Annotated in this window: 240 protein-coding genes, 3 pseudogenes and 2 riboswitches (1 of these 245 cut by a window edge); of the genes and pseudogenes, 44 read left to right on the top strand and 199 right to left on the bottom strand. The window is 41.5% G+C overall.

The annotated features are described in order from the left end of the window. Positions 1–24: 24 nt before the first annotated feature. From J2Z69_RS04735 to J2Z69_RS04715, 5 genes are all read right to left on the bottom strand, one after another. Positions 25–1,200, bottom strand: coding sequence for a radical SAM protein (locus J2Z69_RS04735; protein ID WP_209859615.1), 1,176 nt, complete (start codon positions 1,198–1,200; stop codon positions 25–27). Further along, positions 1,172–2,278, bottom strand: coding sequence for a hypothetical protein (locus J2Z69_RS04730; protein WP_209859613.1), 1,107 nt, complete (start codon positions 2,276–2,278; stop codon positions 1,172–1,174). The genes J2Z69_RS04735 and J2Z69_RS04730 overlap by 29 nt, the downstream gene beginning before the upstream one ends. 22 nt (positions 2,279–2,300) lie before the next feature. Next, on the bottom strand, positions 2,301–3,803 hold the full coding sequence (locus J2Z69_RS04725; protein ID WP_245338948.1) for a hypothetical protein: 1,503 nt from the start codon (positions 3,801–3,803) through the stop codon (positions 2,301–2,303). A gap of 25 nt (positions 3,804–3,828) precedes the next feature. After that, positions 3,829–4,104, bottom strand: coding sequence for an acyl carrier protein (locus tag J2Z69_RS04720; RefSeq protein ID WP_209859612.1), 276 nt, complete (start codon positions 4,102–4,104; stop codon positions 3,829–3,831). A gap of 332 nt (positions 4,105–4,436) precedes the next feature. Then, positions 4,437–5,945, bottom strand: a complete 1,509-nt coding sequence (locus J2Z69_RS04715; RefSeq protein ID WP_209859610.1) for a DHA2 family efflux MFS transporter permease subunit — start codon at positions 5,943–5,945, stop codon at positions 4,437–4,439. Positions 5,946–6,123: 178 nt separating this feature from the next. On the opposite strand from J2Z69_RS04715, the gene J2Z69_RS04710 reads away from it, so the two are divergent. Beyond that, entirely contained in the window at positions 6,124–6,789 is a 666-nt protein-coding gene (locus J2Z69_RS04710) for a TetR/AcrR family transcriptional regulator (RefSeq protein WP_209859608.1), read from the top strand. A 133-nt stretch (positions 6,790–6,922) separates the two neighbouring features. Here the strand turns inward: J2Z69_RS04710 and J2Z69_RS04705 are convergent, their stop codons facing one another. Genes J2Z69_RS04705 through galU form a run of 14 tightly spaced genes read right to left on the bottom strand, consistent with a single transcriptional unit; the run spans position 6,923 to position 21,029 of the window. Next, the gene (locus J2Z69_RS04705) at positions 6,923–7,558 is read right to left on the bottom strand and encodes a polysaccharide deacetylase family protein (protein WP_209859606.1); all 636 of its coding nucleotides are present in this window, start codon (positions 7,556–7,558) and stop codon (positions 6,923–6,925) included. Positions 7,559–7,596: 38 nt separating this feature from the next. Beyond that, on the bottom strand, positions 7,597–8,490 hold the full coding sequence (locus J2Z69_RS04700; RefSeq protein ID WP_209859604.1) for a protein kinase family protein: 894 nt from the start codon (positions 8,488–8,490) through the stop codon (positions 7,597–7,599). A 16-nt stretch (positions 8,491–8,506) separates the two neighbouring features. Continuing rightward, on the bottom strand, positions 8,507–9,547 hold the full coding sequence (locus J2Z69_RS04695; protein ID WP_209859602.1) for an NAD-dependent epimerase: 1,041 nt from the start codon (positions 9,545–9,547) through the stop codon (positions 8,507–8,509). 2 nt (positions 9,548–9,549) lie between these two features. Continuing rightward, on the bottom strand, positions 9,550–10,422 hold the full coding sequence (locus J2Z69_RS04690; RefSeq protein WP_209859600.1) for an inositol monophosphatase family protein: 873 nt from the start codon (positions 10,420–10,422) through the stop codon (positions 9,550–9,552). A gap of 13 nt (positions 10,423–10,435) precedes the next feature. Beyond that, positions 10,436–11,716, bottom strand: a complete 1,281-nt coding sequence (locus J2Z69_RS04685) for an MFS transporter (RefSeq protein WP_209859598.1) — start codon at positions 11,714–11,716, stop codon at positions 10,436–10,438. Further along, positions 11,713–12,507: a class I fructose-bisphosphate aldolase gene (locus J2Z69_RS04680; protein ID WP_209859596.1), complete on the bottom strand. Its 795-nt coding sequence runs from the start codon at positions 12,505–12,507 to the stop codon at positions 11,713–11,715. Before J2Z69_RS04680 ends, J2Z69_RS04685 begins: the two co-directional genes overlap by 4 nt. Positions 12,508–12,545: 38 nt before the next feature. Further along, positions 12,546–13,586: a zinc-dependent alcohol dehydrogenase gene (locus tag J2Z69_RS04675; protein WP_209859594.1), complete on the bottom strand. Its 1,041-nt coding sequence runs from the start codon at positions 13,584–13,586 to the stop codon at positions 12,546–12,548. Between the two features lie 24 nt (positions 13,587–13,610). After that, the gene (iolB, locus tag J2Z69_RS04670) at positions 13,611–14,369 is read right to left on the bottom strand and encodes a 5-deoxy-glucuronate isomerase (RefSeq protein ID WP_209859592.1); all 759 of its coding nucleotides are present in this window, start codon (positions 14,367–14,369) and stop codon (positions 13,611–13,613) included. Beyond that, positions 14,362–15,528: a hypothetical protein gene (locus J2Z69_RS04665; protein WP_209859590.1), complete on the bottom strand. Its 1,167-nt coding sequence runs from the start codon at positions 15,526–15,528 to the stop codon at positions 14,362–14,364. Before J2Z69_RS04665 ends, iolB begins: the two co-directional genes overlap by 8 nt. A 42-nt stretch (positions 15,529–15,570) precedes the next feature. After that, positions 15,571–16,677 carry a Gfo/Idh/MocA family protein gene (locus tag J2Z69_RS04660; protein WP_209859588.1) on the bottom strand — a complete coding sequence of 369 codons (1,107 nt, stop codon included), beginning with the start codon at positions 16,675–16,677 and terminating at the stop codon, positions 15,571–15,573. Then, positions 16,664–17,851 (bottom strand): N-acetylglucosamine-6-phosphate deacetylase, encoded by a 1,188-nt coding sequence (nagA, locus tag J2Z69_RS04655; protein ID WP_209859586.1) that lies wholly within the window; start codon positions 17,849–17,851, stop codon positions 16,664–16,666. Before nagA (J2Z69_RS04655) ends, J2Z69_RS04660 begins: the two co-directional genes overlap by 14 nt. Beyond that, the gene (locus J2Z69_RS04650) at positions 17,848–18,927 is read right to left on the bottom strand and encodes a glycosyltransferase family 4 protein (protein ID WP_209859584.1); all 1,080 of its coding nucleotides are present in this window, start codon (positions 18,925–18,927) and stop codon (positions 17,848–17,850) included. The genes nagA (J2Z69_RS04655) and J2Z69_RS04650 overlap by 4 nt, the downstream gene beginning before the upstream one ends. A 27-nt stretch (positions 18,928–18,954) precedes the next feature. Beyond that, positions 18,955–20,115, bottom strand: coding sequence for a glycosyltransferase family protein (locus J2Z69_RS19370; protein ID WP_209859582.1), 1,161 nt, complete (start codon positions 20,113–20,115; stop codon positions 18,955–18,957). A 29-nt stretch (positions 20,116–20,144) separates the two neighbouring features. Further along, on the bottom strand, positions 20,145–21,029 hold the full coding sequence (gene galU / locus J2Z69_RS04640; RefSeq protein WP_209859580.1) for a UTP--glucose-1-phosphate uridylyltransferase GalU: 885 nt from the start codon (positions 21,027–21,029) through the stop codon (positions 20,145–20,147). A gap of 808 nt (positions 21,030–21,837) precedes the next feature. On the opposite strand from galU, the gene J2Z69_RS04635 reads away from it, so the two are divergent. After that, positions 21,838–22,155, top strand: coding sequence for a hypothetical protein (locus J2Z69_RS04635; RefSeq protein WP_209859578.1), 318 nt, complete (start codon positions 21,838–21,840; stop codon positions 22,153–22,155). A gap of 130 nt (positions 22,156–22,285) precedes the next feature. Here J2Z69_RS04635 and J2Z69_RS04630 read toward each other — a convergent pair whose 3' ends face one another. The 31 genes and pseudogenes from J2Z69_RS04630 to J2Z69_RS04480 all read right to left on the bottom strand — a co-directional run bounded on the left by J2Z69_RS04630 (position 22,286) and on the right by J2Z69_RS04480 (position 53,651). Then, complete coding sequence (locus J2Z69_RS04630; protein WP_209859577.1) at positions 22,286–23,728, bottom strand: glycoside hydrolase family 1 protein; 1,443 nt, start codon at positions 23,726–23,728, stop codon at positions 22,286–22,288. Positions 23,729–23,839: 111 nt separating this feature from the next. Further along, positions 23,840–24,025: a copper amine oxidase N-terminal domain-containing protein gene (locus J2Z69_RS04625; RefSeq protein ID WP_342591560.1), complete on the bottom strand. Its 186-nt coding sequence runs from the start codon at positions 24,023–24,025 to the stop codon at positions 23,840–23,842. A 9-nt stretch (positions 24,026–24,034) separates the two neighbouring features. Then, on the bottom strand, positions 24,035–24,346 hold the full coding sequence (locus J2Z69_RS04620; protein WP_209859575.1) for a hypothetical protein: 312 nt from the start codon (positions 24,344–24,346) through the stop codon (positions 24,035–24,037). Positions 24,347–24,498: 152 nt separating this feature from the next. Beyond that, positions 24,499–25,551 carry a hypothetical protein gene (locus J2Z69_RS04615; protein ID WP_209859574.1) on the bottom strand — a complete coding sequence of 351 codons (1,053 nt, stop codon included), beginning with the start codon at positions 25,549–25,551 and terminating at the stop codon, positions 24,499–24,501. Next, complete coding sequence (locus tag J2Z69_RS04610; RefSeq protein WP_245338946.1) at positions 25,548–27,335, bottom strand: HSP90 family protein; 1,788 nt, start codon at positions 27,333–27,335, stop codon at positions 25,548–25,550. The genes J2Z69_RS04615 and J2Z69_RS04610 overlap by 4 nt, the downstream gene beginning before the upstream one ends. Positions 27,336–27,581: 246 nt before the next feature. Continuing rightward, positions 27,582–28,127, bottom strand: a complete 546-nt coding sequence (locus J2Z69_RS04605) for a GNAT family N-acetyltransferase (protein ID WP_209859573.1) — start codon at positions 28,125–28,127, stop codon at positions 27,582–27,584. Between the two features lie 26 nt (positions 28,128–28,153). Then, positions 28,154–29,035: a protein kinase family protein gene (locus J2Z69_RS04600; RefSeq protein ID WP_209859572.1), complete on the bottom strand. Its 882-nt coding sequence runs from the start codon at positions 29,033–29,035 to the stop codon at positions 28,154–28,156. 222 nt (positions 29,036–29,257) lie between these two features. Next, positions 29,258–30,238 carry an alpha/beta hydrolase gene (locus J2Z69_RS04595; protein WP_209859570.1) on the bottom strand — a complete coding sequence of 327 codons (981 nt, stop codon included), beginning with the start codon at positions 30,236–30,238 and terminating at the stop codon, positions 29,258–29,260. A 123-nt stretch (positions 30,239–30,361) separates the two neighbouring features. Beyond that, positions 30,362–31,732, bottom strand: coding sequence for a sensor histidine kinase (locus J2Z69_RS04590; protein ID WP_209859568.1), 1,371 nt, complete (start codon positions 31,730–31,732; stop codon positions 30,362–30,364). Continuing rightward, positions 31,729–32,403, bottom strand: coding sequence for a response regulator transcription factor (locus J2Z69_RS04585; RefSeq protein WP_209859566.1), 675 nt, complete (start codon positions 32,401–32,403; stop codon positions 31,729–31,731). Before J2Z69_RS04585 ends, J2Z69_RS04590 begins: the two co-directional genes overlap by 4 nt. Before the next feature lie 167 nt (positions 32,404–32,570). Continuing rightward, positions 32,571–33,725 (bottom strand): N-acetylglucosamine-6-phosphate deacetylase, encoded by a 1,155-nt coding sequence (gene nagA / locus J2Z69_RS04580; protein ID WP_209859564.1) that lies wholly within the window; start codon positions 33,723–33,725, stop codon positions 32,571–32,573. A 2-nt stretch (positions 33,726–33,727) separates the two neighbouring features. Continuing rightward, complete coding sequence (locus tag J2Z69_RS04575) at positions 33,728–34,510, bottom strand: DeoR/GlpR family DNA-binding transcription regulator (RefSeq protein ID WP_209859562.1); 783 nt, start codon at positions 34,508–34,510, stop codon at positions 33,728–33,730. A 183-nt stretch (positions 34,511–34,693) separates the two neighbouring features. Then, entirely contained in the window at positions 34,694–35,722 is a 1,029-nt protein-coding gene (locus tag J2Z69_RS19255) for a lytic polysaccharide monooxygenase (RefSeq protein ID WP_209859560.1), read from the bottom strand. A gap of 268 nt (positions 35,723–35,990) precedes the next feature. Next, positions 35,991–36,593, bottom strand: a complete 603-nt coding sequence (locus J2Z69_RS04565) for a hypothetical protein (protein WP_209859558.1) — start codon at positions 36,591–36,593, stop codon at positions 35,991–35,993. Positions 36,594–36,788: 195 nt separating this feature from the next. Further along, positions 36,789–38,324: pseudogene (locus tag J2Z69_RS04560) on the bottom strand (malate:quinone oxidoreductase); the annotation flags it as partial. Between the two features lie 465 nt (positions 38,325–38,789). Further along, positions 38,790–39,749, bottom strand: a complete 960-nt coding sequence (locus J2Z69_RS04555) for an NAD(P)H-dependent flavin oxidoreductase (RefSeq protein WP_209859554.1) — start codon at positions 39,747–39,749, stop codon at positions 38,790–38,792. A gap of 179 nt (positions 39,750–39,928) precedes the next feature. Next, a complete protein-coding gene (locus J2Z69_RS04550) occupies positions 39,929–40,732 on the bottom strand; it encodes an energy-coupling factor transporter transmembrane component T family protein (RefSeq protein WP_209859552.1) in 804 nt (267 codons plus the stop codon). Then, a complete protein-coding gene (locus J2Z69_RS04545; protein WP_245338944.1) occupies positions 40,722–41,606 on the bottom strand; it encodes an ATP-binding cassette domain-containing protein in 885 nt (294 codons plus the stop codon). Before J2Z69_RS04545 ends, J2Z69_RS04550 begins: the two co-directional genes overlap by 11 nt. Further along, positions 41,567–42,367 carry an ATP-binding cassette domain-containing protein gene (locus J2Z69_RS04540; protein ID WP_209859550.1) on the bottom strand — a complete coding sequence of 267 codons (801 nt, stop codon included), beginning with the start codon at positions 42,365–42,367 and terminating at the stop codon, positions 41,567–41,569. The genes J2Z69_RS04545 and J2Z69_RS04540 overlap by 40 nt, the downstream gene beginning before the upstream one ends. Further along, positions 42,368–43,189, bottom strand: a complete 822-nt coding sequence (locus tag J2Z69_RS04535) for an SDR family NAD(P)-dependent oxidoreductase (protein ID WP_209859548.1) — start codon at positions 43,187–43,189, stop codon at positions 42,368–42,370. Then, positions 43,186–43,530, bottom strand: a complete 345-nt coding sequence (locus tag J2Z69_RS04530) for a MaoC family dehydratase (protein ID WP_209859546.1) — start codon at positions 43,528–43,530, stop codon at positions 43,186–43,188. Before J2Z69_RS04530 ends, J2Z69_RS04535 begins: the two co-directional genes overlap by 4 nt. Next, the gene (locus tag J2Z69_RS04525) at positions 43,527–43,907 is read right to left on the bottom strand and encodes a hotdog family protein (RefSeq protein ID WP_209859545.1); all 381 of its coding nucleotides are present in this window, start codon (positions 43,905–43,907) and stop codon (positions 43,527–43,529) included. The genes J2Z69_RS04530 and J2Z69_RS04525 overlap by 4 nt, the downstream gene beginning before the upstream one ends. Continuing rightward, entirely contained in the window at positions 43,904–45,055 is a 1,152-nt protein-coding gene (locus J2Z69_RS04520; protein ID WP_209859543.1) for a thiolase family protein, read from the bottom strand. Before J2Z69_RS04520 ends, J2Z69_RS04525 begins: the two co-directional genes overlap by 4 nt. Next, positions 45,052–46,524: an AMP-binding protein gene (locus J2Z69_RS04515; RefSeq protein ID WP_245338943.1), complete on the bottom strand. Its 1,473-nt coding sequence runs from the start codon at positions 46,522–46,524 to the stop codon at positions 45,052–45,054. The genes J2Z69_RS04520 and J2Z69_RS04515 overlap by 4 nt, the downstream gene beginning before the upstream one ends. Positions 46,525–46,617: 93 nt before the next feature. Continuing rightward, positions 46,618–47,172 carry a biotin transporter BioY gene (locus J2Z69_RS04510; protein ID WP_209859539.1) on the bottom strand — a complete coding sequence of 185 codons (555 nt, stop codon included), beginning with the start codon at positions 47,170–47,172 and terminating at the stop codon, positions 46,618–46,620. Between the two features lie 159 nt (positions 47,173–47,331). Then, complete coding sequence (locus J2Z69_RS04505; RefSeq protein ID WP_209859537.1) at positions 47,332–48,075, bottom strand: uracil-DNA glycosylase family protein; 744 nt, start codon at positions 48,073–48,075, stop codon at positions 47,332–47,334. A gap of 39 nt (positions 48,076–48,114) precedes the next feature. Further along, positions 48,115–48,795, bottom strand: coding sequence for a VOC family protein (locus tag J2Z69_RS04500; RefSeq protein ID WP_209859535.1), 681 nt, complete (start codon positions 48,793–48,795; stop codon positions 48,115–48,117). A gap of 229 nt (positions 48,796–49,024) precedes the next feature. Further along, positions 49,025–50,437: an N-acetylmuramoyl-L-alanine amidase family protein gene (locus tag J2Z69_RS04495; protein ID WP_209859534.1), complete on the bottom strand. Its 1,413-nt coding sequence runs from the start codon at positions 50,435–50,437 to the stop codon at positions 49,025–49,027. Positions 50,438–50,557: 120 nt separating this feature from the next. Then, entirely contained in the window at positions 50,558–51,235 is a 678-nt protein-coding gene (locus J2Z69_RS04490; protein WP_245338942.1) for a class I SAM-dependent methyltransferase, read from the bottom strand. A gap of 2 nt (positions 51,236–51,237) precedes the next feature. Then, on the bottom strand, positions 51,238–52,098 hold the full coding sequence (locus J2Z69_RS04485) for a class I SAM-dependent methyltransferase (protein ID WP_209859533.1): 861 nt from the start codon (positions 52,096–52,098) through the stop codon (positions 51,238–51,240). A gap of 29 nt (positions 52,099–52,127) precedes the next feature. After that, a complete protein-coding gene (locus tag J2Z69_RS04480; RefSeq protein WP_209859532.1) occupies positions 52,128–53,651 on the bottom strand; it encodes a glycosyltransferase in 1,524 nt (507 codons plus the stop codon). A 100-nt stretch (positions 53,652–53,751) separates the two neighbouring features. Between J2Z69_RS04480 and J2Z69_RS04475 the strand changes: the two genes are divergently transcribed. From J2Z69_RS04475 to chrA, 6 genes are all read left to right on the top strand, one after another. Beyond that, positions 53,752–59,262 carry a beta strand repeat-containing protein gene (locus J2Z69_RS04475; RefSeq protein WP_209859530.1) on the top strand — a complete coding sequence of 1,837 codons (5,511 nt, stop codon included), beginning with the start codon at positions 53,752–53,754 and terminating at the stop codon, positions 59,260–59,262. Positions 59,263–59,390: 128 nt separating this feature from the next. Further along, positions 59,391–60,443 carry a glycosyltransferase gene (locus J2Z69_RS04470; protein WP_281069366.1) on the top strand — a complete coding sequence of 351 codons (1,053 nt, stop codon included), beginning with the start codon at positions 59,391–59,393 and terminating at the stop codon, positions 60,441–60,443. Positions 60,444–60,491: 48 nt separating this feature from the next. Next, entirely contained in the window at positions 60,492–60,806 is a 315-nt protein-coding gene (locus tag J2Z69_RS04465; protein WP_209859526.1) for an alpha-helical endospore appendage domain-containing protein, read from the top strand. A gap of 1,045 nt (positions 60,807–61,851) precedes the next feature. Next, a complete protein-coding gene (gene chrS, locus J2Z69_RS04460) occupies positions 61,852–62,337 on the top strand; it encodes a chromate efflux transcriptional regulator ChrS (protein ID WP_209859524.1) in 486 nt (161 codons plus the stop codon). 36 nt (positions 62,338–62,373) lie between these two features. After that, positions 62,374–62,952, top strand: a complete 579-nt coding sequence (chrB, locus tag J2Z69_RS04455) for a chromate efflux transporter ChrB (protein WP_281069365.1) — start codon at positions 62,374–62,376, stop codon at positions 62,950–62,952. Positions 62,953–62,955: 3 nt separating this feature from the next. After that, positions 62,956–63,492, top strand: coding sequence for a chromate efflux transporter ChrA (chrA, locus tag J2Z69_RS04450; RefSeq protein ID WP_209859520.1), 537 nt, complete (start codon positions 62,956–62,958; stop codon positions 63,490–63,492). Between the two features lie 91 nt (positions 63,493–63,583). Here chrA and J2Z69_RS04445 read toward each other — a convergent pair whose 3' ends face one another. The 4 genes from J2Z69_RS04445 to J2Z69_RS04430 form a co-directional block, all read right to left on the bottom strand. Beyond that, positions 63,584–63,985 carry an NUDIX hydrolase gene (locus tag J2Z69_RS04445; RefSeq protein WP_209859519.1) on the bottom strand — a complete coding sequence of 134 codons (402 nt, stop codon included), beginning with the start codon at positions 63,983–63,985 and terminating at the stop codon, positions 63,584–63,586. 82 nt (positions 63,986–64,067) lie between these two features. Continuing rightward, on the bottom strand, positions 64,068–64,535 hold the full coding sequence (locus J2Z69_RS04440) for a DMT family transporter (protein ID WP_209859517.1): 468 nt from the start codon (positions 64,533–64,535) through the stop codon (positions 64,068–64,070). 20 nt (positions 64,536–64,555) lie between these two features. Continuing rightward, complete coding sequence (locus J2Z69_RS04435) at positions 64,556–65,254, bottom strand: Crp/Fnr family transcriptional regulator (protein WP_209859515.1); 699 nt, start codon at positions 65,252–65,254, stop codon at positions 64,556–64,558. A gap of 16 nt (positions 65,255–65,270) precedes the next feature. After that, on the bottom strand, positions 65,271–65,696 hold the full coding sequence (locus J2Z69_RS04430) for a DMT family transporter (protein WP_209859513.1): 426 nt from the start codon (positions 65,694–65,696) through the stop codon (positions 65,271–65,273). A 278-nt stretch (positions 65,697–65,974) separates the two neighbouring features. Here J2Z69_RS04430 and J2Z69_RS04425 point away from each other — a divergent pair, with 278 nt between their 5' ends. The 3 genes from J2Z69_RS04425 (at position 65,975) to J2Z69_RS04415 (ending at position 68,129) form a co-directional block, all read left to right on the top strand. Beyond that, a complete protein-coding gene (locus J2Z69_RS04425) occupies positions 65,975–66,565 on the top strand; it encodes a DUF1989 domain-containing protein (RefSeq protein ID WP_209859511.1) in 591 nt (196 codons plus the stop codon). Between the two features lie 79 nt (positions 66,566–66,644). Further along, positions 66,645–67,271, top strand: coding sequence for a LysE family translocator (locus tag J2Z69_RS04420; RefSeq protein WP_209859509.1), 627 nt, complete (start codon positions 66,645–66,647; stop codon positions 67,269–67,271). An 87-nt stretch (positions 67,272–67,358) separates the two neighbouring features. Further along, positions 67,359–68,129 carry a YqcI/YcgG family protein gene (locus tag J2Z69_RS04415; RefSeq protein WP_209859507.1) on the top strand — a complete coding sequence of 257 codons (771 nt, stop codon included), beginning with the start codon at positions 67,359–67,361 and terminating at the stop codon, positions 68,127–68,129. Between the two features lie 182 nt (positions 68,130–68,311). On the opposite strand, the gene J2Z69_RS04410 is transcribed toward J2Z69_RS04415, so the two are convergent. From J2Z69_RS04410 to J2Z69_RS04385, 6 genes are all read right to left on the bottom strand, one after another. Continuing rightward, positions 68,312–68,962 carry a spore coat protein gene (locus J2Z69_RS04410; RefSeq protein WP_245339053.1) on the bottom strand — a complete coding sequence of 217 codons (651 nt, stop codon included), beginning with the start codon at positions 68,960–68,962 and terminating at the stop codon, positions 68,312–68,314. A gap of 160 nt (positions 68,963–69,122) precedes the next feature. Continuing rightward, entirely contained in the window at positions 69,123–70,541 is a 1,419-nt protein-coding gene (locus J2Z69_RS04405; RefSeq protein ID WP_245338940.1) for an amino acid permease, read from the bottom strand. A 179-nt stretch (positions 70,542–70,720) separates the two neighbouring features. Next, positions 70,721–72,571 (bottom strand): hypothetical protein, encoded by a 1,851-nt coding sequence (locus J2Z69_RS04400; RefSeq protein WP_209859503.1) that lies wholly within the window; start codon positions 72,569–72,571, stop codon positions 70,721–70,723. A 222-nt stretch (positions 72,572–72,793) separates the two neighbouring features. Beyond that, a complete protein-coding gene (locus J2Z69_RS04395; RefSeq protein WP_209859501.1) occupies positions 72,794–73,879 on the bottom strand; it encodes an AI-2E family transporter in 1,086 nt (361 codons plus the stop codon). Between the two features lie 11 nt (positions 73,880–73,890). After that, positions 73,891–74,169: a hypothetical protein gene (locus J2Z69_RS04390; RefSeq protein ID WP_209859499.1), complete on the bottom strand. Its 279-nt coding sequence runs from the start codon at positions 74,167–74,169 to the stop codon at positions 73,891–73,893. A 46-nt stretch (positions 74,170–74,215) separates the two neighbouring features. Further along, entirely contained in the window at positions 74,216–76,951 is a 2,736-nt protein-coding gene (locus J2Z69_RS04385; RefSeq protein WP_209859497.1) for a CHASE3 domain-containing protein, read from the bottom strand. Between the two features lie 151 nt (positions 76,952–77,102). Here J2Z69_RS04385 and J2Z69_RS04380 point away from each other — a divergent pair, with 151 nt between their 5' ends. From J2Z69_RS04380 to J2Z69_RS04370, 3 genes are all read left to right on the top strand, one after another. Beyond that, positions 77,103–78,458 carry a TrkH family potassium uptake protein gene (locus tag J2Z69_RS04380; RefSeq protein WP_209859495.1) on the top strand — a complete coding sequence of 452 codons (1,356 nt, stop codon included), beginning with the start codon at positions 77,103–77,105 and terminating at the stop codon, positions 78,456–78,458. Between the two features lie 47 nt (positions 78,459–78,505). Beyond that, complete coding sequence (locus tag J2Z69_RS04375) at positions 78,506–79,039, top strand: PadR family transcriptional regulator (protein WP_209859493.1); 534 nt, start codon at positions 78,506–78,508, stop codon at positions 79,037–79,039. A gap of 70 nt (positions 79,040–79,109) precedes the next feature. Beyond that, positions 79,110–80,342, top strand: a complete 1,233-nt coding sequence (locus tag J2Z69_RS04370; RefSeq protein WP_209859491.1) for an aminopeptidase — start codon at positions 79,110–79,112, stop codon at positions 80,340–80,342. 51 nt (positions 80,343–80,393) lie between these two features. Here the strand turns inward: J2Z69_RS04370 and J2Z69_RS04365 are convergent, their stop codons facing one another. Then, positions 80,394–81,374, bottom strand: coding sequence for a histidinol-phosphatase HisJ family protein (locus J2Z69_RS04365; RefSeq protein WP_209859489.1), 981 nt, complete (start codon positions 81,372–81,374; stop codon positions 80,394–80,396). 261 nt (positions 81,375–81,635) lie between these two features. On the opposite strand from J2Z69_RS04365, the gene J2Z69_RS04360 reads away from it, so the two are divergent. The 3 genes from J2Z69_RS04360 to J2Z69_RS04350 all read left to right on the top strand — a co-directional run bounded on the left by J2Z69_RS04360 (position 81,636) and on the right by J2Z69_RS04350 (position 83,956). After that, a complete protein-coding gene (locus tag J2Z69_RS04360) occupies positions 81,636–82,211 on the top strand; it encodes a TraR/DksA C4-type zinc finger protein (protein ID WP_209859487.1) in 576 nt (191 codons plus the stop codon). A 223-nt stretch (positions 82,212–82,434) separates the two neighbouring features. Then, positions 82,435–83,040, top strand: a complete 606-nt coding sequence (locus J2Z69_RS04355; protein WP_209859485.1) for an RNA polymerase sigma factor — start codon at positions 82,435–82,437, stop codon at positions 83,038–83,040. Continuing rightward, entirely contained in the window at positions 83,003–83,956 is a 954-nt protein-coding gene (locus J2Z69_RS04350) for a hypothetical protein (RefSeq protein WP_209859483.1), read from the top strand. The genes J2Z69_RS04355 and J2Z69_RS04350 overlap by 38 nt, the downstream gene beginning before the upstream one ends. 79 nt (positions 83,957–84,035) lie before the next feature. On the opposite strand, the gene J2Z69_RS04345 is transcribed toward J2Z69_RS04350, so the two are convergent. The 9 genes from J2Z69_RS04345 to J2Z69_RS04305 all read right to left on the bottom strand — a co-directional run bounded on the left by J2Z69_RS04345 (position 84,036) and on the right by J2Z69_RS04305 (position 93,412). Next, positions 84,036–85,001: an ABC transporter ATP-binding protein gene (locus J2Z69_RS04345; RefSeq protein WP_209859481.1), complete on the bottom strand. Its 966-nt coding sequence runs from the start codon at positions 84,999–85,001 to the stop codon at positions 84,036–84,038. After that, entirely contained in the window at positions 84,994–85,977 is a 984-nt protein-coding gene (locus J2Z69_RS04340; protein ID WP_209859479.1) for an ABC transporter ATP-binding protein, read from the bottom strand. The genes J2Z69_RS04345 and J2Z69_RS04340 overlap by 8 nt, the downstream gene beginning before the upstream one ends. Before the next feature lie 9 nt (positions 85,978–85,986). Further along, a complete protein-coding gene (opp4C, locus tag J2Z69_RS04335) occupies positions 85,987–86,913 on the bottom strand; it encodes an oligopeptide ABC transporter permease (RefSeq protein WP_209859477.1) in 927 nt (308 codons plus the stop codon). A 12-nt stretch (positions 86,914–86,925) separates the two neighbouring features. Further along, positions 86,926–87,882 (bottom strand): ABC transporter permease, encoded by a 957-nt coding sequence (locus J2Z69_RS04330; protein WP_209859475.1) that lies wholly within the window; start codon positions 87,880–87,882, stop codon positions 86,926–86,928. Between the two features lie 54 nt (positions 87,883–87,936). Beyond that, the gene (locus J2Z69_RS04325; protein WP_209860490.1) at positions 87,937–89,670 is read right to left on the bottom strand and encodes an ABC transporter substrate-binding protein; all 1,734 of its coding nucleotides are present in this window, start codon (positions 89,668–89,670) and stop codon (positions 87,937–87,939) included. 244 nt (positions 89,671–89,914) lie between these two features. After that, positions 89,915–90,829, bottom strand: coding sequence for an ArsR/SmtB family transcription factor (locus tag J2Z69_RS04320; protein WP_209859473.1), 915 nt, complete (start codon positions 90,827–90,829; stop codon positions 89,915–89,917). 155 nt (positions 90,830–90,984) lie between these two features. After that, positions 90,985–92,310: a hemolysin family protein gene (locus J2Z69_RS04315; protein ID WP_209859471.1), complete on the bottom strand. Its 1,326-nt coding sequence runs from the start codon at positions 92,308–92,310 to the stop codon at positions 90,985–90,987. Positions 92,311–92,517: 207 nt separating this feature from the next. Continuing rightward, on the bottom strand, positions 92,518–92,907 hold the full coding sequence (gene gerQ / locus J2Z69_RS04310) for a spore coat protein GerQ (RefSeq protein ID WP_425354982.1): 390 nt from the start codon (positions 92,905–92,907) through the stop codon (positions 92,518–92,520). 82 nt (positions 92,908–92,989) lie between these two features. Next, positions 92,990–93,412 (bottom strand): cell wall hydrolase, encoded by a 423-nt coding sequence (locus J2Z69_RS04305; RefSeq protein WP_209859467.1) that lies wholly within the window; start codon positions 93,410–93,412, stop codon positions 92,990–92,992. Between the two features lie 247 nt (positions 93,413–93,659). Here J2Z69_RS04305 and J2Z69_RS04300 point away from each other — a divergent pair, with 247 nt between their 5' ends. Beyond that, positions 93,660–94,994 carry a protoporphyrinogen/coproporphyrinogen oxidase gene (locus tag J2Z69_RS04300; RefSeq protein WP_209859465.1) on the top strand — a complete coding sequence of 445 codons (1,335 nt, stop codon included), beginning with the start codon at positions 93,660–93,662 and terminating at the stop codon, positions 94,992–94,994. Positions 94,995–95,174: 180 nt separating this feature from the next. Here J2Z69_RS04300 and J2Z69_RS04295 read toward each other — a convergent pair whose 3' ends face one another. From J2Z69_RS04295 to J2Z69_RS04280, 4 genes are all read right to left on the bottom strand, one after another. Beyond that, positions 95,175–95,594, bottom strand: a complete 420-nt coding sequence (locus tag J2Z69_RS04295; RefSeq protein ID WP_209859463.1) for a DUF2500 domain-containing protein — start codon at positions 95,592–95,594, stop codon at positions 95,175–95,177. 125 nt (positions 95,595–95,719) lie between these two features. Next, the gene (locus J2Z69_RS04290) at positions 95,720–97,225 is read right to left on the bottom strand and encodes a sigma-70 family RNA polymerase sigma factor (RefSeq protein WP_209859461.1); all 1,506 of its coding nucleotides are present in this window, start codon (positions 97,223–97,225) and stop codon (positions 95,720–95,722) included. Positions 97,226–97,373: 148 nt separating this feature from the next. Further along, positions 97,374–98,636, bottom strand: coding sequence for a VPS10 domain-containing protein (locus tag J2Z69_RS04285; RefSeq protein ID WP_209859459.1), 1,263 nt, complete (start codon positions 98,634–98,636; stop codon positions 97,374–97,376). A gap of 74 nt (positions 98,637–98,710) precedes the next feature. Further along, on the bottom strand, positions 98,711–99,694 hold the full coding sequence (locus tag J2Z69_RS04280) for a polysaccharide deacetylase family protein (RefSeq protein WP_209859457.1): 984 nt from the start codon (positions 99,692–99,694) through the stop codon (positions 98,711–98,713). Between the two features lie 316 nt (positions 99,695–100,010). On the opposite strand from J2Z69_RS04280, the gene J2Z69_RS04275 reads away from it, so the two are divergent. After that, a complete protein-coding gene (locus tag J2Z69_RS04275; RefSeq protein ID WP_209859455.1) occupies positions 100,011–100,940 on the top strand; it encodes an L-lactate dehydrogenase in 930 nt (309 codons plus the stop codon). An 88-nt stretch (positions 100,941–101,028) separates the two neighbouring features. Here J2Z69_RS04275 and J2Z69_RS04270 read toward each other — a convergent pair whose 3' ends face one another. Beyond that, positions 101,029–102,573, bottom strand: coding sequence for a 2-isopropylmalate synthase (locus J2Z69_RS04270; RefSeq protein WP_209859453.1), 1,545 nt, complete (start codon positions 102,571–102,573; stop codon positions 101,029–101,031). 108 nt (positions 102,574–102,681) lie between these two features. On the opposite strand from J2Z69_RS04270, the gene J2Z69_RS04265 reads away from it, so the two are divergent. Continuing rightward, the gene (locus tag J2Z69_RS04265) at positions 102,682–102,822 is read left to right on the top strand and encodes a hypothetical protein (protein WP_209859451.1); all 141 of its coding nucleotides are present in this window, start codon (positions 102,682–102,684) and stop codon (positions 102,820–102,822) included. Positions 102,823–103,406: 584 nt separating this feature from the next. On the opposite strand, the gene J2Z69_RS04260 is transcribed toward J2Z69_RS04265, so the two are convergent. Beyond that, positions 103,407–104,498 carry a DUF3900 domain-containing protein gene (locus J2Z69_RS04260; protein WP_209859449.1) on the bottom strand — a complete coding sequence of 364 codons (1,092 nt, stop codon included), beginning with the start codon at positions 104,496–104,498 and terminating at the stop codon, positions 103,407–103,409. 65 nt (positions 104,499–104,563) lie between these two features. Further along, complete coding sequence (locus J2Z69_RS04255; protein ID WP_209859447.1) at positions 104,564–105,496, bottom strand: tyrosine-type recombinase/integrase; 933 nt, start codon at positions 105,494–105,496, stop codon at positions 104,564–104,566. Positions 105,497–105,777: 281 nt separating this feature from the next. On the opposite strand from J2Z69_RS04255, the gene J2Z69_RS04250 reads away from it, so the two are divergent. Continuing rightward, a complete protein-coding gene (locus J2Z69_RS04250; protein WP_209859445.1) occupies positions 105,778–106,620 on the top strand; it encodes a cupin domain-containing protein in 843 nt (280 codons plus the stop codon). A gap of 36 nt (positions 106,621–106,656) precedes the next feature. Further along, positions 106,657–108,705 (top strand): catalase, encoded by a 2,049-nt coding sequence (locus tag J2Z69_RS04245; RefSeq protein ID WP_209859443.1) that lies wholly within the window; start codon positions 106,657–106,659, stop codon positions 108,703–108,705. Between the two features lie 1,270 nt (positions 108,706–109,975). On the opposite strand, the gene J2Z69_RS04240 is transcribed toward J2Z69_RS04245, so the two are convergent. Next, entirely contained in the window at positions 109,976–110,455 is a 480-nt protein-coding gene (locus J2Z69_RS04240; RefSeq protein ID WP_209859441.1) for a GNAT family N-acetyltransferase, read from the bottom strand. Positions 110,456–110,526: 71 nt separating this feature from the next. Between J2Z69_RS04240 and xerS the strand changes: the two genes are divergently transcribed. Further along, positions 110,527–111,603, top strand: coding sequence for a tyrosine recombinase XerS (xerS, locus tag J2Z69_RS04235; protein WP_209859439.1), 1,077 nt, complete (start codon positions 110,527–110,529; stop codon positions 111,601–111,603). Positions 111,604–111,612: 9 nt separating this feature from the next. Here the strand turns inward: xerS and mobB are convergent, their stop codons facing one another. From mobB to J2Z69_RS04215, 4 genes are all read right to left on the bottom strand, one after another. Then, positions 111,613–112,137 carry a molybdopterin-guanine dinucleotide biosynthesis protein B gene (gene mobB, locus J2Z69_RS04230; protein WP_209859437.1) on the bottom strand — a complete coding sequence of 175 codons (525 nt, stop codon included), beginning with the start codon at positions 112,135–112,137 and terminating at the stop codon, positions 111,613–111,615. Then, on the bottom strand, positions 112,134–113,402 hold the full coding sequence (locus tag J2Z69_RS04225; RefSeq protein WP_209859435.1) for a molybdopterin molybdotransferase MoeA: 1,269 nt from the start codon (positions 113,400–113,402) through the stop codon (positions 112,134–112,136). Before J2Z69_RS04225 ends, mobB begins: the two co-directional genes overlap by 4 nt. A gap of 103 nt (positions 113,403–113,505) precedes the next feature. Further along, the gene (locus tag J2Z69_RS04220) at positions 113,506–114,015 is read right to left on the bottom strand and encodes a DUF4178 domain-containing protein (RefSeq protein ID WP_209859433.1); all 510 of its coding nucleotides are present in this window, start codon (positions 114,013–114,015) and stop codon (positions 113,506–113,508) included. Positions 114,016–114,038: 23 nt separating this feature from the next. Then, the gene (locus tag J2Z69_RS04215; protein WP_209859431.1) at positions 114,039–114,704 is read right to left on the bottom strand and encodes a PspA/IM30 family protein; all 666 of its coding nucleotides are present in this window, start codon (positions 114,702–114,704) and stop codon (positions 114,039–114,041) included. A gap of 228 nt (positions 114,705–114,932) precedes the next feature. Here J2Z69_RS04215 and J2Z69_RS04210 point away from each other — a divergent pair, with 228 nt between their 5' ends. Then, a complete protein-coding gene (locus J2Z69_RS04210) occupies positions 114,933–115,817 on the top strand; it encodes a polysaccharide deacetylase family protein (RefSeq protein ID WP_245338939.1) in 885 nt (294 codons plus the stop codon). Between the two features lie 43 nt (positions 115,818–115,860). Here J2Z69_RS04210 and J2Z69_RS04205 read toward each other — a convergent pair whose 3' ends face one another. The 5 genes from J2Z69_RS04205 to glgB all read right to left on the bottom strand — a co-directional run bounded on the left by J2Z69_RS04205 (position 115,861) and on the right by glgB (position 122,648). Beyond that, positions 115,861–116,526: a 3D domain-containing protein gene (locus J2Z69_RS04205; protein WP_209859429.1), complete on the bottom strand. Its 666-nt coding sequence runs from the start codon at positions 116,524–116,526 to the stop codon at positions 115,861–115,863. Between the two features lie 6 nt (positions 116,527–116,532). Then, a riboswitch (cyclic di-AMP (ydaO/yuaA leader) is annotated at positions 116,533–116,696 on the bottom strand. 150 nt (positions 116,697–116,846) lie between these two features. Next, complete coding sequence (locus J2Z69_RS04200; protein WP_209859427.1) at positions 116,847–117,569, bottom strand: amino acid ABC transporter ATP-binding protein; 723 nt, start codon at positions 117,567–117,569, stop codon at positions 116,847–116,849. After that, positions 117,556–118,977: an ABC transporter substrate-binding protein/permease gene (locus J2Z69_RS04195; protein ID WP_209859424.1), complete on the bottom strand. Its 1,422-nt coding sequence runs from the start codon at positions 118,975–118,977 to the stop codon at positions 117,556–117,558. The genes J2Z69_RS04200 and J2Z69_RS04195 overlap by 14 nt, the downstream gene beginning before the upstream one ends. A gap of 249 nt (positions 118,978–119,226) precedes the next feature. Next, positions 119,227–120,660 carry a glycogen synthase GlgA gene (gene glgA, locus J2Z69_RS04190; RefSeq protein WP_209859422.1) on the bottom strand — a complete coding sequence of 478 codons (1,434 nt, stop codon included), beginning with the start codon at positions 120,658–120,660 and terminating at the stop codon, positions 119,227–119,229. Next, positions 120,657–122,648, bottom strand: a complete 1,992-nt coding sequence (gene glgB, locus J2Z69_RS04185; RefSeq protein ID WP_209859421.1) for a 1,4-alpha-glucan branching protein GlgB — start codon at positions 122,646–122,648, stop codon at positions 120,657–120,659. Before glgB ends, glgA begins: the two co-directional genes overlap by 4 nt. 209 nt (positions 122,649–122,857) lie before the next feature. Between glgB and J2Z69_RS04180 the strand changes: the two genes are divergently transcribed. Beyond that, complete coding sequence (locus J2Z69_RS04180; protein ID WP_209859419.1) at positions 122,858–124,075, top strand: glucose-1-phosphate adenylyltransferase; 1,218 nt, start codon at positions 122,858–122,860, stop codon at positions 124,073–124,075. 75 nt (positions 124,076–124,150) lie between these two features. Here J2Z69_RS04180 and J2Z69_RS04175 read toward each other — a convergent pair whose 3' ends face one another. The 5 genes from J2Z69_RS04175 to J2Z69_RS04155 are packed head-to-tail and all read right to left on the bottom strand — an operon-like array spanning position 124,151 to position 129,421. Beyond that, positions 124,151–125,233, bottom strand: a complete 1,083-nt coding sequence (locus J2Z69_RS04175; protein WP_209859417.1) for a GNAT family N-acetyltransferase — start codon at positions 125,231–125,233, stop codon at positions 124,151–124,153. 2 nt (positions 125,234–125,235) lie between these two features. Next, a complete protein-coding gene (locus J2Z69_RS04170; RefSeq protein ID WP_209859415.1) occupies positions 125,236–126,693 on the bottom strand; it encodes a sensor histidine kinase in 1,458 nt (485 codons plus the stop codon). Further along, complete coding sequence (locus J2Z69_RS04165; RefSeq protein WP_209859413.1) at positions 126,690–127,388, bottom strand: response regulator transcription factor; 699 nt, start codon at positions 127,386–127,388, stop codon at positions 126,690–126,692. Before J2Z69_RS04165 ends, J2Z69_RS04170 begins: the two co-directional genes overlap by 4 nt. 48 nt (positions 127,389–127,436) lie before the next feature. Continuing rightward, positions 127,437–128,687 (bottom strand): FG-GAP repeat domain-containing protein, encoded by a 1,251-nt coding sequence (locus J2Z69_RS04160; RefSeq protein ID WP_209859411.1) that lies wholly within the window; start codon positions 128,685–128,687, stop codon positions 127,437–127,439. Positions 128,688–128,695: 8 nt separating this feature from the next. Next, a complete protein-coding gene (locus tag J2Z69_RS04155; protein WP_209859409.1) occupies positions 128,696–129,421 on the bottom strand; it encodes a phosphonate ABC transporter ATP-binding protein in 726 nt (241 codons plus the stop codon). Positions 129,422–129,596: 175 nt separating this feature from the next. On the opposite strand from J2Z69_RS04155, the gene J2Z69_RS04150 reads away from it, so the two are divergent. Then, complete coding sequence (locus J2Z69_RS04150; protein WP_209859407.1) at positions 129,597–130,514, top strand: ArsR/SmtB family transcription factor; 918 nt, start codon at positions 129,597–129,599, stop codon at positions 130,512–130,514. 96 nt (positions 130,515–130,610) lie between these two features. Next, positions 130,611–131,342: an HAD family hydrolase gene (locus J2Z69_RS04145; RefSeq protein WP_209860486.1), complete on the top strand. Its 732-nt coding sequence runs from the start codon at positions 130,611–130,613 to the stop codon at positions 131,340–131,342. A 63-nt stretch (positions 131,343–131,405) separates the two neighbouring features. Here J2Z69_RS04145 and J2Z69_RS04140 read toward each other — a convergent pair whose 3' ends face one another. From J2Z69_RS04140 to pdhA, 8 genes are all read right to left on the bottom strand, one after another. Beyond that, a complete protein-coding gene (locus tag J2Z69_RS04140; RefSeq protein WP_209859405.1) occupies positions 131,406–133,673 on the bottom strand; it encodes a type IA DNA topoisomerase in 2,268 nt (755 codons plus the stop codon). 103 nt (positions 133,674–133,776) lie between these two features. Then, entirely contained in the window at positions 133,777–135,264 is a 1,488-nt protein-coding gene (locus tag J2Z69_RS04135) for a glutamate synthase subunit beta (protein ID WP_209859403.1), read from the bottom strand. A gap of 109 nt (positions 135,265–135,373) precedes the next feature. Beyond that, the gene (locus J2Z69_RS04130) at positions 135,374–135,865 is read right to left on the bottom strand and encodes a dihydrofolate reductase (protein ID WP_209859401.1); all 492 of its coding nucleotides are present in this window, start codon (positions 135,863–135,865) and stop codon (positions 135,374–135,376) included. A gap of 24 nt (positions 135,866–135,889) precedes the next feature. Beyond that, positions 135,890–136,684, bottom strand: a complete 795-nt coding sequence (gene thyA / locus J2Z69_RS04125) for a thymidylate synthase (protein WP_209859399.1) — start codon at positions 136,682–136,684, stop codon at positions 135,890–135,892. A gap of 190 nt (positions 136,685–136,874) precedes the next feature. Beyond that, complete coding sequence (gene lpdA / locus J2Z69_RS04120; protein ID WP_209859397.1) at positions 136,875–138,290, bottom strand: dihydrolipoyl dehydrogenase; 1,416 nt, start codon at positions 138,288–138,290, stop codon at positions 136,875–136,877. A 3-nt stretch (positions 138,291–138,293) separates the two neighbouring features. Then, entirely contained in the window at positions 138,294–139,658 is a 1,365-nt protein-coding gene (locus J2Z69_RS04115; protein WP_209859395.1) for a dihydrolipoamide acetyltransferase family protein, read from the bottom strand. A 32-nt stretch (positions 139,659–139,690) separates the two neighbouring features. After that, positions 139,691–140,671, bottom strand: a complete 981-nt coding sequence (locus J2Z69_RS04110; protein ID WP_209859393.1) for an alpha-ketoacid dehydrogenase subunit beta — start codon at positions 140,669–140,671, stop codon at positions 139,691–139,693. A 135-nt stretch (positions 140,672–140,806) separates the two neighbouring features. After that, positions 140,807–141,874 (bottom strand): pyruvate dehydrogenase (acetyl-transferring) E1 component subunit alpha, encoded by a 1,068-nt coding sequence (pdhA, locus tag J2Z69_RS04105; RefSeq protein ID WP_209860484.1) that lies wholly within the window; start codon positions 141,872–141,874, stop codon positions 140,807–140,809. 254 nt (positions 141,875–142,128) lie between these two features. Here pdhA and J2Z69_RS04100 point away from each other — a divergent pair, with 254 nt between their 5' ends. After that, positions 142,129–142,857 (top strand): alpha/beta hydrolase, encoded by a 729-nt coding sequence (locus tag J2Z69_RS04100; protein WP_209859390.1) that lies wholly within the window; start codon positions 142,129–142,131, stop codon positions 142,855–142,857. Positions 142,858–142,973: 116 nt separating this feature from the next. Here the strand turns inward: J2Z69_RS04100 and J2Z69_RS04095 are convergent, their stop codons facing one another. Then, positions 142,974–143,615: a trimeric intracellular cation channel family protein gene (locus J2Z69_RS04095; RefSeq protein WP_209859388.1), complete on the bottom strand. Its 642-nt coding sequence runs from the start codon at positions 143,613–143,615 to the stop codon at positions 142,974–142,976. A gap of 132 nt (positions 143,616–143,747) precedes the next feature. Between J2Z69_RS04095 and J2Z69_RS04090 the strand changes: the two genes are divergently transcribed. Together J2Z69_RS04090 and J2Z69_RS04085 are read left to right on the top strand one after the other, a co-directional pair. Next, positions 143,748–144,389, top strand: a complete 642-nt coding sequence (locus J2Z69_RS04090) for a thiamine diphosphokinase (protein WP_209859386.1) — start codon at positions 143,748–143,750, stop codon at positions 144,387–144,389. 261 nt (positions 144,390–144,650) lie between these two features. Further along, positions 144,651–145,187 (top strand): C40 family peptidase, encoded by a 537-nt coding sequence (locus J2Z69_RS04085; RefSeq protein WP_209859384.1) that lies wholly within the window; start codon positions 144,651–144,653, stop codon positions 145,185–145,187. 121 nt (positions 145,188–145,308) lie between these two features. Here the strand turns inward: J2Z69_RS04085 and J2Z69_RS04080 are convergent, their stop codons facing one another. The 26 genes from J2Z69_RS04080 to metH all read right to left on the bottom strand — a co-directional run bounded on the left by J2Z69_RS04080 (position 145,309) and on the right by metH (position 172,656). Further along, positions 145,309–145,971: a winged helix-turn-helix transcriptional regulator gene (locus J2Z69_RS04080; protein WP_209859382.1), complete on the bottom strand. Its 663-nt coding sequence runs from the start codon at positions 145,969–145,971 to the stop codon at positions 145,309–145,311. 122 nt (positions 145,972–146,093) lie between these two features. Further along, the gene (gene thiE / locus J2Z69_RS04075; protein WP_425354981.1) at positions 146,094–146,744 is read right to left on the bottom strand and encodes a thiamine phosphate synthase; all 651 of its coding nucleotides are present in this window, start codon (positions 146,742–146,744) and stop codon (positions 146,094–146,096) included. After that, on the bottom strand, positions 146,741–147,562 hold the full coding sequence (thiD, locus tag J2Z69_RS04070; RefSeq protein ID WP_209859378.1) for a bifunctional hydroxymethylpyrimidine kinase/phosphomethylpyrimidine kinase: 822 nt from the start codon (positions 147,560–147,562) through the stop codon (positions 146,741–146,743). Before thiD ends, thiE begins: the two co-directional genes overlap by 4 nt. An 8-nt stretch (positions 147,563–147,570) precedes the next feature. Continuing rightward, positions 147,571–148,647 (bottom strand): ThiF family adenylyltransferase, encoded by a 1,077-nt coding sequence (locus tag J2Z69_RS04065; protein ID WP_209859376.1) that lies wholly within the window; start codon positions 148,645–148,647, stop codon positions 147,571–147,573. After that, entirely contained in the window at positions 148,644–149,411 is a 768-nt protein-coding gene (locus J2Z69_RS04060; RefSeq protein WP_209859374.1) for a thiazole synthase, read from the bottom strand. The genes J2Z69_RS04065 and J2Z69_RS04060 overlap by 4 nt, the downstream gene beginning before the upstream one ends. A 2-nt stretch (positions 149,412–149,413) precedes the next feature. Beyond that, entirely contained in the window at positions 149,414–149,617 is a 204-nt protein-coding gene (gene thiS / locus J2Z69_RS04055) for a sulfur carrier protein ThiS (RefSeq protein WP_209859372.1), read from the bottom strand. After that, positions 149,617–150,747 carry a glycine oxidase ThiO gene (thiO, locus tag J2Z69_RS04050; protein WP_209859371.1) on the bottom strand — a complete coding sequence of 377 codons (1,131 nt, stop codon included), beginning with the start codon at positions 150,745–150,747 and terminating at the stop codon, positions 149,617–149,619. The genes thiS and thiO overlap by 1 nt, the downstream gene beginning before the upstream one ends. Before the next feature lie 44 nt (positions 150,748–150,791). Then, on the bottom strand, positions 150,792–151,427 hold the full coding sequence (locus J2Z69_RS04045; RefSeq protein ID WP_209859369.1) for a thiamine phosphate synthase: 636 nt from the start codon (positions 151,425–151,427) through the stop codon (positions 150,792–150,794). A gap of 163 nt (positions 151,428–151,590) precedes the next feature. After that, positions 151,591–151,696, bottom strand: a riboswitch (TPP riboswitch). 125 nt (positions 151,697–151,821) lie between these two features. After that, positions 151,822–153,375 (bottom strand): ABC-F family ATP-binding cassette domain-containing protein, encoded by a 1,554-nt coding sequence (locus J2Z69_RS04040; protein ID WP_209859367.1) that lies wholly within the window; start codon positions 153,373–153,375, stop codon positions 151,822–151,824. Between the two features lie 149 nt (positions 153,376–153,524). After that, positions 153,525–154,493 (bottom strand): hypothetical protein, encoded by a 969-nt coding sequence (locus J2Z69_RS04035; protein WP_209859365.1) that lies wholly within the window; start codon positions 154,491–154,493, stop codon positions 153,525–153,527. Continuing rightward, positions 154,480–155,028 carry a hypothetical protein gene (locus J2Z69_RS04030; protein ID WP_209859363.1) on the bottom strand — a complete coding sequence of 183 codons (549 nt, stop codon included), beginning with the start codon at positions 155,026–155,028 and terminating at the stop codon, positions 154,480–154,482. The genes J2Z69_RS04035 and J2Z69_RS04030 overlap by 14 nt, the downstream gene beginning before the upstream one ends. A gap of 18 nt (positions 155,029–155,046) precedes the next feature. Then, positions 155,047–155,439 (bottom strand): hypothetical protein, encoded by a 393-nt coding sequence (locus J2Z69_RS04025; protein WP_209859361.1) that lies wholly within the window; start codon positions 155,437–155,439, stop codon positions 155,047–155,049. A 5-nt stretch (positions 155,440–155,444) separates the two neighbouring features. Next, the gene (locus J2Z69_RS04020) at positions 155,445–155,930 is read right to left on the bottom strand and encodes an ABC transporter permease (RefSeq protein WP_209859359.1); all 486 of its coding nucleotides are present in this window, start codon (positions 155,928–155,930) and stop codon (positions 155,445–155,447) included. Between the two features lie 17 nt (positions 155,931–155,947). After that, positions 155,948–157,822, bottom strand: a complete 1,875-nt coding sequence (locus J2Z69_RS04015; protein ID WP_209859357.1) for a hypothetical protein — start codon at positions 157,820–157,822, stop codon at positions 155,948–155,950. A gap of 184 nt (positions 157,823–158,006) precedes the next feature. After that, a complete protein-coding gene (locus J2Z69_RS04010; RefSeq protein ID WP_209859355.1) occupies positions 158,007–159,770 on the bottom strand; it encodes an ATPase, T2SS/T4P/T4SS family in 1,764 nt (587 codons plus the stop codon). Continuing rightward, positions 159,771–160,595, bottom strand: coding sequence for a hypothetical protein (locus J2Z69_RS04005; protein WP_209859346.1), 825 nt, complete (start codon positions 160,593–160,595; stop codon positions 159,771–159,773). A 6-nt stretch (positions 160,596–160,601) separates the two neighbouring features. After that, on the bottom strand, positions 160,602–161,315 hold the full coding sequence (locus J2Z69_RS04000) for a hypothetical protein (RefSeq protein WP_209859344.1): 714 nt from the start codon (positions 161,313–161,315) through the stop codon (positions 160,602–160,604). Between the two features lie 20 nt (positions 161,316–161,335). Next, positions 161,336–162,259, bottom strand: a complete 924-nt coding sequence (locus J2Z69_RS03995) for an SAF domain-containing protein (RefSeq protein WP_209859342.1) — start codon at positions 162,257–162,259, stop codon at positions 161,336–161,338. Next, on the bottom strand, positions 162,256–163,764 hold the full coding sequence (locus J2Z69_RS03990; RefSeq protein ID WP_209859340.1) for a serine/threonine protein kinase: 1,509 nt from the start codon (positions 163,762–163,764) through the stop codon (positions 162,256–162,258). Before J2Z69_RS03990 ends, J2Z69_RS03995 begins: the two co-directional genes overlap by 4 nt. Positions 163,765–163,946: 182 nt before the next feature. Further along, positions 163,947–164,978: a 23S rRNA (cytidine(2498)-2'-O)-methyltransferase RlmM gene (locus J2Z69_RS03985; protein ID WP_209860483.1), complete on the bottom strand. Its 1,032-nt coding sequence runs from the start codon at positions 164,976–164,978 to the stop codon at positions 163,947–163,949. Positions 164,979–165,049: 71 nt separating this feature from the next. Beyond that, a complete protein-coding gene (locus J2Z69_RS03980; RefSeq protein ID WP_209859338.1) occupies positions 165,050–165,412 on the bottom strand; it encodes a cyclic-phosphate processing receiver domain-containing protein in 363 nt (120 codons plus the stop codon). Between the two features lie 26 nt (positions 165,413–165,438). Further along, positions 165,439–166,302: a deoxyribonuclease IV gene (locus J2Z69_RS03975; protein WP_209859337.1), complete on the bottom strand. Its 864-nt coding sequence runs from the start codon at positions 166,300–166,302 to the stop codon at positions 165,439–165,441. Then, positions 166,292–167,107 carry an Fpg/Nei family DNA glycosylase gene (locus J2Z69_RS03970; protein WP_209859335.1) on the bottom strand — a complete coding sequence of 272 codons (816 nt, stop codon included), beginning with the start codon at positions 167,105–167,107 and terminating at the stop codon, positions 166,292–166,294. The genes J2Z69_RS03975 and J2Z69_RS03970 overlap by 11 nt, the downstream gene beginning before the upstream one ends. A 15-nt stretch (positions 167,108–167,122) precedes the next feature. Further along, entirely contained in the window at positions 167,123–167,929 is an 807-nt protein-coding gene (locus J2Z69_RS03965) for a TIGR01457 family HAD-type hydrolase (protein WP_209859333.1), read from the bottom strand. A gap of 212 nt (positions 167,930–168,141) precedes the next feature. Next, positions 168,142–169,074, bottom strand: a complete 933-nt coding sequence (gene rnz / locus J2Z69_RS03960; protein WP_209859331.1) for a ribonuclease Z — start codon at positions 169,072–169,074, stop codon at positions 168,142–168,144. Positions 169,075–169,215: 141 nt separating this feature from the next. Then, entirely contained in the window at positions 169,216–172,656 is a 3,441-nt protein-coding gene (metH, locus tag J2Z69_RS03955) for a methionine synthase (protein ID WP_209859329.1), read from the bottom strand. Positions 172,657–172,846: 190 nt separating this feature from the next. On the opposite strand from metH, the gene J2Z69_RS03950 reads away from it, so the two are divergent. Next, on the top strand, positions 172,847–173,389 hold the full coding sequence (locus tag J2Z69_RS03950) for an AraC family ligand binding domain-containing protein (RefSeq protein ID WP_209859327.1): 543 nt from the start codon (positions 172,847–172,849) through the stop codon (positions 173,387–173,389). A 104-nt stretch (positions 173,390–173,493) separates the two neighbouring features. On the opposite strand, the gene J2Z69_RS03945 is transcribed toward J2Z69_RS03950, so the two are convergent. The 5 genes from J2Z69_RS03945 to J2Z69_RS03925 form a co-directional block, all read right to left on the bottom strand. Continuing rightward, positions 173,494–173,880, bottom strand: a complete 387-nt coding sequence (locus J2Z69_RS03945) for a FixH family protein (protein ID WP_209860481.1) — start codon at positions 173,878–173,880, stop codon at positions 173,494–173,496. Positions 173,881–173,885: 5 nt separating this feature from the next. After that, positions 173,886–174,692 (bottom strand): HAD family hydrolase, encoded by an 807-nt coding sequence (locus J2Z69_RS03940; RefSeq protein ID WP_209859320.1) that lies wholly within the window; start codon positions 174,690–174,692, stop codon positions 173,886–173,888. Positions 174,693–174,717: 25 nt separating this feature from the next. After that, positions 174,718–175,230 (bottom strand): hypothetical protein, encoded by a 513-nt coding sequence (locus tag J2Z69_RS03935; RefSeq protein WP_209859319.1) that lies wholly within the window; start codon positions 175,228–175,230, stop codon positions 174,718–174,720. Between the two features lie 96 nt (positions 175,231–175,326). Beyond that, entirely contained in the window at positions 175,327–175,500 is a 174-nt protein-coding gene (locus J2Z69_RS03930) for a DUF896 domain-containing protein (protein WP_209859318.1), read from the bottom strand. A 124-nt stretch (positions 175,501–175,624) separates the two neighbouring features. Beyond that, positions 175,625–176,023 carry a LysM peptidoglycan-binding domain-containing protein gene (locus J2Z69_RS03925; RefSeq protein WP_209859317.1) on the bottom strand — a complete coding sequence of 133 codons (399 nt, stop codon included), beginning with the start codon at positions 176,021–176,023 and terminating at the stop codon, positions 175,625–175,627. A gap of 184 nt (positions 176,024–176,207) precedes the next feature. Here J2Z69_RS03925 and lexA point away from each other — a divergent pair, with 184 nt between their 5' ends. Continuing rightward, entirely contained in the window at positions 176,208–176,834 is a 627-nt protein-coding gene (lexA, locus tag J2Z69_RS03920) for a transcriptional repressor LexA (protein WP_209859316.1), read from the top strand. 97 nt (positions 176,835–176,931) lie between these two features. Here the strand turns inward: lexA and lepB are convergent, their stop codons facing one another. The 3 genes from lepB to J2Z69_RS03905 all read right to left on the bottom strand — a co-directional run bounded on the left by lepB (position 176,932) and on the right by J2Z69_RS03905 (position 178,065). Then, positions 176,932–177,486, bottom strand: coding sequence for a signal peptidase I (gene lepB / locus J2Z69_RS03915; protein WP_209859315.1), 555 nt, complete (start codon positions 177,484–177,486; stop codon positions 176,932–176,934). 91 nt (positions 177,487–177,577) lie between these two features. Next, positions 177,578–177,781 carry a hypothetical protein gene (locus tag J2Z69_RS03910; protein WP_209859308.1) on the bottom strand — a complete coding sequence of 68 codons (204 nt, stop codon included), beginning with the start codon at positions 177,779–177,781 and terminating at the stop codon, positions 177,578–177,580. Then, positions 177,781–178,065, bottom strand: coding sequence for a hypothetical protein (locus J2Z69_RS03905; RefSeq protein WP_209859306.1), 285 nt, complete (start codon positions 178,063–178,065; stop codon positions 177,781–177,783). Before J2Z69_RS03905 ends, J2Z69_RS03910 begins: the two co-directional genes overlap by 1 nt. Before the next feature lie 143 nt (positions 178,066–178,208). On the opposite strand from J2Z69_RS03905, the gene J2Z69_RS03900 reads away from it, so the two are divergent. Beyond that, a complete protein-coding gene (locus J2Z69_RS03900; protein WP_209859304.1) occupies positions 178,209–178,778 on the top strand; it encodes a nucleotidyltransferase family protein in 570 nt (189 codons plus the stop codon). Positions 178,779–178,803: 25 nt separating this feature from the next. On the opposite strand, the gene J2Z69_RS03895 is transcribed toward J2Z69_RS03900, so the two are convergent. Then, positions 178,804–178,986: a hypothetical protein gene (locus J2Z69_RS03895; protein WP_245338938.1), complete on the bottom strand. Its 183-nt coding sequence runs from the start codon at positions 178,984–178,986 to the stop codon at positions 178,804–178,806. Positions 178,987–179,512: 526 nt separating this feature from the next. Here J2Z69_RS03895 and J2Z69_RS03890 point away from each other — a divergent pair. Together J2Z69_RS03890 and J2Z69_RS03885 are read left to right on the top strand one after the other, a co-directional pair. Then, positions 179,513–179,953 carry a YhjD family protein gene (locus J2Z69_RS03890; RefSeq protein WP_209859302.1) on the top strand — a complete coding sequence of 147 codons (441 nt, stop codon included), beginning with the start codon at positions 179,513–179,515 and terminating at the stop codon, positions 179,951–179,953. Positions 179,954–179,981: 28 nt separating this feature from the next. Beyond that, entirely contained in the window at positions 179,982–180,179 is a 198-nt protein-coding gene (locus tag J2Z69_RS03885; protein WP_209859300.1) for a hypothetical protein, read from the top strand. 47 nt (positions 180,180–180,226) lie between these two features. On the opposite strand, the gene J2Z69_RS03880 is transcribed toward J2Z69_RS03885, so the two are convergent. After that, positions 180,227–181,690, bottom strand: coding sequence for a Kelch repeat-containing protein (locus tag J2Z69_RS03880; protein ID WP_209859298.1), 1,464 nt, complete (start codon positions 181,688–181,690; stop codon positions 180,227–180,229). Between the two features lie 821 nt (positions 181,691–182,511). Between J2Z69_RS03880 and J2Z69_RS03875 the strand changes: the two genes are divergently transcribed. Beyond that, positions 182,512–183,168, top strand: a complete 657-nt coding sequence (locus tag J2Z69_RS03875; protein WP_209859296.1) for a hypothetical protein — start codon at positions 182,512–182,514, stop codon at positions 183,166–183,168. After that, entirely contained in the window at positions 183,155–184,300 is a 1,146-nt protein-coding gene (locus tag J2Z69_RS03870) for a helix-turn-helix domain-containing protein (protein WP_209859294.1), read from the top strand. The genes J2Z69_RS03875 and J2Z69_RS03870 overlap by 14 nt, the downstream gene beginning before the upstream one ends. 36 nt (positions 184,301–184,336) lie before the next feature. Here J2Z69_RS03870 and J2Z69_RS03865 read toward each other — a convergent pair whose 3' ends face one another. The 50 genes from J2Z69_RS03865 to J2Z69_RS03620 all read right to left on the bottom strand — a co-directional run bounded on the left by J2Z69_RS03865 (position 184,337) and on the right by J2Z69_RS03620 (position 216,280). Continuing rightward, the gene (locus J2Z69_RS03865) at positions 184,337–184,612 is read right to left on the bottom strand and encodes a holin (RefSeq protein WP_209859292.1); all 276 of its coding nucleotides are present in this window, start codon (positions 184,610–184,612) and stop codon (positions 184,337–184,339) included. Between the two features lie 16 nt (positions 184,613–184,628). Then, positions 184,629–185,294 carry a M15 family metallopeptidase gene (locus tag J2Z69_RS03860; RefSeq protein WP_209859290.1) on the bottom strand — a complete coding sequence of 222 codons (666 nt, stop codon included), beginning with the start codon at positions 185,292–185,294 and terminating at the stop codon, positions 184,629–184,631. A gap of 10 nt (positions 185,295–185,304) precedes the next feature. Further along, on the bottom strand, positions 185,305–185,688 hold the full coding sequence (locus J2Z69_RS03855) for a hypothetical protein (protein WP_209859288.1): 384 nt from the start codon (positions 185,686–185,688) through the stop codon (positions 185,305–185,307). 111 nt (positions 185,689–185,799) lie between these two features. Next, positions 185,800–186,021 (bottom strand): hypothetical protein, encoded by a 222-nt coding sequence (locus J2Z69_RS03850; protein WP_209859286.1) that lies wholly within the window; start codon positions 186,019–186,021, stop codon positions 185,800–185,802. Positions 186,022–186,025: 4 nt separating this feature from the next. Next, the gene (locus J2Z69_RS03845; protein ID WP_209859284.1) at positions 186,026–187,639 is read right to left on the bottom strand and encodes a hypothetical protein; all 1,614 of its coding nucleotides are present in this window, start codon (positions 187,637–187,639) and stop codon (positions 186,026–186,028) included. Continuing rightward, a complete protein-coding gene (locus J2Z69_RS03840; protein WP_209859282.1) occupies positions 187,593–187,811 on the bottom strand; it encodes a hypothetical protein in 219 nt (72 codons plus the stop codon). Before J2Z69_RS03840 ends, J2Z69_RS03845 begins: the two co-directional genes overlap by 47 nt. 65 nt (positions 187,812–187,876) lie before the next feature. Next, a complete protein-coding gene (locus J2Z69_RS03835) occupies positions 187,877–188,398 on the bottom strand; it encodes a 2,' 3'-cyclic nucleotide 2'-phosphodiesterase (RefSeq protein ID WP_209859280.1) in 522 nt (173 codons plus the stop codon). A 40-nt stretch (positions 188,399–188,438) separates the two neighbouring features. Beyond that, positions 188,439–190,436 (bottom strand): hypothetical protein, encoded by a 1,998-nt coding sequence (locus J2Z69_RS03830; protein ID WP_209859279.1) that lies wholly within the window; start codon positions 190,434–190,436, stop codon positions 188,439–188,441. Between the two features lie 4 nt (positions 190,437–190,440). Next, the gene (locus J2Z69_RS03825) at positions 190,441–190,797 is read right to left on the bottom strand and encodes a DUF6711 family protein (RefSeq protein ID WP_209859277.1); all 357 of its coding nucleotides are present in this window, start codon (positions 190,795–190,797) and stop codon (positions 190,441–190,443) included. A 12-nt stretch (positions 190,798–190,809) separates the two neighbouring features. After that, positions 190,810–191,448 (bottom strand): hypothetical protein, encoded by a 639-nt coding sequence (locus J2Z69_RS03820; protein WP_209859275.1) that lies wholly within the window; start codon positions 191,446–191,448, stop codon positions 190,810–190,812. Then, positions 191,409–193,769: a phage tail family protein gene (locus J2Z69_RS03815; protein ID WP_209859273.1), complete on the bottom strand. Its 2,361-nt coding sequence runs from the start codon at positions 193,767–193,769 to the stop codon at positions 191,409–191,411. The genes J2Z69_RS03820 and J2Z69_RS03815 overlap by 40 nt, the downstream gene beginning before the upstream one ends. Beyond that, positions 193,766–194,176, bottom strand: coding sequence for a Gp15 family bacteriophage protein (locus J2Z69_RS03810; protein WP_281069364.1), 411 nt, complete (start codon positions 194,174–194,176; stop codon positions 193,766–193,768). The genes J2Z69_RS03815 and J2Z69_RS03810 overlap by 4 nt, the downstream gene beginning before the upstream one ends. Then, a complete protein-coding gene (locus J2Z69_RS03805; RefSeq protein WP_209859271.1) occupies positions 194,121–194,423 on the bottom strand; it encodes a hypothetical protein in 303 nt (100 codons plus the stop codon). Before J2Z69_RS03805 ends, J2Z69_RS03810 begins: the two co-directional genes overlap by 56 nt. 13 nt (positions 194,424–194,436) lie before the next feature. Beyond that, positions 194,437–194,889 carry a phage tail tube protein gene (locus tag J2Z69_RS03800; protein WP_209859270.1) on the bottom strand — a complete coding sequence of 151 codons (453 nt, stop codon included), beginning with the start codon at positions 194,887–194,889 and terminating at the stop codon, positions 194,437–194,439. Positions 194,890–194,898: 9 nt separating this feature from the next. After that, entirely contained in the window at positions 194,899–195,285 is a 387-nt protein-coding gene (locus tag J2Z69_RS03795; protein ID WP_209859269.1) for a phage tail terminator protein, read from the bottom strand. After that, on the bottom strand, positions 195,282–195,662 hold the full coding sequence (locus tag J2Z69_RS03790) for a hypothetical protein (protein WP_342591550.1): 381 nt from the start codon (positions 195,660–195,662) through the stop codon (positions 195,282–195,284). The genes J2Z69_RS03795 and J2Z69_RS03790 overlap by 4 nt, the downstream gene beginning before the upstream one ends. A gap of 1 nt (position 195,663) precedes the next feature. Then, positions 195,664–195,990, bottom strand: a complete 327-nt coding sequence (locus J2Z69_RS03785) for a hypothetical protein (protein ID WP_209859268.1) — start codon at positions 195,988–195,990, stop codon at positions 195,664–195,666. A gap of 373 nt (positions 195,991–196,363) precedes the next feature. Beyond that, positions 196,364–196,540 carry a hypothetical protein gene (locus J2Z69_RS03780; RefSeq protein WP_209859267.1) on the bottom strand — a complete coding sequence of 59 codons (177 nt, stop codon included), beginning with the start codon at positions 196,538–196,540 and terminating at the stop codon, positions 196,364–196,366. 10 nt (positions 196,541–196,550) lie between these two features. Beyond that, on the bottom strand, positions 196,551–197,513 hold the full coding sequence (locus tag J2Z69_RS03775) for a major capsid protein (protein WP_209859266.1): 963 nt from the start codon (positions 197,511–197,513) through the stop codon (positions 196,551–196,553). Positions 197,514–197,529: 16 nt separating this feature from the next. Next, positions 197,530–198,099 (bottom strand): phage scaffolding protein, encoded by a 570-nt coding sequence (locus J2Z69_RS03770; RefSeq protein WP_342591549.1) that lies wholly within the window; start codon positions 198,097–198,099, stop codon positions 197,530–197,532. Positions 198,100–198,214: 115 nt separating this feature from the next. Continuing rightward, a complete protein-coding gene (locus J2Z69_RS03765; protein ID WP_209859264.1) occupies positions 198,215–199,339 on the bottom strand; it encodes a phage minor capsid protein in 1,125 nt (374 codons plus the stop codon). Continuing rightward, on the bottom strand, positions 199,336–200,832 hold the full coding sequence (locus tag J2Z69_RS03760) for a capsid protein (RefSeq protein ID WP_209859263.1): 1,497 nt from the start codon (positions 200,830–200,832) through the stop codon (positions 199,336–199,338). The genes J2Z69_RS03765 and J2Z69_RS03760 overlap by 4 nt, the downstream gene beginning before the upstream one ends. Before the next feature lie 4 nt (positions 200,833–200,836). Beyond that, positions 200,837–202,222: a phage terminase large subunit gene (gene terL, locus J2Z69_RS03755; protein WP_245338936.1), complete on the bottom strand. Its 1,386-nt coding sequence runs from the start codon at positions 202,220–202,222 to the stop codon at positions 200,837–200,839. Position 202,223: 1 nt separating this feature from the next. After that, a complete protein-coding gene (locus J2Z69_RS03750; protein ID WP_209860472.1) occupies positions 202,224–202,772 on the bottom strand; it encodes a terminase small subunit in 549 nt (182 codons plus the stop codon). Between the two features lie 286 nt (positions 202,773–203,058). After that, a complete protein-coding gene (locus tag J2Z69_RS03745) occupies positions 203,059–203,316 on the bottom strand; it encodes a hypothetical protein (RefSeq protein ID WP_209859262.1) in 258 nt (85 codons plus the stop codon). Positions 203,317–203,661: 345 nt separating this feature from the next. Beyond that, positions 203,662–204,297, bottom strand: a complete 636-nt coding sequence (locus J2Z69_RS03740) for a hypothetical protein (protein WP_209859260.1) — start codon at positions 204,295–204,297, stop codon at positions 203,662–203,664. A 366-nt stretch (positions 204,298–204,663) separates the two neighbouring features. Then, a complete protein-coding gene (locus J2Z69_RS03735) occupies positions 204,664–205,107 on the bottom strand; it encodes an ArpU family phage packaging/lysis transcriptional regulator (protein ID WP_245338935.1) in 444 nt (147 codons plus the stop codon). Positions 205,108–205,123: 16 nt separating this feature from the next. Then, a complete protein-coding gene (locus J2Z69_RS03730) occupies positions 205,124–205,312 on the bottom strand; it encodes a hypothetical protein (RefSeq protein ID WP_209859258.1) in 189 nt (62 codons plus the stop codon). Continuing rightward, positions 205,296–205,754 (bottom strand): hypothetical protein, encoded by a 459-nt coding sequence (locus J2Z69_RS03725; protein WP_209859256.1) that lies wholly within the window; start codon positions 205,752–205,754, stop codon positions 205,296–205,298. The genes J2Z69_RS03730 and J2Z69_RS03725 overlap by 17 nt, the downstream gene beginning before the upstream one ends. Next, the gene (locus J2Z69_RS03720; RefSeq protein ID WP_209859254.1) at positions 205,751–206,146 is read right to left on the bottom strand and encodes a hypothetical protein; all 396 of its coding nucleotides are present in this window, start codon (positions 206,144–206,146) and stop codon (positions 205,751–205,753) included. The genes J2Z69_RS03725 and J2Z69_RS03720 overlap by 4 nt, the downstream gene beginning before the upstream one ends. A 2-nt stretch (positions 206,147–206,148) precedes the next feature. Next, a complete protein-coding gene (locus J2Z69_RS03715) occupies positions 206,149–206,502 on the bottom strand; it encodes a BC1872 family protein (RefSeq protein ID WP_209859252.1) in 354 nt (117 codons plus the stop codon). Between the two features lie 44 nt (positions 206,503–206,546). After that, positions 206,547–206,810, bottom strand: coding sequence for a hypothetical protein (locus J2Z69_RS03710; protein WP_209859243.1), 264 nt, complete (start codon positions 206,808–206,810; stop codon positions 206,547–206,549). Beyond that, positions 206,807–207,022 carry a DUF3850 domain-containing protein gene (locus tag J2Z69_RS03705; protein ID WP_209860468.1) on the bottom strand — a complete coding sequence of 72 codons (216 nt, stop codon included), beginning with the start codon at positions 207,020–207,022 and terminating at the stop codon, positions 206,807–206,809. Before J2Z69_RS03705 ends, J2Z69_RS03710 begins: the two co-directional genes overlap by 4 nt. A gap of 97 nt (positions 207,023–207,119) precedes the next feature. Further along, positions 207,120–207,695 carry a hypothetical protein gene (locus J2Z69_RS03700; protein ID WP_209859241.1) on the bottom strand — a complete coding sequence of 192 codons (576 nt, stop codon included), beginning with the start codon at positions 207,693–207,695 and terminating at the stop codon, positions 207,120–207,122. A gap of 103 nt (positions 207,696–207,798) precedes the next feature. Next, a complete protein-coding gene (locus tag J2Z69_RS03695; RefSeq protein ID WP_209859239.1) occupies positions 207,799–208,182 on the bottom strand; it encodes a hypothetical protein in 384 nt (127 codons plus the stop codon). A gap of 44 nt (positions 208,183–208,226) precedes the next feature. Then, positions 208,227–208,787, bottom strand: coding sequence for a dUTP diphosphatase (locus J2Z69_RS03690; protein ID WP_209859237.1), 561 nt, complete (start codon positions 208,785–208,787; stop codon positions 208,227–208,229). 83 nt (positions 208,788–208,870) lie between these two features. Further along, positions 208,871–209,383, bottom strand: coding sequence for a RuvC family protein (locus tag J2Z69_RS03685; protein WP_209859234.1), 513 nt, complete (start codon positions 209,381–209,383; stop codon positions 208,871–208,873). Continuing rightward, positions 209,380–209,655 (bottom strand): hypothetical protein, encoded by a 276-nt coding sequence (locus tag J2Z69_RS03680; protein ID WP_209859231.1) that lies wholly within the window; start codon positions 209,653–209,655, stop codon positions 209,380–209,382. Before J2Z69_RS03680 ends, J2Z69_RS03685 begins: the two co-directional genes overlap by 4 nt. Then, entirely contained in the window at positions 209,648–209,833 is a 186-nt protein-coding gene (locus J2Z69_RS03675; protein ID WP_209859229.1) for a hypothetical protein, read from the bottom strand. The genes J2Z69_RS03680 and J2Z69_RS03675 overlap by 8 nt, the downstream gene beginning before the upstream one ends. A gap of 10 nt (positions 209,834–209,843) precedes the next feature. Continuing rightward, positions 209,844–210,701 (bottom strand): ATP-binding protein, encoded by an 858-nt coding sequence (locus J2Z69_RS03670; RefSeq protein WP_209859227.1) that lies wholly within the window; start codon positions 210,699–210,701, stop codon positions 209,844–209,846. Next, a complete protein-coding gene (locus J2Z69_RS03665) occupies positions 210,625–211,368 on the bottom strand; it encodes a hypothetical protein (protein WP_209859226.1) in 744 nt (247 codons plus the stop codon). Before J2Z69_RS03665 ends, J2Z69_RS03670 begins: the two co-directional genes overlap by 77 nt. Before the next feature lie 12 nt (positions 211,369–211,380). Continuing rightward, positions 211,381–211,779: a hypothetical protein gene (locus J2Z69_RS03660; protein WP_209859224.1), complete on the bottom strand. Its 399-nt coding sequence runs from the start codon at positions 211,777–211,779 to the stop codon at positions 211,381–211,383. Positions 211,780–211,790: 11 nt separating this feature from the next. Further along, positions 211,791–212,195: a single-stranded DNA-binding protein gene (ssb, locus tag J2Z69_RS03655; RefSeq protein WP_209859222.1), complete on the bottom strand. Its 405-nt coding sequence runs from the start codon at positions 212,193–212,195 to the stop codon at positions 211,791–211,793. A 13-nt stretch (positions 212,196–212,208) separates the two neighbouring features. Continuing rightward, the gene (locus J2Z69_RS03650) at positions 212,209–213,018 is read right to left on the bottom strand and encodes a PD-(D/E)XK nuclease-like domain-containing protein (protein WP_209859220.1); all 810 of its coding nucleotides are present in this window, start codon (positions 213,016–213,018) and stop codon (positions 212,209–212,211) included. Continuing rightward, on the bottom strand, positions 212,999–213,871 hold the full coding sequence (locus J2Z69_RS03645; RefSeq protein ID WP_209859218.1) for a hypothetical protein: 873 nt from the start codon (positions 213,869–213,871) through the stop codon (positions 212,999–213,001). Before J2Z69_RS03645 ends, J2Z69_RS03650 begins: the two co-directional genes overlap by 20 nt. A 57-nt stretch (positions 213,872–213,928) precedes the next feature. Next, positions 213,929–214,123, bottom strand: a complete 195-nt coding sequence (locus tag J2Z69_RS03640) for a hypothetical protein (RefSeq protein ID WP_209859216.1) — start codon at positions 214,121–214,123, stop codon at positions 213,929–213,931. Between the two features lie 310 nt (positions 214,124–214,433). Then, on the bottom strand, positions 214,434–215,000 hold the full coding sequence (locus J2Z69_RS03635) for a hypothetical protein (protein ID WP_209859214.1): 567 nt from the start codon (positions 214,998–215,000) through the stop codon (positions 214,434–214,436). Between the two features lie 14 nt (positions 215,001–215,014). Next, positions 215,015–215,755 carry a Rha family transcriptional regulator gene (locus J2Z69_RS03630; protein ID WP_209859212.1) on the bottom strand — a complete coding sequence of 247 codons (741 nt, stop codon included), beginning with the start codon at positions 215,753–215,755 and terminating at the stop codon, positions 215,015–215,017. 13 nt (positions 215,756–215,768) lie between these two features. Beyond that, the gene (locus J2Z69_RS03625; protein ID WP_209859210.1) at positions 215,769–216,047 is read right to left on the bottom strand and encodes a group-specific protein; all 279 of its coding nucleotides are present in this window, start codon (positions 216,045–216,047) and stop codon (positions 215,769–215,771) included. Positions 216,048–216,067: 20 nt separating this feature from the next. Next, positions 216,068–216,280: a helix-turn-helix domain-containing protein gene (locus J2Z69_RS03620; protein ID WP_209859209.1), complete on the bottom strand. Its 213-nt coding sequence runs from the start codon at positions 216,278–216,280 to the stop codon at positions 216,068–216,070. A gap of 209 nt (positions 216,281–216,489) precedes the next feature. Between J2Z69_RS03620 and J2Z69_RS19365 the strand changes: the two are divergent. From J2Z69_RS19365 to J2Z69_RS03605, 3 genes and pseudogenes are all read left to right on the top strand, one after another. Beyond that, a pseudogene (locus J2Z69_RS19365) lies at positions 216,490–216,714 on the top strand (helix-turn-helix domain-containing protein); the annotation flags it as partial. 186 nt (positions 216,715–216,900) lie between these two features. Further along, positions 216,901–217,377, top strand: a complete 477-nt coding sequence (locus J2Z69_RS03610) for an ImmA/IrrE family metallo-endopeptidase (protein WP_209859207.1) — start codon at positions 216,901–216,903, stop codon at positions 217,375–217,377. 74 nt (positions 217,378–217,451) lie between these two features. After that, positions 217,452–218,621 carry a tyrosine-type recombinase/integrase gene (locus tag J2Z69_RS03605; protein WP_209859206.1) on the top strand — a complete coding sequence of 390 codons (1,170 nt, stop codon included), beginning with the start codon at positions 217,452–217,454 and terminating at the stop codon, positions 218,619–218,621. Positions 218,622–218,698: 77 nt separating this feature from the next. On the opposite strand, the gene glnA is transcribed toward J2Z69_RS03605, so the two are convergent. From glnA to J2Z69_RS03575, 6 genes and pseudogenes are all read right to left on the bottom strand, one after another. Continuing rightward, positions 218,699–220,027 (bottom strand): type I glutamate--ammonia ligase, encoded by a 1,329-nt coding sequence (gene glnA, locus J2Z69_RS03600; protein WP_209859205.1) that lies wholly within the window; start codon positions 220,025–220,027, stop codon positions 218,699–218,701. Between the two features lie 42 nt (positions 220,028–220,069). Further along, on the bottom strand, positions 220,070–220,477 hold the full coding sequence (locus tag J2Z69_RS03595; protein ID WP_209859196.1) for a MerR family transcriptional regulator: 408 nt from the start codon (positions 220,475–220,477) through the stop codon (positions 220,070–220,072). Between the two features lie 81 nt (positions 220,478–220,558). Next, entirely contained in the window at positions 220,559–221,812 is a 1,254-nt protein-coding gene (locus J2Z69_RS03590) for a methionine gamma-lyase family protein (protein WP_209859194.1), read from the bottom strand. A 55-nt stretch (positions 221,813–221,867) separates the two neighbouring features. Further along, positions 221,868–223,172: a GTPase HflX gene (hflX, locus tag J2Z69_RS03585; protein WP_209859192.1), complete on the bottom strand. Its 1,305-nt coding sequence runs from the start codon at positions 223,170–223,172 to the stop codon at positions 221,868–221,870. 43 nt (positions 223,173–223,215) lie between these two features. Continuing rightward, positions 223,216–223,645: pseudogene (locus J2Z69_RS03580) on the bottom strand (AAA family ATPase); the annotation flags it as partial. Beyond that, on the bottom strand, positions 223,617–224,309 hold the full coding sequence (locus J2Z69_RS03575; RefSeq protein ID WP_209859190.1) for an HlyD family secretion protein: 693 nt from the start codon (positions 224,307–224,309) through the stop codon (positions 223,617–223,619). The pseudogene J2Z69_RS03580 and the gene J2Z69_RS03575, both read right to left, overlap by 29 nt. Between J2Z69_RS03575 and J2Z69_RS03570 the strand changes: the two genes are divergently transcribed. From J2Z69_RS03570 to J2Z69_RS03555, 4 genes are all read left to right on the top strand, one after another. Then, positions 224,281–224,616 (top strand): ankyrin repeat domain-containing protein, encoded by a 336-nt coding sequence (locus J2Z69_RS03570; RefSeq protein ID WP_209859188.1) that lies wholly within the window; start codon positions 224,281–224,283, stop codon positions 224,614–224,616. The two genes, J2Z69_RS03575 and J2Z69_RS03570, sit on opposite strands and share 29 nt — an antisense overlap. 4 nt (positions 224,617–224,620) lie before the next feature. Next, positions 224,621–224,848: a hypothetical protein gene (locus J2Z69_RS03565; protein WP_209859186.1), complete on the top strand. Its 228-nt coding sequence runs from the start codon at positions 224,621–224,623 to the stop codon at positions 224,846–224,848. A gap of 684 nt (positions 224,849–225,532) precedes the next feature. Continuing rightward, complete coding sequence (locus J2Z69_RS03560) at positions 225,533–226,486, top strand: hypothetical protein (RefSeq protein WP_209859184.1); 954 nt, start codon at positions 225,533–225,535, stop codon at positions 226,484–226,486. Positions 226,487–226,549: 63 nt separating this feature from the next. Continuing rightward, positions 226,550–227,041, top strand: a complete 492-nt coding sequence (locus J2Z69_RS03555) for a hypothetical protein (protein WP_209859182.1) — start codon at positions 226,550–226,552, stop codon at positions 227,039–227,041. Between the two features lie 463 nt (positions 227,042–227,504). Here J2Z69_RS03555 and J2Z69_RS03550 read toward each other — a convergent pair whose 3' ends face one another. From J2Z69_RS03550 to J2Z69_RS03525, 6 genes are all read right to left on the bottom strand, one after another. Then, complete coding sequence (locus J2Z69_RS03550; RefSeq protein ID WP_209859180.1) at positions 227,505–227,663, bottom strand: hypothetical protein; 159 nt, start codon at positions 227,661–227,663, stop codon at positions 227,505–227,507. 282 nt (positions 227,664–227,945) lie between these two features. Further along, positions 227,946–228,164, bottom strand: a complete 219-nt coding sequence (locus tag J2Z69_RS03545; protein WP_209859177.1) for a hypothetical protein — start codon at positions 228,162–228,164, stop codon at positions 227,946–227,948. A 128-nt stretch (positions 228,165–228,292) separates the two neighbouring features. Next, entirely contained in the window at positions 228,293–229,111 is an 819-nt protein-coding gene (locus J2Z69_RS03540) for an IS3 family transposase (protein WP_342591559.1), read from the bottom strand. Continuing rightward, positions 229,021–229,374: a hypothetical protein gene (locus J2Z69_RS03535; RefSeq protein ID WP_209859175.1), complete on the bottom strand. Its 354-nt coding sequence runs from the start codon at positions 229,372–229,374 to the stop codon at positions 229,021–229,023. Before J2Z69_RS03535 ends, J2Z69_RS03540 begins: the two co-directional genes overlap by 91 nt. 129 nt (positions 229,375–229,503) lie before the next feature. Further along, the gene (locus J2Z69_RS03530) at positions 229,504–230,430 is read right to left on the bottom strand and encodes an AAA family ATPase (protein WP_209859173.1); all 927 of its coding nucleotides are present in this window, start codon (positions 230,428–230,430) and stop codon (positions 229,504–229,506) included. Between the two features lie 119 nt (positions 230,431–230,549). Then, positions 230,550–230,686, bottom strand: the final stretch of a protein-coding gene (locus J2Z69_RS03525) for a hypothetical protein (RefSeq protein ID WP_209859171.1). 244 nt of this gene lie beyond the right edge of the window; 137 of the gene's 381 nt are visible here — the last part of the coding sequence; the start codon falls outside the window, past its right edge; it ends in the stop codon at positions 230,550–230,552.

Genomic DNA, 230,686 nt, shown 5'->3' with positions numbered 1-230,686 from the left:
TTGGGCGGCATAAAGTTTGAATACTTAAATTCCATTGTTATACAGCAGCACGCATTTGGAACAGATCGGCATCAGGCCGCAGGCTACAATCTCGCGCTGTTTACGAAGGTCCTCACCGTGGAAAATATCCGCTACACTCTCTTCATACAGATTGCCGACACTGAATTCCGGGAAAAATTTGCATGGATTCACTTTGCCGTCCGGCATGACATCCATACGGTTCGAGATCGAAAAGCACTTCGACCGGTTCATAGCGGGTTTCTCGCTCCCCCGGATAAACCCTTCTACCTCTTCAGGTTCAAGCGCAGGTTGATAGCGGATGCGTACATTCCAGATTCGTGAATTGACGCGATTAAGCTCGTTGATTAACGTATCAAAATTGTCCGGGGAAATGTGAAATGTGAAGGAATGCCAGCTATTTTTGTGGTCTTCTGCAAAACGAGAAGCCAGATGCGGGAAATGCGCATCGAAATAGGTATCCATTCTCTCCGCTGTCTCGGAAGGGATATACCAGGGGAAGCAAAAGTAAACGGAATCTACGCCCATTTCTTCGAAATATTCCATAAAGCTATAGAGCTTGCCAACCATCTGGTCGTTTACCGTTAAAGCTACGGACACCTTGCCTTTATACAAACCTTGCTTTTGCAAATTTAGAAGCAATTGTATGGCGTGGATCACTTTCTTAAATGTCCCTTTGCCCCGGATCGCATCATTCTCCTGCTCGAAGCCTTCCAGGCTTATTAACATAACGAGGTTTTCCGACATTTTGAGGATAGAATCGAGCTTCTGTTCAATAAGAATCGCATTCGTGCAAATGGTTGTGTATCGATCTTCTTTAGCCAGCAGTTCTGCTAATTCGTCGAATTTGGAATAAAATAACGGCTCGCCGCCCCACAGGAAGACACGTGATTTGCGTTCTCTTGTCTCAGCGAGAAGCTTCTCCACGACGGGAATCTCAATTTCATCATTTTTCACTTCTTTGGCAAATCCGTGATGAAAGCCTTCCGGATTCCATTCGAAGCAGTGTTTGCAGCGCAGGTTACAGCCATTATTTAGTTTGATTCCGATCTCGTAAGGCACGGGTGCTGCATAGGCCGGATCTTCCCGACGCTTTCTCCCCGTCTCCGCAAGTGGAATCAGGGTTCTTTTCATATTACGGAATGTCAGTTCGTCAAACGTAACTGCTGTTTTCGGCTGCATAAGTATTCCTCCCAAAATGGATGATTGTTGAACGTTGCTCCAGCAAACGTATGCATATACCTTCTAGCAGATGTTCCGAAAAATCATTAGATTTCCATTCTGCAAACCGAATGCCGAGTCCCCTTGATTCCCAGTAGGTCAAATTATGAAGCTCATGGTCGCCGAATGGCTCCACCATGACAAAGGGAATTCCGTAAGACAGGGAGTCGTTCAGCGTAGCTCCCCCCGGCTTGCTGATTATTGCCGTGCAATTACGCATCAAGTCGGTGTAAGTGGAATAATTCTGAAGCGGATACTCATGGAGAGTGCCATTCTCACGGACATAACGGACCATCGGTGGAAATGTATGCCTTCCCTTCGTATCCCTGCTCCACGGATCCCATGAAACATCCGTTCCATAATACCGTGTAACTCCGTCATCCTCTTCCACTTCGGAGGGATCATAGACGATTACATCAAGGTGATGACCGAGTGCACAAAGCTCGTGGACCGTTTCAGCGTAAGTACCAATCCCCCAGCCGCCTCCGTGAATTAGAATGCGTCCGCTACGCTGCTCAAAAGGAAGAGGCTCCGTTTCATCGGAAGCAATGTAGCTGTAAGGCGACAGTTCCGAAGGATCATAGAACCAAACGTTGTTGTAATTGGGATACAACTGCTTGTGCACCTTGAACGATGGTGTATCCCACGCATCCAGCCGGATTAGCTGGATATCCATTGTTTGGCCCGTAGCCGCCTGGTAGCGCTCTAAAATTGGCAACCAAAATCCGGTGAACACGGCAAATCGGGTGTTACAGCTCCGCTGCCAATCGTCCAACAATTTTAGGACTGCTTGCTCGCTTAGCGATGAGCCAATGGGTTTGGCCAGCCTATGTCCCATACGGGCAACGGAGAAATTCGCATGGAACGCTTTTTTGGTGGACCGAATCTTGCGTCTGACTTCTTCGTGATACAAGTTCTCCAGAACATGAACATCTGCTCGGATTCCTTTACGTTTCAGGTAAGTGTGCAGGTGCATAGCTGGAATGTATGCGCCGAGCGAGTTACCCGACGCTAGTAAAGTAACCGAAGATGGATTCATGCGCAGCCCCCGAGTCCTAAGATTAGTTATATACTTTAACAGACAAGTCGGAGAGGATCTGGCGTAAGCTTTGGACAAGTTGACTGCGGTGTTCATCGTCTCGACCCACCACCGACACATACAGCCTTCCCTTCGCCATGCCTCGTCTGTTCTGTATTCCACTGTTCTGTACTCCACCAGCTATACGGCGACGAGCCTGAATCTCGTTCACCATTACCGTATTGGATGAAAGAGGAACAACTCCATACCCGTCAGCGACCGTCAGTAGAAGATTGTGTCTGCGCAAAGCCTGCATCAGTTTACTGAACTCGAATCCTTCTGGAAGACCAAGAGAGAGAAATGTTAGCCAACCGTGCTTTTCCCAGCATTTATCAAGATAAGCATTAATCAGACCCATAGACTTGCGGGCGTTAATCTCCACTATGGAGATGACGCTTCCGTCCTCTAGAATCATGGAGTCAAAGCATACGAAGCCGTGGTAGCCGTCTTCTGCCAGAATGCTTAGCGCTTTATCTATCACGATAAAATAACCAGCATTCTCAAGTAGACGGATAAAGGCCACGTCCGCTTTGATAGATCCGCCGTAATTTTGCTGATGGTTAATCATCCGCTGAACAGAGATATATTCCTTCTCTCCCTCCTCATGGATGAACCAGTGAGAACTGAAATCTATCTTTTTCATCAGAAGGGGCTCCAGCAAAAATTGGGATCGTAGTCCCTTTTTCTCCTGTTTATGCAGATGATCCGCTATCCTTCGCTGCATGGGTTCACTATCAATGAGAAGATTACCTTTACCCGACACACCAAAAGGATCTTTCAGCAGATAAGGTCCACGCTTCAAAAAGGTATTCCCAGCGGTCTCTATATCCACAGCGCTGTTTGCTTCTATGCCGCCGTATGTCTCACCGATTCTTGCCAAGAGTCGGTTGGAATATATCTTTGAATTCACGTGTATAACCGTGTCAAGACTTGGCAAAGGATGAAATGGCCCTTTGGCATGCATGTAAGCTTCAGTATCCGCGGTAATGGCGTAAGGAGACAGAATTTTTGAATCAGAAGTAGTTCCCACTCCATCCGATGATTCTTTTATTCTTTCATCATCTAATGGATGTACAGCATCTAATGGACGAAAAGATGAATTGGCGAACTCTGACCTGAGTAATCCCCCAGAATAAGTAGAAGCTGCCGCCATTCTCACTTTGTGTGAATGATTAAGAAGTTTATCTTGATCGACCGCAAGTCTGAACATACACTGTTTGAAAACGTCCGGTTCAGGAAGAGGCTCCTGCTCATCGAGCAAATCAAAGTGATACCAAGACTGAAAAGAAAAGCCGAGCCCATTCAAATACTCGTGCAACCCCGGATCCATTTTGCAGCGGCTGTACAGAACATCGTCTGGCCCGCAGAATGGAAAGAGCAGCTCGTCCATGCAGAGGACTATGGCTTCACGGTTTCTATCGGGCATAGCCGGCATCTGAGCTAGTTGGGGATCTCTCCAACGTGTCTCGGGATCGAAGGTACCCATAATGATTTTCGGTATATTACCGAATTCAAGGTTTGACATCTTCGTATAACGGCTGTTCATGTGAATGGCAGCTTTTTAGAAAAGTAATAAAAGCGTCGATCGAATGAAGATGTTCGTAATCGAACAGGTCATAGTCAATATCCACTTGTAACTGATCTTCGACTTTAAGCATGAATTGAATCATTTGCAGAGAATCGAGACCTATATCATTGTTCAGATCCGTATGGGGAGACAGCGATTGGCGGAGTTCCGGTTGGTCATCTTTGATAGCACATAAAATGTCTATAATTTTATCGTACATGACTACACTCCTTTAAAGGGTTGATGTATAAGGACATCTACAATCCTTACGTTTTCATTTTCCAATCCAAAACGTGTTTCGTTGTCTCCTCTCCTTTAGTTAAATCTATTATCCTATTCCTGTTAAAAACTGTCAAAGATTAATGGTATTAATTAACATATATACGAGCATCCGAAGGGGAGAAAGATACTAATTTTCATCAATTTAGAATAGTTGATCCTATTAAAAAAGAGCTACCAATTGGTAGCTCTTTTTCTTCTAATTAAATAAATTAAGTTCCTTTAACTAAATAAATTAAGTTCCTTATTCATGCCTACATCCTCGGCATTAGCTTAGCCGTGCATAATTTCAGGATGGGGTTGGTTCCCTACTTCTTTGCTTTTTCTTCCTCTACGCAGAAGCAGTCCAAGTACCGCACCGCCCAACGCAACAAAAATCATAATGTGGAAGGTATCATCAAAACCTTGGGCAAGCACCGTTTGCTTAGCAAGCTTGAGTGTATCTGGTGAAGCTTGCGTCGCTTGTGTTCCTGCGAGTTTCGCCTTCATTTCAGCTCCGCGCGTTGCCGCTTTGGAAGTTAAAATCGTAACCAACGTAGACACGGCTAGAGAATTGATTACTTGCTGCATGGAGTTAGTCAGCGAAGTCACCCGATTGACCAGATGGCTTGGGGCTTTGTTCAGCAAGTGGGTATTCATTGGCATAACCATGAGTCCCATCCCTACACCACACATAATTAAGGGCAATATTAAATCACGACTTTGAGTTGTCAAATCGACGTGAGAATATTGCAACAAAGCTCCTGAGACGAGACTGAGTCCGCAGACAACCAACCATCGCACTCCGATTTTATCGAACAATATTCCTGCAATCGGCATGATAATTCCTGCGGCAATCGCTTGAGGAAGCAAAGTTAACCCCGTATCAAAAGCGCCGAAACCGCGAGCCTGTTGCAAAAACTGCGGGAGTAAGAAGAGCGCCCCATACAGACCAAACTGAGAAATCCACTGCACGATTATCCCAGCACTAAAATCTATAGACTTTAGAATACGAAGTTCCAGTAGAGGCGTCTTGGATCGAAGCTCAGCGATGACAAAAGCTATTAGGGCTACCAAACCGAGTGATATGCCGAGAACCGCTTTATTGGAAGACCAACTCTCTGCTCCTTGGCTAACGCCGTAGGTCAACGAAGCAAAAGCTAGCGGTCCTAGAACCATACCTAACTTATCCATACCGGGTACTTGACTCCGCTCCGAATTGGGAAGTTTTCGTAGTCCAATCAGTATACAGATGATGCCAATAGGAATGTTAATTAGGAAGATCCAACGCCACGAATGATACTGGACCAACCAGCCAGATAATACAGGACCAATAGCAGGAGCGAACAACACTGGAATGCCCATGATGCCCATGACGATACCTACTTTGCTTTTAGGAGCAAGCCTGTAGACATAGGCCATCCCTACCGGAACTACACAACCTCCACCTATTCCTTGCAGCACCCGAAATGCAATTAGCCATGGTGCACTGCTAGGGGTGGCGCACAGAATGGAACCAATTGTAAATATAATGACTGCGGTCAAGAAAACGTTTTTAACTCCAAAACGGTCAGATAGCCAGCCCGATAACGGAATTACGGAAGCCTGTGCTAGCATATATCCGGTCACAATCCATTGTAATGTTGGTAAATCCGTGTGAAAATCAACAACCAAGGTGGATAAGGCTACATTCATCGCTGTACTATCCAGCACAACCATAAATACACCTGCAATGATGGCTATTAAAGGAACGAGAATACTGGATAAACGAAAATTAGCATCTGACTTTACTGCTTCTTGCATACTTTATTTCCTCCTATAATAGGCTTCATCGGCAAGTTTGACCGCCGTACAGCTTTTCTATATAATTGCCTTGCGGACAGTTATCCGCATTTCCATATTTAGTATACGGACAATTGTCCGATGAGTCAAATACATAATTCAAGTGACACATCATATTGATTCCTGAAGGGAGATTATTATGAAAGATGTAAAGATAAATTCTGATTCTAATGATATTGAACATCCGCCATTAACCCCCACCAATCATCATGGCGGAACGGAAATAGATACTCAAGACGCCTACGTGCAGCGTATTTTAGAAGCTGGGCGGGATCTTTTTGCCGAAAGCGGACTGGATGCTGTGAGTATGTATGGCATTGCTAAACGTGCAGGTATTGGACAAGGTTCTCTATATAGAAGGTTCCGAGACAAAGGAGAGATTTGTTCAGCCCTCATTCGAGATAGTTCTGAGAGATTTCTGGTCACTATGGAGGAAGAACTGCTGCATCCCATTCTTGGGCCATTAGACCATTTGCGAGACACTATTGTAAATGCGGTGGATTTCATTGAGCAACATGCCGAACTGCTGCATCTGATTAAATCGGAGTTCATTGGCAAAAGACAGCTTACCCAGTTCGAACAACCTTTTTTCCAGCGACTTAATAGGGTAATGACGGAACTGTTGCAACGTGCTGTAGATGCAAAGGAAACTATCGATATGGATCCTCAATTCACTGCCACTGCCTTAATTGCCGTGCTCAGTCCGGACCTTTATCTCTATCAGCAAAAACAATATGGGTTAACTAAAATACAAATTACAGAAGGTATCTTGAGGTTGTTTGTGACGGGACTTAAGCAGGCATAAAATAATGCTGAAATTTGTTGTAATAGTCAACATCTAATGTCTATTACAGCTTAAATTTGGATGGGTTAACGTTGAGATAGAAAAAATCCGCGCTATGCGCGGATTCATCTAGTCGTGCTATGCTCTATGTGCTCTACCTTGCTTTGCTCAATAACTCTGAGATCGTAACGCAGCGGATGCCTCTTTTTTTTAACTCAGGCAATATGATTTTTAGTGCATCAATAGTTTGTTGCCTGTCACATTCCGGTTCTTCACTACTATCATGCATCAATATAATGTCTCCATGTTTCAAATCCTTTAATGCTCGCTCTACAATGTCCGTCACACCTGGCTTGCTGAAGTCTAATGTATTTTTGCCACCTGTCCATAACACAAAAGTATAACCCGCTTCACGCGCAACATGAACGGTCATGGGAATATAACTTTCATATGGAGGTCGAAATAAGGTAGGTCTATATTCGGTAACGTCATATATAATTTTTTCAGCTTGTTCTAATTCTTGTCTTGTGGCTAGTTCATCTAATTGGGAGAGTCTAGGATGGGTAACGGTGTGATTGCCGATTTCGTGGCCTTCCTGAAGGAGTTGCCTCGTTAAGTCCTGATATTGTTCCACATGTGTACCTAATACAAAGAAAGTACCCTTGGCATCATGTTCTCTAAAAAGGTCTAAAATTTGCGTAGTAAATTGCTCATGCGGACCATCATCGAATGTCAAAGCAACCACCTGTTCATCCGTATCCACATGTCGGATAATTGGGATTGTATTCACGTCCATCCTTCCTCCCTCATATTACATCGAAATAAGCCTCAATTATGTAAAACTTTTAATTCATTTACGGCTTTATCCCAAGCCATCTTGAAAGCTTTAGCTGAGGGATAACGGGTGTGTCTATCCGGATTAACGGCCCTAAGCGCCACTTTATATAATGATTCATCACCCATCCAATGTTCAATTCCTCGATCGAGTTCCCCGCCTAACAGACAAAAAGCAAAGGCCCCCATGTTGAAGACAAGGGTTCGTTCATCCAAAATGGCCCCTTTCAGGGACTCCTCGGGTGATTTAAATCGATGAGACCCCCAAAATGGATCGCCTATTTCGTTGACTAGCGGACGTTTTCTAAAGAAATCAATATCGCAAATTTTCAGTATATCCCGGGTAAAATCATATAGAATACTGCCATCATAAAAATCTACACTAACATAACCTTTGTCTTCCACGAGTACATGAAAATCAAAAATCTGTTCTATAGCTTGAAGTTTCTTAAGCATAGGAAGTTGCCTAAATCGATAATAGGATGACTGCGAGTGGCTATATTTATTTACTTTTGAGAATAGCCAATGTGGATGCAGAGACTCCCCTTCAACCCACTCAAATAGTAGACCGAACCCGCTCGCGCATGTAAATGAATCCAGTAATTTAATTAGTGAAGGATGGGCTAAGTCTTGATAGAGCACGACCGATTGTTCTAATGACTCAATGGCATCGGACACAGAACCCTCATACCGAACTGTCTTTGCACCCGCAAATTTCAAGAACAACTTCTTCTGACCTTGTCTGATGCCAAATGACAAATTGCCGGATTCTTGCTGATCGAATACACAAAAGACTTGTCCATACTTATGAATCCACTGGAAATCATCATATTGAAGCAAGTGAAATTTTACATTATCAATACTTAATTCTACTTGGCCTTTGGTCATTTTGTAGCTCCTTACTCTAGACAGACTTCGAGGCTACTACACGATTAGCGTAGTAATGCACATACCAATCTACGAACTTTCCTATGCCTATATCAATACTTGTCTTGGGTCTATACCCAATGAGGTCGACGAGACTGTTAATCTCCGCATAGGTCTCAGGGACATCGCCGTCTTGCATAGGCATATAGTTTTTTTTCGCCTTTTTGCCAAGATGATGTTCAAGCGTAGTGATAAAATCCATAAGTTGAACGGGGTTATTATTCCCAATATTATACACCTTATAAGGTGCCATACTGTTGCCTGGGTCTGAAATACTACTATCCCACAAAGGATTATTATCGGGAGCTAACGGAAGTAATCGAATAATTCCTTCTACGATATCATCAATATAGGTGAAATCGCGCATCATCAGCCCATTGTTGTAAATGTCTATAGATCTGCCTTCCATAATCGCTTTTGCAAAAATAAACAGCGCCATATCCGGTCTTCCCCATGGACCATACACTGTAAAAAATCTTAATCCTGTAGTCGGTATGTTATATAAATGGCTATAAGAGTGGGCCATAAGCTCGTTTGCCTTTTTCGTAGCGGCATATAAGCTTAGAGGATGATCTACATTATCGTTCACTGAAAAAGGAAGGTTGGTGTTAGCTCCATACACAGAGCTCGAAGAGGCATACAGTAGATGAGAGATCGGGTGCTTTCTGCAAGCCTCTAAAATGCTCATGAAGCCCACGATATTCGAATTAATATATTGAAAAGGATTTTCCTTACTATATCGCACCCCGGCCTGTGCAGCTAGGTGAATGACCGAAGTGAACTGCTCTGTACTGAACAAATTTTCTATGCTCTCCCGATCTTCGATATCCATTTGATGAAATGTAAAACTTTCGTAGTGTAACAATTGGTCCAGACGATCATGCTTAAGTTGTACATCATAATAATGATTCACATTGTCCACGCCTACTACCGTGCAACCCGCGCTAAGCAGCCTAAGAGCCACTTGAGAGCCAATAAAACCAGCACAACCTGTAACCAGAATATGTTGATTTTTCATGTTCAGTACTCCCTTTCCAAGACAGGTTCGTCATCGCTATTATGGAGAGAATAACGCACATGTACACTCGGGTGTTCTATCGCTCTGATAATACGCTCATGAAGCAACCCATTGCTGCAGATGAGGCTTGTGCTAGTAAGGTTTTTTAAATTACTGAAATTAGTAATCTTCCCTCCTGCTTCCTCAATAATAGGAATGAAAGCCGCGTAATCCCACAGCGATGTGATAGGTTCACAAGCATAATCTATCGTACCTTCAGCCACCATGACATGGGATAAAAAATCACCGAAGCCTCTTGATCTTTCTGAATTAGAGCAAAGGTCCAATAGGCTTGGCAATACGTCTGCTTCAGCCCAGCTCCATGGACTAGAGAATGAGAACTGGGAATTCCTTAAACTAGCTACTTTCGATACAAAACAGCGTGCAGCTTGTTGATTTGCTCCCTCTGGTCTGCAAGGTGCACTCCATGTGCCTTTTCCTTTGGATGCCCACCACCGTTTGTTCATTGCGGGGGCAGATACGATGCCTAAAATGATATCACCGTCTTCTTCTAAGGCAAGTAAAGTTGCCCACACTTGTTGTCCTCTTAAATATCCGGCTGTACCATCTACAGGATCTATAATCCACCGCCGACCACCTTTTCCTTCGCTAACCCCAAATTCTTCTCCTAAGATATGGTCAAAAGGTCTTTCTTTATTAATCATTGCAGTTAGCTGCTCTTCCACTAGCCTGTCTGCCTTTGTAACGGGCGTCTCATCTTCCTTGGTCTCCGTCTCTAAGTTCTCGGATTGAAAAAAATGAAGTGTTAACGTATCGGCTGCATCCATTAAGGTTAAAGCGAATTCCAGATCATCCGTTATCGTGCTAGGGATCATCTTGACACCTCCATTAATCCTTATTTTTGTTCGCCTGATTCAGGGGATAAATCCAAACCAAATTTAGGATGAAAGCAATGGCCAAGCTGAATGCTGTAACTTGCGCACCCAGACTATTCAGCATCAATCCTCCTAGAGCAAGACCGATAGGAGATCCGGATTGAGCCATTACACGATAGACACTACCCACTCTGCCTCTCAAATCATCGGGTATAATTCGCATTCGATAGGCATACAGCACAGAAAAATAGACGGGCATGATGAAAGAAATGAGGCCCCAGCCGATAACGAGTTGTAGAAATCCATGACTCCAAGACACCACAGTTGCACCCAGTCCCCACAGGATATTAGATAACACCATAATTTTCAAAAGGGAGAAATGCTGTGTAATTCGCTCTGTTAAAAGGGAACCGACGATGGCGCTTAATCCTCCGATTGTGAAGATTAGGCCGGTAAGGGTGGTACTGTTCATGAGCACATGCTTTGAGAAGTAAATAACGACTAAACCCAGCGGCGCTAAAAGAAGACAGTTAATCATATTGGAGAAGGCAGTCTGTCTTAATTGGACATGATTCCACAGGAATTTCATCCCTGTTGCTGCATCCGTAAAGACCACTTTATATCCTAAATTCGTGTTCCGCAGAGCATCTAATCGGGTAGGATCTTGGAGAGACACTCGAATTCGCAAAATCATCATCGCAAAAAACATGTAGGTAATGGCATCGAATCCAAATGTATACCCCGCCCCTAACAATGTACTTCCTGCAATAACTAAGAATAGTCCGCCTAAGGAGGGGCCAAGCAATTCTGTAATCGTGACAAATCCTTCAGTAAGCGAAGCGGCTTTGGGCAGATCACGTTGCGATACAATTTTAGGGAAAGCGGCATTTTCGGAGGCATCAAAGAACACAAAAGCAATGCCCGATATAATGACCACAATGACAATATGCGTTAGTGTAAGTGTATTGAATATACAGCCAATAGCTAACGAAAGTAAGGCAATCGATCGGATGATATTGCTGAATACCATGATTTTTTTTCGGTCTATACGATCGGCTAGAACACCGGCAAATAAACCAAATATAAGATAAGGAATCTGCTGCGCGGCTCCTACAAAACCAGCAATTACTGCAGACTTGTACATTTCTAAGATGAGTATGGGAACTACAAATTCTGTGAGCTGAGTACCAAGATTTGAACTTACTTGTCCTAGCAATAAGGCAACAAAGTTTTTGTTTTGCCAGAGCTGGCTTTTTTCTGCAATCTTCGTTGTGTTTGTTTCTAAATTACTCATATATAGAGTTGCTCTTGTTCTAATTTGGGATTGCGTTCATGAATGATAGCTGCTAATTTAGAAGCAATCTCTGAAGAATTGTCATGTTCCCAAATGTTTCTGCCAATCGCTGCTCCAGCTACGCCTAATTGAATCGCGGTCTCCACATGATCATAGAATTCATCGGTATTCGATTTCGAGCCGCCTGCCATAATGAGCGGAACACTTACCGCATCTAAGCAGCTTTGTATCACTTCTTCGTCATTTGGTAGGTAGATTTTGACCATATCCGCACCTAATTCTTCACCAATTCGGCATGCATGAGCGTAGGCTCCTTCGCCTAATCTTTGCACTTGGCCCGGTATAGCATAGATCGTCATCAGCACCGGTAAATTATATTGATGCGCTCGTTCGGTGATTTCACTAGCCATCTTAGCATTCTCCAAATCACCGTCCGATCCGAACTTAAATTCAGTACATATGGCATCCGCTCCATAACGCAATGCATGTTCGACCGAATTCAGCAATACATGATCAATTCCTCTATCGAATCTGCCCGTGAGTGCTAATATAATTCCTAGATTTTTAGAATCCGTCTCCGCCACGGCATGGATTAGACCGGGTCGTAACATGACCGCATCGGCTCCTGATTGAGCAGCCATAGTTACAATTTTGCTCGGATGGGTTAACCCTTTTACTGGACCTGAAGTAATTGCGTGGTCCAAAGGAATAATTAGTGATCTGCCTGTATGGGGATTCAATATTCTTCTTAAACGGATCCATTGACCTGCAACATTATTAATATTATTCATTGAACCTACTCCTTCTACAGAGATATTTAATAGGATACTTAATCTTGAGACCGCACCATTAACGCAATACAATCAGGGTGCTTGATTAGCGCAGCAGCTTCATTCACTTGGTTCAAAGGGATCGAGTGCGTAAGAATAGAATGCAATTGAATTTTCTTCAAATTCAACAACTTTAAAGCACGTTCAAATGTTCCTCGCCGATAATGATAGCTACCTTTAAAAGTAATATTCTGATAATGAATGAAGTTCGGATCGATCTGAATATTTGTATCTTTCTTTGAACCTCCAAATCCTACTACGGTACCACCAGAGCGTACAAGCCTCAAGGCAAGTGAATAGGTCTCCGGGGTACCCACCTGCTCTATTACTGTATTAGCTCCACCGTCTGTGATCTGATGAATGGTCTCTTCAAAGTCAGCTTCTAAACTGTAAATTGGAATAGCCCCTAACTCTGCAATTCGATCTTGTCGTTCCATATGGTTGAATAGGCAGATGACTTTACCTGCCCCTCTCAGATGTGCAAGCTGAATTTGAATCAGGGCGGTAGGTCCGCACCCGATAATTACAACGGAATCCCCAAATTCGATATTTCCTAAGCGCGTCGCTTCCATAACACAAGCCACAATTTCTGTATATGCTGCTTCTGCGTAAGTTACCTGCTCAGGAATAAGATGAATGGAATGACTAAGCGGTCCACGTATTCGTACATATTCAGACATGCCACCTGGTTCCAAGGTATATTTCGTAGTACAGAGTGCCTCTAGATTATTTCTGCAATTCGCACAATGATTACATGGCGGATGAGGATCGACTGTAATTCTGGCCCCTAAAGGTAATGAAATACCGTCTCCTTTGGCAATGATATCTCCGGCAATTAGAGTTCCAAGGACCGCAGGTGGCTTAAGTTTGGGATGCCCTACGGTAACCGCGCGTCCGAGAGCGGCTCCGAAATTCGCAGCACGAATGCGAACGACTACATCAAGACGATCTTCGATTTGAGGAATAGGAATACGTTTCTCTTCTAGTGGAAGACGGGGTCCATGCCATAGATGCGTTGACATCATGAGTTCTTGAGTCATTACAGGATTCCTCCCTTCACAACATTATTCCAGCCAGTCGTATTGCTCATCTACATGCATAACAAAATTGCGATTTTTGCCTGCCAAAGCCCACAAATAATAGAACTTGTGACCCGCAGCTGCAACGAACGAATGGTATCCCTCATTGACTGACAAAAAGTCTTCATGCTGAATAATTGAAGCTTGCTTGGGCGAAGCAGCTGTCTCATAACTGACTTGGACGGCGAATCCAGTGTCTGGTTCGATTCTAAAGTAAAATATTTCATCATGATTCGATTCATTGGGGAGCTGATCTAGATCGTGTCTGTGAGGTGGATAAGCGGACCAGACTCCTGTTGTACTGAACGTTTCCCCCACAATTAAGGCATCTGTCTTGTGCGAATCGGTTATAATTGTGTGTACTTCTCTTTGCCATGAGGCTTGTCCTCGGTGTTCAATGCGTACCTCATTTGGCATAATTACATACGCTTCTCTCTCCGTGTGGGCATGTGCGGACACGAGTGCAACACTCGTAGTACTGCTATTAGCTTCAATATAAGCTTGACAAGACTTGGGTAGATATACCGAAGTTGTCACGCCGTCGAACACACTCGTTCTTCCTCCCAAATGATCAAACATTTGTTCACTTGACTCTATCTTTACACTGCAGGTACCTGTCAAAATTACAATTACATACTCGGACGGTCCTGTTTCTATCGTGAAATGATGACCTTCCTCCAGGGTTCGAACTTCCACAGCAAGATTGGAACCCAGCTCCAGAGATGATGGTAACGTCTTAGACATGAGACTCACTCCCTCCTCGGTATGGTATCATTGCATTTGATTTATGAGCCGCTTCAATACCTGCATTGACCACAGGCATGAGATTGCTAGTATGTTCTATCAGTTCAAGATGGGACATTTCCGGGAACAGCCCGCCAATAATTAAGGTAGATCTAATCCTATCTCTTACCTGTTCAGGAACATGTTCCTGATGAGCTATATTCGACAAAGGCGCTAAACTTTTTGACCATTCTAAAATATAGCCACTGATCCACAGCCCCCATAACGCTCGGGGAGAGAGTAACTTTAACCACAGATGAATCTGATCTACATCTTGTTGATCTAGAAAAGAATTATATTGTTCCATAAGGTGATCCAGATCGATATCATACTTTGAGGCGAATTCTTTGAGACCTAGTTTACTCCACTCATAAGCTGCTGTGCCCTGCTCATAATATTCAGAGCTGTCCTGCTTTTGCCTGGAATAAAGCGTAATCTCAGCTCGTCTAAAATAAGGTAGATCATCCAATCCACTAAGGCATGTGGATGGTTTTAGGAAATATTGTGGTTCCAAGGTCGAGACAAAACAAGAAGAAGATCGCTTCCCTTGACTATCATTGCCTACGAGACTCTTGTATCTTAAATGTTCTACCAGATTAGGCAGGGTTAATTTAAGTTGAATCTGATAAGCTGCGAAGTATTTTCTCATTACATCATCATCTGCCTCTAGCGGATCCGGCCAATCTTTAACAAAACTTAAGAATCCCTCAATTTGATGACGCGGCATGACTAAAGCCAGACAGGGAGTATATTCGGGCACCGCATCGATCATTCTAGCCCCAGACCAAGTACCCAAGCGCACGACCATTCCATTTCTAGACATCCAATCTGTGTGAAATGCAACCGGAGTATGTGGCGACATACTCACCGCATCACGAACATGGTCCATAAATTGATCTACGAGCAGAACATCGTCTTGGAGTACGATATGATGAGTAGCGTCTGGTTTTATGGATGCCCATGCCTTTATGGAAGTTCTTAATGTAGCTGGACCACTCCACGGGTCGGGATCAATAATGATATCTACAGTCTCATGACTAAGCTGTTCCGCAACTTCTTTTGCAAGCCTTCGCCTCATGGGGTGAGTCATAATAGATATCGATATATTCAATTCTCCCATGTCTTATCAATCTCCTTAGATAGATGATATGAAGATGAACAATTACACTAGAGAAGGGAATACATCTCTGATTTGAACGATTGTTCCTTGAGAACTAGATCTATTAATTGCATCCCCAATAGCCACGGCATAAGCCGCATCCAAAGCGCTACACCGTCTATCATCTGCATTCATGTTGAACAGATGCTCTAGCATTTGTTGGTCCGCTCCAGAGTGCCTACCTGATTCTCGCTGAACTTCAATCATTTCACGACGTCCATCTAAATAATTGAAAGTGATCTGGTAATTAGAAGTAGAATTTTTATCATATTTCACTTCTAAATTTCCTTTCGTTCCACTAATCATCAGATGAAATCCTTCAAATGTGGAATAAGTATGAAGTACATACATAGCCAAAGCACCTTTGGTGTATTGAATGGAAGCTACCCAGGTATCATCTAGCTCAGCATCCTTAGGTATGGTTGTCGAAGGCTTTCCTTCCACATATAAGTCGGGCATATAATAATTTCGGTGAGAGTATCCCGACACGGCGGCCGGTCGATCTTCTATCCACCAATTAATCAAATCAAAGTGGTGACAACTCTTCGTCACTGCAAATCCACCTGAATTCTGCATATATCGATGCCATCTACGATAATAGCTAGCCCCATGTCCGGGCAGGAGATGATATGAGAATTGAACAACGGTAACCTGACCTATCTTTCGCTGATTTAGTAGTGATTTAATGGTCGAATTCAAACTTAAATACCTTAGATTATGCGTCACAATTAATGAGGAAGGAGAGTGATTCAACTCCAAGAGAACTTGATGGGCTTGTGCTGAATGAATCACCATCGGCTTCTCGCAAATCACATGCTTTACTTTGGCTAATGCCAAAAGAATATGTTCATAATGCACATGATCTGGACTTGCAAGAATTACATAATCTAAGGGGACGACTGAAAGCATCTCTTCAAAGGATTCGAACAGCAAGAGATCGCTCATATCGAGATGAGCCTTCGTAAGTTGATCAGGATTCGTATCAGCTACCGCCACAAGTTCGTAACCTTTTGATGTAGCAACCTCACTTTTAAAAAAAGGAAGATACGTACTTAAGGCACGATGCCCTATCCCACAAATCCCTACTCGCTGGTTGTTAAGTGGAATCATAACTTCGGATCTTCTCCTTCACTTTGACTCCTTGTTGTAGCACGGAGTAGACGGTTAAATCTTCATTCATTATAAGTAGATCTGCATTTCTACCTGGTTCAATTCTGCCTACAATATGATCGATACCTATAATTTTGGCTGGTGTTGAAGTCGCCATCTGTACCGCTTCAGCTATAGGAATTCCTGCTTTATGAACACAGAACCGGAATATGTCAGTTAAAAAACTTGTGCTTCCACAGAACGAATTCCCACATACGCTAAGAGCTACACCCTCTTTAACGATGCCTTCTGAGGAACCCATCACAAAATGACTTTCTTGAGGTAGTCCTGTCCCTGCGGAGGCATCCGAGATGAGACACAGCCGATCCTTACCCAGACAACGGTATGCAATCTTTACTAATTCTTCGGGCAAATGAAAGCCATCCGCTATCATTTCTGCTGTCATATTTTCCGAACTTAGGGCAATATCAATAAGTCCGAGGTTGCGCCACGGTCCATGTTTGGTTAGTAGTGTCTGCCCACTCCATAAATGAGTAAAATGGCTCAACCCGATCTGTTTGCTGCGCTCAATAACTTGGGCATTCGCAACACTATGTCCTGCGGAGACAATAATCTGATGTGCATGTAATGTCTGAATCAGAGAGGACATTCCCTCTAACTCAGGAGCTAACGTCACTAACTTGATTGCATGAAAGTAGTCACGGAGGCTCTCGATGAAATCATCTTGTGGGAGTAATAAATCCTTGGCGTCATGAGCACCGCGTTGTTCAAAATTTAAATAGGGTCCTTCAAGATGAATCCCTGCTACCCTGCCTTGGCGATTCAGGTCTGTACCCACTGCTAAGGCCTGTAGCATATTCGGTTTCGTATCCGTCATCACAGTTGGAAGTAAGGTGGTCGAACCCGCTAATGCATGAGCGAGCATGATATCTTCCCAGATCTCCACCGATGAACTGTTGAACGTCTGTCCATGGGCTCCATGCACGTGGATGTCAACAAAACCTGGAAACACATACTTCCCTTGCATATCCCAGGTCTCTACATCGATGTCCAGTTCATCGTCCTCATGAATAGAGTGTATTTTGCCATGGACGATGAGCAGATTAGCGTTATAAGTTATTTTGTCATCGATAAATAAGGTACAGTTTTTTAATAGGAATGAGGATGAACTCATGCGTCCCCAGCAGCCTTTTGATAGACCTTAAGGTAATCCTGTACACAATTATTCAAATGAAAATTATGGACACGGGACAAGCTGTAGACTTTGAGCTGTTCATAAAGTATTTTGTTGCTAGTTAGACGAACAAGAAGCTCGGCCATTTCCTCTGGATTCGTTGGTGAGAAGTATAGGGCAGAGTTATCTGCAAGTTCTCTGTGGGAGGAGATATCCGACAAAATCATCGGTAGTCCATAGGACATGCCTTCAAGAATCGAAATCGGCATGCCTTCGAAATTGCTGGCCGACACAAATATGTCGGAATCACGTAGCAAAGACTGAACAATCGATCTCTTCCACACTGCTCCATACCACTCAATATTCTCATTGATTCCTTCTTGAATAGCATACTGATACAGATCTGCCATAGAGGGTCCATCACCAATGACAATCAATTTCACACGCAATCCTTTTTTTCTAGCAATACTCATAGCTTTAAAAAGAACCATATGATTTTTATGAGGATACAGACTCGCTAGAGATATTAAAGTAATCATTGCATCATCGGATTTGACCTCATTTTGGCCGGCATTGATCTCGACACCATTACGAATGACTGTCACTTTGCCCGAGGGAATATGCACATCTTGCACCGCAAAACTTTTCACGGCTTCGGATACGGCCACGATCTCTGAAGCTTTGGAAGCCCAGAATTGATCTGCTCGGTTAATGAACCAATTGCGCTTGTGGCTGTAGACACTGTGGTAAGTAACGACAACCGTTCTTCCAAGCAATGCAGTTCTAATGAGTGGGTGGATACGACCATCTCCAAAGTGAATATGAACAATTCTATCTTTGGTTAAATTTCTGAGGTTCGTTAATTTTTCTCTTAGTGAGCCTGACAACAAAGACACCTTGACTAGAGGATCGAGTTCCGAAATAAGTGAGTTTCTTTTACCCGTTGACATGACGACCACTTGTGTATCTACACCTTGTTTTACATATGAATTAGCCAAATCAATAACGACCCGTTCCAAGCCACCCACCGTAAAATATCGTAATAATATGGTTACAGGAGGAATCTTCTCAGCCACAATATCACCTCAATGATTTTATCTTTATCAGACTAATATTTTATTCAAATTTAATATGTCGCTATAAGCAGAAGTGCCATTCATCTGAATGGATTGACGGAAGGCTATAGGTTCTTGAAGACCGTCATATATTTGTTGATCCAACTTTCCATCGTAGACACCCTCAAGATCACATACTCGAACGAATCCCCGCTCCTTAAGCAAGGCCGAGTGAATCTTTTGTTCCACTTCCCGGACCTGACGAGGAATGACGATAGCATTGCATTTGGTGGCAAGAATCTCACCTAGCATATTCGAACCGGCCGCACCAATAAATAAATTGGAAGCTGCCATCCATGCCATCATGTTGGGCACATATTCTAGGACATGTAACCAAGGAAGTTCTGCCGCCCATTTTTTCAAACGAATCGCATCATCTTTTTCTAGGTATGGACCTGTCACAATGTAGGCTTGATCAAAATGCTCTTTGTTTTTCAGGAGAGATTTGACCATATTCTCCCATATGCGATAAGCCCCTTGTCCACCTCCCATACTAGCTACGATGATTTTTTCGTCTGGATGCAAACCGAGCTGCTCCCGAGCTTGACCTGGCGTAACTGTATAATCGTCAATTAAGTAACCTGTATAATGAATACGATCCAGTAGTTGAGACGGAATATCATAGTAATCCTCTAAGCTAAAAATAGCTGGATCTATATGCACACATATATAATCGTAATTCTGCTCAATCCACCGAGCCGGCTCTCCAGTGAAATATAATCGATTTGTCTTTTCTCGATCGAATAATACCCCTCGCAATGTCAGAACTTTTACACCGCTTCTCATTGTGTTGAGCGCAGGTATGAGTTCATTCTCTGCCCCAAAAGGTAGATGATTCACGAAGAAATAGTCCGGCGTATAATGACGAATGAATACTTCCGCCATCTCCGCCCTACATGCAAACAAAGCTTCTGATGGAAGTCCTTGACGCCCGGAAGTACCCCACCCTTTGGGTGAATCATAGTTCGTAAAAGCAGGCAGCTTGACCATATCCATACTTGAAGGGAGCAAATCCAATCCCTTAAATGCACCCGATAATCCAGAAAGAGATAGATCACTATATTGAGTGGTGAAATATTTAGCAATTTTAGCTGTTTCCGCTGTGTGACCTAAGCTTCGTCCATTGTGCCAATACATAGAAAATTTCACGTGTATCCCTCCATACAGTTCATCATTCTTTAGAGTTTGATGTTTGCTTCCTTGGCTATGATATCGTGGATGAAATTTAGAATCTCACTACGCATTTCTTCTTTTTTTAAGGCATATTCAATTGTGGTTTTGATGAAGCCTACTTTATCGCCAATATCATGTCTCTTCCCATTGAATTCAAAGGCTAATACACGTTCAAAATCATTCAAACTTGCAATCGCATCTGTGAGCTGTATTTCTCCTCCTGCACCTACTTCTTGATGTTCCAATATGTCAAAGATAGCGGGGGTTAGAATATACCTCCCCATGATGGCCAAATTCGAAGGTGCCTTGTCCATTGAAGGTTTCTCAATAAAGTCCCTCGCTTCATAGAGGCCATTTCCCATAAATTCTCCATCGACAATTCCATAGCGGGACACTTCACTGTAAGGAACAGGCTGTACGCCGATGACCGAGGATTGATTTTGGTAAAAAATATCCATCATCTGTTTGAGACAAGGGACAGCAGATTGAACAATATCATCTCCCAGCAAAACCGCAAAAGGTTCATTTCCTATGAACTTTCTAGCACACCACACAGCATGTCCAAGCCCTCTTGGTTCTTTTTGCCTTATATAATGGATATCCGCCAAATTAGAGGAAGAGATGACTTTTTCATATAGTTCAATATTGCCTTTTTCAAGCAACGCTTTTTCCAGTTCAAAAGATCGGTCAAAATGATCTTCAATAGCTCTTTTACCTTTTCCGCTCACAATAATGATGTCTTCAATGCCAGAAGCCACGGCCTCTTCAACAATAAATTGAATGGCTGGCGTGTCCACGATTGGAAGCATTTCTTTCGGCATAACTTTAGTTACGGGGAGAAAGCGTGTACCCAGACCTGCTGCGGGTATGATAGCCTTACGGATCTTCATAGAGTCCCTCCTATTCATTTCACTTGCTAAATAAATTTCTGCCTAACGCTGCTCAGAATTTAGAAGTATATTAAATAGAATTCATTAGGGAAATGAACATGAAGAATAACGTTATTTTGACTGGAAAGAAGAGTCGTTGTGTTGTTATATCAAAAGGGTAGTTCAGTTAACAGCATAGAAAGTGAGAGGATTCATGCGCTCATGAGGTTATGCAAGTAAAGTACTTAGGCATAAGTTGAATGCAAGAGCATTGAAAAAGATTGAAAGTGTTGCTTTGTAATCAATAAGAAATGTGACTTTCTTGCGAATGTACAAAGTGACTTTGTCTTTTGTGTGGTTTAAAGATTTGAGGGGTGTATTCTAGTATAATGCATTGGAGTGAATTAATTTTGATTGTATAACATTTTTTGCTACAGCTTGTTCATAGGTTCTGATATCGTGCATTACTGAGACATTAAGTGTATCTACTCCTCCCCTCATTTTGTCGAACTTGTAGGTAAAATACAATTCTAGTACTACACAAAGATGATTACTAATTTTATGTATTTGAAAATGCTTTTCAGAGCTAGTATATTATTTACATATGCATCTTAATTTGTACTAATAATATAGTTATAAAATTTCAGTAAGTAAAGACTTTTATTGTAAAATAATTAAATAATTAGGTAAAATTACCTTTAAAAAGGGATAAAATGTATAAAAATGTTACTTTTTACATATGCGCAATTTGTTAAAATGACACGTATACAACATGTCTCATCTGTGGTAATTTGAATTTGTACCTAAATAATGGAAAAGGAAGTGAGTTATGAAGAAGAATAGTGTCTTGGTTCTCCTGTTACTCTGTTTTGCCTTATTTACCATTATTCCATTAACTGCATCAGCAGCAACGAATGTGCAAGTAACAGGTCAAGGACAATTAAGAATCAGTGCTGATTTTAGCGGATCTTACGCAGATTTAGTCGTAACTAATCAAACTGGACAAGCCGTGTATACTAGAGCCTTTAGTTCTTATGGTGGATCTGGAAAAATCATTGCTTCTATTCCTAACTTGCCTTATGGCACGTACACCATATCTATTGGTGGACCCGCACTGAGTTTATCTAATTTTCAATATGGATTTTAATAATATGTAATATGTTAGTTGAGAAAGCCTCGAATTCGAGGCTTTTTTGTTATCCTTATGATGATTTCGAGTCGATTTTTCACATAAAAAAAGAACCTGATTCTCAGGTTCTGTGGTTCACAACTATCAGCTACTGAAATAAATGGTCACCGTTCGTCTGAATAACATCCCGATACCAGTAGAAGCTGTCTTTTTTGAATCGATGCAATGTCTTCTCTTCCCTCTCATTACGGTCAATATATACGAACCCATATCTTTTTTGGTATCCGTTGAGCCAGCTCAAAACATCAGTAAATGACCAACTACAGTAGCCTATCAATTCCACCCCATCATTCATTGCTTGAAGGCACTGAATCAGATGAGACTTTAGATACGCAATGCGATAATCGTCATGAATAGTCTGATCTTTCTCCAACTTGTCGAATTCACCTAGACCATTCTCCGTAATAAATACGGGGAGCTGGTAGCGGCTTGTGATCCGCCGAAGACCAATTCGTAGTCCAATGGGATCAATCGCCCAGTCCCAATTCGATGTCTCCAGATTTTGATTCGCTACCGTTTTGTAAAGACCAGGAATGCCAGTAGATTGATTACTGCCTTTCTCTCCTGTGGTATTCATGCGTCCCTCAGCTATGCCACCTAATGAATTGTGTTCATAGGTGATCGTCTGGTAGTAATTTACGCCTACAAAATCAGGCTTGCCCCGTTGCAATAGTTCCAGATCTCCCTCTTCAAAATGAGGGGCCAAACCTTGCTCTTCAAGATTCTGCAGAGGGATTGTGGGATATACTCCACGGCAGTATACATCCAGCCACCAATAGTTAGTGAATTCTTCGGCATTCTCGAAGGCAAGCATGTCTTCAGGCTTACTTGAAGCCGGATAAGCAGGAGAATAAGCAAAACTTGGTCCTATTTTCCCATGAGGTACATACTTTCTGAAAGATTGAATAGCTTTGGCATTCGCCAAAAAAGCATGATGATTCGCTTGATAAAATCGTCTGCGATCCTTGACGCCTGGTGGATGCATAGCTGTAATAAAACCATGGTTCGTGTTATAGTTCTGTTCGTTCAACGTTACCCAGTACTTCACTCGATCACCAAAACGTTGGAATAGTGTTACTGAATACCGATCGAAATCATCAATGATTCGGCGGGATTCCCAAGCGCCATATTCATCCATTAAGGCTTGTGGAACATCCCAATGATAAAGCGTGAGTACGGGTTCAATGTCATGGGCAAGGAGTTCATTAATTAGATCATCATAGAACTGCAAGCCCGCTTCATTGACCTCCCCATAACCCTTAGGATAAATGCGTGGCCAACTCACAGAAAAACGATACGCTTTGAGTCCCATTTCTGACATGAGTGCAATATCTTCCCGATAACGATGATAATGATCCATCGCCACATCTCCGTTGGTTTCTTCAAAAGTTTTCCCGCTTATCTTCGTGAATTCATCCCACACCGATGGGCCTTTTCCATCTTCATTCCAAGCGCCTTCAATTTGGTAAGCGGCAGATGCCGAACCCCAAAGAAAATTCGCTGGGAAAGGACGCAAATGATTATGGATCATGCCTACTCCTCCTAAACCATATGTTTCCATGAAGTATGCCCTATCCCATTTAATTTTATGGTGTATTGTTTTGAAATTTCTAAACTGGTAGTGCTCATTATAACAGCTGCTTTATTTGATTTGGGTATGGATCTCGATGCTTCGCTTCTTATCATTCCAAGCGACTTCAGCCCCTAGGGCTTCGCTAATTAGGCGTAGGGGAACCATCATGATTCCCTTAACCATAAAAGGAGGCGTCTTCAGTTGAATCATATGTCCATTTACGGATGTTTGCATGGAACCTTTTTTGAGGTTAATGGTGTGCTCTTAGCCTTCTAATATATCAGCCCGCAAGTCCGTTGCGATGTCCATCATTTTGGGGATAACCGCTTCGTTTGTCACAGCGACATAGATGTCTCCCATATATAAGCGAAAAGGAATTTCCAAATCTTCATAGGTCCACATAAAGAAATCTCCTTCAATGGTCATGGTGCTCTCGGCCCCCGTTACAACTAACTTTGTGGAATATGCAAAATCTGAAAGCGATGCGAAATACTGTATGCATTCTTCCAATGTAATAGAGGGAAGTCCACCCTGTTCTCCTTGCATAGATCGAGTTATACGAAACCGTTGACTCATAAAAAATGCCTCCTTTTATCTTCATTCTATTTTAATGTACCCTTCTATTATAGCGTTGTCGCATGAATAGACTCTTTGTAATTCATCAACCAATAACTGTACGTACAAAAAAGATCGGCCATTTCTGGTCTCGATCTTTTTTTGGGATGCTTTTATTCAGGATATGCATCTTTAATTTCTTGAATGTTTTTGTAATGTTGCGCAATAAAGAGATGAATATAGTCATTTCCATTTCGATAATTAAACGCTTGGGAAATCCGTTGGATTTCTTGATCTAACCATGCCAAAGTAACTTGATCTCCAGCCACTAGCTGTATTTTCCGCTTCTTCTTATGCCACTCTGTAAGAAAAAAACGTGCACAAAGAAAATACTCCAATCTATCCCATCCTACTTTACTATCTAAGGCAAATTCAATTGTTTCATTATATACTTTTTTTGCTTTGGTGGGAGATGTAACCGTGAAAAAGAGAAGGAATTTCCCATGCTCGCTAAGATATTCAGGACCCTTTATCATATGATAGGCCTTATTAGCAATCTTAGAGGCTTGCTCATACTTACCAAGCTTGAGTAGAGGCAAGAGCACTTGACTATACGTATTTTCTGGGATAGAGCCACAGCGCAGTTTACCTTCAAGGATAGGTTTCATGGCTTGCATGCCTCGTTTGATATAATCAATTCTGAACATATATATACCGAATAAATTTTGCTCACAAGCTTTACAATCGGCCAAACCGTCTCTTGGGATCGTTCGCCACAATTTATATGCCTTTGCGGCTGCATCAAAGTTCCCTATTGATAGTGTATAATTCACTTGTTTATGATAATAAGCTCTTAGATTATAGCCATATTGTTCACTCATAACTTTGAAATGTTCGAACAAAGATTCAATCTGCTCTAGACGGATTTCTGGTATTTTCCAGATTGCCCCTAAAATCCACTTGTAATACCATAACAATTCATGATACGAATACTTACCAGGATTGCCCTCGAATTTGGCTAGGCACCAAGCAAATGCAATAATCATTTTTTCTGAGGCCCCGGCCTCCGAAGCTGCCGTTAAATAAGAGATGCGAGTCTGATAGGCATCTTCTTCGGTCATGTAGAGGTCAGCAATTCGAATCATTTTCTCCATGACCATTATTTTCTGCTTTCCCTGAGGAAGTTCCCAACTCATACGTCTTAATTCATTATAACGCTCTCTCATTGCAGCGCACCATTAGCATTCTCAAATCCTCTGTTCATAAAATGAAGGAGCGAATCATTCATCAAGCGAAGTTCCTCTGGCCCCATAGGATGATTACCTAGTAGCAGAGCTTGCGTATAAAACAACTCGATGCTAGCTTTTTGCAAGGTGAGATCACTCGACTCCATAGCTTTGCGCACCATTACATTATTATAATTAAAACAAAGCTTTGCATAGGGCTTCTCATATAATTCATCCTTAATCACAAGTACGATATCAGAAAAAAGAGGGTTAGCTACTTTTTCGCTTTCTTCAGTTAATCTAAAAAAATTCACTTCTTGATTCGTGTTATACATGACTGGAATCTCAGATGGTTCGAACCAGCGGACTAGAGGCTGACATTGGAATTTCTCCAATAGATGACTAGCATACTTTAGAAAGGGTTGAGTCAATGCATGATCCTCATTGTCCAACTCTTCAAAGCGATTAGAGAATTTTAGAATATCCAACACTTCTACAGTGATGTGGGGTTCAACTTGCGTAAGATTGCGCACCAAATCGAGATCATGTACATAACCTCCGTTAATAACCATTAACTCCTGGGCTTTCGCTACCCTTGCTATTTGTCTAAATTCATCTAAAGAAGCTGTTACTAAGATGGTTGTATGATCCTTAAGAATATCATCCATCTTCATATCCCCATAAGAAGTTTCGAACTTAAGATGCCGGATAAAAAGTTCATATAATGCATCATCTTCAACCGCCATCGTCTTCAGAGAAACATAGTGAATGCGAATAATCTGTTGAAATAGATCCATATCCTTGTCCACTAACTCAATAAGGTAGCGTTTGATACACACTCCTAATTCATCACATACCGCATGAAACAGATCATTTTCTTGGAATCCTTCACGAGAAGCTGTAGGCTTAAGGCTAGTCGTATTGATTATACTGTTAACGAAAAATGCCCAAGAAGGCAGGATATTGCTCATTTTATCGGATAAAAGCATATTTTTCAGATACACGCGATGCTTCTTTTCATCTTGAAGACTGACCGCATAAGGAAGAATATGCGCTATACCTGTAACCCCACCAAGGTGTGAGTGCAGCGGGATGATATCGATGGGTGTAGAATAATCCGTACGTTCAACGTATTCCATAGCTTCTTTTTTGCTCATTAGCCAAGGGGGGCTCGACTCGTTGATATTCATATTATAATTATCTTCACTCAGAACAATCGGCGTAGGTAGATATTCCCCATATTTGTTCAAAAGATTTGAAACTTGATAATATTCGAAGTACTCTTCATATTCAGGCTTCGCAGATAAATACACCGTTGTGCCGATCGGTACTTTTTTAGTAAGCGTCTTTAGAGAATACGTGCCATCCGGTCTGCCTCTCCATTCCAATCCTTCCTCACTAACCGCCGAACGTGTTATAAGTACAATCTCCTCACTAATCACAAAGCAAGAGAGAATCCCAACACCAAAATGACCTATAAAGTCATCCGAAGTATCTAAGTTTTCCTTTTTAATCGAACTTCCTATCCGTGCTAAAAATAATTCAATATCTGTTTGTGTAAGACCTAGACCATTATCTGAAAAGGACATCCTTCTAGGAGTTGAAGTGAATAACTCCACTTTAATCTGCCCTTCAAATGTATGGCCTAATCTCTTCCTGCCCGTTATCGCATCGATGCCATTTTGGAGAAGTTCTCGTATAAAAACACCGGGGTCGGAGTATAAATGGTTGGATAAAAGATCAATAATTCCTTGCAAATTAACTTGAAAATTCATATTATTCATTTGAATCCCTCTATTGTTTTATAATGTATATCATCCATATACAATATAACAGTTATGTAAGATTGCACACATAATATTTGTAAAAATTCATATTATTTCCTCGAAATATAGAACATGATGTCAAATGGAATACTGAAATCTATATCATTAGCAAAAAAAAAGAGCGACTTCGTTAAAAACGAATCGCTTCTCAGCCTATGATCTAACTTATTTATGTCACTCTATGGAGATATACATTCCACTTGTTTAAATTTTGGGCGCCAGTATTCCGTAATGAACAAGGTCCTCGAATCTATCTTCTTTGTATATATGCTCAAGTAGCACGCCTTCCCTCACCATGCCTATTTTCTCCATAACTCGCCCTGATCCTATATTAGTAGCAAAGTATCGCGCATACACTTTGTTATAATTCTTTTCTTGGAATGCAAAATCAAGTACAGCACGAGCGGCCTCCGTGGCATAACCGTTCCCCCAATGTTCTTCTCCCATCCAGTAGCCAAGTTCTCCTAATCTATATTGTTGATTATGAGATATTCCTATTGCTCCGTATAGTTCATTCGTGATTCGATCTGCTACCGCAAACTCATAGAATAGATTATGGATGAAATTTTCTTCATGCGTTTTAATCCATGACAATGCGCACTCCAGTGAGTATGGGTAAGGAAGATTTAATGTACTTTTATATAGATTATAATTATTGCAGTATTCAAAGACACGTTGTGCATCTGATAATTCAAAAGGTCTCAGCATTAATCTTTCCGTAGTCATTGTTCTTTCTAATGACTTATACATATACCATGCCTCCTTAGTATCAAATCTCAACTCCGCCCGCTCTTTGCTTCATCCCAAGCCTTTTTAAAAGCATAGATTGAATCATAACGTTGTTCTCGTTCTTGACTCACGGCTCGCAGAGCTACTTCATACAGGGAGGAACTTGCTTCCCACTTGGAGAAAGAGCGGTCCAGCTCACCGCCAAGTAAAGTAAATGCGATGGCTCCCATAGTAAATACATTCGTAATCGGATCAATAGGAGCATCTAATGTGAACTCTTCAGGGGATTTTAATCGTGTAGTCCCCCAAAATTGTTCCCCGCTATCATTAACAGAAGGACCTAATCGATAGAAATCAATATCACAAACTTTAGTCACATTAGTAGAAAAATCATATAGGATGCTTCCATCATAAAAATCTACAGCTACATATCCTTTAGACTCTACAAATCTATGAAAATCATAGATAACGTCTAGCGAATTAAGCCTTTGTCCGATGGATAGCTGCCTGAACTTGTAAAAAGGTGAATTAGGATGGGCAAGCTTCTCTGCTCCAGCAAATAACCAATGAGAATGCAAGCATTCGCCATCCACCCAATCAAATATGGCTGCATATCCATCAGCTGTCTTAAAATGCTCAACTAATCGAATTAGCGCAGGATGTTCCAAGACCTCGTATAAAGGCACTGCCTTGTAAAGCGTGTCGATAGCATCCCTTGGTTCTCCCTTGTATTCCATGGGACGGGATCCCGCATACTTGATGAATTTCTTCTTTCCGTCCTTTTCCACTCCAAAACAGATGTTACCCGAATCCTGTTGGTCGAACACATTCACCACGGTTCCAAATGGCTTGATCCAACTAAAATCATGAGGTTCTTGCAGCTCAAAAGAAACACGATCTAAATGAACCATATAAGTATCTTGACTCATATCATGAACTCCTTATGTAAAAATTAAAATTTTATCCTAAATGGGAGAGTTTATAAATAAAACTGCCTCTAAAATAAGCCATCTTATAAGTACAACGCTACTCTATAAAGATTAGTTACTATATTACGTTCCAATTCCCTCGATATTATAGTTAATGTAGATTAGCACAACCCCTCCTGTGGATGGATTGTGCTAATTAATCATCTCGGTTGTATTGATATCTTAAGGGTGTAACTTTAGGTTGTCCATAAATAGGGTGAGTTGCTGAACCATATCTTTTGACTTGGTATGGTGAATATAATGAGATGCATCTAGTGTTATGACTTTACCATCGTGAGATTGTTTGGCCTGTTCTTCATGCAGTGGTACCCAATCCTTAACGGATGTGTCCTTCAAACCTACAAACAACAACACGGGAAGAGTTGTAGGGAATGTTTCTTTCTGCGCAGATGTAAAGTTCGTATAAAAGTGCTCCATTTCATTTAAGAGCGTCGAATTATTCATGTTTTTAAGCAAAAGCATGTTCATCTGCTTCTTTGTCTGCTCATCAAAAGTTGTATTAACATATGGATCTGGACTTAACTTCACAACCAGTCTAGCCAGACCTGATGCTCTGAGAAATTTGAACGTTCGAATTGGAAATTCCGTATCCATTCCCTCTTGTTGCGGCACACTGCTGTCTATTCCTACAAAAGCGCTCACTTCGCTTCTATAAGTATTTACATAGTCCAATCCGTAAATACCTGCAATGGAATGTCCCATTAAGATATAACGATCGATATTTAGGCGCTGTAGTGCTTCATGAATTTCATGGGTAATGTTCTCAGTGGTACGCTCCTTTTCCGTTCCATCGCTCAATCCATATCCAAAGGGTTCAATCACTATCACCTTATAATTTGGTGAAAGCTCTTCGATTAATGGCTTGAAATCCAATGCCGGTGCTGCTGTTCCATACCCAGGTAGGAGAACAATGGTCTCTTTCCCTTGACCTTCAATGAGCACATTCATATGTTTTCCATCTACAGGGACGAGCTGACCGTAGGTTTCTATTTTCCGTTGTTCGAGTTGATTACAGACCCCATTTACTATGAATACAATGACCAAGAATAACAAGATGGCAACAGCTACAGCACCCATCCCTTTAGCTAAAAGTTTAAACCATGTATGCTTCCTCTTTATTGGTGATTCTTCTTTTGTGTTCATTTTTCATCGTCCCCTATCCTCATCTGTATAATTTAATCCAAGCATATACAGTGAAGATGGACTCCTCATGACGACAATATGAACGCAATATGAACGACTCGAATTAAACGGTACATCTCTTTCTTACGACTCTCCCTCCTTGATTTTGGGTAGGGTAACAATAAAGGTGGCTCCTCTTCCCTGTTCACTGTCCACCTGCACTTCCCCTTGATGAAGCTTTAAAATCTGCTTCACGATAGAGAGTCCTAGCCCACTTCCTTCATACTTCCGACTATGGGAATGATCCGCCTTGTAAAACCGCTCGAATATCCGCTTTTGATCTTCTTCAGAAATACCAATTCCTGCATCTGCTATTCGGATAGTCACGTTACTAATTTCGTCTCTCATACTGACGCTAATCCTACCGCCTTCCGAAGAGAATTTAATGCTGTTTCCTATGAGATTCATCCAAACTTGATTAAGCTGATCGTGATCTGCTCTGAAGGATACGGCTCTAAGATTGAGTTCAAAATGGATAGCACGTGCCGTCCACTGCGGCTGAATAGCTACGATAACTCTTCTGATCTGTTCGTCCAAATTCTGAACAGTCCACTTTGGTTGTTGGGACTGAGACTCTAGCATACTGAGTTGCATTAAGCTATCACTCATATGGGACATTCGTTCGGCTTCAGCAATAATAATTTCGAGATATCTACTCCGGTCCTGTTCCGAGATATTCACTTGTTTAAGTGCCATAGCATATCCAGAAATTGAAGTGAGTGGCGATCGAACCTCATGCGACACATTGGTCACAAAATCTCTGCGCATCTGCTCTATCCGTTGTAGATTATGCATCATCTCTTCAAAACTACGTGCCAAAGTTCCTAACTCACCCGATTGCTTAATATTAAGCTTAATATTGAAATCTCCCGCTGCTATATGCTTAGTCGCTTGGGTCAGTTTTTTGATAGGTCTGATTAAAAATATAGCGGCTATCAACATCAGTAAACTTCCCGCTACTAAGGAGTACATCAAGAAGTTGAAAATCCACTTAATAATAAATGAGGAGGAAGAATTCGCACGCTGCTCGACGAACAGCGCTCTCATTCCTTTCTCTGTATGAAGCGGTATGCCTACAAGAATAGGATCAATATCATTTGTCTTCACTTGGACGATACTCCCATGTATCACTTCATTTATTTGCTTCTGGGACACCTTAGTGTAATGCTCTCCTTGAACAGTTCCATAAGCTTGCAATTCACCTAGATTGTCAAAAATCCGAATGCGGTAGGAATTAAGCTGTTTCATTGTACTTACAAGCGTCTGAGCTTCCTGCAAAGGAAATGATTCGTAGATGTGCGCAATATCTTGACCAAAGTCCAGCAATGTAACTTTTAGATTGTCATTCAGTTTATCTTCAAATAGCCAAGTAGCTACAAAAAAAGCTATAATTATGCCTCCAATTACGGAGACCAGAAAGCTTAGAACTACACGTATGTATAAGGATTTAATCATGACATGATCTCTAGTCGGTAGCCGAGACCTCGTACCGTTTCAATACAAAAATCGGGTGTGCCCACAAAGCGCTCGCGTAATCTTTTTATATGTACATCAATAGTACGATCATCCCCGGCATAATCCATACCCCAAATTTGGTCTATTAATTGCTCTCGGGTAAATACTTGTCCGGGTGTTCCAGAAAGCTTATATAACAATTCGAATTCCTTGAGAGGTAATACAAGTGAATTTGCTCCACACAAGACTTTATATGTCTTCCGATCTAGAGTAATACTACCGAATTGGATAGTCTGAGTGAAAGCCATCTTATATCGTTTGAGAAGTGACTTCACTCGAACCGTTAATTCCAGAGGATCAAATGGCTTCGTAAGATAATCGTCTGTCCCGAGTTCAAATCCTTTTACTTTCTCCCAAGTCTCTCCCCTTGCCGTAAGCATCAGGAGCGGAAGATCCGGGCTCCTTTTGCGAAGTTCCTTACATAACGCCCAACCATCCATATTGGGCATCATAATATCAAGCACAACAAGATCAATATGTACTGAAGTATAGACGGTCAGTGCCTCCTTTCCATCCTTAGCTTCCACGGTGTCAAATCCATCATTGCGAAGAAATAAACAGACGAGTTCTCGTATATTTGCATCGTCATCAGCAACCAATATTGTAGGCATATCATCCCTCTTCTCCACTTTTTTCATCTGATTGTAACATATCCGAATTTCCTAAGATTAACTACTCAGTCTGGAATAATATCCTTAAATAAGATATGAATGCAAAAAAATCCGCTTAAACCGCGGATCTTCTTGATTGTAAATAAGGCTATCTGAGTACGAATGAATTAGAGCCGTGTTCCTCCTACCATCGTCCACTGCACCTCATACCTCTCATTCAAGAGGACCAAATCTGCATCATAACCTATTTCAATTCTTCCTTTGCTGTGCAGACCGAGAATACGAGCAGGGGATGTGGAAGACATGTGAACAGCATCTGTGAACGATATTCCGTTCTCTACCGTTAAACGAACGGCATCGTTCATCGTTACCGTACTGGAAGCAAGCGTACCGTCCGCTAATCGAGCAACACCTTCAATTACCGTTACATGATGTCCACCGAATAAGTACTCTCCATCCCCCAGCCCCATGGCCTGAAGTGCATCCGTAATGAGTACCATCCCTTCGGGTCCCTTGATGCGATGCATTAAACGGATAATGGCCGGATGAAGGTGAACTTGATCTACAATGGCTTGCAGACTTACATGCGATTCTTCAAATGCAGCTACGACGATGCCGGGATCTCGGTGATGAATGGGTCTCATTCCATTAAAGCAATGGGTTACATGACTAGCTCCTGCACTAAAAGCTTCTTTCGCTTCTTCGTACGTAGCATCTGAATGGGCAACAGCTATAATCACGCCTTGATCCTTCAGATAAGATATGAGCTCTAATCCGCCTGGTAATTCGGGAGCAATCGTCACCATTTTGATTAAAGAACCTGCTTCTTCAAAAATAAGCTTCATTTCATCAAGGTCCGGGTGACGAAGATACTTCTCATTTTGCATCCCTTTTCGTAGCGGATTCAAATACGGTCCCTCTAAGTGAATGCCTGCAATCTTAGCTCCCTGTTCATGGCCGATAACTGATTTTACACTTCGAATCATACGCAGGAGATCTTCTATTGTTGAACTGACTGAAGTAGCTAGGAATGAGGTGCATCCCGTTGCAGCACATGCTTTGGACACCTCTTGAATGCTAGTCTGTGTGCCGTCCATCATATCGTAACCTTGGGCTCCGTGAATATGCACATCGATCATACCGGGGATGAGCCACATTCCATGTCCATCGATCTGTTCATAACCCTCGTATTGTTGTTCATCATCCTGTACTTTATCTGTATCGATCCGTTCGATTTTACCCGCCTTGACCCACACGGAGACGGATGAAAGTATTTGCTGTGGTAGGACAAGATTGACTCCTCGAATTACAGTGTTATTCATATCTACTCCACTCCATCCTGAGCGTTATTTGTTGTACATTCAAACAAGGTAATATTTTTCCGATCTAATACTTCTTTCATTTCCTCAGAAATGGATTGATCCGTCACGATGATATCTACATAATCTATATCTAACTTGAACCTTGACTTCGCTGAAAATTTGGAGTGGTCTGCCACTAAGATCACCTGATCTGACTGTTTGGCCATTTCTTTCTTCACTCGAACGTCCTCTTCATAAGGGTAATAAAGTCCATCGGATTGAACGGATGTTGCACCAATATACGCCTTATCTGCTTTTATTTCACTGATCTTATCCAAGACCGAAGGGCCATATAATAGCCGATTTTGAGTATGAAGATAGCCGCCTAGCACGTAGATACTTAGATCCTCTCTTTTAGAAAGAACCCCTGCATTGTCAATGGAATGGGTAACTGCGGTAATTTGTCTTGCCTGAATATGTTCCGCTACAAATTGTACGGTAGTTGATACATCAAAAAATACGGTCTCATGATCGTGAATTAGCTTCGCGGCAAGTTGACCAATGTGATTCTTACTAGAGGACCCCTCAATAAGACGATCTTGATAGGAAGACAACACCTTCTGAAGCTCGGGAAGAGCTACCCCTCCATGCGTCCGAACGACTACGCCTTCTTGGACCAACTTCACAATATCTCTCCGCGCTGTATCTCGGGATACTTCAAACTTGGAGCAGATCTCGCCTACACTCATCGATTCATGTTGTTGTAAATAATCAAGAATTTTCAAAAGTCTAGCTTCTTGAAACACGGGGCTGACCTCCTAGTCTAAGTATTAAGCTTTTATGATATAAGTATATATAAGTATTTTATTATTTTCAACAAGTATTTCTCTATTATATTTAAGTATATATAAGTAATTTAAAATGCTAAGACTTATTATATGCATAATAAAAAAGCCCTAGAGATCTCTCTAGGGCTGGGTCAGACCAATCTAAGGAATAATCTTCCATACATTGGTGCCCGTTGGGATTTCCCCTTGTGTCCACCATTTGGCTTCATAGTTAACATTGTTGTAGGTTACTTTGTTGCCCCCAACATATACGGTGGTCGCGCTCCAAGCGGGATACGTTCCTACACCACCAGCACCTGTTGTTTTGACCGTTAATACTGAAGAGGCGGCTGAGGCTTTGCCTGATGAGTCGATGGCTGCCACCGTATAGGTATAAGAAGTTGTGCTTGTTAATCCCGTATTTGTATAAGTCGTTGAAGTTGTCGTACCCACAGCAATGTTATTGCGATACACTTGATAGCTTGTTGCTCCGGCTACAGCAGACCAATTCAGCGTAACACTGTTCTCTGTGACAGCGCTTGATTTCAGATTAGCTGGAGCATTAAGAGTACTACCTCCGCCAAAATCTACATCTGCTACACTTATATAAGCTGTAGGTGCGCCTGAATTTTCCCAGATAGCTAAAATAACTTGATACCCTGTTCGCTGCGGAACATTACAAGTGGTCGTGTGATAGTTGGTCGGACTTGCTCCATTTAGATCCTCTTGACAGAAAGGTGTAAGGTCGAAGGATGCTCTTGTAAGGGGAGCATTCGGATTCCAGTCTTGTTTCGTGATGAAATACTTGAAACTTGTCGTTGCATGAGCGGCATTTAGCTGCCAACTGAGAGGCTGCACACCTGCTTTAAAAGGGACTTTGGTCCAACGGGTTGAGGTCTGCTCATCCAGCTTAGGGAAGGTGTTGTTAGCGCTTGCAATATGTCCATCCGCAGGGCCACCGTTTGGAAACCCTTTAGGTGCTTCTGCACTTTGCGGTTCATAGGCTGCGCCTGCGCAATCCGTATTAATATTATTTTTGCACAATAAGGCACGACTTGCAGGTGAATCCAAATACCCGTGTGCTGAGCTTGTACTAGGAAAAAGAACCATTAACAAGGTTAGGGTTAACAATACACCCCCTGCGACAACTAACTTGTTCCACAGAGCTGGTTTGGGCAAAACTGCATTCATTATTCATTCCTCCTCAGATTGGTTTTGACTGAAAAGATCGCCTACATCTTTCTGTATGACGAACCACACCTCCTTTACTTCGGAATAAGTGCGTTAGATGACTGAACTGTGATGGTATATATCCCATTTTTAAATGGATATATATTACATATTATATTTATGAATGGAATATTCTACAACGGTTTTACAAAATAAATCTGAATATTAAAAAAAAGCCCATGATCAGGCTTTTCTCTTGGAGCGCCATACTCCGTTACAGCATCAGAGTCTATTCTAATGTAATTGTCTCATGCCAAGTGGAATTGGATAATACCACAACTTTCTCTGAAAGCCATTGTTCATGACCTATTCTGATAGCTTTCTCTCCTTCTTTTAAGGTGCTATATTCTCTAGATGAAGTACTGAATGCACCTATTTTATGCGTTAGACCGGGTACATCCGTTTTTTGATATATCTGAAAGTGATATGTTGTCTCTCCTAAAGTTACACAGTTATATTTTAGAATTAAAGACTCAGAGTGCTCAGGGGACTCGAGTTCAATATAATTATAAGTATAGGTAGAGAAAAGGGAGGATAGACAAATGTGCCATACAACAAAGATGATTCCTATAGCAACTGTGATACGAGATAATTTGCTTATTTCTATATCATTCCTCTTAAGAATAGCTAGATATAATGCAAAAACAGCATGTAAAAATATAGGTATCATTAGCCAACTTATATCCAAAACGATAAAGTTATAGCCGAGTCTAGCTAAGACATAAGCCGCTATGTCTATTGTAAAAAGGGATAATAATATAGTACGAATCGTTCCTTTGCTAACTAGCAAAATTTTTGTTGGAGTACTCTCTGTATTTTGTATACTATCCATGGTTATATGCTCCTCTACCAACTTTGTATAGTGGGAAAGTAATCTCTTCCTTTTAGAATATTAATAAATTCCTTTTATGTATGATATACAACTAATTTCCAATACACAATCTATCAATAACACTAAATAATGCAAAAGAACCTTCAATCCAATAGAGATTAAAGGTTCTTTTTATACGTTATTCTCAATTTAATGCTAGAGACTAAGTACGGGCTCTTTTTTTTTAGTTAAACCTAACGTCTCCGCAGTTGAATGATGGATGCTCTGTAGCAGGTCTGGATGATCCATCAAAGATAATCCGTAGGACGGAATCATTTCTTTGATCTTAGGTTCCCATTCTTTCAATTGTTGCGGGAAGCACTTCTGGAATATCTCGAACATCACAGGAACAGCTGTTGAAGCTCCTGGGGAGGCGCCGAGTAACGCTGCAATGGAACCATCGGCTGCTGTAATGACTTCAGTACCAAATTGAAGTGTACCCTTACCACCTGCTTCGGTATCTTTGATCACCTGTACACGTTGACCGGCTACAACCAGATCCCAATCTTCGAGTTTGGCGTTCGGAATGAACTCACGTAGTTCTTCTAGTCTCTGTTCTTTGGATAACATCAGTTGCTGAATCAGGTATTTTGTCAAAGACATTTCTTTTGCACCTGCCGCTAACATCGTTAAGACATTGTTGGGTTTGACCGAAGTGATTAAATCGAACATAGAGCCCGTTTTTAAGAACTTAGGAGAAAATCCGGCAAAGGGTCCGAACAGTAACGATTTTTTGTTGTCGATAAAACGTGTATCCAGATGGGGAACGGACATCGGCGGAGCGCCCACTTTGGCTTTGCCATATACTTTGGCATGATGTTGTTCAATCACTTCTGGATTATTACACACCATGAAAATCCCGCTAACCGGGAATCCACCAATATGCTTTCCTTCAGGAATACCTGTCTTTTGCAGTAAATGTAAGCTTCCGCCTCCGCCGCCAATGAACACAAATTTAGCTTGATGGCGTTCCACTTGACTATTATTTAAATTGCGCACTTTAAGTTCCCAAGAACCGTCACTCGTGCGCTTGATATTGTCTACGCTATGTTTGTAATGAATGTCAACATTTCTAGACTGTAAATGCTCAAAAAGGATGCGCGTTAAAGCACCAAAGTTCACATCCGTTCCCGAGTCGATTTTTGTGGCCGCTATCGCATCGTTAGAAGAACGTTGATTCATTATGAGAGGAATCCATTCCTTCAGTTGCTCGGGGTTCTCTGAATATTCCATACCTTGGAATAAGGGATTGTTCGTAAGCGCTTCAAAACGTTTCTTCAAGAAAAGAATGTCATCTTTCCCTTGCACCATGCTCATGTGAGGCAAAGCCATAATGAAATCTTCAGGATTACGTATTAACTTGCTCTGCACAAGATAAGACCAGAACTGCATGGAGACCTGGAACTGTTCATTAATTGCAATGGCTTTACTAATATCTATAGATCCGTCTTTCTTCTCAACCGTGTAGTTGAGCTCGCATAATGCGGCATGACCCGTTCCAGCATTATTCCATTCATTCGAGCTTTCTTCGCCTGCTTGTTCTAGCTTCTCAAACACTTTAATATTCCATTCGGGTACTAGTTCTTTCAAGAGTGTCCCTAAAGTCGCACTCATGATTCCGGCGCCAATCAAGATGACGTCTGTTTTAGTTTGGCTGCTGCTCATATTTACCATCCTTATACCTTGAAATTTGCAGAAAAAATGTAATAGCGACCTAGAAACACATCTTTTCCGTGTTAATTAACCCTACTTTAATGTATTATCATGCGTTTTTCGACTAAAATTTTTACTATTATTTGATAATTATAAACTATTTATAGCTGATAAAATAGTGAGAATTGTATGTTTTTGACTTCGGGAAAGATATTGTACGAGGCCATATTTTCCCCTGATTTGCAAGCGTTATCTCGAAATCATCTCATTAGTCTAAGTATGTCATTCTTCATTCTTCTCAACAACTTAAGTACATAAGGGGAAACAGGTACAATAGCATATTCAATCAACATGTTATTTGCTCCTCCTGATTCCGATGAGTTCCAAGATCCTCTCTAACATTTCTAGCCAAGCCCCCCCATCCTCCTAGGAATTCATAATCCATACAAAAAAACATCCCAGCTTCGGGATGTCAGTTCATTTATAATTCGCTACTTCATTACGCTATTCTCTCCATCTTGCCCTGATGCTCTCGGCCTCTTGAACCATTCTGTTGAACAGTTCGGACACCGTAGGAATATCATGAATCATGCCCGTCACTTGGCCTGCCCAGCCGAATCCCTCAGCTTCGACATCTTCGTAAATCCAGCGCTTATTCGCTTCTCCACTAATGTATTCTTTCAATGCCTCATAGGTTGGAGTCAATTGTTCGATAGCTAGGATATGATCGATGAAGTCATTACGCAGGACGCGAGCCGGAGCTCCTATGGAGCGCTTAATTACGGTTGTATCGGACTCCGAACGCTCTACTAAGGCTTTTTTGTAAGAAGAAGAGGCATGCACACATTCCTGCGTAGCGATAAACCTTGTGCCCATCTCAATACCTTCTGCTCCTAGTGCAAGTGCAGCCATATAACCCCGTCCATCTCCAATGCCTCCAGAAGCAACAACGGGAATCTGTACAGCATCAACCACCTGCGGCACGAGCACCATCGTTCCCACATCATCCCGACCTAAGTGTCCCCCGCCCTCTTGCCCCACAACAATGACTGCGGATGCTCCTAATTGTTCGGCTTTTTGAGCTTGTCTACGTGAGGACACAAGGACTAGGGTTTTTATATCTGTAGATTGTAATCGCTCCAAGATCGGTGCCGGGTTACCACCAGTAATAGATACCACAGGTACTTGCTCTTCGATCGCAACTTGTACTCGATCCATGTAGTTCGTACCATACATACCGATTGCAAAATTGACTCCAAATGGCTGACTCGTCAAGGTACGTGTCCGCTGTATCTCTTCGCGAAGTGCATGAGCATCATCCAGACTCATGGCCGTAATCTGGCCTAATCCGCCTGCATTGGATACAGCGCCAGCGAGATCGGCATAAGCTAAATAAGCTAGTCCCCCTTGAATGATTGGATATTTAATGCCTAGTAGATCTGTTATTCTTGTATTCCAGTTCATAGCAGTCTCTCCCTTCTCTTCCATTCTGCAAGCTTAAAACATACTTATCAGCATGACATCCAAAATGCAGTAACAAGAAATTAAGCTTATAAGGATTAGTCATTCGCATAGCTATAATGCCGCTACGTTCAATTGTGAACCTGCCAATCACCTGATAGCTTTTTTTAGTGCTAGAACTTTTACGCCAGACTTAACTTTAAAAAGAACAATAATATTAAAAACAGAGTCGCTATGCCACCTGCTATGTAATCTCTTGGTAGCAACTTTAACTGGTGAAATACTATTCTTCCCTTTCCTTTTCCAAAAGCACGAGCATCGATAGCAAAGCTTAGCTGTTCTGCACGTTTCACTGTTGTAAATAATAGAGGAATAAGAATAGGGACGTAGGCAAATATACGTTTAGTTATCTTGAGTGAAGATATATCATATCCCCGAGCTCTTTGTGAAAGAAAAATACGGTCCAATTCTTGTACAATTGTAGGAATGAATCGAATCGCGATCACGATCATCAGGGCAAACTGTTCTACAGGGACATTTAGCTTAATAAGTGGGCTTAACAGCCTCTCCAGTCCATGAGCTAACGTCAAAGGTTTGGTAGTTAAGGTTAATAGAGAAGCTAACGTGACTAATAAAATGATGTGTACCACAAACCGCGCTCCATGCTCTAGCCCTTCTACCGTTACTTGGAGGAATAACCCCGACCAAAGGATCGTTCCTTTCGTCATCAAAGCGTGATATAAGAAGGTGAACAATAAGATAATTAAAAGGGGTTGTAGACCTTTTACGAACCGAAGCAGTGGAATTCTAGAAATCCATAATAAAGATACTATGCCTATCATCGCAATGAAGTAAGTAAGCAAATGGTCTAGCAGTATAAAACTTAACATCAATATCATCATACTTATAAGCTTCGTACGAGGATCTAGACGATGAAGGACCGAGTTCGTCTCGATATACTGTCCAAGATAAAGACTATTCCCCATAACTAGCGCCTCTGGCCTGCCAAATAGGCAAAATCTTAGCTATAATCTCTTGTTCTTTGCAGCTGCTCACTTCGATTCGTTCCTTGGAGAGTTCTTCTACAAGTTTTAATAGTTGTATCGATTCCGGAAGATTAAGTCCCGTACGCTCCACTAAGATAGAATTGTCTATGAATAGTGACACAGCATCCAAATGAGCCAAGAGTCGTCCTTCTTGAAATAACATAATCTCATCTGAATATTCCGCAACTTCCTCCATCTGATGGGACACGAAAAGAATCGTACGCTGATCCTGCTGCTGCCAATCTTTTAATTGTGTTAGCAGTGCAGCTCTTGTTACAGGATCTAGTCCTACAGTGGGTTCATCTAATATAAGCACTTTGGGATTCGTAATAAGTACCGAGGCTATAGCAATACGGCGTTTCTCTCCCCCGCTTAAATGAAAAGGAACAGATGGTAAAATGTCTTTCGTCAAGCCCACTTTAGGTAATACAAGCTCAATCGCTTCTTCCACCTGCTGAGTAGAAAACCCCTGCATTTTTGGTCCAAAAGCCAATTCCTTGAATACGGACGTCTCAAAAATTTGGTGTTCCGGATGCTGAAATACATATCCGATGTCAGGTACAACTTTTATTTGTTGGCGGGCATCCCTAGGGCATGGATGCTGATTGATTCTATACTCACCTTGTATATCGGGAATCAGCCCTTTTAATACTTTTACAAAAGTAGATTTCCCCGCCCCCGTAGGACCTATAATGGAGATCCACTTTCCTGTGGGAATGATGCAACTTACTTGATCCAGAACAGTCCGCCCCTCATAACTTACACTTACATCGTTCAGTTCGTAGGCCACTTCGAACGAATCATCTCCTTCCAATCTGCTCGCACGGGTCTGATTAGCTCAAGCTTGTGATGTAACCTAACCGCAAATGGGGCAGTCAATTGATAATCGGAGACCTGCACGGTATCAAAAAAGTCTACTGCATCTCCGTCGTATGCAATACGACCCTGATCTATGAGTATGACACGCTGAGCTGATAGCACTTCATCCATATGATGGGTGACATGAATTATGGTCATTCCTTGGAGATGCAAATCACGCATAATCGATAATACCTGCTCTCTAGCCTGAGGATCAAGCATGGACGTTGCTTCGTCAAAAATAATAACTTCTGGACGCATCGCAATAATAGCTGCAATCGCTACGCGCTGCATCTGGCCACCCGAAAGCTGATGGGGCATCGCTTGTGCATAGTCTAGCATGTCAACCGCTTGTAGAGCATGAACGACACGGGACTGCATATCTTGCCTAGCCACTCGGATATTTTCCAGTCCAAAAAGGACTTCATCCAGCACCGTCGTGGTGATGAATTGGTCTTCCGGACTTTGAAATATATATCCAATTTTCTCATGGATGCTATGGGTATCCTTGGGGTTTAAGGTTACCCAATCGTGGTATCTTACCTGACCTTGATTCGGCAGCAGCAATCCATTCATGAGCCTCGCTATCGTTGACTTCCCGCAGCCATTCGCTCCGACAATTGCCACGAACTCCCCGGGCTGAATTGTAAAGCTCATATTGTGGAGAATCGGCTGATCCTTTTTATAATAGAAATCAACATGGTCAAATACAAGCATCTATGTCCTTCCCTTCTGGCTGTGCCATGCTTTGAAAAAGTCCTCTGGATTGTACTCAGATAAGGCAGGTGCCGGCTTCTGCCATTGTGTAATCTTCGTTCCATTGACTCCAAAGATTTCACCGGTTAAATCCTGGGCGGGCTGAGCTAATAGTGCGACCACGAATCTAGCTACATCGTCCGGTTGACCAACATTCCAGAATGCTGGAAATGGCTCATTAAGCTGAGCATATTTCTCTCTCATGTGTTCAATGACTGGGCGGGTCATGTCTGTTAAAGCTGCAGGGGAAATGCCATTTACCCTGATTCTATATCGCTGGAGTTCAGCGGATAACGTCCAGATCATCCCAAGCACACCGGCCTTAGCCGCACTATAGTTCACTTGCCCAACGGAACCCTGCAAACCAGCCAAGGAAGTCATCATAACAATATCCCCTCCGTGAACTTCCATATGTGGGAGTACATGCTGAATGCAGTAAAAAGCGCCATTTAAATGAATACGAAGCACGGCTGTCCAAGCTTCTTCCGACATATCACGGATTTTTTTATCCTGCACATGACCTGCATTATGAATGAAGACATCGATACGACTATAACGATCTTTAATCCTATCGATCATCTCCTTAACCTCGGAACTATTCCCTATATCAGCCCTATAACCTATAGCTTCTCCACCTGCTTGCTGAATCTCATGTACGACTTCGTCAATGAGAAGCCGATTGGTCCCGTTCACAAAGACGATGTATTCCGCTTCTGCTAGGTGGATAGCCAAGCTTTTTCCAATGCCGCGGGTTGAACCAGTAATTAAGACCGTCTTCTTCATGTAAGAATATCCTTCACGGACATAATTCCCTCAGCAATTAACTCTCCCGTCTGCAAAGCAATGGTCACATGAACCTGATCAACTTCCTTTCTAAATTGGAAGCTTGCTTCCGAATCCACCTCTAATGGAGAGTGAAATTGCATCGAGTAGTTCGTGATCCATTGCAGTGGATGCTTAGCTAAGTAAAAAGATTGCGCTGTACCCATAATAAGCATGCCATGTACAATAGGGCGTCCATAACCCGCTTTTGCAGCGACTTCAGCATCTAAATGAATGGCTGAGGTATCCTTCGAAATTTCGGCATATCTGGTTACTTCTTCTGTGGTAAATTTTTTGTTCATACGCGGTCCTTTACAGAGATTAATATCGTTTCAGATGACATTAAAAGTCGCCCATTATAACTACAAGTAAGCATATGCGTGTACAAAGTAAGTTCTCCCCTTCTTCCACTCTTCCTCTCCATCTGAATTAAAGATAATTCACAATCCAGCATCATTCCTGCCTCTAGAGGAGCTTCATAATAGAATTGCTGTTTTCCGTGAAGTATAGGTAGGTCCGTGTTCAACCAAGGTACATCAAATGCTGTCCAAAATATTATGGGCATCGTGGAAGGGGCAATCAAAGTACCATCCACCATTTGTAGATCCGCCCCAATGCTCTTAGCATACTCCATAATCGATGTAGCCGAGAGTTCAAAACGATGGTGAAGCTTATTCATTGGACCCCCTCCACTAAGGTAGCTAACCCCATTCCCCCGCCAATGCCGAGTGTAGCTAATCCCCGATTATAGGGACGAATCTGCATCTCAGCACATAATCTAGTCATCAAAATAGCTCCCGATGCTCCGTAAGGATGACCTAAGGCAAGTGCGCCCCCGCCAAGATTAACCTTGTCTTCCGGAATCTGAAGCTCATGGAGACAGGCAAGAACTTGTGATGCAAAGGCTTCATTAAATTCTATGATATCTATATCCTTCATTGCTATGTGCTGTCGCTTTAGCAGCTTTTGAACCGCAGGCACAGGGCCTATTCCTAACACATTAGGATCTATACCAATGGCCTGGGCATCCACAACACGCAAAATAGGTTGTAAATTCATCTCACGGCACTTTTTCATAGACATGATTAGCACTATAGCGGCTCCATCATTAATGGGGCAGGCATTGCCCGCAGTAACCGTGCCGTCTTTAAGAAAGATCGGCTGGAGGCTAGCTAACTTCTCTATACTTGTAGATGACCTTGGACATTCATCCTTAGCGACCCATTCCCCGCCGACTTGAATAGGAACTATCTCTTGATTGAACCTTCCTGTATGCTGCGAATGAACTGCTTTTTGATGACTCTTAAAAGCATAGTGATCTTGCGCTTCTCTTGTAATTTGGAATTGTCGTGCAACGTGTTCAGCCGCTATGCCCATGTCGGGATCACCGAAGCTGCGAGGTGTGAAAGGAGCTCTGTCATAGAACTGAGGCGTCTCCATCAATGTACCAGGTTTACTTATTTTCCAAGGTGCCCGGCTCACACTTTCAACTCCACCAGCCAAATAGACCTCTCCCGCCCCACTTTGAATAAGTCTTGCCGCCATATTAATGGCTTCTAATCCAGATCCACATTGTCTGTCCACTGTAACACCCGGTACGGAGATGGGAAGTCCTGCTTCCAACGCTGCGAGTCGCGCAAGATTACCACCGGGTCCAATTACATTTCCAAGGATGACATCATCTATACATGCGGGAGGTGTATTAGTGTGCTCTAGGATGCGCTGAATAAGAGGCGCTACTAAGGACTGCGGCTCCACTGTGCTAAGTATGCCACCCACCTTGCCAATAGCAGTACGCTTTGCCATTACGATTACAGCTTCGTTCATAGGCTTCTCCTTTGCACCATGTCTTTCATCATTTGTCTGGCCAATTTACCGCTGCTAGTATAGATGAATTGCTCTATAGTGAAGAGCTGTTTTGGAGCTTTATAGCTTGCTAAATATTGACGACAATACAGTTTGATGTCTTCCAGACTTAGTCGATCTTGTCCCTTCCACTTGACTAGAACTGTTACCTGCTCTCCCCAGTACGGATCGGGTACACCAAGCACCATAACTTCTTGAATTTCAGGGCGTTTTAATAGAACCGTTTCAATTTCCTCGGGAAAAATATTAAGACCACCTGATATCATCCTATTTTTGACACGCCCTGCTATATACAAATATCCATCATGATCTACAGATACGTAATCTCCTAAGGTAAGATAGCCTTCACGGAAAACCGATGCTGTCTCTACCGAGTCGGGATAATATCCGGAGAATACCATGTGGCTTCGAATGTACAGCTGGCCAATGGTTCCTGTCGGAACCTCTTTAAAATCATCATCACGGATAGAAACTTCGACCCCTTGAAATGGAATGCCTACTGACCCCTGCTTGTTCTCCGTGTACACATCCATAAAACTGATATAGCTCGCTTCAGAAGAACCGTAGTATTCATATAGTTTAGTGTTAGCAAAAACTTCTTTACATCTTTTCTTAGATGCTTCTGACCATGTTCCTCCCGAACTAATGAGCGCTTGAATTCTCATCTGTTCAGGTATGGGTTGCTGTAGTATGGACTCTATCATCGTCGGTACCACATACATAATCATCTCGGGAAATGTAGTGCACTTCTCTACTACAATGGAGGCATCGAAGTGCTGCATAAGATGGAACGTCGCACCTAGGTAAAGGCTCTGCATCAAAGCAAATAATGACAACGAGTGTACAAGCGGCCCTGGAGCAATAAAATGTTCCATAGAATGGAGCTGAAAAGCTTCAATAGTAGCTTCAAAGCTATGAATCCATGAAGTATGGGATCGCATGAACCCCTTGGGAATTCCTGTAGTTCCAGAAGTGAAACCAATGAACAAAAGGTCATTTAATCTGTCCGTATCCATGGCAGGAGTTAGTGTTGAGAGCCATTTTTCATAAGCATGAGTGCTAGCGTCGTTAAAAGTAAAAAGCTGGATATCTAAATCCAGCTTTGTTATATCAGATGCATGTTCATCCTCAGCAAAAATCACAGCCGGCTGACACTGCTTTAGAACCATGTCCAATTCGGTAGGACTCCATTTGGGATCTAATGGAACAGGTATAGCCCCTGCAAAGACCGCCCCTAGGAAAACTTCTATAAATTCAATTCGGTTGCTAGATAAAATTGCAATCTTGTCACGAGTATGAATATATGGCTTTAGCCCTTCAGCAATAGTCTTCATCCTATGTATTAGTGCTGAATACGTAAGATCCTTATGCTCAGTGGACAAGGCAATAGCGTCAGGCGTCTGCTCTGCATGACGCAGGAGCGACATCATTAGGTTCATCTATAGATCACATCCAGTCAGTTTGTACCATGAAATGTATGGATTGTAATATAAGTAGTTTTAAAAATATCTTAGATCATCTTGTTAAAATGAATGTGCTCGCTCCTCAATAGGACTAATCGCTCTCACCTGTACCGCAATAATTGCTGCGATCACAGCTTTTATGCAGTCTCCTGGCAGGAATGCCAATGCGCCTACAAGTCCAGCCCACACGGAAGTATGGGTGATCAGTGCCATAACTGGAGCTCCAATAAGATTAATTAGGATTACACCACAGAAGAAATTAATCGTAATAACCTTCCATGTTGCAAGCGACGGCCATACTTTCTCAGTAGCATACCCAATACAAAATGCTGCTAAGGGCCAGCTCAACAAATACCCAGCGGTAGGGCCCACGAGTACAGAAAGACCTCCACGACCTCCTGACAACAACGGTAGACCTAATGCAACTAACACAACAAATAATATCAAACTAATAGTAGCCGTCTTCCTCCCTAAAAAGCATCCTGCCAGCATCACTCCAAGAGTTTGAGCCGTAACAGGAACAGGAATGAACCCCAGAGGTATAGGTGGAATCATCCCCAATACAGCTATAAATGCCGCGAATAATGCAGCAAACACCATTTCTTTTGTCTTCAATCTAACTCTACCTCCGTTTAAAATTTCATTTTTCGATTCATGTCGACATGGAATGCATTTGCAATTATATCGCCAACCCTCTTAATTGTAAACCATAATTATATTTTGGTTAACAATAAAATTATCAACTTCTTTATACAAAAATAGTTGGCTTAGTCTTTAATTCTTATATCCCGCAAAATAATCACACAGCTTTTGCTTCATACGCTGTTTATGCTCAGCGAATTGTTGATGCCTATGTCCGTTCGCTCCCGAAGGGTGAGGAAAATTCCACAATACAGTGTTTCCTTGAAGTCTTCCTTCTTGATCTAGTCGATAGAGGATGGTCTCAACAGATTTTCCTAGAGGGATGATTAAGACCGGACCCAGTCGTTGTATTTCCTGAGTTATATGTGAAATGGCTCTCTCTCTTAAATACTTATTGGATAGGAGAACTGGATGCGCTCCCGTATAATTTTTCTCATTAACAAAGACAGGAAACTGTAGTACAGATGTGGTATGTAACAGATCTTGATGCTCCTGAAAAAGTGTGAGGGTAGAAGAAATCTGTAATTGATCTTGAAGGCCCAATACATCCAGCATCTTACTCAAATTTGTTCTCATAGAACCTGCAAATCTTGCGGCTTGTTTTGCTTTGCGCAGTACGTTCTCATCCGAATCACCGTGCTCTAGACAGCACCTAGCTTCTTCAAAAGCAAGCTTCATTTGAGTCCAGCCCGGTGTTAATCCTACGATGAATACCCGGGCTTTACGATTGATATACTCATTGTGAGGGGCATAGTACATACAGAACATAGATTCTCTATGGATTTCAAATTCAGGGACGAGCAAGTCCCTCTTCGTAAGAGGTAGATACAGAGGAAGTCGCCAAATGGCTGATTTATAATTCAAAAACATATCCATGACTTTCTCCTCCTAGTTCTCTACTCATACATCTAAATTTCATCGAAATTTTATTACATAGTTCTCATCTTGAATAGATATCATTGCGGGTTCCCTAATTCCTTTCTCTATCGTTACGGAAGTTGGGAATATGCCTGGAGCACGCCCATCCGGGAACCATGGCCGCGCTGAATCTACCACGATGAGCAGACCTTCTGCATCTCCTAAAGCTGCAAATTGCTCGCCATTCCCACGCCAGAGGGATAAAGAATGACTGTCCTTTAGCATTTTCACTACCTCAGGAACATGATCAACAGGAAGTCCCACTTCGCTAACTCGAAGCAATAGTGTAGAACCGAATGGCTCTACTACTGCATTGTCCAAAGAATGATGAGCTATAAATTCAATAAGATTATCATCAGGATCATAGAAATAGAGTGCTGATGCATTCCAATCCTCAAATGTGAACTCATCCTCTCCTTCTTGCATGATTAATGAGATTCCTCTGTCCTTAATCCATTGTTTGGCCGCATGGAATCTATTCGTAGGTATGGTAATGGCCACATGATAGTATGCCTTCTCTGCTGAATTCTCACTAATAAAAGTTATCTTTGAACCTCCCACCTGGAGGGTGAACTGTGTCTCCGACTGTTCAAGTACAGCTAACTCTAGCACTTTTTCATAAAAATCTTGGATTTCGCACAATTGATGGGTCTGTAAAGTAAGTTCAGTAATTCGCATGTTGTTGTATTCCTTTCGTTAATGAAATTCTCTTTCGTTAAATAATTCTCTTTTCATTGTATTATATATCCAATTATACATAACCGAAATATCCTAAGCAGTCACTTATGGGTCCTGCTTGCAAGAATATTCGATCATGATGTAAGGTGAATGACAAAAAGAATGCGCTATTTTCACATCCTTTTTGGACATTCATCTATTCACCTATTTAACTATTTCAATATTTCATCTACGTATATAGATTTAGATATTCTTTGATCCCGTCAACGATGGCTTGAGCGGCTTTGTATTGAATCTCCTCGGAGTGCATCGCTGCTTCTTCTGTGCTATTGCTGAGAAATCCAATTTCAAGCAGTACTGCAGGCATCGTTGTCTCACGGATGACTTGGAAGTTCCCACTTTTTACTCCACGATCTTTGAACCCAAGTGCCTGAACCAGATGTTTATGAATAATGCTCGCTAAAATATTACTGCTATTTCGCTGATAGTAATAGGTTTCTGTTCCTGAAGCTGTAGGAGATGTAGCAGAATTATTGCCATGGATGGATACATACAGGTCTGCCTGAAGTTGCTTGGCTAGGATGACGCGCTCCGTTCGAGTCGGATATATATCTTGATCGCGGGTCATCACCACTTCAATATTAGGTTCTTGCAGAAGAATTTGCTGAACTTTTAACGATAAGGCTAAGGTGAAATTCTTTTCTTCACGACTTGCGACACTTGTCGCTCCCGGATCACTCCCACCATGCCCAGGATCTATAACGACAATTTTTTTATTTAATGAAGATGTTGGATTCGTGCTGCTCTCGTTCCCATTCAAGTCAATGGTTAGCGTATTTGCGAGTGGATCACGCTTCACTTCGAATCCGCTAGCTGTAGGAAGCTGTACCACCACTCTTACAAGATCTGGATCGCGGTGGAATAAGGAATACCTTACCTCCGTAAGATTGGGATAAGCTCGAACATCCATTTTTCCTTTTCCTTGTGCATCTAAAGGTAAAGAGGTATCTGCCGCTGGATCAAAATTTGTGTTGGGCAGATCAATAACAATACGATCCGGATTTTGTAAAGTTGTGACTGCAGGAGTAACATCTCCATCTAAGGAGACTGTAAGTTGATTGTTGACTAAAGTCAGCCCTTTTACATGTTTTACTGGTTCTTTGACTTCTCCACCTTCGTGCTCTAGTGTTGTTCCTCCGGAAGAGGTTGGTGATTTGGGACTTGTTAAATATACGGTGTTGTCAGACCAATAGACGGCAAGACCCATTTGCTCGCTCACAAATCGCAACGGTACAACGACAATGTTATTCAGAATTTTAGGTGGAACATTAAGGGATACTTGAGTATCCGAGGCTGTTGCCTTTTTTTTGCCGATAGTAAGAGCAATGGTTTGATTACCTTGCTGAATCGATACCCCTTGCGTCTTGGGATTCCAATCCACTTTGAATTTTAAGCTCTCTGCTACTACACGAATGGGGATCATCACACTATCGTTTATTTGAGTTACTTTTGCATTAGCAGGTAATTTCAGTGTTTTACCATCCAGTATAATCTTAGTTTGAACAGCAGAAGCATTTCCTTCCTGGGGGAAAAGCATAAGAACAACTAGGCTAATCAGTACCCACACAACCATTTTTTTCATAGTTCACCTTCCGTTTACAGGGATTAACTTACTTATGTGTATACATATAAATGTAATATTCTACAAATTATTACTAAATCCTGCATAAAAAAAGAAGATTGCCTGTTGAGGTAATCTTCTTCAAAGGTTCATTATTTTTAATAGTACAGCCCGGAAACAGTAGAGCCCTCCATACAGATCTGTATGCAGTGCTTCTATCGGCACCCTGCAATCAGGTTCCTTGGCGAAGGTAAATCCACTAGAGAGACATATATTAATAAAGTGTGTCAGATCTACCGTAGGGTAATCGAGGGTAATTAAAAGTGTTCCCTGTTTCTTCAACGTCCGATGGAATTCCTGCATAGCGCAAAGTTGATCGGGTAGGTTCATATGTTCGAGAACGGAAATACATAATATTTTGTCAAAAGTCTCATCCGCATAAGAAAGCGCAGCAATATTTCCTTGCTCCAGGTATAAATTCGAGGTATCTAGTTGTTCGATAAGCTTGCAGGCCTCCTCCCCAATGTCTGAGCGTATTTCTTCATAGATTTGCTCGGCTGACGCAATCCGAGGGTCTGCATCACAAGCAAATACCTCTGCGGAATGATTAGCTAAATAAAATTTCAACGGATGAGGGATACCGCACGCCGCATCTAACACACAGTCATACTTAGAGATGAAGTTTTTGCACCATTCATATTCGTAAGGACGACTCCACCAAGCTTCCGGTAAATCGTATATCAAATGAAGAGTATACACATCTTTCTGGTGAAAAAAGCGAGATATATAAGGATCTGTTAAGTCTATATTTTCCAACAATATCAATCCTCCTTTTTACTCATAACACAACATATCTCATGTCCGCGTTGCTCTGCTTGAACCTTGGCGAATAAGCCCATTCGTTCAGTAAAAGAGTATTTTTGGTATTCGGTATGCTGATCTACTAACACATAAAAAGCTTCTGGAAGCTGACGCGTAAATATCGTATCGATATGTAGATCAGCCTGAGTGAAAAGAGAGTATAGATTAGCTACGGAATAATGGTAGAGATGGTCTGCTTCCGTATATAAAGGTGAGGATGTACCCAGCACTTCATTAATGAACGAATGTTGATTGGGCACACTGACATACATTTTTCCTGATCGATTAAGCTTGGAACGCATATCAGACAAAAAAGGTAAAGGTTCATCGATATGCTCAAGCACATGCCAGAATACAATGACATCATATTGTGTATTCCCTTCCTCCATTTGAGAGATAAGCGAAACATTTTCCGTAAGATTCGAGATGCTTGGGATAAGATCTATGTCATATTTAGATTTGACATAAGCCTGCGATAACGGAGATGGTTCAATACCAGTAACACTCCACCCTGCCTGCTTGGCTGCGTACATAAATTCTCCCGTACCCGATCCGATTTCAAGCAGTTGACCCTTCTTCGGCGAGAATGTCTCTAATAGTAGTAATTGAAAGGCTACATGATCTCCAAACGTTGATCTAACTGCGTGATCTCTCATGGCAATCCAGTGGATATTATACGTATCATATAGCATATTCAAGGTATTTATCTTCTCCATGTCCTCTTGATAGATAAGTCTACAGTCTGGGCACTGCACTAATGTAAAGGAATTGTAGCTATAAAAAGGTAGCACGTCCTGCGAACAGCAAAGTTTGCATGTCATAGCTTTCCTCCTAAATGGCATTTGTCTTATTAATCTTCTGAACGCCATGCTTCAAGCACTGGAAAAGGATCTAAAATGGATTCATACTGCTCCATCCAGCCGTATTGAGCTTCTGGATCCAATTTTTTGTACCGTGCGTATTTACTCGTTCGAATCTCTGGTGTATACCAGCCCCAATGCTGAACTCGGTAAGAGCTGAGGATATGAGAAAGTCCTAATACGTTATTAGGGAAACGCCCACAATGCAAGGATTGATCATTCCACGTGTAAGTAAAATAAGGATTATATCGAACTAGAAAAGGTCTGTAGAATTCATGAGCTTTCCAAAAGTCGTCGTTTCGGTAATGCGTCTCAGACCACATATCATATAACCTAAAACAAACTGCATCTACATGCGTACCCCTCAGAAGTGTACGTATTCCCTCCTTGAATGCGGGTTCGAACATTTCATCTGCATCCATAGAAAGAATCCATTCGGGTGATGTAGCTATGGTGGCTCTCCATTGCTGTTTTCTTAGAGAAATTTCATTGTGAAAAGAAGCATGTTCATTACGCACTAAGGTTAACGGAATATCCCCTAAGATTTCTTGGCACAGCTCCCCACTTCCATCTGTACTGCCATCATCGATAATTACGGCTTCATCAATAATGTCACGGTAACTTCTAAGAACATCAGCCAGCTTACCTCCTTTTTCATTAAAAACCGTCATACTTAATGTGACTTTGGTTAGTAATGCAGACGGTGGGAAAATTCGAGACTTTAATTCAGCTTGTGCCCTATGAATATCTTCTTCCCGGTACAGATGTTGAGCGGGGTAATGGGTATCTACGTACAGTCCACAACCTAGCACAGCAGCTCGGATGCAAAAGTGCCGATCTTCGCCCCAAAACGTTACATTCGGAATAGGAGAAAAATTAACTCCTAGCTGAAGTGCTTTTAGACTGATAAGCGTGCAAGCTCCTAGCCCTCCAACTTCATAAAGCCCGGGCTGTTTCAAGGTAGATAGGAATTGCTGCTCTCTCATTTGCTGTTCTTCAAACGTAATTTGCTCCCCCTGGGCTTGCGCGTACAGTTTGTATTCGTCATTTAGCCATACTTGAGGTAAAAGTGAACTCTCTGGTGTCCACCTGGTCCAAAATATCTCAGAGACGATATCTTTCTCAGATTCCACAAGCTGAACTAGGGTCGATGGGTGCAAGATCAGATCTGAATCTACTAAAAAGACAGCATCATATTCCAGCCGATGTGCGAGGTCAAGAATTTTATTTTTGAACAGAGCGACTTTGGCAACTAAAGATGAATTCCAGAAATGTGTGATGTCGTTACTTATATAATATTCCTGCTTGGATCCCTCGATAAGAGGATGACAGTTCGGCTGATGTGTATGGAAGAAGTCCTGTAAAAGCTTACTTGATTCCGTATCTACATTGTCATCGACGAACAAATAATCTACATCTATCCCCCTACTCTCTAACCGATGAAGAGAATTTAGAAATAATTCTAGAATTGGAGGCCTCTGATACACCGGACTACCAATCAAAATACGTGACATGGTTCCCACCTCAAGATCTCCAGAATAAAGTAAAGGTAAGGATGCCCTTAAGGGCTGAGAAGCTGAATTAGCAAGATCAGCATTAAGGAGTGACATGGTCATGGATAGATTTACACCGGACAATATAGATCAGCGTTACATACAACAATTGTTAGCGCGTATAGCTTTGCAGGAATTAGAGCTTAGTTCAACTCTTGAAAAGGAAGCCCATCAAGTTCAATATGCGACTGGCCTTAAATCAAGCCTTTTCCCTTCTGCGCCTCTTTCAGAGTTACTTGACTTGAACCATAACCTTAAAAACCTGATCGACTACACCGTTATACAAGAAATTCTGTTGTGCAATGAGTCCCAATTTTTATTACGTCAAAGTGGAGTTAGGAATTATAAACGTGACTATCCTTGGAGGCTTAGAGGACCTAGAGGAAGAAAAGGCACGACAGGTTCTATCGGCGGTACTGGAGCCACAGGAATGACTGGCTCTACAGGTCTTGCTGGTGCTAATGGAGCCGCAGGGGCAGCTGGGGTTAATGGAATTACAGGGATTACTGGATCAACAGGAGTAACGGGTAATACCGGCGTTTCAGGAGCTACAGGGATTACCGGTTCGACAGGCTTAACGGGTAACTCAGGTGCTACGGGAACTACTGGAATCACTGGCTTTACAGGTCCCACTGGAGCTATGGGAGTCACTGGATCAACAGGTATAACGGGTATTGTTGGTGCTAAAGGAATAACCGGCTCTACAGGAATCACTGGAATCACAGGAAGCGCCGGACCAATAGGCGTTACAGGCAATACCGGGGCTACAGGCATTACTGGAGCTACAGGAGTCACTGGCTTTACTGGTCTCACTGGGGCTACGGGCAACACTGGTGCTACAGGAATTACTGGCTTTACAGGTGTCACTGGAGCTACTGGAAATACAGGAATCGGAGGTATTACGGGTCCAACAGGCGTAACAGGCAATACAGGCAATACAGGAATTACAGGAGATACGGGTACTACTGGAATCACTGGATCAACAGGCGCAACAGGAAATACTGGGGCTACAGGCATCACTGGAACTACAGGAATAACCGGCTATACGGGTTTCACTGGCACAAATGGAATTACGGGAATCACTGGCTCTACGGGTCTCACAGGGGCTACTGGGATCACTGGAACCACTGGAAGTGCCGGTCCAACAGGCGTAACGGGCAACACTGGTGGTACAGGAATCACCGGATTGACAGGTGCAACAGGCAATACCGGGGCTACAGGAATAACAGGCTCTACGGGCAACACTGGTGCTATGGGAATTACTGGCTCGACAGGTCTCACAGGGACTACTGGAATCACTGGAACCACAGGAAGTGCCGGTCCAACTGGCATAACGGGTACCACTGGAGTCACCGGATCGACAGGTGCTACAGGCATTACTGGAACTACAGGAGTCACTGGCTCTACGGGTCTCACTGGTGCTTTAGGAATTACTGGCTTTACAGGTCCCACTGGCGCTACTGGAATAACGGGCAACACAGGAGTTATAGGAATCACTGGTTTTACAGGTCCAACGGGAGCTACTGGAGTCACTGGATCAACCGGCTTTACGGGTCTCATTGGGGCTACTGGAATTACCGGAATCACTGGAAGTGCCGGATCAACAGGCACTACGGGCAACACTGGTGCTACGGGAATCAACGGAATTACTGGCTCGACAGGTCTCACCGGGAATACTGGAATCACCGGAACCCCAGGAAGCGCCGGTCCAACAGGCCCAACGGGCAACACTGGAGATACGGGTACCACTGGAGTCACCGGATCGACAGGTGCAACAGGCATTACCGGGGCTACAGGCATTACTGGAACTACAGGAGTCACTGGCTCTACAGGTCTCATTGGGGCTACTGGCATTACCGGAACCCCAGGAAGCGCCGGTCCAACTGGCATAACCGGCAACACTGGTGCTACAGGAATCACTGGTTTTGCAGGTCCAACTGGAGCTACTGGAGTCAATGGATCAACAGGCGCTACGGGTCTCATAGGGGCTACTGGGATTACCGGAACCACAGGAAGCGCCGGTCCAACTGGCATAACGGGCAACACTGGTGCTACGGGAATCACTGGAATTACTGGCTCGACAGGTCTCACAGGGACTACTGGGATTACCGGAACTACAGGAAGCGCCGGTCCAACTGGCATAACGGGCGACACTGGTGCTACGGGTAACACTGGGATTATGGGCAACACTGGTGCTACAGGAATTACTGGCTTTACAGGTGTCACTGGAGCTACTGGAATTACGGGAATCGGAGGTATTACGGGTCCAACAGGCGTAACAGGCAATACAGGAATTACAGGAGATACGGGTACTACTGGAGTCACTGGCGCTACGGGTCTCATTGGGGCTACTGGGGCTACCGGAACCACGGGAAGCGCCGGTCCAACTGGCATAACGGGCAACACTGGTGGTACAGGAATAACAGGCTCTACGGGTCTCACCGGTACTACTGGAATCACCGGAACCACAGGAATCGCCGGTCCAACTGGCATAACGGGCAGCACTGGAGATGCGGGTACCGCTGGAGTCACCGGATCGACAGGCGCAACCGGTAATACTGGGGCTACAGGCATTACTGGAATTACGGGCTCAACAGGTGTCACTGGGGCTACTGGGATTACGGGAATCGGAGGTATTACGGGTCCAACAGGCGTAACAGGCAATACAGGAATTACAGGAGATACGGGTACTACTGGAGTCACTGGCGCTACGGGTTTCATTGGGGCTACTGGGGCTACCGGAACCACGGGAAGCGCCGGTCCAACTGGCATTACGGGCAACACTGGTGCTACAGGTATCACTGGTTTTACAGGTCCAACTGGAGCTACTGGAGTCACTGGATCAACAGGCGCAACAGGAAATTCCGGGGCTACAGGCATCACTGGAACTACAGGAATAACCGGCTCTACGGGTCTCACAGGGGCTACTGGGATCACTGGAACCACAGGAATCGCCGGTCCAACTGGCGTAACGGGCAATACAGGAATTACTGGAGATGCGGGTACCACTGGAGTCACCGGAACGACAGGTGCAACAGGCAATACTGGGGCTACAGGCATTACTGGCTCTACGGGTCTCACAGGGGCTACTGGGATCACCGGAACCACAGGAAGCACCGGTCCAACTGGCATAACGGGTAACACTGGAGTCACAGGATCGACAGGCGCAACCGGCAATACTGGGGCTATAGGCATTACTGGAACTACTGGAATTACGGGCTCAACAGGTGTCACTGGGGCTACTGGAATTACGGGCAACACAGGAGTTATGGGAATCACTGGTTTTACAGGTCCAACGGGTACCACTGGAGTCACCGGATCGACAGGTGCAACAGGCATTACTGGAACTACAGGAGTCACTGGCTCTACGGGTCTCACTGGTGCTATAGGAATCACTGGATTTACAGGTCCCACTGGAACTAATGGAGTCACTGGATCAACAGGCGCTACGGGTCTTATTGGGGCTACTGGGATTACCGGAATCACAGGAAGCGCTGGATTAACAGGCCCAACGGGCAACACTGGTGCTACAGGAATCACTGGAATTACTGGCTCGACAGGTCTCACCGGTACTACTGGAATCACCGGAACCACAGGAATCGCCGGTCCAACAGGCGTAACGGGCAATACTGGAGATACAGGTACCACTGGAGTCACCGGATCGACAGGTGCAACAGGCATTACCGGGGCTACAGGCTTTACTGGAACTACAGGAGTCACTGGTGCTACTGGGATTACCGGAACCACAGGAAGTGCCGGACTAACAGGCCCAACGGGCAACACAGGTGCTGCAGGAATCACTGGTACTACGGGAATCAATGGAATTACTGGCTCGACAGGTCTCACCGGTACTACGGGGATTACTGGAAACACAGGAATCGCCGGTCCAACTGGGATTACCGGTACCACAGGAAGTGCCGGTCCAACTGGCATAACGGGTACCACTGGAGTCACCGGATCGACAGGGGCTACAGGCTTTACTGGAACTACAGGAGTCACTGGCGCTACGGGTCTCACTGGGGCTACTGGGATTACCGGAACCACAGGAAGTGCCGGACTAACAGGCCCAACGGGCAACACTGGTGCTACAGGAATCACTGGAATTACTGGCTCGACAGGTCTCACCGGGAATACTGGGATCACTGGAACCACAGGAAGTGCCGGTCCAACTGGTATAACGGGCAACACAGGAATTACAGGAATCACTGGTTTTACAGGTACAACTGGAGCTACTGGAGTCACCGGATCAACAGGTGCAACCGGAAGTTCCGGGGCTACAGGCATTACTGGAACTACTGGAATAACCGGCTCTACGGGTCTCACAGGGGCTACTGGGATTACCGGAATCACTGGAAGTGCCGGATCAACAGGCCCAACGGGCAACACAGGTGCTACAGGAACCACTGGAATTACTGGCTCGACAGGCCTCACCGGAATCACAGGAGGCGCCGGTCCAACAGGTGTAACAGGTAATACAGGAGTTACAGGAATCACTGGCTTTACTGGCCCAATTGGAGCTACAGGAGTCACTGGATCAATAGGCGCTACGGGTAATACAGGCGTTGCAGGCGTTACAGGAATAACCGGCTCTACGGGCCTCACTGGTGTTACAGGGCTTATCGGAAATACAGGTATTACGGGGCCAACAGGAGTTACGGGTAACACAGGTGCTACTGGAGTCACTGGCTCTACTGGCATAACCGGCAATACTGGGGTTACGGGAACTACAGGTATTACAGGCGCAACAGGTAATACTGGAATTACCGGAACCATAGGAATTGCTGGTCCAACAGGTGCAACGGGCAACACTGGAGATACGGGAACTACGGGAGCTACAGGAATCACTGGCTCTGTGGGTATTACTGGGATTACAGGTGTTACCGGAGCTACGGGAACTACGGGAGTACCTGGGAATACAGGTGCCACAGGCTCTATCGGTCTCACTGGTGTAACTGGAAATACAGGGAATACAGGGAATACTGGCGTCTCAGGAATAACAGGCCCAACAGGAATTACCGGAGCCGGTACGACTGGTGCGACAGGAACTACAGGTCCTACCGGCCCAACTGGAGTCATTGGAATTACGGGACCCACCGGAGCCATGGGCACGGGGAGTACGGGAGCTACAGGTACAGATGGTATTACTGGAGCTACAGGTGCTCAAGGTGGATTAGTAAGTGCATTAAGCCGAACAAATACCGGTACAGCAACCGTTCTAAGTGGAGGATCTATTAACTTTACAGTTGCTGGCACATCCTTTGGTAGCAATGTTACCGTTGTGAACAATACTACTTTTGGGTTAACACAACCAGGTGTATATAAAGTAAGTTTAGTCTTAAGTACAGCTGCGACCTCACTTTTATCTACCGTGTCTCCTTCATTTACAGGAACAGCGACACCGAGTCCCGGAAGTTATTCCTTCCCTTTAATTGTAGCGGGTGGAGAAATCGTTGCTTCTCTCCTGTTCCGGGTGACAGCTGCGGGCAACCTACAATTTGTTGTGTCAGGCGTTACCTTGACCTTAGCTGGAGGAACCAGCGCTATGATTGTCATTGAATACGTTTCTACCTAACTCTATGGTGCAGCGCTGCTCCTTATGAATACATTCGACACATATTTGTGATGACTGCGCCATAGTATGAACACTAAATACGCTTTTTCGAGGGGGATTCTTAAGCCTTGATTACAGTGAGCTTATGTATGATTGTCAGAAATGAGGAAGAGACCCTACCCCGTTGCTTGAAATCAGTAACCAATCTAATTGATGAAATAATCATTGTGGATACGGGTTCGAACGACAAAACCTGTCAAATAGCCGAAGATTATAAGGCTCAAGTCTTTCATTACACTTGGGAGAATGATTTCGCAGCTGCTCGTAATTTTGCTTTTGCTCAGGCTACGAAAGATTATATATTTTGGCTGGATGCTGATGATGTACTTGAAGTCGATGATCACCAACAATTTCAGACCTGGAAGCAGTCCTCCGATCTTACTTACGATAGCATAACTATGGATTATATCCTTTCAAAAGATAATCAGGGCCTTCCACTATATACATTGAAACGAAATCGATTAGTTCGTAGAGATCGTAACTTTCAGTGGATTGGTTTTGTCCATGAGTATCTCGCGGTCTCCGGCAATATCCTGCATAGTACAATGAGCATCACACATAAAAAAGAACGAGCCTATACGGACCGGAATCTAAAACTATATCTCCAGCGTAAAGAAGAAGGCACCGTCTTCACAGAACGTGATGAGTACTATTTTGGTAATGAACTCTATGATCACGGAAGATTAGAAGAAGCCTGTTATCAGTATGAGAAATATCTGGATCTTGAACAGGGGTGGATTGAAGATCGTATTGCAGCCTGTTTGAAGCTGTCGGATTGTTATGCAAGATTGGGCCAGATACTCCAACAAAAGCTAGCGCTTCTAAGAACATTAACCTATGACAAGCCAAGACCTGAATTCTGCTGTCGTATGGGCAATCTATTCGTCGCTTCAAATCAATTCGATCAAGCTGTATATTGGTATCGCCAAGCTATTTTTAGCGATCGGTCGGAATCATCGTCGATGAGTATACATGATCGATCAAATACAACATGGGTCCCTCACATTCAGCTTTGTCTATGCCATGACCGCCTCGGCCAAAGGGAGAGTGCTCTTCTTCATCATCAGATGGCCAAAATCTATTATCCTGACCATCCTAGCGTTTTGTATAATGAACAGTACTTTGCTGAATCAGCGAATTGACGTCTTTCGTAATCTCTTTCGTAACATACAATTGAAGGGAGTGAAGTCATGCAAAGTCCAATTAGCCCCAATCTAGATTCAATTCAATCTCTGACGCAATCCGAAGTGATTCAAATGATACTTACTTCCCTAGTTAGAGAAGAAATCGCATTGTCTCAGATTTTGAAAGGCGAAGGTGAGATCATTCACCGTTTTCTTGAAGAACCTAATGTAGAACTGCAACAAGTACTCCAATTGAATACTAGCCTTGAGAAAATCATCCGTGGCGTAGCCTGCAGTCAAGTTCTGTCTCAACTTAGACTTCAGGACATTCTTCAATTCGAACCGTCAGATCTGGAATGGTCCGAAGATGATGACGAATAACAACTCTATGACAGATCATGAGCTGCAGATGGACTCCATTATAGAGATGAACATGGCTATTGCCTCATTAATTACCTCACAAGAAACTATAAATCGAATGCTCTGCAATATTTCCATGTCCCCCTTCCCCCCACTATTCCTTCCTTTGCTCCAATCCGTAGTTAGAAATACCGAGAACATCACCCGGATTTTGTATCAGACGATAGATAGATATAACTTCACACCTAGTCATGTCTGCCAATTTAATGGCCCTACGGATCAGATGAGACAATCTTGTGAAATGTTAGAGTTCTCAATTCTACAGTGGAATTACCAAGCCTTGCAAGTCCTCCTTAGCATAGTAAGTGAGAATCAGAAGTGGAATAGGTATCCTGAAGTCATGCTTACTATAGCCGAAAACGCACACTGTATTCTGAGGCTACAACTTCATCCGTCTTGGGTCGGATATCCATCCCAACATAGAAGTAAGGAATATCTCATACTGCAAATACAGAGCCAGTCTACATTGAAGAGACTTCTGCACAAAATAAAAAGAATTAGTCCCTATCCGGATGATTTAATAAATATTATAAATAAAATTAGGATGACTTTCGAATATAATACCCGCATTCTTCAATTACCTAGAGCTTATACACGCAATAAAATATCGCAAAGAATCCCCGTTACTTCGAACACCACTACTACAAGAACTACACTCAAAATTAAGGTTCACGCTGTCCCAAGTAATGTCTGGCTTTCATCCCAGATTCCAAATCTAAAGAATATCTTGCATCGATCTAAGAAAAGTTAGCTCCTACACTCTGTTCAATAGAGTATAGGGGCTTTTTGTTTGCTTTCATTCTCGCCTAACTTGATGAAATGCGGGTATACTAGCGCCATATCGTCTTTGATATGATTTTCTGATGTCTAATACAATTAGAGGTCTGACGTCTAATATCATTAAAGAATTGTTGATTTCGTAAGTTTAAATCCAGTATATTATACATACTGAAATTATAAATTAACTATTGCTTACGTTATGTTAATTATAAAAGGAGGTTTTATGATGAATTCCCCTCAATCCGATCCTCATTCTCCCCTACATAAAATTGATGATATGGACCGAAAATTAATAACGATCCTGAATCATAATGGGAGAGCTTCGTACACGGATATTGCTAAAGAAGTTGGATTATCTCGTGTTGCTGTTCAAATGCGTGTTCAAGCTTTGATCGAGAACGGTACGATTGAACGTTTTGCTTGTATTCTAAATCCTGCTCATCTAGGCATCACGGTCTCTGCCTTCTTTAATGTGGATGTGGAACCTCGTTATCTCATGCAAGTTGCCGATGCACTTGGAGAAGAGCCGGAGGTGACTAGTCTCTATCACATGTCGGGTCCAAGCAAGTTACATATGCACGGTCTATTTTTGAATCATACGGATATGGAGAATTTCCTTCAGAACAAGCTCTATCGTACCGAAGGCGTGACAGGAGTAGATTGTCAGATTCTAATTAAGCGATATAAGAGTCGTATGGGCATTCGGCTTTAACTTACTACATGATGACGTTAGATTGGAGAAATGACTATGAAAACCTACTGGGAACTTAGTGCAGCTATGGCACGAACCGGCATCCTTGGATACGGCGGTGGCCCATCTACTGTTCCATTAATTCGCTATGAAGCGGTCATTCGATATGGGTGGGTTACAGATGAGGAATTTGGTGACGTTCTTGCAATTGCCAATGCCCTTCCGGGACCTATAGCTACGAAGCTTGCAGCATATCTTGGATATCGATTGAAAAAAGGACCCGGAGCTCTCATGGGAATATTAGCTCATATCCTGCCAAGTTCCATCGCTATGATTGCACTTTATGCATTTATTAACTTCTTTAGCACGTCCCCTATTATTAAGGGGATGATAGCCGCCGTGGTGCCCGTAGTGGCCATTATGCTGGCGCAGATGTGCTATGAATTCGGGGAAAAAGCAGTTAAAGGTCTAGGCATCTATGCTGCTCTTTCCTTTATTTTGGTATCGTTTGTCCTCTTACAATTAGTTAACGTACATCCAGCGATAGTCATCATCATTGCCCTCGCTTATGGATCCATACACTTTAGACTCGTTGCGAGGCTCAAAGGAACACGAGCGAAGAAGGGTGATGAATAAAAGATGGATCTGATTCAACTCATCATTGGATTTTTTCTTGCTAATGTATTTGGCTATGGAGGGGGTCCCTCTTCCATTCCGCTAATGTATGAGGAGGTCGTGACTCATTATCATTGGCTAACGCCTTCCGAATTTTCGAATATGTTAGCGCTAGGGAACGCTCTCCCGGGTCCGATTGCTACCAAAATAGCAGCCTTTGTAGGGTATGATATTGCCGGTTGGCTCGGAGTACTAGTAGCACTCACAGCTACGGTTGTTCCTTCAGCAATCGCTTTGATCATTCTCATTCGGATATTGCAAAAATATAAACATTCTTCCGTAGTCAAAGGAATGACGTTTTTAGTACAACCCGTCATTGCGGTCATGATGTTCCTCCTCACTTGGCAAAGTTCGAAAGAGTCTATTCTTTCTATTGGAATAATTCAGTTCGCTTCCATTGCTCTAATAGCCTATTGGCTGATGCTAAGGCGTAAAGTTCATCCTGCCTTTGTAATCCTCGCCGCTTTTGTGTATGGAGGTTTTTTTCTCGGTAGAAGTTAACTACAGACTACCTAAAGTGATGTTGTATAAAACAAAAGCAACTTATCCCTTGGTATGTTTAGGGATAAGTTGCCCTTTGTAGTTAAATATTTTACTGCAACCAACCTCTTTTGCGTAACTCATCAAATATATGTTGACTGACAGCAGAGACACGGTGCCTATCTTCATACGAGAAGTATTGAATCTCTTCGATCTCAGAAGCAGGTGCTAGGTCACCCGTATAATCCGCAGTATAGCAGGTCATGTTCACCTTTACATCAACAGACTTCCCGTCAGCTTTGGCTTCAAATATACCCAGCATTGCTGCTGATTCGGGCTGAATATGAACTGAAAGTTCCTCTTCAATTTCACGGACTAAGGTGTCCATGTCATGCTCGCCTACTTCTCTTTTTCCCCCTGGAAGATAGAATGTCTCCTTATCCTTGGAACGTGCAACTAGTACTTTATGATTCTCTAAATGAATCCAAGCAATTTTATCTATAATATGTGCCATGAACAAACCTTCTCCTTTTCTACGATGCTATACTTTTAATCAATAAGATTTATCCGTACCTTTGCTCATTCCTGTTCTTGCCTTAAAGGGGCTTAGGGTGATCCTTAGATTTATTTACCCCTCCAAATTTGAAGACGATAATCCCCCCTACAATAATAAGAACTCCCAGAAGTTGATTCAGCGTGAATGGAACTTTAACAAGTCCTAACCAGCCCATGGAATCCCATAAAAGTGCAAATCCTAGCTGTGCTGTAAGTACAATGGAAATGGCATAGGTTGGCCCAAGCAATTTCATCCCCTGCATTAGACAGATGACTACCCCCACCCCAATGAGACCACTAATCCAATACCAGGGCTGCATATGTGAGAGTTGTAATGCATGTCTACCGTTGAACATAACATTCATAAGTAGCGAAGCAAGGAAACCCATGCCAAGAACAAGTGTGGTTGTGGCCCAAGCTCCTCCTTGTTCGTTCACTTTCGTATTAAATATATTTTGTATACTAACCAAGGCTCCAGCCAGTAGGGCTAGGAATAGACCCATAATCATGACGATCATCTCTCCTTTTTTTATTCGTAGATGTTATGATTGGCAATCGCCCGAAGACGTTCTTTATCTAAGATCCGAATGAACCCGCGGTGGCGCTCTACCAGACCCTCTTCACCAAATTTTTGCATGACACGGTTTAAATGTCTGTAGCTAGTGCCGATTAGATTTGCGACATCTAACAGGTTAAATACACTTCGGTTGCCTGTAATTAGCACATCCGAATCATCCACAGACACGGACAATAGATAGCTCGCCAGCCTAACTTCCACAGGATACATTAAATTAAAGCTGAGCAGATTGCTTTTGATATAGAATTTCTGAGTTATTATCTCAAGTAAAAATTGCAACAATGGAGGATGCTCTTTACCGTACTTGTTCAGCCAGCGGTGATGAATGGCAATCATGGTTACGGGTGTGACCGCTTGAACGGTATTCAGAAATTCCGCGCCTTGGATATATTCAATATCTCCGATAGCTTCAAGTGGGGATTTGAACGATAGAATGAGCGTCTTCCCTTCGGCAGAGCTAGTATGAATTTTAATTTTACCTTTCATCAACACGTATAGATATTGAGGTTGTTCTCCTTTGGAACAGATCAGTTCACCTGGCTCATAATCCATCAGTGATAAGTACTCCCTTAAGGGAGGATGAAAGACGTTCTCCATTTGGTGTGCTTTCAGATACATATCCAGTTGTGTTCGGTCCAGGTTTTCTTTCACGGCGTGTCTTCCTCCCCTAAAATTTCATAATGATTACGCCAGCAATCATCATCCCAATGCCAACAAACTGGGGAAATTTCATATGCTGCTTTACCACACCGAACCATCCTCTAATATCAATGAGGAATGTAAGCCCCAGCTGTGCAATGAGCAGTGCAGAGATGGTAAACGTAACGCCCACCTGTTGAATTGCCGTAACCTCGCTGAATATAATAATAGCCCCAAATGCTCCTCCAAAGAGGTACATCGGCTTAACCTTAGTAAATTGCTCGCGCTTCCCATCCCTTACCCAAAGTAAAATAAATAGTGACATTAAAAATCCTGTTAATTGCGTTAGCGTAGCGGCTTGCCATGTCCCAATATCTTGACTGATTCTTGCATTGGCTACTCCTTGTAACGTGATGCAAGCCCCGCCTAGAAATGCAAATATAATCCCCTTCATCTCTGTCTCTCTCCTCTATGTAGTTGTCTCCATTATTAAATGATAATTCATAAGCAAGGAAAAGGACATATGTCCTAAACTTATGGAATAGAAAAGAAGCTACTCCTTTTAGAAATAGCTTCTTAATTAGATTACAGAAATATGTATTTTCTTATACGCCTCGATGATGGCATCTCGATGGGTAATCTTGAATTTGTAAACCGCTTGATTCATTCTATAATTCCAATACGCAAGGGACATACTAACAGAATCTTTGAATAAGGAGCGAGGAATAACAGATGACGACGAATCAGTGGCTCATTCCGGCAATGCAAGGACTGGGTTTTACTTTAGCCAAAGGTCAAATTGTACGAGTAACCGATGTAGAGGGTGAGCAAGTCGTAGACTTCGTAGCCTATCGGTCTGAGGATACGAATGAGCGCCTAGATCCTACAATTACGATGGATGCCCTTCGTAAAATGAATGTACAGCCCGGCGATATTATTTATAGTAGCAAATATACACCTATGCTGACTGTTGTTACTGACCAGGTAGGCAAACATGATTTTATTAATTCAGCTTGCCGACCAGAGATGTATCAATTCTTGTATGACAAAAAGGACCATGCCAGCTGCTATAACAATCTTAACCTCGCCATTGGTGGATTTGGCATTCCGGCTCCAGAGCAGCATTATCCATTCAATTTGTTCATGAATACCGTAATTCATCCGGATGGACAGATTACCGTAGAGCGTCCCCTATCTAGAGCCGGAGATTATATTGAGCTTCGTGCGGAAGATGATTTAATTATAGGTGTCTCGGCCTGTCCTACATCAGAGAGTGTCTGCAACGGATTCCACTGTACGCCCATTTTGATTGAGATTAGATAATTCTTCTAAATAGGACATCCCCTGAATACAATGACTTGTACCTATTCTTGTCATTATAATTCTAGGGGATGTTTATCTGATGAATGCTTTTATGACGTATGTAATTCTAGGTCTGTCCTTGTCTATACCCGTAGGCCCTATTAACGCAGCTCAAATTGACCGAGGAGCGCGCTATGGATTCAAACATGCTTGGCTTGTAGGGTTTGGCGGCATGATTGCTGATATTTTGTATATGCTGCTCATTTATTTTGGTGTGGCTCACTTTCTGGATACACCGTTTATGAAGACGTTTCTGTGGTTATTTGGCGCTTTTGTCTTGATTTATACGGGGATAGATACACTGCGGAACCTCAATAAAGCTAACATTTCAGATACAAGAAGTTCTGTCTCCTCTTTTGGCTCCTTCAAATCGGGCTTTTTGCTATCTATCATGAATCCATTAAGCATTTTATTCTGGCTAGGCATTTACGGCTCGGTTCTCGCACAGAGCTTGCAGGAACAGGGAACCACCCAAATTTTGTGGAACACCTTAGGCATTTTCACAGGAATTGTCCTATGGGACTTAATCATGTCCGTGGTAGCTAGTTCATTTCACCGGTATGCGAATGTAGCCGTATTACGCTATATTTCTGTGTTTGCGGGTCTTTCAATGATTGGTTTTGGATTTTATTTTGGCTATCAAGCGTATCTCATGCTGATTCATTAAAATAGGCATACTTCGCCCGAACTGTACATACACCCAACTCATCTCCTCCTCATATATTGTCTTGAATGTTGTAAGGAGGAGACACCCATGACTATACTGCGCACAAAAAGCTGGTTGGATGAACATATTGGTGAGCTTCCAGCTTGGCAGCAAAAGGCGTTTGAACAATTTACCCAGATGATTGATAACCCTGAAGGCACGTATCCATGTGTCCCTGGACGTCAGGGATTTGTGAATGATAATCTCCGATTTGGATTTGTGGTTGACCCAAGAACAGATTGTGCCGCTACTCAGACCGGAGAATTGTTAAAGGCATATGGAGACTGCTCAAGACAAACAGGAAAATTTGCATCGTTAGTGTTATTTTATGAGACCCCTTCCGAATTGCTTGATGGACATGACGTGGAAGATTATGAGGACCTCTTCTGGTCGCTGCTTCGGCGAGTAAGTTCTACAGATGAAGTACCCTGGCCTGAGGAGATTTCTACAGATCCTGAAGATCATACTTGGGAATATTGCCATAGCGGCCAGCCTTACTTCGCCTTTTGCGCCACGCCCGCCCATGAACACCGGAAAAGTCGGAGTTTCTCAACATTTTTAGTCGCTTTTCAACCCCGCTGGGTATTCGAAGAAATTAATGATTCTACCGCCTCAGGAAGAAACATGAAAAAGCTGATACGCAAAAAGCTGGAAGCTTACGATGGCATTCCTGCTCATCCTTCGCTGAAGTGGTATGGGCAGCCTGACAACCATGAATGGAAACAATATTTTTTGCGTGATGACGAGAGTGGACCTTCTAAATGTCCCTATACTCGCATGAAGAATAAAATGAAAGCACTAGGACAAATATTCCAGTAATAACAAGAATGCACCCCAGAGCGGGATAAGTTCACCTTATGGTGTCTGCTTATCTCTGCTAGGGGTGCATTTGACATGTGAAATGTATCTGGAACAGGTTCTTGCTTGTGTATTTCTCTTTTAACAATGTACATCCTGTCTAATAGGAGCGTTCCAATGGAAAGCAGTGAATAAGAATTTTACTATTGAAAACGCATAGGTCCATTGCCTGAACGATTGTTATTGGAAGGTTGAGTGTAGGTGCCTTGAATATACGAATTCGTCATGCTCTGCATATCTTGTTGCTGAAGCTGGGGAACTTGATAATAAGCTTGTTTGTTTTGATACAAAAAGATCTCATAAGCCATTTCAATATAATTCTCAACCTGGGAAGCAATCACACGGCGAACGACCGGATTTGTCATTTCTACCGCCGACATGGTCAGTAACGATGCATTGGATTTAATTAACCCTAACATATACCCACTAATTCCAGCATCTTTGACGTCAGCAAGAGATTGATTCGGTTTCTTCGGTTGGCTTGGTTTGATGCCATAAGTAACATGAGTTGGCTGCTGCATCATATAGGTGGAAGTCTCATGCGTTGGTTTCTGCCCAGTATAAAAGGCTTCTACAGTCAGATTATATTGGGACAAGATGAATTGGTACTGGCGGTCCAGAATCTGAAGGAGTTCAGGCTCCTGTACATACGGACGGAAGATCATATATTGATCTAGAATGGAGATCGTGCCTCCTAATAGCTCATGCATATCAAAAAATTCATGTCCCCCGTGATTAGACGCTTGCGAATTCTGAGGTACATAGGGCTGGCTAGACGGTTGTTGTCCATACAATGAATGGCCTTGAGGGTTATAGTGCTGCAATGCGGTCAACCTCCTTGAATTGTCTATTAGTGAACCCATTTATTGTGAGATATAAAGCAATAGACAATACGATGAAAATATTGGTTGGGAGGATTTCGGATGCATAGTAAGCTGTATTAAAGGTAAAACCTTAAGCTGTCTTTTTCTCCTCTTTCTTCCACTTGAACTGCATTCCCACCGTAACTGAAGCGATAATGGCTACAATAACAAGGCTCGTCCAAAACCCTGTTCTTCCCGCAGGCTCTAGCAAAGCACCTAAAGCGGCCAAGAGTAGAATAAGGATAGCGAACCACGATTTAACTTGTCCCCATACACTTGGCTTCAGTAGCTTGAGATACGAAGCTACGATGAATAACCAGACATAGAGGAGTACGAGTCCGCCTGCAGTTACAATATGTTCAAAGATTTGCTTGGGAATCCATAACGCCATGAGAATAGATACACTCATTCCAATCGCATTCATGCCTAATGCATATATGGGTAACTTCCGCTTCCCCCAGCTTTTCGAGAGTAACTTCGGTGCATCGCCATCTTCTGATAATGTAACCAACATGGTCGAGACCCCATACAAAGAAGCTACAAGGATAGAGAAACCCGCAATAATCAATACTCCGTTCAGAATATGAACGAGCATTTTAATACCTATAGCTTCGAGAGCCAATATTAAAGGACTCTCTTCCTGCGTTACAGATTCGATCGGAACGAACATCATTGCAAGTCCAATGGATAATATATAAAGAACGGCAATCGCTATCAACATAATGCGCCCTGATTTTGGAGCATCCTTAGGATTTTTTAAGTTCATCGCCATAAAGCCCATAACTTCTATCCCGCTAAAAGCATAAAAGCTATAGAGTAGCCCCTTCCATGCCCCGGTCCAGCCTCCCTTAAGCCATGCATCCGTAGTTTTGGGTAACGGTACAACTTCTTTTCCCCCTTGAAATACCGCAACTCCAGCAACCCCAATGAACATAAGTACCGCTGCAATTTTTACGATAGCGAACATGTTCTCGGCTTTATTAATCCCTTGTGAACCTAAGATAACAACCAAGAGGGCAAGAACGGCATATCCCGTGGCAAAAATCCATAAGGGTACAGCGGGGAACCAAAATCTCGAAAACAAACCTAATGCAGTCAAAGAGGCTCCTAAAATAAGCATTTCTGATGCCCAGTACACCCACCCATTGCTGAATCCTGCCCATCTTCCAAAAGCCTGCTTCGCATATGTTCGGAACGAACCCTTTTCTGGCTGATTGGCTGTCATCCGTGCTAACGCATCGTAGACAAAATAAGTTACGATTGCGACTAGGGCAAAGAGCGGTAACACGAGGTAACCACTTTTTTGAATCGCGAGACTTGAACCTAAGAAAAATGCCGTTCCTACTGTACACCCGCCTCCAAACAAAGCAAACTGCCACCAGGTTATAGTCGGGGTGTTCGATGAATTTGCTTTATCTGCTGTGGAAGAAGAATTTTCTCTGATGGAATGACTGTGGTGCTTTGATTTTGCTGAGGGTCTAAAACGATTCGGTTGCTTTGTAGTTGCCAAATTCCTCTCACTCCTTTAGATAGATCTAGCATGAGTGAGTGGCAGTTTTTTTATCCATGTTTTATCCATCTACTTACATGAACATTGAAATTTTGATCTAACAAAGAAACCCTCTTCATCCATATTCGGACAATAGAGGGTCTATATTGTATTTATAATGTATAACTTAATACTGTAATTTAAGGTTTTAGAGCTTTCCAATATTCATAGGCATGCACTGCTATACCTGTAAAAGACTTATGGCTGCTTAGCAGAGTGGGGAGCTTCCCTAATTCACTCTCCATAAAAGCACTACCGAGAGCAAAGAAGCTAACATGTGCCCCCTCATTACTCTCCTTGGATTCTACAGCTAAAATCAAGGGCTTACCTAATGCATCAGCAAATGCAAGCTCTTGCGAAGCCATATCCACAATGCCACCGCTACCTACGGCAAAGTTACGGAAATCCATGATCGTCACATGGTCCATTTTAGCAATGAACCACTTACTTAAAGATACGTTACCTTCATCTTTTACAACGAAGCGATCTAACCAGGCAGAAATATCTACACTGGTCTGTAGCGTAGAGTCTTTCTTTAGTTCAGCCACGTAATAATTCATATTGCCTGTCCACTCTCGAATGAGTCGATCCGTATCCGTGAACCATTCGGGAAGAACCCAAGGCTCAATATCAAAATGAAGACCAAACAATCGTTCATCTGCATCGGCTTGACGATTGTAATTCTTAACGTAATTAATCAATTTGGTGATTTGATCACGGTTTTCTGTAAAAGCCATATTTCCACGCCCTCCCATGGCGTGAACTTCAATTCCAGCAGCAGCAGCTTTCTTAATAAATGGCCGATAAGCAGAAAAAGGATAATCTGTATCTATATGCAAATACAAAAGATTAATCTTCTTTGTCTTTGCAAATTGCAAAAGTTCGGCCGAGCGATCTATAGCATCCGAAGCTTCCCAAACGTATGTAGCTCTGATATAAGAACTTCGCTTCACTGGAGCAGGACTCGGAACCTGCGTCGCTGGAGGAGTGACTACCGGTGGAACAGGATCTGGCGTCGGCGTTGGATCGGGTTTGGGCGTCGGTGTCGGATCGGGTGTAGGTGTCGTTGGTGGAGTGACTACTGGTGGTGTCGTCGTTCCCCCTGAAGATAGATTCGTGTCAAACATCGCTGCCCAACCTGAAATATCATGAACCGCTGTACCCGCATAAGAACCCTGTCCACCGAACTGATCATTGACTTCCCATAAGGAATCGTCAATCAATTGTGCAGCCTTTCCATAAAATGTAGATGTCGGATCTTGGATATTCTCACGTGTATCAATAGCTATAAGTATCGATTTCTTGAGTGAAGTCGCCATCTGCACTTGGCTTTTCACACTATTAATTATGCCATTTGTGCTATACACATCTGTTCGGTAATCTAAAATAGCAATATGTCCAAACGTATTAAAGAACCATTGTAATGTTGGATCCCCACCTGGCATTTTTGTGCCTTTTAGCCAATATGGAAGATCTATGCCTGTCTCAAGTCCAGGTAACTTTGTATTCGTAGCAGTGACGAACGACTGGAGGTTTGCTCTCCACGCCGTAGTAATCGCCCCTGATGAAGCTGTCCACTCCGGTAGATTATAAGCTTCAATTCGAAGATGAAGTCCTTTAAATTTCTGATCGTTTGCAGCTTGAGCATTATAAGTAGCAACCCAATCTACCATATCCGTCAGTTTATTCTTATTCTCAGTAAGTGCCCAGTCTGCACTCCCATCTAAAGCATGAACTGCAATACCTCGCTTGGTAGCATTAGCAATAAACGTACCGTAGACTGCATTCGGGATAGACTTATCAATCTGTAGGAAAAGTGTATTCACCTCCTGGTTCACCGCAAAATCCAATAACTTGCCGCCACCGTTCTCAATAAGCCCAGTCTGCCATACCCATGTTGCCTTGACGTTATGCTTGCCATAATCAAAACCCATCAGTAAAAATGAGCTGAAACATAGCAAAACAAGAACGGGCCAAGAGAACTTTCTCATTAATTTCCCTCACTTTCCTTAGTAAATTCAGGAACTTTTTAGTTCCTGTCTCATTTTATCGGATATTGGCGATTTTTACATTAGAAAACTTTATATTTTTTGCTATTTTTTATGCACTTTCATGAAAGTTAACAGTTATTTTACAAAATAAATGAAAAAAAACACTTCAAGACAAAGCTTGAAGTGTTTTTTTCGAAAATTATATAATTTTGAAAAACTCATTTAATCAACAATCTCTTCCACCTTTTCAGATAAGAACAGACGATAAATTCGTACAGTTACAATTTTAATGATCATATAGACCGGAATGACTAAGATCATTCCCAGAATCCCGCTATACTCCCCACCAATTAATAACAAGATGACTGTCGTTAATGGATGGATATTAATCGTCTTCCCGTACACATAAGGGGCAATTAAGTTACCTTCAACTTGTTGGGCAATTACGATAACAATCAATACGTAGAGTACCATGCTTGGGGACACCGTAAAAGCAACGATAACACAGGGTACTGCGCCTAAAAACGCTCCTACATAAGGAATGAAGTTGAACAATGCTCCGAACAAGGCAAGTAGTAGTGGGTAAGGCAATCCGATCATCCAGAAGCCAACGAAACTAAGAACGGCTAACAATAATGCACTAATGATTCTTCCCGATATGAACCCACTTAACGCAGTATCGATATCACTGACAACTTGTGCACCGTCTCTTGCAAAGCGCCTTGGCATGGTACGTACCACAGCCGGAGATATACGTTCATCTTCCTTGAGCATATAGTACAAAATGATGGGTACGGTACCAATGATGACTACGAAATCTGTAATAAATGAGAATACTCCGGTCATAGAAGATGTGACCATTTCCACCAATCCATTCACATAATTCGTAATCTTGTCCGAGATTTGTGAGTTGGAAGTATCAATCATGGAGAACAGGCGTGTCTTCTGCAGTTGCGCAAACTGCACTCTTAACTCTTCCAAAAACGTTGGCAAGTTACTAATGAAATCTTGAACCTGCTTTACCAAAGGAGGCCATACTGTATAGAAGAGGATAGCAATAATAATACCAAAGCAGAGATAAATTAATAAAATGGACAGCATCCGGTTCACGTGTCTTTTATCTAGATAATGCACAATCGGTCGCAGCAGATAATATAAAAATCCGGAGACCGTCATCGGTACAATTAAAAGTTGTACAAAGGTAACTATGGGACCAAAAACAAAATTGACCTCGTGAAGTAAGTAAATAATGGTCAAAATCATAATTACACCGAGACAAACTCTGAAAAATTTATTTTGAAGCAACATGTATTCCCTCCTTATTTCAGATCCGTCTCTTCCGAATCCTCTTCTACTTCATTTTCTGGAAGAGTATCCCATGCTGCATCAAGTAAGTGATCAAAGAAATCATCATCTTCTTCTAACTTGTGGTCTACTGCTAATAGTTGTTCTTCATCCCCAGGCTCGTGAGCAAAATGTAAGCTGTAGTCCCAGTCCCTGCGATGTTTTGTATACCACGTAATCTCGTACTCTTTCTTGTGCCCCTCCACTTTAAAAATGGTCTTCCCCAAATAGGTTTTATCTTCTTGTCTTTTCATTTCTGCATGTGTAATTTCGAATTGCAACTCATCTCGCTCCTATCTATTAACCTGCACTTTGTTCATTCTCTTGAAGCTCTAACCAAAATCTCATAAGTTTCAACATATACTGTATATCCAAAGGTTTGCTTGCATAATCAGATGCGCCTGCATCTAGACACTTGTCGCGATCTTCTTTCATCGCCTTTGCAGTTAGTGCAATGATAGGTAGGGTAGTAAGCCCTAGCGATGTGCGGATCTCAGTCATTGCCTGATACCCATCCATTTCTGGCATCATGATATCCATGAGAATGATATCTACTGCCTGCTCTTGCAATACATCTAGACTTTCATAACCATTTTGAGCAATAACAACATTCATTTTAATTTTTTCTAAGGCACTGGTTAATGCATATACATTCCGAATATCATCATCCACTACTAATACCGTCTTGTTCTCAAAAATCGAATAATCTTCTTTAGCATTTGGAATCATAATCATTTCGTGTTCTGCTGTTGCTGCAACAGAGTCTGTTAACTTCGGTGCAGGAGCTTGGGGTCTATTTTGATCGGCCAGCAAAATGGCTTCGGCTTCAGCCTCAACTTCCGCTTCCGATGTACGATAAGGTAGATACAATGTAAAGGTACTGCCTTCTCCTTCCACGCTCTTCAGTGTTAAATCCCCACCTAGTAGTTTGGAAAGTTGTAGAGATATGGATAGTCCCAATCCCGTTCCGCCGTATTTTCTTGCCGTAGCTCCATCTGCTTGCTTAAAAGCTTCAAAGATTAAGGCTTGCTTATCCTCTGGAATACCAATCCCTGTGTCTCTTACAGTAAAGGCTAACATCTCGTCATTGCCCTTCCAATGTAAAAGTTCTTCCGCATTCAGCTTACTAATAGTAAGAGAGACTTCCCCTTCCTTGGTAAATTTGAAAGCATTCGAGAGAAGATTTTTAAGGATTTGCTGTAATCGATGTGGATCTGAAAATAATTTGGCAGGTACATTCTCAGCAATATCCGTATTAAAATTAATACCCTTTTGTTCTGCAAGTGTAGAAAACGAACTTTTCACAAGATCAGGGATTTCAGTGACATTCATCTCTTCTAATGTGATGTCGAGTTGACCGGCTTCAACTTTAGATAAGTCAAGGATATCATTAATCAGATTAAGTAAATCCTTGCCTGAGGAATAAATGACAGAAGCATATTTTTGCTCATCTTCCGTAAGTGTCCCCCCATTATTCTCAGAGAGAATCTGGGAGAGAATCAACATACTATTGAGTGGTGTACGAAGTTCATGAGACATATTTGCTAGAAATTCAGACTTGTACTTGGAACTCTGTTCAAGCTCCAAAGAAGTTCCTTCGGCAGCTGTTTTCTGAGCTTCAAGGCGTTCATTTAAGTTTTGCAATTCTTCCGTTTGCATGTTCATCTCTTCAGCTTGGGACTGAAGTTCATCGGTTTGAGTACGAAGCTCTTCGGTCTGAACTTGTAGTTCCTCATTTAGGGCTTGAGAGTCTCGGTATAAACGCTGAATTTCAACACGTGTAATCATGGAATGAATCGACACACCAGCCACATTAGCTAGCTCGTGCAAAAATTCTAATGTATCCTGACTCATAGATTCTAAAGCTGCAATTTCCATGACACCCATGAGATTGCTCTCGAATTCAATAGGTAATAATACTAAACTTCGAGGTGAAGCAGAACCTAACCCGGATTTAATCTGCACATATTGATCAGGCAACGAATTAACAATCATGGCTTTCTTATCTAGTGCACATTGTCCGACTAGACCTTCTCCAAGTTTGATCATTCGGCGAGAAGCGTTGTCATGCTCCCCTTCTCCCGCATACGAAGCACTACGAATTAAAACGTCTTGCTCATTCTTAAGATACATGGCTCCGTAAGGAACATTCAGAAGAACAGCAATCCGGTTCAACAATTTCTCGCTGATTTCTTCCATTGACGTAACATTCTGCAAAGATGTGGCGATATCTGTGATTTGGTCTTTTTTCCAATTCTCTCTATTCACGCTATCTAACAAATCATTCGTTGCTGTGCCAAGAGCTTGGAATTCATCTCGTGTACGAATGATTACTCTCTTATCTAGATTACCCTTAGAACCTATATCCCGAATCGCTTCGGTTACACGTCGAATGGAATTTACAATATTTCGAGATACCAGTATGGCTGCAGCAATAGAGACGGCAGCTACCAAAAACCAAAGCGTGAAGATTGAGATAATTAAAGTCCGATTACTGTCTTCTAAATTTGCAATACGTGTATTGGTATAGGAGCGTTCCGTGGCCCGAAAATCATCAAATTGAACACGAATCTGATCAATAATGTTTTTTCCTGGGTCTGTTAAGAAGAACGTATTCGTTCCTTTTTCCCTTTTTTCTTTTATAGAAGGTTCTCCAGCAACTTCAATCCAGTGATTAATATTAGCCTTAATGTTAGCTAAGTTTTGTGATTGATAAGAGTTATCCTTAATAAGTTCTGTTAGCCTATTATAGGATTGCTGCCAAGATGAGACTGCATTATTATAGGGCACAAGATAAGCATCTACACCTGTAATGACATATCCTCTTTGGCTAGTCTCCATATCAAGTACAAGCTTTTCAATTTGATTCGTAAGATCATGGACCTCTAGATCATGTGTGCCGATATAATTTGTCTCTTGCTGTAGTACGTTCAGTCTCGAAGATACCAGAAGTAACGAAGCGCCAAGACAAACAATAATCACGATATATCCTGTGAGTATTTTGGCACCAATATTCCAGCTTTTGTTATTAAACAATGGACTGTCCTCCAATTTCATATATAGATGATGAAATCATAATACTAATAAAAAGGATAATAACTCGCTTTCCCCTCACACTATATCGTATCATGTTTTATTGTAATCACATATTATTTTTTATGTTATCTAATGAAGAGGTGCTTGAAATTTGAATCTCAAAAAAATCGCTACACTTGCCTTATCTCCGCCCAAGGTCTTGACCTATGGATTTGCTCTTATCATTTTAACTGGAGCTTTACTGTTAACACTCCCTCTATCCTCTGCTTATGGAAATCGACTTGCATTTCTAGATGCTTTCTTCATGGCGACTTCGGCAACTTGTGTAACCGGCCTTGCTGTAGTGGATGTAGGTGTACAGTTCTCACATTTTGGACAAGTAGTGATTTTGGTCCTCACTCAGATTGGAGGACTCGGTTTCATGACGATGGGGACCTTGATTGCATTAGCGTTTAACCGAAGAATTTCCCTAAGAGAACGTCTTATTTTGCAAGAAGCCATGAATTATAACTCGATGGAAGGACTGCTTTCTTTGATCCGGCGAGTTATTATTTACTCTCTCTTTATTGAGTTGACGGGAGCGCTTCTGCTAACTATCCGTTGGATGGAGGATATGCCCTTTTTAAAAGCTTTATATTTTGGCATATATCATAGCGTAACCATGTTCAACAATGCAGGGTTCGACTTATTTGGTACAATGACAGGTCCTTTCTCAGGCTTCAACGGCTATGTCAACGACGTCTACATTAATATAGTAGTCATGATACTTATCTTCTTTGGTGGAATCGGGTTTGTTGTCATGTCTGATTTGCTCGATTTTAGGAACACGCGAAAGCTTAGTCTCCATTCCAAAGTCGTTCTTACGTATTCTAGTATTCTTGTCATAGTTGGAGCGCTTCTGTTCTATATACTGGAAAGAGCCAATCCACTAACTTTAGGTCCGCTTCATGAAGGATCACGGATTATGAGTTCCTTTTTCCACTCTATTAGCTCTCGTTCGGGAGGGGTAAGTACAATTAACCTTCCAGATTTAGATCATTCCACACAGTTCATGCTCCTCTTACTTATGTTCATTGGAGCAGCACCCGGTTCTACAGGAGGAGGAATCAAAGTTACCGTATTTGCCGTATTGATCGGTGCCATGATCGCGATGATTCGAGGGAAAGAAGATATCGTAATGTTTAAGAAAAGACTAGCAAAAGACGTTATAATTAAAGCAGTTACGCAGACTTGGCTTGCCCTCTTCCTTGTTTCATTCGTAGCGATGGTATTGTCCGTCATAGAGGATCGAAGTTTCTTAGCCTTATTATTTGAGACAACATCTGCATTTGGTACAACAGGAATGAGTCTTGGATTAACGCCGACACTCTCTCCCTTTAGCAAGATAATTATATGTATTGTCATGTTTTTAGGCCGAGTAGGTCCATTGACCTTAGCTTATGCACTAGCTCCCAAACCTAAGAAAGAGTTGTATCGCTATCCCGAAGGTAAAATAACAATCGGTTAACTGAGTTAATTATTAACTTTATGAACAAAGGAGGTTCCCCACTACTTATGAATAGTCTCGCTTATGCTCTATTATCCATGCTTGTCCGCAAACCCTGTTCTGGATATGAATTGGCTGAAATGCTTGAAGTATTCTGGCAAGCGAAACATAGTCAGATCTATCCACTACTGGCCAAGCTCGAACAAGAGGGATACCTTACCCCAGAGAACATTGAGCAAATCGGACGTCCTAACAAGAAGCTGTATCATATTACAGAAGAAGGTAAAGCTAAGCTCAAGAAATGGTTATCCAAATCTCCTGCTAACCCAGTAAGTAGAGATGAGTTTCTTATCAAGGCTTATTCTCTCTCCCTAACTGACATGAACACAGCTCGCAATCTTTTTGAAGATCGGATGGCTTTTTACGAAGACAAGCTTCAACGCAGAGAAGAAATGATCGAACAAATGCAGGCCGAATATGGAGATCAACTCTATAATCAGGAACTTCCCGTATTTGGTAGATACATTGTCCATACCCGAAAGAAACTGCTGGAGACGCAAGAAATTCAGTGGTGTGAATGGGTAATTAACATGCTGAAATAACTCAGTTCCCTTAAGAAAACTTTTCCTGTAAAATAGTTCTCGTAACTCACCTATATTGGAGGCTTTTGCTATGACTAATTTCCAAGAAAACTTACAAAAATATGCTGAACTTGCTGTAAAAGTAGGCGTTAATGTACAACCCGGTCAGACCCTTGTTGTCAATTCTTCTTTAGAAGGTGCAGAGCTTGTTCGCGTTATTGTTAAGCAGGCCTATGAAGCTGGGGCAAGGACTGTAAAAGTAAATTGGAGTGACGATACGGTTACTCGTCTGCGTTATGAGATGGCCGCTGAGGAATCCTTCTTAGATGAGCCTAAATGGTATGCAGGTGAGATTCTAGAACTGATTGAGAATGGTGCAGCCGTTCTTCATGTTATTTCTTCCGATCCGGACCTTCTCAAAGGGATCTCAAGTGACCGTCTGACAAATCATCAAAAAACTTATGGTAAAGCAATGAGCAAATACCGTCAGTTGCAACAATCCGACAAATTCAGTTGGTCGATTGTAGCTGTTCCTTCCGCTGCTTGGGCTGCTAAAGTATTCCCAGAATTGCCGCAAGAAGAACAGATCGACAAACTTTGGGAAGCTATATTCCGCACAGTAAGGGTAGATCAACCTGACACATTAGGCGCATGGAAAGAACATGTTAGCAATTTAAATAAAAAGTCTGACTATCTCAACGAGAAAAACTTCGAGAAGCTTCATTATAAAGCACCTGGAACGGATCTTATCATTGAATTGCCAGAAGGTCATTTATGGGTAGCTGCCGATAGCACCAATGAACGCGGTAATAAGTTCCTAGCGAACTTGCCTACAGAAGAAGTATTCACAGCTCCTCTTCGTACAGGTGTACATGGAACCGTCTCCAGTACCAAACCTCTTAGTCATAGTGGGAACATTATTGATGAATTTACATTAACATTTAAAGATGGTCGTATTGTAGATGTCAAAGCTAAGGTCGGTGAAGAGACCCTTAAGCAAATTGTTAGTCTCGATGAAGGCGCTCATTATCTCGGTGAAGTTGCTCTCGTCCCTCATGGTTCACCTATTTCACAATCAAATATTCTGTTCTACAATACTTTATTTGATGAGAATGCATCCAATCATTTGGCTATCGGTAGTGCGTATGCATTTACGCTCAAAGATGGGAAGGGGCTTTCTCAAGAAGAACTGCTAGCACGTGGATTGAACACTAGTATTACACATGTAGACTTCATGGTGGGTTCTGGCGAAATGGATATCTTCGGGGTCACGAAGAGTGGCGAAGAAATTCAAATTTTCTCTCAAGGAAACTGGGCCATCTAATCAGATTCAAAAAGCTTCCTAGGGCCAAGTGGCTCTCAGGAAGCTTTTATTCTATAGTGGAAGTGTATGGCGAGTTTTATTTTTGAAATACACGATCTCCTCATATCCAATACATTTGGCCATCATGATTGCTTCGTCCAGCTGTGTACCAATATCTTGAGGAAAATGAGCATCTGAACTTAACGTTATGGGAACACCATGTTTATGTAGAACACGTAAAAAATTAGGACTTGGACACATCTCTTTTACCGGATAACGATAGGCTAGACCTGTATTAATTTCAGTAGCTAGATCATTAGTAGCAAGAGCCATTGCCACTTCATTATACCAATGGAGCAGTTCTCGTTCTGGTGGTCTGACCTTAAATACTTTCAAGTTATCTAAATGCGCAATGAACTGGAACATCTGACTGCCTGCTGCCTTAATGACTGTAGAATAATGCTTAGCATACAGGTCATTCAAATTATAATTGTAGAAATTTTGCTGGCTGTCTGGATTGTCGAAGCCCCACCCATCCAAGAAATGCACAGAACCTATGACATAATCAAAAGGGTACTTACTTAAGATCTCCCTAAGCTCCTCTTCCCCGTATTCAAAATAATCTGCTTCGATTCCCATAGATAATTGTCCATAGAATTTCTTAGCATTCTGTACTCCCTCAATATAATCCTCAATGGAATATACACATACACGGTCTAACCACTGCCTCTGCATTTGACCTAGCATAGTATTGTCCAGCAAAATGTGCTTTTCATAATAAGACTTGAATTCCTTGAAACGGTACAAGTGATCCACAACTCCAAATTGTTGAATCCCCTCCTTCTGCCCTTGTTCCAGATACCGAGAGATCCACCGTTCAGAAAAACATCCTTCTTCCACTCTTTGCTCTAATTCATGAACAAGTGTGGTCATAGTCTCTAATGTACCTGCGTCTGAATGTATGTTATGAGGCATGAGAGCCTGAGCTGTCTTCTCTAGCCAAGGCATAGAATAAGGTCCTTCCTCCAAATGAAAATGAAAATCTACTTTCATATTACTTAGCTCCTTCTCAGTATCTGGGGACGGACATCACTCCATGATCCCGCTTGACTTATGTTTGTATTAATCATTGTAATGTTCGACCATTTTAGGGGATGTTACGAAACGTAAAAGTAATGTAAATTCGGAAAAATTCGGTTGCATATCGGATTACTCTACTACTTTTCTGGCGATGTTAGAAGTAGCATGTGTCAGTCCACCCTAGAAAAGGGTACATACTCTTAGTACAAAACTAATTATTCGGAGGTCCTAGACATGAGTCATCTGACAAAAGAACAATTTAAAACCCTTAAACATAGCCTGATTGAAGAAAAAAACGAGTTGGAAAATCACTTTGAAAATGAGGATGCGGGTTCAGAGGAAGAATCACTACGTGCCTCTACTGGTGAACTTAGTTCAGTAGATAATCACCCCGCAGATATCGGTACGGAAACCTTCGAAAGAAGTAGAGATATGGCTATTGACGAGAATCTGGATCATCAATTGGAACAAGTAGATCATGCACTTGAACTCATGGAACAAGGAAAGTATGGCAAATGCGAGACTTGCGGTGAGGACATTCCTTTTGAACGCTTAGAGGCCATTCCCTATACCTCCTTTTGTATAGACCATACACCAGATCGTAATGTATCGGATCGTCGTCCTGTTGAAGAAGAAGTGATGACCTTGCCTCCTAAGGGTGCCGGTGAACATCGCCAGCAGCATGCCGGAAGATTTGATGATGCCGAAGCGTGGAATTCAGTAGAAGAATTCGGAAACTCAGATTCCCCTGCTACTGCGGCTAAGCGAGACGTGAAAAATTATGATTCTATGACGTTGGATGAAGAATAAATTTAATATAGAAAATATTCAAAAGCCCTTTCCACATATGGAAAGGGCTTTTTTTGACGAGAACCGACGATTTTCTTTCTTTTCTTCTATATATATTGAATCTAGCGTGCAAAATAAAGGTAAAATAAGGTAAACTGTTAATAAAGAACCATTTGAACTGTAATTGTCCATTATTGGAATAGGGATTAATGTGGTTAAGAGCGTTACTAGAGAGGGGATTAACATGCCGGAACAGCTAAATAGACTTCTGGCTGCAAATTTTTATGATCTAGATGAGGTTCATCAAGAAAAAGTATATTACGAGTTTTATGACCTTGTTTATGGCATTATATTATACATCGTGAAGGATCATTCTGCGGCAGAGGACATTATTCAAGAAGCATTCTTAAAAGTCATTAAAAAAAAGCCAGTATTTGACCATGAATTAAAGATGAAAGCTTGGCTTAAAGTAGTCTCAAGAAATACGGCTATTAATTACTTAAGAAAAAATCAACGATTTCGTAACCATTTAGATACAGACAGTGTTTTTATAAATATAGAAACACGAAATCCATTAGAAGTATCCGTGGAACAATTAGTAGAGACCAAAATGCTTGAAGAAGAAATTATGATGTATTTAAATCGTCTAAAACCCGAATATAAATTATTAGTAGAATATCGTTGGAGACTAGGGTTAACTTACCGAGAGATCGCTGACCGTCTAGGAACGCAAGAAGATATTGTACGGCAGAGGCTCTACCGAGCTAGAGAAAGTGTTAAGAAGATGCTTGCTAAAGAATGGGGTGATATGGATGGGGAAAATTGGGGACATATGGAATCATCTTCTTAAAGCTTCGCAGCGAACTAAGAAGATGGATTCTCGTTCAAGGGAACTTGGGCTGTATATTCAACTCGAGGATCTTGAAGAGGATGAAAGCTTTGACCCCGTGGATCACCTTATTCATGAAGCCTTCCACCTTCATCCCTCCTATCCACCTTTTGCCCTTCCCTCAAAAGAAATGAAAAAATTAGCATGGTTGCGAGTTAAAGCCGAGATCCACCACAGTCAAAAAAAACATCGGCGTAAATCTCGATATAGAATAGCTGGAATGATTACGGCAGCTTTAGCCTTAGGTCTCATTTTACTGAGTAGAAATGTGACACAGTTCTTGTTCCCCTTCGCCCAAGATACACTGAACAAAGACAGTAAGACAGTCCAACCTGCTAAGGAAGAGGACAAGAATAATTTATTTAATTCAGGTCATTGTAAGACCGCCTCAGGGTTTCAATATTCTAGAAAGTATCCACGCTCAAAATTTCTTATTAAGAAATCTTCAGAATTCAATCCTAAAAAGTTAACTAAAATTCACTCTCGTGTTGTCGATGCACAAAGCGTACCTCTACTAATAGATTATGCTATTCCCACTCTTCCCAGAATTCCAGCTCGCTATCAGCTAGATCGCGTAGAACTCTTTAATTTTGATCCCCAAACATCGGTAGATTGGGTTGAATATTCTTATAAAGCTGCACAAGATCAACGGTTAGTCATCCGATTTCGCGATGTGAACTCCTATAGTTCTACAACGCCCGTAGGAGATATTAAGTCTCTCAAAATTCGTCTAATGGATTATACTCCCGCTTACTTGAGAACAGATCATAGTTTCACGGAGATTAACTATAGGGTACGTCATATCCTCATCTCAATATATGGTCACGTAACCCGAGAAGAAATTTTGCTTATGGCTAATGATACCCGTCTTAACTAGAATTTACTTTTTTATAAATACTAAGACCAAAAAGAGAGAGGGATCTAATCCTTCTCTCTGGATACACGTCTATTATAATCTAGACCAAGTGGCAAGCCACAAAATGTTCACTGCCTACATTACGGAATTCCGGTACTTGATGCTTGCAGACCTCCACCGCAAATGGACATCGAGTGTGGAACTTGCATCCCGATGGAGGATTAGCAGGGCTAGGAATATCCCCACGCAGTACGATTCTTTCTCGTTTGAGCTTAGGAATAGGGATTGGAACAGCAGATAATAAAGCTTTAGTATAGGGATGTAGGGGATTCTTGAACAATTCATCTCGCGAAGCCGTCTCTACCATAGAACCTAAGTACATAACGCCTATTTTTGAGCACAAATGCTCTACAACACTTAGATCGTGTGAGATAAAAAGATAAGTTAGTCCTCGTGTATGCTGCAGCTTACGAAACAGATTAATAATTTGGGCTTGAATCGAGACGTCCAGTGCAGACACAGGCTCATCGGCTATGATCAAATCAGGATTTAGAACTAGAGCCCTCGCAATCCCTATTCGTTGTCGCTGTCCCCCCGAGAATTCATGTGGGAATCGGTCTATATGGTAAGATGACAACCCGCATGAGGCTAGAACCTCCAACACAAGTTCTCGTACTTCATTAGGCTTAGCAAGACCATGATTAAGGACGGCTTCTCCGATGGCATCCCCTACTCGGATTCTTGGATTCAAGGAACTATAGGGATCTTGAAAAATCAACTGCATCTTTGGACGAAGCTTCCGAAGCTCATACTCTGGAAGACTATAGAGGTCAATGCCCTTGAACTTAATTTCCCCGTCCGTCTTGTCTGTTAACCGAACAATCGTGCGTCCCACTGTGCTTTTGCCACTACCCGACTCACCTACGAGTCCAAATGTCTCTCCCGGTGCAATCGAGATACTGATATCATCCACAGCTTTAACTTGTCCTACCGTCCGATTTAGCAGACCCGATTTTACGGGAAAATACTTTTTGAGATGATTTACTTCTAGCAATGCTTCAGACATGAACCACAGCCTCCTCATACAGCCAACATGCTACCTTCTGTTGAGGTACAATGTCCTTCAATGCAGGTTCCTCTGCCTTACAAATTGACATACAATGCTCACAGCGATCATGAAAATAGCATGATGGTGTGAGCTCTAGCGGACTGGGTACTTGTCCTGGAATGGAATATAACTCATCCTGACGCTCATGTATGACAGGTTTGGATTTGAGTAATCCTTGAGTATACGGATGTTTGGGATGGTTAAATAAAGCCTCGACTTCCCCTTCTTCGACGACTTTACCCGAATACATCACGATGACATAATCCGCCATTTCAGCAACTACCCCCAAATCATGAGTAATGAGTAAAATGGACATGCCTGACTCATCTTTGAACTTGCGCAATAAATCTAGAATTTGTGCTTGAATCGTGACATCTAAGGCAGTAGTCGGCTCATCGGCAATCAGAAGCTTGGGCTGACAAGAGATGGCTATAGCTATCATAATCCTTTGTAACATGCCACCACTAAGTTCATGCGGATAGCTTTTCACGATGTGTTCAGCCCTAGCGATTCCCACCTCTGTGATTAATTCAATCGCACGTTGATGTGCAACTTTCTTGCTAAGCTTCTGATGAATGATTAAGGGCTCTACGATCTGTTCCCCTATCGTAAGTACAGGATTTAAAGAAGACATTGGCTCTTGAAAAATCATGGCCATATCATTTCCTCGAAGATTCCTAATTTCGTGTTTGCTTAGCTTAAGCAAATCCCTTTCATCGAAATCAATAATACCCTCTATGATTCGACCTGAGGGCCCTTCAATGAGTCCCATAATCGACATTGCTGTGATGCTCTTGCCACAACCCGATTCACCGACAATACAGACGGTCTCTCCTCTTCGAACCTGAAAACTTATATCATCAACAGCTTTAACTGTACCTTCTTCTGTAGAGAAGTGCGTACTGAGATGTTCAATACTTAATACGGTTGTCATGGCATTCACCTACCTCTTCTTCTTTGGATCCAGTACATCGCGAAGACCATCGCCAAATACATTTATGGCTATGACCGTAACAAAGATCGACAGACCCGGCGGAATCCAAAGCCAAGGACGATTTTGAAAATCTAACATGTTGTTGGCAGCATCAATCATATTCCCCCATGTTGCTGTAGGTGGCATTACACCAAGTCCAAAGAAACTCAGAACCGATTCACTCAATATCGCTCCACCGATATTTAATGTAGCGATAACAATCAGTAGCGGAACGATATTGGGAAGAAGATGGTAAAACAATTTGCGATGATTTGACAAGCCTAGCACCGTTGCGGCCTGCATAAATTCTCGTTCACGCAGACTTAACATCTGCCCACGAACCATTCTAGCAAGACCGGGCCAACCGATAATCGCTAACATAATCATTACAATATACATACGGTAATCGGTAGGCACTTTCCATTCGGACAATAACGCTCCGAATATGAATAGCAAAGGCAGACTTGGAATAGTCAATAATAAATCAGCTATACGCATAATGATTTGGTCTATAATGCCTCGGTAATATCCGGCAATGGCCCCAAGCAAAGCGCCTATGAATACCGATAGCATCATAGAAGCGAGACCCACCGTCAAGGATATACGGCCAGCCTGTAATACACGAGTAAGCACATCGCGACCCAGTGCATCCGTACCTAACCAGTGTCTTGCATTCGGCGCGTGATTCATAATATTCATATGAATTCGATTGCTTGAGTAAGGTGAGAACAAGGGACCTACAAAACAAGCAATAAACATAACGATAACTACTGCAAGTCCACTCATAGCTAGCTTATTCCTTACTAACTGCCGAAAGGACTGCTTCCAAATAGAAGAACGTACCGGAATTCTTGGTGAGTTATTCTGTGTAGATAGCTCACGGCTCATGGATGACATCAGCTTCACCTCCTACTGTAATTTAACTCGCGGATCAGCTACGTGATAGAGCAAATCCGACAGCAGGGTACCGATTACGGTAAGGATTGCCATGAACATAGTGAATCCCATAAGTAAAGGATAGTCTCTTAAAGAAAAGGATTGCATATATAGCTGCCCAATGCCTGGCCAATTAAAGATCTTCTCGATAATTAGTGATCCTCCGAACAGAGCCGGCAGTTCAAATCCTACAAGGGTTATGGCAGGCAGCAGAGCATTGCGGAGCGCGTGAGTAAAAAGCACCTTTCGCTCTGACATCCCCTTGGCCCTTGCAGTCCGAATATAATCCTGTTTGATTACATCGATCATATTGCTGCGGAAGTAACGCGTTAATGAACCTACTCCTAGTAAGGTCATAACAATGACCGGTAACGCCATGTGATGGATAACTTCTTTGAAGTATGCCAACCCGGTTGCATTGCTTCCTGTTGTCATCATGCCTCCAGGGGGCAGCCATTTTAGGTCAACAGCTAGAATCTTGATTAAGAACAATCCAATAAAAAAAGAAGGAATCGACATCGCTGCGAAGATCCCAATCATCACCAACGTATCGAACCACGAATACTGCTTATAAGCTGCAACAACACCAATAACTACAGCAATCAGCCAAGTTAGAAATGTAGATACTATCGCTAATAAGAAAGAATTCCAGACATAATCTTTAAAAAGTTTCAGTACAGGTTGCTGTTGTGCCAAAGAATCACCGAAATCTCCTTGCAGAGCATGATTCATCCATGTGAAATAACGTTCCAAGATGGGTTGATCTAATCCATAAATGGCTCGTAGTTCTGCTCTACGTTCTGGGGATAATTTAATATTTCCACTAATGAAATCTCCTGGAGTAAGGGCATATAAACAAAAAATCAGCAGAGAAGCTGCTAATAGGATGACCAAAGTATAAATTAAACGTTTTGTAATATAAGTGCTCATGACCGACTCCTTAGTTGTTATCCCCTGCTCAAACGAACAGGGGGTAGCCTTTTTTTACTTACTAAGTTCCCAGTTCGGCAAGCTTAGAGCAATACCGGAGAACGGACTCACTGTTAAGTTCTGAATTCTGCCGTTATAAGCAGTCACGCTCTTCTTGTAACTAGTAAAGATGACGGGAAGATCGTCATTAAGGAGTTGGAAAATCTCTTTATAGATGGCTTTGCGTTCATCTATATTTGATGTAGCTAAAGCCTTATCATATAATTCCTTGAATTTTGGATTGTCATATCCTTTGACTTCTCCATCCACGAACTGGACCACTCCATCCGATGGATCTATGAGCTGGGGGGTAGAGAACGATGCCAAATCGTAATCCTTACTCTCCACTTTAGAGACTAGAGCATTGAAATCAGCGAACACTTCAGGCTGGAAATCTATTCCTAGGTCTTGATAATTCTCTTTAGCAATTGGAATAAAGATATCTGTTCCTTTGTTTTTAGAACCTAAGAAATGTATCGTAAGTTTTTTTCCATCTTTCACACGAATGCCGTCAGCACCCGCTTTCCAACCCGCTTCGTCCAGCAATTGCTTGGCTTTAGCTGGATCGAACTTATAAGAATTAATGCCTTCTTCGGTGTAGGCCCATGAGATGGGTGACGATGGGATATTCGCTAACGATCCCGCCCCTTGCGCAGCATCTACATAAATTGCTTGGCGATTCAGCCCGTAAGTTAGTGCCTGTCTAACTTTCTTGTCTTTAAGAGCCTCGTGCTCCAGATTAAGTTGTAGATATCCGTAGGTACTTGGTGTATAGGGAAGAATGTTTACAAAACCTAACCCTTTTAATTTATCAATATTCTCTTGCGTAGCACTGAACCCCGCATAATCCACTTCTCCAGTCTCTAGGAACTGCCATACATCCCCTTCTGAAGTCTTATAGATAAAATGCTCTGTCTTTGGTTTTCCTTTGTAAAAATATTCATTAGCCACGAAGCGTACTTCTTGACCAGGTATGAACTTCTCTAGTTTGTATGGACCTGTTCCGACAACATCCTGATAGAGCTTCTTAATATAGTCAAGATGACCAAATGTATAATCTTTACCGTAATGAGCCTTCGAAAGAACAGGTCCTCCGAGCTGCACCAGCGCTATAGCATTAGGGGAATCCAAGGTTACAGAGACCGTCTGTGGATCAATAATTTTAATGCCTTCGACCGACTTTGCTTTGCCTTCTTTGTATGCCTTCCCACCTTTGACATGAAGCGGCTCAACCTGAGTATCCCCGTTATAAGCTTTGTCGTGCAGGATCGTCCAAGTAAAAGCTACATCTTCTGCTGTCAAAGGTGATCCATCACTGAACTTAAGATCTTTGCGCAAATGATATGTATACGTTAGATTATCCGCTGAAATTTCCCACTTCTCTGCAAGTTCAGGTTGCGGTACCCCTTGATCGTCCGTGCTGACTAGACTTGCATTCAATTGATTATTTACGTTGCCGTCATATCCACTTTGCGTGAAGTAAGGAACGAAAGCACCACTCGGATCCGTAAGACCTACAATAATAGTGTCTTTACGTTGCTTCGCAGTATCTGGGAGCTTAGAGAGGTCAGTTGCTTTATACAGACCCGTAGGATTGTCCTTGCTGTTATGATTAGCATCTGTAGCAGTGGGTGTAGTTACTGCTGGAGCAGGTGCAGTTGTTGCGGCATCTTGATCATCCGAGCAAGCACTGAGAAGCAAGGCGCTGGCAAGAATCAGACTAGTTAACAAAAGTGTACTTTTCTTCATAGGTAATGTTTTCATAGGACCTCCCATAAAATAATATATAATTCCGATCAACTAAGTAAGGTATTAGTTTGATAAGCCTTATTATAGGAACCATTCTTGGTTCTGTAAAGAGAGAACTTGTAAAATTTTCTGTGGACGCAGAAAATAATTTATAAATATTCGAAACCTCTTCATTTCAAAGTGTAGAAAAACACAAATAAACCGTAAAGTTCATTTCATGAACCTTACGGCTGAGCATCTCACTTTAACCTTGCTGTATGTAATTGTTAATAATCTTCTGCACCTGATCTACGGAACCTGGGCGTAGAGTATACTCTGTAAGCATCTCCCCTTCAAAATGAGCCTGAATGAGTCCCGCACTACGAAGCTTTGAGATGTGATCATGCGAGATCCCTTTAGAAAGTTTGAGATGTCTCGCAATCTCGATAAAAGAACGTGGTCCCCCATGTAGATATCTTAAAATCTTGAGACGGCTTTTCTCCCCCAGTGTTCGGATCAACCGATAATCATGCGTATTTAAAAATTCATCTGTGTTGAAATAACTGCGAGAGCTATAAAAGCAGACTATTCGTTTACCGAATTGAGCAATGACATTAATGGGCTGAAAATGGTATTGCGGAATCAAAATCAGCTCTTCTAAATTCGGCATGGGCTTGAATTGTAGCCCATTCGTTGTCAGATCGACAAACTCAGCTACATCCGAAGTTTGAATAAGTTCTTCCATCCTTCGCTGTTGTTCCTGCTGAAGCGTTTTCGTAATTATCGAACTTTGATGCTGATAATATTGTTCATTCCAGTTCTTAATCATATACACGAGCTCGCTACGAAATTGACTCATATTCTCTGGAAAATAATGCTCATGCCCTGCGATTAACTCATAGAGTTCTCCAATCGTCATCTGCTCTAACCAATGAATGAACGTTTTGGCTGAACTCCCATCAGGGCATAGATAGCTAAGCAGTAAGGTGATTTTCCAATCTGCATCAATCTCTTTTCCTGCAAGAAAAGTAGCGAATTCCACCTGAAGTCCTCGCTTGGTTGCATCCGCCCAATCCAGGGTAATATCTATTTTTTTATGAGATTTCTTGCAAATATAGGTATGTAGACTAATGACTAACTCATGAATTGGTTCAAATTTAACAATGGCACGATAACTCATGATGCACTCCCCTTTCAGACTCCATTATAGCTTGATTGCTTTAGCGCATTCCAGATCGATTTAATAGATAGTTCATATAGACAAAAAGACGATCCCTACTCCGCAGGCACGCGGCTATAGATGACCGTCATTTATTTATAAATAAGTCCGATGTTTTAAGCTCCTGTGTCCAACAGATCTAGTGGAATCACCTGTTGCTTAATTAGCTTGACCCTAGAAATACGCTTCTGCTCCGTCTCTTCAACAATAAAGAAAAATTCGGCAAATTCAACCGATTGACCGACTTTAGGAGGCAATACCTCGATACGAGAATAAAGCCATCCACCAATAGTATCATAATCTTCAGAATCCATTTCGAGTCCAAAGCGATCATTTACTGCCTCTATGAGCATTAGACCATCAATAGAATAACTATTCTCTCCGGATTGCTCGAAACCTGGCCGTTCTTCGTCGAACTCATCTTGAATTTCTCCAACAATCTGTTCAACGATATCTTCAAGCGTCACAATGCCTGAGGTACCTCCGTATTCATCAATGAGCAGCGCAATTTGAGTTTTGCCACGTTGCATTCTTTTCATGAGATCATGAATTTGAATAGAATCTGGCACGGTAATCATCGGCCTCAGATAATCTCGATAATCCGAGCTCCCTGTGCGAATCAAATCTTTGATATGGATAAATCCGATAATATGGTCTTTATCGTTATCACATACAGGATACCGAGTGCGCATACCCTCTAATGCAATTTCTAAGTTTTCTTCCAGTGTATTTTGGGAGTATAGACAGATCATTTCTGTACGTGGAATCATAATCTCCCGGGCTGTTGTATCTGTAAATTCAAAAATGTTATCCACTAAGGTCAGGTCCGAACTGTCAATTAGCCCACTCTCATGGCTTTCCTTCATCAGCACACGAATTTCTTCTTCGGTATGCAAATGATCCTGCTCCGATGTCGGTGCAATCCCTAACAACCTGAGAATACCGTTAGCCAAATTGTTCAGAATCCAGATAAATGGATACATCAACTTGTAGAAGAAAGATAAGGGCCTAGCCAATACCAATGTGACATTTTCTGATTTACGAATCGCAATGGTCTTCGGTGCAAGTTCGCCAAACACAATATGAAGCGTAGTGATGAGCAAAAAGGCAATCAGTAAGGCTACAGCATGAGCAGAGGAACCGGTCCAACCCAGTCCATGGAAAAGTGGGGTCAGTAGCGAAGCTACATAAGGTCCACCAAGCCATCCGAGTCCCAAGGAACAAAATGTGATTCCCAATTGGCAAGCAGATAAATAACCTTCCAGATTGTTCAGAATCCGCCTAGCGGTCCGTGCATTTCTGCGTCCTTCATCTACCAGCGTGTCGAGTCGACTAGACCTAATTTTCACCATGGCGAATTCTACAGATACAAAAAATCCGTTCAATACAATCAGTACAAAAATAAATCCTACAAGCAAAATACTCGGTAAGGGGTCATCCAATGCGTTTCCCTATTCACTACCTAACGAATCGGCTGCGAACAGGTGCACCTCCTTCGCGGTTTAAAATGGAGCTATTCACATGTTCATATGAATAAACTTTTAACTTTATTATATTATTATACATTACACAGTCAAATCTCCCGATATGACTGCTCTACAGCAAAAAATACCCCATTTTTCGCAAATGGAGTATTTCAGCGATATAGATTAGATTCTACGTGCGTTCGGATTTGCTGGATTTCCAATAACACCAGGATATTGATACGTTAACGGTTCATCAAATGTAGCGTAATCTAGATTAACCATGAGAAGAATTGTGCGTACTCCCGTGTTAGGGTCACTGATAATAATATGATCGCGACCTGCCGCCTCAAGCACTCCTTTAAATATTTTGGCGTTCCATTCACGGTTATTTTCGTAAGTCATATAGAACGTGCCCACTTTGCCTAAGTTCAGACGAAGAATATTCTCAATATAGGACTGTTCATAAGTGGGAGTGTTATTTACCGTTACAGTGCCTTGCGGCGTAATTGGATTTCCTAGTGGAATTGCCGGTGGATAAGCTGCGTTATTGTTGTTATTCACCTTATAGTTCATCGTTGGACGATATTGCGGGTAGATCATGTAAATCCCTCCTAATCTGGTATGAAGCATCTTGTCTAAGTATCAAATGATTAGACTAATATACATTCGGACAATCTTCTGCAGTGGGAGCAAAGAAACAATGGGCTTTAAATCTGCCGGTGTTAGCCTGATTGTACCAAGTGTCAGGACAATCCCCTTCCGGTCTAAAAAACCAAAGCGCATTACTTGCTGGCCAAGTTCGTTCTCCATTAATGGCACGTTTAGCTAAGCGAATATCTTTGTCTCTTGCTTTCTGATAAAAGTAACCTTTTTGCGTGGATTCATAGCCTCCCGGTGACTGAAATACCATTTGATTCATTGTACGAATGTTATTAAAGTCGAGGCAATTGGCCAAAATTCTGTTCACGCCTACATTTCCCACCATCAGCATGCCCTGATCTAGATCTTCCTCCGCCTCAGCCCGCATTAGACGAGCCAGCAGCTTAACATCCTCAGAGTTTGCCTTAATAACTGCCACTAGCGAACCTCCTTTAATTCTCTCTTCCTTCGATATATCCTATGTGCGTTCGCCCAAATTGTGACACCTATTTTATAAAATTTGGTGTAATATGGTATTGTTATTCCATAATGTAACAGTGTCTTATTTTAGACACAAAACCTGTCCATTTCTATGGACGCGCTTACATGAATAGCATATACTATTAAGGAACTCTTACATTTTTGAAATGAAGTTTTATACTGCAAAACTCTTGGGAGGTACTTTCATGAAGATCGCTATTATCGGTGGAGGTTTAGCTGGTTTGACTGCCGCCGCCTATTTATCCGAAAACCGCGAATTGGAAGGCACGGTATTTGAACGCAGCCCTCAGTTAGGTGGGCGAGCATTTACCTACCAAAAAGCTGGTTTTACTCTTAACTATGGAGCTCATGCTATCTACGGAATCGATCGTCACACAATTCATCAAATGGAACATGATTTAGGCCTTGTTTTTCAAAGCAAGCAAGTAGATAAACGCAAAGTTGTCTATGCAAAAAATGGACATTTAACACCAGCCCCCCTTGATTTTATGAATATTATAAAGACAGATGTTCTGTCCGCTATGGAGAAAGTACGTTTTGTGGCTGAAATTGCGGCCATTGTGGGGAACGTTCACCATATTAAGAATTATGCTACCTTAGGTGATTATTTGGACCATTCTCATGCTTCAGAAGATGTCAAAGAAATTTGGGAACACCTGGTATGTTCTAATTTTTTCATTACTCCTGCGGACGCTCGCAAGGTTTCAGGAGAAGTCATTGCCGAGTATTACCACAATCTGTTCCTCTCTTCGAAGCCTGTGAATTATATTCTCGGTAGCTGGGCTACGATTACGGATCAGCTAAAGGACAAAATCGAAGCCAATGCTCACTGGGAAATTGCGCTTAAAGAACCGGTGGAACAAATTGTACAGCAAGACAACGGAAAGTTTTTACTTACTAGTAAGAACCGTGAAGCGACGGAATACGACCAAATTATTATTGCTACCCCAGTACAACAGGCGGTCAAGTTGTTAGATAATACGCCTTGGGCAGATGCATTAATTCCATATCGCGACAGTACTTCTACAGAAGTCATGGTCTATGATATTGGATTTAAAAGTATCGTAGCTAGACCGTTCCACTACATTAGTGATATGAACAACAAAATGTTCATTAGTGATGTATCCGCAACTGATCACACCGTTGTTCCACCTGGCGGACAATTACTTCAAGGTATTGCTTACTTGAACGATGACTTTAAGGACGAAGATGAACGGAAAGCTTATCTAGAGAACAAAACCGCAAAAATGGAAGCTCTTTTTGATGAATATTATCCAGAATGGCGAGAATCGGTTGAAGTCAAACGAGTATCTAAGAAAGCCATGGTATCTAGTGTCAAAAATATTCATACCAATCGTCTTCTACCCAATCAACTAGATCATGTACCCTTCTACTTCTGCGGAGACGGAAGTGTCGGTAAAGGCGAACTTGCAGAGAGAGCCTTCTCCAGCGCTCGTAAAGTTGCCCAACAAGTGCTAAGTCATATCCTTAAGAATCCTGAAGGGGCATCCACCCTGTAGATTTCACAGTGCTTAACCTTCTTTTCTTACTCGCCCTCTTGGCTAATCCTTGGAGGGCTTTTTATTGCGTTCTCACCCATAGCTATTAGCAAACACATGATAATAACAAACTTCAAACAACAAAAAAATACATCAAAATAAAAAATACATCAAAAAAACCGCTATATAAGCGGTTTTGACTTAAGTGGATCGATAGATATCATCGTACCTTCGTTCATATTCTTCGGCCATTCGGCTAACTCTCTGGAATCCTAAGTATCGTGTACCTTGAAAGGTTAATTTTCCCTCATCCCCCTCAGCCAATTGACCATACTCACTTCCTTGGACTTGAAATTCCATACGGCTCCCGCTCTCAACCTCAAAGGTTAGATAGTAGGTTGTGCTGGAATGGTGAGCATGGGACTCTGGGTCATGATGCTGAGAGACTGCTGTTCTTCTGCTTTTAACTATCGAATCCACATGTAGAACAGGCTGATTGTGATTATGCAGCCAACGGAAAAATGCACCCGACACAGATGCAAGTAGAACCCCTACTACGACCAACAAAAAAAGGGGCAATATCGTACCTGTGAGATCAAATACTTCAAAACCAGTCCGCACTCTTCTGCCTCCTCCCGAGTAGGGTGGCTAATGAATATAGCCTCACCTACATCATGTATATGCCAGAAGACAGACAAATTATAAGTAGTTAAGCGACAAATTTTGCTAACTTGTCCTTACCCTCACTATTCACGGCAACCCAAAAAAGTTTTTATTTGCTCTAAATGTTCCATCGCTTGATATTCTGCTTTCTGAATTTGTTGTAATTGTTTTTTTATTTTAGTTGCCATATCTAACTTCTCTCCTGGTAACAAGCAAGATAACGTTGGATACATAGCTAAATAATGCTCATAAATTAAATGGTACTGCTCAGCAGCAGCCAGGATATGTACGCGCAAGCCAGGATTGGTCTCAAATAACAAATGGTCGGATAGTTGCTGAAAGTGAAAGGCCGCTTGTTGCCTCGCTTCTGTTAGTTTGGCTATGTTATAAGCATGACCTTCAATATCTAATTGCTCCGTTCCTACGGCTCGAATCCAGACATCATAAGCTGAAAGGCCACTCGTATAGCCCGGAGCATCTAGTTCCAAGCCATGCAGATGATCTAGAATTTGGGAGATGTGCTTTCTTAATACTCTAATTGTCAATTTGAAATTATGCTCTACAGGCCGGAATGCAGCTAGGAATAACTCTGGGCTGTCTAGAGAACGTCTCAATTCACTATAAGGAACTTCTAGATGCTCATGTTCATTGTCTCTGTAACTATACATACGCTCCTTGTCGTTATAGCTGTAAATGACACCAAGGGCACCTTTTTGTAAATTCCACACAATAACGGGAACACCTAAATCCAGCGCATCATGGATAATTGCATGAGATTGAATTAGCATTTCCACTGAAAAAAGTGTATGTGGAGCGCCTATACTATACACATCAGATCCTAACATTTCACCTATATTTCGGACTACTTTTTCCCAAGGATAGATATAGCCACTGCTAATCCCCACATCTGAGGTTAGTTGTATTCGAAAAGCTTGGCCCGTAAGACCAACGATATTAGATAGGGACCACGGTTCAGGGCTAATGAAGCTGATAATGTCATATATGGCCTTTCCTAAAGTATCATATTCTATTTCCTGGATGGGAATCTGCACACCGCCTTGGATGGGCATGTTATGCTGATTTCTACATTCTACAAAATCTTCAAGAGCTTGTATGTAACGTTCATTTTGTATCTTAAGCTTGGATTCGGCGAGAATCGTAACCACCTGAGTAAGAGAGACATTATATTTTTTAGCAATCACTTCGAGTGATAATTGTTGTAAATAATAGGATTCGAATATCGTCCTAGATTTGCTAGACAATTCGTTCATTATGGTTGTAATGGTTTGTTCCCACTCTAACGATACAATAAGGTCTGGAACTTTTACCGTGTCTTTGACATGAGATTTTACGATACTCTTAAGCCAAGGTAGAAATCGCTCGGGATTCTTTGCGGATTCATTTCTCAAATAGGCATGGACCATCGAATCTAGTAACACACTTTCTGGGGAAGAGTCATTCATCATCAATTGCGCCCCATTGATTTCTTGGCTACGCTTGAAATGTATGATCTCCTCTATCGATCTTTGTTTATCCTCCTTAGTTCGCTTTATCCATGACCGATGTCGATGTAAATTTTCTGTTGTCATATGTGAATTCCTTTCTCTACTAATTTAGCATCCATTTCATAGTATCACGTTAAAGATTGGAATAAGTAGGGACCTACTCACCATATATGAAAAGTTCTTTAGGAGATTTAGATTAAATTTATACATCGACATACAAAAAGACGCATGCTTACAGCATGCGCCAATGTATTCCTCCATCTAAAGTTTGTAATAACCTAGATTGCTTTAGCTCGTTTTTTTGCACTAACATCCAGCCTACTTTAGAAGAGGAGAACTGAATTTTCACAATTTCAGGATATTTCTCCAGTATACTCTCAAGCACGGAGTTGTCAGGCAGCGCGGTCCATGCTTCCCCTTGATTGAGTGTATGGTAGACTTTGTTCGACTGAACAGCCCACCCTTCGGAAGCACTTAAGAACGTCGGAGATATGTTTTGATTGTCTCCTGATTGCCATTTGAGCGGAAAAGCAACAAACCTCCAGCTTTTCCCTGCATCTGATGTAAAGTAACCATTAAATTTGGTTTTTGAATTCCGTGTACATCCGACCGAGATCCAGCCCTGCGTCGTGCTTCCGCGGAAGAACGTAGGCGTACTATTGGGGAAGGCCTCACATTTTTCATAGATATCCTTAGAGAAAAATTTGGGATGCTCCATCCAGCGGAATCCTCCATCTGTCGTAGTATAGAGATGAGGAACGCCTTGAGAAGACGTAGATGCATACCCCTGTAATTTATCAGTAAAAGTTACGCCCGTTAAATATCCCCTATCCGGGATAGCATTGGGATGACTTGCATTTCCACTATCCATAATTTTCTTCCAGGTTATCCCGCCATCTTGAGTACTATAAATGGCTTTGTGTTCACTTGAAGGCTCCACATTCTGCGTAGTGGCTACCCAGCCATTATCTTTGGACACAAAATGTATAGCTGACACTTTTCCTTGATCAGGTAAGGAGGAGACCTTCCAGTTCACCCCCCCGTCTGTTGTTCGTAGAACTACGGTCTCTGCCGTACCCGAGGAATTGCGAACAATCCAACCCGTCTGGATATCAATGAAAAACAAATTTTTCCCATACTGGGGATTGCTCGGAAATTGAATGGAGGTCGAAGGAGAAATATTCGTCCAAACTTTCCCGCTATCTTGCGTAAAGTACAATCGAAGCTCGCTACGTGTTAAACCCCATGCAATACCTGCATTTTCTGTAACCAACTCAAAATCCGTAAGTTTTGTCTGTATTTGATATTTCGTTGAATTGTCAGTGACCACATTTGCTACGGTCGAAGGACCCTGATTCAGGACAGTTAGTGTCTGCCCATCTTCCTGATTATCCACTTTAGCAGATTTGGATTGAAGACTTTCTTCAGAACTGCAAGCGGATAGCAGTGAACCGAAAAGAATCAGGATAAGTAATGTAGTAAACCGTAATCTCAAAGCTCACAAGCCTCCCTTAAGGGTAATCGTTTCAATATATATCTCTTTTAGTATACCATAGAGTATTTTATAGTTTACAGTCGGCTGTCTTTTCCAAAATTCATAACAATATGATGATCTGGTTTGTACACGGCGAAGGAGTAGCCTTGACTTTTTAAATAAGCAATAATTTCAGGTAAAGCTTTTACCGTCTGACTTTTCTCGTGCATTAAGATAACTTCCTGTTTGCGGTGAACCTGTCTCTTCACCTGTTGTACCACTTTATCAGGTCTGCCTGTATAGCTCCAGTCTTTGGAGTCTACAGTCCAGTCCCACATCTTAAATCCAGCATTTGCAATTGCGGTTCTAAAATCATAGCCAATTTGTGGAGCGCTGCCATAAGGCGGACGAATGAGAGAAGTTTTAACCCCTGTAATCTGCTGCAACAACTGTTGTTCTTGCTTAAACTCTTGAATGAAATTAGCCGAACTTCCGGATTTATAGAGTTTACGATAATTATGGCTCATACTGTGCATACCTAGAAAATGTCCTTCTTTAAGCAATCTTTCAATAGAAGGTTTCTCTTCCTGTAGCATGGTACCAATCATAAAAAAGGTTCCATGTACCTCTGCCTTATCCAGAATATCTAGAATCTGATCCGTATATTTACTAGGTCCATCATCAAACGTTAAATAGACGGTTTTAATTTTGGGATCTGCCTGATCGGGCTGAGGTTTGACCGAAGGAACTTGACCCTGAACAGGTTGACTAGGAACCGTAGGTTTAGGTTGTGTAGGTTCAACTGGGGGCTTAGGCTTGTTGCCTATTTCTTCAGATGAATTATCTGCTCCAGCATCGGGTTTATGTAAGTCAGGTTTTACTGGAACATCCTTGGATGGTTTGCTTGCAACCCATTTAGGAAGATCTGTAGTTGAATGACCTTGATTGTATGTGTAAGCGAAATAAGTTGTACCAGCTAATGCTGTTAATAGCACGCCGTTAATCATAAGTATCATCCATCGTCTTTTATGCTTTGCTTTCTGACTCTTCACTGTGCGAGTTTTTTGTGATCGATTCATGTGTATATCCACCGTTGCCCTTTCCGCAATATACTACTAGGATATACCATTGGTGCCATAGGGGTTTTACAGAATGGTTACACTCCTGGTTACAATCTTCTCACTAATTAGACAAGATCTTACTAAATCTTGTTAATCGAAAGGAAAATTATGTACAATAGAATCATTACGTTCTCTTGCATACTCTTTTTTTCGGCGATATTTATACGAATGTGCTTACAATCATCTTTTAAAAAAGGTATATAGCATTTTAGTCAAGAGAGTTTGCAGGATTGTAAAGGTTAGTCTTGATACCTACTTCAGAGGAGATGATGATATGACTACATCAAGTCTTAGTACAAGCAGAGTCGTTATTATTGGTACAGGAGCTGTGGGGGCAACTACAGCGTATACCCTTCTTCTGAGAGAACGTGTATCAGAGCTGGTACTCATTGATGCGAATCATGAAAAGGCACTGGGAGAAGCTCTAGATATGAATCATGGTCTTCCATTCACGGGCGGGGTGAAAATATGGGCTGGGGAGTATAGCGACTGTGCTGGCGCAGACATCGTGATTATTGCCGCCGGTGCATCCCAGCGTCCGGGGGAGACTAGAATTGATCTACTGAAGCGTAACGCAGGAATTTTTGATAATATCATCCATAATATTGTTGAACACAATGATCAATGTATTATACTCGTCGCTACGAATCCGGTAGATATTCTGTCTTATGTATCGTGGAAAAAGAGTGGTCTTCCGTCCAATCGAGTGATTGGTTCGGGAACGTTACTTGATAGTGCGCGTTTTAGGTATTTAATTGGTCAGAACAAACGAGTTAATCCCCGGAGTATCCATGCTCATATTATTGGAGAACACGGAGATTCAGAGCTCCCCGTCTGGAGCCTAGCTAATGTTGCCGGGATGAATCTGGAACTTGGCGAGCAAGATCAAGCTGATATTTTCTTTAGAACAAAAAATGCAGCTTACGAAATTATTAACGCTAAGGGATCCACTTCTTATGCTATTGCGCTTGCACTCGATCGTATCGTAACTTCGATTCTTCAGGATGAAGGATCGGTACTGAATGTGTCGACCTTAATAACCAATTATCATGGCGTATCGGATGTATATCTTGGGGTCCCAAGTATAGTGGATCGCTCAGGAGTGCGCGAACTACTTGATATTCAATTAAATGAAGAGGAGCTAAGGCAATTTCAGGCTTCTGGCCAAAAACTTAGGGATGAGCTTAGCAAGCTAGAACTTTAATTACATGAATAGTATGAGCTGGATGAGTTCCTCAAAAGGGAACCCTCCAGCTTTTTTTGATCTTTTAAACGTTATGCGAACTCTGTTCTTAGTGTAAAGAAATGTTCCCATCTCGCTCAGGTTCCCGCTGACGGACTACCAATCGATTGATGGCTTCTACATAGGCTTTAGCGCTGGCTTCAATAATATCCGTGCTCACCCCGCGGCCTCTTGAACTCATATCCCCCTGATGGAGTATGACATGGACTTCGCCTAGCGCATCCTTCCCTTGCGTGACGGAGTGGATCTGATAATCTTCTAACTCTGCTGAGAATCCTGTTGCTTTTTCTATTGCTCGATATACCGCATCGATGGTTCCCCCGCCTATAGCGCAGTCTTCCATGACATCTCCTTGCTCCGTAAGGAGACGAACCGATGCCGTAGGAATGGAATGATTGCCAAAAGAGATGTGAAGTTGATCCAATTGGAAAGGCACCGGTCCTTCTTTTGCACGCTCATCTATAAGTGCCCTAATATCCTCGGTTACAATCTCCTTCTTGCGATCCGCCAATTCCTTGAATTTCGCGAAAGCTGTATTTAACTGTTCCTCATCTAAGTGGTAACCCATATCTATTAATCTTTCCTTAAAAGCATGTCGCCCCGAATGTTTACCTAATACCAATTTGCTTGAAGTAACCCCAATTGTAGCTGGTGTGATGATCTCATACGTTGCACGGTTTTTCAGCATTCCATCTTGATGAATACCCGACTCATGTGCAAAAGCATTTGCCCCTACAATAGCTTTATTTCCTGGTACGAGCATACCTGTCAATTTACTAACCATTCGACTGGTCTGATAAACCTCGTGCAGTACCATAGACGTCTTCGCTTGATAGACATCAGATCTCGTCTCTAGAGCCAAAGCAACTTCTTCCACTGCCGTATTCCCTGCACGTTCTCCAATGCCATTAATCGTACCTTCAAATTGTTCTACGCCGTTAGCAATCGCAGCCAAGGTGTTCGCTGTAGCCATCCCCAAATCATCGTGACAATGCGTACTAAGCTGAATTCGTTCTATCCCTGTTACATTCTCACGAATCGTTTTAAACATCTGTCCAAACATATCTGGTGTAGCAAACCCTACTGTATCGGGGAGATTGACAATTGTAGCCCCTGCTTTGATCGCCCGCTCCGTAACTTGGCACAGGAATTCCACTTCGGTACGACTTGCATCCTCAGCGGAGAATTCGATTTTGCTAAAATATTTTCGCCCATATTGAATAGCAGCTTCAAGAGTATCTAACACCTTCTCCTTACTCATTTTTAGTTTGTATTCCCGGTGAATGGGTGAGGTGGCAAGGAAGATATGCAAGCAAGCATCCTCCGCCCCTTTCAAAGCCTCGCGAGCTGCATCGATATCCTGTTCTTTTGAACGGGAGAAGGCAACCAACGTTGCTTGTTTGATTACCTTAGCTACTGCTTGAATGCTAGCAATCTCACCTTTAGATGTGATGGGAAATCCTGCTTCAATACGGTCAATTCCTAGCCGCTCCAGCTGTAGAGCGATCTCTACCTTCTCTTGGGCCGTCAGACTCACTCCCGGAGATTGTTCTCCATCTCTAAGCGTAGTGTCTAATACATAAATTTTGCGCATTCAAATTACCACCTTTGTCTAATTTATAAAAAAAGACCTCTTTCGCCCCCAACACAGCTCACACTGTATTAGGGGCGAAAGAGGTCAATCTTCCACGGTACCACCCTGATGTACCGCATGCTCAGTGCATGCGGTCTTAATGAATCGAACGAAATTCGACTATGCAGAGTAACGACTGCTAACCGGATGATCCTACTTCATTCAGATCAACAGCTCCAAGGTGAGATCGCTTCGGGATTAAGACGGTGATTTCAGCATATTCACCATTCTCTGAACATAAGAGCCCGCTTGCCAAGTCCTTTTCTATGCCTTTTATCATTATAAAAAATACCCCTCTCATCCCACGCAAAATTAATTTGCGCTAAGGGACGAAAGGGGTTAACTTCCGTGGTACCACCCAGATTCACAGGAGCTTCATCACTCTCTGTCTCAGGAGAAAGCCATCAATAAACGTAGGCTTCTCACACTATAACGGGTGTTCCCGGCTGAACTTAGCCATGCCTAACATGGTTCGGTACAGCAGCTACAAGGTGAGTTAATCATTGGACTTAAGTCGGAAATTTCAGCACTCTCTCCGCTCTCTGATTCAAAAGTCACAATGACCTGATCCTTGTCATGGCCGATGCATTCATAAAGTTGTGATTATTATATCCAGTAGGATTTGGAATAGTCAAGTGATAATTTCAAGAATTAAATTCCAAGTAATTACGACATTTAATGTGATGAAATAACATATGACACCTGTAAAATCCAGTTGTATTAAGGCTTTGATAATTTAGTTCATCATATTAAATATATTAGTTAACTTGATTAAATAATTTATTTCTTTATTTTTAATACGGATATTCATCATCGGATTGTGTCTTTTTTTGCAAAATTCGCTCTGCTACCACCTCAAAAGGCTCAGGTTGAAGAAGTTCAACGGGCGAAAATCCTTTATCAAATACAAAGGAATCTCCTTCGAGAATCACAGCATATTTCCCATTTATTTTTGTAATATGAATGTTCTGATTAAAGTCTGCCAATCTCCCGCGTACTAGCGTATCTCCAATTCGAAACTTCAGTTCAATTTCGGGTTTGATCTCTACAATTTTCTGAGCGGCTTCTTCCACGGCAATAGGTTCCCAGCGCTCTTGAATTTCCCTCTTCTCACTCGCTGCCCAAAGTTCAAGTTCACGTTCCGCTTGCTGACGCTCTTCATGACTTTCATCTGGCCATTTGGTCTCCACATAATCTTGAACAAAAGACATCACATGATCGTTCACAATCTCAGGAATGGATTGTTCATAAGTCACGAACTTCAGAAAATCTTCGAAATATCGAGCGTGTGAGGATTGATGGATCTTCAGTTCCCATTCTTCATACATGCCTTCTTCCGGCATATATGGATATTGAATTGATTTCATATTCCTTGCGCTAATCGCCATTTCCACTTGATTGACAAGACTTTTTTCATCAGAAATCCGGGCAATTTTTTGCTCAAAATCGCATTTTAACAAGAATATAACCGGGGTATCCGAATGCGTTGCTTGGATAGCTTGAACGATAATCATAGCCCCACCACGTACAGCACTTGTATCCAGATAACTACGCATCACATCATCACAAGCATTTTTAAAATCTTCCTTATCTTCAGTAACCCGAAGTCTAGTAAGCAAATTAAAATTCGGATTACTATCTAATTCATGACCAGGTTCTACAATAAATGTTCCAATCTTAGTGGGCGCTTGTTCAGCAGACGGATTTTTCTCTACTTTACGTTTTGCAATGCGAGTGAACTCTCCATCCAAAAACTTTTTGATCTCACTATCGACATACTCTTCCCCATCCAACGTCTGATAGTGCTTATAGGAACGAGTGCCTTGAGATTCTGAACCTTCTACCTGGACAACAAAAAATGATAAAAATTCAATAGTAAATTGCATGAGTTCTCCTTTTTTTAGCATGTATAGTATTTAAGTTAACATAATTTTTATTATGTAACTTTCTATTAGAATTGAGGAATTTGGATATCCAAACGCGCTACAGCTTCTTCTTTTTCTCGGTTGGTAATATGTGTATATATGGTTGTGGTCTGGATCGATGCATGTCCAAGTAATTCCTGTACTGTACGCAAATCGGCTCCTTTTCGCAAGAGCAGCGTTGCAAAAGAGTGACGCAACTTGTGACTAGAGTAAGGTTGCCGATGAGCTTCAGGTAATCCCTCTTGAAATCGATCGAATGTCTCCGCAGCAATTTGCTGTATGGAGCGAATGGATATACGTCTACCCTTCTGCGAAGTGAACATCGCATTCTCTTTAGCACGCCAAGGCTCAAGTCGATCTTCTACGGCTTGGCTTAATACACCAGCTACAACTTCCGGAACAGGCAACGAACGCCACTTCCTCCCTTTTCCGTATACACTTAGTGTTCGTCTCTCCGCATTATAATCATTTAAATTGAGCGAATGCACTTCTCCCACTCGCAGACCCATATATCCCATTAGCAAAAAAAGCGATAAATTCCTCAGCTTGTACTTTCCATCTACATGTTGAAGAAACCGAGTAAGATCCGATTCATCTAAATAGACAGGTACTCGATTTTTTTCCATTTTAGATTTTTTTATGCCCGTAGCTGGATTGTCTGTATGTAATTCCAAATCTATTAACGCTTTGAAAAAACAGCTTACAGAAGCATGCTTTCGATTTCGTGTAGCATCGCTTACTCCCCGTTCACGAACGGAGGACAAAAAGGAGACGACATGGAACTTCTTCACCGCACTCATAGGCTTGCCATGTAGTGATGCAAGAAATTCTTGGGCATCGCTCATATAAGATTTTTGCGTGTGGGAGGTATAGCCTGCATCTTTCATCCATATTAAAAAAGCATCTAACTCATCTCTGTATTCATCCACGGAAGATAGCCACCTTTCCAGCTTGTTCATTCTAGCATAATTCGCGATTTTTGGTGCGTTTTATGTCGCATAAGTGCCTATGTTACTCTATTAAAGTACCTCAGAAATGAAATAGCGTATAACATATATTATACGCATATATTTTTACGCTAGATAGCCCTATTTTTAAGTCAATTTAGTATATGACAAACTTAGACTTTTCCTAGCTCTAAGATGTACATGCCCGACATTAAAATTCATAATTCTTACTTTTTGGGAATAGGCTATGTGCAAGTTTGTATTTTGACACTCGAAATGGAGGTTGTATAGTTATGGCTGTCTCTTATATGGATTTCACTTCTCCTTCAACACAGTTCACGTATGATCCTAGCAAGAATCGAATTTTCACTAAGGATAAAGCCAATTTCATTAATGAACTTTCTGTAAATCAGCTGAATACACTCGGCAATGCGTCATTTCTAGATATTTTCCTGAGTAAAGGCAATGTGGTTGAGCCTCATATTCATCAAAATGCTACAGAGACGGTATACGTCATATCCGGTGCTGCTATCGTATCGTTGATTAACCCTTTTACAAAAGAATTGCGTAATTTCCCTGTTACCCCCTTTCAAGTGGCTAATATACCTCAGGGCTGGTTCCACTATGAAGTTGCCACTGAAGATCATACGCATTTATTATCCATCTTCGATGCTCCTATTCCTGAGTTCATTGCCGTCTCTGATTTCTTAAGACTTGTTCCAGCGAACCTACTTGCGCATACTTACTGTCTAGACGAAGCCAAAGTAAAAGAAACTTTATCTCCTATTAAAACTACGGTAACTTTGGGTCCTCCGGCTAATTGCAAACAACCTCGACAAGACGGTGCCGATCATGCTCAAGCTAGAATTTCACAAAGTCAAGGACAACCGATTCCTAATCGCGGTCAAAATCCTTATCATCCTGCTCAACAACAAATACAGCAACAACCGCAGCAATTCCAAGGACAAAATCCCTATGGAATACCTTCTTATGAACAAGCTCGAATCATTCAAGCTCAAGCATTATATGCGCAACAACAGCACAATCAAAATGCACAATATCCTCGCCAACCTGAACAGCTACCTACTATTGGGAATGCAGGATCACAAGTCAAGGGTCAACCTTACTCAAGGTAGTTACCTGCAATTATTCTGAGGAATTGAGGTGAAATAGTGAACGAGAATACAGACAATTCTAACAAAAAAATTGATCAGCTTAAGGCAGCGGAAAGAGATGACTACGATCAGCCTTTGTCCTCGAATGAAGGAGTAAAAATATCTAATGACGAAGATTCATTAAAAGCTGGGGATCGAGGCCCTACCCTTTTAGAAGATTTTCTTATGCGCGAGAAATTATCTCATTTTGACCGAGAGCGTATTCCCGAACGGGTAGTTCATGCACGTGGCTTTGGAGCCCATGGCATCTTCAAACTTTATGCATCACAGCAAGAATTAAGCATGGCAAGTTTCTTGGTAGATCCTTCACTTGAGACTCCTGTCTTCGTTAGATTTTCAGAGGTAGCTGGCTCCAAGGGGGCCAACGAAACGAATCGAGATGTGCGAGGATTTGCTGTTAAATTTTATACCGAAGATGGGAATTTCGATCTAGTTGGCAACAATATTCCGGTATTTTTTATACAGGATGGTATTAAATTTCCCGATCTTATTCACGCAGTCAAACCCGAACCTAACAACGAAATTCCGCAAGGACAGACGGCTCATGATACATTTTGGGATTTCATTGCTAACAATCAAGAATCTGCAGCTATGATGATGTGGATTATGTCTGATCGCACGCTTCCAAGGAGCTTTCGCTTCATGGAAGGGTTTGGTGTTCATACTTTTCGTGTGGTGAATGCACAAGGCATTTCAAGATTTGTTAAATTTCACTGGAAGCCTGTACTTGGTATTCACTCTTTTGTATGGGATGAAGCACAGAAAATTGGAGGCGCTGATCCCGATTTTCATCGTAGAGATCTATGGGAGAACATTGAAGCTGGGAATTTCCCAGAGTATGAACTGGGTCTGCAAGTACTGGAAGAGAAAGATGAATTTGCTTTTGATTTCGATATTTTGGATGCCACCAAATTATGGCCTGAGGAAATCGTGCCTGTTCAAATTATCGGTAAAATGACGCTAAATCGAAATGTAGCGAATGTATTTGCGGAGACAGAACAAATTGCTCTGCATCCCGGCAATATTGTAAGAGGAATAGATTTTACGAATGATCCATTGTTACAAGGTCGGCTCTTCTCTTATACGGATACCCAAGTGGCTCGTGTGGGTACGAACTATCAAGAACTTCCTATTAATCGGCCGGTATGTCCGGTACATAACAACCAGAGAGATGGGAAATCTCGTTATACCATTAATACAGGTAGAGTGGCCTATCATAACAACTCCTTAGCAGATAACACACCTTATACTGTACCTGGAACTAAAGGTGGTTTTGTAACCTATCCTTCTACGGTTGAAGGCCAGAAATTAAGAGTTACCGCTCCAAGTTTCCTAGACCATTTTTCGCAAGCTCGCTTGTTCTGGAATAGTATGAGTCCCGTCGAGAAAAGTCATATCATTCAAGCGTTTAGCTTTGAACTCGGCAAAGTAAAAAGCATGTCTGTGCGCCAACAAGTCATTGATATGATGGGCAATATCAGTACCCTACTCGCTACAACCGTAGCTGATCAGGTTGGTGCTCAGGCCCCGCAGGTTAAAGAGTCTCAGAATACACAATCTTCACCAGCGCTTAGTATGGCTAATACCGTATTTTATCCTAATACGCTAAAGGTCGGTGTCATTATTGCCCCAGGTTTCAATGGTCCTAGCACCATTTCAATATTAAATGAATGGATTCGCGTTGGATTAAGAATAGTTATAATTAGTCAGAAGCAGGGCGTAGTTGAAGGTACGGATGGAGTAAAGATCAAAGTGGATGATAGCCTTTTAACCGGATCACCCGTAGTATATGACGGCTTATATATTGTTGGAGGAACTTATGAAGATCCTTATTTCGTTACGAAGACACAACAATATGCAGCGGAGCAGTATAACCATTTCAAGCCCATCGGAGCCTCTACGTATGGAGCTGCTATAATACAAAATTTAGGTATATTAGGAGCACCAGGCGTTATAGTCGAAGGGGAAAATCCATCTGATTTCGCTTCCCAATTCATCCAAGCCATGACCAAACAGCGTTTTTGGGAACGTGCCCAATATAGTTAAATAATTGCAGAAAAATTCATATTAACATAATTATTATTATGTTAATATGAATTTTTACTTGTCTATGAAGTACACACATGATTTTCTAAATGTAAAATTTACAGTGTACAGATACTTAATTCATTTGCTATCAACCTATGACTTTTCACATTTCATATTTCACTTTTGATTTCGACTTTTTAACTCATTAGTGACTGACGTCTTTGTAGGCACCGGCCAAGATGTCATCCATTAAAGTCGGAACGTTGGGTGTCCAACCAAGCAGTTCACAGGTACATTCGCTGGAGTCATTCATAAATAATTTAAAAAAGTTGCCGACAAAACCAAAGTATGCCATCCTTCTGTGCTATTGAGGTCACAGTTATATTCAAGGAGCGTCCAATGGCTTCGCCCATTGCCTTTGTGGAGATGGTTTCCTCTGCGATCGCATGCAGCCGTGATCCGGGTGGTGCCTTCTGTACCGCAAGATGGATGAGTTTTGCAGCATCGGAATGATGCACGGCAGACCATGCATACGAGCCGCCATTGAGGTACCACCAGATACACCTTGCTTGCGTGCAGCTCTCACTAGAAAATTGACAAAGCCCCCTCCAGCTCCTTGAACCGTCGGTGCGAACTAGATGATAATAGTCGGTACTCCACGAGCAACATAGCTGAAAGTAAGGTTCTCCACTCCGATCCGATGGGAGTCTGGGCTAACGGCAGGCGATGGATCTGTCTCCATTATCGGACGTCCTTGATACAAATCGGAACTACTTTTTGTTAGCCTTTATTAAATTGTTTGGTATTACCACAATGGGTGCAAGTATGTATTTGTTATCTCTTTCAAAATGGACGTAGTATAAATAAAAAGGGATTAAGTTAACATAACTTTATTTATGTTAACTTAATGCCTTTTTAAATTTTAGATACGTATAATTGTAATTTAATTGGAGTATTAACTAGATACATTTTTTATTTTCTATTCTGAATTTTTCACATGATGTATTTTTCATTTTGGTTTTATAAATAACATATTCGAAATATCCATGGTCTATTGAACTTGGATCTTTTAACTTTTTCATGCTTATTTATATTTCATTCTGTTGTAGCTTTTTATTATCATGTTCCTCTTTTCTAATACTTAAATTAAAATCATTTAGACCTTGTAGAATCTTTGGTAACTTTCCTCTCCCTTCATAATTTTACTAAGAAAAATCTGCTTCCTCACTCTCCTTCTTGCAATAAACTTCCTTGTTTTCCTTTTGTGAATTTTTCATATGATGGAATTTTATATTTTAAATCTTTGTGTTATATTTCTTGCACTCGGCTCTGCTAATTCTTCATATTGACCTTGCGTAGATTGATGGATAACCGATCTCCAAAATGCCGTAGCTGGCAAGTTGGTCTTCAACTGGGAGACTAACCATCGACCTGGATGTGCTTCAAATATTTTTTCTGCAGCCTGCCTTCCGACCTGGTGCCTACGATGTCTTTTCATCACAAAAAATTCAGCCATATAATAATCTGCATCTCTTTCCCCATCTAATATGTCTATTAATGCAAAGCCAGCTATCGCCTCATGATGACGAATAATATACGATCTATGATTCGTTAAAGATCTATCAAAATATTTATCTAAATCAGGATATGCCGGGTAAAGTCCAGATTCATCTACTTCTAATTCCAAATATGCAGTAAAATCATACATATACAGTTGCATGAGTCCTTTAATCAATTCTGTCGTGGCTTGCTGAATACTTACTTCCATGGACATGTGCCTCCATTAATAAGAATAAACTACTACTAGACTATACAAATTTGTAATGAGGTGTACTTTATATGAATATTCAAAAAATTGCAGACCGTAAACTCCTAGATCAACGCGTCATTCACATGCCGTGGTTCGTACAGCAATTTATAGATTATAAGCTTCCTGATCTCTCCCCATCCACGTTGCTTGAATATATTAGAGATTATGAACAATTTTTCGGGTGGTTAATAGCTGAAGGCCTCTCCTCTGCTCAAAAAAATACAGAGATTACCTTACATGATCTTGAGGTGCTCCATATGAATAGTATTGTCGGATATCGCTTACACCTGACAACGCGAACAGAAGGAACGAATTCAAGGATTACAGTGTCACGTAAAATGTCATCGCTAAGATCCTTGTTTCATTACTTAAGTCAGATTGCTGAGGATGAAGAATTTTACCCTCTACTCAAACGCAATATTATGGCTAAAGTTGAGAGCAAACGCATACACAAACCTAAAGACACTGCAGCTAAGCTGAAGGGCAAAATTCTTGAGGAAGATGAATTGCTTGACTTCATTGCTTACATTCACGAAGGTTATCGAATAGATATCGAGAATAACAAACAGGCTCTTCACAGTTATGAGTTGAACAAAGAGAGGGATGCCTGTATCGCGAGTCTGATTTTGAACTCAGGTCTCCGTGTCTCCGAAGTCGTCAATTTAAATATCGAAGACATCGATGTCACAAATAAGTTAATGTATGTATATCGCAAAGGAAATAACGATGAAACATTTAAATCCCCCGTGTATTTCCGTGAACAAAGTAAAGATGAACTGGATGCATACCTATTCTTGAGACAAAGTCGTTACCGAACACCAAAAAAAGAAAAAGCCCTCTTCATCACTTTACCTAATGGACAATCCGAAGGAAAGCGTATGACCAAGCGGGCGATTCAAGCCATGATTATCAAGTATGCTACTCGTTTTGGGAAACCTTATTTGACTGTCCACAAACTTCGCCATTCCTTTGCAACAGACTACTATTTACAGAATGATATCTATAAAACCAAAGAACAATTAGGTCACGCTTCTACAGAAACTACGGAAGTCTACGCTCATCTTACGGATAAGACGATGCTTGAGGCAATAGAGAAAAGATCATAGTCACCAAGGTCACAGGTCCAGTGTAGATTGTATAAGATTCATAATTCCCTGTGTATCATCAGAATGCAGCCATGAGAGTATGTTGCTATTACTCCTTGGCTCTTTTTGTATATAATCATCTAGACTCGCTAGCTCTACTTTACTCACAAATCCTATAATATTAGGCAGCGCAGTTAACGATTCCAGCTCCTCTAGGGTCCGGACCATGACAAGCTTAGGATAGTCCATCTCCTTGTATCCCTCTATTATAATCACATCATATTCTTTAAAAGTTTCTATGAGTCTACCAAGTTCCATACTCTGTTCATACATTATTGCAGTACGCCACGGTGAAGCTATAGCTACGGCCGATGCTCCCGCATTTCGTATAGCAAAAGTATCGGTCCCCTCGTGATCTATATCAAATCCATGCATGTCATGTTTAATTACAGCTACTACTAAGCCCATCTGCTTAAATGAACTCACTAGGCGCCTGATAAGATGCGTTTTGCCTGAGTTCTTATATCCAACAACCTGAAATACAGGTGGATTCATAGGATGCCGCTTCCATCTAGTAATAAAACTTGGACTTTTTGACCCTTGGGTACCGCTTGACTTACTGGTGGAATAACAATTAGACAATCACTATCTTTGATCGTAACCATCACACTGGATTCATCTAATGAAGCAGGATATACGAGAACTTGACCTTCTTCATAGGCAAGATGTCCTCTTACAAATCTAGTGAAATTATTGATTTTGTTAAAATCAGTAGCCAGAATTCCTGTAATTTCTTTAAGAAAAGGATGATCTTTCCCTTGCATGACACCAATGGCAGGTCTGACGAACATTTCACATCCGACAAAACAAGCTCCTGGGTTGCCAGATAGTGCGAAGAGCAACTTTCTTCCTCTTACTGCAGCCGTAGTTACACTCCCTGGACGCATTGTAACTTTGTTAAATAAAAGAGTAAGCTCTTCTCCTTGCACGAGATCAGCCATAATATCAAAATCGCCTACTGATACCCCACCTGTTGTTACAACCATATCATAAAGTTCAAAAGCTTCCGTTACTCGTGCTTTGGCAATCTGAAGATCGTCTGGTATAGCATCCAGAATTATAACTTCTCCCCCTGCATCCCGGATTTGGCAGGCCAACATATAGGCATTACTGTTTCTAATCTTCCCATCTTGCAGAGCCTCATCGATGTCTAATAACTCGGATCCAGTAGAGAAAATAGCCACTACAGGCTTTTTGTAGACGAGAACTTGGTGAATACCAAAAGTAGCAAGTACAGAAATCTCACCAGAGGATATACGTGTGCCTTCTTTAATTAGAAGATCATCTTGCTTAATTTCAAACCCAATAGGTGTAATGTTTTTGCCGGGTTCGATCTCTCGCTTGATCTGAATCGTCGTTCTTCCTCCTTGTTCAATTTGCTCTGTCATCTCAAACATCACTACCGCATCGGCTTCATCGGGTACTTTAGCCCCCGTCATAATACGTGATGCTAATCCAGATTCAAGTGAAATTGAAGGTAATGCACCTGCTGGAATTTCATCCACTATTTCAAGCCACACTGGTTGGTCTGTCTGAGCTCCGCAAGTATCTTGACTAATTATAGCGAAGCCATCCATGCCAGCTCTACGGAAATGGGGATAGGGATGAGGTGCTAATATCGTCTCTGCCAAGTATCGACCTCTCGCTTCCGACAGGTCAATTCGTTCATTTCCACCTAGATGCAGTTGGGAAAGTATGCGCTGCTGCGCTTCTTTTACAGATATTGCGTTTCGTGGCCCTTTAGACAAATTATCGATCATAAAGCTTATTCCCCCTTTACTAATATACATCCCAATTTACGCTGCTCATACAAAAAGCATGCAACAAAGTGCATGCTCTTAAGCCGTAATTAACCATTATGAATTAGGAAGCACGAATTACCGTTACATCCCCAGAGATGATCTTCTCTCCTTCATACATCATAAAACGGCCATCCTGCCATTCAATTCTTAGTAGTCGCTGATCATCCGATTGAAACTGCCAGACATGTTGATCTCCACCTAATCGAAATGGTGTCTTCCCGGCAATATTTACAAAGCCGTTGAAATCTTCTTCTAGATGGTATGTGCGATCATCTAAGTCAATCGTACCTGGAACCTCATCCGGATTATCTAATCGTCCATCAATAGCTTCATATAAAGCATATTGGATTAACTCTCGCTCTTCAATATGAAGATAGCGTATCTGCTGTCCATCCTGTAGGGACAAGAAAGCAGCATTTCGACTCCGATTACGAACCACACCTGCGATTTGGTATGTCACCAAAGAGACTTCGCACATATCACCTGGATTTAGATCAAGCATACTTTTCTCTACCGCAGGGGGTTCTGCCTTCGCAAATAACCGGCCAATTCTACCGAATACACCACTCATTCTTCAAGCTCCTTATCCCAGTCTTATTTCTCGTATTGCTTCAGGAGTGCTGCAAGTTCGTCTTCTACAGCTTGATCCTTATCCATTTTAGCAAATTCCTCATCTAAAGATTTGCCTTTACTGGAGATCTCGTTACTCGCTTCCGCTTGAGCTTCCATCTGAAGCATCTTCTCTTCCATACGCTTCAGGCCTGCCGAAGCATTATCGGAATTCATGCCTGACAACGATTTGTTAATTTCATTTTGAGCTTTAGCTGCTTGATAACGTGCAACCAAGGTTTCGCGCTTGTTTTTCATTTCGGTAAGTTGCTTACGCATTTCTTCTAATTTACCCCGAAGGTTATCAGCAGAAGCTTTGTTCGTCTCATAGCTTGTTTTGTACTCTGAAAGTTTGATCTCAGCCGCTTTCTTCTCTTCTAGTGCACGGCGAGCTAGTTCAATATTTTGCGCTTGGGCAGCGGTATGTGCTTGTTCATTACGACGATTAGCTAGTGCCTCTTGTTCCTCGTACAATTGCTTGAACTTCTTCTCAATGGCAATTTGAGCGGCAACTGATTTCTCTGCATCCTGAAGATCTTCCTGCATATCACGAATGTATTGATCGGTTAGTTTGATAGGGTCTTCGGATTTGTCAATAAGCGCATTGATGTTCGACATCGTAACATCACGTAATCTTTTGAATATAGACATGTGTAATTCCTCCCGAATGATATGAAATAATTTCTTATGATTAGCTTTACGCAGTGAACACGAAGAACGTTTCAAAAAATGTATAATCTGGTCTAATCTAGAGCCAGCCATCAAGATTCTCAACTTATCATAACTTGGAGATCACATGAAAAGCAAAACTATTTAAGGATAAAACTGCTGAAGTTGGGAAATACCAAGGATACGACACCCATATTAGGAGAAATTCGAATGCCAAAGTATTTATTTTATAGGTTAATGTATATAGTGCTTATATTACTATCTCTATGTACATATCCAGCTTATCTTCAAGCTGCTGCGCTCTCTCCCGTACGAGATGGTGTACATTCAACCGATATTGAACTACCTAAATCATCCTCTACCTCAAGCCATGATTCAAGTAAAAGTCTAGATTCAATCTCTTCCGACAATACTTCTCTTGATCCAGTCATGACTCTCAGTCAATTAAGACAGAAGTATGCGGAGACCTTCAAATTCAAAGGGCCGGAGATCAAAGAGATCGCGTTTACTTTCGATGACGTACCTGATCCCCGATTTACGCCTCAGGTATTAGACATATTAAAAAAGTATAAGGTGAAAGCTACCTTTTTTGTGGTTGGGGATCGAGCCCTGAAGCACCCTTCCTTAGTTCGACGAATGAAAGAAGAAGGTCATGTGATCGGTAACCATTCATTTAATCACCCCTTTTTCAAGAACAAAAATTTGGTTTATTTCAAGAAACAAATTCGTCGGACGGATCGTATTATCGCGAATCTCGTAGGATATAGGCCCAAACTCATTCGTCCTCCATATGGTGAAATCACAGAGGATCAGCTGAAATGGGCTAAACAACATGGTTACAAAGTAGTGAATTGGAACGTGGACTCTCTCGACTGGAAAGGTTTAACCAAAGATGAAGTGAAAACAAATATATTAACTGAAGTTGGCCCTGGCTCGATCATTTTGCAACATGCTGGAGGAGGTACTGGGTCAAATTTGTCCGGAACTATAGAGGCCTTGCCAGAGTTAATTCAAATTCTTAAAAAAGAAGGATACACATTCGTGACTTTGCCACAAATGCTACATATCTCTAAAGAAAACAAAAAAAGCTCATAGCCGATGCGAAATCGGTATGAGCTAGGTAGCTTGATTATTGGAATTAGTTCAGGACATATAATTTAACATCTTGGAACCCAAAGCTACTCACGCTTTGTTTGCTTCCTGGGATGAAGATATCAATGCGATGACCTTTAATTGCACTTCCTTGGTCCGTTGCTGTAGCTACAAATGCTTTCTTAGGAAGTCCAGCGTGAGTGTGGCCTGTTACTAACACTTTAGTTCCCATAGGGATGACCTTCGGATCCACAGCAATGGTACCTAGCGCTAGCTTGTTACCGTAGTAATCCACAGCTCCCCAACCATTTTCACTCGGGTCAGCGGAGTATGCACTAGCTTTTACATCTATAGTTTTTTGATAATTAAATGTCTTACCCCAAGCTTCTACCATTTTGTCTCCAGCAAAAACGTTCAGCGTAGGAATCATTTTCACTTCTTCATTGGCACTAGCAGACACGGTGTTATTCGTTTTTCCATCTGGAATGCGAATCGAAAGTCCTTGATAGATGTTCGTAGCACTTACTTTGGGGTTAGCCTTCATTAATTTGTCTACACTTGTACTATACTTTTTGGATAACAAGTAGAAGGTATCTCCCTCTACTGCCTTATGTACTGAATCAGCGTGAACCGGAGTCCACTGCATCATGGCCGCAATTCCTAGCATAGCGGCTAACGTTTTTACTGTCATGGAAGTTGTTCTAGATGTCATTGTGTAAAGTCCTCCTTTTTTATGCCTGCGGAGTTAGTTGTCGGATTCGGATTGAGGATACAACCCGGTGCTTCTATCAGCACTTCACCCCTAGGGAAATAGATTCATTCTATGAATCCCATAAATCGTCCCCCGCACTCTATCTTACTGAGTTTTGGCCTACACGAATATATCACAATTCTGTAACCAATAGATCATGCAATTATTCCCATCGGCTAAAAACCTGCATGAATAGTGACAAAAAAGTAATGATTACTATTAAAATAACAAAAGACCTCTACCTTTTCAGGAGAGGTCTTTCTAGAATAAATAGAATTTAATTAAAGAACTTTACTTAGGAAATCCTGCGTACGTACATGTTTAGGTGAACTAAATACTTGATCCGGCGTGCCTTCTTCAACGATTTGTCCTTGATCCATGAATAGGATCCGGTCGCCAACTTCACGGGCAAATCCCATCTCATGGGTTACGATGACCATCGTCATTCCTTTTTCCGCAAGCTTCTTCATCACATCCAGTACTTCCCCTACCATTTCCGGATCTAGTGCCGATGTCGGTTCATCAAACAACATCACATGTGGTTCCATTGCTAGAGCACGCGCTATCGCAATCCGCTGCTTTTGTCCCCCGGATAGTTGAGAAGGGTAGGCAAGTTTTTTGTCTTCTAACCCTACGGTGCGAAGTAAGTCGATTGCAATAGTCGTAGCTCTACTTTTCTCCATCTTCTTCACTTGAATCGGAGCTATCGTTATATTATCGATTACATTTTTGTGAGGGAATAAGTTGAACTGCTGAAACACCATACCCATTTTCTCACGAGCTTGATTAATATTATAATTTTTTGCGGTAATCAGATGATCATCGAATCGAATTTCACCTGAAGTTGGTTGTTCCAACAAGTTAAGACAACGCAAAAATGTACTTTTCCCCGAGCCACTTGGCCCGATTACTACAACGACTTCTCCTTGGCGGATTTCTTGATCAATCCCTTTGAGAATTTCCAGTTGCCCGAACGATTTACGTAAGTTTTTAATGGATATCACTTGTTCTCAGCTTCCTTTCGAGCAGACCTAAAAGTTTGGATAAACCAAAGGTCAAGATGAAGTAAATAATACCTGCGATAATTAACGGATTAAGCGCTGCAAAAGTTAGACCGCGAACAACTTGGGTCTGGAACATAAGATCTGCAACTCCAATAAAAGAAACAATCGAAGATTCTTTGATAATTGTAATGAATTCATTCCCAATTGCAGGAAGTACACTTTTGATAGCTTGTGGTAATATAATCGTTTTGAACGATTGCGTATGAGTCATCCCTAATGAACGAGCTGCTTCCATTTGTCCACGATCTACGCCCTGAATACCTGCCCTGAAAATCTCTGCAAGGTAGGCAGAACTGTTAATGGACAGCGTAATTATACCGGACTCCAATGCGGTGAAATTTATGCCTAGAGATATCGCCAAACCATAATGAATGATGAACAATTGCAAGAGCATGGGCGTTCCACGAAGCACTTCAATATAAGCCATACCGACCCATCTTAAAACAGCAATTCTATTCATTCGCAATAACGCAATAAACAATCCTATAACAAAACCAAAGATGACACCTAGAACAGAAAGCAAAAGTGTATATTTAATTCCCGCTGCATAATACGTTTTATACTTCCAAAAGAAAGAAAAAGTATCTAATTTCTTTTGCTGTCCATTCACTAAGGAACTGGCCTCGTCTACATATTCTTGTACTTTGTTTTCTTTGGTTAATCGAGCTACGGTCTTGTTGATTTGATCTAGAAGCTCGGGATTTCCTTTCTTAACTCCCACTGCATAACCATTAATATCCGTTACTGGAACAGCTTTAGCAATGGCCGTATTATCAGTTAAGCTAGCTTTTGCTACAGGCTCTTCCATAATTGCGGCATCAATTCGTTTGGTTTGCAGCTGTATTAAGATATCCGAGATTTTATCTAGTGATGTTAAATTTGCTCCCTCAATCGTTTGACCAATTTCTTCTTGAAGAGAGGATTTTTGAACCCCTATCTTAGCTCCTTTAAGAGTATCCATAGTTTTATATTTATTTTTATCTTCTGCACGAACCATGATAGATTGCTTACCATCATAATATATATCAGAGAAATCAATGCTTTTCTTTCGTTCGGGCGTAGGATTCATACCTGAGATAATAAAATCTACTCTTCCACTATCTAATGCAGGAAGTAATGAATCAAAGCTGATATCTTTAATGACCAAATTTGCGTTCATGTCTGCTGCTATTTGTTTAGCAATCTGGACATCAAATCCAACAATCTCATCCTTACCTTGAATTATCTTATGGAATTCATAAGGTGGAAAATCAGCACTTGTACCTAATATAATAGTTTTCTTAGAAGCAGTATCCCCTTCTGCAAAAGCTACCTTTCCTAATCCTGCCACAGCTATAATAGCTATCATTAGAAAAACACTTATTTTTTGTAATTTTTTCCTAATCAATGAACTCTCCCCTTACGCGTTAAAATCATTATATAATTCATGTCATGAATATTATGGACTGAGTCATTATAAAACAAGCTGTATTATTATGCAACGAAATTGTATCAGTGATATTATACTAGAACATAAAACATTATTATCTTCATTTGTTATTAAAAAAATTCATAAAAAAGAGCAGACACCAGGTCTGCACTTTAGAAGTTAGATATATTAATATGTCTGAATTTGTCTATAGATATCCAAGTATTGTTCCGCCGATACATTCCAACTGTATTCCCCGCCAAAAGCGTTTCTTGCAACTTTTTTCCAATGTGGAGGTTGCAGATAGAAATGAATCGCTCTACGAATCGTATACAGCATATCATGCGCATTGTAATCATGGAAGGTAAACCCATTTCCTTCACCCGTAAATTCATTATAGGACTGAACGGTATCATTAAGTCCCCCTGTCTCTCTAACTACTGGAATAGTTCCATAACGAAGGGCTAGCAATTGACTAATTCCACAAGGCTCAAACTGTGATGGCATCAAAAATAAATCACTGCCTGCATAAATTCGTCGGGATAACCCATCATTGAACTTAATTTGCACGGAAAGCTTACCCGGATGACGGTATGCTGCCTCGCGGAACCAATGCTCATAAGAGCTCTCCCCTGTTCCTAAAATGACTACCTGTACATCATCATAGTAGAGAAGTTCATCCAATACTCGCATAACAAGATCTAATCCTTTAGATTCAACCAGTCGGGTTACCATCGAGATTAACGGTGTTTTTTCACTTACTTTTAGACCCAGCTCACGTTGAAGTTCTAATTTATTTTCTCGTTTCTTTGTTAGGCTTGTTCGGTATTTAGCTGGAATGTCTATATCCGTTGCCGGATTATATAATTTGGTATCGATACCATTTACAATGCCAGAAAGTTTGTTCCCTAGTGATCTTAGCAATCCATCAAGGCCATAGCCATAATGATCGGTCTTAATTTCCTCTGAATACGTAGGGCTAACCGTTGTCACATGGTCTGCAAATATCAATCCCGCTTTCAAATAATTTACATTACCGTAATATTCCAGACGTTCCGGCGTAAAATAGTAGTCTGGGAGGTCCAAAATGCTGTGCAGCACTTCATAAGGGAATATGCCCTGATACAACAAGTTGTGGACGGTAAAGACTGTACGAATGGATTGATAAAATGGATTATGAAGGTAGTGATGTTTCATAAGAACTGGAATTAATGAAGTATGCCAGTCATGACAATGAATGACATCGGGTTGAAAATTAATGTAAGGTAACATCTCTAGGACGGCCCGATTAAGGAATGCGAACCGCTCGGCATCATCCCCGTATCCGTAAATACCATCCCGGCCAAAGTAATATTCATTATCAACGAAGTAGACAGGAATGCCTTCATACGTTAATACTTCAATCCCGCAATATTGTGACCTCCAACCTAAGGGCACCTGAATAATATCCACGGGCTTCAATTGATTTTTGAATGATTCTGGAATCATTTTATATTTAGGGATCACAATTCTAACGTCATGTCCTGCTTTAAGTAAGGCCTTAGGCAAGGCCCCGATAACATCTGCAAGCCCTCCTGTTTTAATAAAAGGGATTGCTTCTGCAGCCGCAAACAGTATTTTCATGGCTTCTTCCTCCTTGGTGTAACTCTCTCTTTAGTCTCATCTAATACCTTAATTTCAGTAGTGCTGGCTGAATCCATTGAACGTTGATTCACCCGTCCTTGTTTTTTCCAAATGGAAATGCTTAATGAAGGAATGTCAATGACAAAGCTATGATCTTGTTCGTGCCAAGGAACTTTCTCCGTCTTCACTGGGTGATCATATTGCTGACCACTACCTCCAAACTCAGCAGACTCACTGTTAAACACTTGAACATAATTTCCTGACTTGTGAACACCCAGACGATAATTCTCTCTATAGACTGCTTGGAAATTAATGATGACTAATACGGTATCCGATGGTTTTTTCCCTTTTCGTAAGAACGCAATAATACTTTGTCCTGCATCATGTGGCGTGACCCATTCGTAACCATCCCATGTATGATCTTGTTCCCAAAGGGATTTTTCTTGTCTGTAAAAATGGTTCAGCGCAGCGGTATATGCCTTCATTTTACGGTGAGTCTCATATTGGAGCAGGAACCAATCGAGCTCCCCTTGGTCTCTCCATTCGATGAATTGACCAAATTCTCCTCCCATGAAGAGAAGTTTTTTACCGGGACTTGTCATTTGATAACCTAATAAAACTCGTAAACCCGCGAATTTCTCTTCGTAATTCCCAGGCATTTTATCAATAAGAGACTTCTTTCCATGTACTACTTCATCATGCGATAGAGGCAAGGTGTAATTTTCTCCGTATGCATACACGATGGGAAAGGTTAACAGGTTATGGTGATAAGGTCTTTCATGAAAATCGTAGTCGATATAATCCATGGTATCGTTCATCCAACCCATATTCCATTTATAATTGAACCCAAGTCCACCTTCATGTACAGGTGAAGTGACCATCGGCCAAGCGCTAGATTCTTCTGCCATCATAAGCGTATTCGGAAATTTAGCAAAAACCGTCTCATTCAGTAAGCGTAAGAACTCGATGGCTTCCACATTCTCAATTCCTCCATGAGCATTACGCGGAAAGTCGCCATCTTCTCTCTCAAAGTCTAAACGAATCATACTAGTTACTGCATCCACTCGAAGTCCATCGAAATGGAACATTTCAAGCCAAAACAGAGCGTTAGATATCAGAAAGGAACGAACTTCATGCTTACCAAAGTCAAAGGTAAGCGTACCCCATCCTGGCTTATCTGCTTTCATCGGATCTGCATACTCAAATTGTGGCGTCCCGTCAAAAAGCCTTAGTCCATGAGCATCTCTAGTAAAGTGTCCTGGCACCCAGTCCAAGATTACTCCGATACCGGCCTGATGACATTTATCCACAAAGTACATTAGATCCTTAGGGCTTCCATAACGGCTTGTAGCTGCAAAATAACCTGTAATTTGATAACCCCATGATAAATCATAAGGATGCTCAGTAAGGGGCATAATCTCCAAATGAGTGTATCCCATTTCAACTATGTAAGGTATCAAAAGGTCTGCCATTTCCCTATAAGTATTGAACGATCCATCTGGCTTTTGTTGCCAAGTTCCGAAATGGATTTCATAAATATTCAGAGCCTTCTGATAAGGAACCTTATTTTTGCGTTGCCAAGATCGATCATTCCAGACGTATCCATCAATATCAGTGACTACAGATGCTGTAGCTGGTCTAACCTCTGCTTGATAGGCATAAGGATCAGCTTTCAAAAACGATTGGCCATCTGGTCCCGTAATCATGTACTTGTAAAAAGTTCCTTCCTCTATATTAGGAAAAAAACGACTCCAAATACCGGATTCGGGTATCTTATGTAGTGTAGCATTCTCGCCAGTCCACTGATTCCAATCTCCAGCTAAAGCTACCTTTTGAGCGTTTGGAGCCCAAACGGTGAATCTTACACCGGATTTACCCTCTTCATGAACTAGATGAGCTCCAAGTGTACGATAGCTCTGATACAAAGTACCTTCATGGAACAAATATACGTCTAAGGATGAAATGGTTTCTTTATTATTTGTATTCATGCGTGACATCTCTCCACCGCCTTTTAATAAGCATAAACCACTTAAGTAATTACCCAGTATGCACTTAAATGAATATGACAATTTTTGAAAATAAAATGGTGCTGAAAAATAAAAATGTAATTTTTCATGTAATCAACAATAAACAAGTTTCAATCATACCAATTTGAGTTTATAAATAACTACACACATTCCTATGGGAGGGAAACGACATGTTTAAGAAAGATTGTATCGCTATGTTGCTCGCCGGAGGTGAAGGCCGTAGATTAGCTCCACTTACATCCAAGCAAGCCAAACCCGCTGTTCCTTTCGGTGGCCGTTATAGAATTATTGATTTTCCTCTCAGCAACTGCGTTAACTCAAATATCGACACTATTGGAGTTCTAACACAGTATGAAGCTGAATCATTACACAATCATATTGGAGAAGGTGAAGCATGGGGCCTGAACACTTCGGACCAGAGCGGAATCACTCTTCTTCCTTCATATAATACAGGATCAGATGAATATGCCGGTACTGCAGATGCAATTTATAAAAATATAGATTACATCGATCAACAAGGTGCTGAAAATGTATTAATTCTTTCAGGTGATCATATTTATCATATGGATTACAGCGAAATGCTTGCTTCTCATACCAAAAATCAAGCCAATGCTACCATCTCTGTTATGCCTGTAGCTTGGAGTGAAGCACACCGCTTTGGGGTTATGTCGATTGACGAACAATTCCGTATTACAGAATTTGCTGAGAAACCTGAACAACCACAAAGCAATCTTGCATCCATGGGCATTTATTTGTTCAAATGGGATTACTTAAGACAACATTTGATTGAAGATGCGCAGAACCCTGCTTCAAGTCACGATTTTGGAAAAGATGTAATACCTAATATGCTCAAAGATGTTAACCCACTCTTTGCTTTTGAATTTAAAGGCTACTGGAGAGATGTGGGTACGGTAGATAGTCTCTGGGAAGCGCACATGGATATCTTAGAAGATAGAGCAGAATTCCAACTACACAAGGAAGCATGGCCAATGTTCACCAACGAAACCATTTCTACAGCTCCTTCTACTCGATTCCGTGGTCTTCAATCCAAAGGATCTATGATTCACGATCAGTCGAATTTTGAAGGATATGCAGAACGTTCTGTTATCTTCGGTGGTACAGAAGTAGGCCGTCTCTCCAAAATTAGAGAAAGTATCATTATGCCTAATGTTACAATTGGCCGTAATGTTATTATAGATCGCGCCATTATTGGTGAAGGTGCTATTATTAAAGATGGAGCTATCATTAGAGGTACAGCTGAAGAAGTGTTGGTTATTGGACCGCATGAGACTGTGGTAGCTAAACCAGCTATCCGCCCTCAATCTGCTCGTCTAATTAAAGAAGTATTCGAACCTACAGCTCGTGTAGCTGGTGGGGTATCATCTTAATATAATTCAAAGAGCGGATCTAAGATCCGCTCTTTTTTATGCTTGCTTGCATTATCTTAAGATGCAGCTTACATATTATTGATATTTTTTCGCCCACTCGTGCTGTAAAATTGCCATCTCTACTAAGTTCCAATATTCTCCGTGAAAAGGTACTGCCTCCCTAAGTATCCCTTCTTGCTTGAATCCTACGGATGTATAGGTACGTATTGCCGATGTATTAAAGTCAAACACTCCGAGGCTAATTCGGTGTAACTCAAGAACCTCGAATCCAATTCGAGTAATCTCTTCTAGCATCTGCTTACCAATTCCACGCCCACGATATTCTGTTTCCCCTAAGATGACTCTTCTTATACGTGCCGTTTCTTGTTTCGGGTCGATTTGACCTAAGCTAATATAACCGATAGGCTTACCCGTCAAGCGGTGCACCACCGTATAGACAAATTCACCTAACTCTCCCGGAATATTCACACGACTAAGATAAGTATTGAAGGTCTCCTGTGAAATAGGATAATCCCAACCGCCTCCTGCCCACTGTACTTGAAAGCGTTCTGAGCTGGACCACTGTTGTAAATACTGTAAGTCTTCTTTAGTCGAATAGACGAAATCTATCGCTTCCTGTAATTCATTCTGACTGTAGTTCTTCCATTGATAAAGATTATATTGCTTTTGATTTTTGATACCTGTACCCATGAATCTAAATCCTAATTTCTGATAAAATCGATTCAGCTTCATATTGTTACCTTGACAATCTAATCGAAAACCAAGTCCCCATTCTCGGTCAGCATAACTTATCGCAAAATGAACGATAGCTTCCCCCAAACCTAATTTGCGATAAGATTCTCGTACAGTAAGCCGGTGCAAATAGAAATAATCATCACTATTCTTATTGCCCCAATATTCTAAGTCCCCTTTTTGCAAAGTGAACATGGCCGCAGGTTCCTGATTAGCAAATATAATAAATACTTCACGATAGGCAAAATAACTTTGGACCCCTTCAAGTGTAAACTGTTGAGGCTTCCATTGATCAATCCCCTGAGCTTCCATCCAGAGTGCGGCTTCCATTAAGATCTGCAGCACCATTTCGGAAGCTTCCATCTGGACATGCCGTATCCTAAATTCTTGATCCTGATTAGCCACTATTCCCCACTCTCGGCTCACGATTAACTCTCCTCTACAGGTGCATCCTCTATTTGCTTCGTAATCAGCTCTTCCATCTCAGCCTCATCGAGTAAAGGAATAGACACCATAACCGTAGTTCCTTCACCTAATTCACTGCTCATTTCCATCTCGCCATTGTGCAGTTCTACAAGTTGTTGCGTAATCGCAAGCCCGAGACCTGTCCCCCCACCTTGGTGATTAACTTGGAAAAAGCGATCTTTGACTCGGCGCAAATGTTCGGTACTTATCCCAATCCCATTATCACTCACTTCCACAACACCCATATGTTCTTTCACAGAAATCGTCAGCAAGATCCATGAACTTTCCGGAGAGAATTTAATCGCATTATCTACAAGATTGAGAAAGACTTGTTTGAGACGATTTCCATCTCCAGCGACAAGAACTTGACCTTCTGAAAGATCTTCTAGCTTCAATTGAATTTGTTTTTGTTCGGCTTTGGCCCATACATTTAGCATTGTTTCTTGCAGAATTTCTTTGAGGTTCACCTTAGTGATGACCATTTTCATCTCATTTTGTTGTAATTTAGAGAAATCTAACATCTCTTCAACGAGTCCAATCAGACGATCTGTTTCTTTGGCGATAATCTGCATGCCTATTTTTGTCTCCTCTGGGTCAAAACCACCAAGAGTTAGCGTCTCACTCCAGCCTTTAATTCCAGTAAGCGGGGTTCTAAGCTCATGAGATATCGATGAAATAAAATCGTCCTTAATCTGATTGCTTCGAACGATTTCCTGTGCCATATAATTCAACGTGTCCGCTAGTTCTCCTAATTCGTATCGATAGTCGCCTTTCACCTTAACATCGTAGCGTCCCCTTGCCATTTGTGCTGAGACCGCACGTATATTGTTAATCGGCTTTACAATCGAATTTGCAAGACCAATACTGAATAGTAGCACTACGGCTAATATAATTACACCTACCAATGCCGCAAGCATCGTAATATTCATAAGCTTAGCATTTACGCGTTCCATAGAAGTAACATAACGAACCACGTACTGGGTCTCTCCTTTGAATTGCAAAGGGGAAGAGACGGCCATTACAAGTTCTCCAGTACCCGGTTCTCTTCCAATCCACTTTCCCACATGATTGGTTAAAGCTTGAGTCACATCGCTAGTCTGAATAGGTTTGTCCAATTTGAATCCGGTACTATTAATGAGGACTTCCCCATTCCGATTCAAAATTTCACCTTCTGTATTATCAATAGCAAAGGTTCGAATCATATCTGCAAAATAAGTAGGATCTTCTTCAGGGATGGAGGATACGAACTTTTTGAAATAATCCGTTGTTCTGCTCGCGTTGTTCACGATGTGATTATAAATACTATCATAATAGTAAGTTCTTATCGCAAACATAAAGATGACTTCCACCATAAGAAGCGTTACAAAAACCACAATAAAATAATGAAGAACGATCTGTCGACCGATCCCTTTTTTAATCATTGACCTTCGCCCTTCCACTTGTACCCATGTCCCCATACCGTTTGTAGGAAAGCTGGATCAGAGGGATTGTTCTCAATCTTTTGACGAAGCCTACGAATATTCACATCCACTATTTTGGGATCGCCCATGTATTCCTTGCCCCAGACATGATCTAACAACAGATCTCGACTAAGCGGCGTGTTCTCCTTCTCCAAAAAGAACTGAATTAATGAAAATTCTGTAGGTGTAAGCTCAATGGCCAACCCGTCTTTTTTGAATTGCTTACTAATTAGATCCAATGTGAAAGGACCTGATGTAAAAGATACTTTTGCGCTTGTCTCCCGGTATACATTAACTCGCCTTAAAAGCGAATGGATTCTTGCAATCAGCTCTGTCGGACTGAATGGTTTGCTTACATGGTCGTCTGCTCCTACGGAAAGCGCATAGACTTTGTCCTGCTCTTGCACTTTAGCTGTTAAAAAGATAATCCCAATGCGTTCATTCGTTTCTCTTATTCTTCGGCACACTTCAAATCCGTCAATTCCTGGCACCATCACATCCAAAAGAGCAATATCTATGTCTGGAACTGAAGTTAACTTGGCTAGAGCCTCATGTCCATCTGCTGCCTCTAGGACCTCAAAACCATTCCTCTTCAAATTAATAACAATAAAACTACGTATGGATTCTTCATCCTCCAAAATTAGTACCTTACTCATATTCATCCATCCTCTCTGACCCGCCCATACAGGTATTCGGTTAGCAGTTTAGCGTTTAAGAACTTTCATATCATAAGAAGTGTGGTAGCCAATTACTTTGTCATTATCTCGAATTAGAAGCTGCCAATCATCTTTTATATGGTCCCATTCCGCAAGTGCAAAAACTTTAATCTCCGCCACTTCCTGCTTCGTGCTAATTCTAGTAAATTTAATATCCTTGCTTAAGTCTGACTTGGGATCAATGGTGATATCTTGCTTCAATTCTGGAGGGAAATTAAAGACGAATCTGCCTTCATTATCCAGATACTGTTGCATCACCATCTTCAAAGATTTAACTCCATCCCACTGATAAAAATCCAAGAAATGAGGCGCATCCGCAAGTGTAGTAGAATCCCAACCTTTTGGCAAAGAAATCTGTCCCACCTCTAGAATATTATCGTTGTTCACATCTCCGCTAAGTAGAGGATAATCCTTATACATACTATCCTGCTTGAGGACATTGACGAGTTTATTTTGTTCCATTGTGATTAAAATGGAGTATGCAGAATGCGTTAGTATAGAGGCATCCAGAATAATTCCCTTTTGCTTACTGGTTACATTACCCGCCACAAAGTTCAAGTATTTATTAATATTCGATTCTAGCTGTAATTTGTCCATTTCCTTAAAAGTACCATCATACTGGTAAGTGGTCACCGTATTGTATTGATCCTTCTTAAAAGAGACAATTGTAAGATCTTTCAGCCCGTCTCCATTCAAATCATCTACTGAAAAATACGTATAGGGAATTTCAAATATTTTCTCAACAGAAGCACTCACATATCTATATATCGTAAGGCCCTTATCTATATCCTGATCTTCCCTTGAATAACCTGCAACAATCTCTAGCTTCCCATCGTGATTCAGGTCAGCGAACTCCAGAGATTCCAGCACATCCCCTTCCCCATCAAAAACAGTCTTGACGGTCCAGGTATCTTTGGCCTCCTCGAGGATCATGCCATGAATCTTAACGGTCTCATTCGGAGTCTCATAAAATACAACAGCTTCCTTCGTACCGTCTTGATTCAAATCCACCGTTCGTATGGTACTGACATCTTTGGAGCCTCGCGGACGAATGAGGACGCCTCCTGGAATATTTTGATCAATGACACTCTTTAGAGTCTGATTATCCGAGGTAAGCTCGGGAGATTTCATCAATAATTTAGGGTCCATTATCAAGTCGCAACCACTTAATAGCATCAATAACATGCAACCTGTTGCAATTTGGATCCATCTATTTTTCCAAATTCTAAGCACCCTCATAACTCCTTCTATAGAAACTGCTTCTCTTCTGCAGTAAGACGTCTACCTGAGACGTCCCATTGCAATCTACCTTCATAGATTCCCCAGAGTCGTGTACAATATTTCTCTGCGTATTCCAAAGGCAACACAGCAATTACTGTCTTCTTTTGTTCTTTACATAGATCACGCAGAGTCGACAATACTTTCTCCGCAGAAAATTTATCAAGACCTATAACCGGCTCATCTACCGCAATAAAATTGGCTCCATGCACTAAGGCACGGCAAATAGCAACTCTTTGCTTTTCCCCTCCGCTTAAATGTGCGGCCTTTACATGCGCTTTATCTAGTAATCCGAACTTCTCAAGTTCGTCCATAGCTCCCATATAGTCATCTGAGCGAACCATTCCAATCATACGACGGAATTGGTCCGTCTGACCAGCTTGTCCGATTAGCACATTTTTAAGCGCTGATTTCTGCGGGTAGAGTTCAGGATTTTGTTCCAAATAAGCAAATTGGGAACGGAATTTACGTTTCCCCTTCCCCCCACCATCTATAATAACGTCTCCGCCTAATGTAAAGTTGCCGTTCGTCCAACTATCTCTTAGAGCTAAGCAACGAAGCAACGTACTCTTGCCACTTCCACTAGGTCCAACTACACCAATCATATCCCCTTCATGAATATGTACATTCCATCCATCCAGTACTTTTTTCGGGTCAGATCCAATCGTTTTTTGCATTTGATTTACGGTTAACATTGCTGAACTCCCCTTTACTCATCTACTTTCATTCTACCGCATCTGGTAAGGGTTTGAAAGGAAGTTCCCCCTTATGGTTTAATAATCAGGTGGTCAATTCATTATAGTGGACAATTGCATAATTTTAACCTCATAATGAACACAGAACGCATTTATTCGGGAGGGTATTTTTCTGATGGCTTATAAAGTGAAAGTAGATGTATCACCTGTCTACGAGCTGCTTGGAAGCTTCCTCATTTACGTAGCACGTAGATGGATTTTAGATATCGATATGGGAAATGAGTGGATTGAGGATATAGATCAACGTCTAGATGAAGTCTCACTAGCCTTATTCTCAGAGGCATCAACCTGGCCATTTGACGACTATGATGTTCTGTATGCTTGGGCCGTCATTCGCGGACACCATAATGACGCGATTTCATTTCTTAATTATCTGGATACCGCGGATTCAGGGGAATTATACAATCAAATTCATACCTATCTGCCTCAACTAACAACGGATAAAATGGAGACAATAAGACATCACTACGTTCCACTACTTCGCAAATGGAACGAAGTGTATTTTCAACATGTCAATTCAAGTTATCTCCCCCTGCTTACAGAGGATGCCTCTGAAAAATTACTACTTCTTGAGAAGATGGAGCCTTTCGCTCTTATTGATTATGCTACGGGCGGACTAGTTGTATCGGACAAGCTACCTGTTGAACAAGTAATTTTACTACCGACTATTCATCTAAGACCTATTAATACCTACTGCTTTTATCATGGTATGCTGTTGATTCAATATCCGGTAGATCTTCCTTTAGAAGATGAAAATGAAGCTCCACACTTCCTACTTCGGCTTACTAGGGCCTTAGCTGCTCCTGAACGGTTGAAGTTACTTCGTTATTTAGCGGGCGAACCCAAATCTGCTGCAGAAATTTTACAACATTTCGATGAGCCTGAGGATCGGATGATGCATCATTTACGCCGTCTGCGCGTAGCAGGTCTGCTTTGTGTTCATTTAGAACAAAACCGGATGGAGAAATACTGCTTAAGAATGGATGGAATTGCCGAATTGCAGATTTTTCTTGAGACATATATTCAAATATAAGTTAGATAATCTGGTATACTAAGCAGATGGATTCGTCATACGAGAGGAGCAACCTGCTTGAATTCTACCAGAATAGTACAGCAAATTATCTTTGATATGGATGATACGCTAATTCATTGCAACAAATACTTTGAAATGATTCTTGAACAATTCGCCGATGTCATGCTCGATTGGTTCAAAGACTATAAGCTGACCAAAGAGGAAATACGTGACAAGCAGACTGAAATTGATGTCGCTGGCGTATTACAGTCTGGGTTCGCAAGCCATCATTTTCCTCAATCCCTAATTGAGACCTATAAGTACTTCTGTATTTTAACTGGCAGAAGCTTTCTTGCTACTGAAGAATCGCAGCTAATGGAACTGGGCTTAAGTGTATATGAACAAAAGATTGAGCCCTATCCAGGCATGTTGGAAACGCTAGATTTACTCACCAGCCAAGGACACGAACTGTTCCTATATACAGGTGGAGAGAATGTCATTCAACAACGTAAAATTGAACAGATGAAACTTGCTGCCTATTTTAAAGAACATATCTATATACGTCAGCATAAAAATGTTGTAGCGCTTGAAGGGATACTAGCCTCTCATACATTTGATCGCAGCCGTACATGGATGATTGGGAATAGCCTACGGACAGACATTATACCGGCTCTCACAGCAGGCATTAATACCATTTATATTAAGCATCCCAATGAATGGACCTTTAATATTGTCGATCTTAAGACCGATCCTCATTCAACGATGTATACGGTGTCTTCCTTAGAAGTCGTACCTCAGATTATTGCGGAACATTTGCATAATGAACACAACAAACGGACCCTCACCTAAGAAGGTCCGTTTGTATGTTCTGGCTGTGAAATGAAGTGTACCTCCGTGTACACCAGCTTCTCTTTAGCTTGAAGTCTCTTCAGATAGTCTTTCTAACCTAAGTTTACCCAATTCATCTGCAAATTTTATACGAGCTTTGAAGGGGGGCTCGCCCTCCAGTTTAAAAGTCAGAAGCTGCGTCTGCCCCTTTTCTAACAATGAAGATAACATGGCATGAGAAATAGGTTTCCCCTGAAATTCCTTCCATATTACGAAGCTGCACCCTTTAGTGTAGTGAGTGCATCCATAGCCTTTTTTTCCCTCAATAATGTGCCCTCCGCACCCTTCAGACGGGCAGTTCGCTAATACCGCTCTAACCCCTGACTGTGAAGTATTAGAACTACTTGATCTAGTAGAAGCATTTCTTGAATCTGAAGAAGGAATGCGAGTAGTCTGTGATTTCTTTTCTACAGCAGTTGCTACCTTCTTGCCTTTCGTTGCACTAGCCTCAAAACGTGTAGAAGATGCCTTGGGCTGAGAACGAACTTTATCGATAATAGAAATTGTGAACTTTTTTACATTTTCCATAAATTTATCGCCTGCAGCCTCGCCCTTAGAAATTTGATGCAGACGCCGTTCCCATTGACCTGTCATTTCAGGAGACGTAAGTAACTCAACTCCCGCATGCCGTATCAGTTCTATCGCGGTCCGACCTTTTGTTGTGACTGTAATTTTTTTGCCATCCATCGTAATATACCCAACCTTCTTCAAACGCTCAATGGTAGCTGCTCGGGTTGCTGGTGTGCCAAGACCTGCGTCTTTCATCACTTCACGAAGTTCCTCGTTCTCCAGCTGCTTCCCTGCACTTTCCATTGCCTTTAAAAGCGTTCCTTCTGTGTAAGCTTTAGGAGGTTGTGTTGCTTTCTCCTTCATCTCAGCGGAAGTACATATCACTTGCATGTCGGCATTCACTTTAAAGGGCTCACTCACCACATCTTCGTCTTCTTCGTCGTCCTTTTTCTTTGATCGGCTATTGGACTTACGTCCCTCTTCTGACCCCTGACAGACCTTCCAACCTAGAGATAAGAGTTCCTTTACATTCGTCTTGAAGGACTCTCCTTCCACCTTTGTAAGGACCGTGTGCTGCTTATACTCGGCAGGGGGGTAAAACTGAGACAGAAATCTGCGAATAACCAGATCATACACCTTCTGTTCCTCCACGGACAATGTACTTGGACGCTTAAGTGTGGGCAGTATAGCATGATGATCTTCCACTCTGCTGGGATTGCATATAGATTTATTATTCTTATGTACCAGAGCAGCATTAGCACCTAGTGAAAGTTCCTGATATGAAGTCGACTTGAGCATATGAAGAGCCTTGTGCATACCCTCGATATTCTGCTCCGTTACATAGTTAGAGCTAGTTCTGGGGTAGGTAATGACTTTATGTTTCTCATATAAGGCTTGCGCAATATCCAGTGTTTTCTTAGCTGAAAACCCATGCTTAGCATTGGCTTCACGTTGAAGCAAGGTCAAATCGTATAACTTGAAAGGATACTCCTTCGTATCTTTCACATCATACTGCGTTATTTTCCCAGATTTCCCTCTAACTTTGTTCGCAATCGCTTCCGCTTTGGCCCCGTCTGTTAGACGATCTCCTTGCCAAGTGCCTCCATACGTTCTTTCCTCTTGAGAGAACTTAGCCTTAATCTCAAAATATGTGAGCGAATCAAAACGCTCAATCTCTATTTGCCGATCATAGATTAGCGCCAGCACTGGCGTTTGAACTCTGCCAACAGACAAGAGCTCCTTATGCTTGGTTGTAAAAGCCCGTGAAGCATTCATTCCTACTAACCAGTCCGCTTCACTTCGAGCTCGGGCCGCTAGAGTCAGGTTGTTGAATTCAGATCCATCTTTTAATTCTACGAAACCCTTGGCAATACTCTCTGCCGTCAAATCAGAAATCCAAAGTCTGCGAACAGGTTGACTCAGCTTAAGTTGTTGCTGAATTAATGCAAAGATGTACTGACCTTCCCGCCCCGCATCGCAGGCATTGACTACTTTATCGCAACGTTTAGACAATTCACCGATGATTTGAAGTTGATCTTTAGTCTTGGGATTCGGCACAATCTTGAATTGCTCTGGCAAAATAGGCAAATCCGTAAAATTCCAACGTTTGTACTTAGCATCATAGCTATCTGGCTCTGCCAGTCCTAATAGATGTCCGATAGCCCAAGTGATAATGTATTGTTCGCCTTCGAGATAAGAGCGATTATTCTTGGCTCTGGGTTCAATGACAGCCGCAATGGTCCGTCCCATATCCGGTTTTTCGGCAATTACGAGCGTTTTCATAGCGACACTCCCTTCATACAAGCTTTATCGACACAAAAAGAGCTGCGCATGGCGCAGCCCTCTGCATTCTATAATTATATCATAATCCATGATAGATCGGCACTTAGACAAGCACAGTTGCGCCTGTTAAATACTTATCAACTTCACGTGCCGCCTCGCGGCCTTCGTTAATCGCCCAGACGACAAGACTCTGTCCACGGCGCATATCCCCTGCAGCAAATACCTTATCAGCATTGGTCGTATACTTACCATACTGTGCCTTTACGTTCGAACGACGATCTGTTTCTAGTCCCAGCTCTTGCATAATCGTGTTCTCTGGGCCATCAAAACCAATCGCGATTAAAGCCAACTGAGCTGGGAAGGCCCGCTCTGTTCCTGGAATCGGTTGATATATTTTGCGACCTGTCTCATCCAAAATCCGCTGGATTTGAATCGTGTGTAGTTCAGTAAGGTTACCCTCAGCATCCCCTACGAATTTAGTTGTCATAATGGAAAACTCACGCGGATCTTGACCCTGTATAGCCTTAGCTTCTTGCTGAGCATAATCCAGCGTGTACACATTCGGGAATTGCGGCCAAGGGTTTTGAATAGGATCACGCTCTAGCGGAGCTTTGGCATGTGTACCGAACTGTGTAATACTAGTACATCCATGACGTAATGAAGTGGCTACACAATCCGACCCTGTATCCCCGCCGCCGATAACGATAACGTCTTTGCCTGCTGCGGAGATATAGTCGCCATCTTGAAGATTCGAATTCAGATAACTCTTAATCGTTCCATTCAAGAATGGCATTGCATACTGAACACCCTTTAGCTCACTACCTTCAATGTTGAATTCTCGAGGTCTTGTCGCCCCTCCGCAAAGCACAACTGCATCATAATCATCCACAAGTTGCTGAGCGGGAATGTCTTTACCAATTTCAGTGTTGGTAATGAATTGAATGCCCTCTTGAATTAATAGCTCCACTCGGCGCTGAACTACAGACTTATCAAGCTTCATTGTAGGAATACCGTACATTAGAAGTCCACCAACACGATCCGAACGTTCATATACAGTCACCTGATGCCCGGCCTTATTGAGCTGCGCAGCAGCTGCAAGACCTGCTGGGCCTGAACCTACGATAGCTACACGCTTTCCTGTACGCTTCTCGGGAACCTCTGGAACGATCCAACCTTCTTCAAAACCTCTTTCCACAATAGCTTCTTCAATCGTTTTTATAGTAACCGGTTGACCAATGAGTCCCACTGTACATGATCCTTCACAAGGAGCTGGACAAACGCGACCTGTAAATTCCGGGAAATTATTAGTCTTATGCAGACGATCGAGTGCGTCCTTCCACTGTCCGCGATAGACCAAGTTGTTCCATTCTGGAATCAAGTTATGCACTGGACAACCTGAAGTTCCTCCAGTCATATCCACGCCAGTATGGCAGTATGGGGTTCCACAATCCATACAACGGGCACCTTGAGTCCGAAGTTCTTCTTCCGAAATGTGCTTATGGAATTCTTCCCAATCCTTAATCCGCTCTGATGGACTCCGGTCTCCAGGCAGTTGCCGCTTAAATTCCATAAAACCCGTTGGTGTAGACATCTCTCTTTCCCCCATCTCTTATCTTAAAATGTCGAAATTGCCCTGATGTTAAAATATATTAACATCCGGAGAATTTCATATTAATGGACTTTCACTCTATTAGTTTGCATTATTGCGCAACTGCTTTAAAGCGTTCATAGATTACAAAGCGATAGTCGTAAGGATTCCGTTCATCTTTAGGCCCTTTAGAGGATGAAACCTCTCGGAAATGATCCCAATCTATAGTTGGAAAATATACATCTCCTTCAAAATTATCATCGATATGCGTGACGATGAGCTTATTTGCAAGAGGATACATTTGTGCAAAAACACCTGCGCCGCCAATGACCATCACCTCATCTAAGTGCGCTATTTGGTCCAGAGAATGAACAATTTCTGCACCTGGTGCCTCAAAATCAAGGTCCTTAGTTAAAACGATATTCCGGCGTTTGGGGAGCGGCTTCCTGCCAATAGAGTCCCATGTTTTTCTGCCCATAACAATGGTTTTCCCTAACGTCTGTTCTTTAAAAAATGCTAGATCTGCTGGCAATCGCCAAGGTAGTTTGTTATCTTTGCCGATTACACCGTCCCGAGACATCGCCCATATAAAAGAAATATTCATGCTTATGTCTCCTCTCTTCGTACCCTAAATAGCCACAGTTGCTTTAATTCCAGGATGATAGTCGTAATTCTCAAACTCAAAGTCTTCAAAAGTATAATCATTAATGGATTCCGGTTTGCGCAATATTTTCAGTTTTGGCAGTGGGTAAGGCTCTCTAGTTAACTGAAGATTTACTTGTTCCATATGATTCGAATAGATATGAACATCTCCACCAGACCAAATGAATTCACCAGGCTCTAGATCGCATTGCTGGGCCACCATATGAGTTAATAGAGCATAAGATGCAATATTAAAAGGAAGCCCTAAAAACGTATCTACCGAGCGCATGGTTAGCATACAGCTAAGCTTTCCTCCAGCTACATAGAATTGAAACACGAAATGGCACGGCGGTAATTTCATATTGTCAATCTCCGCGACATTCCATGCACTAACTAAGTGTCTTCTAGAATCAGGATTATGCTTAATAGACTCTATAACATTAGCAATTTGATCGATCTTGCTTCCATCTGTCGTCTCCCAAGCACGCCACTGAGAACCATACACAGGTCCTAAATCTCCGTTATCGTCAGCCCATTCGTCCCAGATTCGAACCCCATTTTCTTTGAGATAACTAATATTAGTATCCCCTTTTAAAAACCAGAGCAACTCATGGACAACAGACTTCAGATGAATACGCTTTGTTGTGACTAATGGAAAGCCTTCGCTTAAATCAAAACGTAATTGTCTACCAAAAACGGAACGAGTTCCCGTTCCCGTACGATCTTCTTTATCTGTTCCATGCTCCTTCACGTCTTGAAGCAAGTCTAAGTAATTTTGCACGATAACACCTCATTATGTGATCCGATTCGACGTTCCTTACTATGTAATATATCACGCTAGTGCCTAGTTTGTTAATGGAAAAGGATAATTTCCTCTTTCGCTAGGTTTTGTAAGTTTGTTTGCATTACAAAAGAGCAAGAACGACATGCGTTCTTGCTCCTCTTTAACATCTATTCATCTAGACTGAAATTTAACGAGAAATCACATGAATCGGATGACCTTCTACAAGTTCAGCCGCTTCCATTACGATTTCACCGAGTGTTGGATGCGCGTGAATCGTAAGGGATACATCCTCAAGCGTAGCGCCCATTTCCACGGCCAGACCTAATTCTGCAATTAAGTTGGAAGCTTCAATACCTACGATTTGAGCTCCAAGAACCACATTGTTCTCATCGTTAGCTACAATTTTAAGGAACCCTTCTGGGGCATTCAAAGAAGTCGCGCGGCCATTCCCCGCAAACGGGAATTTACCAGTTTTGACTTTATAGCCTTTTTCTTTGGCTTCAGTCTCGGTATAACCTACGCTGGAGCATTCGGGATCCGTGAAGACAACGGCAGGCATACCTTTGTAGTCAACTACAGAAGGAAGTCCAGAAATCACTTCCGCTGCAACCTTACCTTCGTAGGAAGCTTTGTGAGCCAAAGCAAGACCTGGAACGATGTCGCCAATTGCAAAGATATTCGGATTCGAAGTACGACCTTGATGGTCAACTTTTACCAAGCCACGCTCTGTAAGTTCAACACCTGCAAGATCAAGACCAAGATCTCCATCTGTGTTAGGACGACGGCCAACTGTAACTAGCAAATAATCCGCAGTTACTTCTTTGTTCTCGCCATTCACAGAATATTTAACCGTAACGTTCTTATCCGTTTGCTCAGCACTTTCAGCTTTTGCATTCGTTACGATTTCAATGCCAGTCTTCTCCATATTTTTCGCAACTAGACGAGTCATGTCTTTATCGAATCCTGGAAGAACGGTATCCAGACCTTCAATAATCGTAACTTTAGTTCCGAATTTGGAGAACATTTGACCTAACTCTGCACCGATATATCCTCCGCCAATAACAACGAGACTTTGTGGAATCTCTTGAAGATTAAGCGCTTCGGTAGAAGACAAAATACGTCCGCCAAATGGGAAGGGCTTCAATTCAATCGGACGGGAACCCGTAGCTAGAATACAATGTTTGAAGCGGTAACGAGGGGACTCGTGATCGTTAAATGCACGGGCCTCATTCTCATTAATGAACATCACTTCACCACTAAATACTTCTACTTTATTACCTTTCAACAAGCCGCCAACGCCTTGCGTCATTTTTTTAACAACGCCTTGCTTGAATTCTTGTGTCTTGGTAAAGTCCACTTTTACGTTCTCAGCTGTAATCCCGAAAGCTTCGCCATGTTGCGCAGCTTCGAATTGGTGTGCAGCTGAGATCAATGCTTTGGAAGGAATACATCCACGGTTCAAACATACGCCACCCAGTTCACTTTTATCTACAATGATAACTTTTTGTCCAAGCTGAGCCGCACGAATGGCTGCTACATATCCACCAGGACCGGCACCTACTACTAATGTATCAATATCTAAAGAAGCGTCTCCTACTACCATTTGTTACACCTCCATAACCAGCAGCTCAGGGTTACCAAGCAGTGATTTAATGTAGTTCATAAAGTTCTGTGCAGTTGCACCATCGATCAGACGGTGGTCAAAGCTTAGGGAAAGTGCCATAACTGGAGCTACAACAATCTCACCATTCTTCACTACAGGTTTCTCCGAAATACGGCCTGTTCCCAAAATTGCTACCTCAGGGTAGTTAATAATCGGAGTAAAGAACATACCGCCAGCGGAACCAATGTTAGAGATCGAGATGGTACTACCTCTCATTTCGTTCGCACTCAGCTTGCCATCACGGCCACGAGTCGCCAGGTCACGAATGGAGTCTGCAATCATCCAGATACTCTTACGATCCGCGTCTTTGATGACAGGTACAATCAAGCCATTGTCTGTATCCGTAGCAATACCGATATCATAATGTTTCTTATATACGATTTCATTGTTCACTTCGTCAATCGAAGCATTCAACGCTGGGAATTCACGAGAAGCTGCTACAAGAGCCTTCACAATGAAAGGCAAGTAAGTAACTTTTGTGCCTTTTTTCTCAGCAATGGGTTTGATTCGAGTACGGAATGCCACAAGGTCTGTAACATCTACTTCATCCATAATCGTTACATGAGGTGCTGTGTATGCAGATTTAACCATCGCATTGGAAATCGCTTTACGAATACCTTTAAATGGAACACGCTCTTCTTCAACACGCACAGTACCTTCTGATGCTGCTGGAGCTGACTTCACTTCGGTAGATTCAGAGGAAGATGATTGTTGCTGCGCTTCTGGAGCTGCTGAAGATCCGCCGCCTGATTTGAAGGATTCAACATCTTCGCGCGTAATTTTGCCTGCTTTGCCCGAACCCGTAACTTGGGATAGTTCCACGCCTTGTTCACGAGCGAACTTGCGTACGCTTGGCGTAGCCAATACTTCTTTGTTAGGCGCAGCCGGAGTAGTTGAACCAGAGGAAGAATCTCCTTTTGCAGCATCTTCTCCACCTTGTTTTGCAGCTACAGGACTATCAGAAGCCGGGGAAGATTTCGTATCTACTCCACCTTTAGCGGCATCTGCTTCTTGAGATCCTTGACTACCATGTTGCTCAGGGGCTGCCTCTTGTTCAGGAACTTCGCCTTCTGCATCAATTACAGCAACGACATCGCCTACACGGAAAATAGCGCCGTCTTTACCGAATACTTCTTGAATTGTACCATTTACTGGACAAGGCACTTCAATAACAGCCTTATCATTTTGGACTTCCATGATGATGTCATCATCGGTTACCTTATCACCGACTTTGATATGCATTTTAATAATTTCGCCTTCGTGCAATCCTTCACCGAGTTCCGGGAAACGATATTCAAACTTTGCCACCTAGAAGACCTCCCTTTCGTTCTAATCAATAATTAAAATTCAAGTACTTTGTTCACTGCTGCAATAACACGTGCTGGAGAAGGCAACCACTGATCTTCAATTTGAGCAAACGGATAAACGGTATCCGGACCTGCTACGCGAAGAACTGGAGCTTCCAAATGTAGAATAGCTTGTTCGTTGATTTGAGCAATGATCTCTGCAGCCATACCCGCAGATTTCTGTGCTTCTTGTACAACAATCGCACGATTCGTCTTCTTCACAGAAGCAATAATAGTGTCAATGTCCAAAGGTACAAGTGTACGTAAGTCAATGACTTCGGCTTTAATGCCTTTAGTTTTTTCGAGTTCTTCAGCAGCTTTTACTGCCGTGTGTACCATTAAGCCATAAGCAATAATAGTAACATCAGAACCTTCTTTTACAATATTAGCTTTACCCAATTCTACTGTGTAATCACCATCAGGTACTTCTGCACGGAATGCATGGTACAAGTTAAGGTGCTCCATGAAGAATACAGGGTCATTATCACGGATAGCAGAGATCAAAAGACCTTTAGCATCATAAGGATTAGAAGGAATAACGAGCTTAATCCCTGGAGTCTGAGCAATCAGACCTTCAAGTGAATCAGTGTGAAGTTCAGCAGCTTTTACACCACCACCAAATGGTGTGCGGAATACAACAGGTGCGTTATAACGCCCACCAGAGCGGTAACGAAGACGCGCTGCTTGAACGAGAATTTGATCCAAAGCTTCAAAAATAAATCCAACGAACTGAATCTCAGCGACCGGACGGAATCCTTGAATACCTAGGCCAAAAGCAAGACCACCAATAGCGGATTCAGCTAAAGGTGTATCAAATACACGCTCATCGCCAAAATCTTTTTGTAGTCCTTCTGTTGCACGGAATACGCCACCAACATTACCGACGTCTTCCCCAAAAATTAGAACGTTGGCATCGCGGCCAAGTTCAACGCGCATCGCATCGCGAATTGCTTCTTTCATGTTTAATTGTGCCATTGCTACATATCCTCCTAAAAGTCAGGTTTAATGACTAAATCCTTACATATTAAATTGAACGAATGTTGCCTAGAAGGCATTAAACAACTCCCCTATCCGCTCAGGCATACAGGGTTCAGGGGAGTCCGTGCTATATTATTGGAAGTCAGCCTTCTGCTCTTCCAGATGTTTCGGAGTTGTCTCGAACATGCTATCAATCAGACCAGCAACCGTCATTTTTTCAGTTTGCTCCGCTTTCTTGATTTGCTCATTCACTTTAGCTTTTGCTTCTTCTTTTACGCGAGCTGTGTCTTCGTCAGTCCAGAGCCCTTTTTTCTCCAAATATTTAGCAAAGCGAGCAATTGGATCTTTAAGATTCCATTCGCCTTCTTCTTCTTTGGTCCGGTACTTGGAAGCATCATCTGACAAAGAGTGTGGACGGAAACGATACGTTACGGCTTCAATCAGAGTTGCGCCTTCACCATTACGGCCGCGTTCTGCTGCCTCTTGAACGGCTTTGATAACGGCAAGAACATCCATCCCATCAATTTTTATTCCTTTAATACCAGCTGCAACTGCTTTGTGGGCAATAGATAGAGCTGCTGTTTGTTTGGAGAATGGTGTTGTAATGGCATAACCATTATTTTGAACGAAGAAAATAACCGGTAATTTGTACACACCAGCGTAGTTCAGACCTTCATAGAAGTCACCTTCTGAAGAACCACCATCACCTGTATATGTAATGGCAACTTGTTTTTGTTTTCTAAGCTTGTAACCCATAGCAATTCCCATAGCATGCAGAATTTGAGCGCCAATAATAATTTGCGGCATCAACACATTTACACCTTGTGGAATTTCCCCACCGTGTTGATGACCACGAGAATACAAGAAAGCTTGGTACAGCGGAAGGCCGTGCCATACGATTTGTGGCATATCGCGGTAACCCGGGCATACGAAATCTTCTTTTTCAAGAGCATACTCACTACCTACCATCGTAGCTTCTTGTCCAGAGACTGGAGCATAGAAACCTAGACGACCTTGGCGGCCCAAATTAACTGCACGATCATCCCATGTGCGTGTAAATACCATACGGTACATAATTTCTTTCAGTTGATCATCAGACAAGTCAGGAACTTTATCTTTGTTAACAATCTCACCATCGGGAGAGAGCACGGATAAAGTCTGGACTTCCTCCGTATATACTTCATAAGGTACCTTGCTCATTATTTTCACCTCGACAAAAAATTTGAAGTTCATCTACTTCTGTTATAGAATTATTATACATCTGTTTCACCAGTGAAGTCAAAGGATATACTTTAAAATATGTCAGTTGGTGGTTTTTGTATGTATAACAGATGACAAATATTTATATAACAGATTATCAAGACAGCGGATACAATTAGATCTTACAACTCTTGGTTATCTTAACGTAATAGATAGTCAAAAGCAAAATTACAAACGATGGAGTGTGACAACCCATGACGGATTCCCGTTACTTAAAACGGACCATTAATAAAGAAGAAATCGATAGTACTTTTCTTGGAGAAAAACGTAATCTACGAGTGTATCTTCCCCCAGGTTACAACGAAGTGCTCAGTTATCCTGTAATCTATTGCCAAGATGGAGAAGAATTTTTCAATTATGGCCGCATTGCGACGCTTGCGAATCAGCTCATTTTAGATGAGGATTTTGAACCTTTTATTATTGTAGGTATCGAAGTTGATGTGAAAGTACGTTCTTCCGAATACACCCCTTCTGGATCACGCAATGAGGATTACGTTTCCTGTGTTATAGAAGAAATCATTCCCTTTGTAGAACGCAATTATCCTGTTCGCAGACATGCTCAAGATAGAATTTTGGCCGGGGATTCACTCGGAGGTTCTATATCATTACAGCTGGCTTTGAAAAGGCCAGATCTGTTCTCCAAAATCATAAGCCTGTCTGGAGCCTTCTACTCAGGAATTCAGCACATGGTCGCTGCCGAGGATGATCTTTCCTCTCTCTCGCTGTATATGATTGTCGGACTGCAGGAACGAGATTACGAAACCGATAGCGGCGTGTATGATTTCGTCGATCTTAATCGTAAAACACGGGATCTTCTTCTGAAACGTGGCGCTCAGATTAAATATGATGAGAAAGATGGTAAACATCTGTGGGGCTTCTGGCAAAAGGAACTCGGCGCAGCACTTACCTATTTTCTGACATAATAATTAAAGCGCCGATTCCAGAGAAACCTGAACCGGCGCTTTTTTTTATATTTTCAACCATTGTTCTATATATTTAGTCTAGTTGTTTCTATAGTTAGAATTCAGGAGAGTTCAGTTTAAAGGTGCTGCTCAAAATCCGCCTGCACAGAAGACGTAGACTTGAGTGAACGACGTGGCAGTTTCCATTTATAGAAGACAGACAACATTCGGAATACAACCACAAGCACAAATAGAATGATTAACTCGATACTTCCTTTGGCCCAACCTAATCCAATCACTGCGCCAGCCATCATCGCCCATACGGCATAAATCTCATCCCTCAAGACTAAGGGCTTACGTCCTGCTAACAAGTCTCGAATGATTCCCCCACCGATTCCAGTCAGCACGGCTGCAACAACGACCGCGCTCAAGGGGTGCTTCATGTTCTCCGCATAGAGCGCTCCTTGGATGGCAAAAGCGGATAAGCCAATCGCATCAAACAGGGCCTCAGTTCTTTTCCAATGCTGAATCCACTTGAGTGGAAGTACAAAAGCAACCAGAACGGCTAAGTTCGCTAAAATAATTAAATCCCCTTGTGTCCACAAGGTTGTTGCAGGAACACCGATCAGCACATTGCGAATAATTCCTCCGCCAAACGCCGTAACTACACCTAGCACCAGCACTCCAAGTATGTCGTACTCTTCTTCCATAGCCACAAAAGCTCCTGACATAGCAAAAGCTATTGTGCCTATGATACTGAACCAATCAAAAATATGCATGATCTCGGTCTGCCCCTATCTGTCATGTTGATCGCTTCAGTATATTGTAAACTGTGCTTTTAAAATTAGGCAAGCTTCAACTTATACACTATACTACTATAGTCTTAACTACTTAAAGAAAGGAAGATGATGATGACCTTTCAACGGGCCGTGATTTTCGCCGGGGGCCAGACTGAGCTATCCAGCCTTCAACTAATTCATAAGCAGGACTATATTATAGGAGCAGACCGTGGAGCTTTGTTCCTCATTCTCCATGGAGTTCAGCCTCATCTATCTGTGGGTGATTTCGATTCTATTAATGAAGCAGAATTTGAAATGGTAAAACAACATAGTGGACAAGTCATCTCTTGTGACGCTTATGATAAGAATTTGACAGACATGGAACTTGCGCTGGAACTTGCCATCAACAAAGGAGTTCAAGATGTCCTCATGTTCGGTGCCACGGGCTCTCGTCTAGACCATACCTTAGCGAATATTCAAATGCTTAATCACGCTATGCCGAATCACGTTAATATTTCTATTATAGATGCTAATAACTATATTACTCTTACCGATTGTTCCTATAGAGTTGAAGATAAAGGATATACATATGTATCTTTACTACCCATGACTTCAAACGTTACAGGTATTAATATAGAAGGATTCCTTTATCCTTTAGTTAATGCAACTTTAACTCAAGGACAGTCTCTGGGCATAAGCAATAAGCTCGTAGGACCCTTTGGGCAAATCTATATCAAAAGCGGCAAATTGCTTATTATACAGAGCCGTGATTAACTCACTAGATTACAATTTTGTAATATGTTATGTAAGCGCAAATAAACAAAGAAAAACCTTGATATAACAAGGTTTTTCTTTGTTTATTTATATGTAAGTCTATCTTTAATCTTAAATTATTGTAACTTTAATGATATTTTAATAATCACCTTTAATCCCTTGCTGGGCCTAGATATAATAGAGTTATACAAAATGTGGAATTAAAATAAGCTGTTATACTACAGTCATAACCCAAGAGAAAAGAAATTTGGAGGTAACAACATGACAAACAAAAAACACTTTTTCCAAAAAGTATTGACAGTAGGGCTGTGTGCTAGCATCGGGTTCACAGGACTTTTAGCAACAGGCGCAGCAGAAACTGCTTCTGCAGCAACATCTTCCACTACCGTGAATGCCTATGCCACCTCGACTTCAAAAGGTCAACAGGTGATTAACTATGGTAAACAATATCTAGGCGTCCGTTATGTATTCGGAGCTTCGACTACTACGACTAAAAATTTTGACTGCTCTTCTTTTACCAAACATGTATTTAAGAAATACGGAATTACGTTGCCGCGTACAGCAGCTCAGCAATCTAAAATAGGAAAAGCTGTATCTCGCGCAAACCTAAAAGTCGGCGATTTGGTATTCTTCTCTAGCGGTAGTCGTGCCAACGGTAAAAATGTGACCCATGTAGGGATCTATGCGGGAAATGGCAAAATCCTACACACTTATGGCTCACCTGGCGTAACGATTTCTAGTCTGAACAATGGCGGAAATTGGGACAGAACTTATCTGAAAGCTCGCCGCGTACTTTAATTTAATTCGTTTTTTTCACTGCTCTTTAAGTCTATTGTTATAATACAGTTTAGTATCCTACCGGTGTCCAAGAGGCATCGGTTTTTTTATTTATATTTCATTATATTAACCTTTAATGACATTATTGAATCATATACCCTGATCCACGAACCGTATGAATCACTTTACGTGATCGTCCACGATCAATTTTACTTCGGAGGTGCCTGATGTATACATCTACTACATTCGTATCTATTCTAAAGTCATAACCCCACACTTCATGAAGAATATCTTCTCTACTACATACATGATGCACATTGCGCATAAGGAATACCATAAGATCAAACTCTTTGGGAGTAAGCTTAATCCACTCTTCACCACGAAAAACTTTTTTCTTCTTTACTTGCACGAGGACATCTTCGAAACATAGGTCTTGTAATTGCTCTTCTCTAGAATCTAAGGCAAGCAAGCGTTGCACATTATGAATACGAGCGATGACTTCGTCAGGATCCTTTGTTCTGTCAATATAATCATGTGCACCTTCTGAGAAGGTAAGCAATAACTCTTTTAAAGAATAAGAAGGTGTTAGTACCAACAACGGTTTTAACTTGCCCTGCAAAACAGAACGTAGCTCTTTTAGGTCCTGAGGTGAACCGCTTAAAATTACATCAGGCTGGTGAAGAGCATACTGTTCCTCAGCTTCAGCCAAAGTCTGGGGATAAATCATGTTATATCCCACTTCCCTTAATCGATCATGCAGTCCATCATCACTCAGCTTGTACACGAGAATAAGTTCTTGAGCCAACCTTTTTTACGCCCCTTTCTCTAAGCGTTCCACTTCCTTCCCTCTAGTGTCTCACATAAAAAAAAATCCATACCGCCATCTGGGATATAGATTAAATACAAATTTATATTCACAATTCGAACTCATTTAGATTTCGTTACTATGTCTTTCAGTTCTTGCGCTGCTGTTCTTGGTTCCATGTGACCTGTAATTGAAGATATAACGGCCACTCCATCCGCACCAGCTTGTATCACTTCATCCACATTGGATGCATGTATGCCCCCTATAGCTACAATCGGGAATGATCCTACATGATTACGTATACGTCCCAGACTCTGAACTCCAATCGGTCTAATCGCATCCGTCTTCGTACGTGTGGAATACATAGGTCCTACTCCTATATAATCTGCACCTATTCGTATAGCTTCTACAGCCTCTTCCTCATTATGCGTAGATACTCCAAGCCACAAGTGAGGATGATTTCGCCTAATTTGCACGGGATCTCCGTCGCTCTGACCCAGGTGAATACCATCTGCACCAAGACGATGAGCGAATTGGATATCATCATTCACAATAAAGGGCACCCCATGGGCAAAACATAAAGACCGAAGGCGTTGGGCTAATGCATGGCGCTCCTCACCCACTAAAGCTCCACGACCTTTCTCTCGAAATTGAAAGAGAGTTATCCCCCCATATATCGCCTCTGATAAAAGATGACAGGGATCTTTTCCTTCTACATTTTGGCTCCCCATAATGAAGTAAAGCGCTAAATCTGAGGTCGTAATGTTTCTCAGCGCATGTCACCCCTATCTGCATATGCCCAATGGTTCACGGGGCCATATAGATGTCTCGAGTCTACCTCAATCGGATAAGCGATCGCATTCATGATGAATTTTTTTCCTAAAGAGACGGCTTTCTCTATAGAATTCCCCTTTGCCAACCCAGAGGTAATAGCAGCCGAAAGCGTACATCCTGTGCCATGAGTATGACGTGTATGAATACGCGGTGAAGATAACGCAAGATACGTATCCCTAGTGATTAAATAGTCTGTTGATTCTACCGAATCTTCACGGTGTCCCCCTTTTAATAACACATGAGGCACGCCCATCGAACAAATTCGTTGTCCCGCTTCATATAGCGAAGGAACATCTACAATCTCTATACCACTGATCAGTTCTGCTTCAGGAATATTAGGCGTAATCAGACAAGCTAAAGGCAACAGTATATCCAACATGGTGTCCATGGCACTAGGCTGTAAAAGAACTGCACCACTTTTTGATATCATAACCGGATCAATAACAATCTGTGGCCATGCATAACATTTTATAGCGGAAGCAACCAACTGAATGATCTCAGCACTATATAGCATGCCTGTTTTTGTCGAGGCAGGTGTGAAGTCCTCCCCTATGGCTTGAAGCTGAGCTTCTACAGTCTGCAGAGGTAAGGGGAAGACCTCTTTTACTTCTTGCGTGTTCTGAGCGGTAACGGCTGTGATCACACTCATTCCATAGATATCTAACTCCTGAAATGTCTTAAGATCAGCTTGAATGCCTGCTCCTCCCCCACAGTCAGAACCTGCTATGGATAATGCACTCGGATAGAACAAGTTCATCCCCCTTATTACGAGCCCACATATTTGTTATAAAAGGTTTTGGCTTCTGCCACATCCTTAGTTCCATGCACTAAAGCCCGCCCATCTTGGAAAAGTACCAGTCTTAAACTTTGAAGATGAAATGAAAGAAGAAAAGGATTGATCTCCACCCGAGCTCCTGATATTTGTTGAAGAATCGCTTGTCGCTCGAGTAAATTCATGGTTCTTGGGGAAGCAGGACGAATCTGTACCGTATCTCTGCCGCATAATACTTCCGTCTTTTGTAAATTACTAGCCGATAGAAAAGGATAATTCCTTCTAGGTCCGCAAGATAGACAGTCTTCGCGCTGAACCGATCCCACCTTAATAGAAGCTTGTTCATTACGCCATACATCAAAAGAAAGTAAGGTGCCTCTTAATGCGGATTCATTTTGCGTAAGAAGTTTGATCGTCTCGGTTGTCTGATGCGCGGCTACCATATGCACTGCTGGAGGAATAATACCTGAGGTATCACATGTATCTCCACCTAGTGGGGTGGCTCCTAGTAGACAGTTCAGGCAAGGGGTATACCCGGGCCTAATCGTGTATGTAATGCCATAACTGCCCACACATCCTCCATATATCCAAGGTATACGATGTTTTTGGGAGATGTCATTTATGAGTAACCTTGTATCAAAATTATCTGTCGCATCTATAATGACATGTATATCATGCACCAAAGATTCGATCTCATCTAGAGTTACATCCATCACATGTGCATCTATAACTACCGCCGAATTCAACTCTTGCAAACGACGCTGAGCAGCCACAGCCTTTGGCATACGAGTTAGCGCATCTTGTTCACTGAAGAGTTGTTGTCTTTGAAGATTGCTCCACTCTACATAATCTCGATCCACGATCCGAACATAACCGACTCCAGCCCGAACCAGCGATTCAGCATTAGCAGTCCCAAGTGCACCTGCTCCTATAATAAGAATTCTACTATTCGATAATAGTTTTTGCCCAACACCTCCTATCGGAGCAAAAAGCTCTTGTCTCGAATATCTTGTAGCTTGTTCTGGGTGAACATGTGTAGATGTGGACGTTGAGGGTCCATTTCCTGTCATGTTGTTATCATTCCTTCCTGAGGACTGCTTGCGGTGGCATATCGCTTAATAGGAATTCTTCCAGCTTCATATCCTAATCGTCCTGCAATCACAGCTAGTCTCATGGCCTCGGCCATTTTCACTGGGTCTGCTGCCCTAGAAACCGCAGAATTCAGTAATACACCATCTGCTCCAAGTTCCATTGCCTGCGCTGCATCTTTAGGAGAACCAATACCCGCATCCACAATAACGGGGATGTTCGCTTGCTCAATGATGAGTTCTAATTGATACGGATTCACGATCCCTCTGCCCGAACCAATTGGGGATGCACCAGGCATTAAGGCATGCACACCTAGTTGTTGAAGGCGTTTAGCTAAAATTAAATCATCTGAAATGTAAGGAAGAACGATGAATCCTTCTGCTAATAAAGTTTCACATGCTTTCCATGTCTCAATTGGATCCGGTAATAACGTCTTGGCGTCACCAATCACTTCAACCTTGATCATATCACACAGTCCTGAAGCTTTAGCCAAGCGAGCAATTCGTACAGCTTCATCTGCCGTAGCAGCCCCTGCCGTATTCGGAAGTAAAGTGAAGGCGCTCAAGTCCAGACGTTCAAGAAAATGGGCTTCATGGGGTTGTTCTAAGTTCAAGCGGCGTACAGCAAAGGTCAAAATTTCACTCTGTGCTGCTTCCACAGCCAGACTTTGAACTTCTAAATCTGAAAATTTACCTGTACCTAACAGCAGACGAGATTGAAATGAATGTGTGCCTATCGTAAGCATCGTTAACCGCCTCCTACAAAATGTACGATCTCAAGTATATCTCCCTCATGAACAGGGGTATGCACATGCATTTCACGTGTTAAAATGGTCTGATTACGTTCAACCACTACAGTCTTTACACTTAAATCTAATCGCAAAATGACGTCAGCCACAGTTTGTGGCGAAGGCTCGAGAGACATCATCTGCCCATTAATTGTTAGTCTCATCATAGGGCTCCTTCATAGTGATATTGAAATCGATCCGGTCTAAATGGCTTCAAATTCAGGTCCGGGTTATGAATACCTTCTAATATATTCGCAAGAATTGTTGCGGTTATAGAAGAAAGAAGGACCCCGTTTCGGTAATGTCCAGCGGCGACGTAAAGTCCTTCAATCCCTGCCCATTCTCCGATATAAGGAAGACCGTCTGGAGATTTAGGACGATGCCCGCACCATGCTCTCTCGAACGTAGATTGACCTACCGCAGGCAGCCAATACTCTGCCGATTCAATCAGATGCCTAATGCCCATAGCCCGAACGCCGGGGCTTCGATCCCCTGGCATACTTGTCGCCCCTAACCAGAGACGGTTCGTTGATTTTGGAACCATATATACAGATTCTGAGTAGAGCGTATGATGCAAAAGAGGACGCTCTGTTCGCACCTCAACTATTTCTCCTTTTACAGGGATGAGAGGTAGGTTCAAACCTTGTTGCTCCAAAAGCTCGCATAACTGCCAACCTGAAGCTAGAACGACTTGCCCAGCCTCAAACGTTCCTCGGGATGTATGTACCCCTTTCACGTGTCCACCCTCCAAATAAAGGGACATCACTTTTGTATTTAGACATAACTCTGCTCCCTGTTTTTGGGCACTGTAACCCAGAGCCTGCGTTAATTTCTGCGGGATAATTTGTGTCTCTTCCCTTCTGAATATAGCACCGTGCAGGCCAGAGTTTAGAAAGGGCTCCATCTCCGCAAGTTTGGTAGACGTCCACCAGGTATCATTGCCTTTTAGCGGAAAATGCTGAAGGAGATCATAGGCTTCTTCTTGATCTCTAATTGGTGTAATGAAGCCTTGCCCATTGAACTCGATATCCACATTACTAAGTTCTCTCAATTCACGAGCCAGTTGAGCGAAAGAATTCCGACTTAGTGTGGCTAAATTCATCAGTTCAGGATGTCCAAAATGCTCGGAATCCGCGGCCAACATTCCAGCAGCAGCTCCTGAAGCACCACTCGCAAGCCGTGAAGACTGTTCGATAATCAAGACCTGTTTTCCCCTTTTGGATAGCAAATATCCTAGAAAACATCCAATGACTCCTCCACCTACGATAATGACGTCGCTGGAAGCAATATTCATCTGAATTCACCCCCACTTGATTTGCATTCTTTGTTAGACATGCTTTAAGTAACCGAATTACTTGAAAAAGCTTCTTGTAAAGCATGCAGGAACGCTTTAACTGCCCTCTGGGGATCTGAGGCAGACATTACGCCCGACATTATAGCAATTCCATTAGCACCAGCTTCTACAACCATATGAACGCGATCCGGTGTCATTCCCCCTAGAGCAATAATAGGGATATCCGTAGACCGACATACGGACTGAAGTTCTAGAATCCCTCGAGAGTGTAAATTATGCTTAGATTCCGTAGGGAAAATGTGTCCAAACATGGCATAATCAGCCCCTTGGATCTTTGCATCTTGAGCCGCTCGCACTTCATGAATGGATCGCCCAATGCGCATATTCGCACTCCACGCTTTAATTTGCTGAGGACGCAAACTTCTCTCACCCAATTGAATTCCCCCTACTTGATAAGCACGAGCAATGTCCACACGATCATTAATATAAATTTTGGCAGAAGGAACGCCGCTCTGGATTAATCCCTCTATCACTAGACCCATATCTAGTGCAGACCATTTTTTCTCCCGAATATGTAGTGCATGAGCAAACGGATGAATCTCTGAAAAAATATTTAAGACGGTCTCCATGGATTGAGTGCCATTGGAAATGATATGAAGTTCAGGCAATAGACTTGGCAAAGAGCTCCTCCTAACATATCGTTCTTACGCTTTAGAAAAGCGCATAAAAAAAGCCGTCCCTAGGGAACGGCTTCACGTTATTATCAAAGCATTAGCTTTAATCACTGGTCGGCGAGGTGAGGCTAGATCAAATCTATCCATCGATCCTATGTGTCCGGCAGTGTCAGAACGAGAACCACTTCCCTACGCTGGTATAATCCAGATCAGGTGCAAAGGGTCCGGAAGATACTCTTCCATCTCAGCCAAACTCGGCCCCCCCAGTGAATCAACAACTATTTACTTAAAATGAGTTAACAAATATTTAATTCAAGTGAATCAACAACTAATTTCTTAATTGGAGTGTATCATATTTTGGTAATTGTGAGAACCCTCCATGACAATACTTATCCCTAGATTATGCGTTCTTCGTGGACCAGGATTCTACATCCCATGTCTTGGTCACCCAATCCTCATAAAAGTCGGGTTCATGAGATACCAACAATACAGTTCCTTTGAACTCTTTTAAGGCGCGCTTTAATTCTTCCTTAGCTACGATATCCAAGTGATTCGTCGGCTCATCGAAAAGAATCCAGTTTGTCTCACGCATCATCAACTTACAAAGGCGGACCTTCGCCTGTTCTCCACCACTTAATGCCTTAAGCGGACGTGTAATATGTTCGTTCTTGAGGCCACAACGAGCTAGATGGGCACGAACTTCATGCTGATTGAGGCTGGAGAATTCATTCCACACATCATCAATAGGTGTAATATTCTCTGCACGTACTTCCTGTTCAAAGTATGCCGGGAACAAAAAATCACCAAGATATGTTTTGCCACTTATAGGCTGAACTTTACCTAAAATTGTTTTGAGCAACGTGGATTTACCTACCCCGTTACAACCAACGATAGCAATCTTGTCACCACGCTCAATCGTCATAGTCATTTTCGGCAGTAAAGCATGGGTATATCCAATTTCGAAATCAATACCCTCAAATACCGTTTTCCCGCTTGCTCTAGCTTCTTTGAAGCCAAATGTAGGTTTGGCCGCCTCTTCTGGACGATCGATTCTCTCCATACGATCCAATTGTTTTTCCCGGCTCTTCGCTCGTCCTGAAGTAGAGTACCTTGCTTTATTGCGCTGAATGAAATCTTCTTGTTTCTTAATAAATTCCTGCTGCTTCTCATAAGCATCAATATGTTGGTTCTTATTCATGTCTGCCATATCCAGGAATTTCTCATAGTTAGCTGTATATCGAGTGAGCTTAGCAAACTCCAAATGATAGACAATATTTACAACCTGACTCATGAATTCCGTATCATGAGAGATCAATATAAATGCGTAAGGGTAGTTCTGTAAATAGTTAACCAACCACTGAATATGTTCTACATCCAAATAGTTGGTAGGCTCATCCAGTAAGAGGACATTCGGTTTCTCTAAAAGAAGCTTAGCCAACAGAACCTTAGTACGCTGACCTCCGCTTAATGCGGATACATCTCGATCAAGTCCGATAGCGGCTAGACCTAGGCCATTGGCCATTTCTTCAACTTTGACATCAATAAGATAAAAGTCCCCAATTTCCAATTGTTCTTGGATATCTCCCATCTGTGTCAAAAGTTCTTCTAATTCTTCGGGTGAAGCCTCGCCCATCTTATTAGTAATCTCCATCATTTCTTCTTCAAGTTTCAGGAGAGGAAGAAATGCAGTCTTAAGAATATCGCGGACAGTTTGTCCAGGCGTAAGCTTAGTATGTTGATCTAGATAACCATAACGGACTTTTGGAGTCCACTCCGCTCTACCGCTATCTTTTAAAAGCGTACCTGTAAGAATATTCATCAGTGTAGATTTACCCACACCATTTGCACCGACCAGGCCAACTCGTTCCCCGGCTAATAGACGAAATGATACATTTTTAAATAAAGTACGTTCTCCAAAATTATGTGAAAGATTCTCTACAGTTAATAAACTCATATGAAAGAACAAGCTCCTATTCGTAGTGTAATAAATTCTTATGTCGATCGTAGACATTCAAGAATTAATTTTAGCATATGAAAGGGCTTTTCAGAAACAATTCCAGATGTTTTTTTATCGAAATGTATTTTGAAAGTTGAGTCCTTACACTATTGACATATCTGAGCCTCGAAATATCCTTTGGATGCGGCTTCCTTTGTGCTAGAGAATACTTCTTGGGGAATATAAGGGTAGTTGCAACCCGCGCGGTAAAAGTACTTCAGTCCTTTCACAGTGCTTGTCCCTCCATAGATAGCTGCCCTTTGCTTCAATCTCCCACCTGCTAGGGCATAATTATTGTAATGTTGGTCCCCGACTTCGAGACCTTGAAGAAAAGCAACCATTCCAATATCATCAATTGTATTGTTCCAATCTTCCTGAGGAATCATCGGTAAAGTGAATTGATATCCTTTCCCTTTACTATTATGCTCTGCAATAGCTTCTGAGAGATCCGATTCCATACTTAACACAATCTGTCTTCTTCGTTCTGCCTCAAAACCATCTTCATTAGCTAAAAGGGGTACATTCACCTCATGGGCAAGCTCTTCCCTTTGTCCTGAATGCCATTTCTGGTCTTGGACTGTAAACACAGTAACTTTCTCATCCAGTGTGAACTCGATCACATTGCCAAGTACATCGGTCCAAGCATAGGGTTTCAATGGACTCCATTGATGAGAAACAAGAGGTTGTCCTTGGCTATCCTTGTATTCACTCATTCGGTACATGTAGTACCCTGCATAATCTATCACCATCACCGCAGGTATATAATTCATTAAAGATTCTTGAGATTTAGGGTCATTTTCAATTCCAAGATTGAGATAGAGCGTTCTTAGAAAAGCATTCAGTCCCTTATCAGCATCAGATCTAAAGAACTTACTAGAGGAATAGCTGGTCTCATAATCCTGCAATTCGTTCTCATTTAGCTGACTTGCTCCATCCTGTACGGCAGTTCTCAAGGCTGTACTATATTTGAGACTTAGACTTTGCGCATTCCAGCGATCTTGACTATGAAGTTGTCCTATCCATAATAAGGGACTGACAATGAGGATGAATACAATAGCCAGATCAGTAATCTTCATTTTGAACCATGCCTCCATATAGGAGAACCCGAGAATTATCTTCAATAATGCCGTATATATATCCTGTAAGAATATTCATCGAACTTTTACCTAGAACTTGGATGCTAACCTTAAAATAATCACCGGACTGCAATTTGTACGTGCGCAGATCTCCCTCCCTATTATCGAGACCTTCAGGATAAAGCGTAGAAAGGATATCTTTTATCTCACGATTATCGTATTGTATCGTGTAACTCCCCTTAAATGTTAAAGGATCAGCGGAATCTGCATATTCAGGTTGATATTTTTTATGTTGGTGTTCCATTGTGACCGTATATACTCGACCTCCCCGTTCAATTTCTTGCATAAATGATTCATACATGGAAGGGGAAATGAATCCCTTGTTCCTTACGGCATCTACAAATTCCGTTACAGATGAATAGGCCGTCAGTTGCTCCGTATTCTCTTCTCTTTGAGCAAACTGGACTGCTGGAACAAAATACAAAAGTAATACAGCAAGTAAGGCTGCTATTATTTTGGATAGTACACTGGACATGCTTATATCTCCTTACAGCTATCTCAGACTAAGATTGATCGTCTGTATTTGACCTTGTTGATTTCTTATGTATGTCGCATTATATTCTTTAACTAAATTAATTCCATGTATCCACCCTTGGTCTGGATCTTCATTTAGATGACTGTACCTCTGCCCATTCAGGACAAAGTCATATTTGCTTAAGCCACGATTTTTCCAGAGTGTCATCACTTGGGCTCCAGTGAAATGATCTATTCCTATTGGATTAACCTCAACTTGAAGAATACTTCTCCTTTGAGGGGTAGTGGCCGCTTCGACCAACTCCTCAGTTAGAGAATGCCTGCGTTCACTATGTATAGTGAACACCAAAGCGTTGATCCATAGACCAGCCGCTGCGGCCATCCACAACATTTTCTTTGTATTTTCTAACATCTAGATTATTTTACTGTGCTCTGTTTGAAAATGAGTCCACGTACTACATTCGAACTGTCTTTAATTACCTGCGCTTTAAATTTGCCACTAGGGTTAACGTAATCATTATCTGATTCGTCCCATGATTCTCCGACAGATGTTGTACTTGCACCCGTAACCGATCCATACGTGTCACTCGTGGGGTCAGACACATTTAAAGCATAGCCGTACCATTGACCGGATTTATTTTTACCCGTCAATATTTTCACACCAAATTGATCCTTGTCCTTAAACTTTCGTAGTGCATTGGTTACTTGGGATCCACTAACTGTCGTATCGTCATAGACGGTAAACGAGGCCTGTGCAAGCTCCGTTTGGATATCCGAGAAATTATTTTGAGCTGTCTTCGTTGCTTCTTGGGCAGAGATAAATAAAATGACCACAATCGTAATCAATGCAATTGTCAAGAAAATTCCTGCGGCTACCTTCAAAGCAGTTGAAGCATTATTCATAATAAGTATCCTCCATATTATAGTTTTTGAATTTGATCATAATACTGCGTCATCTGAGTGAAGCTCATCCAAATCAAAGGGACCACCAAGTATAAAAACACGAGAGCATACATTGGCGTAAATCCAATCATTCTGCCCCAATTCGATTTGATATCCAGCATTTTCTCATAACTAATCCTCCGTTCTTCAAAACGAAAGGACATCTCTCCATCCATATTATCGAAAGCTTTAGCGATAGGAATTCTCTCCACAGCAAGGATTAACTTCTCAATGAGGCGTTTGAATTCAGGTAAAGTTACTTCATCCTTGAGCTGGTGTAACGCTACTTCTGCGCCATGCTCGAAATGCAATAAGCATTTTTCAAGAGGGGTTCTAAATATCAGTGCATATACACTCATCCAATGCAGAATCTCTTCTACCGATATGCGATCCATTTCTTTTAAAATAACGATGATGGATTGGAGTTGATAAACTTCATGTTTCATGTCCATCTGTCTAATTCTCCGTTGAAACCTCAGGTAGATAACAGGCAGTTCATATCCGAACCAGACCAAGATTAGAGCAACTACAACTTCCCACCATTTCAGATATTCACTGTTCATTCTTTGTAATTTGGTATAGATTCGGTTGACCGTCTCAGTGAATTGACCTTTGTGTAACTTGGTTTGAGAATGCATAGCTACTAAGTGAGAGATTTCATCATAACTTGTGTTCCCTTTAACTTTCACATCATGAATAACTATTGTATCCAGCAGTACAGCTCGATCAGCTAGCATTTTGTCTTCCTTAGATAGAGAGCCAAAAACCACCGTACTTCGAGGTAATTCTATCTGAATTCGATTTATTTCTAAGACATGAAGAATAAGAAAGCAACTTATCACCGTTATGCCGCATATTCCCGCTAAAACCATTCTTCTTACGTAAAACCACTCAACTCTTAATATGTGATTCGTATCTTTCAAAAGCTGCGAGATCTTTAGGTAGGGTCGAGTATTGATCTCTGGAATAAAAAATTTCGTCATTCTCCGAAACCATAAGTGGTTATATATAAGTTGCTCCCAAGGCTTCTTCAGCCGCTGCGTCTGTATAGATGCATCTTCCGTATTTTTTAATTTCTGAAGTAGCGTATAGGCTGCCATAATGAGAACATAAATAAATAACTTTGTAAGCATTCCAGCTCTGCCAAGATAGTATTCCTCCATTAGAGGAAAGCTTTTTCGAGCCCACATCTCTACTGGTTTCGTAAAAAACACAGGAAATAAAGCAATAAAATGCAATCCTTTTAATACATAATCCAATTTGGCACGTCTAATTATTTCCAATTGTATTTCTTGATTTAGCGTATTTAGCCCTTTTAAATACATCGAGCCTTCACTTCCGACTTTATCTCCATACTCCATAATCAACAAAGAAATGCCTGCAAATGATTTCAAAAATCGACTTGGCGCCGTCTCATAGTAACGATTTAGTTCCTCATGCGGATCAGATGATTTCAATGCATCTGCAATGATGTAGCCATGTGAAGAGATAGCCTCTGCTGATAATTCCGCTGCTTCCTCTATCGCTTCCTCAACCATGCTATGCCGATGATAAGCATGTCTGACCTCATTCATGAATTGGATCATTTGATTGAGCAACTGAGTTTCCAGTCTCTGAATAAAAGTATCCAGAAATAAGCTGTTGAGAACTACAGCTGTTAATAGAAGTATCATAAGATAGACAGGATCAGGATTGAGCAAAAAAAGGATACAGCCCCCTAGACTCAATGCGAATATAATAAAGATGACTGCCTTCATTGTATGAACACGTAGTGAGGATTCTTGATGAATTTGAATATCTGCTATCCGCTTACGTACTTGTATGACATAGGATCTTAGAAAGGGAATCCTCATAGTGTAAAGGTATAATTTCAGTAACCATTGATGTTCGTTATCTTTCCATTTTTTTTTGCGATAAGATATATTAAATGACAAGGAAACAAAGTTACTTTGTGTAGACTTCTGCAGCCGTAGTATGTAGAAACAGAGTATGAGAAAGATCAACATCGAACCACCTACTATGAAGAAGAACAACGTTTTAAGCTCCAATTTGCTCACCCCAGCGACTCTTTACAAATTGCTGAAATGCGACTTGATCCTCATCTGTCATTTGCGAAGACATATCTCGAATACTCTTTGGAGATAAATGTGAAGAGATCTTATACCCTCCGTCAAGATGTTCAATGATATTTCTTCCTCCTTGGACCGTTGCTGAGTGATTACATTCTGTAATGCGTTCAATATACCTTCGTCCGTTCATGTCTGCCCTCAAATGTACATTGAAATGAATTACATGTAGCACCTGATTTTCTGCGATTCGCTCATCACGGAACATTCCTGTTTTGAGTAGCGAATTGCGAAGGGAGTAGATTAGATCTTCGAATGTCTTAGCATGATGTGTGAATAAGGTGAAAAGACTGGCCACCTGAGCCATTTGAATCATCCATGTTGCTACTTCATCCGTTGACACTTCGCCCAAAATATTTACTGCGCCATCCGTCTTTTTCTGCAGATCAAGTCCAGCTTGTCCTGATATATGCTCCGTTTCTTTAAAACTTAATATATTTCTTTTGTTGTATAAATTTCTTAAATGAAGCTCAAAAGACATCTCCTGTACTCGTAACGTGTAGGATGCATAGATGTGCCGAATCATAGCCATCATAAGTGTCGTTTTCCCTGACCCTTGTGCACCAGTGATTGCAGTAATTCGGCTACCTTTCATAAGATATTTCAACAAATCTACAACAACATCCGCATTATCCCCTTGTACTAAATGGTCTAACATCGTCTTTTGCACATCAAATTTTCGAACGAAAAATGCCCATGACTCAGCAAAAGGAGGTCTTACTACCACTACTCTTGATCCATCCTTCATTTCATTGACTTTATAGCCATTGGATTGCGATAGCTGACCAGGCAAATTGTATTTGTAAATGTTCTGACACACTCGCTTTAATTCACTAGAAGAACCAAACGACAGAAAGGATAAATGAATGGACTTCCCCTGAAAAAAAATCCATATACTTTCATAATTACGGCCCCCCTCCTCACCTTGAAAAGATTGAGATGCATTAAAAAAATCACTTTCCGCATCGGAAGTACCACTTACCCCACCACTCACACCATCAATACGCTGATCACGAAGTTCATCAATAACCGAAAACCCTTTGTATTGTTGGTATACACGCTGCACAATAATATCTAACTTCTCATGCACTATCAAAGGTCTATACTCTTGATAAAATATAGAGTGAATATCCTCTGTTGTAATCTCGTAACTCCACTCTTCATTAGAACCATGACGAGGCCGGTCCAGTTCATAGAGCTTAATCAGCGTCTCCATAGCGCCCGGGCCATGACTAGACTGGAATAGATACAGCATAATATCAAACTTTTCCTGCACAGATAACTTATCTATTTGTTCAAAAGGAATGATCTGATCCATATGTTGCTCGACTAGTCCATAACCAGACAATAAAAGATCACGGATTTGATTCTTTACTAACGTTTTATCCCTGATATCTCCTGATACACACCCTTTGAGCGCTCGTCGAAGTTCACGTCGCTGACTGACCTTTCTTCGATAGGTCTCCTCGCCAAGTCCCATATCATCTGGATTCGTTCTTATGAGTTCATGTAACCGCTGCATAACATAGTCGATCAGCGCCTCCAACGTATAAGGATCGTAGTCCTGATCATCATGCAGTACGCTAGTCTTATAACTGTAGTATTTAACAAGAAAATAGATTCCAGTTATGAAGAAAATAAAAACAATAATTGAAGTGTTCAGCGTAGTATTCATTTAGGCGCCCCTCTCCTTAATGAATTCGCCTTCTCTGTCTATCATCTTAAGTATAAAACTGCATATTGTTCGAAGAGCTCTGAGAAAAGCTTGCTCTCCATTTCTACGAGCAGATGCATGAATAAGCCGCTCCATGTAAGACTTAACTTGATATGTATTACAGGCATCTGTAAAGGATCTAGTATAGGGCAAACCTTCGATTCGCAAGGTAGTGGTATAACGTCTTTTTATGTTTGTAATTGTAAGATATTGTTTCTCATCATAATTAGGAATCAAAAGTAATATCGATGGATGATATAGGGTTGGCTTAGATTGTACCATTTCAAAAAAGTGATCTAATGCAGAAATACGCTGTGGCACCACAGCAATAACCATGTCATCTTTTTGAGCCCCATCCTTCTCCAAAATAGAATCCCCCCCTCCCATTAGGGATTGGTTTTCATTTAAGAAGAGGACATCATAAAGATCCGCCGCAATCCTCAGTATTTGCTCATATCCCCTAATCCATGATGTACTCGTATGAAAATTATTTTTTTGTATTTGTTTGAAATTCTGCCAATTAGCAATATCCATTCTTCCTTGTATTATAGATTCTGTATATTCGATAAAGTTATCACGGCTTAGCAGTCTACTAAGAGAAAGTCTCATTAATGCATCCATACCTTGTTGCAATTGATCAGGTAAGAGTGTTTCAGAGGTAGCCATGCCGATATCCTGACTTAAGAACAACCTTAATCTGTAATCCGATGCCATGACTATAGACAGTGCTATTGCTATTTCTGTGGCTTGACCTCGATTATCTTCCCAAAAACGGACAATACTCAAGATTACTCATCTCCTTCCTGCAATTCGAATTGCTTTTTTTGCTGATCCTTCATTCCAATCTGTAAGTTGGCCTACGAGATTCCTAAGAGCCCTTTTGTAAGAGCGACTTATACGATGTAAGCCTACATTACCTTCATAATCTTCCTCCCGCCGAATCGCAATATTCCCTTCCTCCCAAAGGAATGAAACTGCTTCTTCGTCCCAAGATATGGGAAGCGATGTAGCAAACGCCTTCACATACTCGTCATTCATTCTATTATCTACGCAGTGCATATAGATTCGCTTAGCCACCATTCCTCCTAACTCTGGATATCTATCTAGTAACAAGCTAAAGAATTGCTTACCATGTTCTAATGGATACCGTTCATGGCTTGTCACCCATACTCTTTGATCTGCCTTCTGCCACGTTTGTACTGAAAGAAAATCAGTGCATTCAACATCATACAAAATATAGTCATATAAAAAAGGGTCCGCTTGACTGTTCATCCTATAATAGCTATATAGTTCCTGTTCACTCTGAAAGTTCGTCGCTACGTCGAAACCGCTATATTCGGTAATTGGAATCTTTGATGAGCTCCCCGAATGAATAGAATACTTATATCTTGCATCTCCGGTGCCATCTACTAATAGAACGCGCACACCAGATGAACATAGAATTTTACTAAGATATATCAATAATTCCCGCTTGTCCGTAATACCAGCAAATATCCACGTCTTCATATACTCATTCCTTTTCTACTTTAAGGTGAGGATTTAATTTCTACTGTGCCTTCAGGTGCAGCTAACGCTTTCGGTATTAAGACTGGCTGCTCAGGAACCTTGACTTGTTTATCTTCGAAATTAGAAATCGTTTGCGGTGAGAGATTACCTAAATCTTTTTCAAGTAACACTCTTGAAGATGAAGTTAATTCTTGTTCCGCTCTGGAGATCATATTGTGATCTTTAGCAATTAACTGAAGTACTTGTTGATTGGCTGGATACGTGGGAATAGCTGAATCTTGAAGCTCAGGTTCGACATAAGTTAATGCATAAATGGAAGCTTTATGGAAATAAGCATCAACCACTGCACTAGAGAGTGTCAAAATCTCATGTTCGGTTAATGTTAAGCTCATCGAAGTTGAGCTTAACTGACCTACTTTTTTCTTAGATAGCAGTATGTAATCCTGGCCCGTCGGAAATTGTATCCGAATATCGATCACGTCTTTAGCACGGAGAGAAGCTGGTAATCTCACAAAACTTATCTCCTTATTGCGAAGATCATCTGTCGTTGGCTTTTCTTTATAAATCAGTGACTCTGTAATGAGGGTGAAAGGTTCTAAGGAAACTTTTGCCGTATGCCCAAGGATATTCTCTTTAAGCTGAACCCAATTGGATGGAAGTTCTCCTGCTGTAAACTCGGCCTGCTTCAAATCAACTTCCTTAAACGTATCTCCTGCTTTAATAAGTTTGTTGGGTACCCATCCAATAACAGTTGAGCGATCCTTCTCTTTTTCAAAAGCAAGAAATCTAGCTTCATACTGACTCTTAGTAGCTTGTTGAGCATCTTGCACTTGGATATGTTCTAAGACCATATAGACTATGAAAAAGACGGTTACAGAACTTGCTCCAACTATACCCGCAAAGATCAAATGCTTAGTTCGCTGCCTCATTTTTAACATTTTCATAGTATTCCTCCCCATCTTTTGAATTGTCTGATCATACTGCCCCATCTTTTAGGAGATTCTCCGGAAATGATAGGCCTACAGATGGCCTCTATTTCTTTCATAACGTCTTGCGCAGGTTCAAAAGGATCGATTTCAAAAGGTATGGGAACTACTCTCGAAGTCTTCATAGTGCGCCGCAAATAACTAATTGCATGTAAAGGCATTCCCGGTATCGCATAAAGCCATTTATTTCTTGGGTAAGTACTTGAAGACTTATGAAAATCATACAGCTCATGTACTCTCCACTTGGCACCAGATCCTACAACGATAGCCAGATCCGCGCGCATTAGTTCCTCAAAAATATCCTTTGTGCGCCTATTACCAAGATCCAGAATCACAACGCCTCCTTCAGTGGCTACAACATTTAAAATTTGGCCTCGTGATGCAGCACGATGATACACGATCTGATTCATTCGAAATACATGACTCAATTCACCTCCATCGTTTCTATAATCTGAATGCGCTCGCTGCTGAAGTGCAGCAAATGCAGTAGATTTCCCTCCACATTCCATAATCATTATGTTGTTGAAATGTTGTTTTAAGGTATGAGCTAGGAGGATGCACGTGTGTGTTACCCCTACACCTGGACTTGTCCCCATCACGCCAATCACTTTGGTTCTCCCCCCCGGTTGAATGGCCCGGTACTCTGATTGAGAAGAAGTTAGAGTGCGATTATGGGTTTCTATTGCTATCTTCACCTCCGCAGCGCTTGAATATCGTTCTTCGGGTCGCTGATGGAGTAAGGTCTTCACCACACGATAAAGGGACGCGGGAACTTGCGAAGCAAGTAACTTGTCAGAGATATTCGTCCATTCTGTCTGCTCGCCTCCTGTTACTAAGTACAGCAATAATGCGCCTAAAGAATATAGATCAGAGCGTGTATCTGTCTGTCTTCCCCCATATTGTTCAGGAGAAGCAAAGCCAATAGTTCCAAGCTTCACCGTGTCTTCGGTCTGATCATGTTTGTAATGTCTCGCAATTCCAAAATCTATAAATCTTACTTCGCCACCTGCATCAATCATGAGATTAGAAGGTTTCAGATCTCGGTATACAATAGGTGGGTCATGTTGATGAAGATACATAAGACCCTCACAAATTTGTCCAGCTATATTACAAATCTGTACTAATGACATGCGGCCTTGTTGATGCTCTAAAAATACATCAAGCGTGACACCTTGGATGTAGTCCATAATTAAGTAGGTGTACCCAGCGGAATCTGGTGGAAAAAAATCGATAACATGCGGTAATCTGGCATGATGCAATTGAATTAACAATCTAGCTTCTTCTTCAAGATTCCCGAAATAATCAGGTGCTGTAAGTGTCTCCTTTATGGCCCATCGCTTTCCAGGTAATTTCAGATCCTCAGCCAAATAGACATAGCTGGTTCCGCCACTTCCCAGCTTCTTCTCAATCTTATATCTACCTCCAATTACATCCCCGGTACTTAGCCTGCTAGAAAACTGCAACCGCATAGCCCTCCTTTCTAGGCATACAAAAAAGAGAAAGTCCCCCAAGTTCTAAATCGTCCTTTAAGGACCTATTCAGAAACTCGGGATACTTTCCCTAAGTAATCTTGTAATATATTGGAATCAGTATAAAACAACAAGGCATGTTCTGTAAAGAATTTTTTTGTCTTCTTTTTACATGCTTAATATTTTATCATATATAGCGTAATCTCATCACGATTATGGAATAGCTGCTTTGACCTTTGAATCTGCATATGGGCTTGATCAAATGTATCCATCACATCTCGAATTAGAGCAAGTGGCTTCTTACTTAGCAGTTTGACCGTGACAATTGCCGTTCCTCCAGGAACAAGGCTGTAAAGTAATTCCGTAACCAATTTTGCTGTTAACTTTGGACTCCAACTCATATCACATACCAGCAAGTCAAATTCATGATCACGAAATTTCACACTATCCGCATTTTTTTGTACATACGTAAGCTGCGGAGAATCTAGTAAGGAAGGATGCATCTTAGCAGGATCTACCGCCGTCACTTGTAAACCACGCTCTAATAAAAATGAAGTCCATCCGCCTGGCGCTGCCCCAATATCTAAAGCGTTGCGAAAACTTCTAAAGTCGATATCAAACACTCGTTCTGCTTCCAACAATTTGAATTTAGCCCGAGAGATTTGTCCTTCTTCCTTTTGGAACCTAACAGCACCGCCATTCCAATCGGAGATATTATGATCCGCCTTAGAAATACCTGCGAAAATGGAATCATTCGTAATGAATACAGATACGACCCACTCCGCTTCTTTTACTGCAAATTGCTGCACGATATCTTGAAGCACGAACTGAATGGCTTCTTTGAATTCCGAAGATGTACCTGGCCAAGCTTCTTGACTAGCTTTACGTGCTTGCACAGAGATGATTTTGCCTTGTAGCTCATCTATTCTCTTTAGACAGGAACCTAACTGATCCATCGCCTGACCTAGATCTTTATCTGTAATTCCTACTTGCACTTGAACAGGGAAAATATGCCGCAAAAACATAGGTAGTTCCTGTGTAAGACGTTCAGTAACTTCCTCAGATGAGAAGTCAAGTGTAGCCAAAAAAACCTCACCTGGAACCAGCACAGTGCTTTTCAGTGCACCAAATTTCCTTCTTAATTCTTCTTGTGCGTATGGTGCAAATCCATGATTTGCGGTACAGATGAACCTCGATGTCGTTCCCATTGTTGTCTTATCGTTCTCAAGATGACTATTCAAACCCCATAACCCCCATTTTTAATACAGCCTTGCTCTAATTAACGTGTGTTCTCAAGTTTACTTTTCGCATGAAGTAAAGCTATCTCATCTAAACGATCAAACGGAACAGGATCAATATAGAGTTCCACTTCATCGGGTTTGACTTGAAATAAAATTTCATACATTTTTGTTTTTCCCTGCAAACTCGAACTATGCAAAAATATCTCCTTCGCAAACAAACCTTCTTGCGCCATAATGGAGGCCACTTCTCCGCCTGTCATCTGGTCAGGTCCCATATCGAAGTCTAATGACAAAATATCCACGGATGTTGCTCTCAAAATGTCCAGACATTCTTCTCCACTACGAGTCAACGTAAATCCATCGGGACAGCGTCTAAGGTCATCCATATATAAATGAATCACATTTGCTCTTCCTTTCCCCAAATCCCTTAATCAGCGCTGGCGTGATACCATTGGCTAATCTTCTCCATATCCTGTATGTAGGTTCCGTCATCGCCGGTCTCTGTCTCTAATATGAATGCTTTATTTTGCAATTCTTTCGCTTGTAGAAGCTTAAGAAAACCTTCTTCCTTAATAAAGCCAGCTCCTACACGAGCATGCCTATCTTTGCGATCACCCATCGGATACTTCGAGTCATTTAAATGCACTGCAATTAAATGATCCCAATATCCTATATTACGACCTTTTGCCAAAAAAGTCTCATCTTCTGCCCCTCTCCACACTCCTGCTGCAAAAGCATGGCATGTATCTAGACAAAATCCAACATGTTCTGGCTGTTCACAGAGATTACGAATCTGCACCATTTCTTCCAGTGTCATTCCCATCTCACCATGATCACCCGCTTGATTTTCTAACAATAATTTTGTGGAACCTTGCCAACCTTTAAGCACTTCATTTATACATTGTATTATATTTTTATATCCCTGCAAGAGATCTTTTCCCTTGTAATTTCCAAAATGAACAACAATTCCCAGAGATCCGCAAGCCTCAGCTATATCCAAATCATTTTTTAATGATTGAATCGTCTGATAAAAAGCGTCCGGTTGTTCTCTTAGGTCAACAGCAAGGTTAGATGGATAGGGCGTATGCGCAATAGAGACCAGAAGATTCTCCTGACAATAATCTTTACATCTACGAGCCTCATTCGCATCAAATGCTTTGACTCCCAGACTCCGCGGATTTTTCGGGAAATACTGATAGGCCGTGGCTCCCATGCTGTGTGCCGTTCTAGCTGCTTGAGTATAGCCTCCTCGAATGGAAAGATGCCCCCCGAGCTTCAGCTTATTTTTCATCTTGACATTTAGGACAAAAAAACACTTTTCTCCCGCCAATCTCAGCTCGTTCTATCGTACCCTCACAGCGAAGGCACGGCTCTCCCCCGCGATCATATACCTGACACAAATCATTGAATCCACCTGTTAGTTTATCGTCTTGAGTCAGCGGAAGTTCAATGTAACCACCGTGGTCAATTGCATGATGAATAATTTTAAGTGAGGCATGATAGAGATCACTTAAATCTTTTTCCGTTAGATCTTGCAATTTGGAAGAAGGTTGAATCTTGGCCTCAAACACGATTTCATCCGCATAACAGTTGCCAATTCCAGCGATGACATGCTGATTAATCAAAGCGCTCTTTAGAGCCCCGCGGCGCTTCGCGAAACGCTGAATGAACTTTTGTTCGTTCATTTTACGGTCAAATAAATCTGGACCTAAATCTGCGAGTACCTCGTCGATCTCTTTAGCTGTATGAAGATGTAGATACCCTAGACGCAATCCGATAAAATAAAGAGTCTTACTACCAAATGAAATTTCAATCTGAGTGGTGCGATCAGGATGATCTTCTTTGCTTCCTAAATACATAAGTCCGCCTAACATCAAATGTAGCAGAAGTCTACGACCATTATCTAAATGGAATAACAAATGTTTACCGCGACGTTCTATATAGATGATTTTATGTCCTACTAAAGTTTGAATAAAAACCTCAGAAGCTACATTAATGGACTTCTCCCGATGCACAGCGACATCTGTAATGGGTGTATCCAAAATTTCATGGGATAACAGTCTACGATAATTGTCCATTTCCGGCAATTCTGGCATTATTCATCTTCCCTTTCATAGTTCCATATCTGAGTTGCGTATACCTTGCAGTAACGCTTCTAAATCCTTATATATATAATCTGGCTGTACCCCAGCTGCGCTGCTGTGAACAACCAAATTCGCATGCGTTGTAATACCGGTTAGTGTAAGTATGGTTCCACACCCGGCTCTTGCTCCTGCAAGAATATCCGTATGTATATTGTCACCAATGACAGCAACATTCTCAGATGGCAGAGATAATTTCTCTAGCGCAAAATTCATCAGAATTTCTGAGGGCTTACCAATAACGATCGGCTTTATGCCTGCAGCAGCTTGAATCGATGCGGCAATGGTCCCCGCGCCTGGAGTCAGACCATCTTCAGAGGGAAGTAGCAAATCAGGGTTCGTAAGTATATATCCCGCACCTTCCATAATCCAGCGAACGGCATGGGTAAGTTTGTCATAATTAAAATGCCGATCAATCCCTTGGACGACATATTCAGGACGCTCCTCAGTAATCTTTAGCCCAGCCTGCTCTAGGGCATGCGTCAATCCTTCTTCTCCAATTACCGCTACTCTACAGTTAGGACGTTGACTAGCAATATAAAATGCAGCAGCTTGCGAGGAAGTGCATACATGCTCAGGCTCTGCTGGAATTCCCATCTCCTGCAAGTGATCTGCAACGCCCTGCGGAGTCCGAGAAGAATTGTTAGTTACGAACAAATACGGAATATTCTTGGATTGTAGATAGTGGATCAGTTCATCAGCACCCGGTATCCGGTGTGAACCATGGTATAACGTCCCGTCTAGATCAATCAGAAATGCTTTCCATTTTGCTCTCACACTTGTTCTCTCCCTTATTACCGCATTGTGCTCATCTTATTGTAAAAGAAACCATGGACGCGGGCAAATAAGCTAACTGTCGAAATTTTCTTGACAACCTCAAAAAAATTGATATGCCCTGTCATTTCCTGCGCTTTCCCGGAAAATAATTCATTTCCCATTGCCCGAAATCTCATGTTGTTCCATTGTCCATTGCTCATAAATTCTAGAATTTAAAGGTCACATTCCCGATCAATAGGGACCATCTCGTGTTCTTTAGCCAATATTGTATTTGGAAATATCGCACGTGCCTCTAGAATTAATGGCTCTAATTGCACCTCGTCTTTATATCTTGAACTAAAGTGCGTCAGTACGAGCTTATGAGCATGTGCTTCTGCCGCAATCTCCGCTGCTTGCACGGCTGTACTGTGATGATAATCATAAGCTGTTGAGGCAAGTTCATGCATAAACGTAGCCTCGTGCACAAGGATATCTGCTTCTTTCCCTAACTCAATTGCAGCTCGGCATGGACGGGTATCACCTAGAATTGTGATAACCCTTCCTTTCTTAGGAGCGCCTAATACTTCATGAGGATGAATCATGCCTGTAGGTGTCTCAATACTCTCCCCATTTTTCAACTTACCATAAGCAGGGCCAGGTCTAACCCCTCTACGCGTAAGTTCTTCATCGTCTAACTTGCCGGGTTTGTCTAGCTCAGTGATCCGATACCCATAACTATCAATTCTGTGTTCTAAAAGTGCAGATTCTACTCGAAATTTATCATCCTCAAACAAGAGACCACCCTGGTGTTCTTTAATGATGAGCTCATAGTTAATGCGAGATTCACTAAGACCTAGAGAAACCTCTATATATTGCTTCAGTCCCTTAGGCCCGTAAAGGGTTAATGGAGATTCTCCACCTTGTGAAGCACGGCTTGATAACAATCCAGGTAGACCAAAAAGGTGATCTCCGTGTAAATGAGTAATAAATATCTTTTCCAGCTTACTTAGCTTGAGTGGTGAACGAAGAATTTGATGCTGCGTTGCCTCTCCACAATCAAACAACCATGTTGCTCGGCGTTCCTCCAGCATCCGTAGTGCTACAGAAGTTACATTCCGCTGAAGGGAAGGTATTCCGGCATTGGTTCCCAAAAAATAGAGTTCCATCTCTTCCCCTTCTTCCCTGATGTTATTTTTGAATTTTCCATTTTAATACATGTTCAGCAAAATCCCTCCGAAACAGCGGAGGGATTTGTAGTCAACATCTATATAAAGACGTAGATATACGGATTAAAGTTAGATATGACCTTATGCTTTCTCCACATTAAAATACTGAGCTTCAGGATGACTGAATACAAGCGCAGATACAGAAGCCTCAGGTTCCATCATGAACCCTTCGGTGAGTTCAACACCAATATCTCCTGGCTGCAATAAATCGAATAGAGGCTCTTGAAGTTCAAGATCAGGACAAGCAGGATAACCAAAAGATACTCGAATACCTTGATAACGAGCACCATGACGTTTTTTCATTGTCATATCGGCTGGATCTGGAAAACCCCAGCTATCTCTAATCATATGATGCACGCGTTCAGCTAGCCCTTCGGCCACTTCAAGAGCTGTCGATTGTACAGCATGAGATCGTAGATAATCCCCTTTGTTCTTCCAATCCTCAGAGATTTGTCTTACTCCATGGCCTGCGGTAACAATCATGAATGCAACATAATCCATCATACCACTTTCTACCGATTTTAAATAATCAGAGAGACAGAGATACGGTTCAACACGCTGACGAGGGAAACTAAAGGTTTTGAGCACTTTACTGTGATCTTGAGGGTCATAGATCAGAATGTTATCGCCATCCGACTGCGCCGGGAAAAATTGATAGATCGCATGTGCATGGATAATTCCATCGGTTACGGCTTCATATAGAACTTGATCCACGGTTTCTTTTAACTGAGTAGCCTTAGGATCATTTTGTGCCAGAAGCTGATCAACGGAACCGCGTAATCCTAGATGATGCCCAAGAAGCATTTGCATATTCACATAAGGAATGATATGGCTAACGGGATAATTTCTTAATACATGGCGGTTCGTATCCGGAGGAATAAACACGGGTGCATCCTTAGAAATGTTAGAACGTACCGCCCTGCTAAGTTCAGGTAACACCGTCTTCACCACTTCTTGCTCTCCTGCCTCTTTCTCAGCTTCGAACTCTAGCCGCATCTTTTCCCTGGAACTTGCATCCATCAATTTATTCGCCAAATCTAGCCCATCCATCGCATCTTTGGCATATACCACTAGGCCATTATATTCTGGACGTATACGTGTTTTGGTGAATTTGCGAGTGAGAGCCGCTCCGCCTACCATAATAGGCACATCAATACCTGCATTGCGTAAATCTTGCGCTGTTGAGACCATCTGTTGCGCAGATTTTACTAAAAGTCCACTGAGACCTATCGCATCAGCCTTCTGCTCACGGAATGCTTCTATAATTCGCTCCGGTGGTACTTTTATTCCCAGGTTCACGATATGATAACCGTTGTTAGAAAGAATGATCTCAACTAAATTCTTACCGATATCATGCACATCACCTTTAACCGTAGCTAACATAATTCTACCTTTGACGGATGTTTCATCTTTCTCCATAAAAGACTCTAAATAGGCAACCGATGCTTTCATCACTTCGGCACTTTGAAGGACCTCAGCAACGATTAATTCGTTGTTATTGAATAACTTACCGACTTCTTCCATGCCTGCCATAAGAGGACCATTTATAATTTCTAGTGCCGTATAGCGATTCAGCGCTTCGCCTAAGTCAGGTATCAGACCTTCCTTCGTCCCTTCGACGACATAGGATGCTAGACGCTCTTCTAGTGAAAGGTTACTAATTTTCTCTTTTTTCTCTATTTTTTTATGACGAAAAGCCGCTACGAACTTTGCTAAGGTCTCATCGTTAGTATTGTAAAGTAGTTCCTCAGCTAAAGTTCGTTCCTCTAAAGAAATAGAAGCATATCGCTCCACTTTTTCTGTGTTTACAATGGCATAATCCAATCCTGCTTTGGTACACTCATATAGGAACACAGAGTTCAATACCTCACGACCTGCTTCGGGTAGACCAAATGAAATATTACTAATCCCAAGTACCGTATGACAAGCAGGCAACGCTTCTTTAATCAATCGTATGCCTTCAATCGTTTCCTTTGCAGATCCAATGTACTGCTCGTCGCCTGTACCTACAGGAAAGACCAATGGATCAAAAATAATATCTTCTGCTTGAAGACCATACTTATTCACTAGAAGATCATGAGAGCGAATGGCAACTTCTAGCTTGTCCTCTTTTGTGATCGCTTGACCCCGTTCATCAATGGTGCCTACGACAATAGCTGCTCCATATTTATGAATAATAGGCGTAACTTGCTCGAATTTATCTTCCCCGTCCTCAAGGTTAATGGAGTTAATAATCGACTTCCCTTGGCAATATTTTAAAGCTAAGTCTATGACTACTGGGTCCGTAGTATCGATCATCAGAGGAACCTTCACTTTTTTGACGACTAGCTCTAGGAATAACTGAATATCTTCAATTTCATCTCGGTCTGGATCTTGAACGCAGACGTCAATTACTTGAGCTCCACTTTTAACCTGCGCGCGGGCGATTTCAGAAGCTTCTTCGTACTTACCTTCTACAATTAGGCGTTTGAATTTTCGAGAACCGAGAACGTTGGTCCGCTCTCCAATCATATAAGGACGATTGTCCTGTTCAATATATATGGGTTCAATCCCTGATAATGCAGGCGGATGAGTCACGCCCTCTATCTTACGAGGGGCATATTGACTCATTTTCTCCGACATAGCACGGATATGTTCAGGTGTAGTTCCACAACATCCTCCTGCGATATTGAGCCAACCCTTCTCAGCAAAAGCTCCAAGTTTTGTAGCTAAGGATTCAGGAGACTCGTGATAATGACCATTCTCATCAGGAAGACCCGCATTCGGATAACAACTTATGGCCGTACTCGCCATGTCTGACAATGTACGAATATGATCTCGCATAAATTCAGGGCCCGTCGCACAGTTCAGGCCCATCGATATAGGACTTAAATGCTCAAGCGAAATACAGAAGGCCTCTATATTTTGCCCCGCTAGTGTCGTGCCCATTGGCTCAATCGTCCCAGAGATCATGAGCGGCAGTGTAATGCCCGTGGAAGCAAAAGCTTGACGAATGGCTATGCTTCCCGCTTTCACATTCAGCGTATCTTGTGATGTCTCTAGCAGTATGGCATCTACACCTGCTTCAATTAAAGCAACAACCTGCTCTTTATAACTCTCAATCAGCCCATCGAATGTCACACCACCCGTTACAGAGAGGGTCTTGGTAGTAGGACCCACAGCTCCAACAGCATAACGAGGGTGCTCCGGAGTTGAATATTTATTCACTGCATCAACAGCCAATTTAGCGGCAACTAAGTTGAGTTCTCTAGCTTTATCTTGTATATCATATTCAGCAAGCACCACAGAGGCGGCTCCGAATGTATTCGTCTCTATTAAATCTGCTCCAGCTTCCAAATATTGTTCATGAATTCGAGAGATAACATCTGGTCTCGTAAGGACTAGCATTTCATTACAGCCGTCTAATTCCTCGCCTCCAAAGTCCATTGGCGTAAGTTCTTCCTGCTGGATCATAGTGCCCATCGCACCATCGAGAATCAGTATTTTTTCTAACATTCGACTTTGTATACTAGGCTTACTCAATGTCTAATCCCCCCTCTAAAACACTATTTAATAGTCTAGCAGAATCGTTCGGGTAAGAAAAGGATTAGGGAACAAATACCCTCATTGGCAGTGACCCTATTACCCTCCTCTTTTGTCAAAAAAGAAGTCGACATGCGTTGTTTAATCCTATATAATTCTAAATAATCCTATTTGAAAGCGGGGTAAACCCATGGCGGAAATAAGAATTAGAAACACGAACGAATTAATTACAGGTGAAGAAAATGTTCGCGATTTCCTGAATCAATTCGAAGTCATTTATGAGCATTGGGATACATCCAAATTGCCTGCTCACTTGCAAGAAAATTTTGCTCTTACGGATGAACATAAAGCAGAGATTCTAGCAATCTTTGATACTGAAATCAAGGAACTTGTAGAGCGCCGTGGTTACAGAACTTGGGATGTAATTACCCTCTCCGAAGCCACCCCTAATATTGAAGAACTACTGGCAAAATTTGAGCAAATTCATACGCATACCGAAGATGAGATCCGTGTAATAGCTGCAGGAGCTGGTACATTTGTAATTAAAGGTGGAGATGATATCGGTTATTTCGATGTCAACCTCTTGCCAGGAGATTTGATCTCCGTTCCTGAGAATACGGTACATTTCTTTACCTTAACAGACGAACGCAAGGTCGTTGCCATTCGATTGTTTGTCGAAGAAAATGGCTGGATTGCTCATCCTTATGAAGATGCTTCATTCCAAAAAGCTTAGCTGACCATACAAAAAGCTGCCTCGTCCTTACTAAAGGAGCGAAGCAGCTTTTTTTGTTTTCTTTGCTATTCCATATGACATAAAAATATGAATTATTGTCTGGACTATTTTACTTGAAAATCAGCTGAAGGCATAGCGTGCATGCTATTGGCCGTGACATGAGAGATAACATGATAGGTACCCGGTTCATTAAATGTTTTCTCTAAAACATAGATCCCTGCACCAGCAGATTTAACCGGTGTCTTACTATGTTGATCAGAGCCGTCTTTCCAAATCTCGAAAGCTACTTCTTTGGCTTGATCCACTGCCTTACCATCTTGCATTACATTAGCTTCGAACCTGATTTTGTTATTCACCGTAGGAACATCAGGTGTTACCGTTAAGTTCACATTTAGCGGAGACATCATATCGTGATTCATGTCATTGCTTGAAGAATTACAACCGCTAAGCAGTAAAGCACTAATAGTCAGTAGCCCAGCGACACGTTGCATGCTGATCACACCTTCAAACCTCCAGCCTGCTGTAGAATGCTGTGAAGTTCGGATAAGTGCTTAATTTCAAACTCAGGAACGATTTCATTTGTACGTGACTTCCCGTCGCGATTAATCCATACCGAATGGATACCCACACTATTGGAACCCTTAATATCCGTAGTAAGCTTATCTCCAACCATGAGGACATTTTGGGGTTGAACCTCAAGTAGACGTAAGGCATGCTCAAATATAGTTCGATCCGGTTTGCCCTTGCCAAAACTTCCAGAAATGATAACCTCATCGAAATAAGGTACGAGATCAGGCACACCATCCAATTTTTCTTGTTGCAGTGCGGGACATCCATTAGTCAGTAAAAGTAATTTCACATGACCTTTAAGCTCATTAAGAATCTGGAATGTCTCTTCATACACATAAGGACGGCTTCTACGTTCTGCACCAAATTGTTCTGCAAGTTGAGCCGCGAGTTGATTATCATTAACGCCAAGTGCTTGTAGACCACGTGTCCAAGCATCTAGACGATAGGTTGGTGCTAATTTCTCAAGTGCTCTAAATTCTGCTTGAGTACCCGCACTAAAATGCGCCCATAGCGCTTCAAACGGATTGATTCCGATAAGTTTGGTAAAAGCAAACGTCTCATAAGATTCATACAATTTGCGTGCTTCTGCTCGAACAGAGGCTTCTAGTTCAAGGGCATGAATCCCTGTTTTCTCTGCTGCTGTTAGACACGTAAAATGAAAGGCTTCTTCAATGCTCCGCTCATCCCATAAAAGAGTATCATCCAAATCAAAACACACCGCTTGAATTGTCATGTCGCTTCCCCTTTGTCCTTAGGTTCTAGTGATTCTCCACCATCAAGTTATTAACTTTACCAAATTCAACCAATCTTTCTCCCATTGCTGCTGTATTGAAGCGATTGCGGCTACGATAGAATACCCACTTCTGAGATTTCCCTTTTGGGAGAATAGTCACTTGATCTGCGGTCAAAATAATCTTCTGAATGTTGTCAGCCGTCATAATGCGATCCCGGTTGAATTTAGAAGTGTATAGTGCATTACGTGTAACTCGCAAGTATGGTTTTCTCATGAACGTTACTACCGCTAACAGAACATAGAGCCCAATCGTAAGGTAATACAAAAAGTTAAGTTGCTGACCAGCTCCAACTGTACCTAACATTGCATAACCTGCAGCAAAAAGAATCAGAACTATAGGCAATATAAAGTTTCTACCTTGGAACGTCTCCCCTTCGCCACCAATGCCAACTTTGGAAGGAGCAATTCCCATTTTTTTCTGCTTCATTAAAAGCTTCTGCTTATTCCGTTCAACCTGCTTCTCAAAAGATCTTGACATGAACTTGGTCATTCCCTTCAGCAATTGCTGTTAATTTATTTGTTGAAATCTTTAAGGACTTACTTCGAAAGTGAGTAGTGGATAAGTTTGGCCAAATTATTCATCCACAATTTCAATCGTGTCTAGTTGCTGTCTGAAGTTGTTACGTATATTTTGCAGATAGACCTCACGTAATTTTCCTCTTTCCAAAGTTTCCTCTTCTGTGAGTCCAACTTCCTTTTGCTTACGAGCTAGTTCATTAATACGTGCAATCAGGGTGTCGATATCCATAGATGTTCCTCCTCTAATTAAGGCATTAACTCTTACTTTGACATGAGAAAAAGAGCTTGTCAAGGAGACGCTTCCCTTGCAAAGCTCTTGGATATTCACTCCTTATTTAAAGGGTAGTTAAGATCTAATCTATAGGTAGACTAATGACCTCACCAGCCTTAAGGTTACTAATAGACATCGAGTTCTCCTTCATAATTCTATGAATGTAACTTCGAATATCTGCTCCGTCTGGTTTGTTGGCTGAAGCAATGCTCCAAAGCGTGTCCCCGGACTGAATAATATAATTCATATTAGGAGTGTGACCGGATTCTGAAGAAGCAAAAGCTGTAATCATTCCTGTGCATGTAATGACAATCATAAAAATTATAACGGTTAATCTTCGTATCCCTTTTGCTTCTAATAGATTTGTATATTTCTTAAGATTCATATTGCTTAATTGGTTATTGCTTAATTGGTTATTACTTAACTTATTCGGATTAGGTACCGTAGCATGAATACTTTGATATGAGCTATACTTTAACATTCTATATCACTCCAAACGTTTGTTCTGTTTATTGTTTTCAATATAACACGAACATTTGTTTGTTTCAATGCTTTTTTAGAACAATTGTTCCTATATGGTAAATTTTTTTTAGAACCTACGTTTGTACGAACGGTAGTTCTATGTTATACTTTTTCCAAACGTTACTAAATGGGGTTGATACTAGATGTCGAAGGTTTCCAGCAGGCAGCAAGCGATATTGGAATTTATAAGAAATGAAGTTAGATTGAAAGGTTACCCGCCTTCTGTTAGAGAGATTGGAGAAGCCGTCGGGCTTGCTTCCAGCTCCACCGTACATGGACATTTGGACAGGCTGGAAAAGAAAGGCTTTATACGCCGTGACCCTACTAAACCTCGTGCTATTGAACTTCTAGGACAAGAAGACACCGAGAGTTTTAATCTATTTGCTCACACGGTCTCACGTGTCCCGGTTGTGGGTAAGGTTACCGCGGGTATACCTATTACAGCAACGGAGAATATCGAAGATTATTTCCCACTCCCTAATCATTTTGTAGGCGATCGAGATATCTTTATGTTATCTGTCAGCGGTAATAGTATGGTTGAAGCTGGGATACATAACGGAGATTTCGTAATTGTTCGCCAGCAACAGACTGCGGAGAATGGTGATATTGTTGTAGCTATGACTGAAGATGATGAAGCAACCGTAAAAACCTTCTACAAAGAAAGAGATCATATTCGCCTTCAACCCGAGAATGCAACTATGGAGCCTTTACGCTTGACTCATGTGACCATCTTGGGTAGAGTCATCGGACTTTTCCGCGATATTCATTAATTTGCTCTTATACGCTTATACATGAACAAGCCACCGGATTTTCCGGTGGCTTGTTTTTTACGCGATATTCTATTTAAATGAACCCCGCTTCTCTGATCTACTTAATCTGTTCTATTCCTAACACATGATCTAGAGGGATAAAACCAATTTCCCGACTGTCTCTGCTATAGTTACGATTATCACCAAGTACAAATACATGATCCGCCGGAACCTTCCATTCGCCTCCCCCTTGAGTGTTCATCGTTTCATTGATATAACTTTCGTTAAGCTGAACTCCATTCCTATACACATGTTGATTTTTAATTTCAATCGTATCACCCGGTTTGCCTATCACGCGTTTCACAAAATAAATCTCTTCTTTATCCTCGCCATCTATCCACTGAATAATAGGATGTTCCTTAAGACTATCCATAAAGGACCGTTTGCGATCCACACGACTGTCCAAAATGACAATATCTCCATAAGCCGGCATATGTGAGAACGTATGAGCTAGCTTGGAGGCATAAATTCGCTGTTTGTCTTTAAGCGTTGGATCCATCGACTTTCCATCGACCTTATAAGGTTGAAATAAAAATATGCCTACGAACAAACTAATAACAAAGGCAATACCAATTGCATATACGTAACCTAGCATTTCTTTAGCTATCCTCATTCAATACATCCTCCCTAGCTTCGATTATATTAATCATACCTCTTTCCTAATACTGGAATCAAATGTTTGTGAGAGGATACGAGCGCACTAGTTAATCATCGGAAACTTCATGTTCAATTTGCTTTTGATAGACTAAATGTTTGGCAAAATGGTTGCGTTTTATCTCACTTTGGATATCCTTAGACATCGCTCGATATCGATTAATGCTGATGGTTACCCGCTCCGATGCTTCTTCAAGAGCCATTTCCTTGACCCGATGATGTTTGAGTAGATTGCCAATCTTAGTGAACCACATTACTCATTCCTCCTGTCATTGTTCTCTGCCTTTTTGATGCTCTTGAACACATCTAGTACGGGTCCCCACAATTCTTCTCTTTCTTTGTCCAATATGGCTTGTAATCTATCCCGGTCTTCTTCTGCCTTGTTCAGCTGACTACGCGGGACCAAATCCCCTTTAATAATCATACGAACAAGCGAAATTAACACAACAGACAAAACAAAGGTAAGTACTACAGCCAAGCCATATTTTTCAGCTAAAGGAAGCAATCGTTCAAGGGTAGATAATTCGGATGGGTCCATATACATCCCCCTATCTTGCAAAGATATGATTATCTTATTCTTGCAAGACTTCAAGAGAGTAGACATCTATTCCTATCTTTCAAAAATAGACGATATCCGTTAGAATAGGAACGTACGTTCATAAAAGGAGAGAATCGGAAATAATGGGAACTGTAACTGAGGCAGACATTGTGGATTGGATTGCAAAAGATGCTTGGATGCTTGATATACTGTACACTGCAAGCACATTAAAATTACCCGATTGGTGGATCTGTGCAGGTCTAGTTCGCTCCAAACTATGGGATTATTTAGATCATAAGACAGTCAGAACACCTGTCCCAGATATCGACGTCATCTATTATGATACAACGAATATACAGGAGGAGACGGAAAAGGAATACGAAAGTCATTTGAAGGAACTGAGACCTGACCTTCCATGGTCATTCAAAAATCAAGCACGAATGCACATAGTAAATCGTTTTCCGGCATACACTTCATCATTAGACGCCATCTCCAAATTCCCAGAGACAGCCACTTGCTTAGGCATTAAGCTAGATCAAAGAAAAAAGGTGATTTTAGCTGCACCTCATGGCATTAGTGATTTAATAGACTTTGCTATTAAACCCACACCCTTTTTTGAGGCATCATTCGAACGCATGTCGATATACGATACAAGAGTCAAGAATAAGCAATGGAATCTTTTATGGCCTAAATTAAAAATCTACTCATCCTAATTAGTTCAATTGCCAACAATAAGGGCTATCGCAACCACAATACCAGCATAAATATCGCAGCTAATACTCCTGAGACAATCAGTAAATTCGTAACTTGTCTAATGAATCCTGGAGGTCCCTCGTTATGTAATTTTTGTTCATTCACGTCAAAGTTAGCCTTTGCGCCATGAGGATCCGCTGAGTGAGAGAAAGGTCTATTGTCATCCATAATGTAATCCCCTTTTTACTTGTGATAAATATCAATATATAACTCGCTTCCATTTGTTTCGATTTTTCCTTATATATCCCAATATACGACATATGTAAACATAAAGAAAGACCTTGCACAATTGTGCAAGGTCTTCTAGTAAAATCTTAATACAATGTAAGATACTGATCGCGTTCCCATTGGTGAACTTGAGTACGGAACAAGGATATTTATATTATATCGCATCTTATAATGAAGAAATCGGTATGAATTCAGCATAATTAGAAATTAGCTTTTCATATTACAACATAGAATTTCACATGTTCGGGGGCATTTGGGGGTTAAGTTGGGGGGCAAAAGTAGCCCCCTCTTTTTTGTTATCATACAGCACTAACTGCTAAATAATTCTCATTAGTTACAAATAAATAATCCGTCCAATATCCCTTATAAGATACCCTCTGTAAGAACAAACGTTTGTATTCAAGATTGACTTTGTATCTCCTCTGGGTATAATCAAACATATGTTCCTATTTGTGAGGTGTATAAAATGAACAATAGACAACTTAGTAGCGAAGACATCACGTATGTAAAATTACACCTCCTGTTACCTCTTATTCTGTCCGCATTTGCTCGGGATAAAAAAATTGCAGAATCAGTATTTAAAACACCAGCTCCCTACCTTGCTCTCATGGAGAGCGCCATGCGTAAGGTAGATGCCGACCTGTTTGAAATTAGAAGAAAATTTAGAGAACTTGGACTAAAGGTATATGAAGAAAGTCGAACTGAAAAAGGCATTGAAGCGAAGTATTTATGCAGGGGTTACCATCATCAGATTAGTTTGCAGTGGAGTTTTGCCGCTGCGGAATCAACAATCCTAATGGAAAAATATCTTGGGATGGATATTTTCAAATACATAGATCCTTCCGTCCCGGAAAGATCAGTAAGAGATTATAATTTAGCAATTAAGCAGGAAAAAAATCCCAAATAGAGAAGTATATATTTAAGGGAGGCCTGTCATGATAATTAAAGAAATCAATTTAGCAATTGACCGAGCACAAACCATCGCATTGAAATTAGAGGATGGATCATCGGTCAATGGTTTACCAACATGGGCGCAGGAATCAAATAGGGTCAAACTCAGAACTGATAGAGGCGTTATCTGGATACCAATAGCGGATATCAAACATGTAACACGAATTATTTCCTTTAAATGAAAAAGACCACTTTGGCTATTCGGCCTTTGTGGTCTTTTTCAAATAGATTATTTTAGAGTATACTCACTTACTTCAAAGCTAAGTATATTTTTGAAAATCACATAATCGATACGCTTGTTGAAAGGTCCTTTGTTATTATCATGCATATCAATACCGAATTTTGCTGGACCTGTACCATCTTCCTTATTATCATACCATTTTATAAAAGCATTGACTTCAATCATAGGAAGATCATATTCTTTTTGAATACCATTAGTCATGGTTATGGTCAGCAATGCATTACCAGTAATTGTAGGGACTGATGATACCAAATGTATCTCATTTGAATCTCTAACTAATCCAGTATCACCTGTAGCAGAAATAATGTAATAATAATCCGTATTATTTTGAATATTTGTATCTATATAAGATGTACTATTGGTTTTGGAAAGAGCCTCGTATGGTCCCCCTGCTTTTAAGGAACGCTTTACAGTATAATTTGTTATATTTTCTAAACTACTCCAATTCAGATTATTTGAGATACCGTTATTAGTTCCAGTTAATATAAATTCTTTTGGAACCTCCAGCTTTAAGATTTCATTTCTATTAGATAGACTATAAGATGTGCCAGTTAGTTCATAACCACCCGTTAAGTAAATGTTACCGTTAAGAGATGTAGAAGAAGCTGAATTACGAGGGATTAGGGTATTCGCTCCATAAGCCCAAGTGTCATTTGAAGGATCATATACTTCAACTTTATCTGTAGTATTTGGACTACTATTATTAATGTTCCCACCAATTATGTATATCTTATTATTAATAGAACTGATACCGAAATTTGCCTTTCCGATTGGCATATCTTTTTTTGAAGCCCATGTATTCGTAAGAGGATCGTAGACCTGTACAGTAGTATTGGAGCCGCCTGATAAACCACCAATAACATAAATTTTTCCATCCACAACTGCTAAACCAGCAGATTGACGTGGACTTGGTATGCTAGCCTTAGTAATCCAAGTATTTAATTTCGGGTCATATTCTTCAACTGTATTACTTAAACCACTACTAGAGACTCCACCAATGACATAAATTTTTTGATTGACGGTAGCAGCCAATACATCACTTCTTGCACTAGACATTTGAGTTTTGTTCGTCCACTTATTTATAGTGGGATCATATACTTCCACTTGATCTGTGTATGTTGCGGAATTCATAGAGGTACTACCACCAAAAACATATAGTTTACCATCATAGGAAATGACTTCTGGTCTATATCTTCCTATATTCATATTTGCTACTTTTTCCCATGTGTCCATGTTAGGGTCATACTTCTCAACTGTATTGAGAACTATTGAGTTCGTCGTGGTACCGCCTACAACATATATTTTTCCATCAAGTGAAACAGTATCATGAGACATTCTAGGAGTTAGTAAGGATGCTTTTCCCACCCATGTGTCAGCAGCGAAAACTGAAGATACCCCGATTGACATAAATAGCCCTAGAATTATTACCAAAATTGAACATTTCTTAATCATTTAAATCCTCCTAAAGATAAGATATTTTTCTAGGATAAACTTTTTTTAATTTCAAGTCTAAACAATAAATGTAGTATTATGTAAATTATGAATGATTACATATGTTTTTCTTAATATTACTTTGGTTTTGAGATCAAAAAAGGCCCTGCCAGCGAATACTAACAGATGTTTAATAACAAGCATAAGCCCTGAGTGCAATTAAGCTCTCAGGGCTTTTTATAGTTCAGTTTAAAGACCAAAATAATTAGTATAGATGACAATAGTACTAGCGGCCATCATCACTCCTAATATCAACCACAATTTTGGCATAAGTAATATAATGCGCTCAGGTTCCTTTTCCTGCTTATACATTAGTTTATTGTACCATTTCAAATTCGGAATAAATAACCCTTTAAGATAGTCACTTTTTTTATAATATGCATATCCACATAAAAAACAGTACAAGGTCAATATTATTAATGCATATAAACGCTCATTGATGAGAGCTTCCAAAATTAGATACCACAATATAACTTCTGTGATAATTATTCTAAAATATCGCAATTTTTTCATAATTCACCTCTTTTACCAGAGGTAATTTTAACAAATTCTCAGCTAATATCCACAGCAATTAATTGGAAAATGGATAAGCCCCATAAAAAATAGAGTCCTGAGTTAAATTAAGTTCTCATTGTCATTTGTCAGTAGCTTCGAAACAAAAATTGTTTCGAATAAACAGTAAAATAATATAGAAATGATTTGCATTTATATTCGGTTGCAAAATTCACGTTTTTTTAGTAAGATGGTTGCAATGATGATTTGTCAATAGGAGATGATGAGAAATGAAACCTTTTATTATACATAGTGATGCAAAAGAGATTATACAGAATCAACTTCCCCCAAAAGTTAGGTCGAATGTTTGCTCTATTGTAGAACGGGCATACACTCTCACTTCAGAGGCTATTAAACATACAACTATCCTAAATTGGGAACTCGGACACTTACATGAAGGATATCTTAGAAATCTTGCAATTGGATATCTTTTTCAGCAGCAAATTGAATTAAAACAACTTCCATTAACCTATACTTACGAATATAATCGTAATCGTAGTCACAAATATCTTATTTTATCCTACAATAACGTCAAGATGACCTTTAGCCAAGTCAATTCCAGATATGATATTGCTCGTCCTGCTTACTTTAGAAACAAGCTAGAGATGGCAAATCAAGGGACTATGATCTTTCCGGATATTGATGATGTTCCCTCCCAAGACCAAGAGGAATGTTACCTACTCTTAACTTTTAGCAGAGGCGGCCACCTTCCAAAGTTCGTTAATATCGGACTTCCTCATCTATGGAGAGAACGAATAGATCTATTACAAGAGCCGAGAATCTTTGATATTAATCAAGAAATTCTTGAAGAAGAAGTAATCGAGCAAGAGAATCTAATTGAGTTCAGAAATTTCACAAAAGAGGTGGAGGGTCTTGGAAACAGCTAATCGTTTTTCCAAGTTTATCCCTGATCGTCTTATTCAAGCCAGAGAAGCAAGAGGGGTAACTTTAACTGAACTTGCTGACATCGTTGAAATATCACATCAGGCTATATCTAAATATGAAAACAAAAAATCCGTACCTAGCTTTGACACACTAGAAAAGCTTTCGGAAGCTTTAAACGTACCTGTAACTTTCTTCTATAAAGAGCCTCCAAGTAAAAGTGAAAGTGTAGTTTACTTTAGAAGCATGGCTATGGCAACTCAAAAATCAAAAAATGTGCATCAACACAAAATTAATTGGATTAGGGAAATCCACACTTATTTAGAACAATATTTAGATTTCCCACATATTACTGTACCTAGGGTTATCACAAGGGAATCATATATCCCCACTGATTTTCAGGAAATTGATAATATTGCTTCCGAAGTTAGAAAAAGTTGGAGTTTGGGAAACGGTCCTATAAGCGACATTATTTTATTGTTAGAAAAGGCCGGTGTAATTGTTGCATACTCCCCATCCTCTTCATACAAAATTGATGCTTGTTCAAAATGGGAGCCTGGAGAAAGACCGTATATTCTATTGAGCAACGATAAGACAGCTCCTAGATCAAGATTTGATATTGCACATGAGTTAGGACATTTAGTTCTACACTCACGTATTAAACAAAGTGAATTTAATAAAAAAGTGAATTATAAGCTTATTGAAAAGGAAGCTAATCGTTTTGCTGGAGCTTTTCTCTTACCAGCATCTAGTTTTGGCACCGAAATTGTCTCAACTTCACTAGATCACTTTGTTTCATTAAAAAAACGCTGGAAAGTATCTATTCAGGCTATGGCTTATAGAGCACATTCATTAGGAATACTAAGTGAATATCAACATATCAATATGCGACAGAAACTTGCTAAAAATAATCAGCTAACCCGAGAACCATTGGACGACGATTTACCATTTGAACAACCATCTGTATTAAAGCAGGCCATCACAGCATTGGTCGATCACAAAGCTAAAACAAAACAAGATATTGTTAGCGAATTGTGCTTTAATCGCGATGAAATCGAAGTCCTTTCAAACTTGGATGTTAACTATTTGGAAACTAGAGAACATTCAAATGTCATTCAACTTAATTTCAAAAAATAGTTGAAGCCCTGTCATAATTGTCAGGGCTTCATTGTTTTATTTTGTGGATCTATCTCTCCGTTTAAACGCCAACTCAAATAGGCCCGTGGCACTCAGTCCAGCCAATCCACCAGACCATAACCGCAAGATTAGGTTTAAATCTGTAAAAGGGAATGCCGCAGCACCTACTCCTAAGCCAATAATCAAACCAATTACAGGCAACGCATTTTTTGGCACATTGACAGTCTGCTTAACTAGCTGGACCCCAGCCAACACAAAAACAGCCAACATGGATGCGAAGGCCAATACTGCTGTTAAGTTATCATTTTGCATTATCTAGTCCCCTAACTTAATTATTTTGTTTGGCTTGACCTGAAGCCACGCGAAGTGAATCTGCCAATCTACCTATTTCTAATCGTTCTTGATGGGTTTTAGCATTTCCGTATGCAGGCTTTAGAAACTTGCTGATGATATTATTTGCATCCTCTTTGTTCACGGTCTGTTCATCCTTTCTAAGGATATTCAGGATCTGCTCCACATAATTCTGTAAGGGCGTTTTACCTGCTCGGAGCTGTGCCGTACTGAGGCCGAAAGTCATTTCTAGATGAGGATAGTCTTTGAAGCTTTTCCAATCTCCACCCCATTGAAATCCTAATGCTTTCGCCTCCTTGACCACCTCATCCCAATCTTTTATTCCATCATTGTCACCATCCCGTATTAACATCCACGAGACTGTCTTGCCATCTGGCAACAGTAGAGCAAAATCAATCGCCATACCAAAGTTATGATTACTATAGCCACCCTTGGCATTGGTTACGATTGAACCCGGAGTTGTTCGGCCCTGTGCATATAAGGCATTCTGTTCTTGAATAGAGCGCAGTCCTTGTGTAATTACAATTGGCACTCCACGTTCATAACAACGCTCAATTAGCTTATAAGCTGCCTGTCCCACGATGGGATGCAAGCCCATAAGCTTAGGGGCTGATTTAGTTCTTACTTGATCTAGTGTAAGCATAATGTTCCTCCTATCTTCCTGATAATCCAATGTACGCTAAAATAGCAGCAGACAACACGGCCGCTAATGATGAGATCAATGGACCGTAGAAAGAACGACTAATCCACTTGCGATTCTCATCTTGCGAATTTAGCTTGTCCAATGCCGATTGCGCTTTACGTAAGGCATCATCTGCGGTATCTTGTGCTTTATTCACGACTGGCTCCATAGCCTCCAATTTCTGGTTTGCCTGCTGTGCGCAAGTCAAAGCTTCTTTTGATACATCCTTCACCTCAGCCACCGTCTGGACCAGCGCCGCAAGTGGTTTCAGCGTCTCTTCTATTCTTGCTAATGAAATTTGTAACGTAACCAGTGCATTTACATCTTGCATGTCATTCACCCCTTCTGACCCCATAGTTGATTCCCCCTTTCAAAAACATTCCCGATGAAAAAGCCCTCGGAGATCCGAGGGCATAAAAAATACGCCATCTACGGCGTGTTATTCTTTTTGATACTGGACTCTGCTTCAAAGAAGATTATTATATCCAAGTTTATTTTCAGGATCAAACGTCCTAATTTCATCAATAGGATTAGTATCTTGATCTAAAGCTTTCTGAAGCGGCTCAGCAAATAACTCTTTAAATTCATCGATCTTTATCGTGATGATATAGTCATCACTTGGTGGATAGAAAATAATAGCGGTAAACTTTTTATCAACATTGAAATATTGCTTGATCACTTTATCCATGGTTTTAGACTCCGTTCAATCTGAAATTTATTATTTGTGAATACATCTTCCCGTTTGTTACTGCGTAAGAATTCCCGTTTAATGCTAAAGAAAAGTAAGTTGTATCTCCTTTAGACAAACTAAATATGCTTCCCGAATCATTTCTAATCCCAGCTAAAAACAACACAGCAAAATTGTCATTAACGTAGTAACCAAAAGCTTTATTTAGACTCCCTAAGGGTATGGTGGCTGTTGCAGATGCCGGAAGAGCTATACTTGTTTCATTTGTAGTTCCAGCATTGAATCCAATAGCCGATGTCCACGGCTGCAATGATCCCGTAACGCCAAAAATAGTAGTTCCACTTTTGATATTCCCAGCCGCTAAATTCGGATCACCTTTAATTGTAATTGATCCATCATAAATGCCTGATGACTTCACGATATCTGCATTCCCCGGTGTGACAGTCTGTGCTACAGTAGATTGTGTTACGAGTGTACCCGTTATATCTCCACTATCAACCGCCGCTGTCATGCCTGCGCGAACATCCCCGGCCAATGCTGTGCCCGATCCGCCCGCGCTATCTGCCAAAAAATCCGTTCCAACTTTCCTGAATGTATACGGTTTACCTATTAAGAGCTTACCAGCTGCATATGCAATGCCCTTTTGATCCCTTAATACAATTGCTCCAAGACCGTTAATATTTAATGTAGGTACAGATCCATTTGTAACATGTGGAACAATCGTAATGCCGAATCCATCAGGCAAACTACTTGGTGCTGGGTTTAAGGTTACTGTATAAGCATTGGCTGTACCTGTAGTAGCAATAAAGGCAGGTTGGCGAATATAATCTGCTGTAATCGCTGACTTTGCTGAATTAACCTTGTCTTGTGCCCCGGTCGGCGTCTCAGCAGCGTTAGCTTTAGTAAGAGCGGATTGAATGTCTGTAGTGTGTCCGTCTACTACACCTTTTAAGGTTACTAGATCCGGTATTGGGTCTGCTCCATTGAGGTTATGTGAGCTACCATGCGCTCCTGGAGTGGATTGTCCTGTAGCTGTAATCAAAACTTCTTTTGTACTGGGGTTCGTTGTTACTGTAATCCCTGTTCCGCCTTTAAATTTTAAGATATCGCTTTTAACCGTTGCCAAAATATCATTTAGGGTGGAGAAGGAGTTTTGGTTAACTTCAGCACCCGTTGCAATACCAGCAAGCTTGGTCTTGTCTGTTGCTGTGGTATGAATAGAAACATTATCAACGTGAGTCTTGGTATCCTCCAATGTCAACGCTGGAGCTGTTCTCCAACTACTTTTACCTGTTATGGCTTTTACACGGTTAGCTAGCCAGCCAAAAAGCTTTGTCGGACTACCTGTATCGACTGTAGGTACTTCCGTATCTACTAAAGTCCGGTTGCCTATCACCGTATCTGTGGCTGATCCATCTGTCCCGGCAGCAGTAGCAATCCCCGCAAGCTTGGTTTTCTCAGCCGCTGTAGTGTGGATATTTGTAGTTGCAATATGTGTGTCTGCGGTCTGTTTGTTTGCATCTATCTCCGTTTGGACCTTATCAAAGGCATCAGGAATTTGTGTGTATGTCTCACTGATCTTCTTTGATCCGTCCAGATTCAGGAATCGATTGCTCACGTGCCTCAGCTCCTTTCAATATAGATTCGATGTCTTGCTTAAGAATGTGTAACATACTCATCTGATCTTCTAAGTTTGGCAAGGTGTCCAATACTGCTTTAATAGCGTATTGAGTCTCTCTTACGGGATCGGATAGGTCTATAGATAGTTCAAGTATTTTTCTTACTCTCATTTAATACCTCCAATGGAATACAAAAAAAAGCCCCTCCTGAGGAGAGACCTTATAGATATGATTTGTTATTTTAATGCTTGTAACTCTGCATTTACTTTATTCAATGCTTCGGTTTTCTCGGTGATTTGCTTGTTAAGGCTATCTATGCCATTTTGATAAACCGTTTGTTCCATTCCTGGGGCAGCTTTCGCTAATTTTCCCTCTTGGATTTTCTTCTGCTCTTGAAGTTCTGCTATTTGCTTTTCCAATGTAGCTTTGTCAGTCAGAAGGAGTGTCTTTTTTACATTTACCTTGTCATCATTTACAACAACATCATTTGTCTTCATGTCAGTTGTTATATTAATCACCTTGCCTTCCAACTGCAAGTTTGCCCCTAAAGCGTCTGATAATGCCCGGATAGGGGCATTGGTTACACCGTTTATTACTGCTCCATTACTTGCAAGTTCCTTACCGTTAACCACGACTTTCAACTCACCAGATACCTTTTGACCTATCAAACTCTTAACTTGGGCAGCAAAAGCGTCCCCTGACGTTGCGACAATAGCACCGATTAAGACCCCGCTTAAGAGATAAACCCATTTTTTCATAGTATGTTTCCTCCGTTGGTATAATTACACTTATGATACCCTACGGAGTTGAGGTCGTAAAGGTACCGCCCCAGTTTTGATTTTCTACTCTTCCATGGTTATGAGTTGGTAGAGTGACTGAGTGGGTATGGTTAGCAATCAAAGCTCTAATAGAATTTAATTCTGCTCGGAGATCGCTAATACTTGTGATACTTAAACCGGTTATTGAAGAACCGTTTGAAAAATTGACCGGTCCTTGAAGTGTTATCGCTCCTCCATTCGCAGCAAGTAGCAACCCCTGGTTTCCAACGACATGCAGCTCGCTATAAGATGCATATATTAGACCTTGAGACTGCCCAGAAGAATTATAATAAGTGTGACCCGATATATTCGCTACTTGGTTCGTACCCAGTGTAACCCTCCTGGAATTCCCAGAATCATAGAATACGAATCCGTCACGGTCCAATTCTATCCGATCCCCGGACGATGCAGTTCTTATCCGACTTCCCAAGATATCCGCACCAGTAATGTTCGTTCCTGTTATTTCCCCGCCTATGATTTTCCCCGCTTGTACAGTACCTGTGAATGTGCCATCAACCCCTACCAGCTTTCCAGTAAAGGTTCCACCCGCAGCAGTTAAGTTACCTGTAAAAGTTCCATTGGCAGCCTGAAGAGTTCCAGAGAATATTCCGTCGGTTGCTTCCAGTGTCCCGTTAAACCTGTATTTGCCCGTTATTGGATCAAAATAAAGTTTATCCTGACCATTAGCTTGGAAGGATAGCTTATCTGAGTTTAAGATGACCTTACTCTTATGGTCCTCTCGCTCAATGAGCAAACCTTCAGAACGCGTAATACTTACACCGTAGTAATCCTTGCCTTCCTTAACCGCGGTCTTGTTTAGGTTGTTTACTGCTGAGGTAAGCGTTCCTTGAACCGGGAACTCGGATTGCTGCTCAGACTCGGACGGTGCTTCTATAGTCATTCGGAGTCCGCCGCCAAATCTGTACACTTGATGTAGGATAACAGTCTGGTAATCCACAATCCCATTCCAGGGGATATCAGTACCGTCCCACGTAGACACAGTTTCTTCCCAGCTGGTTCCTTCATATCGCTCAAATCCAATGATATCCCCCTGATCTAGTTGAGGATAACCCATAGAGTCAATAGTAGTTGGTAGATAACTGAAGCCATTAAGAGCTGCTAACAGGCCGTTAGTAATAGACTGGGTAGCAAACGGGTTCTCAACATATAAGGTATGATTTTCATCACCTGTACCTGCCTCATAAGTTAGCCCTTCTACTTTATCGTAGGTAACAACAATTCGACTGTAAGTCTTAATCGGGTTCGTCTGCTTAATTTGAATATAGTCACTGGCGTCCATCTTAAAAACGGGAGTATCGATAGCCGTGAACCTCTTAAACTTCACTTTTCCATCTTTACCAATGAATAGACTGGCGCTGTTTGCAGAAGCAATATAGGAAAGGACCTGCCGCATCGTGAAGTAAGTAGGTCCAGCCTGTATTTTGTAGCTTGAATTGATTTGCGCACTACTGTCAGCAACCCACCCCATACGCCTAAGTATCTCATTAAACACGGCCTGTTGCGTAGCTGGGTAAGTTAGAGACGATATAAAAACCTCATCAGCAAACACCAGCTTGTCGTAACAGGTGAATACCCATACATCATTCGCTCTCTCCCGACTATCCACATAAAACTCACCAAGTGGCAGCCAGTCCGTGCCAGTCCCTGTCCAAGAGGTATACATCTGCTCCCAAGGGTATTTAGCATCCAGCCAATTCAGACCACTAAGAGATAGCGATAGATACGGCACGATACGAGCATTAGCGGGGATAATTTCGTTGGTTCGCAATTTAATATTAAGTTTTGACGGTATTGCCGTACCGATCTCAAATCCACTAGAGAGTGATAGACTGTTCTCGATGCTAAAATCTACAACTTTGGATGCATCATAATCCACCCCGTTGACTGTGGCCTTGACGATAAATTCTCGGTCATATCGCCTTAAGTAATCCGTATAAAGTGGTGATATTGGATACATAGTTTCACTGCTCCGTTAAGGTCACTTTAAGACCTGACCAAAGAATTTCCGATCCATTTGCCACAGTGAAGGGTGATGGGCGATTGCCCACATAAAAGCGTTTGGTCACATAGTCCCCAGCCATCGGGTCTGGATAGGTGACGTTAAAAAATGTATCCGACATGGATTTAAGTAAGGCGGATATATCTGACCAACGTAATATACCCCACGTCATTTCAAGTTGACGTTTCACAGCAATCCTATCCCGATGTAACGTACCATCGGCAGTCCGAGTAGTAGAATCCCCGTCATCAATGTCTAGGACAGTAGGGGCGAACTGAGTAGGGTATACGGCGATCTCTACACCATTAATTTTGATCATGCTGATCCCTCCTTATAGATTAAGCAGCGTCCGTCCAGCCTGCCTCTGAGTTTTATTAATTGCGTTGATAGCAACACGTCCGAATTCCGTCTCTCCAATTTTCAGTACCGCACCTTTATCATTGCTGCGAATTGCTTCTAATATTGAGGTAAGCACTTCGAGCATAGGCCCATTGTTCGCCCCAATCATGTCTTGAAGCTTGGAAAGCGGCGATACAACCTCGGGATCTACAGAAGCCCCTTTGTTATCCCCGACCATTGCAAGCGTAGGACCATAAGCCAAGCCCCCTTTTGCCAGTTTCGGCACCTTGGGTATGCTGATACCAAAGCCTGTATAGCCCGTCATATCCTCCATCCAATCTGGCATATCGATTTTGATGCTGTTTAAGCCATCAATCAGAGCATTAATCCCATCAATAATAAGATTTAACGGAGCTTTAACGATGGGCCAGAGTGCTTCAAATACACCCTTAAAAATATCTCGCACTCCCTGCCAAGCCCTTTTCCAGTCGCCTGTAAATGCGCCCATGATGAAATCAATAAGTCCACCCAATGTTTTCAAAAGACCTGAAATAAGGCTACCCACAATGCCAAGAACTTCTTTAACAATACTTAGAACCGTCTTAAATCCAGTAACAAAAGCAGGTGCCAATAGATCAATAATGTTGTTAATAAGAGGTCCAATGAACTTGTTGTAGTTAGTTCTCCGACTTGCTGAATAATACCCTTGATCGTTCCTTGCCAAAGATCCTTTAATGTTGTCAAAAATGGCTCAATAATCGGCTTTAAAACTTCGTCCCATAATTTCTGGAATGTACCCCTGATACCATTCATCATTTCGGAAATTTTGGATAGAATGTCCGCTCCGTATCGTGTCCATAGATCTTTTACGATCTGTAGCGTATCCTGTACAATCTGCTTAATCAGATCAAATACTGGTTTAAAGGTTGTTTTAAAAATGTCATTAATTAGATCCACGGCCCACTTAAATGTCTTAGCCGCTTCTTTAAAGGCTAATACTAAGACATCCGTGAATATAGGTGCCAGTGTCTTTACAACCGCATTTACTATGGGGATTATGAAATCATTTAGTGCATATTCTACAAAAGGTTTGATTGTGTTATCTAATAAGCTCTGAATTGATTTACCAATCTGCGGAATGACATCCATGAAGGTATCTCTGAGCTGTTGCAATGCTGGGAATAGAGTTGTAGTCCAGACATCGTTTATGGCATTAACTGCATTCGTGAACGTGGTTGCGAAGGTCTGGATAGCCCATACCAGGGTATCCGTAAAAATAGGAACCAGTGTCTCTGCAAGAGTTGTGCCGATTGGTATAGCGAAACCATTCATAATAAAATCTGAAAATGGATTTAGTGTATTGGTAAGTAGACTGTCCAGTGCTGATGCGATCTGAGGCATTGCTGATACAAAAGCATTTTTCACTTGTTCAAGACTAGGGAGCCACACTGTATTCCAGAGTTTTATCGATTCATTCGTACTGTTCTTGAACGTCTTATCGAATTCTGCAAAGGTCCATACGATCTCCTTTGCAATCACAGGGGCAAAAGCTTTAGTAAAGCCTACTACTATAGATGGGATAAAGTCCCCAACTACGTACTTAGCCATTGGGACAAGCACTTTATTCATAAGCGTCTTAAAGGTCTGACCTATACTCTCTACGGAACGTTTAATTGGAGGCATCATATCTACAAAAGGTTGCAGTGCAGGTCGCATTCCTGCCCAGCCTGTTTTAATGAAATTCCAAATAGAATTGAATGATGCCTTTAAGCTATTCATGAGATCTGCAACCTGTTGCTTAATTGGGTCAACATCAATGGATGGTGTACTTAAATCCAGATCTCCCATTGATCCAAGGCCAGCCCCGATTCCGCCTAGACCTGCTGCTCCTTTTGCTGCATCTTTAGCTGCATCTGCGGTAGATTGCGTAAGGGTGTTTAATTGATCGAAACTTGCCAAGCTCCCCTTAACATCTTTGGCAGCTTTCTTAGTTTTTTTCCCAGCTTTATCTGTTGCTTTACCCGCGGCATCCATAGATCCAGCTGTGTTGTCAGCCGCACTACCCATGTCACCTAATGCATTAGTTACGGGAGCCGAGGACGAGCTTGCCGCATTACCAAAAATCAATTCCGTGAATGCCTTAAAATAGGCAGCAGCAATTTGGAGCTTACCAATGATCCAATTTAGTCCCTTTAAGATAGGAGTAAGGATATTGATAAAGCCAGCGCCCATTGTGCCCTTGAAGATGTTCCACTGCTCACCCATGAGGCGGACCTGATTGGCCCAGCTACCTGACGTGCGTGCAAAGTCGCCTTGTGCATCTCCAGTGACGGATAAGAGATAGTTGTAACGTAGCAACGTTTGACTGGCTTGGTCCATCTTTTCCCACGATGTTTTTATGCCTTGGCTAAGTGCATAGGCTTCCATGTTAGCCACAGACATGTTGACACCGAGCTGTTTGAGTGGTTCGGTCTCGCCCGAGATTCCGGACCTAATCTTCTCAAAAGCCTCATCGGTACTTAGATTGTAAAAAGAAGCCATGTCTGCCGACAATTCCGTCAGCTTTTTCGACATGGTTTCCATTTGCACCCCTGCAAGGCCGGAGCTTTTCATCATAGCCCCTAGTGTGGATGAATACCGTTTGGCTGAAAGCTCAGATAGACCAAAGCTATTAAGGGTTGTCTTAGACCAATTGTTAATGTCTTGAGCCATACTACCAAAGGTGACATCGACCACGTTCTGAACCTCTTGGAGATCAGAGGCTAGGTTGATAGCTTCTCTGCCAAACTCCACAAGTCCGTGTATAGCAAAAGCCCCAGCGATAATACCGCCAAGGCTTTTAAATGCTCCACCTACCAAGTTAGTAGCAGTTCCAGCTATACCGTTTAGTTGTTGTTGGAAGGGTCCATAATTCATTCCTATATCTAAATCTACGCGCCCTACACTGCTCATTGTGGCTCACCCCCAAACATTCGAGCCAACGCGGCTTCCAGAGACTTCATTTCCATGTCCATCTTTCCTGGATCGGACAATTTTTGTTCCGCACGGCGCAGGCGCCAATCGTTATAAATACGGCGTTGATCCTTATTGAAGCCCTTAACCACTTTTGGGTCCGTCTCTGATCGGATTGTCACGATACTGCCCAGCGGTGTGTCCGGCATGAGTCCAGCTACCAACGTGCAAAACTCTCCCCAAGGCATATCTCCTTGGGTACGAATACGTATGCCATATTGAGTAGCCATACTCGCCTCAATTAAGGGCCAGTCTTCACGGAGGTCATACCAGCCGCCCTCTGCTTGGCTGTTACTGACGAAATCGCGCGTCGGCTTCCTCGTAAGATAATTCTTGCATAGCCGCAAGAAGAGCAGTCATTAGAACTTTAAGATTAGCTACACTCATCTTCGCTACACCAATTTCTTCATAAGCCTTATTCCCTAAGGCTCCTTCGATTGCGAAAAGAAGAGACTTAGCACTAGCGTCCTGTGCTAATTCTTCAAATCTCAATACTGCCTCCACCGAATTATCTACAGGATATACTTTTTTCCCAATCTGAATTGATGCTTGTTCCGTAGAAAACTTATCTGTAATATTGATTACTTTTGACATATGTTAATCCCCCTTATGGTTTTGTTGGTGCTGGTGTAAATGTTGGTTTACCATCAGACAATAGCTCGAATTCCAGACCGTCAATATTGGTGCTGTCTCCACCTGCTGGAGTAGTTAAATTAATGACGCAATCCATGGCAAGTTTGGCACCGCTTGGCATGGTCCATTCGAATTTGGTTTCGACTTCTTGTCCCGTACCAATCATCAATCCGGCGATATAATCATTACCTGGATCACCGTAATTTCGTTTGCCACTCAGAGAGAATGTCAGCCCCTTACCTGTTACAGCACGGCGTGTCCATCCTCCTTGGTCCATCGGCGTCCACTCTTCTGTGTTTCCATCAATGGAGGGTGTGAATGTCTCCAAATCCTTAATTGGTAGCATTTCTAAGGCTGTAGAAGCTCTGCCCTTTGTACCAATTTTAAAAACGTTATTGTGAACAGGATATACGCCTGTTGTCCCCAAATTAATCCCCTACCTCTCATAATAGATCGTTGTCTCAATTACATATTCATAAATCCCTGCTTCATCCGTACCTACACTTACAGGCTCGGCAGTCCGTAACTTAAAGTCGATTACTCGTTTACCTCCAATAACTGCGGAACGACCAAATAACGCAGCGTAGACCTCTTGGGCCTTGCGCTCCGCTGTATCTGCATTTTTGCTCCAATGGATCAAGATAGATACCGCCTTAACCGCATAGCTCGTGCTATCTAGCCCTCCAATGGCAATGATCGGCGCTCCTGGAGAGATGTTGTATAACCCAATGCTTTGCGGCTTACTGCCATCAATCTTACCAATGTACCAACTCGGACAATCCACCTGCGTCTTAAGCCAATCTCGTATTTCTCCTAAAGTCACTTGATATAACCCCCTGAGAACTTCTTAAGTAGTTTCTGGAAGGCTTTTTGAATGAAATTACTCTTCTCCCAATCTTCCAGCCATTTACCTTTAGCGTTCGCGTTTTTGTCTTGTCTAAAGTTATATTCTGGATGCCAATATTGACGACGGGCATAGGGGGTGTCATATACCAACTTGACTTTGCCTCGCTTAGCCTTGGAATCATCCACATGGCCGCTACGCTCCAGTTCTCCAGTCTGCTTCGGTACAACTTGGGCCGTTGCAACTTCCGAAAGAATGCTGTTCTCAGCTCCAGCTACAACTTGGACCAATGCTTCTATGGTTGCTGCATCTAACTTCTTTAACGCTGCTCTGTTCATGGTGGTTTTGACCTTCACGCTACATCAACTCCAGTTCTGTAGAGAAAACAGAGCCATCTGGATTACGTGGTTTAGCTGCTCGGAAAATTGATCTTTGTATCTCCCCTAGTAGTATATAGCCCTCTATTAGCTTTTCTGGGTTAATATCTCCTTTAATAATAGCCTTACCTGAGAGAGTCACCAATCGGCGTTCCTTATCTAAAGTCTGTTTGGATTTCTCATCAAAAGAACAAAGCCCATCGAATATCAACTCCTCGATAGGCTCACCATCTTCACTTAATTCTGTTTGATAAACTTTAATCGGTGTGACTAGTATCCAATTTGGAAATGGCAGCTTCCCACGCATCAACATAGCCTCCTACTGGTCAATCCCGAGGCTGCTAGGAGGCTTGTCACTGACTCTGTGGTCTGGATACCTCCAGCGCCCTGAACTGATTGAAAGGACAGTGATATACTACCTGCACTGTAGCCTGATAGTGGGAAGTTTAAGTAATCGCCGTATTGATACATGAAGTCTGCCTGCTGGCAAACAGCCTTTACTATACGTAGCTTTTGGAACGGAGTCAGGCCAGTGATCCCACCCGTAATAATCCGGTTATAGGTCAATATGTCAACTTGATCACTGGCATGCTCCAAGGCTTTCTCAAGCTCAGTTACCGGAATCAGTCCAGCACCGTACTGGTCATACTCTGCTGCGGTTACATAGGCCATAAGGTCACCTACTTCTCAGCTTTAGTAACTGGCTTTTTATCAGGGATACTCTCTTCTACCTCATATCCATGATCTTCAAACCACTCAAGCACATTCTTGTTGTCCGTCTCACCAACGCCATCGACAAATGATACACCAGCAGAAATCCCGGTGTATTGTTTATTGCGTGCATATACTTTTTTCATATGATCCTCCTTATGAGACTTTAATTTTCCGCATAACACCAGCGGATTTAGTAGCCTTTAGTGCTACAGCGGCTACCATTTCCACCTCACCTGTTTTAACGGCTCCTGATGTCGTGTAATCAGGCAACCATGTTTTAACTGGTGGCTGTCCGGCCATAGAAACGCCATGGAATGCATCTAGTCCTAAACGCACCGCATACAGCGATGTAAGTCCAGCATTTGCCCCAGTGCCCGTCGATACAATCGGATTATTACTCCCTGCTTTTGCCCCAAGGTCAATTAAAGGAATGCCATTGTATGCTTCAACCTGTCCACCAAAATCATTACGTGTTGTCGTATAAGCACCTGAACGACGAGCTGCCGCGCGAATCTTAGCAATTAGCTTTAGATTGCCCATGATTACTGAAGGTGTACCATCCAAACCCATTAGGAATTCATCAAGCATATCCAAAAATACCTTATAGTTTGTATCCAAAGCAGACGAGGATGATAGATCAATAATAGATCCCGGATCAAACTCAGTGCTAGATCCTGCCAACGCCTTCTCCAAGCCATCGAATGCCTTGGCATCTACTGCGCTGTCCCCGTTAATTACTGTGTCATTAAAGAGTGCCTGAGCCGCTTTGATCTTTTGTTGCATTTGGAGAGTTACTTCACTAGCGATACCACCCATTCCTGCGATGATTCGGTCAATCTGGAATGTACCACCAAATACTTTTAAATCAACGTTGTAGCGCTGTTTCGTTACCTCTTGCGGAGTATACTCTGTGTTAATTTCCCGAAACTGTGCTGTAGGTTGTGTAATCAGACGAGTATATCCGTAAGTGAGAGTAGCTCCTCCACCTGTTGGAGAGACAGCATCGTCAAAAGTGAGATTATCTAGAAGGAAATTATTCTTCTGGAACTCATCGATTACCCCCATTTGTAATGCATCCTGTACATTCTTTTTTGCTTCTGCTAATGTTACCGCCATTTTTCATCATCCTTTCTTATTTTGTTTGATAGTGTGCCGTTACAGCATCTTGCAATGAGATTGGTTTATTCGGATCCACAGGGGTTGGTTTCCCATCATTGCCTACTTTAAATCCCGGTGCCTTTGTATCATCTGTCTTGAATAAGAATGCCTTGGATTCCTGCAATCCTTTAAGCTGATCATCCAGACCTACAATCTTATCACCGTCAATTACAAGCTTTTCGCGGTCAAACAGACCAGCCACTAGCCCCTCGTCATGGACCTTACCATTGAGCGCTGACTTAATAGCGTTGGTAAGTGTTAGGCCCTTTAAATCGGCTGCGTACTGATCAGCGGCGGTCTTGTTCTCACTTTGAAGCGTCTCAATCTGCTTTTTCAGGTCTTCACTAGCTCCTGCCGACTTCTTAAGCTCATCTAATTGCCCATCACGTTCGCCTAAGTCCTTCTCAAGCTTTTTCTTAGTGTCATTTACTTCATCAAAACGCGCTTTAGGGATAAAACCCTTAAGTTCATCTTGCGATGCTGCGGCTGCCTTGTTAGCCTGTTCCTCGGTAAGTCCCAACTCTATAAACTGCTCTTTATTCACGGTTTTTCCTCCATTCATCTACGCTTTTTACCCGGTTGCGTCCGGTGATGTCTTGTTCTTTAACGTCCGCAATACCAAAAGGACGGCAAAATAAAAACACCCTCACGTGAGCGTGTTATTTGGGTGGTATCATGATTTTTTCGCGGGCACGATCTCGCCGGAGTTGTGGATTATCCTTCAGATGCTCTCTGATTCTACCCTGCCACTCCTTGACCTTAGCTGCGGCAGCCGCTTGGTTGTCTTCGTCTACACTTCCGGCCTCCCGGCGCTTATATTTCCTGATCTGCCGTTCCATATAACGCTGTTTCTGTTCTGCGTCATAATTTTCTAGGGCTAGATCTTCGTCAACTGGCTTCGGGATGGTGCTAACCCCAGGAATAAAGGTTGTCATGTTGTGTCTGCAATGTGGATGAAATAGACCAGCAGCCATGGCCGTACTAAGTAATGGGTAATCCCCATCGGAAGCCTTGCCACCGCTGTATACATCGTCGATGAATACCTTGCCCTGATAAGGTAGGCACAGACTTGAACAGTTATTATGAGCAGATATGAGGACAGTATGGATACCCAACTGCTGCCGTTTGGCTCCCTCTCCTGTGAAAACTGCTCGTTGGGAGGATGCCCGCAGCGCCAGTTCAGCATAAGAAGCTACGTTTACGCGGCGACCATTGGAATAGGTGATATAGTCAAAGCCCTTATCCAAGAATTCCTTGGTCGCCATATCTATAGCTTGGTTGAGCGATAAAGCCCCGGAGTTAAGATAGATCTGTGATTTAAATATAGTCTGCCTAAACACGTCATCAGCCTGCCGCAGCATAGCGGATTTGGCCGCTTTCATCTCTCCTCTTGATGCTTCGACCAAGGAATTAATACGCTTGTCGTTAAGCTTGAAAAAGCTTTCGTCTGTATCATCTACCTTAAGGGCATCTTTTGTCGCTCCCGGTCTGATACGATTCCACAAGCTGTTAGCTGCTGCCTTAACTCTGTCGACACCGCTTTTAAATGAATCCCTTATAGATCCCTTCGCGGCTTCCTCAATTTCTGGCTCCTGCTTTCTAACAATTTTCCGGGCTTCCTTCTTATACTGCTTCAAGTCCTCCAGCTTACGTTGTTGCCATTGTTCCCATTCGAAGCCTTCCTTCTTCTCTTCATTCTCGTGTCGCGTTAAGTTCCTCTTCATGGACGCAATCAGATCCGTCTCCATTTGTGAGAAGATTTTACGAATGTCATATTTCTTCATTCATCTTCATCTTCTTCAATGTTATCAGGAGGCTTGTCACGATTAATTCCCGGTTCCTCCACCTCAGTTAGTCCCTGTTCCTCTTTGAGTCTACCTATCTCTTTTGCCTTATCCTCATCTGTCCAGGTATCGCCGTATAACTCTTCTACAACTCGCTCGATAGACATGATACCTAATGCTTTTGCCTTACCTACCGTCTCTACTACAGCGTCAAATGATGGGCTAGCGTACTCCCCAAAACTAATGCTGGGTTCGTAATCCTTGGCTACCTGACCTTTAATGGTATCCTGCACCTTAAGCGCCGTTGCCACGAGTTCCGGAACCACCTCATTCAGACGGTCAATGATCTTGCCTCGGGTGTAAAGCGTAGCCTTCTCTTTTTCCCTTTGAGCTTCTGCATTGTCCAGCTTCTTCAAGTCGATCCCCAAAGTAGATGGGCTGACAATCCCCTGCAAGCACATATCTAACGCACTAGCATAAGAGGCTACAAATGCCTCATACAAGATTGCAGGTTGCACCATGTCGATCTGTCCCTTGGCATCCTCGGCCATTACGCTACCGATGCGGATAAACTGGTTATCGAAGGGATTCGGCCTTTGAAGCTGCCCTGTTTCGGGGTGCTTGGGAATCAGATCCTCAGGAATGTACTTCTGGACCCGACCTGCCCGGATGGCATCCACCCACTGGCTGATTACCTCATCCAAAGCATCAAATGAGTCTGACTTGCTGTCAAATATACTCTTGCCACGTCCGGGCCACTTTTGAGACTTAAAGAACATCAGCGGCACAGCCATAAGGAAATCCCCACTATAGGTAACATCAGCCAATGAAGCCGTTTCAGGTAGTGTAGATAGCGCAACCTCTTTGCCGTAAGCATCTAGCAATTGATAACGGATATAACCATGTCCAAATGTCTCGACCAGCCTGTAATCCTTGTTGTTGGCTACATAATCCGTATAAAATATGACCTCTTGGAGTCGGTTACGAGTCCGCTTGTATTCCACCTGATCGCCACTGTAAAACTCTATGATGGGATACTTTGTGACCTCGGTGTCCACAGTTATTTTAAAGGCCCCATCACCAGCAATCAGCGCCTCAGTTATTCCGCCACCTAGTAGCTCATTAAAGTCGTTATCTTTGCTGATTTCATCCCATAGTGCCTTTGCTGGCTCATTATCCAGATCCACATCATTTAAATCTACTATTACAATGTCCGCGAGCCTATCAGCTACCATAGCAGGTAACCCCGAGTGAATCTTTCGGACACCTAATCCATCGGATGGGACAGCAGCCCAGAAACGTGATTTACTTACCGCATCTGATTTCGTTTGTTTATAAAACTGGTCCAGCTCGGACGGATCACCACGATACCACAGTCTATTACGTAATACGTTGGTCCTAAATGAAAACGGCTCTGTGATTGTGATAATCTGACTCTCTGGCGCTGGGTTAATTCTCAGCATCTTCATTACCATGTTCTTTAACCACCCCAATTCCTTAACCTCCTAACAAGTACATCGTCTCTGCTACGCCTGTTGTAGCGTCTGGTGCATCATCATGGGTATTCTTGCCTTCCCTCTGATAGCTCATCATTGCCTTGTAATACTCAGGCCACTTGTCACGCCAGTTGACCGGATAATAAATGTGATTCATAACCCATGTTGCATTAGATGTAATCCGGGCCACCTTATTCTTACTCTGGTGGAACCAGCTCACATCCGTCCGGTTACTCTTCAGGTCTTGTTCCAATATTCGCTTCACATTCCTAGCAAATGCCCGACCACCGCTGTTGGACTCAATACGTTCTTTGTTTACCTGAAACGCAAAAAGAGCCTTTGCGACGGCTGGCTCTGTGTCCTCCATAGGAGCTTTTGTATAAATGATATCTAAGACATATGCTTCTTTTCCATACACTCCCCAAATGATATTGCAGAGGTAATCACTGCCTTCATCCGCTGTATCACAGTATGCATATATGCCTGTAAATAGAGGGTTGTCATTGGCATCTATAGGTAGTCGTTCGTAAGTCTTGAAGCCGCTATACAGTTTACCCTTGATGTCTATCGGGATCTGCTGATAGTTGGCTGATGCAATATCCTCACCCATAGCGCGGACCTTCATGTCATACGATTCGCGGCTAAGGATTTCCTCACACAACATCGTTCCGTCATCCTGGAGGGCCTTCATGGTCAGCAGTCGGACCTTCTTCTTCTCTTCTGCGAAGTGTTCCAAAGCCCGGCCCGCTAGATCACCAGAAGCCCATCTTGTCATGATGATGATAATCTTGCCGCCCTCTTCAAGACGGGAAAGCATCGTATTCGTAAACCAGTCCCAATGTTTTTCAAGTGTTGACTCGTTGCTGGCTTCCTCTGCATTCTTGATCAAGTCGTCGATCATTAGTATCGAAGCACCAAATCCTGTCGCTGTACCCGTTGGAGACGTAGCCAGATAGTTATTATATCCACCCTCTAAGCTCCACAGGTTCATGGCCCCGTCACCCTGCTTAATCTTGACCTGAGGGAAGATGTCGCTATATACGATAACGCTAGGGTCAGCTTTGATAGTGCTTATCCCATTACGTACGGCCTTGGAGAATGTGGTTGATAATGTCTCGTTATATGAGCCTGTCATGACCTTTTCTTGCTGGTTCTGCCCAAATACCCACTGTGCAAACATGGAAGCTGTCCTTGATTTACCATGCCGCGGTGGCTCGTTAACAATGAGAATGTCGTCATCAGACTCATAAAACGCCTGCATCTCGTTACAAAGCTCTACTAGATAGTCTCGATCGTCTTTATAAAATTCTGGAGCCATGGCTTGGCAGAAGTAAAAGAACTCTCGTCTTGCAAGCTCTATCCGCGCTCCTCGCTTGATCAATTCCATATCAACCATCACGTATCAACTTCTTCAACTCTTCAGGAGTTAGATCCTTATAGGGATTATACAGATCCACATTACCGCTATGTTGTACCTTATCTACAAACATACCAAGGTGTCGGGCTATACTATCAAGTGCGCCTTTTTTATCATGCAACTTAATTGATATACCTTCTTTGGTTTGTTTAATCTCGGCTACTGCATCCATCTTAGAACGATCTATATAATCCGTTTCGTATATCTCCACGGTTTTGTATAACTGAGTTCCTGATTCTGTCTTAAACTCTTTCTCTTCAACTTTCAGATAATCGGTAATGTTGCTAAATCCTAACTTGGCATATTCTTTTAAGACCATGTCGGCAGTGATCTCAGTTCGCTGGGATCGTTCATTCATAGCCAGTTGTACGGCTTGCTGGATGTCTGGTTTCGTTAGGTTTTCTTGTCCTATCTTTCTAGCTGTCTTCATGCTGTATCCTGCCCTGATCGCTGCCTGAGTGGCATTGAGGTCAATCAGGTATTCTTGTACGAATGTTTTCTGTTTGGCTGTCAATGCCATTCTCTTCACCCTTTCTATGCAAATAAAAAAGCCGCCCATTGGCGACATATAAGTAGAGATTTAGATGAACATAAATTATCTACAATAGATTAATAAAAGCAAACCTCTATTAAAGAGGTCTGGTTAATTATGTAGTAGCCGCTTTACTTAGGCAGCGGTGGCCTCCACGATCCACTCTTTACCCGTTGTGGTCACGGTTATTGGAGGACTGGCATATGAGACCAGCAAAAGTGGCGTAAAAATTTATTAATAGAGATTAAAAAAGCACCTACTAGGGTGCTTTTACTTAGATCTCTTTTTTTTCAATCATAGTAACCTGTTCTATTAGCCTAGAACTATGTTCTGCTCCTTCTATTGCTGCCTGCTTAATCTGCTCAATCAAGAATTTAAACATTTCTTCATTGTACAGATGTTTATTCTTAGTAAGATATGTTAGATTTTCTTCAAACTCCGTAGTTAGTCCATAAACAGAACTACGCATCTCATCTAACTTGTTCCTCCAAAGTTCTCTTTCTTCTTCATTCATCTTTTCATTTGTACTCATATAAAAATCACCTCCTTATAACATCATAATTCAACATTAGGAAGGATTTTCCTTCATAAGATACCGCCCCACTAAAGAGGCAGCTATACATAGGTTATGAATAACAAATTAGAAAAGGCCACTCGAAGGAGTAGCCTTAATCCATACCGCATAATATTTAAATCAGCTTATAATTATTTTTTTTCCCTTTTACGTTTAATAACTATATCCGTTATTATAATCAAAATCGTTATTAAAAGGGATTGTATTAAAGGTCTTACAAAATTGGATTCTTCGTAAATGAAGGAAGCCAATATAAAATTAAGAATAAAAGTAATTAAGTATTTCAAGTTTGATCATCTCTTCTCAGAACCAAGGATCGACAATTGTCGATTTTCTAATATCATTTTCAACATTACCACCAGTATAATTAGAATTTTTAGTAACTCTTATTTCTTTTTTTATCTCGTAATCGCCTATGAAAGTACCATTTTCAGTAAAGAATCCTTTTCCAATTTCTCGATAGTAATACTTAATAAGAAAATATAAATCTTCTTTATCTGTATTGATAAAATAATATGCCGCAAAACCGCCAGCAGCAGCTACAGATATTTTAACCGGATCTGGAATCCCCATATTTTTTGCCCATTCAATAACCGCTGCGGCCAAAGCCGTTTTCGTTGCAGCTTGAAACTTTCTCGAATTATAAATGTCATTCAATTTCTCGTGCACCCATGGACCTGGATAAGAAGTAGCTCTTGTAGAGTACTGATCCTGTTGGGAAATTAAACCATTGGCTTTAGCAACTGCTTGAGGAGATGTTTCAACTAACTTTATATTACCATTTACAATCTGAAATTCGACATTATTTTCCTTTAAAATACTAACAACTCTTTCATTTAGCACAGGTGAAGCCTTTTCATTTCCTTCTGCAGCAACAGCGGCAATAGGAACGCTAACCAACATACAAATAGACAGTAATAAAGTAATCAATCTTTTCATTAGAAAACCTCCTAGTTTTTTATTACAAAATATACTATAACAGGAATTATTGTAAATATAAACTATTATATGTAATTATTTAGAAGTTTATTTAAAGTTAGATCCATTTAAGCCTATTTATCTTTCGCCCATCTTACTAACTTACTCTTAGTCTTATTCTTCTTTAAAGGATTGGCTATGATTACCTTTTGTAAGGAAGTCATTTAGAATCATCCGCAACATAAGAAAAGGCCAGCATAAGCCAGCCTGTTAGACGTGATATGATATCCTTGTGACAGACATCCTAAATCGATTTTCCACAATACAATCATAACAGGTACTTTGTCCATAAGTCGGACATAAAGCGGACAAAAAGCGGACACGAATCTATTCTTTTAACACAATCAAACCTAATGTGCTAGCCAATCGATAAATAGCTATGGATTTGATCCGTCTGTAATGGCGTTCGCTGTACCCTATCTGATTAGCTGTGTCATAATCCCATGCATCATCTTCGTCCATATATCTAGCGCGAATTAATTTCTGTTGTTTCCACCCTAACCGACCAATGGCTTTCTCAGCCCGTTCAACGTGCTTTCTGCGGCGTTCTACCTCGTCTAGCATACGAGTTACTAGATTGCCTGTTTGATCACTTGTAACACCTGTATAGCTTCTCGGCATATCTGAGTAGGATGCTGTGATGCTAGGTTCTTCAGGAATGTACTCCGTTACTTTATATTCTCTTGCTTGGAGCAAATACTTTTCGACAGCCACTCTTGTCTCTTCCTCATTGACTTTATAAATTCCCAATGATAATTGCTCTACTTCCAAGTGAATCCTCCTTTCTTTATACAAAACTGAATAAGTCTGTTTGCCCTTCGTAATCGTGGAGGTCCACAATATCACCGGATTCCAGCATACTTGCAGGTGCCTTATGTTTATATCTATCCCATACAGGTGATCCTGCTACCCTTTCCGGATGTTTTTCTTCAGCCTTTTGAGTCCATACGAAGTATATCTTAGCTACTACTTGCATGCTGGCTCTCCTCTCTGCTCCTTAATGTTGTCTTAGGACGATTGGCGTATCTCGGTAACGTGGCCGCCTCTTCAGGAGTTACTCCGGTCTTTATACGATGATAAAACAGTGATCGGCTTATACCGTTTTGCTCTGCTTGCTTTAGTAGTTTAATAGAATACTTACGCCGCTTTTTTAGCAAATCATTTGACTCGTATAGCGGAATTGTTGCTGCCTCTTCACGGGTCCATCCCTTGTGTACACGGGTCATGAATGTGCTATATCCGATACCATTTTGGGTTGCAGCTTTAGACCAGTGTATCCAAATGCTTTTACGTCTACATATTGGTGTATTCATCGCACGATCCTTGTCCCAGCCCAATATATAGACACGACTGTAGAATGTAGACCGCTTTATGCCTTTAGATGCTGCTAAATCGTAGTCTTCCTCAGTTGCTCTCATGTCTCTGTATCCTCCCTCTCAGGTAGGTTGAGTTCTGCGTAATGGGTTACACCGCCGACATATCCTCTCCCGTTGCTTTCCCACCAGCCTAGTCCGAACTTATGGCCCTCGATTATAATTGCGGTAAGGATTTGATTCTCATCATCAATAACAAGGAATTTACTTTTCATTGTTGGTGGATTCTCTGGATTGTACTTTATCCAAGGTATTGCGTTCGTCCGGTTGTAAAGTTCGTCATATTCCTGCTCCAGTTCAGTAAGCTGTGTTCTAAATTCCTGTTCTGATTCTTGTAACTTTCCAACAAGGATTTTTAGGTCAAAGTGGGTAAATTCCTCCCCACCCAGATATCTTTTGATCGAATTATATAGAGCTTCCCTGTCCCTTGGATGCATGTTTATTCCTCCTTATCCATTACTGCTAATAGAGCTGCTTTACATATGGCTTCAGGGGCGGTATGTGCCTCCACCATCGAAGGTTCATTAGTCTCAGAATCGGCATAAATCTCAACCGCATGATGATAATTCCCTTCAAATATTTCTATTCTGGATAAGTTAACGATGGGAAACCTCTCCACTACTTCCCATGCTGCGGATATGTCTGAGCTATAATGCTTTGGGTATGTGGCATAAGCACCTTTCCTTACATACCCAACTTGAAATCTGCTTTGTTCGTATCCCATTACCTTAAGAGCAACCAATCTGTTCAACTCTCTGCCCGGCTCCAATGCCAATAACTGTTCAGGTGTCATGTGTATCCTCCCTCTCAGGTAAGGGGTAACAGGTCAGTCATCCGTTATCCTTCGCTATCTGAATATTCCCCTAATAGATTCATTTCAAAGTTCATAAAGCTACGATCCGCTGCCTTTAAAATTGTTTTGTCCTCGTAATCCACTGAGAAGTGAGTACCGAACAAAGTGATTTGCTTGGCATACGCGAATATCTGTATCTCATCCACCAAAACTATGTCTCCATCTGAGTCTCTTTGGTAAAAGAACCTTTGTTCAGGCTCAAGTTCGATTTTTATTTCTTCAAAAGAAGGCTTAATATCTCTACTCATTCCACTACCTCCCCAAGTCCCATAATTACATAGCCGTCTTTAACGTAAATAGGATTATCTAGCATGTAAGTTACCGTCTTGACGATCCCACTTCCTGTGTATTCCACGTCCCATTCTTTCAATACCAAAACATCACCGACTGCATATGATCTGTCATTCTTGCGTACTTCAAACGTTTTCGTCCCGTCATAAACTGCTTGAAAATATTGTATGGATAGATAAAGCCCTTATACGGCCCACAATGCGTTGGGGTTATTCTGTCGATAGAGGGCCGTTTAGCCTATCGCAAAATTTCTTCGAACTGTGACATTACTTTTTTAAGCTGGACGTATATTTGGGGTCATATTCAACTTCGACAGCAAATTCAGTGTCACATACCGAACATGCCAAATCGTATTCGTTTGATTGATGCATATCATCATTCGAGTTTTCTGAGAAGCAAACGGGGCATATGATTTTATCTTCTCTGTAATGATCCCATTCATCTAGATTTAACTCTTTTGCACGAGCTAGAGCTGCTAACTTGAGTTCTTCTTTTCTGTCAGCAGTGCAGGGCTGGCACTCAAATCCGTCTGGATGTCCCCAAGGAGTCTCCGTTAAATCCTTACGATGAGTGTTACATGTTACGCATCTGTTATGGTCTTCGCAGACGATGTAAGAGTATGATTGTCCATTCCCTAGGCACTTGTTACACCCACAAACCCAATACCATCCATCATCAAATCTTTCGGCGTAAAGTCCTCTCATTGGAGGTTCAAGGCTGACCTCCGGCAATCCATTCCTATGAAAAGGATCATTCCAAGTGTTTGTATGACCTGAACGAGTCCTGCGCTCCCACTCTTTAGGTATTTCAGGAATGAATATCTTTGTATCTTTCAAGTTCATGATTTATTTCCTTTCTATTTGGCGTAATGTGTCTGCTGCTCAGCCGGATAGGGTTATCCCTTGTTATAGAGTGGTTAAAGGGGATGTCTCCCCTCTGTTGCTTCTACCAAGTCCGATGCACTTCTGCAATATGTTCAAACCCGTCATAGTCCTGAATTATCCACACTACATCATGAGGAACTTCAACGATTTGTACGTTTGAGTGATTAACACTTGCTTTTTCACACAGTTCTTCAATTACGGCAATGATATCCGGGTCAGTACGTAGAGTATTTATATCCCTTTTAGTTGTAAAGTTATAAGGACTGTCTCCCTGCCGACAAAATTCCCCGGGTATGCTTGTAATATCAACTAAATCTGCGTCAGGATCAGCGATTTCCATTTCGTGATTGTATACGGTCACTCTCCATCCACGCTGTATCAGTTTCAACATAGCCTCATGGGATAAGCCGAATCCTCCAAAGCATTTGTTAACTGCAACCTTCATTGTTATCTCTCCCTTATAGGTAGTGACCGTCCTGATTCGGCCTATTAATATCCATTTGTCTGCCGTTGTTGATTAATCTCCCATTTAGTTTTATAGGCAACTTCAATCTGCTCCCAATTAAAGCCAAGCATTTCTCCAAGACCAAAAAATCTATCCACCAACTGCTCATAGTTCCAATCATCTGGATCCAAAGAAAATTCACTAATCCTCTCGAATAGCGCTAAAAAATTTTCATTTGTTGTATCACGTACCACAGCTACAAATCCGAATTCCTGTATGTCGATTTCTATTTCTAGTCCAATCGACAATATAAAGTGCAGGCAGTCAATGTATTCTTCTAGGAGTGGGTGCTTCTTGTACCCGTAGACTGTTTCCCAGATGAGATTAGATCCATCTTCATTGGGCTTCCAGTTATATTCAGGTTCCGTTGGCAGTTGGCGGTTACTCCAGAACTTGAACCCTCGCCACTCATTCGCACACTCGCCTAGCTCCACTTGGAGTGCTAGAATTTTTTGCGGTAATAGGTCTTGTCCTTCTAATTCTTTTTCTTTGACGATCCGTTTATCTAGTTCCCTTTGCATTTCAAAAAGCGGTGATAAGTTCATGTTTATACCTCCATAATTTGTATTTAGTCAAACATCAGTTCTATTTTAGGGCGCAACGGGGCCGAGACCGATCCCTTTACCCTCTATGCTCTTTTCTTTTGCTTCACTGGAGGCTCTAAAATGGCCTGTACAACTTCTTGCTGGTATTTTGTGCTAGCAGTACCCATTCGGATAGAACGGGCTATGTGAGCCAATACAAAAGCATCACGGACGTTATCTGATTTGCTTTCGAAACCCCACTGTTTATAAATGTGTACTGCCAACTCATCCTTCTTGGTGTTTCCCTTACCGCTGGCATACTTTTTCAGTGCTGTTGGAGCTGCTTCGAGATACTTAATTCCTCTAGCAAAGAGTTCCATGCGAATTCCCCAGCCAATTCCTCCAAGTAAAAATCCTGATTGGGAAGCGAATCCAAAGCCCTCTATAACCACTAAGTCGTTTGCTTCGATATTCTCCAATGTACTTTCTACAATGGTTAGCATCCTTTCCGGATCAGTCCCCTTAGCCGTTACCTCAAAGCTATCTAGCAATCGCCCGTCCCTGTCCAAGATCACCATGCCTGTTTTAGTGCTAGGGTCTATACCTACGAACCTCATACTGCTACCCCCTCTGAAACAACCCCTCTTGCGCCGCCTGAACGTTTACCTATGCTATCTGCTCTGCAACGGTCTATAGCAAGCACCAACACCTCATCTGGATCACGCTCGAATTTGGCTGCCATTTGCTCAATGCTTATACCTGCTTTCCACATCGATACAAATTCTTTAACTTCGCTATCACTCCATGTGAAATCCATTTCCTCACAAGCGATGAGCAGTTTGTTACGACTCCGAAAGTCCTCAGTCCTTCTGTATGCTTCTCTAGGCATTTTGTCCGTCCTCCATCTGCTTATATTTGAACTCAGCCGCTGCCCGAATTCGATCCGGCCAATCCTTGCTGGTGTCGTCCATTACCTCTTGAGCGTCAGCCGCAAAGGCAGCTCGTCCAATCTCTAGCCATTTATCAAAGTCTTTCTCGTATAATTCAAAGTCTTCTATCTGCTCCATTGCCTGCCTCCTACTCTATGATTCTTGCTCGCTCTCTCCGGTAGCTAGTGGCCTTGTTGAGAACGAATTTGCAAGATCCGATAATCCGGTCAATACATCTGCCATCAACATCCAGCGGCCTATTATCCTTGTCTCGTGCAAACCATTCTTCCAACCGATCCGGGCTAAGGTTCGAAGTGAATAAGGTCTTTTTGCCCTGCCTGCCATTGATAATGGGAAATGCTACTGTCTTAAATTCATAGTCTGTAAGGTGTCCTGTTCCAATGTCATCAAGGACTAATAGGTCTACATCTATGGCGGCCTTTACAATTGCACCAATGTTGATTTTCTCGTCTTTTATGGCTTTACGTGCCAAGTCCGAAATCTTGGGCCAATCCAAGAACAAGGTAGGATAGCCGTCTGCATCAAGTGATCTCTGTACAGCTCGAGACAAATGACTTTTGCCATTGCCGGGAGTTCCAAAAAATACATAGCCCATCTGTTCATTTTCAAAGTTCCGGTAGAAGTCTTTGGCAATGTCATAGCATTTCTCTGAACCCGGTCTAGTTTGAAAGTTCTTGAACCCTGCATTTAGAAGTGAATCTGGTATAAGGTTTAAACGAGAAAAGACCTTTTGTACTTCTAGCGTTTTCTTCCTACGTTCCTCAATGATCTTTTGCTGTCTGTCATGTTCAATCTCGCAATCACAATGAATTTTAAATTTACGGGTTCGTCCAAGAATCGTGTACTCGTTATAACTGAGAAACTTTCTGCAATGGATGCAACAACCCCAATGCGTCCAAGGTGGATTATCACTGTATAATAAATTCGTTATACTTTCCGGTAGAGCCGCTATCATGTCCTCCGGTTTCAATAGATTCACCGCCATTCATATAATCCTTGTATCTCTCTTCGTTCAAAAAAGTTTTAGGATGCTTTATATACTGGGTATCCGTTCTTTGGCGTTCACAATGATTCTTGTAATTCGTTGCACATCGAATTAACACTTTGGAATCCTCACCCGATTTAATTACACTTTCAAATTTCTTAGCAGATTCTTTCTTTCCGATCTTTCGAGGATAGGCATTCCAGAAAGATTCAAAGTCAGGAGAGTACATATCTTTTATTTCTTTTAATTCTTTAGTTCTTAAGTTCTTTACATTCTTGTTTGTGTTCACTTGTTGTTCAGTTGTTGTTCGCTTGTTGTTCACTGGATGTTCATTTTGTTGTTCATCTGTCTGATAATCAGACCATGAAAGTATTGATATTAAGCGTTTTTTGTTGCTAGTTTGTTGTTCAATCTGTTGTTCGATTTCGAACGATTTTAAGATGCGTTGCACCTTGCTCTCGTGAATGTTAAATTTCTCAGCAATCGTTATTCTGCCTGTTAATAATTGCCCCGGTTGGAGCAAAATTCGTTCGCCTGAGAACACCGCTGGATACTCTTTGTGTGTTGCATTTAGTAGTAGATACATCCAAACCGCAGCATAATCACTGTCTTTGCATACAACCGGGTTATCTAATATTTTGCGGTGAAGCTTAATCCATCCGTCCATTTCACCACCCGCTTATTCCTTTGTGTAAGCTTGCCATCCACGCCCGGGGCCAATGGTGTAGTAGTTCAATAACTCTCTACGCTTTTCCATCTTCCACTCATTGCCGACCTTCGTCTCATCGACCCATTGATGACACGTACCAGTTTCTGTTTTAGGTCCGCACAGAAGGACAATATTCCAAGGCTGGCCTCCTTCGCCATACTGACTAGCGTTTATTAAGTGAGCGCGTTCAAAGCGCACACTAGGACGACTACAGCCACAACGTTCACAGACAAGATAACCTTCTGGATTATTTTCCGCAGCGCGCCTTTTTACTTCATTGCTACACTTGTCTGTAATGGCTGTATGGCGGCCCCTCTTTGGCTTGTGACGAATTTTTTTAACCTGTTCCTCTTTGCTGTATGCAGGCATCTAAGCGCCCCCTAGAATGGCATATCATCATTAGATATGTCTATTGGCTTACCATCATCTTGGAATGGATCTTTGTTGGTTGTAGATTGTCCGCTGCTGGCTTGTCCACTATTGGATTTTTCTAGAAAGCGGACGTTATCAGCAATGCAGTCGTTGGTATACACCTTTTTGCCCTCGTTGTTTTCAAAGTTGCCTGTTTGCCATCTGCCTTCTATGCCGACCAAACGACCTTTTTTAAGGTAACTGGCGCAAGCCTCAGCGGTCTGCTTGAAAGTAACGACTTGTATGAAATCCGCTCCATCGTCTCCACGACGATCACAAGCCACTGTAAATTTAGTTACTGCTGTTCCTGATCCGCTATATCTCAACTCAGGATCACGTGTAAGGCGACCTATTAAAATCACTCGGTTTAACAAATGTATTTCCTCCCTATCTCCCCGGAACCAATTCCGAATAATGTACAATTTTATTAAGTTTCTTGGTCTCACGGCAGTAACGGCAATTCTCGCAACGTAGCGGTTGGATACGACCTGCCTTTACTTCGATGAGACGAGGCATATTATTTGCAATATTGTCTAGTTCTCGCTTGATATCGTAGGCATTAATACTGATTACAGCCTTGTCTGGCGGATCTTCCTTAGAAACAGCTACTATTATGGGTTCTATCCATCCATCACGAGACCGTGTCAGTCTTTCAATCTCAGCGTATAAAGCCATCTGAGCTGTGTATTTACTAGATTCAACAAATGAAACATAGCCGCTCTCAGGGTCCCATATTTCCTTTTGGATCACTGCCACAGTCTTTATATCAGAGAAACGATTACGATCTGGGGCATAGTTGTCCATTTTGACCTTCCAAGCTGCCCCAGCAAATTCTCCAGTTAAAATGACTTCTTTCTCACCTTGCAGGACAAACATACATAGTGGATCGTTTTCTATGGTCTTAATTAATAGATTAGCTTGTAAGAACCCTGCCTTAAGCTGCCCTTTGGTGGGTCCTTTAGAAGAGATCATTTCAGGATTACTATTTTTGAATTCTTGGAATACTTCAGGACTTTCAAAGTAAGCATGTACATATGAACCAATCAAAAGGGCATCTGAGGACGGCTCTGTCCAGCCCTCTAACTTCGCTATTGCCCGAGCCTCACAGCTTATGAAGTCCTTATACTGGCTGTTAGACCAGTAATGAATATTCGCTTCAGTCGAGTGATAGTTATGACTATTCAGTTGAAATGTCATGAACTACATCCTCCTTCTTTTCAACCTCCTGTAGCTTTAGAAATTCTTCTTCAGCATTACTAGGAACATGAACTTTTGTGATATTAAAATAATCTTCACGCTTTGCCATGTTGTCAGAAAGGGATCGCCACACACCTGCTATTTTCAGAAAATCATTCTCCGTAAAAGCATCCTGTCCACACCCAACGTATTCCTCAATCATTTCCTTCGATACGCCGTACTTCTCTTGAAATTTAAGTAATGCCTTTCTTAACCGATCTGTCAGCGGCTCTGTATATCCGTCTTTTAAGGTTTGACGGCACCGGTCTAAAGCCGCATCAACAATGTCTCCAGGGATAACCCCAAGGATACAAGCCCGTACACGTCTAGCACCCATATTAGCAGTGAGTTCATAAATGTCCCTTGGATCATCTAATTTGTTTATACGTCCTTTTGCCTTTCTTTCATGCGTTACATTAAAGATCATGGATCGTCTTGTATTCGTTTCGATATCCCACGCATAGGCTTCCATTTTAGAAACACCGTTGACTTGATCCAGCTCCACAACTCCGTACTCCATATTGCCCCAGTTCTGAGCTAGAACTTCAGCGAGCCTTATAGATGGACCTGTGACCTTACTTCCGCCTTTAGGAAACTCATAGGCTGCCTCTTCAGCAAGTTTTTTTCGTTGGCAAGCTTGCATAATGCGATTAAATGACGCCTGTTGATCCCGAGGAAATTGCTTGGCAGAGAACAAGGCAGCCTTCACCTGTTCGCTTTGACGAGTTGCTACCATTTCAGCAGCCACAGAGCGAGCTTGTGGTGCGTCAGGAAGATAATTTGAATAGTCAATTGGCTGTTCTTCAAAAGTCATCTATTTACAACCTCCTAGAAAATGTGTTATTTTGACCGTAATGAATTTTGATAAGCGTTACTCAACGTCCTCGGGTGCAACCGTGGGCGTTTTTTCTTTTCGTAATTTAAGATACTGGTGATATTGAACCTGACTTGAAAAGGAAAATTGAGGCGGCTTTCCTTTTGGAAAAGTAATCTCTCCTCCCACCGCAGCTAATGCTCTTTGATCTCCATAATCCTCACTAAACTTTATCCTCACGCCGATTCGCATATGGTTCTAACCTCCTTACCAAGACCATATCCCTGCAATCTACTGCATCTAGCATGCAACTTAGGCAATGAGGTTGCTTGTCCTCATATACTTCATAGTTTGCTAGATTCATTTCACATCCGCACATCATGATGTCGCCTTCTGGCGTAATAGGTTCTCCATCGCGTGAATCTCGTCGTCCATAAAAATCCTAGCTGACTCGTTCAACAACTGACTAAACCGCAATTTGCGTAAGTTCTTAAGCCTGAGATAAACGTCAAGTCGCTCAAGAGATCGTTCGTATGTCATGTTTATTCTCCTTTCTAAGTTTCTAAAGAACTTTACCTTCTTTAGTTATGACAAGATTTTCAATCAGAATAGTTGATCCATTCATTTCTTTCATTTGATAAGTTTTGATACCGTTTTCCGCAGCATATTCTTCTACCAAGCCTTGTTGTCCTTCAAACTTTCTAATACTGCTGGTGACTGTAAGGAATCCTATAAGGAAATCAGAAATATCATGGTTGCAATAGTCCCAGATGAAATCAAAAGCATCACCAATCTTCTGATCAAACCCATGCGTTTCGCAGACGTTTAAGGTGAAAAAATAATCTTTAATGCCATAACGGTTCCCATCAAAATCTTTTGTGACTGGAAAAAGTGTCATGAGTTGCTTGGGAGTCAATGCTCCTATCCATCCCAAGATCATATCCATTACAATGAATCGACCGTGAGCTTCTTCAAGTGTTGTTGTTCTTTTTTTATCAGCCAAAGCTTTGATTCCCCAAAAAATCAGCTTCTTATGTTTTTCGAAATCAATATCATTCGGCTCCATAAAACCTTGTTTCAACACTTCTACCTGAAATTCCCGAGTGTATAATGCTTGCTTTATTAACAAACATATCGCCCCTTCTATGCCAAACTGCCGATAGCCAATTCCTTGACTATGGTTGTATAGATTTCTTTAAGGCGTGGTTCCGACTCAATTACATCCATACGATTTGTTTCATTAATTTTGGTCTTAGTCGCTCCTGAGTCAGCTAATCGTTCGCGGAGGTTAGCAAGACGACGATTCAAATCACATTTCCCTCGTAGTTCTAGCAAGTTATAGCTTTCCGTTCTAATGTCCTTGAAACTTGTGCCGGATTTTCGCGCAGCGCCGTTTAGCATTCCGTTAATTTTCTGACGCCAGTTATCATCACGCTGTAGGAACGTTTCTTTGATGGTTGTAAGTTGATGTTCTGTCTGTTGTTGCCGTTGCTCAATCTGGACCTGTCTCCGCTCCATTTGGATCATTAGTTGGAGTTGTGGGCTGAGTCCAGTGAGATCAACCGCGTGGGACTTCTCCATTTCCTCAAACTTGGTTACATAGGCAGCCGTGAAAAGTACACCCTTTTCTCCTGTCATTTTATTAGCTACCATGTCGCAGCCTTTACGAGTGACTAAATAGTGCGGACGAGCTTCGTTTTTTGCATCAAGGTAAGTTGTACCGATAAAGAAATCTGACGAACGGAAATCTCCGTTGGTTAAATGCTTGATGTATCCTCCAATCCGTTCAAGCAAATCTGAGTGTCTGATACTTATCATTTCAGCAACTTCCCGGCTATCTACAAGCAACTGACCATTTTGGCTAATGACCTGTAATTGCTTCATTTCATTTCTCCTTTCAATTAGCGTTTTGTTCACGAAGCCAATTCTCTAAAAATTCTCTAGTTTCTCTAGCTGGAAAATACCATTTTGCTCCTATCTTCCTTTTCGGGAATCTTGGATCATAGAAAAACTGTTCCTGAATGAAATTCCAGCTCATGCAAGTTCTATGTTTTAACTCCGCCGTATCCCAAAACACATAATTAGAATCTAATTCATGGAGCATTTGATTCAGTTTTTCCTTGCATATTTCTAACACCTTGGATTCATCTAAACTAATTGAAATAAGACTACTCATAAACGATCTCCTTTCGATCTTTAAGCTGTGTTCTGATTCTCTGATTGGAACAAATACTCTAGCGAACAATCAGAAAAATAACAGTGTTTTATCTTGGATGCTTCGTCATAATAGAATCTCGATTTCCCATTCATCTTATCGCTGACAGTAGCGTACCTAACTCCAAGAAATTCAGCTATTTCCCCTATCGTCACATTGCTCTTAGCCATTTCTGCACGAAGGTTTTTGTACAACTTTGACACCTCCTTCCCATTGTTGAACGCAATTGCGTTTGGCTTGTCTCCAACTATAAACGGTATTGCGTTCACTGTCAACGCAATTTTAAATGTTTTTGTACGCAACTACGTATAAATTCTTATTTACATGATAATATTTATATTGTATGATTGATTTGTATACGGAATAGCGTACATTATTAGTATAAAGGAAGGCGGACTTAAAAGTGGAAAAAGCAGTTATTATTGATAAATTGATTGAAGAAATGGGTATGAGTAGACGTGCTTTCGCAGAAAGAATCGGTTTGCCAGCTACTACACTTCAATCCATGTTATCTAGGGGTGTGGGGAAGGCTTCAATAGACAACGTAATAAAAGTATGTAAGGGGCTTAGTATTACTACAGAAGAACTTGAACTGATGGCTAAGAGTGGAACCACAGATATCGAGGAGATCAGAAATTTAAATCCACTTAATAAAATGACTGAAGAAGAAATCCTTACTCTTGCGGCTCACCAAATCGGTCATGATGGACCTTTATCAGAGAAGGAAATGGAGCAGGTTAAACTTGCTATGAAAATAGCTCTTTCTAAAAACAAATAAACTACTTACAGCATACGCATCCTGGAGGACTCCTATATGCTCTCATACGATAATTTAGCGAAGGATTTAAATGATGTTTTACTGGATGATCGAGCTGATTTACCATTCAGGTTTAAGGGAATGTATATCGAGACTGATCATAAAAAGATCATTCTAATCAGCAAATACATAGATAGCTCACTTGAAAAGAAATGTGTACTAGCGGAAGAAATTGGACACTATCATAAAACAGTAGGTAACATTGTAGACCAGACTCAGATTATCAATACCAGACAGGAAACTGTAGCGCGAAGATGGGCTTTCGATAAGCTAGTTCCTTTAGACGGCATAATAAATGCATTTCATGATGGCATTGGTAACAGATTTGAATTGGCCGATTATTTAGAAATATCAGAAGATTTCCTTGAGTCTGCATTGGAATATTATAAAAGTAAATTTGGGGTTTTTATAAATGTTAATGAAAACTATACTATAAGATTCGATCCATTAAGAGTGATTAGATTCTTTAATTAAACTTGCCAATTCATCGCCGCAAGGCGATTTAACATAAATATAAATCGAACATATGTTCTATCAGGAGGGATATAATGGCTAGTTATAAGAAACACTCATCAGGATGGGAATATAGACTCAAGTACAAGGATCCATTGACTAAAAAAAATCGTGAGAAGTCAGAGCGAGGTTTTCGAACAAAACCTGAGGCAGCTTTAGCTGTTGCAGAGTTTTTACGTAATCTTAAAGCAGGAGTTGGATTGTCTGAGAATGAAAGCTTAGCAAATTATCTCAACGTTTGGCTTAACGAATACAAACGCGGAACTGTTCGCAAAAATACGCTTCTATCACATGAGAACAATATCAAAAATCACATATTACCTTATTTTCAAAATCTTTTGCTAAATGAATTAAATCCAGAACTTTATCAAATTTTTTTAAACCACCTATCTAGGTCCATGAGTAAAAGGACTGTTGAAATCATTCATACCACTATGACAAATGCAATGAAGAAAGCATTGATACTTCGAAAAATTCAGTATAACCCATGCATTGGGGCCGAGATAAAAGGAGAACAAAAACAACAGGAAATCAAGTTTATTGATTCCAGTAATATCCCTTTATTTTTACAGAACTCCCGAAAATACGGTTATATTTACTGGATATTTTTCAAAGTGCTTATAGAAACAGGCATGAGAAAAGGAGAAGCTGCTGCTCTTAAATGGAACGACATAGATTTAAAGAATAAAACTATAAAAATTGATGAGACTCTTGACTTTGCAGCTAAAGATAATTCCGAGTTATTCGGAGACCCAAAAACATTTCGGTCTGCTCGAACAATTCGAATCAGTGAATCTCTCATTAATAATTTGAAATATCATGCTAATTGGCAAAATCAAAACAAGCTAAATCTGACTGATATATATCGCCATGATCTGAATCTAGTTCTTTGTCGTGAAGATGGTAATTTTATGCCGAAGTCTTCCTTATTCAATGCATTCGAACGTATATGCAAGCGATCCAATTTATCTAAACTACCGATCCACTCTCTCAGACATACATGTGCAGTACTTTTACTTGAAGCTGGGGTTGACATGAAGTACGTTCAAGAACAACTAGGACATGGTAGTATTCAAATTACTTCGGACGTGTATTCTCACATTTCTAAAAAAATTGAAGAGCGGAATATTGAACGGTTTGAAGAGTATACCAAAAATATTTTGAATCCATCTTTAGAAATTGGGGGGCATATCGGGGGCAGTTAGTAGGGCTAACCTTCGTTTTAACAATAACCAATAAAAAATAAAACCCCTGACGCTTACAGCGCCAAGGGATTTCTCGATTAATACAATGTAAGATACTGATCGCGTTCCCATTGGTGAACTTGAGTACGGAAGATATCCCATTCAATTTCTTTTAGTTCGTAGAAGTGAGATACAGCATGATCTCCTAGAGCTTCTGTAATAACTTCGCTGCGAATCAGCTCGCCTAGGGCTTCCTTAAGATCAGCTGGAAGGCTTGGAATGCCTTCTTCTACACGCTCTTCTTCAGACATGATATAAATGTTACGGTCGATCGGATTAACGAGTGGCAATTGGTTTTGAATTCCATCCAGTCCTGCTTTAAGCATTACAGCAAGCGCCAAGTAAGGATTAGCAGCAGGGTCTGGGTTACGAACCTCTACACGCGTACCCAAGCCACGAGATGCAGGAATACGAATCATTGGACTCCGGTTACTTGAAGACCACGCTACATAGCAAGGCGCTTCATAACCTGGAACGAGACGTTTGTAAGAGTTCACAGTTGGGTTCGTAATAGCAGCGAAAGCTCTCGCATGTTTAAGAATACCCGCCATATAATAACGTGCCGTTTCACTTAAACCTAATTCATCACTATCTTCAAAGAATGAGTTCACATCGCCTTTGAACAAAGATTGATGACAGTGCATTCCTGAACCATTTACGCCAAACAATGGTTTGGGCATGAACGTAGCGTGCAATCCATGTTGACGAGCAATCGTTTTGACTACTAATTTAAAGGTCTGAATCTGATCCGCAGCTTTCACTGCATCAGCATATTTAAAATCAATTTCGTGCTGTCCTGGTGCAACTTCGTGGTGGGAAGCTTCAATTTCAAAGCCCATTTCTTCTAACGTAAGTACGATTTCGCGACGACAATTTTCCCCAAGATCTGTTGGAGCCAAGTCGAAGTATCCACCTTGGTCATTCAGCTCTAGCGTAGGATTACCTTTCTCATCCGTCTTGAACAAGAAGAATTCAGGTTCTGGACCTACATTCATAGATGTATAACCAAGATCTTTAGCTGCTTGTAGATTACGTTTGAGGATACCACGTGGATCTCCAGAGAATGGCGAACCATCCGGCATGTAGACATCACAGATGAGGCGAGCTACTCTATTTTGAGCAACCCAAGGGAAAATCACCCATGTCTCCAGATCAGGATACAAATACATATCAGATTCTTCGATGCGGACATAACCTTCAATCGATGAACCATCAAACATCATTTTGTTGTCGAGAGCCTTCTCTAACTGACTTACTGGAATTTCCACGTTCTTAATCGTTCCTAGCAAATCGGTAAATTGTAGGCGGATAAAACGTACGTTTTCTTCCTTGGCGATACGTAGAACGTCTTCTTTCGTGTAACTCACAGTACCCTCTCCCTTTGGATTACATTTTGGTTAAATCTATAATTACTTAAAAAAACGGGATAGTTCCCCTTGAATAAGAGAAACTTGACCAGGTCGTTTACCCGTGACTAACTGCTGTTTTAACATACGATAGAGCTGAGAGTCCGTCAATACCTTGCGTTTTTCTTCTGTGTCATGGGTAATCACCGTAGCTTCGGTAGATTCCTTGGTCATCGGATTCATGACTTGCTTAATTCCTGCAATATTAACGCCTTTGTCAATCAGGGCTTTAATCTCAAGCAATCGCTCGACATCGTTAAAGGAGAACAGTCTCTGATTCCCCGAAGTACGAGCAGGAACAATCAGATTATGTTGTTCATAATAGCGAATTTGTCTAGCTGACAAATCAGTAAGTTTCATTACAATACCAATGGGAAACAAGGCCATATTTCTACGAATTTCATCAGCCATCGCAATCAACCTTCCACTCCATAATCTTAATATCATTTTATGTGATATAGTCTCACATTGTCAATCACATGTTAGGAATCCTTACAATAAATTTCGATCTTTCATGGTTTGAAGGGCTGTAAGTAACCCGAACTTAACATGTGAATAGGTTAGTCCGCCTTGCATATAAGCAATATAGGGTTCACGAATGGGAGCATCTGCTGAAAGCTCAAGGCTTCCGCCTTGAATAAATGTTCCCGCTGCCATAATCACAGGATGCTCATACCCCGGCATATCCCATGCTTCAGGAACAACATGTCCATCCACTGCGGCGGCCCGCTGTATGCCTTGAACGAATGCAATGAGATGTTCGGCACTACTAAAAGAGATTGCCTGAATGAGGTCTGTACGAGCTTCATGCCAAGCTGGCTTGCTTTCAAAACCAGATTTCTCAAATACAGCCGCTGCTAAAATGCTTCCTTTTATCGCTTGTCCCACTAAGGTTGGAGCAAGAAACAGTCCCTGATAGATTCCACGAGTAGTTCCTAACATGGCACCTACTTCTCCACCTATTCCTGGAGCTGTGAGCCGATAAGCAGCTAACTCCACATAGGCCGCTTTACCACAAATGTAACCTCCGGTCTCAGCAATGCCTCCACCCGGATTTTTAATAAGTGATCCTGCTATGAGATCTGCCCCTACCTGTGTAGGTTCATGCTCTTCCGTGAATTCACCATAACAGTTATCTACGAATACAATCACATCGGGCTTGATTTGCTTCACTCGCTTAATCATTTCTTTAATGTCTTGGACAGTAAATGAACTTCTCCAGTCGTATCCACGAGAGCGCTGGATCCCGATTACTTTAGTTGTAGGCTGTATAAGAGCCTCTACCTTCTTCCAATCTATGGAGCCATCTTCTTGCAAGGCAGCTTCTTGATAGCGGATTCCAAAGTCCTGCAAAGAACCCGTCCCATCTCCTGGATAGCCAATTACCTTATGTAATGTATCGTAAGGACGTCCGGTAATATATAAAAGTTCATCTCCTGGTCGTAATACACCGAATAAGGCCGTGGCAATCGTATGCGTACCCGAAGCAAAATGGGGTCTTACTAAAGCAGCTTCAGCGCCAAATACATCCGCATAGACCAAGTCCAGCACTTCACGTCCTCGATCATTATAGGCATATCCGGTAGAACCTGCAAAATGAAAATCACTGACTTGATGCTTCTGAAAAGCTTCAATTACTTTCCACTGGTTGTGATCCACAATCGAATCCACAATTTTAAACCGAGGCTGTACTTGCTCCTCGGCTTCAGATAACCAACTTTTAATTTGTTCTGTAAATCCTGCCATGCTGTCTCTCTCCTTTTATGCCGTAACCAAACCTCACATACCATTTACATATTAATTAAGATTGTGAGGGTTCCTCGTGAATTATAAATTCCTTCAATTGATAGCCATATTTATCATAATCTATTTGATTCAAACGAACTTCAAAGATCAAATCATCTTCTTCAACTTCCTGACGAACTACATCCCCCACACGGTACATGGTAGAACTAAGATCTCCACGTGCCGCAGGAATACGGAAAAGAGCCGTGTCTCCGGTTAGATTTTCTTGAATCGTATTTCGAATTGTCACTAAATCCTCTTCATTGTATGCACTGATCTTGAGGTGCTGCGCATCAGTCTGAAGATGTTCTCTTTGCTCTGCACTACAAAGGTCAATCTTGTTAAATAATACGATTTGAGGTGTATTGCTGGCTCCTAGTTCATTCAATATATTATCGACAACGGTCATTTGCTCATCTCGACGTTCTGAAGAAGCATCTACGACTTGAAGGATAAGATCCGCTTCATTTACTTCTTCCAAAGTAGCTCGAAATGAGGCCACTAGGTTATGAGGAAGATTCTGAATAAAGCCAACCGTATCCGTAAGCACTACTTCTTTGCCTGAAGGAAGCACTAGATTACGAGAAGTCGGATCCAGCGTTGCAAACAATTGGTTCTCAATATACACATCTGCTTCTGTCAACTGTTTGAGCAGAGTAGATTTACCGGCATTTGTATAACCGACTAAGGCTATTTGAACTACACCTGTTTCTTTTCTTCGCTCCCGGTGTAGTTTGCGATGACGGGTAACCTCATCCAGTTGCTGCTTCAGGTCACTAATTCTGTCACGGATGTGACGGCGATCGGTCTCTAGCTTGCTTTCTCCGGGTCCTCTTGTACCAATTCCCCCACCTAGCCTGGACAAATTTTTGCCATGCCCAGATAATCTAGGCAGTAAGTAGCTATGCTGAGCGAGTTCAACCTGAATGATACCCTCTCTGGTCTTGGCCCGTTGCGCAAAAATATCCAAAATTAATTGAGTTCTGTCAATGATCTTAACATCCAGTGATTCTTCCAAGTTACGGACCTGAGCCCCTGATAATTCCTGATCAAAAATGGCCGTGTTAGCATCCAAAGCTAAAATAGAAGCTCGAAGTTCTTCAACTTTCCCTTTGCCGATGAACCACCTTGTATCTGGAGTCTCTTTGTTCTGAACGAGAACATCTGCAATTTCCACTCCTGCGGTCTCCGCAAGTTGAACGAGTTCTTCTAAGGAATATTCGGGATCAATCCCGCTGCGCTTGACTTCATTGGTAACCAGACTGACCAGCACTGCCCGATCGGGCAGCGTGGTCTTGGTCTCAAATGTTGAATTTCTCATTCTTATGTGCTCCTTTGTTGTGACCCATCTTTTTTTGATTTTTTTAAAGCTTCTTGTCTACTTTATCAAACTTCAGATCTTCGGTTCGAAGGGTCATCAGTTCTACTTTACCCGGGGAACTATGTCCATAATGCTGCAAAAGGCGTACTGCTTGATGGCGTATGGCTCGTTCAATGAGATTCCGTACATAACCGCGCGTTACTGAACGCATGATAGCTCTCTATCTTCTCAGCTACCAAATGTTGCTTTAACTTGAGTATCGCCTGCGGCATCAAGATATAATCTCGCTCTTTGACTATACTTTCAGAGATTTGAATCAATTGATCCATCGAATAATCTGGAAAGTCTATTTGTATGGGAAACCTAGATGGCAATCCAGGATTCGTGTGTAAGAAAAAATTCATTTCATCCGAATAACCTGCTAGAATTAATACAAATTGATTCTTATGATCTTCCATAGCTTTGACAAGCGATTATATTTTCATGTTTATTATACATTGAGTATTCGCCTTCAAGTCCTGAATCTGAAATTATTCTATAAACTGTTTCAATTTTCTTCCCTTCATGTAGAATAACTCTTTCTATAAAGACACTCAAGATTTCTCTTTTCTCATGTATAGATAAATCCTCTTCAATTTTTCTTTCATATTTCTTGAGCATTGAAATAGATAAGTCAATCTGATCATCAAGAAATTGAGGTGCTTTCAATTTTTCATTTATTACTGAAATTTCATTATCCAAATCTTCAAGTTCAATTGTCAATGGATTTAACTTGTTGTTTAAGTCTTGCTTAGTTTTGATCACTCCAGAGGCATAAAGATCAATATATCGGTCTTTAGCTGCTTCCTTATTTTTATATTCGGAAGTTAAACTAATTTTAGCTTGTTCTAGTTCCGACAGATGAGTCTGATCAGATGATTGTGCTATCAGTTGCTTTATTAGCTGTTCTGGATTTCTAATTGTATTTTTTAATTTTTCCCATATTATTCCATTAACAAAATCTACTCTCCAGTTATAACCCCTACAAATTTCATTGTGAGTTCCAGTTGAAACGCTATATGACTTTTTTGATTTTCTTGTACATGTGTAGTATTTTAATAAACCTTTCTTGGTTTTAGTTGTTACACCAGAACTCACAGATGCACCGCTATTATGTTTCAGTATAATATTTTCATTATTAGTTTTAGGATGCAATAAGTCAGATGAATTAAACAAATTAGATTCTAATGGAAGTACATTTTTATTCGATAAAATTCTAGCGGGCGCTACTTATGATGAAATTAAAGAATTGATTGACTCAGGTGCAAAAGTATACATCTATGATAGTGGCAACCAAACCCCTTTTACTCTAGCGGTTAAAGCTATGCCAGAAAATATTCAGATATTGAAGCTTTTATTAAATTCAGGGGCATATAAACACACAAAGCTTCGAAGGGTACACTGAGATCATGTATGCTATCATCGGAAATAAAGATAATTTGTTCAATTTCCTTTTGGATAATGGAGCTAATCTAAATATTAAGAATAATAATGACGATGATTCTGTCCTTCTTGCTGCAAGACACAAGAGATATGATCTAATTGACAATATGATTGCTAAGGGAGCCTCTACAATTGCAATAAACAACGATGGTGACAGCATGAAAGATTTAACAAATCCTAAATGTCAAAAGTGAAAAACAAGATAAATATTTAAGCGAGAATCCAGGTGAACCAACAATAGGTATGTCTATCGACCAATTAGCTAAATCTTCATGGGGAAAACCTAAGAAAGTCAACAAGACAATAATTGCAAATTCAGAATTTCAACAATGCGTTTATTCATCTATAACACTCTTCCACATACTGGACAATAATTTATTTTTATTCCATAGAGCGAGTACGGTACATTTCCACCAATAGAACTATCTTCCAACCAATTACAACTATTGATAAACACACTATAATCACTCAAACGAATTTTCATGAACGGATCTCTATCTTTTAGAGGCATACCTGAGTAGTATTTACAGTTTTCTTCTGTTCTATGGTTTTCAATAAATTACAAATAAGCTATCTGCTGCCTGAATTCTACCTTCCGCTCTAAACGAATCTTCAGGTAGAATGTGATGATAAGTTAAGATATCATCTACCCCTCTGACTCGTTTAATATAATCAGTTTCCCAAACGATTAATCTATCAATCATACAACCTTCCACTTTTCTTAATCAAATATGCATTTTTCAAAGTATTCTATATAAAATAGAATACATCCAATTAAGAATTAAAGACATAAATCTTCAATTTATGATTCATATTTGTCATATTTAGTTAATTATAACTATTAATTATAAAAAGATACATTAAAAGGAGGATTATTTATGAAGAAAAAAATAAGCAAAGCAATTCTAGCAAGCGCATTATTATCTCTTTCAGTAGGCTCAGTTTCTTACGCACACTATTATTCTGGTGGATTTGACCTATATTCTATGAGTTATAGATTAATTGATTCTGCCGGTAGTACGGCTTTTAGCAAAGCTGCATCTAATTGGACAAGTGCTGTAGGTACAACAATAACAAAAAATTCAACATCTTTAAACGCTGGTCATTATGGAGAAATGAATTATGGTTGGTTTGGATTGTATGATCCAACTGGTTCCCCAACTAAATACTTCCACATCTATGTTAATACCACTGCTATTCACAGTTATCAAGGATGCAATAGTAATCCCGGCGCATGCGCAATAAGTACGACTACACATGAATTCGGTCATGCGCAATACTTAAATGACATTGAAACCGGATTTGGAGACAATGCTATAATGAGTTACCAAAGAGATAGAACAAAAACAACCGCTCCACAACAACATGACATTAACGATATACGTTCTTATAGAACTGGTGCAACTTCAAAAGACAATGCAAACTCATACAACCCAGAACCACATGCTGATTGGCCTGAATTTAAGTTTGATGAGCTTGTATCTAAACAATCAGATTTAGTTGTGCAAGTTAAAGTTTTATCTAATCAAGAAAAACCAGCAGTAGAAGGTCTTCCTCCGGCGCGCCTTTCAAAGCTCCAAGTTATTAATACAATTCAGGGTAGCGCGCCTAATGAGATCACCTTAGATCAGGCTTTAGATTTTGTTAAAATAGGAAAAACATATATTTTGGTTTTAAAAAAAATTGGGGACTATTATTACGAAAGTGATAAAAATTCTGTTATATTAGAAGAAAATGGATCATATAATAGTAATATTCCAGATTTCAAGAAAAGATTTACCGAGTTTAATACGTTTAAATCATCTTTTACAATTAAAAAATCAAGTTTATAATACTTTAATGGTGAAGTATGAATCTATGCTTCTTCATCTTTAATTCTAAAGGGAGATGAAGTAATGAGGATAACAAAAAGAACAAAAACATCATTGTTGTTAGTTTTTATTGTTATATTACTTAGTTCTTGCCAACCTTCAAGTAAAAAAACTATCGAGGATAGTAAAGCTACTGGTGACTGGCCTGTTTATAGCTTTGAGGAGCTTGTCTCGAATTCAGACTTAATTGTCTATGGAGAAATAACCAATACTGAGAATGTTGATGGCAGCCCCTCATCACAAGTTTCTAAAATGAGCGTTTTAAAAGTATTAAAAGGATCTGAAAAAAATAAATTAATACCCATCAAATTATCAGATCCTAAGTACTATGTTAAGCCCAAAGCTAAGTACATCATGTTCTTATCTAAGGAAGACTCCTATTACACTCAAAAAACATATAATTCTCTCTTAATAGAAAATGATGGAATTATTTCATCTGCTCTTCAAGGTTTACAAGGGGATTTTAAAACCGATGAAGTACAGAAGAAAATTTTAGATGCCCTCACTAAGTTATAATTTATATTTTCTATAATAAAAAGAGGCTGGGGACAACTCTGCTTCTTTTTATTATAAAACACGCATTTCATTTAAAACTCACTTCAATCCCCGAAGATAAATCTCGTCATATGTCCAATCGTATTTTTCCTTAAGTCTGACAACTCTATCAAATAGTTTTGACTTACCCTATTCTTCCTAGTTCTTCGGCTGATATTAAATAGCCGATCTACCTCTTTTGAATAAATTTCATATAATTTTTTAACTTTCTCATCAGACATTAGCATTCTCCTCTCATTGTGAAACTTGCCTTCCATCAATTATCTCGCCATCAAAGCAGCAACTATAACTGCAAAACATGTAGTAAAGAAATATGACCTGAACATTAATTTCATTCTATTAAATTTAAAAATAAGTTTTGCTGGATAGTAATACAAAATTAAAATAAGCAAGAGACCAGCAGCTATGCTCCAATATTCTTTCATTAATCATTTATCCCAAACCACACTTCTAACTCAAAATCATAATGTGGCTTCAAAGTAAACAATGTCTTGCCTGACTGTCTGACATATCTTACGCAGTTACCAGTACCGTCCTTCGTGCCATTCCATGCAGCAACCAGAATGCGACTCTGATCTACCATGACTCATTACGCTTCTGCATCATAGCAGCATGATGATCCCCAATGTTAACTCCATCCACTCGATATTCAGACAATTCATCTTCATCTGCAACTTTGAGCATTCTTCTATACCATTGCTGTGTTTCTCTGTCGCTCCATTTAATCTCCTGATTCTTAAATGGTACAGCAACTATGTTCTGAATACTTAAATATGTTTTTTAATCCATTAACAGTCCAGAAAGCTATTTGATCAAAGCCTATTGCCCCACCTGAAATGAATCTCTCAGTATTTTCATTCTCTATTCAGTCAATCAATATAGGTTCAAGTTTATTCTTTATGTATCTAGCTTGATCACCGGCTAGACTGTAGCAATTACCTAACTTAATGAGTCTATGACCCTTAAAACGAGCTGTCTTATGCTCAAGCTCTTCTTTAATTTGTGACTGTTTTCTACTCGCTTCGATTCGTTGTTTCATCTCAGCTTTGCCTTTAGGGGTATTGAGTTTTGCGAAATCGATCAATTATACTTGCATCTCCCTTCTTGAAAATTTACTGAATTCTAATTACATTGTTATGGAGCAATCTCTGCTTGTCTGGCAATTCAACATCATGATGAAAATGTCCAAAGAAACATTTGTCATACTCTAACTTAAATTTCATATAATGAAGTATCTGTGCGTCTGATCTTTCTCCTTTGGATGTCATAGTGCTGCTCGATCCAATTTAAGGCATCTAGAGAGCATGTATGAGTTAGAACGTAATCCACTACCCAGTGATTGTTATCAAGACTCCTACGGGACATGCTCATGGTAATGCCTTTTCCTTTTACAGCTTTCTGGTACGCAAAGGATGTATAGACGCTGCATTGGTCGCTATGTAGCAACATTTTCTCCTGTTCCGGAAGTTGGTTTAACGTATCCAACACCAAAGAGGTATCTTGTTTATCTGCTATACTGTAAGCCACAATCTCCCCGTTGTACAAGTCTAGAATGCTGGAGAAGTACAACATCTTACCGCCAAATGGCAAATAGGTAATGTCCGTAACGAGTTTTTGCATAGGGGCTTCTGCATAAATTTGTCGCTTGAGTAGATTTTCTGAGGGGTGTACAGGTTGCCCTTGGACCTTTCGTTTTTTCAACTTCACGCGGCACTGAAGCCCCTCACGCTGCATAATCCGCTGGACTCGTTTGTGATTTATACGTTGCTCTACCTGAAGGAGCGCCGTAATTTTCCGGTACCCATACCGGAATTTATGACGGATACAAAGTTCCCGGATTCTCTCCTCCGCTTTGTCTGTATGCTTTGTCCCCACAGCTGCTTTCCAGCGGTAGTAAGTCGCTCTTGCGATTCCGAGCCATCTACAAGCCTCAGATACCTTCACTTCGTCTCGAATGGATTCGATCCAAGCAATGGCGACCTCTGGTTGTACCTCCTTTCCAACTCCTCGTACTTTTTTAACAAGTCTAATTGTTGCTTCAAGAATCGGTTTTCTGCCTTTACTTTTTCGAGCTCCTTTGAGTGCTCCGGACCTTTTCCATAGCTGTACTGCTTACCTACTGGCTGCTCTAGACGATGGCATTCGCCTTTTCTATACCATCTCATCCATGTCTTTAACTGTGTCTTGTTCCGTATCCCGAGCTGCCCCATAACCTCTTTCACAGGTACCCCTGCCAATCTTATTTCTATAGCTTTCATCTTTATTTCCACGGGATAACTTACTCTGGTTGCCAATGCAAAAACACCTCCAAGATTATCTCCCTATCTTACGACAAGGTTCCATTTTCTTGAAGGTGTTTTGATTTGTCTCACGTTATGGGGTCAGTCCCCCCCTTCTAAGGATTTCCCTATGAGGGGTTCTTTTCACGAAATAATATTTGATGCCTTAAGATCATTACTAGCAATTGATATAAGATCATTTGGTAAAAGAAGCATCAAGTCCTGTTTTAATAATTTAGTGTGTCTGCCCATTAATCTAACAGCTTGATGACGAATTGATTTTTCAATCAAATTTCTAATGAGTCTGGCATTGCTAAATATGGGTTCATTGATTTTCTCATCTAGTATCATTTCTTTTAGTTTTCTAATGGTTAGTTCAGTTAAGGCGTAGTCTCGTTCTTTAACCATACTTTCAGCGATTTGAATTAATTGATCAAGTGAATAATCAGGAAAATCAATTTGTATCGGAAACCTTGATGGCAATCCAGGATTAGTATTTAAGAAAAAATTCATTTCGTTAGAATACCCAGCAAGTATGATTACAAGATCATCACTTTTATCTTCCATTAGTTTAACTAAACAATCAATAGCTTCTTTGCCAAAGTCTTTTTCCCCACCACGCGCCAGACTATAAGCCTCATCTACAAAAAGAATGCCACCCATAGCCTTTTTCACTAGTTCTCTAGTCTTCTGAGCCGTATGACCAATATACTCTCCTACCAGATCCGCACGCTCTGCCTCTATAAAATGACCTTTACTCAATACTCCCATCCGTTGGAACATTTTTGCGACGATTCTTGCTACGGTTGTCTTCCCTGTTCCGGGATTACCTTTGAATAACATGTGATATGAATGTGAATCTATTCTTAATTCAGCCTCTTTGCGTAATTTTTCGACTTGTATTAAAGCATATATTTCATAAATTACATCTTTTACCTTGTCCAGACCAATCATTGAGTTAAGCTCTTCAAATAAGTCCATAATTGATTCAGTTTGATCAAATTGAATTGATGATTCTTTCGTTTCTTCAGAAGCAAATGTATCATTTGCTTTTTTAAACGTAATGTTCATTCGAGATTCATTAATGGTTATCTGTCTAAGACCTACTCCCAATTTAAGCACCTCGCATTAACATGATTAAGGTTAAACTGTTCTTATTAAGAATATGAGAAGAAATAAGTGGGCTCATATCAATTTTTGACCAGTTTAATAGATTCAGTTTTTCTACCCAATCCTTCACTTAAGACTGCTCTGGAGTACGGAGGACTAAAACCATAATTTTGGTATATCCCACTATAGGAAAGTTTTAATTCATATCTAAGTTTAT

Origin of the sequence: Paenibacillus shirakamiensis, from assembly GCF_017874255.1 — a bacterium.
GTDB classification, from domain to species: Bacteria; Bacillota; Bacilli; order Paenibacillales; family Paenibacillaceae; genus Fontibacillus; species Fontibacillus shirakamiensis.
This window is presented reverse-complemented; position numbering and strand designations above follow the sequence as displayed.

Excerpts from the sequence above, each read along its gene's own strand:
- J2Z69_RS03710 (WP_209859243.1), bottom strand. The coding sequence starts at position 206,810 with ATGAGTAGAGATATTAAGCCTTCTTTTGAAGAAATAAAAATCGAACTT.
- J2Z69_RS03715 (WP_209859252.1), bottom strand. The coding sequence starts at position 206,502 with ATGACACCTGAACAGTTATTGGCATTGGAGCCGGGCAGAGAGTTGAAC.
- J2Z69_RS04255 (WP_209859447.1), bottom strand. The coding sequence starts at position 105,496 with ATGAACAAGCTGGAAAGGTGGCTATCTTCCGTGGATGAATACAGAGAT.
- J2Z69_RS04210 (WP_245338939.1), top strand. The coding sequence starts at position 114,933 with ATGCCAAAGTATTTATTTTATAGGTTAATGTATATAGTGCTTATATTA.
- J2Z69_RS04675 (WP_209859594.1), bottom strand. The coding sequence starts at position 13,586 with ATGACTCAAGAACTCATGATGTCAACGCATCTATGGCATGGACCCCGT.
- glgA (WP_209859422.1), bottom strand. The coding sequence starts at position 120,660 with ATGAAAATACTGTTTGCGGCTGCAGAAGCAATCCCTTTTATTAAAACA.
- J2Z69_RS04370 (WP_209859491.1), top strand. The coding sequence starts at position 79,110 with ATGACTAATTTCCAAGAAAACTTACAAAAATATGCTGAACTTGCTGTA.
- J2Z69_RS03565 (WP_209859186.1), top strand. The coding sequence starts at position 224,621 with ATGTATGCTATCATCGGAAATAAAGATAATTTGTTCAATTTCCTTTTG.
- J2Z69_RS04160 (WP_209859411.1), bottom strand. The coding sequence starts at position 128,687 with ATGAGGGTGCTTAGAATTTGGAAAAATAGATGGATCCAAATTGCAACA.
- terL (WP_245338936.1), bottom strand. The coding sequence starts at position 202,222 with ATGGAATTGATCAAGCGAGGAGCGCGGATAGAGCTTGCAAGACGAGAG.
- thiS (WP_209859372.1), bottom strand. The coding sequence starts at position 149,617 with ATGAGACTAACAATTAATGGGCAGATGATGTCTCTCGAGCCTTCGCCA.
- J2Z69_RS03825 (WP_209859277.1), bottom strand. The coding sequence starts at position 190,797 with ATGATCAAAATTAATGGTGTAGAGATCGCCGTATACCCTACTCAGTTC.
- J2Z69_RS03590 (WP_209859194.1), bottom strand. The coding sequence starts at position 221,812 with ATGGCAGGATTTACAGAACAAATTAAAAGTTGGTTATCTGAAGCCGAG.
- J2Z69_RS03625 (WP_209859210.1), bottom strand. The coding sequence starts at position 216,047 with ATGAGTAGTCTTATTTCAATTAGTTTAGATGAATCCAAGGTGTTAGAA.
- J2Z69_RS04320 (WP_209859473.1), bottom strand. The coding sequence starts at position 90,829 with ATGAGTTATCGTGCCATTGTTAAATTTGAACCAATTCATGAGTTAGTC.
- J2Z69_RS04535 (WP_209859548.1), bottom strand. The coding sequence starts at position 43,189 with ATGAAGAAGACGGTCTTAATTACTGGTTCAACCCGCGGCATTGGAAAA.
- J2Z69_RS03605 (WP_209859206.1), top strand. The coding sequence starts at position 217,452 with ATGGCTAGTTATAAGAAACACTCATCAGGATGGGAATATAGACTCAAG.
- J2Z69_RS04275 (WP_209859455.1), top strand. The coding sequence starts at position 100,011 with ATGACTACATCAAGTCTTAGTACAAGCAGAGTCGTTATTATTGGTACA.
- J2Z69_RS03840 (WP_209859282.1), bottom strand. The coding sequence starts at position 187,811 with ATGAGAGTAAGAAAAATACTTGAACTATCTATAGACCTATCCGATCCC.
- J2Z69_RS03645 (WP_209859218.1), bottom strand. The coding sequence starts at position 213,871 with ATGACTTTTGAAGAACAGCCAATTGACTATTCAAATTATCTTCCTGAC.
- J2Z69_RS03685 (WP_209859234.1), bottom strand. The coding sequence starts at position 209,383 with ATGAGGTTCGTAGGTATAGACCCTAGCACTAAAACAGGCATGGTGATC.
- J2Z69_RS04135 (WP_209859403.1), bottom strand. The coding sequence starts at position 135,264 with ATGTCTACACCAACGGGTTTTATGGAATTTAAGCGGCAACTGCCTGGA.
- J2Z69_RS04485 (WP_209859533.1), bottom strand. The coding sequence starts at position 52,098 with ATGACATGCAAACTTTGCTGTTCGCAGGACGTGCTACCTTTTTATAGC.
- J2Z69_RS04015 (WP_209859357.1), bottom strand. The coding sequence starts at position 157,822 with ATGAGGATTCCCTTTCTAAGATCCTATGTCATACAAGTACGTAAGCGG.
- pdhA (WP_209860484.1), bottom strand. The coding sequence starts at position 141,874 with ATGAGCAAGGTACCTTATGAAGTATATACGGAGGAAGTCCAGACTTTA.
- J2Z69_RS03740 (WP_209859260.1), bottom strand. The coding sequence starts at position 204,297 with ATGAAAAGATTGATTACTTTATTACTGTCTATTTGTATGTTGGTTAGC.
- J2Z69_RS03680 (WP_209859231.1), bottom strand. The coding sequence starts at position 209,655 with ATGCCTAGAGAAGCATACAGAAGGACTGAGGACTTTCGGAGTCGTAAC.
- glgB (WP_209859421.1), bottom strand. The coding sequence starts at position 122,648 with ATGAATACAAATAATAAAGAAACCATTTCATCCTTAGACGTATATTTG.
- xerS (WP_209859439.1), top strand. The coding sequence starts at position 110,527 with ATGAATATTCAAAAAATTGCAGACCGTAAACTCCTAGATCAACGCGTC.
- J2Z69_RS04465 (WP_209859526.1), top strand. The coding sequence starts at position 60,492 with ATGCAAAGTCCAATTAGCCCCAATCTAGATTCAATTCAATCTCTGACG.
- J2Z69_RS04110 (WP_209859393.1), bottom strand. The coding sequence starts at position 140,671 with ATGGCACAATTAAACATGAAAGAAGCAATTCGCGATGCGATGCGCGTT.
- J2Z69_RS03550 (WP_209859180.1), bottom strand. The coding sequence starts at position 227,663 with ATGGTAGATCAGAGTCGCATTCTGGTTGCTGCATGGAATGGCACGAAG.
- J2Z69_RS04085 (WP_209859384.1), top strand. The coding sequence starts at position 144,651 with ATGACAAACAAAAAACACTTTTTCCAAAAAGTATTGACAGTAGGGCTG.
- J2Z69_RS03805 (WP_209859271.1), bottom strand. The coding sequence starts at position 194,423 with ATGTCAAAAGTAATCAATATTACAGATAAGTTTTCTACGGAACAAGCA.
- J2Z69_RS04680 (WP_209859596.1), bottom strand. The coding sequence starts at position 12,507 with ATGAATAATATTAATAATGTTGCAGGTCAATGGATCCGTTTAAGAAGA.
- J2Z69_RS04610 (WP_245338946.1), bottom strand. The coding sequence starts at position 27,335 with ATGAATAATATGAATTTTCAAGTTAATTTGCAAGGAATTATTGATCTT.
- J2Z69_RS04240 (WP_209859441.1), bottom strand. The coding sequence starts at position 110,455 with ATGGAAGTAAGTATTCAGCAAGCCACGACAGAATTGATTAAAGGACTC.
- J2Z69_RS03555 (WP_209859182.1), top strand. The coding sequence starts at position 226,550 with ATGAGGATAACAAAAAGAACAAAAACATCATTGTTGTTAGTTTTTATT.
- J2Z69_RS04145 (WP_209860486.1), top strand. The coding sequence starts at position 130,611 with ATGGATGATACGCTAATTCATTGCAACAAATACTTTGAAATGATTCTT.
- J2Z69_RS04415 (WP_209859507.1), top strand. The coding sequence starts at position 67,359 with ATGACTATACTGCGCACAAAAAGCTGGTTGGATGAACATATTGGTGAG.
- J2Z69_RS04130 (WP_209859401.1), bottom strand. The coding sequence starts at position 135,865 with ATGAATATTTCTTTTATATGGGCGATGTCTCGGGACGGTGTAATCGGC.
- J2Z69_RS04225 (WP_209859435.1), bottom strand. The coding sequence starts at position 113,402 with ATGATCGATAATTTGTCTAAAGGGCCACGAAACGCAATATCTGTAAAA.
- J2Z69_RS04060 (WP_209859374.1), bottom strand. The coding sequence starts at position 149,411 with ATGCTTACGATAGGCACACATTCATTTCAATCTCGTCTGCTGTTAGGT.
- J2Z69_RS04700 (WP_209859604.1), bottom strand. The coding sequence starts at position 8,490 with ATGACCAAAGGCCAAGTAGAATTAAGTATTGATAATGTAAAATTTCAC.
- J2Z69_RS03650 (WP_209859220.1), bottom strand. The coding sequence starts at position 213,018 with ATGACATTTCAACTGAATAGTCATAACTATCACTCGACTGAAGCGAAT.
- J2Z69_RS04345 (WP_209859481.1), bottom strand. The coding sequence starts at position 85,001 with ATGTCTGAAGCATTGCTAGAAGTAAATCATCTCAAAAAGTATTTTCCC.
- J2Z69_RS04615 (WP_209859574.1), bottom strand. The coding sequence starts at position 25,551 with ATGAGAGAGCGTTATAATGAATTAAGACGTATGAGTTGGGAACTTCCT.
- J2Z69_RS04620 (WP_209859575.1), bottom strand. The coding sequence starts at position 24,346 with ATGAGTCAACGGTTTCGTATAACTCGATCTATGCAAGGAGAACAGGGT.
- J2Z69_RS04715 (WP_209859610.1), bottom strand. The coding sequence starts at position 5,945 with ATGCAAGAAGCAGTAAAGTCAGATGCTAATTTTCGTTTATCCAGTATT.
- J2Z69_RS03670 (WP_209859227.1), bottom strand. The coding sequence starts at position 210,701 with ATGGCGGTGAATCTATTGAAACCGGAGGACATGATAGCGGCTCTACCG.
- J2Z69_RS04585 (WP_209859566.1), bottom strand. The coding sequence starts at position 32,403 with ATGCCTACAATATTGGTTGCTGATGACGATGCAAATATACGAGAACTC.
- J2Z69_RS03700 (WP_209859241.1), bottom strand. The coding sequence starts at position 207,695 with ATGAACTTGAAAGATACAAAGATATTCATTCCTGAAATACCTAAAGAG.
- J2Z69_RS04600 (WP_209859572.1), bottom strand. The coding sequence starts at position 29,035 with ATGAGTCAAGATACTTATATGGTTCATTTAGATCGTGTTTCTTTTGAG.
- J2Z69_RS04325 (WP_209860490.1), bottom strand. The coding sequence starts at position 89,670 with ATGAAGAAAAGTACACTTTTGTTAACTAGTCTGATTCTTGCCAGCGCC.
- J2Z69_RS04220 (WP_209859433.1), bottom strand. The coding sequence starts at position 114,015 with ATGAGTGGTGTATTCGGTAGAATTGGCCGGTTATTTGCGAAGGCAGAA.
- J2Z69_RS04550 (WP_209859552.1), bottom strand. The coding sequence starts at position 40,732 with ATGGGGAATAGTCTTTATCTTGGACAGTATATCGAGACGAACTCGGTC.
- chrB (WP_281069365.1), top strand. The coding sequence starts at position 62,374 with ATGAAAACCTACTGGGAACTTAGTGCAGCTATGGCACGAACCGGCATC.
- J2Z69_RS03690 (WP_209859237.1), bottom strand. The coding sequence starts at position 208,787 with ATGAACTTATCACCGCTTTTTGAAATGCAAAGGGAACTAGATAAACGG.
- J2Z69_RS04150 (WP_209859407.1), top strand. The coding sequence starts at position 129,597 with ATGGCTTATAAAGTGAAAGTAGATGTATCACCTGTCTACGAGCTGCTT.
- J2Z69_RS04630 (WP_209859577.1), bottom strand. The coding sequence starts at position 23,728 with ATGATCCATAATCATTTGCGTCCTTTCCCAGCGAATTTTCTTTGGGGT.
- J2Z69_RS03885 (WP_209859300.1), top strand. The coding sequence starts at position 179,982 with ATGATAATTAAAGAAATCAATTTAGCAATTGACCGAGCACAAACCATC.
- J2Z69_RS03880 (WP_209859298.1), bottom strand. The coding sequence starts at position 181,690 with ATGATTAAGAAATGTTCAATTTTGGTAATAATTCTAGGGCTATTTATG.
- J2Z69_RS03860 (WP_209859290.1), bottom strand. The coding sequence starts at position 185,294 with ATGCTTACACTAGATCAAGTAAGAACTAAATCAGCCCCTAAGCTTATG.
- J2Z69_RS03970 (WP_209859335.1), bottom strand. The coding sequence starts at position 167,107 with ATGCCAGAATTGCCGGAAATGGACAATTATCGTAGACTGTTATCCCAT.
- J2Z69_RS04375 (WP_209859493.1), top strand. The coding sequence starts at position 78,506 with ATGAATAGTCTCGCTTATGCTCTATTATCCATGCTTGTCCGCAAACCC.
- J2Z69_RS04215 (WP_209859431.1), bottom strand. The coding sequence starts at position 114,704 with ATGTCTATATTCAAAAGATTACGTGATGTTACGATGTCGAACATCAAT.
- J2Z69_RS03855 (WP_209859288.1), bottom strand. The coding sequence starts at position 185,688 with ATGGGGTCAGAAGGGGTGAATGACATGCAAGATGTAAATGCACTGGTT.
- lexA (WP_209859316.1), top strand. The coding sequence starts at position 176,208 with ATGTCGAAGGTTTCCAGCAGGCAGCAAGCGATATTGGAATTTATAAGA.
- J2Z69_RS04420 (WP_209859509.1), top strand. The coding sequence starts at position 66,645 with ATGAATGCTTTTATGACGTATGTAATTCTAGGTCTGTCCTTGTCTATA.
- J2Z69_RS04030 (WP_209859363.1), bottom strand. The coding sequence starts at position 155,028 with ATGTCCAGTGTACTATCCAAAATAATAGCAGCCTTACTTGCTGTATTA.
- J2Z69_RS04140 (WP_209859405.1), bottom strand. The coding sequence starts at position 133,673 with ATGAAAACGCTCGTAATTGCCGAAAAACCGGATATGGGACGGACCATT.
- J2Z69_RS03940 (WP_209859320.1), bottom strand. The coding sequence starts at position 174,692 with ATGACAATTCAAGCGGTGTGTTTTGATTTGGATGATACTCTTTTATGG.
- J2Z69_RS04555 (WP_209859554.1), bottom strand. The coding sequence starts at position 39,749 with ATGAACTGGAATACAAGAATAACAGATCTACTAGGCATTAAATATCCA.
- J2Z69_RS04290 (WP_209859461.1), bottom strand. The coding sequence starts at position 97,225 with ATGACAACAGAAAATTTACATCGACATCGGTCATGGATAAAGCGAACT.
- thiO (WP_209859371.1), bottom strand. The coding sequence starts at position 150,747 with ATGAATATTGCTTCCAGCGACGTCATTATCGTAGGTGGAGGAGTCATT.
- J2Z69_RS04635 (WP_209859578.1), top strand. The coding sequence starts at position 21,838 with ATGAAGAAGAATAGTGTCTTGGTTCTCCTGTTACTCTGTTTTGCCTTA.
- J2Z69_RS04250 (WP_209859445.1), top strand. The coding sequence starts at position 105,778 with ATGGCTGTCTCTTATATGGATTTCACTTCTCCTTCAACACAGTTCACG.
- J2Z69_RS04090 (WP_209859386.1), top strand. The coding sequence starts at position 143,748 with ATGACCTTTCAACGGGCCGTGATTTTCGCCGGGGGCCAGACTGAGCTA.
- J2Z69_RS04440 (WP_209859517.1), bottom strand. The coding sequence starts at position 64,535 with ATGATTATGGGTCTATTCCTAGCCCTACTGGCTGGAGCCTTGGTTAGT.
- J2Z69_RS03720 (WP_209859254.1), bottom strand. The coding sequence starts at position 206,146 with ATGCATCCAAGGGACAGGGAAGCTCTATATAATTCGATCAAAAGATAT.
- J2Z69_RS04480 (WP_209859532.1), bottom strand. The coding sequence starts at position 53,651 with ATGTCACGTATTTTGATTGGTAGTCCGGTGTATCAGAGGCCTCCAATT.
- hflX (WP_209859192.1), bottom strand. The coding sequence starts at position 223,172 with ATGAGAAATTCAACATTTGAGACCAAGACCACGCTGCCCGATCGGGCA.
- J2Z69_RS04395 (WP_209859501.1), bottom strand. The coding sequence starts at position 73,879 with ATGTTGCTTCAAAATAAATTTTTCAGAGTTTGTCTCGGTGTAATTATG.
- chrS (WP_209859524.1), top strand. The coding sequence starts at position 61,852 with ATGAATTCCCCTCAATCCGATCCTCATTCTCCCCTACATAAAATTGAT.
- J2Z69_RS04025 (WP_209859361.1), bottom strand. The coding sequence starts at position 155,439 with ATGTTAGAAAATACAAAGAAAATGTTGTGGATGGCCGCAGCGGCTGGT.
- galU (WP_209859580.1), bottom strand. The coding sequence starts at position 21,029 with ATGAAGATCCGTAAGGCTATCATACCCGCAGCAGGTCTGGGTACACGC.
- J2Z69_RS03660 (WP_209859224.1), bottom strand. The coding sequence starts at position 211,779 with ATGCCTGCATACAGCAAAGAGGAACAGGTTAAAAAAATTCGTCACAAG.
- J2Z69_RS03985 (WP_209860483.1), bottom strand. The coding sequence starts at position 164,978 with ATGGGAACGACATCGAGGTTCATCTGTACCGCAAATCATGGATTTGCA.
- J2Z69_RS03815 (WP_209859273.1), bottom strand. The coding sequence starts at position 193,769 with ATGAGCAGTGTAGGGCGCGTAGATTTAGATATAGGAATGAATTATGGA.
- J2Z69_RS04180 (WP_209859419.1), top strand. The coding sequence starts at position 122,858 with ATGTTTAAGAAAGATTGTATCGCTATGTTGCTCGCCGGAGGTGAAGGC.
- nagA (WP_209859586.1), bottom strand. The coding sequence starts at position 17,851 with ATGAGTTCATCCTCATTCCTATTAAAAAACTGTACCTTATTTATCGAT.
- J2Z69_RS04095 (WP_209859388.1), bottom strand. The coding sequence starts at position 143,615 with ATGCATATTTTTGATTGGTTCAGTATCATAGGCACAATAGCTTTTGCT.
- J2Z69_RS03930 (WP_209859318.1), bottom strand. The coding sequence starts at position 175,500 with ATGGATATCGACACCCTGATTGCACGTATTAATGAACTAGCTCGTAAG.
- J2Z69_RS03895 (WP_245338938.1), bottom strand. The coding sequence starts at position 178,986 with ATGGATGACAATAGACCTTTCTCTCACTCAGCGGATCCTCATGGCGCA.
- J2Z69_RS03610 (WP_209859207.1), top strand. The coding sequence starts at position 216,901 with ATGCTCTCATACGATAATTTAGCGAAGGATTTAAATGATGTTTTACTG.
- J2Z69_RS04010 (WP_209859355.1), bottom strand. The coding sequence starts at position 159,770 with ATGAATACTACGCTGAACACTTCAATTATTGTTTTTATTTTCTTCATA.
- rnz (WP_209859331.1), bottom strand. The coding sequence starts at position 169,074 with ATGGAACTCTATTTTTTGGGAACCAATGCCGGAATACCTTCCCTTCAG.
- J2Z69_RS04565 (WP_209859558.1), bottom strand. The coding sequence starts at position 36,593 with ATGGATAGTATACAAAATACAGAGAGTACTCCAACAAAAATTTTGCTA.
- J2Z69_RS03905 (WP_209859306.1), bottom strand. The coding sequence starts at position 178,065 with ATGGACCCATCCGAATTATCTACCCTTGAACGATTGCTTCCTTTAGCT.
- J2Z69_RS04170 (WP_209859415.1), bottom strand. The coding sequence starts at position 126,693 with ATGATTAAAAAAGGGATCGGTCGACAGATCGTTCTTCATTATTTTATT.
- J2Z69_RS04475 (WP_209859530.1), top strand. The coding sequence starts at position 53,752 with ATGGATAGATTTACACCGGACAATATAGATCAGCGTTACATACAACAA.
- J2Z69_RS04000 (WP_209859344.1), bottom strand. The coding sequence starts at position 161,315 with ATGAAGACGTGGATATTTGCTGGTATTACGGACAAGCGGGAATTATTG.
- J2Z69_RS04495 (WP_209859534.1), bottom strand. The coding sequence starts at position 50,437 with ATGAAAAAAATGGTTGTGTGGGTACTGATTAGCCTAGTTGTTCTTATG.
- chrA (WP_209859520.1), top strand. The coding sequence starts at position 62,956 with ATGGATCTGATTCAACTCATCATTGGATTTTTTCTTGCTAATGTATTT.
- J2Z69_RS03780 (WP_209859267.1), bottom strand. The coding sequence starts at position 196,540 with ATGAAAAAAGTATATGCACGCAATAAACAATACACCGGGATTTCTGCT.
- opp4C (WP_209859477.1), bottom strand. The coding sequence starts at position 86,913 with ATGTCATCCATGAGCCGTGAGCTATCTACACAGAATAACTCACCAAGA.
- nagA (WP_209859564.1), bottom strand. The coding sequence starts at position 33,725 with ATGAATAACACTGTAATTCGAGGAGTCAATCTTGTCCTACCACAGCAA.
- J2Z69_RS04525 (WP_209859545.1), bottom strand. The coding sequence starts at position 43,907 with ATGAATAAGCTTCACCATCGTTTTGAACTCTCGGCTACATCGATTATG.
- J2Z69_RS03875 (WP_209859296.1), top strand. The coding sequence starts at position 182,512 with ATGAAACCTTTTATTATACATAGTGATGCAAAAGAGATTATACAGAAT.
- J2Z69_RS03530 (WP_209859173.1), bottom strand. The coding sequence starts at position 230,430 with ATGAACATTACGTTTAAAAAAGCAAATGATACATTTGCTTCTGAAGAA.
- J2Z69_RS04040 (WP_209859367.1), bottom strand. The coding sequence starts at position 153,375 with ATGAGTTTATTAACTGTAGAGAATCTTTCACATAATTTTGGAGAACGT.
- J2Z69_RS03850 (WP_209859286.1), bottom strand. The coding sequence starts at position 186,021 with ATGGATAAAGTGATCAAGCAATATTTCAATGTTGATAAAAAGTTTACC.
- J2Z69_RS03750 (WP_209860472.1), bottom strand. The coding sequence starts at position 202,772 with ATGGCATTGACAGCCAAACAGAAAACATTCGTACAAGAATACCTGATT.
- iolB (WP_209859592.1), bottom strand. The coding sequence starts at position 14,369 with ATGTCTAAGACGTTACCATCATCTCTGGAGCTGGGTTCCAATCTTGCT.
- J2Z69_RS03695 (WP_209859239.1), bottom strand. The coding sequence starts at position 208,182 with ATGAAGGTTGCAGTTAACAAATGCTTTGGAGGATTCGGCTTATCCCAT.
- J2Z69_RS04445 (WP_209859519.1), bottom strand. The coding sequence starts at position 63,985 with ATGGCACATATTATAGATAAAATTGCTTGGATTCATTTAGAGAATCAT.
- J2Z69_RS03730 (WP_209859258.1), bottom strand. The coding sequence starts at position 205,312 with ATGCAAGTAGTAGCTAAGATATACTTCGTATGGACTCAAAAGGCTGAA.
- J2Z69_RS04425 (WP_209859511.1), top strand. The coding sequence starts at position 65,975 with ATGACGACGAATCAGTGGCTCATTCCGGCAATGCAAGGACTGGGTTTT.
- J2Z69_RS04100 (WP_209859390.1), top strand. The coding sequence starts at position 142,129 with ATGACGGATTCCCGTTACTTAAAACGGACCATTAATAAAGAAGAAATC.
- J2Z69_RS04520 (WP_209859543.1), bottom strand. The coding sequence starts at position 45,055 with ATGAACGAAGCTGTAATCGTAATGGCAAAGCGTACTGCTATTGGCAAG.
- J2Z69_RS04720 (WP_209859612.1), bottom strand. The coding sequence starts at position 4,104 with ATGTACGATAAAATTATAGACATTTTATGTGCTATCAAAGATGACCAA.
- J2Z69_RS04065 (WP_209859376.1), bottom strand. The coding sequence starts at position 148,647 with ATGACAGGAAATGGACCCTCAACGTCCACATCTACACATGTTCACCCA.
- J2Z69_RS03765 (WP_209859264.1), bottom strand. The coding sequence starts at position 199,339 with ATGAAGAAATATGACATTCGTAAAATCTTCTCACAAATGGAGACGGAT.
- J2Z69_RS04340 (WP_209859479.1), bottom strand. The coding sequence starts at position 85,977 with ATGACAACCGTATTAAGTATTGAACATCTCAGTACGCACTTCTCTACA.
- J2Z69_RS04270 (WP_209859453.1), bottom strand. The coding sequence starts at position 102,573 with ATGCGCAAAATTTATGTATTAGACACTACGCTTAGAGATGGAGAACAA.
- J2Z69_RS03835 (WP_209859280.1), bottom strand. The coding sequence starts at position 188,398 with ATGAAAAAATGGGTTTATCTCTTAAGCGGGGTCTTAATCGGTGCTATT.
- J2Z69_RS03595 (WP_209859196.1), bottom strand. The coding sequence starts at position 220,477 with ATGGCTGATGAAATTCGTAGAAATATGGCCTTGTTTCCCATTGGTATT.
- J2Z69_RS03785 (WP_209859268.1), bottom strand. The coding sequence starts at position 195,990 with ATGCGTGGGAAGCTGCCATTTCCAAATTGGATACTAGTCACACCGATT.
- J2Z69_RS03900 (WP_209859304.1), top strand. The coding sequence starts at position 178,209 with ATGGGAACTGTAACTGAGGCAGACATTGTGGATTGGATTGCAAAAGAT.
- J2Z69_RS04330 (WP_209859475.1), bottom strand. The coding sequence starts at position 87,882 with ATGAGCACTTATATTACAAAACGTTTAATTTATACTTTGGTCATCCTA.
- J2Z69_RS04280 (WP_209859457.1), bottom strand. The coding sequence starts at position 99,694 with ATGAATCGATCACAAAAAACTCGCACAGTGAAGAGTCAGAAAGCAAAG.
- J2Z69_RS03630 (WP_209859212.1), bottom strand. The coding sequence starts at position 215,755 with ATGAAGCAATTACAGGTCATTAGCCAAAATGGTCAGTTGCTTGTAGAT.
- J2Z69_RS04470 (WP_281069366.1), top strand. The coding sequence starts at position 59,391 with ATGATTGTCAGAAATGAGGAAGAGACCCTACCCCGTTGCTTGAAATCA.
- J2Z69_RS03995 (WP_209859342.1), bottom strand. The coding sequence starts at position 162,259 with ATGAAAATGTTAAAAATGAGGCAGCGAACTAAGCATTTGATCTTTGCG.
- J2Z69_RS03865 (WP_209859292.1), bottom strand. The coding sequence starts at position 184,612 with ATGCAAAATGATAACTTAACAGCAGTATTGGCCTTCGCATCCATGTTG.
- J2Z69_RS04020 (WP_209859359.1), bottom strand. The coding sequence starts at position 155,930 with ATGAATAATGCTTCAACTGCTTTGAAGGTAGCCGCAGGAATTTTCTTG.
- J2Z69_RS04300 (WP_209859465.1), top strand. The coding sequence starts at position 93,660 with ATGAAGATCGCTATTATCGGTGGAGGTTTAGCTGGTTTGACTGCCGCC.
- J2Z69_RS04430 (WP_209859513.1), bottom strand. The coding sequence starts at position 65,696 with ATGAAGGGGATTATATTTGCATTTCTAGGCGGGGCTTGCATCACGTTA.
- J2Z69_RS04350 (WP_209859483.1), top strand. The coding sequence starts at position 83,003 with ATGGGGAAAATTGGGGACATATGGAATCATCTTCTTAAAGCTTCGCAG.
- J2Z69_RS04205 (WP_209859429.1), bottom strand. The coding sequence starts at position 116,526 with ATGACATCTAGAACAACTTCCATGACAGTAAAAACGTTAGCCGCTATG.
- J2Z69_RS04665 (WP_209859590.1), bottom strand. The coding sequence starts at position 15,528 with ATGGGAGAATTGAATATATCGATATCTATTATGACTCACCCCATGAGG.
- J2Z69_RS04730 (WP_209859613.1), bottom strand. The coding sequence starts at position 2,278 with ATGAATCCATCTTCGGTTACTTTACTAGCGTCGGGTAACTCGCTCGGC.
- J2Z69_RS04035 (WP_209859365.1), bottom strand. The coding sequence starts at position 154,493 with ATGAAGATTACTGATCTGGCTATTGTATTCATCCTCATTGTCAGTCCC.
- J2Z69_RS04660 (WP_209859588.1), bottom strand. The coding sequence starts at position 16,677 with ATGATTCCACTTAACAACCAGCGAGTAGGGATTTGTGGGATAGGGCAT.
- J2Z69_RS03950 (WP_209859327.1), top strand. The coding sequence starts at position 172,847 with ATGGCGGAAATAAGAATTAGAAACACGAACGAATTAATTACAGGTGAA.
- J2Z69_RS04695 (WP_209859602.1), bottom strand. The coding sequence starts at position 9,547 with ATGAAAAATCAACATATTCTGGTTACAGGTTGTGCTGGTTTTATTGGC.
- J2Z69_RS04390 (WP_209859499.1), bottom strand. The coding sequence starts at position 74,169 with ATGAAAAGACAAGAAGATAAAACCTATTTGGGGAAGACCATTTTTAAA.
- J2Z69_RS04500 (WP_209859535.1), bottom strand. The coding sequence starts at position 48,795 with ATGCGAATTACTGAACTTACTTTACAGACCCATCAATTGTGCGAAATC.
- J2Z69_RS03925 (WP_209859317.1), bottom strand. The coding sequence starts at position 176,023 with ATGTTAAAGTATAGCTCATATCAAAGTATTCATGCTACGGTACCTAAT.
- J2Z69_RS03945 (WP_209860481.1), bottom strand. The coding sequence starts at position 173,880 with ATGCAACGTGTCGCTGGGCTACTGACTATTAGTGCTTTACTGCTTAGC.
- J2Z69_RS04710 (WP_209859608.1), top strand. The coding sequence starts at position 6,124 with ATGAAAGATGTAAAGATAAATTCTGATTCTAATGATATTGAACATCCG.
- J2Z69_RS03745 (WP_209859262.1), bottom strand. The coding sequence starts at position 203,316 with ATGAGTACAAATGAAAAGATGAATGAAGAAGAAAGAGAACTTTGGAGG.
- J2Z69_RS04725 (WP_245338948.1), bottom strand. The coding sequence starts at position 3,803 with ATGGGTACCTTCGATCCCGAGACACGTTGGAGAGATCCCCAACTAGCT.
- J2Z69_RS03560 (WP_209859184.1), top strand. The coding sequence starts at position 225,533 with ATGAAGAAAAAAATAAGCAAAGCAATTCTAGCAAGCGCATTATTATCT.
- J2Z69_RS03665 (WP_209859226.1), bottom strand. The coding sequence starts at position 211,368 with ATGGACGGATGGATTAAGCTTCACCGCAAAATATTAGATAACCCGGTT.
- thiD (WP_209859378.1), bottom strand. The coding sequence starts at position 147,562 with ATGAACTTGTTCTATCCGAGTGCATTATCCATAGCAGGTTCTGACTGT.
- lpdA (WP_209859397.1), bottom strand. The coding sequence starts at position 138,290 with ATGGTAGTAGGAGACGCTTCTTTAGATATTGATACATTAGTAGTAGGT.
- J2Z69_RS04530 (WP_209859546.1), bottom strand. The coding sequence starts at position 43,530 with ATGAACAAAAAATTTACCACAGAAGAAGTAACCAGATATGCCGAAATT.
- J2Z69_RS03975 (WP_209859337.1), bottom strand. The coding sequence starts at position 166,302 with ATGAAAAATAAGCTGAAGCTCGGGGGGCATCTTTCCATTCGAGGAGGC.
- J2Z69_RS04605 (WP_209859573.1), bottom strand. The coding sequence starts at position 28,127 with ATGTATAAGTCATTAGAAAGAACAATGACTACGGAAAGATTAATGCTG.
- J2Z69_RS04365 (WP_209859489.1), bottom strand. The coding sequence starts at position 81,374 with ATGAAAGTAGATTTTCATTTTCATTTGGAGGAAGGACCTTATTCTATG.
- J2Z69_RS03890 (WP_209859302.1), top strand. The coding sequence starts at position 179,513 with ATGAACAATAGACAACTTAGTAGCGAAGACATCACGTATGTAAAATTA.
- J2Z69_RS04195 (WP_209859424.1), bottom strand. The coding sequence starts at position 118,977 with ATGATAGCTATTATAGCTGTGGCAGGATTAGGAAAGGTAGCTTTTGCA.
- J2Z69_RS04515 (WP_245338943.1), bottom strand. The coding sequence starts at position 46,524 with ATGATGTCGCTCCTGCGTCATGCAGAGCAGACGCCTGACGCTATTGCC.
- J2Z69_RS03935 (WP_209859319.1), bottom strand. The coding sequence starts at position 175,230 with ATGTCAAGATCTTTTGAGAAGCAGGTTGAACGGAATAAGCAGAAGCTT.
- J2Z69_RS04595 (WP_209859570.1), bottom strand. The coding sequence starts at position 30,238 with ATGAACACAAAAGAAGAATCACCAATAAAGAGGAAGCATACATGGTTT.
- J2Z69_RS04155 (WP_209859409.1), bottom strand. The coding sequence starts at position 129,421 with ATGTTAACCGTAAATCAAATGCAAAAAACGATTGGATCTGACCCGAAA.
- J2Z69_RS03640 (WP_209859216.1), bottom strand. The coding sequence starts at position 214,123 with ATGCGAATCGGCGTGAGGATAAAGTTTAGTGAGGATTATGGAGATCAA.
- lepB (WP_209859315.1), bottom strand. The coding sequence starts at position 177,486 with ATGAGGATAGCTAAAGAAATGCTAGGTTACGTATATGCAATTGGTATT.
- J2Z69_RS04590 (WP_209859568.1), bottom strand. The coding sequence starts at position 31,732 with ATGATTAAATCCTTATACATACGTGTAGTTCTAAGCTTTCTGGTCTCC.
- J2Z69_RS04260 (WP_209859449.1), bottom strand. The coding sequence starts at position 104,498 with ATGCAATTTACTATTGAATTTTTATCATTTTTTGTTGTCCAGGTAGAA.
- J2Z69_RS03725 (WP_209859256.1), bottom strand. The coding sequence starts at position 205,754 with ATGAGAGCAACTGAGGAAGACTACGATTTAGCAGCATCTAAAGGCATA.
- J2Z69_RS19255 (WP_209859560.1), bottom strand. The coding sequence starts at position 35,722 with ATGAATGCAGTTTTGCCCAAACCAGCTCTGTGGAACAAGTTAGTTGTC.
- J2Z69_RS03775 (WP_209859266.1), bottom strand. The coding sequence starts at position 197,513 with ATGGCGGTAACATTAGCAGAAGCAAAAAAGAATGTACAGGATGCATTA.
- gerQ (WP_425354982.1), bottom strand. The coding sequence starts at position 92,907 with ATGAACTATAAGGTGAATAACAACAATAACGCAGCTTATCCACCGGCA.
- J2Z69_RS04505 (WP_209859537.1), bottom strand. The coding sequence starts at position 48,075 with ATGGATATGTTTTTGAATTATAAATCAGCCATTTGGCGACTTCCTCTG.
- J2Z69_RS04690 (WP_209859600.1), bottom strand. The coding sequence starts at position 10,422 with ATGATCCCTAGCACGATAACGGATGATCTGGAATTCGCTTTAACCTTA.
- mobB (WP_209859437.1), bottom strand. The coding sequence starts at position 112,137 with ATGAATCCACCTGTATTTCAGGTTGTTGGATATAAGAACTCAGGCAAA.
- J2Z69_RS04540 (WP_209859550.1), bottom strand. The coding sequence starts at position 42,367 with ATGCTTGTATTTGACCATGTTGATTTCTATTATAAAAAGGATCAGCCG.
- J2Z69_RS04355 (WP_209859485.1), top strand. The coding sequence starts at position 82,435 with ATGCCGGAACAGCTAAATAGACTTCTGGCTGCAAATTTTTATGATCTA.
- J2Z69_RS04685 (WP_209859598.1), bottom strand. The coding sequence starts at position 11,716 with ATGAGTAATTTAGAAACAAACACAACGAAGATTGCAGAAAAAAGCCAG.
- J2Z69_RS03830 (WP_209859279.1), bottom strand. The coding sequence starts at position 190,436 with ATGTATCCAATATCACCACTTTATACGGATTACTTAAGGCGATATGAC.
- J2Z69_RS04165 (WP_209859413.1), bottom strand. The coding sequence starts at position 127,388 with ATGAGTAAGGTACTAATTTTGGAGGATGAAGAATCCATACGTAGTTTT.
- J2Z69_RS04265 (WP_209859451.1), top strand. The coding sequence starts at position 102,682 with ATGTACCGCATGCTCAGTGCATGCGGTCTTAATGAATCGAACGAAATT.
- J2Z69_RS04400 (WP_209859503.1), bottom strand. The coding sequence starts at position 72,571 with ATGAGAAAGTTCTCTTGGCCCGTTCTTGTTTTGCTATGTTTCAGCTCA.
- J2Z69_RS03910 (WP_209859308.1), bottom strand. The coding sequence starts at position 177,781 with ATGTGGTTCACTAAGATTGGCAATCTACTCAAACATCATCGGGTCAAG.
- J2Z69_RS04735 (WP_209859615.1), bottom strand. The coding sequence starts at position 1,200 with ATGCAGCCGAAAACAGCAGTTACGTTTGACGAACTGACATTCCGTAAT.
- J2Z69_RS04360 (WP_209859487.1), top strand. The coding sequence starts at position 81,636 with ATGAGTCATCTGACAAAAGAACAATTTAAAACCCTTAAACATAGCCTG.
- J2Z69_RS03675 (WP_209859229.1), bottom strand. The coding sequence starts at position 209,833 with ATGGAGCAGATAGAAGACTTTGAATTATACGAGAAAGACTTTGATAAA.